The following is a 164,973-nucleotide window of genomic DNA, read 5'->3' as shown; positions in this document are numbered from 1 at the left end:
TGAGAAGGGTGTTGATGTCTGTCGTCACAAACGGATCATCAACACCCTTCGCTGCGTCCGCAGCCCCGCCCTGACTTAGGACTTACTCGTCTAGGGCTGTCCGCCTGCTCGCGCCAGGCTCGGGGTGAGCGCCGTCGGGACGCGGTGGCACCCCCGCCGGTGGCGGCTGCGCGGCACCGCCGAGCTGGGCGTGCCCGCGCAGGCCAGGAAGGCGTACGCCTTCGCGCGTGGGCCGGAGCGACCGGGCCCTGACCAGGCGCTCAGGGGGCGGCCGCGGATGCGCAGGGCTCGGGCCGGGCTGCGGAGTACGACAGGGCCGATAGACTCTCCGGTCATGAGTGTTGAAGAGGACACGGCCAACCACGGCCGGTTGCTGGGGACGGTCCGCGGTCCGCAGGACGTCAAGCGGATGTCCGGTGAGGAACTGGACGTCCTCGCCGCCGAGATCCGGGACTTCCTGATCACCAAGGTCTCCCGCACCGGCGGGCACGTCGGGCCCAACCTCGGTGTGGTCGAGCTGACGCTGGCCATGCATCGCGTCTTCGACTCCCCGCGCGACCGGCTCCTGTTCGACACCGGTCACCAGGCGTACGTACACAAGATCATCACCGGGCGTCAGGCCGGCTTCGACAAGCTCCGCCAGCGCGGTGGCCTCTCCGGCTACCCCAGCCAGGCGGAGAGCGAGCACGACCTCATCGAGAACTCGCACGCCTCCACCGCGCTCTCCTACGCCGATGGCCTCGCCAAGGCGTACGCCCTGCGGGGCGAGGCGCGCAGCGTCGTGGCAGTTGTCGGCGACGGCGCGCTGACCGGCGGCATGTGCTGGGAGGCGCTCAACAACATCGCCACCGCCGGCAACTCCCTGGTCATCGTGGTCAACGACAACGGCCGCTCCTACTCGCCCACCATCGGCGGGCTGGCCGACCACCTCTCCTCGCTGCGGCTCAACCCGGGCTACGAGAAGGTCCTGGACACGGTCAAGGACGCCCTCGGCTCCACCCCGCTGGTCGGCAAGCCGATGTACGAGGTGCTGCACGCGGTCAAGAAGGGCATCAAGGACGCCGTCGCCCCGCAGGCCATGTTCGAGGACCTCGGCATCAAGTACGTCGGCCCGGTGGACGGGCACGACGTGGCGGCGGTCGAGTCGGCGCTGCGCGCGGCGAAGAACTTCGGCGGCCCGGTGATCGTGCACGCGGTCACCCGCAAGGGCTACGGCTACCGCCCCGCCGAGGAGGACGAGGCCGACTGCCTGCACGGCCCCGGCGGCGCCTTCGACGTGGAGACCGGCGCACTGCTGGCCGCCCCGGCGGTGAAGTGGACGCACGTCTTCTCCGACGAACTGCTGGCCATCGCCGACGAGCGGCCGGACGTGGTGGGCATCACCGCCGCCATGGCCGAGCCGACCGGCATCGCCAAGCTGGCCCGCAAGTACCCCGAGCGGGTGTACGACGTGGGCATCGCCGAGCAGCACGCGGCCACCTCGGCGGCCGGGTTGGCCCTCGGCGGCCTGCACCCGGTGGTAGCGGTCTACGCCACCTTCCTCAACCGCGCCTTCGACCAGGTCCTGCTGGACGTGGCGATGCACAAGCTGCCGGTGACCTTCGTGCTGGACCGGGCGGGCATCACCGGCCCGGACGGCCCCAGCCACTACGGCATCTGGGACATGTCGGTCTTCGGCGTGGTGCCCGGCCTGCGGATCGCCGCGCCCCGCGACGCCGCCACGCTGCGCGAGGAGCTGCGCGAGGCGCTGGCCGTCGACGATGGCCCGACGGTGGTGCGCTTCCCCACCGGCACGGTCGCCGCGGACCTGCCGGCGCTGCGCCGGGTCGGGCCGGTCGACGTGCTGGCCGAGTCGGCGCGTACCGACGTGCTGCTGGTCGCCGTTGGCTCCTTCGGTCAGCTGGGCATGGAGGTCGCCGCCCGGGTCGCCGAGCAGGGCTACGGGGTCACAGTGGTCGACCCCCGTTGGGTGCGCCCGGTTCCGGCGGAGCTTGTCGACCTGGCCGCCCGCCACCGCCTGGTGGTCAGCGTCGAGGACGGCGTCCGGGTCGGCGGGGTGGGCGACGCGCTCGCCCAGGCGATGCGCGACGCCGACGTCCGGGTGCCGCTCAAGGACCTCGGCGTACCGGCCGACTGGCACCCGCACGGCACCCGCGCGCAGATCCTCGCCGACCTGCGCCTGACCGCCCAGGACGTGGCCCGCGACGTCACCGGCTGGATCTCCGGCCTGGATGCCACCCCGGACCGCCTGACCCCCAGCGACGCGGCTGCGCAAAACTGACGAGAACGAAAAGACGGCGGGCGCCCCCTCCCGGGGACGCCCGCCGTCGCCGTTCCCGTGGGCGGCGGAGCGTGCCGAGCCCGTCGATCATGGACTTGTGGTGGTTGATTTTTACTGAATAGCCCCTTTCGTGGGGCACCACAACTCCATGATCGACTCGTTTGGGTGGGGTGGGGTGGGGTGGGGTGGGGTGCGGTGCGGTGCGGTGGGTTAGTGGGGTTTTACTGAGCGGTAGTGGGTTTTGTCGGAGTTTGCGAGGCTGTAGGTCTGGGAGCGCGACGGGCTGGGGACGACCGCCAGGCCGGGGCGCTCGACAAGCAGCGGAGTGCCGGGTGGCACAGACAGGGAACTGTCCCGGGTGGCCCGCCAACTGAGCACCACGAGCGGCTGGCCGGGCACGGGAAGTTGGTACGCCTGCAACGGGGTGGCCCGGTCCGCGGGCGAGACGACGGGTGCGCCACCGTCGGCCGGCCGGTAGACCACAGCGGTCATCGCGCCGGCGTCGGTATCCCAGCTGAGCTGCTGCAACTCCGCCGCCGCACCACCGCCGAGGGCGACCTCGCCGAGCGAGCGGACGGTGAGTTTCGCCATCGGCCAGGACGTCGGCACCGAGCGCGGCGCGTCCCGGTCACCGATCCGGCGTGGAATGCTGCCGAACGGACCCCGGTCGCCGGCCAGCACACAGGTGTCCAGGCCGGCAAGCGCCCGCCGTCCCGTGCCGGACTCGTCGCGGACCAGCGGGTACCGCGGATCCACGGTGCCGGTGCCCAGGTCGAGCAGCCGGTCGGCGGCCCGCCCGCGGGGCAACGACTCGGTGGTACGCAGGGTCGCGGTCACCGCCACGGCCGTGCAGGCCGGCACGTCGACCGGGGCGCTGAGGCCGTCCGCGACGGTGAGCGTCCGATCCTGTGGCCCGACCAGGGTCTGCACCCGGGCGGAGATCAGGTAACGCCGGCCGCCAGCGGTCTGCACCGGCAGCACGTCGGAGTAGACCAGGTAGCCCGGGTCGGTGTACTCGCTGGCGCGGGTCACCGCGTACCGATCGCCGTCGCGGGTGAGTTGCAGCAGCCAGGAGGCGCTCTCGCCGGGTACGTCGACGGCCACGATCGCCGTCGCGGCGCCGTCGACCCGACCGGAGAAGAGGATGCCGGACGTGGGCAGGTGTGCGCGGTCGTCGTCCGGTGACCGCCAGTCACGAACCGTGTCGGTGATCGCCGCCGTCGCCGTGGCGTCCGCCGCCAGATCGCCACGCGGCGGCCACACCGCCAGCGTGCCGTCCAGGCTGTCGTACCCGACCCGCAGGTCCTGCGGCTGTCGCTCGGCGACCGGACCACACGCCGTGGTGACCAGCAGCGCACTCAGCACGACGGCGAGCGCCCTGCCGTACCGACGGCCTGCAGTCACCTGGCCCGCCCCCGATCTGCTCACCGTCGCTGCCGGAAAGCGCCATAGTATCGAGATGTCCGATGCCAGACCTCGGGTGGTGGTCGTCCGACCGACCACAGTGGACGTCACCGGGGCTTTAGTGCGTTTTGGTTGCTCCGGTAGACTCCGCCGACTGTGACGCCTGCCGAGTCCCGCGCCCTGCCCGCGCCGCACCCGGAGTCGGCAGCCGGCTCCGACGAGATGGTGAGCTATCGCACTCCGGTCGGCCTCTTCGCCGGCCCCGTCGCGCTGACCAGCACCCGCACCGCGTCGGCCGAGGCCCCGCATCCGACCGCCCCCACCCTCACCGCCCCCGCCGCGCTGGCCGAGACGATCGCGCCGGTCCCCACCGAGACAGCCGCGTCGGCTCCGGCTGAGACGGTCGCGCCGGCTCCGGCTGAGACCGCCGCGCCGGCTCCGGCTGAGACCGCCGCGCCGGCTCCTGCCGAGACCGTCGCGCCGGCTCCGGCCGAGATCGTGGAGAGCGCGGCGGCCGTACCGGCGCGGGCTTGGTGGCGTGGGTGGACGCGGCGACGGCAGCACCTGGCGGTGGGCGGGCTTTTCCTGCTCGCCGCGCTCTGGGTGACAAGCCGGATCTGGCTCGACCCGTCCGGCCGGGTGGCGTCGCTCTACACCGGTGACCCGGCGCAGGTGCAGTTCTTCCTCGCCCACTCGGTACGCGTGGTGCTGCACGGTGAGTACCCGTTCTACACCGAGCAGTTCAACTACCCCGACGGCGTCAACCTGATGGCCAACACTGCCGTGTTGGCGCTGGGTATCCCGATGGTCCCGGTGACGCTGCTGTTCGGGCCGGCGGTCTCCTTCGTGGTGCTTGTCACGCTCGGTCTCGCCGGCACCGCCATGGCGTGGTACCTCATGCTCTCCCGCCACCTGGTACGCACCCCGCTCGCGGCGGCGGCCGGTGGCTGGTTCTGCGGCTTCTCACCAGCGATGCTCTCGCACGCCAGTTGGCACCCGAACATCATCAGCCAGTTCCTGCTGCCGTTCATCGTCTGGCGGGTGCTGGTGCTGACCCGCTCGACCCGGCCGGTCCGCGACGGCGCGCTGCTCGCCCTGCTGGTCGCCGTCCAGGCGTTCATAAACGAGGAGATCCTGCTCTTCACGGCGTTGGCGTGCGGCGTCTTCCTGCTGGCGGTGCTGGTACAGGAGCCGGCCCGCTGGCGGGCCGCGTGGCGGCCCCTGGGCGCCGGTGTGGCGACCTGCGCGCTGCTGGCCGGGGCGCTGCTGGCGTACCCGCTGTATGTGCAGTTCGCCGGGCCGATGGCCTACCACGGGCTCAGCGACGCGGTGAAGGACTATGGCAACGACATCGCCGCCTTCTTCGCCCCGGGCTCACCCACCCTCGGCGGCAACCAGCGAGCCAACATCAATCTCGCGCCGAACTACTCCGAGGAGAACGCCTTCTTCGGCTGGAGCCTGTCGCTGATCGCCATCGGCATCGTGGTCTGGCTGCGCCGGGAGCTGATCGTCCGGGCGCTCGCGGCGACCGGCCTGCTCTTCGCCGTGCTCTCGCTCGGCGAGCGGGTCTCCTGGTGGGACCGGGAGTTGGTCACCGGGCCATGGCAGGTGCTTGTCCACCTGCCGCTGCTGGACGCGGTGGTGCCGACCCGGTTCGGTCTGATCACCAGCGTGGTGGTCGGTCTGCTGCTCGCGCTCGCCGTCGAACGGGCCTGGGGGCTGCGGCCGGCCGACCGGCGTACCGTGCGGACGCTCACCGCGGCGGGCCTGGCGTTCGCCCTGCTGCCGATCGCCCCGATGCCGCTGCGGATGGTCTCCCGGCCGCCGGTGCCGGACTTCATCACCGCCGACCGCTGGCGGGCCTACGTCGGTCCCGACCAGACGCTGGTGCCGATCCCGGTGCCCAGCATGGGCAACACGCACGGCATGCGCTGGGCGGCGGCCACCAACCTCGACTTCAAGATTCCCGGCGGTTACTTTCTCGCCCCCCGCAACGGCAACACCGGTGACGCCGGCCGGTTCGGCGGCCGACCCAGCGGGGTGGGTCAGATGCTTGAGGAGGTGGCGACGACCGGCCGTACGCCGAAGCTCGACGACCGGCAGCGTCGCCGCTTCACCGACGAGCTGCGGCACTGGCGGGCGGCGATCCTGGTGCTGCCGTTGCGACAGCACAACGCCGAGCCGCTGCGCCGGACGGTCGAGGAGCTTGTCGGTCCGGGGCGTCAGGAACTGGACGTCTGGGTCTGGGACGTGCGGGCGCTCACCGGCCGTTCGGTCTGATGTCCACCGGGACGACGTCGGAGACCACGTCGCCCCGGGCGACGGCAGGCACGCCCCGGCCGGCCCGGCTCCGTGGCCTGGAGTGTCCGGGACCAGGTCGACTGATCAACCTACCAGCGCGCGGACGTCCCAGACCCAGACGTCGTCGACCCGCTGCGGCGGCCCGATCAGACCGGTGACCAGCTCGCGCAGCACCGCCTCGCGCGGATGCGCACCGAGCACCACCACCGACGCGCGCCAGAACCGCAGGTCCTCGACGGCCTGGCGGCGGTTCTCGTCGGTGAGCGCCGGGACCTCGTCCTTGTCCATGGTGGCGTAGATGAGGGTGCTGGTGGGCCGGTTCGGGGCCCCGAAGACCCCCTCGCCCAGCTCGTTCGGGCCGATGAAGTAACCGCCGGGCACCGGGAACTCCTGCCCGGTCATCGCACTCCAGCGCAGCGTCGGCAGGCCGTGCACGTTGCTCGGGATCGGCACCGGCACCAGGGTCCGGCCCGCCGGCACGTACGGTCGCCAGCCGCCAGCGGTGATGAAGTGCGGCGGCGGGTCGATCTGCTGGGCCGGCAGCGGCCGGGGCAGCAGCGGCAGCACGGCGAGGGTGACCGCCGCGTACCCCACCGGGCGCAGCCACCGACGGCGCACCGGGACCGGCGCGGCCACGCCCGGGTCGTCGGACGTCGCCGGGGTCGGCTCGCCGACGCGCTGGGCCGGCACCCGCACCGGGTCGGTCACCGCGCGCCCCTGGCGGTGCGCGGCGTCCCAGGTCAACGCCAGCAGTACGCCCACCGCGGCGGCGACCACAAGGGTCAGCCGGGTCGGCATCATCATCTCGACAAGCGGCAGGTCGTCAGGCACGTACGACCACGGGCCGCGCACGTCGGTCTCGACGCCGTTGAAGCGCACCATCGGCCCGATCGCGGCCACGGTGAACACCACGATCAGCACCGCGACGATCCGGGTGGCCAGCGACCGGCGCACGAGCAGCACCAGAGACACCAGCGAGAGCAACACCAGCGGCCAACCGAACCAGGTGTTCTGCTCGGTCAGCCCGATGGTCTTCTCCACCGCCGGGTCACCGGCCCAGGTGTCCCGGGCGAAGGTGACGAAGGCCATCAGGTCCTCGCCCCAGTTGTGGAAGACGCCACCCTGCAGGCCCCGGTAGGACTGCGGGCCGTTGAACTGGAACCAGATCGGGTACGCGGCCAGCACCAGGGTCAGCCCGCCGGCGACACCGAGCCCGGCCGCGAACGTGCCGGCGGCGGCCCAGGCGGCCCGCGGTCGCTGCACGGCGTACGCCAGCACCACGACCAGGCAGGCCAACGCGGTGAGCAGCAGCATCTCCTCGTTTATGAAGATCTGGTACGTCACCAGCGCACCGAGCACCAGCCCGTTGCGCCGCCACCGGCCCGGCTCGCCGAGGCGCAGCACCCGTACCACGATCAGTGGCAGCAGGAAGTTGGACACGAAGTTGGGCTGGCCGTTGGCGTGGTGGATGATCCCCGGCGCGAAGCCGAGGAACGCGCCGCCGACGAAGGCCGCCGCGCGCGAGCGCACCAGATGGCGGGAGAGCATCCAGTAGCCGGTGCCGGCGGTGGCCGCCAGTGCCGCACCCAGGTAGAGCGCGTACATCACCTGGGGGCCGAGCAGCATGGTCAGCGGGGCCAGCGGCAGGGTCACCCCGAGCAGCGAGGTGTTGGCGATCATGTTCACCCCGTCCGGGGCGTTCTGCCGGGCCGTGAAGAGCGGGTTCTCCAGGTGCCGCACCGAGTACGCGCCGTGCGCGAACAACCACTCGAACCAGCTGTGGTCGGTGGGCAGGTGCGAGGAGACCCGGCCGGTGACGTCACCCCAGTAGTTGAGGCAGACGAAGACGCCCAGTAGCACATAGGCTCCGAGGGCCAGCAGGTCGGCTCGGGCCGGGCGGCGTCGAGGCCGCCGGGTCGGCTCGGCCTCGGCCGGGTCGGCGTCGGTAACGGGATTCAGCGAAGGGTCTACCACCGGCACAGCCACGACGCGCCATCGTACAGGCGGGGGTCCGTCGCTTTTGCCGGGCCGGGGCGCTCACGGTCGGTTTGCCGGACATCACCTCGCCGGCCAGCCTGACGCGGTAACGGAAGGACGGTAGTTGTCGATCATCGACCTCGGTGAGCTGCGGCGCGGACCGGCCCTGGCGCCGCTGCCCCGCCCACCCCGCGCGCACTGTCGACCGGTGCGCTGCGCGCTGGTTCTGCTGCTCGTGCTGGCCACCCTCGGCTCCGCCGCCGTGCCGCCGTCTCGGCCGGCCGCGCTGACGTTGCCCGCGCAGCTCGCCGCCGAGACGCTGCTCACCGCCGACCTGTTCGTGGTCCTCGACCCGGACCCGGGGCAGCCGACGCGGCGGCGGATCAGCGCCTACCGGCTGCCCGACGGTCTGTTGCTCTGGCAGACCGAGGTGCCGGTGCAGGGCCGCAACTGGACGATCACGTCGGTGGGCGACACGCTGCTGGTCACTGTCTACGAGGTGCTGTCGCCCGAGCGGGGCGTCCTGTCCGTGGCGTTCGACGGGGAAACCGGGGCGTACCGCTGGCAGGGACCGGGGCACCCCGAGACGCTTGCCGACGGCAACGTGTTGCTGCAGTCCGGCGCGGACGACGAGCCGGTCACCCTGCGCGCTGTCGATCCGTGCTGCGGCACCGTGCGCTGGCAGCTGACCGACACCGCCGAGTACGTGAGCCTGCGGCACCGCGCCCACGGCGTGGACCGGGTGGTGCTGCACCGCAGTACCGGTTTCACCGAGGTGCATGATGCGATCACCGGCACGGAGTTGGCCCGCGCCGACCTGCCCCCACCCCGGGGCGAGTCGTTCCTGTCCGTCGAGGTGGTGAAGGATCTGCTGCTGACCAGCAACGGCGCACCGGCCACCATCACCGCCTATGGGCTGGACCGGCTGGACCGGCGCTGGAGCACCCCCACCGATCGGATCGACTTCATCAATGACTGCGGTCCCGTCCTGTGTCCACAGCGACATGGCGCCGGGCTGTGGGGGATCGACACCGCGACCGGCCAGGTGCGGTGGCGTAGTGACCGCTGGGCGGGCCTCTTCCCGTACGACGGGCGGGTGGTGGCCACCGAGGCGGGCACCGTCAGCGTCCCTCCGCAGCGGCTCTTCGTCGTCGATCCGCTGACCGGGCGGGAACTGGCCGACCTGGGCCGGTGGGAACTGGCCCAGGTCGGCCACGACGGACCGCTCGTCGGCCTGCGTCCGCTGCCGGACGGCGGGATGATGGTCGCGGAGTTGGACGTACGTGCCGGCAGGACGCGCGTGCTTGACGTGTTTCCGGGCGTCACCGGGAACTGCCAGGCGGTCACCGGCCTCCTGCTCTGCCAGGTGGTGGACGGGTCGTACCGGCTGATCCGGCTGCCCCGGTGACCGGCTCGGTGATCGACCTCGGCGAGCTGCGGCACGGACCGGCGCTGGAGCCGCCGCGGGCGCCTCGCCCACCCCGCGCCAACGGTCGGCCGTTGCGCTGCGCGCTGGTCCTGCTGCTGGTGCTGGCCACGCTCGTCTCCGCCGCGCCGCCGCCGGCCGGGCGGGCCGTGGTGACGGTGCCCGCCCAGGAGGGCGCCGACGTGCTCATCGACGACGACCTGGCCCTGGTGATCAATCCGGTCACCGTCCAGACGCCGCAGTGGCGGCTGGCCGCCTTCCGGGTGTCCGACGGCGATCCGCTCTGGGACGCACCGCTGCCCGGACAGCCCCGCTACTGGGGGCTCCGGCCACGGTCCGGGATGCTGCTGGCCACCGGTTACGAGATCGGCGCGGACGGGCGGGACACCATCACCGTGGCGCTGGACCGCGCGACCGGGGCGTACCGCTGGCAGCAGCCGGGCAGCTCCGTCGAGCTGGCCGACGGCAACCTGCTGCTCCAGTCCGGCGGCGAGGACCAGCCACTCAGCCTGCGCGCGGTGGACCCCTGCTGCGGCACGGTGCGGTGGCAGCTGACCACCCCCACCGCCGGTGTCACCGCGCAGTCCGCCGCCGAGCGGGTGGACCGGGTGGTGCTCAGCGACGTGAAGGGGCCGGTCGAGGTACGTGACGCGCGCACCGGCGCGGTGCTGGTCCGCGCCGACCTGCGCCCACCCGACGGGGCGCCTCTGGGGTACGTGCAGGTGGCGGGTGACCTGCTGCTGACCGTCGGTGGGCAACCGAACGCGATCACCGCGTACGGGCTGGACCGGCTGGACCGGCGCTGGAGCACCCCGGTCGACGAGATCGATCTGGTGCAGGACTGCGGACCCGTCGTGTGTCTGCGGACCCGCTCCGCCGGCTTGTGGGCTGTCGACACCGCGACCGGCGAGGTGCGCTGGCGCAGCGACCGGTGGACCTGGGCCTGGCTGTACGACGGCCAGTTGCTGGCCATCCCGGCCAGCAGCGAAGGGCTGGGGAGGTACTTCGTCGTCGACGTGCGGACCGGCCGGGAACGTGTCGACCTGGGCCGGTGGGAGTTGTTCCAGATCGACACGAACGGCCGGCTGCTCGGGGTACGCCCGCGTCCGGGCGGCGGGATGCTCGTCGGGGAGCTGGACGTCCGCGCCGGCAGGACGCGCATCGTCGACGTGCTGCCCGAGGCCACCGGCCACTGCCAGCCGATCTCCGACCACCTGGTGTGCGGGCAGCCTGACGGCTCGTACCGGAGCTGGCAGTTACACGACTGATCACCGGGCGAGAGACGATGGTTGCCAACCGGCACTAGGTTGGCGGTGGTCAGCAGCGAGGAGGCCGGGATGCGGGTACTGGTGGTGGAGGACGAGCGCAACCTCGCCGACGCGATCGCGCGCGGGTTGCGCAAGCGGGGGATGGCGGTCGACGTGGCGTACGACGGCGACGCCGGCCACGAGGCGGCGTTCGTCACCAGGTACGACGTGGTGGTGCTGGACCGTGACCTGCCCGGCGTGCACGGTGACCAGATCTGCGCGGACCTGGCCGCCTCCGGCGCGCTGACCCGGGTGCTGATGCTCACCGCGAGCGGCACGGTGGCCGACCGGGTGGAGGGGTTGCAGCTCGGCGCGGACGACTATCTGCCCAAACCGTTCGCCTTCGACGAGTTGGTCGCCCGGGTGCAGGCGCTGGGCCGCCGGGCCACCCCGGCCGCGCCGCCGGTGCTCGAACTGGCCGACCTGGTGCTCGACCCGGCCCGCCGGGTGGCCACCCGCGCCGGGTTGCCCGTCGACCTGACGAACAAGGAGTTCGGGGTGCTCAGCGAGCTGCTCAAGGCGCGCGGCGCGGTGGTCTCCAGTGAGGAGCTGCTGGAACGGGTCTGGGACGCGAACACCGACCCGTTCACCACGATCGTCCGCGTCACCGTGATGACGCTGCGCAAGAAGCTCGGTGACCCACCGCTGATCGAGACAGTGGTGGGCGCGGGCTACCGCACGGCCGAGGTGGGGCTGTGAGCGCGAGGAGTGAGCCGGGTTTGCGAACCCCGCAGTCGCGAACCGGGGGTGCGCTGTGAGCGCGAGGAGTGAGCCGGGTTTGCGAGCCCCGCAGTCGCGAACCGGGGGTGCGCTGTGAGCGCGAGGAGCGAGCCGGGTTTGCGAGCCCCGCGGTCGCGAACGGAGGGAGCACTGTGAGCCGCCGGGTACGGCCCACCCTGCGGTTGCGGTTGACCCTGCTCAACGGGGTGCTCCTTGTCGGCGCGGGGGCGATCCTGGTGGTGCTCGCCTGGCTGCTGGTCCGTGACGCGCTGCGCCCCACCGACGAGTTGCTGCCCGGCACGACTGTGCTGCTCTCCGACGGCGGGCGGATGGACGCCGCCGAGTGGCAGCAGCGACTTGTTGACTCCGCCTCGGGGGAGCTGCTGGCCAAGGGCCTGGTCGCGCTGTTGGCGATAAGCGTGGTCGGGGTGGCCGGCGCGTACGCGGTGGCGGGCCGGGCGCTGCGCCCACTGCACCAGGTCACGGCGACCGCGCAGCGCCTCGGCGAGGCCACCCTGGACCAGCGCATCGGCTACTCGGGCGCCGACGACGAGGTGGCCGAGCTGGCGAAGACGTTCGACGCCATGCTCGACCGGATCGCGTCCGCGTTCGAGGCGCAGAAGCGTTTCGTGGCGAACGCCTCGCACGAGCTGCGTACCCCACTTGCCGTGATGCGGACCGAAATCGACGTGACGCTCAGCGACGACGACGCGGACGCGGCCGAGTACCGCCGGATGGCGACAGTGGTCCGCGACGCGTCCGAGCGGGCCAACGGCCTGGTAGACGCGCTGCTGGTGTTGGCGCGCAGCGAGGCGCAGGCCGGGCGACAACTGGGCCGGCGTACCGAGTGTGACCTCTCGGCGGGCACCGCCAACGCGTTGTCGGCGATGCGCCGCGAGGTGGAACGGATCGGCCTGCGGGTGCAGACGTCGTTGGAGTCCGCGCCTGTCGTCGGTGACCCGGGGCTGCTGGACCGGTTGGCCGGAAACCTCATCGAGAACGCGGTTCGCTACAACCACCTGCACGGCCGGCTCTGGGTGCGTACCGGTACCGACGGTGAGCGGTCCTGGCTGGTCGTGGGCAACACCGGGTTCGAGGTGGACCAGGCCGACGTGCCGGGGCTGTTCGAGCCGTTCCGACGCGGTGGCCGGGAACGCACCGGGGCCCGTGGTTCCGGTCTGGGGTTGTCCATCGTCCGGGCGGTCTGCCAGGCGCACGGCGGCACCGTCCGGGTGGTGGCCCAGCCCGGCGGCGGCCTGGAGGTGACCGTCACCCTGCCGACGGCGGACGCGCCCGCGCTGACCGGTTCCGCGTCCGCCGGCGGCTGAAACGGGGTTGCGCGCAGCGCTCGGCCGCTGGAAAGATCACCCGGGTCAGCTCGAGAGCGAGAGGGGGTGCGTCGATGTCCACCAACCACGACTCCGCGCCCCGGGTCTGCGCCGGCTGACTCCCCGAGGCGGGGGCGTCCCATCCCATTCGGAGGGGAACACCCGTGTATCCACGGATCCGCAGCATCAGCTTCGATTGTCACGACACGTACGCCCTGGCCGGCTTCTGGTCGGCAGTGCTCGGGTACGCCCGGCACGGCGAGGATGCCCCCGGTGATCCGGAGGCGGCCCTGCTGCCGCCGGACGAGGCCACGCCCAACCTGTTCTTCCAGGCGGTGCCGGAGGACAAGGTGACAAAGAACCGGCTGCACATCTGCCTGGAACCCGTCGACCGGACCCGGGACGAGGAGATCGAGCGGGTGCTCGGCCTCGGTGCCACCATGGTCGCCGACCGACGCCGCGCCGACGGCACAGGTTGGGCGGTGCTCGCCGACCCGGAGGGCAACGAGTTCTGCGTCGTACGCGGCGCCGGGGAGCGTGTCGTCACCACCACTGTGGAGGACCAACTGTGAGTTCGACGATCCACAACATCAGCTTCGACTGTCACGACACGTACGCCCTCGCCGGTTTCTGGTCCCAGGTTTTCGACTGCCCGCGGCAGCCGGACGACTTTCCCGGCGACCCGGAGGCGATGCTGCTGCCTCCGGGCGGGCCGGAGGTGCTGTTCCTCGCCGTGCCCGAGGGCAAGGCGGTGAAGAACCGGCTGCACCTGGACCTGCAACCGGCCGACCGGTCCCGGGCCGAGGAGGTCGAGCGGCTGCTCGGCATCGGCGCGACGCTCGTGTCCGACCAGACCCGGCCGGACGGCAGCGGCTGGGTGGTGCTCGCCGACCCGGAGGGCAACGAGTTCTGCGTGTTGCGCAGCGCTGCCGAGCGGGCCGCGGCACCGGCGGGCGTCCCGGCGGCGGATGCGGCCGAGCCGGTCTAGGGGCTGCTGCGCTGTCCGCCGCCACTGATGATCAACAGGGGCGGCGCGACCGGCTGCCGTGGTGTTAGATGAGCGGCCACGGCAGCCAGACGAAGGATGTGTGGGCAGATGGACACGACGGGGACCGAGCCGGTACGGGCGTACCTCACCGCGACCGGCGAGCGGCTTCGCGCCGACGGTTGTGAGGTGCGGACCGAGGACTGGGGCGGCGTACCGGTGCTGATCGGCCACCGGGGCGATTTCCGGATGCGGTGGATGGCGACCAAGCTGCACCTGTTCACGGTGGCCGCGCCGGCGACGCTTGTCACGGCGGACGCCCTGCAGCGGTTCACCGCCACGGCGATGGACTACGTCCTGGCCCGCAAGGGGCAGCTGCGTGGCTTCCAGAACGGCGTGGCGGTGTTTCCCGCCCTGGTCGGCACCCAGGTCGAGCCGGCGGCCGCGGCGTGGGCACAGGGGGGTCAGCAGGTGAAGTTTGCAGCGGTGGCCCGACCGGTGGCGGTGGAGGTCGGCAGCGGCACGGCCAGCGCCTACCGCGGCAACCCGGTGCTCGGCTTCATCTACGCGGCCCACCTGCGCAGCAAGCTGAACGCGTACTTCCCGGTCGCCTGAGCGGTCCGGGTCGGACGGCGTGGGGCCCCGGCCACCCTGGGGTGGCCGGGGCCCCGGCCGTCCGACGGCTCGTCAGCGCTGCTCGACCTGGCCCCGGATGGTGACGAACTCGGCCTCCACCTGCTTGGCGGTCTTGAAGTAGACCACCACCATGCCCACGCTGCCGCGGTCGGCCCAGACGCACACGCCCAGCTGGATGTTCCCGGCGGCCTTGCCGTCGCCGCACTTCGCGTCGCCGCCGAGCGGGCCGGCCTCGACCACCGCCATGTTCGTCACGTTCAGCTCGGTGGAGAGCCCGGCGACAGCGGTGTCCAACTCCTTCTTGGGGTCCGTCATCAGACCGGACGCGGCGGCGATCATGACGAGGTCCTGCTTGATCGGGTCGCCGTAGAAGGCGCCGACAGTGCTCGTCTCGCCCTGCACCTCCGCCTTCATGTTGTTGACCAGATCATCGGCGGCCGCCTGCAACTGCGGGTCGGTGACCTTCGGCCGACCGGCCAGGGTCGCCGGCGCGACAACCCGGGTCTTGGTGGCGTCCACGGCCTCGCTCACCGGCCCCTTGAGAGCGAACCAGGCGACCGCCGCGCCGCCGAGGCAGAGCACCAGCACCACTGCCAACACGATCAGCACGATCTTGCCGACGTTCGACTTCTTCGCCGGAGGCGGACCGGCGGGCAGGTACGGCTGACCCGGCTGCGCGGGCGGGAACCCCTGCTGCTGCGGCGGCGGCCACCCACCGGGCTGCTGCGGCTGCCCCGGGTACTGCGGCTGCGGCTGGCCCGGATACTGCGACTGGCCCGGGTACTGCGGCTGGCCCGGGTACTGCGGCTGGCCTGGCTGCTGCGGCGGGTTGGGGGAGTCGTGCGGCGGGCCGTACGGGGTGGCCGGCGGCTGTGACATCAGTTAGCTCCAAGTCAGGGGTGCAAAGCGCGTGATCCTAACCCGGTGCGGCGACCGGTGATGTCCCTCGCGGGGAACGCCCCGGACGGCCGAGTGATCACAAACGGTCGCGGTGGTCGGCCATCCACGCGGGACGGTCCGACCACCGCGACGGTGGGCTGCGTGCTTCTCAGGCCGGCAGGCTCGCCACCCCGGTCGGCAGGAACCGCTTACCGGTGACCCGCTCGGAGGTGCCGGTGCGGTCCAGGTAGGGCGTCACACCACCCAGGTGGAACGGCCAGCCGGCACCCAGGATCATGCACAGGTCGATGTCCTGCGCCTCGGCGACCACGCCCTCGTCCAGCATCAGCCGGATCTCCTGCGCGAGCGCGTCGAGCGCGTTCTGGCGTACCTGCTCGGCGGTCAACGGCTGGTCACCGACGACGAGCAGCTTGGCCACCTCGTCGTTCACCTGGTCGTCGACCACGATCGGCTGCCCGGAGTCGGCGATCCGCTTGAGGTTCTCGCTGACACCGAACCGGTCCGGGTACGCCGCGTGCAGGGTCCCACCCACGTGGTACGCCACGGCCGGCCCGACCAGCTGCAGCAGTGCCAGCGGGCGCATCGGCAGGCCCAGCGGGTCCAGTGCGCTGTTCGCCACGTCCAGCGGGGTGCCGGCGTCGACGGCCGCGAAGACGGTGCCCAGGAAGCGGGTGAGCAGCCGGTTCACCACGAACGCCGGGGCGTCCTTGACCAGCACGCTCGACTTCTTGAGCTGCTTGCCGACAGCGAACGCGGTGGCCAGCGTGGCGTCGTCGGTGCGCTCACCGCGGACGATCTCCAACAGCGGCAGCACGGCGACCGGGTTGAAGAAGTGGAAGCCGACAACCCGCTCCGGGTGCTCCAGCTCGGCGGCCATCTCGGTGATCGACAGCGAGCTGGTGTTGGTGGCGAGCACCGCCTCCGGGGAGACGATCTTCTCCAACTCGGCCCAGACCTGCTTCTTGACGCCCAGGTCCTCGAAGACCGCCTCGATGACGAAGTCGGCGTCGGCGAAGGCGCTCTTGTCGACGGTGCCGCTGACCAGGCCGTACAGCTTGGCGGCGGTGCCCTTGTCCATCCGGCCCTTGGTGACGGCCTTCTCGATCTGGGTGTGCACGTAGCCGATGCCCTTGTCCACCCGGGACTGGTCCAGGTCGCTCATCACGACCGGCACCTGCAGGCGGCGGGCGAACAGCAGCGCCAACTGACTGGCCATCAGGCCCGCGCCGACGATGCCGACCTTGGTGATCGGTCGGGCCAGCCCCTTGTCCGGTGCGCCGGCCGGCCGCTTGGCCCGCCGCTGCACCAGGTCGAAGGCGTACAGGCCGCTACGCAGCTCCGCGGAGAAGATCAGGTCCGCGAGGGCCTCGTCCTCGGCGGCGGTGCCGGCGGCGAAGTCGCCGTCCTTCGCCATCTCCAGCAGGTCGAGGGCCTTGTTCGCGGCCGGGACCGCACCGTGCAGGCGCTGGTTCAGCGTCTCCCGGGCGAAGTAGAGCACGCCCGCCCACATGTCCTTGTCGACCTCGGGACGGGTCACCGTCACCCGACCGCGCACCACGTCGGCTGCCCACTCCAGGGACCGTTCCAGGAAGTCGGCCGGCTCCAGCAGTACGTCCGCGATGCCCAGCTCAGCGGCCTGCTTCGGCTTGAGCATCTTGTTCTGCATCAGCGGGTTCTGGATGATCACCTGGGTCGCGGCAGGGATGCCGATCAGGTTCGGCAGCAGTTGGGTGCCACCCCAGCCGGGCACCAGACCGAGGGAGACCTCGGGCAGCGCGAGGGCGCTCGCCCCACCGGAGAGCGTCCGGTAGTGGCAGTGCAGCGCCAACTCCAGGCCACCGCCCATCGCCGCGCCGTTGACGAACGCGAAGGTGGGGACCGTGCTGTCCTTGAGCCGGGCGAAGACCCGGTGACCGAGCCGGCCGATCTCCAGCGCCTGCGCGCGGTCGGCGAGCTGCGGCAGGCCCAGGATGTCCGCGCCCACCGAGAAGATGTACGGCTTGCCGGTGACCGCGACGAACGCCGGGTCGGCGGCGAGCGCGGCGGTGATCGCCTCGTCCAGGCTGACCAACCCACCCGGGCCGAAGGTGTTGGGCTTGGTGTGGTCGAAGCCGTTGTCGAGCGTGATCAGGGCGGCCGGGCGGTCCAGCCCCGGTACGTTCACCTGACGCAGCAGCGCCCTGGTGACGACCTCGTTCGGTGCCTTCACTTGTCGCCCTCCCAGTGCGGGTTCTCCCAGATCACGGTGCCGCCCATGCCGATGCCGATGCACATCGCGGTCACGCCGTAGCGGACCTCGGGGTGCTCGGCGAACTGGCGGGCGAGCTGCGTCATCAGCCGTACACCCGACGACGCGAGGGGATGGCCGATGGCGATCGCACCGCCCCACGGGTTGACCCGGGGGTCGTCGTCGGCGATGCCGAAGTGGTCGAGGAAGGCGAGCACCTGCACGGCGAACGCCTCGTTCAGCTCGAACAGGCCGATGTCGTCGATGGTCAGGCCGGCGAGACGCAGTGCCTTCTCCGTGGACGGGATCGGGCCGACGCCCATCACCTCCGGCTCCACCCCGACGAAACCGAACGACACCAGCCGCATGGCTACCGGCAGGCCCAGCTCGCGGGCGGTGGCCTCGTCGGCGAGCAGGCTCGCTGTGGCACCGTCGTTCAGGCCCGCCGCGTTACCCGCGGTGACCTTGCCGTGCGGGCGGAACGGGGTCTTCAGGGTGGCGAGCTTCTCCAGCGAGGTGTCCCGCGGGGCCTCGTCCACGGTGGCCAGGCCCCAGCCACCCTCCTCGTCGCGGATCGACATCGGCACCAGGTCGTCCTGGAGTTTGCCGTTGGCGTACGCCTTGGCGGTCTTCTGCTGCGAGGCGAGCGCGAACGCGTCGGTGCGCGCCTTGGTGATGTGCGGGACCAGGTCGTGCAGGTTCTCCGCGGTGGCGCCCATCACCAGCGCGGACGGGTCGACGAGCTTCTCCGCGATGATGCGCGGGTTGGGGTCGACGCCCTCGCCCATCGGGTGGTGTCCCATGTGCTCGACGCCGCCGGCGATGGCGACGTCGTACGCGCCCATGGCGATGCCGCTGGCCACGGTGGTCACGGCGGTCATCGCACCGGCACACATCCGGTCGATGGCGAAGCCCGGGACGGTCTTGGGCAGGCCGGCCAACAGGGCGGCGGTGCGGCCGATGGTGAGGCCCTGGTCGCCGATCTGGGTGGTGGCCGCGATGGCGACCTCCTCGACCCGCTCCGGGGGCAGCTGCGGGTTGCGCCGCAGCAGCTCACGGATACAGCGGATCACCAGGTCGTCGGCGCGGGTGTTGGCGTACATGCCACCCGCCTTGCCGAACGGGGTACGGACGCCGTCGACGAAGACGACATCCCGAACTTCACGGGGCACTTGGGCCTCCTTCTCGACCATCATTCGGCTTCCGCGCCGCCGGGCGGCGCTCCGGGCCGAACAGCTGTCGGCCGGCACGGGCACGTTCCATCGAATGCTACTCGCCAGTAACCAAGCCCGTCCCAACCCCCCGCTGTGGCCCACCCCACACCCCATCCCACCCGCGCCCTCCCACCGCGCGCTCCCACCCCGCCCCCGCGTGCGTCGCGCGCCCGCCCTCGCCCTCCGTTGATCATGAAGTTGTTGTCGCGACACGCCGATGCGGGTGGCAACAACTTCATGATCAACCGGCGGGGGCGGGTCGGTGGGGGGTGGGTCGGTGGTGGGGTTAGGGGAGGGTGGGGGGTGGAGGGGTCAGGGCTTCGGTGAGGTCGGGGGTTAGGAGGCCGATCTGCCATTCGCGGGCGTTGAGGCCACGCAGGGTTTCCGCGACCGTCTCCTCGGTGAGCACCTCCGGCGGGGTCCAGGCCAGCCGACGGATCGAATCCGGGGTGATCAGGTTTTCCGGCGGGAGGTTGTGCGCACCGGCGATGCGGATCACCACCTCCCGGCAGCGGGCCAGTCGACCGGCCGCCACCGGGTCGCGTTCGGCCCAACGGTGCGGCGGGGGCGGGCCCTCCACCGCCGGGGCGACCGGGAGCGAGTCGTCCGGCAGTTGCCGGGCGTCGTCGAGGGCGGCGAGCCAGGTGCGGGCCAACCGACGAACCGACCGACCACCGAAACCGGGCAGGGTCAGCAGGGTCTTCTCGTCCTTCGGGTCCAACTCGGCAGCCGCGATGATCGCCGAGTCGGGCAACACCCGGCCGGGCGCGGCGTCCCGCCGGGAAGCGATCTGGTCCCGGGCGTACCACATCGAGCGGACCCGGGCCTGGGCCCGCGCTCCGCGCAGCCGGTGGATGCCGGAGGTACGCCGCCAGGGCTCCGCCCGGACCCGCGGCGGGCGCGCCCCGGTGCGAACCAGCGCGGCGAACTCCTCCGCGGCCCAGGCCGACTTGCCCTGTCGGGTCAGCTCGGCGTCGAGCGCGTCGCGCAGGTCGGTGAGCAGCTCCACGTCGAGGGCCGCGTACGTCAGCCACGACTCGGGCAGCGGTCGGCTCGACCAGTCGGCGGCCGAGTGGTGCTTCTCCAGGGTGAACCCCAGCAACTGCTCGGTGAGCGCGGCCAGCCCGACCCGCTCGAAGCCCGCCAGCCGGGCCGCCAGCTCCGTGTCGAACAGCCGGCGCGGGCGCAGCCCCACCTCGGCCAGGCAGGGCAGATCCTGGCTGGCCGCATGGAGCACCCACTCGGCGTCCCCGATCGCCGCGTCAAGCGCGCTGAGGTCCGGCAGTGGCAGCGGGTCGATGAGCGCCGTACCCGCGCCGGCCCGGCGTAGCTGCACCAGATAGGCGCGCTGGCTGTAGCGGTAGCCGGAGGCGCGCTCGGCGTCCAGGGCGACGGGGCCGCTGCCCGCCGCGAAGCGGGCCACGACCTCGGCAAGCTCGGCCGGGGCGGCCACCGGATCGGGGGTGCCGTCACGCGGGGCGGTAAGCGGAACGGGCCCACCGTCGGTCGGGTCGACCCCGTCGTCCGCCGGCTGCGGCTGGGCCGACGGCGGTTGCTGGGGTGCGGTTCCCGGGAGTGCTTCGGCGGGCCGACGGCGCTGGGGTGGTTCGTCGGTCACCTGCCAACCCTAGTGCGCGCGGTGAACCGGCGGGTGCAGCCGGTCCGGCGTGTGACGGTCAGGTGTCCACGAGGTGTCCCCGTGGATACCGGACGTTCCAGCGGACAAAGCCCGTTCGTGCTGCTAGGTGCCATCGAACCGCGTCCTCCCGTGACCGCCCGCCCCTGACCGGTGCGATCAGGCTGCGCCGGCCGCCCGGCGGTCGGACAGGGCGGTGACCCCCGGTGGGGGCAGGCCAGCCGTGGAGGCGAGCAGCGTGCACCAGCCGAGCAGGTGCGGGGTCAGCTCGTCGTCGACGGGCGTCCACGAGGCGCGGATCTCGATGTCGCCGACGGTCGGTGGGCCGGCGAGGTCACCGAACCGGGTCGACATGGTCTGTGTCACAGTGCCGCCGATCGCCCGGTGGCCGGCACCCTGGGCGTCCAACGCGTCGGTAAGCCACGTCCAGCCGACACCGGGCAGCAGCGGGTCGGCGGCCAGGTCGACCTCCAACTCGGCGGTCACGTAGGTGACCAACCGCAGGGTGCCCTGCCACGCCTCGTGGCCGACGGGGTTGTGCAGCAGGATCAACCGGCCGGTCGCCACCTCGTCGCCGTCGCGCAGCACTGTCGCGGAGAGCGCGAACGCGTACGGGGCCAGCCGCTGGGGGGCACCGACCTCCTCCAGCGTGATCTCCGGCCGGGGGGTCGCCGATCGCAACCCGGCGACCGCGCGGGCGAACGTCTCCGGGAGCGCGATCGGGGGGGCCATGTCCGCAGCCTATGCCGCAGTCGGCCGCCGGCTTCGACGGCGCGCCGACACCCGTGCGCCGCCGGAGGCCCTCAGCTGTCGCTCTTCCCTTCACCCCAGGTGGGGTGGGGGTGGTGGGCGTGGCACGATTGCGGCGATGACCACGGACACCACGGGCACTGTCGCCCGAGACGGAGAACCCCGCCCCGGCGGACCGGCCGACTCGCCCTTCGTCAGGGCCTGCCAGCGCCGGCCCGGCCCGCACACCCCGGTCTGGTTCATGCGCCAGGCGGGTCGCTCGCTGCCGGAATACCGGGAGATCCGGGCGTCCGTGCCGATGCTCGAGTCCTGCCGCCGCCCGGAGTTGGTCACCGAGATCACGCTCCAGCCGGTGCGCCGGCACGGCGTGGACGCCGCGATCCTGTTCAGCGACATCGTGGTGCCGGTCGCGGCGGCCGGTGTCGACCTGGACATCGTGCCGGGCACCGGCCCGGTGGTCGCCGAGCCGGTCCGCACCGTCGCCGACGTCGAGCGGATCCGCCCCATCACCCGCGACGACGTCCCGTACGTGGACGAGGCCGTCCGGCAACTGGTGTCCGAGCTGGGCGACACCCCGCTCATCGGTTTCGCCGGTGCGCCGTTCACCCTGGCCAGCTACCTGGTCGAGGGTGGGCCGTCGCGGACCCACGCGAAGACCAAGGCCCTGATGTACGGCAACCCGGAGCTGTGGCACACGCTCTGCGGCCGGCTGGCCGAGATGACGCTCGCCTTCCTGCGGGTGCAGATCGAGGCCGGCGTGTCGGCCGTGCAGCTGTTCGACTCGTGGGCGGGCGCGTTGTCCGAGGCCGACTACCGCCGTTACGTGCTGCCGCACTCCAGCGCCGTGCTGAGCGGGCTGGCTGACGCCGGGGTGCCGCGGATCCACTTCGGGGTGGGCACCGCCGAACTGCTCGGCGCGATGGGCGAGGCCGGCGCGGACGTGGTCGGCGTCGACTGGCGTACCCCGCTGGACGTGGCCACCCACCGGATCGGCCCGGACAAGGCGGTGCAGGGCAACCTGGACCCGGCCGTGCTGTTCGCGCCGTGGCCGGTGGTCGAGGCCGAGGTGCGCCGCATCCTGGAGCAGGGCAGGGCGGCCCCCGGGCACGTGTTCAACCTCGGCCACGGGGTGCTGCCGGAGACCGACCCGGAGGTGTTGACCCGGGTGGTCGCGCTGGTGCACGAGCTTTCCAGCCGCCGGGCCGACCAGGGCTGACACGGTGACGCGGCAGCCCTGGCGGGTGGCGGTGGTCGGCGGCGGGATCGCCGGGTTGGCCGCCGCGGTCCGCCTGCGCGACCGCGCACCGGCCGGCACCGAGATCACCGTGTACGAGCAGTCCGGCGCGCTGGGCGGCAAGCTCCGTACCGGGGAGCTGGCCGGCCAGCCTGTGGAGTTCGGAGCCGAGTCGTTCCTGATGCGGGACCCGGCCGGGGCGGAGTCCGCAGCGGTGGCCCTGATCCGGCGGCTCGGGTTGGCCGACCGGATCGTGCACCCGACGGTGGGCCAGGCCGCGCTCGTCATCGACGGTGGGCTGCGCCCCATCCCGGGCGGCACCCTGGTGGGCGTACCCGGGGATCTGGATCGGGTGACAGCGGTCGCCCGCCCGGCCGCGGATGCCGACACCGACGACGGGCGGCCACTCGTCGGACCGGACGCGGACGTCGCGGTGGGCGCGCTGGTCCGGTCCCGGTTCGGCGACGAGGTGGTCGAGCGGCTTGTCGACCCGATGCTGGGCGGCGTGTACGCGGGCCGCGCCGACGATCTCTCCCTGGTCACGACGATGCCGGCGCTGGCCCGTGCGGCCCGGGTGGAGCACACCCTGACCGGCGCGGTCCGGGCCGCGCAGGCCGCCGCGCCGCGCGCTCCCGGCGCTCCGGTCTTCGGCACCCTGGTCGGTGGGCTGGGCACCCTGGTCGAGGCCGCCGTGGCAGCCAGCGGCGCGACGGTACGGCGGGACGCCGCCGTCCGCGAGGTGACCCGGACCGAGACAGGTTGGCGGCTCACCGTCGGCCCGACCCGTGACCCGGAATTCGTGGACGTGGACGCCGTGGTGCTGGCGGTGCCGGCGCGACCGGCGGCCCGGCTGCTCGCGGGCCCGGCCCCGGCGGCCGCGGCGGTTGTCGGGGAGTTGGACTACGCGAGCGTCGCGCTTGTCACGCTGGCGCTACCCGAACCGCGACTGCCCGAGTTGTCCGGCTTTCTGGTGCCCAGCACCGAGGGCCTGCTGACCAAGGCGGCGACCTTCTTCACCACCAAGTGGGGGCACCTGCGCCGGCCGGACGGGGTGGCGTTGGTGCGCGCCTCGGTGGGCCGCTATGGCGAGGAGGCACATCTGCAACGCCCCGACGCGGACCTGGCGGCCACCGTGCACCGGGAGCTGTCGGCGGTGCTCGGCACCCCGTTGCCCGCCCCGGTCGACGGTCACGTGCAGCGGTGGGGCGGGGCGCTGCCGCAGTACACCCCGGGGCACGCCGACCGGGTCGCCACCGCCCGGGCGGCGCTACGGGCCGCGTGCCCCACAGTGGTCCTGGCCGGCGCCGGTTACGACGGCGTCGGCATTCCGATCTGCGTCCGCTCCGGCGAGACGGCGGCCGACGAGATCATCACAGCACTTGGAGGATCGGCGAGATGACCGAGCAGACAAACGCGGCCCGGCTGCGGGAGCTGAACGACAGCATCCGCTACACCATGTGGTCGGTGTTCCGGGCCAGCGCCCCGCTGCCGTCGCTGCGCGACAACGTCACGGGTGAGGTCGAGTCCCTCTTCGAGGAGCTGGCCGGCAAGGACGTGGTGGTCCGCGGCGTGTACGACGTCGCCGGCCTGCGCGCCGACGCCGACGTGATGATCTGGTGGCACTCCGCGTCGAGCGACGCGCTGCAGGACGCGTACCTGCGGTTCCGCCGCACCACGCTGGGGCGGGCGCTGACCCCGGTCTGGTCGCAGATGGCGCTGCACCGGCCGGCGGAGTTCAACAAGAGCCACATCCCGGCGTTCCTGGCCGGCGAGGAGGCCCGCCCCTACATCTGCGTGTACCCGTTCATCCGCTCCTACGAGTGGTACCTGCTGCCCGACGCCGAGCGGCGCGAGATGCTGGCCGAGCACGGCAAGATGGCCCGCGGCTACCCGGACGTACGCGCCAACACGGTGGCCTCGTTCGCGCTTGGCGACTACGAGTGGATGCTCGCCTTCGAGGCGGACGAGCTGCACCGGATCGTCGACCTGATGCGGGACCTGCGCGCCTCCGGCGCCCGCCGGCACGTCCGTGAGGAGGTCCCGTTCTACACGGGCCGCCGCCGCTCGGTCGCCGAGATCGTCAACTGCCTGGTCTGACGCCCGCCGGCCGGCGCCGCACCCCCGCCCGGGTGCGGCACCGGCCGGGGATCAACTGGTCGTCGTGCAGGAGACCAGCGGAACCGGGTTGCTGCCGTTCCACGAGCCGAGGAATCCGAACGTGGTGCTCGCGCCGGCGGCGAGGGTGCCGTTGTGGTTGGCGTTGCGGGCGGTGACCAGCGTGCCGTTGGTGCTGACCGTCGCGTTCCACGACGAGGTGACCTGCTGGCCGTTGTTGTAGTTCCAGCTCACCGACCAGCCTCGGGTGGGCGAGCCGCCCGCTGTCACCTTCACCTCGGCCTGGAAGCCGCCGGACCACTGGCCGGTGACCTGGTACGTCGCCGAGCAGGCCCCAGCCGGCGGCGGGGTGGTCGGCGGCGGGGTGGTGGGCGGCGGGGTGGTCGGCGGAGGAGTGGTGGGCGGGGGCGTGGTGGGCGGCGGGGTCGTCGGCGGCGGCGTCGTCGGGTTGCTCGTGCCCCCGAAGGTGACGTCGCTGCACAGGTAGTACGACTGGTCCAGGTGGCTGGCCTGCCAGACGGTGTAGACGATGTGCCGTCCGGTGCGCCCGGACGCGTTCACCGGGATCTGGATGGAGACGCCACCGGTGTCCGGGTTCCACTGGGAGGCCGGAGTGTTACCGATCTGACCGGCCAACTCCAGGTCGTCCCAGCCGAGCGGCTCGGTGAGCGCGTCGAAGCCCTGCTTGGTCACGTACACCCGGATGTAGTCGGCGCCGTGACTGGCCTGGTCGAAGAAGCGCAGCCGGAAGTTGTTCGACACCGATGTGGTCTTCCACGCGCCGATGGTGTCCAACGAGTTGTAGCGCGGGCTCTGGGTGCGCCCGCCGCTGCACAGTTGGCCGTTCGGCACGGCGGCCTGGTGGTTACCGCCCACGCCCTCGCGGAACAGGCCGTTCCAGTTCCACATGGCGGCCGGGTCGGCCTGCCAGGCCTGCCAGCACATCGGGTCTTCAGTGGCCATCCGAGGGTTCTGGAAGTCGCCACCCCAACGTTGCCAACAGCTGTAGTTGCGCGAGGGCGGGTCGACGACCGACCCGTGCGCCGAGGCAGGCTTGGCCTGCATGGTGTTCAGTGCGGTCGTCAACAGGAGCGTGCTGGTCGCCGCGATGGCGAGCAACCAGAGCACGCGTCGTGATCGGGTGAGAGTGGACATGGAGCCCCCGGGGGGATGAGGTCGGACGACGACACCCGGATCGACGGGAGTTGCCCACTCCCGCGCCTAGTCGCTGGCTCCTGCGACGTTTCTACCCGGAACCATGCCAGTTAGATCGTCACCCGTCAATGACGTCGCGGCGCATCGGGGTGTGCGGAATGCCGTCCTCGACGTACTCCGGGCCGCTCACCGCGAAGCCGTGCCGGGTGTAGAAGGCGACCAGGTGCGACTGGGCCTCCAGCACGCAGGACCGGTTGCCCACCACCTCCAGCGCCGCGCTCATCAGCCGGCCGGCGTGCCCGCCGCCGCGCGCCTGCGGGGCGACCACCACCCGACCGATCCGGGCGGTGCCGTCCGGGTCGACCAGGATCCGCAGGTACGCCAGCGGCGGGCCGCCGTCGGTCAGCCAGAGATGCCGGGTGCCCGGCTCCACGTCGCGTCCGTCGAGTTCCGGGTAGGGGCAGTGCTGTTCGACAACGAACACGTCGATGCGCAGTTTGAGCAGGTCGTGGAAGGTGCGGGCGTTGAGGTCGGCGAAGGACGCCGTCCGGAGTTCGGTGGTCTGCTGGGGCACCCACCGATGGTAGGCCCGTCAGGGATTGTCCGGCCGTGGTGCCAGGTAGGTGGCGGCCACGGCGGTGAGCAACAGCACGCCGCCGACGATGACCGGCAGCGGGAGTGGCTCGTGCAGCAGCGCCACCGCCAGCGCCGCGGCGGTGAGCGGTTCGAGCAGGGTCAGCACGGCGGCGACGCTGCCCGGGGTGGTACGCAGCCCGGCGTAGAACAACGCGTACGCCAGTGCGGTGGTGACCACGCCGAGGTGCAGCAGCAGGGTCACGGTGTCCAGGCGTACCGGCACGCCGACCCCGGCGACAACTGCGAACGGCGCGAGGGTCAGCGCACCGACCACTGTGGATATGGTGGTGAGCGTCATCGGTGCGGTGTGCTGCGAGACGTTCCGGCTGATCAGGGTGGTCACCGCGTACCCGAGGCCGGAGCCGGCCGCGGCGAGCAGGCCGAACAGTGGTGCGGGCGCCGCAGCGCTCGGGTCGGCGGTGGCGCCGGTGATCAGGGCGAGACCGACCACGGCCGCGACAAGGGTGCCCAGTCGCAGCGGGCCGGGCAGGCGTCGGGCGCGCACCGACTCCCAGGCCGCGGCGAGCACCGGGGCCAGGCCCAGGCTGACGACGGTGGCGACGCTGACCCCGGACCACGCCACCGCGGCGAAGTAGAGCGCCTGGTAGAGGCCGAGACCGAGGCCGGTGAGCAGCAGCGGTACGGGTGCCGCGCGCAGGGCGGACCGGAGTGTGCCGAGCCGGCCGACGGTGCACAGCAGGAGCACCAGCGCGGCGATCGCGAGACGATGGAACCCGATGCTCACCGGGCTGAGCCCGGTGCTGTCGCGCAGGAGTTGCACCGCCACGCCGGTGGTGCCCCACAGCACGCCGGTGACGGTGATCTGGATCAGGCCGGTGCGGGCCGGACTGGCGGCAGTGGCCGAGGCGGCCGACGGCACGGTACGGGTAAGGGACACGGAGCGCTCCGATGGGTGAGCCGTTGACGGGGACGACGTCGACGGAGCGCGTACGGAAAGGGGCCGAGCCGGGTCGGTCACCCGGTCGGCGAGGGCACGGCGCTCCGGTCAGGAGCGCGGTGGGGGAAGAACACCCAGCGGTGGCCGCATGGCGACGACCGTACCGCAGGACGGTGGGACCGGGCGCGGCCTTTCTGGCCCGCGCGGCCAGGCCGGCGGTCGAGCCGGGCGGTCAGGTCGGGCCGGCGGTCAGGCCGGGCGGCCGGGCCGGGCCGGATGGACGGTCAGGCCGGGCGGGCGCCGACGGCGTCGCGGATCTCGGCGCCCTCGGCGCCCTCGACCGCGCGGGCGCAGTGTCCGCAACAGAAGAAGCGGCCGTTGACCTCCACGCCGTGCCCGACGATCTTCACCTGGCAGTGCTCGCAGATCGGTGCCATCCGGTGGATCGCGCACTCGAACGAGTCGAAGGTGTGCACGTCGCCGCTGACCGTGTGCACCTCGAACGCCATCCAGTAGTCGTTGCCGCAGACCTCGCACGTGGCCATGGTCAACCTCCCTATTACGACATCCGACTCAGAATGCCCGCAATGCGGACGCACCTGCACCGAAATGCCGTTCTTCGGCGGTCGGGGCGGCGTGTCGGCTCCGGCGTGTTGTGCGTTGTGCCAGGTGAACCGCCGCAACCCCCGGGAGGGCCACAGTGATCAAGCGCAACAAGCTCTTCGGCAACCAGACCCGGGTGACCTTCTGTCTTCCCCGGGATTCCCCGCCCGGTCCGGTGAGCGTCGTCGGCTCCTTCAACGACTGGGAGCCGGGTCGACACGAGTTGGTGGTCCGCCGCGACGGCATGCGGACGGTCACCGTGAAGCTGCCGCCGGGGGAGTACGTGTTTCGATACCTCGCCGCCGGCGGCGTCTGGTTGGACGACGAGTCGGCCGACCGGGTCGACGACCGGGGCAGCCTGCTCCGCCTCTGACGGCAGAGTCGTCGCCATCGATTGATTTATTGATGGGAGTCTTTACTGTTAACAATGTTTAAATTATGTTGGGGGGCACCCACCGGACCCTGGAGAAGGAGCCGCCCCGATGCGTCGAAGAATCACCATCCCGCTGGTGGCGGCCGGTGCTGTCGCCGCCACCCTCACCGTCGCCGCCCCCGCGCAGGCGCACGGCTACGTCTCCGCACCGCCCAGCCGGCAGGCGCTCTGCGCTCAGGGCCGGGTGCCCGACTGCGGGCAGATCAGGTACGAGCCGCAGAGCGTCGAGGGGCCCAAGGGTCTGCGCAGCTGCAACGCCGGCATCGCCCAGTTCGCCGTCCTCAACGACGACAGCCGGGGCTGGCCGGCCACCTCGGTCGGCACTTCGCTGACCTTCACCTGGGTGAACACCGCCCGCCACGCCACAAGCAACTGGGAATACTGGATCGGCAACACCCGGGTCGGTGTGGTCAACGGCAACGGCCAGCAGCCGGGCGCGACCGTCTCGCACACCGTCAACCTGGGCGGCTTCTCCGGACGGCAGAAGATCCTCGCGGTGTGGAACATCTCCGACACCGCCAACGCCTTCTACTCCTGCATCGATGTGCAGATCGGCGGCGGAGGCGGGCCGGCCCCCACCCCCACGCCGAGCGCCTCACCCACCCCACGGCCCACCCCGACCGTCAGCCCGAGCACGACGCCCGCCCCGGGCGGCAGCTGGACGCCCGGCCGCGCGTACCAGGTCGGTGACCAGGTCACCTTCGACGGACGGACGTACCGCTGCCGGCAGGCCCACACGGCGATCCTCGGCTGGGAGCCGCCGAACGTACCGGCGCTCTGGTTGCAGGTCTGACCGCCCGGGTGTGGCCACCTGTCGCACCCGTGTCGCCGTCCCCACGTGAACGGAGCACCAGGCATGCCCGGTCGTACCCGTCTGGTGTCGCTTGTCGCGGCGTTGCTGCTCACCGGCGCCTGCGGCGGCTCACCCACGTCGAGCCCGCCGCTCGTGCCGCAACCGGGCCCCACGTCCCCGGCCGGAACGGCGTCGCCCGGATCCGGGTCCGGGGGCGCCGGGTCCGCGCCGGAGGCGATGAGCGGGATCGACGTGGTCTTCCTGACCACGATGGTCGGGCACAGCGAACGCACCCTGCAGATCGTCGCGCTGGCTCGGGGTCGGGTGCGCGACGATGCGCTGCGCACCCTGGCCGCCGCCATCGAGGCGACCGAGGCCGACGAGTTGGCAGTGATGCGCGGCTGGTTGTCCACTGCCGGGCCGGGTGCCGGCGCGGGCGCGCACCAGCACGAAGGGCACGGCGACGACGCCGCGCTCGACCGGCTGCGGACCGCGCCGGACGCGGACGTCGACCGGGCACTGCGCGAGGTGCTCGCCGATCACCAGCGGGCCGCCGCCGACCTGGCCCGGTCCCAGGTCGGCGTCGGCCGCGACGCGCAGGTCCGCGACCTGGCCCGACGGATCGAGCAGTCCCGGACCGCCGAGGTCGAGCTGCTTCGGGGTACGCCGTGAGCGCGCGTCACCGCACCCAAGCCGCTCAGGTCAGCGGGGTTCCAGCCGGACCGAGATCGAGTTGACGCAGTGTCGGGTGTCCTTCGGGGTGAAACCCTCGCCGTGGAAGACGTGCCCGAGATGGCTGTCGCAGCGGGCGCAGCGGATCTCGGTGCGGGCCATACCGAGGCTGCGGTCCTCGATCTCCTTCACCCGGCCCGGGATGGCGTCGTCGAAGCTCGGCCACCCACAGTGCGAATCGAACTTGGTGTCGCTGGAAAAGAGCTCAAGCCCGCAGGCGCGGCAGTGGTAGACCCCCTGGGTCTTGGTGTCCACGTACTCGCCCACCCAGGGGCGTTCGGTGCCGGCCTCCCGCAGGACGTGAAATTCCTCGGGGGTCAACCGGACCCGCCACTCGTCTTCGGTGCGGGGCAACTCGTTGTCGTCAAGACTCACCCGTCAACGGTACGTCGAACGTCGGAGGCGTGGCATAAGGTCGCGAGATGGCGGGCACCAAGGCAGCGGTCACCGAGGTCGAGGTGGCCGGGCACACCGTACGGCTGAGCAGCCCGGACCGGGTGATCTTCCCCCAGCGGGGCTTCACCAAGGCGGACGTCTTCCACTACTACCTCGCGGTGGGCGACGGGATCATGCGCGCCCTGCGGGAGCGGCCCACCACCCTGCAACGCTTCCCCGAGGGCGTCGAGGGCGAGGCGTTCTTCCAGAAGCGGGTGCCCACCCGAGGCGTGCCGCCCTGGGTGACGACCGCGCAGATCACCTTTCCCAGCGGTCGCAGCGCCGCGGAGCTGTGCCCGGCCGATCTGGCGCACGTGGCCTGGGCGGCGCAGATGGGCACCATCGTCTTCCACCCGTGGCCGGTGCGCGCCGCCGACGCCGACCGACCCGACGAGCTGCGCATCGACCTGGATCCGCAGCCCGGCACCGACTTCGCCGACGCGGCGCGGGCCGCCGCGGAGGTCCGCGCGCTCCTCGACGAGCTGGGCGTGACCGGTTGGCCGAAGACCTCCGGTGGCCGGGGTGTGCACGTCTACCTGCGCATCCAGCCCCGGTGGACGTTCACCGAGGTGCGCCGGGCCACCATCGCGCTGGCCCGCGAGGTGGAGCGTCGCCAGCCCGACCTGGTCACCACCGCCTGGTGGAAGGAGGAGCGCGGCAGCCGGGTCTTCGTCGACTTCAACCAGATGGCCCGGGACCGGACGATCGCCTGCGCGTACTCGCTGCGGGCCAACGCCCGGGCCACCGTCTCGACCCCGGTCAGCTGGGACGAGCTGCCCGACGTCGACCCGGACGACTTCGACCTGCGTACCGTGCCGGCCCGGCTCGCCGAGCGCGGCGACCCGCACGCCGGCATCGACGACGCCCCGTGGGACATCACCCCACTGTTGGAGTGGGCCGACCGGGACGCCGCCGCCGGCCTGGGCGACCTGCCGTACCCGCCGGACCACCCGAAGATGCCCGGCGAGCCCAAACGGGTGCAGCCGAGCCGCGCCAAGCGCGCCCCGGAGGGCGAGAGCGCCTGAGCGCGCTGGGTGCCGGCTGCCCGGGGCCGGCTCCTGAGGTTCACCGTCCGCGCCACCTGGCTGGCCGGCCGTTCAGCTCTTCTTGAGATTCAGGACGAGGGTGCGTAGCCAGGCCTGTTCGAGCGCCGGATCGCGTCCCACGGCAGCGGCGACGGCGTGGCGGCCGGCCCGGCTGCGGCCGTAGGCCACCAGTGCGGCGGCCTCGGCGAGGGCCTGCCGGGTTTTGTCGTCACGGCCGGGTCCTTCGGCTTCGGCCAGCCACCGGTCGGGGGACAACGAGCGGGTCAACTTCACCTGATGGTCCCCGAAGTGCGACCAGACCCACTCACGCAGCGACACGTTGACCACGGCGGCGGCTGGCAGCGTCCGGGTCCAGTCGGCGTGCTGGTGCCACCGGTACGTGTTCGGGCTGGTCTTGGTCCGGCTGGTGACACCGATGAAGCGCAGCTTGCGGCGGATGACCGACCATGGCTCGCGTTCCTGGTCGACCCAGTCACGCACGAGGGTGAACAGTTCGGTGAACGTCCCACCACGATGGACCACGTCGATCAGGACCGCCGGCCGGTCCCGCCGAGCCAACTCATGTGGCGTCAATCCGACGGCGGCCAGGAAGCGGCGTCCCTGGGCCACCTCGGCGTAGGTCAACGGCCGCCGCGGGCCGCCGAACTCGACAGGCGGACGCCGGAACGACAGCGGCAGCCGATGCAGTCGCTGCACGCCGATGGGCCCGGAGAGGATCCCACCGAGCAGGTCGAACATCGAGTCCAACGATCTGCCGACAAAGTACAGATCGCCGTTCCCGCTGCGGGCCAGCACCTTCCCTGTGCACGCGACCAGATCATCGAGGAACCACAGGTCCGGGGGTGCGGCACCATCGAGTAACGCTCCCAGCTGGTCCGGCGTGACCAGGTCCCATCGAAACGGCAAACTCTCCTCGACCGGCACCACACAGCCATAGTGACAGCCGGCTCGCCGGCGCGATGCCCCCGGGCGCCCCACCGGCGGCACGAGCGGATGCCTGGTTCACCACGTAACGAGCTCGGCCAGTGCGGCGCTTGTGGTCTCGTCGGCCGGGAGGAATGCTTCCAGTCGCACCTCGGCGATGGTGACGTCGGTGGCGGTGCCGAAGTGGGTGAGTGTGGTGATGAGCCGCAGGCCAGGGACGTGCCCGAGGGTCCGTCAGGGTGACGGCGCCGGCCGGCGTGGCAGCACCACGGAAGTTGTCGTACACCTGTTCTAATGTCGGCATGTGATCGACGAGTTGGCGTGGGCGGAGAGCGCGGTGGCGACCTGCACCGACGCGCCCACCTGGGCGCTCTCCGCGCACGATCTGATCGCGGCGCTCGACGCTGCGCACCGGGTTCAGCAGCGGCTGGCGGCGGTGCGGTTGGCCCTGGTGCGGGAGTTGGATGGTCGGGGCACCGCGGTCGCGCAGGGTGCGTCCTCGACGGCCGTGTGGTTGCGGCACCGGCTGCGGCTCGACGTCGCCGCCGCCCGTCGGCTGGTCGACCTGGCCGCCTCGGTCGACGCCGCCCCGGCCGGGGTGCGCGATGCGCTGGCCACTGGCGCGGTCAGCCTGGAGCAGGCCCGGGTCATCGTCGAGGCCGTCAGCGCCGTGCGGACGGCCGCCGGGTCGGAGGTCGCCGACAAGGCCGTCGGGGTGCTTGTCGAATGGGCCGAGCAGTTCGATCCCACCCTGCTCGCAAGCTCAGCACCCGCATCCTCGACCACGTCGCCCCCGAGATCGCCGACGCCGCTCACGCGGCGCTGGACGCCGAGGCCGCCCGGGCAACCCGCGACCGGCATGTCACAGTCTCCGAGCAGACCGGTGGTCGGCTACGGCTCAGCGGCACCCTCGACGCGGAGACCGCAGCGCTCGTGCGCGCCGCCATCGACCCGCTCAGCGCACCCAGCGGGCCCGACGACACGCGCACCCCCGGCCAGCGTCGCCACGACGCCCTCGCCGACGTGTGCCGGCTTGCCCTGAGCACCGGTGAGCTGCCGGAGCATGGCGGCGAACCGGCCCAGCTCGTCGTCACCACCGGCTTCGACGAGCTGACCCGGCAGTTGCACGCCGGCACGCTCGACGTCGGTCTGCGCCTCGCTCCCGACACGGTGCGCCGGCTCGCCTGCGACGCCGCCATCCACATCCGGCACTGGGCCGACGGCGGCCCGACCAGCCTCGACAACGCGGTGCTGCTCTGCGGCCACCATCACCGGCACCTGCACCAGACCGACTGGGTCGTCCGGCTCGGCGACGACAGCCATCCGGAGTTCCTGCCGCCGGCCTGGCTCGACCCCGATCAGATCCCGCGTCGCAACCACTACCACCGCCGGACGTAGCCGACCCCGCCCGCTCGGACCGGGCGGGGGTGCACGGGACTCCCGGAACCCCCGCCGCCGGGTGCGTCGCAGCGTACGGGCGGTCCGGTGGCCACGCTGCGCGAATGGTGGGGTGCGGGATCAGCTGGGGCTGAGCAGGCAGAACTCGTTGCCTTCCGGGTCGGCGAGGACCTGCCACGGGACCTCGTTCGGGCCCAGGTCGACGTCGGTGGCGCCGAGCGTCCGCAGTCTGGCCGCCTCGGCCGCCAGGTCGTCGCCCGGGTACGGGCGAACGTCGAGATGGACGCGGTTCCATCCGGTCTTCGTCTCGGGGGTGCGGACGAACCGCAGATACGGGCCGACTCCCTTGGCGGAGCGCAGCACCGCGCTGTGCTCGGTCACCTCGTGCAGGGTCCAGTCCATGGCGCTGTCCCAGAAGCTGGCCATGGCTCGCGGATCGGCGCAGTCGACAACCACCGCGGCGATCGGGCCGGTGTCCCGGTAGCGCGGCTGAGGGTCCAGCACGCAGAATTCGTTGCCCTCCGGGTCGGCCATCACCGTCCACGGGGCGTCGCCCTGGCCGACGTCGGCAAGCGTCGCACCGAGATCCCGCAGGCGCGTGACCACCTGCGCCTGGTGCGCCGCCGAGGTGGTGGCGAGGTCGATGTGTACGCGGTTCTTCACCGTCTTGGGCTCCGTGGAGACGACGAGGTCGACGCACACGGCGACGGGATCGGGGTAGGTGAAGCCCTCGGGTTCGAGGTTCGTCACGCCGGGTTCCTCGCTGGCGATTCCCCAGCCGAGCGCCGCCGCCCAGAAACCGCCGAGTGCGGAATCGTCCCGGGCCTTCATGTTGATCTGCACGAGCCGCGTTGCCATGGCGACGATGCTAGGTCCTGAGCGGCCGACGGCGTCGACCCCCCGGTGGCTGTGGCGGTGTCGGTGTCGGCCGTGGCGGTTAGCCTGCCGGCATGGCGAGCCCGGAGCTGGATGAGTTGATCGTCGCGAATGCCGACGCCCTGCGCGCGTGGTTGTCGGCCCACCACGCCACGTCGCCGGGTGTCTGGCTCGCCCTTACCAAGAAGGGCGGCGCGGCCACGACGCTCACCTGGCAGCAGGCGGTCGACGAGGGGCTGTGCTTCGGCTGGATCGACGGGCAGGCCCGCAAACGGGATCAGGAGAGCTCGTGGATCCGGTTCACCCCGCGCCGGTCGCGCAGCTCCTGGTCGCAGCGCAACGTCGCCAACGTGGCGCGGTTGGAGGCGGAGGGGCGCATGCTGCCCCCGGGTCGCGCCGCCGTGGAGGCCGCGAAGGCGGACGGGCGGTGGTCGGCGGCCTACGCGCCGTCGTCGGAGGCCGAGGTGCCGGCCGACCTGCTCGCCGCCATCGCCGCCGAACCCGCCGCGCAGGCCATGTTCGACGTGCTCACCAAGGCCAACCGGTTTGCTCTCATCTACCGCCTCAACGCCGTCAAGCGGGTGCAGACCCGCGAGCGGAAGATCGCCGAGTTCGTCGCCATGCTGGCCCGCCACGAGGCGCTCTACCCGCAGAAGGCGCGGCCGGTCGCTGGGCCGACGCCTCCGCAGCCGGGCGGCGAACCTCGGCAGACCGATTGACTTTCGATAGGTAGCGAGCGAAACTCGATGCATGGTTGTAGAGCATCGAGCGGTAGCCGCTCTCAGAGTTTTCCTCGGGGTGCTGTTCGTGGTCCTGATCGGGTTCCAGACGTTCTCGCTGCCCGGGCAGTTCGCGCACATGGCCCAGGAGTCGCCGGAGCACGCCTACCTCCGGTGGCCGCTGACCGCCGTGACGGTCTTCTGGGTGCTGTGCGTCCAGGTGGTCATCGTGTCGACGTGGAAGTTGCTCAGCCTGGTCAAGAACGACCGCATCTTCACCGAAGCGTCCCTGAAGTGGGTCGACCTGATCGTGTGGGCCGTGGGCGCCGCGTGGGTGGTGCTCGTGGGGGTCTTCCTCTACGTCGGCTTCAACGCGGACGACCCGGGCGGACCGATCCTGCTGTTCCTGCTGACGATGGGCGTCACGGTGCTCGGCCTCCTCATGGTGGTGATGCGTGCGCTGCTGCGGCAGGCAACCACCCTGCGGACCGACATGGAGGCGGTGATCTGATGCCCATCGTCGTCCGCATCGACGTCGAGTTGGCCAAACGCAAGATGAGTGTCGGCGAGTTCGCCGAGCGGGTCGGGCTCACGCCGGCCAACGTGGCGGTGCTCAAGAACGGCCGGGCCAAGGCCGTCCGCTTCAGCACGCTTGAAGCGATGTGCCGGGTGCTCGGCTGCCAGCCCGGAGATCTGCTCGAGTGGGTAGAGGAGGAAACCCCATGAGGTACGCGCTGACCGTCGCCGCCGTTCTCGCGGTCGCCATCGGCGTCGCCGGCATCGTGCTCGGCGAGGCCGACGACTCGCCCGGCCTCCAGCTCCTGGGCGTCGTGCTCGTCATCGGAGCTGTGGCATTCGGCGTCCGCAACGTCCGGGGCGGCGGCTAACCGTCCGAGTCGCGCCGTCCGGCGGCCGGCGGTGCGAGGCGCGCGCCGGCGGCCGGCCGTGCGAGGCGCGCCGGCCGGCCTGAACCGACCCCTTCCCTAATAACGATCAAGTAACGGGCGCGAACCTTTCCCGGTGGGTGGCCTGTCTTGATGGTCGTCGGCCCGTCAGGGCCAGGGGAGGCGTCGGATGAAGCTGGTGTGGAGGCGGGCCCGAGAGGCGCGCGGGTTGCTGGTCGCCGCGGTGATCGCGGCCCTGGTAGCCGTCGCGTTGGTCACCGGGCTGTCCGACTACAACCGACGGGCGGTGGACGCCGGGCAGCGGTCACTGGTGGCCGCCTCGCCGGCCGAGGAACGTGGCCTGCTGGTCAGTGGGTCGGGCGGCCGCGACGCGGCCGAGTTCACCACCCGGGACGCGGCGGTCCGCGCGGAGTTCACCGACGGTCTGGCCGGCGTCCCGGTAAGCGTCTCCGTCGCCCGGTACGGCACCGGGCGGGAGCTGACCGGCTCGCTCGGATCCGTGCCGCGTACCGGCGACGAGCCTGTCTTCGCCAACCTGGCCACCCTTGACGACCTCGCCAAGCACGCGGAGCTGACAAGTGGGGCCTGGCCCAGCCCGGGGGCGAACCCGACCCAGGTGAGCCTCCCCGAACGGGCCGCGGGCGCGCTGGGCCTCAGCGTCGGCCAACGCATCCCGGTCCGTGACCGGGCCACCGAGCGGCGCAGCGAACTGGTGCTCGCCGGCACCTGGCGGCCGCGCGACCCGGCGGACGCGTACTGGCTGCTGGCCCCCGAGGTGGGGACCGGAAGTGCCGGTTCGGGCACGTCGTACGGGCCGTTCGCACTCGACCCGGCCGACTTCGCGGCCATCTCCCCCGGCTCGGTGTCGGCGTCCTGGCTCGTCGAACCGGACCTCGGCGGCGTCGACGCGGGCGATCTTCCCACGGTGCGCAAGGCCCTCACCGAGGCTTCCTCAGCGGTGCTCGAGGCCGCCCAGCTGGGCAGTTCCGGGCAGGCGGTGACCAAGATGCCGCAGCTGCTGGACCGGATCGGCCGCGCCGACATGGTCGGCCGATCCGCGCTGGCCACCCCACTGCTGCTCATCCTGGTGCTCGGCGGGTACGCGCTGGTGCTGGTCGCCGCGCTGCTGCACGAGGACCGTCGCGCCCAGACCGCGCTGCTGCGTGCCCGCGGGGCCGCCCGCCGACAGTTGGCCGGCCTGGCCGCCCGCGAGGCGACCCTGGTGGTCGCCCCCGCGGTTCTGCTCGCCCCGGTGATCGCCACAGTGGTGCTGCGATTCGTCCGGCCCGGCGGCGCCGAGCAACTTTCCAGTTCCGGCGGCAACACCACACTGGTCTGGGCCGCCGCCGCGGCCACGGCCGCCGGTTGTCTGGTGGCAATGGTCGCCCCGACGCTGCGCGGTGCCGGCACGTACGTGGCCGACATGGCCGCCCGGTCCCGCCCGAACCGGGCGGCGAGCGTCCAGCGGGCCAGCGTCGACCTGGTGCTCGTGGCGCTCGCCGTACTCGCCTGGGTGCAGCTTCGCCGGTACGCCTCACCGCTGGCCGGCTCGGGCGGCCGGCTCGGGCTCGATCCACTGCTGATCGCGGCCCCGACACTCGGGGTGCTGGCGGGAGCCGTGCTGGCGCTGCGGGTGCTGCCACCTGTCACCCGGTTCGCCGAGCGGTTCGTCGACCGGCGGCCCTGGACGGCCACCATGTTCGGCATGTGGCAGGCCGGTCGGCGTCCGCACGCCGGACCGGTGCTGCTGCTCGCCCTCGCCGTCGGCGGCAGCACCCTGGCCTGGTCCCTGATCAGCACGGGTGAGCGGTCCCAGGTCGAGCAGGCCGGGCACACTGTCGGCGCCGACCTGCGGGTCACCGAGCGGACCGGGGCCGCCCCGCTCACCCGGACCGCGGAACTCGCCGCGCTGCCGGGCGTGCGCCGGGTGCTGCCGGCCTGGCGGGACAACATCCGGGTCGGCCGGGAGGACCTGCCGGTGACCGTGATCGCCGTCGACCCGGCCAGCGCCCCCGGGGTGGTCCAACTCGCCGACCGGCTCAGCGACGACCCGGTGTCGGCGCAGTACCAGCGGATGATCCAGGCGCGCGGCGCCACCGGGGGAGTCGAGCTGCCAGCGGGCACCCGAGCGGTCACCGGCACCGTCCGTACGCCCGTCGTGCTGCCCGCCGAGCCGCACCCGGTCGCGGTCTCGCTGTTGTTGACCACCCCCGACGGGCTCGCCTTCAAGCTGCCGGCGGCCACCGCTCCGAGCACCGGGCGGGCCACCCGGTTCACCGTCAAGCTTCCGGATCTGGGCGGAGGACCCATGCGGCTGGCCGGCTTCGAGGCCGACACCGCTTTCGCGGGCGGCACCTCGTACGGTTTCGCGGTGCAGGGGCTGGCGCTTGTCGATGCCGGAGGCACGGCCCGACCGGCCGAGCTGCCCGGTGACTGGACGGCGACCTGGACCGGTGGGCCGCGGACGCCGGTGGTGTCGAGCGGCGCCGGGCTGGTCGCCGACCGCCCCATCACGCTGCTCGACGAGGGGGGTCGGCTGGATCGACCCGCGAGCCGGTTCGTCGTCGTACCGGGCGCGGCGCCTGTCGCCGCCCCGGTCCTGATGACCCCCCGGGTACGCGACGCGCTGAGCCTGCACCTCGGCGACACCGTCGAGCTGTCACTCGCCGGGGTGACGCTGCCGGTCCGCCTGGTCGGTGAACTGGACTCCGTGCCGACCACCACCGGTGAGGGCGTACTGCTCGACCTGCCGGCCGGGGTCGACGCGCTCATCGGTGCCGGCGGGACGATCCGCCCGGTACCGGAGTGGTGGATCGGCGCCACCGACGCGACGGCCGCCGCCGCAGCGGCCGGCGAGCTGCCGGGAGTCACGGTCCTCAACCGACAGGCGGTGATCACCTCCGCCGCGGAAGACCCCTACTGGCAGGGTTCGCGTACCGGAATGCTCGCCGCGGCGCTCGGCGCGGTGCTGCTCGCCGTCGTCGGCCTGATGGTGGACGTGTGGGCAACCGCCCGACGCCGGCTCAGCGAGTTCGCGGTCCTGAACACCCTCGGCGCCACGCCCCGGCTGTTGGCGCGGGCACTGCTCGCCGAACAGGCCTTCCTCGCCGGCATCGGTGTGGGAGTCGGCCTGCTGCTCGGTGCCGCGGTCGGAGCCACCATGGCCCCACTTGTCATCCTCACCCCGGCCGCTGGTCGGCCGATCCCCCCGGCGACGTTCGCGCTGCCCTGGGTGCCGATCGGTCTGACCGCAGTCGGTCTGCTGATGGCGGCGCTCGCCTTCAGCGCGTTCATCGCCGCCGGCATCCGCCAGCGGGTGGCGGCGGTGCAGCTGCGAATCGGGGGAGAACGATGAGCGTCGGAGCGTTGGTCCGGCGGGTCCGGGTGTACGGCGGGCAGTTCCTGCTGCTGGCGGTGCTGACCGTGGTGGTCACGCTGCTGATCAGTGGGGTGCCCCGGCTGGTCAACCAGCTCGCCGAACAAGGGCTCCGGGCGCAGCTGAACAGTGAGCTGCCGGCCCGCCGGGACCTCTCGTACACAAGCGGGGTGGTGACCGCCCCGCCCCTGAAGCCGGCGATGGCCTACGCCCGTGAGCGGTTCGACGCCCTGGCCGCGGACCTGCCACCGCAGGTGCGGTCGGCGGTGAACGAGCGGTGGTACAACGTGGACATGGAACCGGCCCGCGTGGTCGGGCCGGACCTCGCCGCCCGTAACCTGCTTGTCGACCTGGGTCTGCGGGGCATGCCCGGCATCCAGGACGCCAGCACCCTCGTCGAGGGGGCGTGGCCCAGCGAGACGTACCTGCCCGACCGGCCGATCGAGGTCGCGCTCGACGCCGACGTGGCCGGCAAACTCAACCTGCGCACCGGCAGCCAACTGCGGATCGGCAAGGTCGACAACGAAAAGCGGCTCTACGACGCTGTCCCGCTGACGGTGGTGGGGCTGTTCCGCCCCGTCGACCGTACCGGCGGCAGCTGGGACGGGCTGCCGTCGATGCTGCAGGTGATCGAACCGCAGGGCGACGGTCAGCCGCTTGTCGCCTCCGGGATCGTCGCCCAGTCGGCCCTCGACAATCGGGCCGCGGCGGGTTGGCCGATCCGGGTCAACTGGCGGTACCGGCTGGGCGCCGACAACATCGACGCGCGCCGGCTGGACCGGCTGATCGACGGTCTCCAGGAATCGCAGCGGCGCCGGCCGGCCGACCTCTCACTGGCCCAGGGCATCGACATCCCGTTGCGTGCGTTCGCCGCCCAGGTGAACGCCGCCCGGACCCTGCTGGCGGTGATCGCGGCCGGGGTACTTGCCACGCTGGCCGGGTTGATCGTCCTCGCCGCCACCCTCGCCACCCGGCGGCGTCGGGCGGAGTTCGTCCTGATCCGGGCCCGCGGCGGCGGGACCACCGCCGGTGCCCGACGAAGCCTCGCCGAGTCGCTGCTCGTGGTGCCGGTCGCCGCCGCGCTCGGCTGGTGGCTGGGCACCCTGTTCCCGGGCGCCGCGGACGCGAGCATGCCGTACGTGATCGCCGCGGCGGTCCTGGTCACGGTGGCCCTCCCACTGGCCACGCTCGCCGTGTCGACCGGTGGGGCGGCCCGCCGCGACCTGGTCCGGATGCGCCCGTCGACCCGCCGACTCACCGCCGAGGTCTCCGTGCTGCTGCTCGCCGTGCTCGCCGCGGTGCTGCTGCGTCGACGCGGCCTCACCCTTGGTGAGGTGGACCCGCTGCTGGTGTCGGTACCGGTGCTGCTCGCGATCGCTGCGGCGGTGCTCGCGCTGCGGGCGTACCCCTGGCCGTTGTTGCTTGTCAGCCGGCTTGCCGCGCGGACCCGGGGCAGCGTCGCCTTCATCGGCACCGCGCGGGCCGGCCGGTCGGCTGTCGCCGCGCCGCTCGTCGTCGTGGTGCTCGCGATCGGTACCGCGGCGTTCTGCGCGGTGGTCGCCGCCGGCGTCGACGCGAGCCGGGACCGGGCCGCCGAGCGGATCGTGCCCGCCGACGCGGTGATCCGAGGTGAACGGTTCGCTCCCGACACGATCGACGAGGTGGGTCGCCTGCCGGGGGTCCGGGCCGCGACCCGGGTGCTGTTCGCCTCCGACGAGCGGCTGGCAACCGACGAACTCGGCACCGACGCCCGGCTCGGCGAGACGGCCGTGCTGCTTGTCGACGGTTCGGAGCTGGCCACTGTGGCCCGGGAAGCGGAGGTGGGTCTGCCGCTTCCGGCCGCGCTGCGCACCGCCCGGCCCGAATCGGGCCCGGTGCCGGCGATCGTCTCGCCAGCTGTCGCCGCTGATCTCGCCAAGGCCGGACTGGACCGCTCCGCCTACATCTCGGTGCAGGGCCAGCGGTACGAGTTCCGGGTGGCCGGCAGCGAGGACAGCTTCCCCCTGCTGTCGGCGGACAACGACCGGTTCGTCGTCCTGCCCTGGCAGGCGCTGCCGGAGCGCACCACCGCGCCCGTGGCCACCAGCCTGCTTGTCGCCGGTGACCGGCTGGACGCCGAGGCGCTGCGCCGCGCCGGCGACCAGGGGCAGTCGCGGTACCAGCGGGACGGGACGGTGACCGGAGGGGAACGCCCGCTCGGAGTCGTCGTCGACACCCGGGCCGATGTCCGCCGGGACCTCGGTGCGGGCGGTGCGAACGGCGTACTGGCCTTCGGGTTCGTCGCCGGTGCCGTCGGTGGCTCGGTGCTCGGGCTGCTGGCCATCGCGTTCACCGTGCTGGCCGGCGCGCGGGCCCGCGGCCAGGTGCTGTCCCGGCTGCGTACCCTCGGCCTGTCCCGCCGGCAGTGGCGCGGGCTGCTGCTTGTCGAGCTGGCCCCGCTGGTCGGGGTGTCGGTGCTCACCGGCGGGCTCGTCGGTGCGGCGCTGCCCCTGCTGCTCAACCCGGTGCTCGGCCTGTCCGCGTTCACAAGTGGCATGCCGGTCCGGGTGGCCTTCGAGCCCGGTCTGGTGGCGGCGGTGTTCGCGCTCGGGGTGGTCGCCCTCGGCTTCGCGGTCGCCGTCGAGGCCCTGAACAACCGCCGGTTGCGCCTCGGTGAGGTGCTTCGGCTCGGAGAGGAGAGCTGAGATGACCGCTACCGCCCAGACTTCACTGGTGCCCGACCTGGCCGCCCTGCAGCAGCGGGCCGCGCAACGTGCCGCCGAGCGGGCCGGCGGGCAGGACCGACTGCGCGGACACATCGTCTGCGACGGTCTGGTGCGCATCTTCAAGACCGAGGGGGTGGAGGTGGTCGCCCTGCAGGGGCTCGACCTGGTCATCGACCGGGGGGAGCTGGTGGCGATCGTCGGTGCGTCCGGCTCGGGCAAGTCGACACTGCTCAACATCCTCTCCGGCCTGGACACGCCCACCGCCGGCATCGCCCGGGTGGCCGACTACGACCTGCTCACCCTGTCCACCAAGCGGCGGCTCAGCTACCGGCGGGAACTTGTCGGCTTCGTCTGGCAGCAGACCGGCCGCAACCTGCTGCCGTACCTCACCGCCCTGGAGAACGTCGAGCTTCCGATGCAGTTGGCCGGCAAACGCGGCGGCAAGGCCCGCCGGGAGCGGGCCCGGGAACTGCTCGACATGGTCGGTGTGGGGTACTGCGCGGACCGCCGGCCCGGGCAGCTCAGCGGCGGCGAGCAGCAGCGGGTCGCGGTGGCGGTGGCGGTGGCCAACGACCCGGAGGTGCTCTTCGCCGACGAGCCGACAGGTGAGCTGGACGAGGCGACCGGCGCCGACGTGTTCGCGGCGCTGCGCACCATCAACGCCGAGTTGGGCGTCACCATCGTGGTGGTCACCCACGACCACGCCGTGGCCACCCAGGTCCGCCGGACCGTCGCGATCCGCGACGGCCGGACCGCCTCCGAGGTACGCCGGACCGCCCGGCTCGACGCGGACGGCAACACCGAGCTGGTCAGCGAGGAGTACGCGGTGCTGGACCGCAACGGTCGGATGCAGCTACCTGCCGCATTCGTCGACGCGCTCGCGCTGAAGGAGCGGGTCCGGCTCGACCTGGAGCCGGATCACGTGCAGGTACGGCCCGGCGACCGGGCCACGGACGAGCGGGGGGCACGGGCATGAGTCGTCGGGACATGGTGGTGACCGGTGCGGCCGGGTTCGGTGGCGCGGCCGGGTTCGATGGCACGGCCGCCACCCAGCCGGCCGAAGTGGTCCGGGTCAGCGGTGTGAGCCGTACCTTCGGCCGGGGTGAGCACGCCGTGCACGCGGTACGGGACGTCTCGTTCAGCGCCAACCGGGGCGAGTTGGTCGCCATCCGGGGCCGGTCCGGGGCCGGCAAGACCACGTTGCTGAACCTGATCGGCGGTCTCGACCGCCCGGACAGCGGTCAGGTGGTGGTGGCCGGGCACGAGGTGACAGCAGCCGGCGAGGCGGAACTGCTGCAACTGCGCCGGGGCACCGTCGGGTTCGTGTTCCAGACGTTCGGGCTGGTGCCGATCCTCTCCGCCGCCGAGAACGTGGGTGTGCCGCTGCGGCTGGCACAGGTGCCGGCCGCCGAGCGGGAGCAGCGGGTCGCGGTGCTGCTGGAACTGGTCGGCCTGGGCGGGCACGCGGCCCAACGCCCGTACGAGCTCTCCGGCGGCCAGCAGCAGCGGGTCGCTGTCGCCCGGGCCCTGGCCAACGAGCCGGACCTGCTCATCGCCGACGAGCCCACCGGTCAGCTGGACTCGGAGACCGGCCGGTCCATCATGGACCTGCTGCGCGCGGTGGTGCACGCGCGTGGCATGACGGCGCTGGTGGCCACGCACGACGCGGCCCTGATCGACCTCGCCGACCGGGTACTCACGCTACGCGACGGTCGCCTGGTCGACGGCTGAGCGACACCGGACGGCGGCCGTTCCCTGCGGCGGCGGTCGTTGCGACGGGAGCGGCGTGCCTGGCGGGGCGTAGCTCGGGGGTGTGTCTGTGGGCGTGCCCAGCCGGGGGGAGATGGTGGTTCGCGCTCGCTTTGGAGCTGATGCCATTAACGAATCGGCTGCGGTGATTCATCCACGACATCAGCTCCAAAGCATCGGCGAAGCGGTGCGCGGGGCTGTGGGTTGTGTCGTGCGCGGGGCCGACCGGTCAGGGGGGTCCGGGTTGGTGGGTGCGGTTCGCGGCGTCAGCGTGTCTCCGGCCCTCGGGGAGGGTGCCGGCGAGCGGGATCAGCAGGTAGCCCAGCAGGGCCAGGACCAGACCTCCACCCGGCCCGGTCGACAGCAGTTCCTGCTCGACGTAGGGGTCGTTGGCCTCGAAGTACCAGAACACTCCGGTGAGGCTGCCGCAGGCGAGCACATTGGAGACGAGCATCCCCAGGCTGGCCTGCCGCCACAGTCGGCGGGCCGGGCCGATGGTGGCGAGCGACAGCGCCGCGAACACGGTGGCGATGACCGCGAACGGCAGCGCCCAGCCGAGCACCCTGGTGCCCGGGGTGACATCGGTCCGCCCGGGGTAGACGCTGCGCCAGGCGGGCAACCAGAACGCGACGACGACAAGCAGGACGCCGACCGCCAGCAGCGCTGAGCCAGTCAGTCGCCATGGCGGGCGCGACGGCGCGGCGCCGGGCGTCGTCGGCCTGCTCATGGCGACGAACGTAACCCGGCCGGGGCGCGCCCGCTGCCCCCGCCGGGTGGGCCTGACGGCGGGTCAGAGCGCCAGCTTCATGCCCTCGTGGCTGGCCACGAAGCCGAGGCCCAGATAGAAGCGGTGCGCGTCCGCGCGGGTCTTGTCGGTGGTCAGCTGCACCAGGGCACAGCCACGCTCGCGAGCCTGGTCGACGGCCCAGATCATCAACTGCCGCCCCAGCCCCTGGCCGCGCCGGTCGGAGCGGACCCGGACCGACTCGATGAGCGACCGCTCCGCGCCGTGCCGACCCAGGCCCGGAATGTAGGTGATCTGTAGGCAGCCGACGAGGTCACCGTTCTGCTCGGCCACGATCAGCTGGTTGCGCGGGTCGGCGGTGATGTCCGCGAACGCCCTCTCGTAGGCCTCGTCGACCTCGGTGAAGTCGCGGGCCTTGCCCAGGACGTCGTCGGCGAGCAGGGCGATGACGGCGGGCAGGTCGGCCCGGACCGCCTCCCGGAAGGTCACGTCGGTCATGCTGGTGAGCCTGGCACAACGACGGGGATCGAACTGGTGCCGGTGAGCCTGTTCCGCGAGACTCGTCGGTGCAGCGTGTCTTCGCGGTCGTCCGCGGATAGGGGGAATCTGAACGTGCACGGCGAGGATGACTGGCTTCGAGACGCTCCAGCCGACGTTCTGGCGGAATTCGGACGAGGCGGGTGGTATCCCGGTCGAGCGGTCGATGTGACCGCCTGGACCGAGGAGATCGTTTCGGACGGCTTTCTCGTCACCGAGACTGCTGCTGGGATCTGGCGGTCCCTCGGCGGCCTGGAGTTTCGTAGGCCAGGTCATCAATCCAGCCTGCTCATCGACCCGACCGTTGTGCAGGGTTACCTGAAGGCACCCTTCGCCGAGTGGCCGCTGCGTTTCGGGCAGCAATTTTGCCCCATCGGTGAATGGGACGTCTCATCCAATGTCTTCCTTGGTAGCGAGGGCGGAGTGCTGGTGTCGGTGGACGCGTCTTGGTGTCGGTGGCTCGCCGGACCCCCGGCGGTAGCGCTGCATCAGCTGCTCACCGATTGAAGCTGGAAGGGGGCCCGCCAGCCATGCCGTTGCGCGGGCTCCGCAGGATCGCGACGAACCCGGCGAGGTGCGCAGCGTGCCGCCCCGGGTGCTGGAGATGACAATGCATGACATAGACGGCTTTTTCGTCGGCCCATCGGGCGACAACGTGGGCCTGGACGAGACGGTGCGCTCGCACGACGATCTGATTGAGTTCTTGATGGCGTTGCGGAGCGACCTGATGGAACGGCGGGAGAGGTGGGAGAACCGGAATGTAGGCGACTACCTCGGATCGATCGCCAGAGCTTTCCAAGACATGGTCGGAGATGAGTACCAAGATCCCGATCGTTGGGCCGACACGGCTGGCTGGCTGTGGGTCGGACGGAACTACGAGTAGAACGCACGGAGGTGATCAGGGCCTTGAGCGCTGATTCGCACAAGTTGTCTATCGGCCACTTCCTCGGGTCGACCGGTCAGGTCGCTGACGAGTTCGACCGGCTCAACGAGACGGTGACAACCGAAGCTGATCTCCTCGCATTTCTGGAGGCGATCCTGCGAGATGACCACTTTACGGACTGGGAGGGGTCGATCGAGGGGTACCTGGACGCGCTCATCTCCTGGTTGCGGTCGACCGAGGGTCGACGACGTATGCCGGCGTATTCGACCGAATTTGCGGCAATGGCGGCGGCGTTCTACGTGGGCATCGCCAGAAGTGGCTGATCCCGAGGTGTCTCCGCCGCCGCCAAACCGACCCGTCACCGGGCGGGGCAGCGCTTTCCTTCCTGCGGCACCGTCAGGTCGAGCAGGTACGCGTCGACGGCGTTGGTGATGCACGACGTCTGCGGATAGGCGGTGTGCCCCTCGCCCTCCCAGGTCAGCACCCGACCGACGCCCAGCATGGAGGCGAGCCGTGGGGTCTGCTCGTAGGGCGTCGCCGGATCGCCGGTGGTGCCGACCACCAGGATCGGCGGTGCGCCGTTCGCCTTCCCGGTCGGGTACGGGTCACGCCCGCCCGGCCACTCGACGCAGCTCAGCATGCCGACCGCCAGCGCCGGCCCGAACAGCGGGTATTTTCCGCGCCACTCGGACTGCAACTGCCGGATCTGCTCCCGGCTCGGCTTCTCCGTCTCGTCCGCGCAGTTGATGGCCAGGTTGGCGTCGAACAGGTTCGAGTAGTGCCCGTCGGACTCCCGGCCGGCGTACGAGTCGGCGAGCCGGAACACATCCTTTGGATCCCCCTCGGCCAGCTTGTCGATCGCCCCGGCCAACTCCTGCCAGCCGGACTCGGTGTAGAGCGACGAGATGACCGCGTAGAACACCCAACCGGCGGTGGCCTCCCGCCCGTTGGCGCCGCGGACCGGAGAGACCTTGGCCTTGTCGATGGCCGAGGTGACAGCGGCCCGCGCGTCCGGGGCGATCGGGCAGCGGCCGGCGTTCGCCGCGCACCAGCGGGTGAAGTTGGTGAAGGCCCGTTCGAAACCGCGGGCCTGGCTCTCCGAACCCTCCACCAGCCGCTGCTGCGGGTCGACGGCGCCGTCGAGCACCAGTGCCCGCACCCGCTGCGGGTAGAGCTGCGCGTAGGTGGCGCCGAGCAGGGTGCCGTAGGAGTAGCCCAGGTAGGTCAGCTTGTCGTCACCCACCGCGGCGCGTACCGCGTCCATGTCGCGGGCGGCCTGCTCGGTGCCGTACAACGGCAGCTGGTCACCGTAGCGGTCGCCGCAGCCGCGCCCGATCCGTTGGCTCAGGCCGACGAATCCGTCGAACTCCGACTGGCTCGCCGGGTCCGGGTCGAAGCCGAAGCTGGCGTCCAGGTCGGCGTCGGAGATGCACTTCACCGGGCTGGACCGGGAAACTCCGCGTGGGTCGAAACCGACGATGTCGAAACGTTCGGTGATCGAGGCGGGCAGCCCGCCGAACTGCGGACCGAACGACAGGTAGACGGCGGTGTCCACGCCGGAGCCGCCCGGGCCGCCCGGGTTGATGACAAGTGAGCCGACCCGGTCGCGCTGCTTGCTGGAACGGGCCCGCAGCAGGGCGATCTCGAAGGTCTCCCCGGCGCCCGGACCGGCGGTCGCTCCGGTGCCAGTGCCCCAGTCGCGGGGCACCGCGATCCGGGCACACTCGTAGCGCATGTTGGGTGCGCCGCGCCCGACCAGCTCGTCGGGCACCTCCGGGCAGGGGCGCCAGGTGGGCGCGCTGCCGGTCGGTGCGGCCGAGCTCTCCACCTCGGTGCGCGGCGCGAACGCCGGCAGCGTGCAGCCGGCGGTGAGCAGTGCCGCGACGGTGAAGGCGGCAAGGGTGCGACGAACCCGGCGACTGGTCGCCAGCCGCAGCTGATGGGCGGTGCGGATCACGTGCTCCTCCGGGGTCGAGTCGACGGCCAGGCTACGCAGGGCCATCAGCGGCCCGGTCCACGGTGGTCGCTGGATCGCCGCGCAGCACCTGATCCACATCAAAGCGGATCGGCCGGTCGAGCTGGTCGTAACGGCACGACCGGGGATCGCGGTCCGGACGCCAGCGCAGGAACCGGGCGGTGTGCCGGAACCGTTCGCCCTCCATCGCGTCGTAGCCCACCTCGACCACCAGCTCCGGGCGGACCGGCTCCCACTCCAGGTTCTTCGTGCCGGTCCACCGGCTCACCCCACCCGGGATGCGTTGGCCGCGCTCGTGGTCGCCGTGCACCCACGGGTGCTCGCCGCCGGTGTCCCGGTAGGGGGCCAGCTCGTCGAGCAGCTCGGCACGACGGGCCATGGTGAACGACGCGCTCACCCCCACGTGGTGCAGGACCCCGGCGTCGTCGTACAGGCCGAGTAGCAGGGAGCCCACCACCGGGCCGGACTTGTGCCAGCGGAAGCCGGCCACCACCGCGTCCGCGGTGCGGGTGTGCTTGACCTTGAACATCAGCCGCTTGCCCGGCTCGTACGGCAGGTCGGCCGGCTTGACGATCAACCCGTCCAACCCGGCGCCCTCGAACACGTCGAACCATTGGCGGGCGGTGTCCGGATCGGTGGTGACCTGGGTGACGTGCACCGGCGGGCGCACCCCGGCCAACGCCTCTACCAACCGTTCGCGGCGAAGCGGGTAGGGCTTGTCGAGCAGCACCTCGTCGCCGACGGCCAGCAGGTCGAACGCGACGAAATCGGCGGGTGTGGTCTCGGCCAGCAGCTGCACCCGGGACGCGGCCGGGTGGATGCGCTGGGCCAGCAACTCGAAATCCAACCGGGGCTGGCCACTCGGCCCGTCGCGCCGGATGACGATCAACTCACCGTCGACGGCGCACCGCTCGGGCAACTGCTGACGGGCCTGATCGACCACCTCGGGGAAGTAGCGGGTCATCGACTTGCCGCCCCGGCTGGCCAACTCGACCTCGTCGCCGTCGCGGAACACGATGCACCGGAACCCGTCCCACTTGGGCTCATAGGTCATCCCGGCCCCGGTGGGAAGCTTGGCGACGCTCTTGGCCAGCATCGGCTCGACCGGGGGATTGATCGGCAGGTCCACGGCGACAAGTCAATCAGACGGCACCGACAGCCGTGAGGCAGATCACCGTGGGCGCCGGGGCGGCGTGTCCGCCCACGCGCCGCTCGTCCCCACCGGGCGAATCGGACAACCGCAGGTCAGAGCTACTTTCGCCAGGTGTCCGAGTGGGTTTGTGACTGCTGCGGGCGGTGGCGGGTGAGCGTCGAGCTGATCCGGGGCCGCTACCGCTACCGGCTGACCCGCCGTTACCCGCAGCGGTTCGGCGGCGGCCGGAACGTGCTCGGCGAGGTCGGTTCGGTGCCGGAGCTGGAGGAGTTGCTGCGTCGGCGTACCCCGTTGAGTCTTGCCGACCTGCGCGAAGCCGCCTGATCCCCGCCACCGGTAGACCCCGCGGCCCGGCAGAAGGACCGACCACCCGGCGGATTCCGGCGGCACGATCCACCCGGCAGCCTCGTCCACAGGCGTGGCGGGCGCCGGACGGCGCCGCCCGGGGAGGGGACGCGATGCGGTTCGAGGCCGACACGGACATCGCCGCCGAGGCCGAGCAGGTCTGGGCGGTACTTGTCGACGTTCAGCGCTGGCCGGAGTGGACGGCCTCGGTGTCGCGGGCCGAGCGTGGCGAGCCGGGACCGCTCGCCGTCGGTGCCACCGCACGACTGACCCAGCCGAAGCTGCGGCCAGCGGTGTGGCGGGTCACCGAGCTGACCGAACGGCAGGGGTTCGTCTGGGTCTCCGCCACCCCGGGCGTGCGGACCACGGCTGAGCACCGGCTGCTGCCGCTGCCCGACGGGCGCACCCGCGTCGAGCTGGCCCTGCACCAGTCCGGTCCGCTGGCCGGCCTGATCGGCTGGCTGTACGGCGGGATGCTCCGCCGCTACCTGCGGCTGGAGGCCGACGGGCTCCGGCGTCGGAGCGAGCGGGGCTGACCGCCCTCGGTGCCGACGGGCGGCCCGCCGCCGGAGCTCAGTAGCGGGCGAACGAGCGGATCGGCGCGCGCGGACCGTACTGCGGCGCCCGGATGCCGGCTGCCTCCAGCAGCAGACACACCCGGCCCCGGTGACCTCGGAACGGCTCCAGCAGGGCCACCATCCGGGCGTCGTCGCCCCTCGGTTCGCCGGCGAGCGCCCAGGCGACAGTGTTCGGGATGTGGAAGTCGCCGACGCTCACCGCGTCCGGGTCCCCGTAGGCGATCCGGACCACCTCGGCTGCCGTCCACGGACCGATGCCGGGAATCGTGGTCAGTCGCCGGGTGGCGTCGGCGGCGTCGGCGCTGCGCTCCAACCGGTCGGCGAGCGCGGCGGCCCGACGCAGGGTGTCGGCCCGACGCTGTTCCACGCCGAACGGGTGGAACACCCAGTACGGGGTGGCGGCCACCGCGGCGGCCTCGGGCGACAGCAGCAGCGACGGCAACGGGCCGGGCGCCGGCTCCCGGAAGTGCCGCACTGTCGCCGAGTACGCCCGGTACGCCTCCTTGCCGGTGACCTTCTGCTCGAAGATCGCGCGCAGCAGCCGGGGGAAGACCTGTCCGGTCGTCGGCATCCGCAGCCCACTGTGCTCCCGGGCCAGGCGGGCGACAAGTGGATGTGCCGCGGCCAGCTCGGTGAAACCGGTCAGATCGTCGCGAAGCCCGGCGATCGCGTCGGCGCGGTCCACTACGTGCTCGGCACCCGGCCCGTAGCCCTCCGCGAGCAACTCGCCGCCGACCTGTCGCAGGGCGAGGGTGGCCGGGCCGTCCGGGGTGCGGGTGGCCCACCAGAAGGTGCCGGCGGCGACGCGGGCGCACGGGTCGTACGGACTGAACGTGAGCGCACGCACCGAGGCCGCCAGCCGGTAGCCGACCGGGGGGCGAAACACCCTGGTCGCTGCGGGTCTGGTGGCGGTCACCCACCCACTCTGCCACGCGCCGGGCGGGACGCCGGCACCACCGGTATGCCGACGTCCCGGGTACGGCGGTGGTCGGTCGCGCCCTCCCCGGCGACGACCGACCACCGTGACCTCGTGGTGGAACTCAGTAGGAGTAGCCCGCGCCGCCGGCGTCGTTGGCGCCGCTGTCCGCCGGCGGGGCGACCGCCTTCGGCGTGGAGGTGGGCAGGCAGCTGAGGTTCTTCTTGCCGTCCGGCTGGACCACGAACCAGGTGCCACCAACAGCCTGGCCCTTCCACTGGCCGGGCTTCTTGTCACCGATGTAGCGGTAGACCGGCCAGCCGCCGACGGTGAGCTGACGGGTGCCGTCCTGCCGGGTCACGCTGCTGACCTTGTCGTCGGAGATGCCGCTGAGCTGCGGGTTGCCGTCGGTGAGCGCCGGGGGCCACACCTCGGCGCACTTGTCGACACAGTTCGACGACGGCGGGTCGGCGGTGTCCTTGTCGAAGCGGTACAGGATCCAGCCGTCCTGGTCGGTGACCACCTTGCCCATCCGGGCGACGCTCTTGCCGACAAGCTTCTCGGTCAGGTCGACGTTGGCGGGCGGCGCGTCGGCAGGGGGTGCCTCCGCGGACGCCGACGCCTCGGCTTCAACCGACGCGCTGGGCTCGGCCGCGGCGACGGCGACCGGCTCGGCCGCGCTCGAGTTCGCCCCGTCGTAACCTGCGGGAGCGCAGGCCGTTAGTGCGACCATCGCGCTCGCGACGATGACGGTCCGCTTCATCTGTGCCACGTGCCCTCCTCATTCTTGGCAGTTCACCCATAGGTACGGAACGCGGGCTGTCAAGGTTGAAGTAACAACAGTGGTCAATTTCACTGGAATTGGTTGAACCGATTCCCGTCGGAATGCGTACGCCCTCGATGCGAGACTTCTCCGGCAACGACAGATCGGCGCCGGCCATTGTCACAAGGGCCGGCGCCGATCGGTACGCGCGCTTACAAAGGTAGGGTGACCAGAGGACTCGCCACACCATTGGCGTCCACCGACTGCACCTGAAGCTGCTTGATGTCCTCCACCGGGGCCGACGTCGACGCACTCAGCTCCAGACCCTGCGGGCGGGTGTTGGTGCCGTAACCGCCATCCGGAACCGACCAGCTGGAAATGACCTCGGTGCTGGCGTTCTTCCGCACCACCACCAGCCGACAGACGCGCGGACCGGGCAGCTTCCGCAGGCTGAAATTGATCCGCGTCCCGTACTCCCGCTTCACCAGGAACATGGTGGTCTGCACGCCGGTCGTCGGGTCGGTGGCCTCGACCTGGTCGCCCTCCTCCTCGGTGCCGCCGACACCCGGGCCGCTCGGCGGAGCCGTCGGCCCGCTCGTCTCCGGGTCGACAGGTGCGTTCTGCGTCGGACCGGCGATCGGCGGTGCCGGGTCGCTGTCGGTCACGCTGACGAAGCCGTACCCGCTCAGCCCGCCGAAGACCACCACCGCGGCGGCCGTCGCGAGCAGCTGACGAAACCGGGTACGCCGCCGGTCGGCCCGAACCGCGCCAAGCGTCCGGTTCAGCAACCCCGGGTCGGTCGCCGTCTGCTCGAGCGCCATCATCGTCTCGCCGTCGATGTCGGACAGCAGCCCGACAACCGGCACCATCGTCTCCAACTCGGCCGCGCACGCCCAGCAGGTGGCGAGATGCTCCTCGAACCGCTCAGTGTCCTGCTCGTCGAGCACACCGAGCGCGTACGCCGCGACGTCCATGTGGTCCGGCCGGCTCATTCTGTCACCCCCCGCTCCTGCAGAGCCGTGCGCAACGCGCGCAACGCGTAGTAGACCCTCGACTTGGCAGTGCCCAGTGGCAGCCCCAACTCCTCGGCGGCCTCCGGCACCGTCCGCCCCCGGAAGTACGTCGAGATCAGGATCTCCCGGTGCGACTGACTGAGCGTACGCAGGGCGTCCGCCACCGTCATGGTCCGCAGCACCCGGTCGGTGCTGTCCGCCTCGGCGAACGCGGTGAGATCCCGGTCGTACGTCTCCGGCGGCCGGGCCTCCTGGCTGCGGTGCTCGTCGATGGCGATCCGCCGGGCCACCGTCACCAGCCACGGCCGCAGCGACCCCTGCCCCTGCGTGCCCAGGCGGTGCGCGTTACGCCAGGCCCGCAGCAGCGTCTCCTGGACGATGTCCTCCGCGCGCTGCCGGTCCCCCCCGGTGAGGCGCATGACGAACATCAGCAACGGGCCGGCGTGCTCGGCGTAGAGCTGACGGATCAACTGGTCGGAGTGGCTGGCCTCGGTTGTCGTCGCCTGATGGCGTCCGGGCGCCGGTCGCGGCGTCACCGGACCATTCTGGCGAGACGTCGCGTGCGCGTCGACCCCCCGGGCAGACGACGTCGGCCGAGACGAGGAGCGCGCCGACATCCAGTCCGCGCCGACCACGTCGCCATGCCAACCGGCCGCCACCGCATGCATGCAGACCTCCGGGGTGTCCGTAACCATCGCCGACCCACGAAGCGGGCCGCCCGGTGGTACGCAGCAGCGCCCCAAGCGGATCAACAGACGGCGAAAAAGTTCTCCGAAGCTGCCAGGTGGACGGTCAGCGGCGGACGGAGAACAGGCCCGGCGGGGGCGGATCGGAGCCCGTGGCGTCGGCGTCGCGGACCACCTGCGCGCCGCCGGCGAAGCGGTCCAACTCGTCGCCGGCCACCACCCGCCCGGGGAACCAGTCGCCGGCAGCCCGTCGGGTCAGCTCCGGCACCGGCGGGGTGGACCGCCCGGCCACCAGCACCAGGTTTCCGTACCGGCGGCCCCGCAACACCGCGGCGTCGCCGACCAGACAGGCCTGCGGCAGCACCGAGCGGACCGTGGCGACCTGCCCCCGCGCGTGCCGCAGCGGCGGCCCGTCGGCCAGGTTGGCCAGATACCAGCCCGCGGGGCGGAGCACCCGGGCCACCTCCGCCGCGTACTCCACCGAGGTCAGATGAGCCGGGGTACGGGCACCGGCGAACACGTCGGCGACCACCACGTCGTAACTCGCGTCCCGGCTGGCGGACAACACGGCCCGCGCATCCTCCACGCGGACCCGCAGCCGGGCGTCGGACGGCCACGGAAGCGCCCGCCGGACCAGCTCCACAAGCGCACCGTCCACCTCGGCCACCCGCTGGGTGGAACCGGGCCGGGTGCTCGACACGTAGCGGGGCAGGGTCAGGGCCCCGCCGCCCAGATGCAGCACCCGCAACGGCGCACCGGCCGGTGCGATCAGATCCACAGCGGCGGCCAGCCGCCGCACGTACTCGAATTCCAGGTGGGTCGGGTCGGTCAGGTCGACGTGCGACTGCGGCGCGCCGTCCAGCAGTAGCGTCCACGAGCCGGCCCGGTCCGGGTCCGGCACCAGCTCGGCCCGCCCGGTGTCGACCTGCTCGACCACCCGGTCAGCCGCCCGTTTGCGTCCCATCGCGACCAGCGCCCGTTCTACCGGGCCGCACGGGCCGCGGCGGTCAACGCGCGGTGCAGCAGCCGGGAATCGCCGAGCAGGGCCCGCAGCCGACGCTCCAGGCCGGCGATCGGGATCAGATTCTGCGGCGCCCGCGGGTCCTTGTACGGGGTGGACGCGAAGCGGGGCAGGGTGACAAGCGACAGGTCGGCCAGCTCGATCGCCGCCTCGACGGGCAGATCGGCCGAACACTCCACCCGGACGATGCCCGCCCACGGGGCGCCGACCGCCACCGGCAACCGCAAATACCACGACCAACCACCCCAGGCGGTGCCCAGCCGGAACACCGGCGACCGCTCACCCGACTTCATACCGGTCACCACAGCGGTAAGCCGGGCATCCAGATATTGGCTGTGCTGGGTCTTGATGTAGCCGAGGGTGCGCGGCAACTGCCGGCGACTGCGCAACGGGCCGTCCACCACAAGCAGGTCGCCGTCGACCCGGGCGGCGTCGGACACCGCCACCTCGAGCGCGGTCAGCGGGCCCTGCACGGCGGCCGGCAGCTTCGCCAGCTCACCGGTGCCACCCACCCGGTGCACCGGGTAACGGATCGCGCCGGCCACCACGTCCTGCGCCGACGGGCTCGCCGTGAACAGACCCCGACCGACCCGGGTGCCGGCCAACTGCGCGGCACCCCGACCCAGGTCGCACCGGACCACACCGGCCGCGTACGAGGCGGCCAGCCCGGGAAACGACAGACCGTCGGTCTCCGCAGTCCAGATGCTCGCGTCGATCCGGCGAACCCCGTCCACGAGCAGCACCACGTCGGGCGCCCGCACCTGGGGGCGTACCCCGATCGCCCGCCAGTCCACCGCGGGCAACTCCACATCCGCGTCGACCTGCGCGCTACTCGGTGCGGCCGGCCCGGCCGCCGACGCCTCGAACGACGCCCCGTACGCGGGATCCCACGAGTCGACGAAGAACGCCGCGTCGCTCACCGGCCCGTCCGCTCCACCCGCGCCGAGCGGGCGTCCTTGCGCACCTCGAAGCGGACCGGGATCCGTTCGGCGAGCGCCGGCACGTGGGTGACCACACCGACCATCCGGTCGCCCCGGGCGGCCAGGTTTTCCAAGGTCGCGGCGACCGTGTCCAGGGTCGCCGCGTCCAGCGTGCCGAACCCCTCGTCCAGGACGATCGACTCCAGGCTCGCCGCCGTTGTCGACATCCCGGCCAACTGCTCGGAGAGCGCCAGCGCCAACGCCAGCGACGCCTGGAACGTCTCACCACCGGAGAGGGTGCGCACGCCCCGGCGCAGACCCGCGTCGTGGTGGTCGACAACGGCGAACTCGCCCTTGTCGTGTACCAGCTCGTACTGGCCGGAGGAGAGCTCCCGCAGGATCCCCGACGCGCCGTCGACGAGCAGGTCCAACGCCTCGGCCAGCAACCACCGTTCGAAGTTGTTGGCCCGCAGGTGCCCGGCGAGCGCGCGGGCCACCTGCGCCTCCCGCTCGTGCCCGGCCCGCTGCTCGCGCAACGTGCCGGCCTGCTCCCGGCGCTCCCGCAGCCGGCGGCGCTCGGCGTCGGCCCGCTCCACCGCCACCGTCGCCGCGTGCACCGGATCGTCGCCGACCGGTACGTCGGCGTCGGCGAAGATGCCGGCGATGCGCCGCTGCACCGCGTCGGCCACCGACTCGGCCTCGGCGACAGCGACCGCCCGGCTCGCCCGATCGGCGCGGCGACGATCCGCCTCGGTGGTCACCCAACCGGTCAACGCCGCCCACGCGGCGGCCACGTCGTCCCGGTCTGTGCCCGGTGGGCCGAACCGGGCCAACCCGTCCCGGGCCGTGTCGAAGGCCCGCCACGCCGCCCGCAGCCGCTCCTCGGCGGCATCCACCCCGGAGCGGGCCTGGCGCGCGGCCTCCCGGCCGGCCCGCACCGCGGTCGCCGCCTCCTCCAGAGCCCGCCGCAACCGGGCGTGCTCGGCCAACTCCCGACGCAACACGGCCGGCTCCGCCGCGCCGGCGAGCTGGCCGTCCAACTCGGCCAGTCGGGCCTCCACCTGCTCCTGGCGGGCCCGCGCCTGCACCAGCAGCCGTTCCAGCTCACGCGCCGCCGTGTCCCGCTGCTGCACCGTCGCCTGCGCGGCCTTTGTCGCGGCCCGCGCCGCCTTACCCGCCGCCGTCGCCGCTGCCACCGCCGAATCGGCAGGCACCGCCGGGACCCGCTGCACCGGCTGCTCACACACCGGGCAGGCCGCGCCGGCGTGCAGGTGCACCCGCAGACCGACCGCCAGGTCGGTGGCCTTCGCCTCCTCGTGCGCCCGGAAGGCCGCCTCCAGCTCGGCCTCGGCCCGCTCGGCCGCCGCGCGGGCCGTGACCAGCGCGGCCACCGCCGTGGCGTGCTCGTCGTCCGCCGCGCGCACCGCGGCGCGGACCGTCTCGGCCTCGCCGGACAACCGATCCCGATCGTCGTACGCCCGCAACAGCAGCCGCACCGCGCTCTCGTCGCCAGCACCGGCCAGCTCGCCGCGAAGCTTCTCCTCCCGCTCCTCGGCCAACGACACAGCGGCCGCCGCCGCCTCGGCGTCGGCCCGTGCCGCGGTGACCGCGCGGGCCACCTCGGCCACCCCGGCGGGAGCGCGCACCCCGGCCAGGACCGCCAACTCGTCGTCGAGCGCGGTGAGCGCCGCCGCCGCCTCCCGGGCCGCGGCGCGGGCCGCCGCCAGCTCCGGCACCGCGACGGCCACAGTGCCGGCCAGCTCGGCCATCCGGTCGACCCGCGCGTCGGCCTCGGCCAACGCCTCGTCGTCCACCCCGGTCAGCCCGGCGAGCACCTGGTCGACCGCCTCCAACCGGGCCTCCGCCTGCGCGGCGCGCGCCGTCGCCTTCTTCTGCACATCCTCGTAGACCCCGAGGCCGAGCAGGTTGACCAGGATCTGCTGCCGGGTCGCCGGCTTGGCGTGCAGGAAATCGGCGAACTGCCCCTGCGGCAGCACCACGCAGCTGGTGAACTGCTCGTACGGCAGGCCCACCGCCTCCAGCACCGCCTGCTCCATCTCGGCGGGGGTGCCGGCGACCACCTCGCCGAGGTCGTCCGGGCTCAACCCGGTGTCCAGCTTGGTCACGTCGAAGCCGGCCGGCATCAGCTGCAACCCGGCGTTGGCGGTCTTGACGTTGCCCCGGCCGTCCCGGCGGACCACCCGGGTGGCGACATAGCGGGCCCCACCGGACTCGAAGACCAACCGCACCCGGGCCTCGGTCGCCGACGGCGCGAGCGCGTTCGCCAACCCTCGCGGGCCACCCCAGCGGGGCACCATGCCGTAGAGGGCGAAGCAGATGGCGTCGAGCACAGTGGACTTGCCCGAGCCGGTCGGGCCGATCAGGGCGAAGAAGTCGGCGTCGGTGAAGTCGACAGTGGTGTCGTCCCGGAAGACAGTGAACCCGGCCATGTCCAACCGCATCGGACGCATCAGTGCTCGACCTCCTCGAAGAGCTCGTCGAAGAGCTCCCGGACGCCCTCGTCGGCGTGCCCCCGGCTGTCCAGGTAGTCGGCGAACAACTCCCGGGGCGAACGCCCCGAGCGCTGCGCGATGCGGGCACCGCTGCCCGGTGCCGCCAACAGCTCCGGGTCGATCCGGATCTCCAGGGCCCGGGGCAGCAGCTCCTGGACCTCCTCGCGTAGACCGGCGCGGGGTTGCTCCCGCACGTACACCCGCAGCCACGCGTCCGGTGCCTCGATCTCGGCGAGCTGGGCCAGAGTGCCCCGCACCGTGCGCAACGCGCTCGCCGCCGTCACCGGCACCTCCCGCACCCGCGCGGCGGTGCTCGCCGTCACCTCGACGATCGTCACCGAGGGGACGTTCTCCTGCTCACCGAAGTCGACAGCGAGCGGACTGCCGCTGTAGCGCACCGGGCAGGGACCGATGACCCGCTGCGCCCGGTGCAGGTGACCCAGCGCCACGTAGTGCGCGGTGGCCGGGAAGACGGTGGCCGGAACCGCGTAGCCCAAGACGGTGTGCGCGTCCCGCTCACCGCCACCGGTGGTCGCGCCGGTCACCGTCAGGTGCGCGGTGACCAGGTGCACCCGGTCCGGCTCGGTGAAACCCTCGGTGAGTCGCCCCAGCACCCGGCCCAGGTGGTCGGCGTACGTCTGGTTGGTCTCCGCGGCGGTCAGGTCGTACATCTCCACGGCGCGCACCGCGTACCGCTGGGACAGGAACGGCAACGCGGCCAGCTGCCACCGCTCACCGCCGGCGGTGGTGCCGTCGATCACGTGTTCGTCCGGATCGTCCCGCACCCCACCGCGCAGCGTGATGCCGGCGGCATCGGCCCACGGACGCAGCGCGTCAAGCGCGGGGCCGTTGTCGTGGTTGCCGCCGATGGCCACCACGTCCGCGCCGATGCGGCGCAGCGCGGTCAACGCCCGGGTGACCAGGCGGGTCGCCTCCGAGCTGGGCGCGGCGGTGTCGTAGAGGTCACCGGCGACGATCACCAGATCCGGCTGCTCGGCACGGGCGATGTCGATCACCCCGGCCAGCACGGCCTTGTGCTCGTCGGCCCGCGACTGCCCCTTGAGCACCTTTCCCACATGCCAGTCGGAGGTGTGCAGAATCTTCATGGCTGTGCCGGCCCCTACCTAGAACGGGATGTCGTCGTCGGTGCTGCCGCCGCCGGAGCCCACCACGGCGAACGGATCGGCGGACTGGGTGATCGAACGCAGCGTCTCCGATGGTGCCCGGCCCGCCTCGGAGACCCGGGTGGCCCAGGCCGGGAACGGGAACTCCAGGCACAGCGGCACCGGAATGTCCGGCTGGTTGACGAACATCGTGCCCGGTTTGGCGAGCAGCGCCCGCTGCCGCTGGGCGGGTGGGAGGAAGCCGTACTCCGGGCGGGACGCCTCGGCCGGGTCGAGCCGGCCCACCACCCGGATCGCCGAGTTGGTGACGATCCGCCGCTCCACCTCGCTCGCCGTCTGCTGCGCGCCGATCAGGATCACCCCGAGCGAGCGGCCCCGCTCGGCGATGTCGAGCAGCACCTCCTTGATCGGCGAGGAGCCCTCCCGGGGGGCGTACTTGTTGAGCTCGTCGAGGACGACGAAGAGCAGCGGCTTGGCGGTGCCGGACTTCTCCTTGCGCTCGAACTCGCTCTTCAGCGTCACACCGACCACGAACCGCTGCGCGCGATCGGGAAGGTTGTGCAGGTCGACCACCGTCACCTGCGCCGACTCGCTGGTGTTGATCGAGTGTGGGCGGCGGGTGGCCAGGTCGCCACGGATCAGCCGGGCCAGGTCCTTCTTGCTGCCGATCAACCGTCGGGCGAACGCGTTGACGGTGCCCAGACCCACCGCGCTGCCCGCCCAGTCGGAGCGGGTCTCGTCGTCGTTGAGCTGGTCGACGATGTGGTCGACCAGGTCGCCGTAGGAGCCGAGCCGCACGCCGTCGATGCTCACCCCACCGTCGGCCGGCTGGGCGTAGCGGGCCAGGTGCGCGGCCACCGAGTGGACCACCATCGTGTACTGCTGACGCTCGTCGTCGGCGTCGGCGAAGACGTACGGCAGCAGACGGTCGGCGCAGAACTCGTCGAGCGTCCAGTAGAACGAGTCCACCCCGGTGAGCCGGCTGCTCACGTCCGGCGTGCCGGCCGCGTCACCGACCCGGGGCGGGGCGTACACCCGCACGTCGGGGAACGCGCCGGCACTCAACCCGAGCTTCGCGTACGCCGCGCGGGTGGGCTCGTCCAGGCGGGTGTTCGGGTGGTCGAGGAAGAGCAGGTCCTCGCCCTTGACGTTGAAGATCAGCGCCTTGGCGTTCACCGCGTCGCCGCCGAGCACTCCGGAGCGGAAGACCGAGTAGAGCAGGAACGTCGCGAAGCTGGTCTTGGTGGCCACCCCCGAGATGCCGGAGATGGAGACGTGCGCGCCCCGGCTGCCGTCGAGGAAGTCGGCGTTGAGATAGACCGGGACGCCGTCGCGACCCATCCCCATCGGGATGCGCCGCTCCATCCGGTCGAAGTGCAGCGCCCGCGCCCGGGCGTCGCCCTCGGCCCGGTGCACCACCGCGCCCGGGGTCGGCGGCACGTACAACTCCGGATCGACCCGGGTGGTGGTGACCTCGGCCGCCTCCTGCACCATCGCGGGCAGTGTGCCGTCGGCGATGGCGAACACGTCGGAGTCGAACTGGGCGCCCTCGTGCCGGGCGCGGACCTGGGTGACCACGCCGGCGATCGTCACCGGCTCCCGGTCGGGCAGCTCGCGCCGGGTGACCACCACGTCGTCGAGCTGGAGATAACTGCCGGGCGCCACTGCCGTCCAGAACTGCAACGGTGTGGCGTCGGCGGTGCCCAGCACCCGCCCGACCGCCTCGCCAGGGCTGTCGAGGTCGGCGTCGGTCATCGGGCGACTCGGGTCGCTCGGGCAGCGTGGTCGGGAAGCATGACGTGCATCCTGCCCGAGGAGTACGACAGGTCGCCACGCGACGCGGCGGACGACACCCTGCGTCGGCGCACTCGGGACGCTCGGTGTGCGACCGAGCGCACGCGGTAGCCGGTCGGGTTGCGGGGATCCGCCGCCCGCCGGGACTCAACCTCCCGGTCGGCGGGCGCGTTATTCAGGTATGGAGCACCAATGAATGACGACTTCGGCACCTTCGTCGCGACGAGCGGCCCTCGCCTGCTCCGCTTCGCTGTGCTGATCACCGGTCAGCGGGCCGATGCCGAGGATCTGTTGCAGGAGGTGTTGGAGCAGGCGTACCCCCGCTGGCACGCGGTCCGACAACGGCAGCCGGAAGCCTATCTGCGCCGGGCCATGACCAACCGGCTGGTCAGCCGGTGGCGTTCACCGTGGAGCCGACGCCGGGTCGCGCACCTGCCGGACGCGGCGGCCCGGCGGGACGAGATGGCCCGGGTCGACGACCGGGAGGTGCTCCTGGCGGCGTTGCGGGAGCTTCCGCCACGGATGCGGGCGGTGGTGGTGTTGCGGTACTGGCTCGGCCTGTCCGAGGCGGAGGCGGCCGCCGAGTTGGACTGCTCCGCGGGCTCGGTGAAGAGCCAGGCCTCCCGTGGTCTGCACCGCCTGCGGGTCCGACTGGAAGCTGCCGGTGTCACCCCACTCGACCTCGACCTCCCGGAGCACAACCATGCGTGATCACGACCTGGCTCAGCTGCTCGACCGGGCTGTCGCGTCCGTCGAACTGCCCTCGGGTCTCGCCCGCCGTGTCGTCGCCGGCAGCCGGGCGCGTCGACGCCGGCACCTGCTGTTGTCCGGTGCTGCCGCGGCCACGGTGCTCGCTGCCGGGGCACTGCTGCTCCCGCAACTGGACCCGCTCGGTCGCGATGGCGGCAGCGCCGTCGGGGGCAACGAGCCCAGCGCGGCTGCCGACGTCCCGGCCGGGATCACCGGACCCGACGGTCGAGCGGTGACACCGGCGCAGGTGGTCGCCGTCGGCCGGGCCGGGACGGAGACGCTCGTCCTTGTCGAACGAGATCCGCGCGCCGAGGAGCGGGCGATCGGGGGACAGGCGGTCGAGGTGTGGATCGCCCCGGACGAGGGCCGTCCACGCCGGGCGGCCGACTACCTCTCGTACGACCTGGCGTGCATCGACGGCGACGCGGTCTGCGCTGCCGTCCGAGCCACCGGCAGCGGGCTGGGCGTGGCAGTGGCCCGGCGCTCCGGCGGCCGGCTCTACGTGCTGGTCCAGGCGCCGCCGGGGCGTACCGTCGAGGTCGTGGCCGACGGCGTGCCGCACCCGCTCGGCCCGGCCCCGCGCGGCGCGGTGGTGGAGGTGGTCGCCGCCGATCCGTACGACGGGGTGCAGGTCTGGGTGGGCACCGCGGACGGCGGGCGCTACCGGATACCGTGGGCGCCCGGCGCGGTGCTCAGCGACTGAGCCCCGACCCGCGCGCCACAGCCGGACGCTCGGCGGATAGCTCTCAGCGGCGGGCGTGGCGGAGCAGGAGGACACCGTCCTCGGCGGCCAGCACGTGCCGCAGCGGCAACTGGCGGGGCGGGGCGGCGTCGCCGGCGGTGATCCGGCCGGGGCCGGGGCCGGCGAGCAGTGGCGCGATGGTCAGGCAGAGCTCGTCGACCAGGTCGGCGGCGGTGAGCGCGCCGAACAGGTGCGGGCCGCCCTCGCAGAGCAGTTGGGTGAGCCCGCGTCGGTGCAGTTCGGCGAGGCCGGCGGCCAGGTCGACCCGGTCGGTGCCGCAGCGCAGCAGGTCGGCCACGTCGGTCAGGCCGGGTGGTGGCTCGGCGTCGGCGTGGGTGAGCACGATCGGCCGGGTCGGTGCGTCGGCGAAGGCGGCCTGCGCCGGATCCAGGTCGAGCGAGCCGGAGACGACCACGAGCGTGGGGTATTCGACCAGGCCGCAGTCGCGACGCCAGGCGCGGCGGCGTTCGTTCAGGCGGACCGCCCGGTAGTCCTCGTGGCGAAGTGTGCCGGCGGCCACCACAAGCGCGTCACAGACCATCCGGAGTACGCCGAACACCCGCTTGTCCGGCTCGCCGGAGAGCCCGGCCGAGTAGCCGTCCACGGTGACCGCGCCGTCCAGGCTGCTGACGAAGTTGACACGCAGTCGGGGTTCGTCCGCGCGGCCGTAGAGGGCGGTGAGCGCGGTGTCGTCGAGCGGCTGGGTCGACGGCTCGGGCCAGAGCCGCCGGATCGGAATTCCGACGGTCATTCGCCGGCCGGACCGGTGACGGGCGGGGTCGGTTCGGCGGTACGGTGCTGGCAGTCGCACCAGTTCCGGCCCGGGCAGTCGTCGTGTCGCCGGGCCCGGCACGCTCGGCAGATCATGCTCGCAGCCTAAGCCGCGGGAGGACAGGACAGCATGCCGCGTCAGATCTTCCAGCTGAAGATGTCCCTCGCCGGCGTCCGTCCGGCGGTGTGGCGGCAGGTGCTCGTGCCGGCCGGCTACACGCTCGACCGGCTGCACCGGGTGGTGCAGCACGCCATGGGTTGGCGGGACTGTCGCCTGCACTCGTTCGAGATCGACGCCGTGCAGTACGGCGAGCCCGACCCGGACGGAGAGTTGGCGGTGCACGACGAGCTGGACGTGCGGCTGGACGCGGTCCTCGGCAAGGGCAGCCGGTTCTCCTACACCTACGACTTCGGCGACTGGTGGGAGCACGACCTGGTAGTGGAGGACGCGTTGACCGCGGATCCCGACGAGCGGTATCCGGTCTGCCTGGACGGCGAACGGGCCTGCCCACCGGAGGGTGTCGGCGGGCCGTCGGGCTACCAGGCACTCCTTGTCGCGTTGGCGGACGAGGGCGGCCCGGCCGGCCCGGTAGATTCCCGGCAGGCGGCGCTGCGCGACTGGGTGGGCGACACCTTCGACCCGTCCCGCTTCGACCCCGACCGCGCCACCACCCTGTTGCGCCGCTTTTCCTAGCCCCACCATTCGGGGTTGTTATCGCAGAATTGCGGCGGCAGCGCGATTCCGGACCGGAACCTCTTGATCACCCATGGTGTGCGGGTGGGGAGGGACAGCGGGGGTGCCCATTTGTGGTAGAGAATCCGGGCTAGCTGGGCGGTAACGATCTGGGAACGCTCCCAACGTCCTATTGACACCCCCGTTACCTGTCGGCAATCTCATGGGAGCGCTCCCGGAGGTGGCATCGATCACTCACTCACCCTGGCGTGGCGCGATGAGCACACCCCCCACCACACACATCAGCCTCACCACCGAAAAGAGGGGTCAGCGAATGAGTGTCACCACGCGGCGTACCCGCCTGGCGGCCGCTGCCCTGGCCGCGATCACCGCGGTCAGCGGTCTCGCAGCCTGTGGCAACGACGACGACAAGCCGGCGGCCGGCGAGAAGCCGGCCAAGCTGGTCGTCGACACGTTCGGCGAGTTCGGTTACGAAGAGCTCGTCAAGCAGTACGAGAAGGACACCGGCATCAAGGTCGAGCTGCGCAAGACCGCGCAGCTCGCCGAGTACCGGCCGAAGCTGGTCCGCTACCTGGCCACCGGCAAGGGTGCGGCGGACGTCACCGCCCTGGAAGAGGGCATCCTCAACGAGTTCAAGACCAACCCGCGCAACTGGACCGACCTCAACCCGCTCATCGCGGACCACTCCAAGGAGTACCTGCCCTGGAAGTGGGAGTTGGGCAAGTCGCAGGACGGCCGGCTGGTCGGCCTGCCGACCGACGTCGGCAGCCTCGCCGTCTGCTACCGCAAGGACCTGTTCCAGGCGGCCGGCCTGCCGTCCGAGCGCGACCAGGTGTCGGCGCTCTGGCCGGACTGGAAGGGCTTCCACGACGCCGGTCTGAAGTACAAGCAGGCCACCGGCAAGGCGTTCGTCGACTCGATCACCGCCGTCAACAACGGCGTGATGTTCCAGGGCAACGGTGATCTGTTCTACGACAAGGAGAACAACATCATCGCGGACACCAGCCCCGCGGTGAAGAACGCCTGGGAGACCGCCACCTCGATGGCCGACATCTCCGCCAAGGCGCAGACCTGGTCGCCGGAGTGGTCGGGCGGCTTCAAGCAGGGCACCTTCGCGGCGACCTTCTGCCCGTCCTGGATGCTCGGCATCGTCTCGGAGAACTCTGGCCCGGCCAACAAGGGCAAGTGGGATGTCGCGGCCGTGCCCGGTGGCGGCGGTAACTGGGGTGGCTCGTGGCTCGCGGTTCCGGAGCAGAGCAAGTACCCGAAGGAGGCGGCGAAGCTCGCCGAGTACCTGACCAACGCGAAGAGCCAGGTGGAGGCCTTCAAGGCCAAGGGCCCGCTGCCCACCAACCTGGAGGCGCTGAAGAACGATGCGTTCACCAGCTACACCAACGAGTACTTCAGCGGCGCGCCGACCGGCAAGATCTTCGGTGAGAGCGTTGCCAAGATCCAGCCGATCCACCTGGGCCCGAAGCACCAGGCGATCAAGGAGAACGCGCTCGAGCCGGCCCTGCGGGCGTTCGAGAACGGGCGGGCCGACAAGGCGAAGGCCTGGGAGCAGTTCACGAAGGACGCAAAGACTCAGGGTGCCTTCTGAGTGATTCCCTGCCGGTGGCGTTCGGGGGTTCCCGGACGCCACCGGCCGGTCCCCTCCGCGTAGCGCCCTGCGCGAGGGCCCCCGGGCCTCGCCGGAAAAGGAAATTCGCATGAGCCTGTCGGCCACGACGGCACCGCCGTCGCCAGCAGCACCGCCTTCGCCCGACGTCTCTTCCCGACGTAGCCGGGCAAGGCTATTCAACCGCCTCGATGTCAAGTACTCGCCGTACCTCTACATCGCCCCGTTCTTCGTGATCTTCGGCGTGTTCGGGCTGTACCCGATGGCGCGTACCGCCTGGATGTCACTGCACGACTGGGACTTGATCGGCGACCACACGTTCATCGGCTTCGACAACTACACCCGGCTGTTCTCCGACGAGTACTTCTGGAACGCGCTGGTCAACACGTTCGGCATCTTCGCCCTGTCGACCATCCCGCAGTTGTTGCTCGCCCTGTTCCTGGCGAACCTGCTCAACCGGACCCTCCTGCGCGGTAAGACCTTCTTCCGGATGGCCATCTTCATGCCGAACGTGGTGTCGGTGGCCGCGGTCGCGATCGTCTTCGGAATGCTGTTCCAGCGGGAGTTCGGTCTGTTCAACTGGCTGCTCAGCCTCGTCGGTGTCGACCCGGTCGACTGGGACGGGCAGCGGTGGAGTTCCTGGTTCGCCATCTCCACGATGGTCAACTGGCGGTGGACGGGGTACAACACCCTGATCCTGCTCGCCGGCATGCAGGCCATTCCGAAGGACCTCTACGAGGCCGCGGCGATCGACGGCGCCAGCCAGTGGCGGCAGTTCTGGCAGATCACCCTGCCGATGCTCAAGCCCACCTTCGTCTTCGTGGTCATCCTGTCCACGATCGGCGGGATGCAGCTCTTCACCGAGCCCCTGCTCTTCGGCAACGGCAGCATCATCGGCGGCAACCAGCGGGAGTTCCAGACGCTTGCCATGTACATGTACGAGATGGGCATCTCGAACCTCAGCACCGCTGGCTACGGAGCCGCGGTCGCCTGGGCGATCTTCATGATCATCATCGTGGTGTCGCTGTTCAACTTCCTACTCGTCCGCCGCTCGGCGAAGTGAGGAGAGATCGATGATCTCGGCTTCCCAGCGCCTGTGGCGCACCAGCCCGCTGACCTACATGGCGCTCGTCCTCGCGGCACTGCTCTCGATCTACCCGTTCTATTACATGATCGTGATCGGCACCCGCAGCCTGGACAACATCAACGACGTGCCGCCGCCGCTGACGCCCGGCGGGGCGTTCGGTGACAACTTCGGGCGGGTGCTCGACAACGACGCCGCGAACTTCCTCACCGGCATGATGAACTCGATCATCGTCTCCTCGGTGGTCACCCTGTCGGTGGTGCTCACCGGCTCGCTGGCCGGGTTCGCCTTCGCCAAACTGCGGTTCCGGGGCAGCAACGTCCTGCTGCTGGCGATCATCGTCACCATGATGATCCCGACCCAGCTGGGGCTCATCCCGCTCTGGGGCATGATGCAGAATCTGGGGTGGTACGACACCCTCTACGCGGTCACCGTGCCGTTCCTGGTCACCGCCTTCGGCGTGTTCATGATGCGGCAGTACGCCAGCCAGGCGATCTCCGACGAGCTGATCGAGGCCGGTCGGGTCGACGGGGCCAGCACGTTCCGGATCTACTGGAACATCGTGCTGCCCGCGCTGCGCCCCGCCGCCGGCGTTCTCGGTCTGCTGACCTTCATGGAGACCTGGAACTCGTTCCTCTGGCCGTACGCCATCCTCACCCCGGAGAACCCGACCCTGCAGGTCTCGCTCTCCTTCCTCTCGTACGCCTACTACACCGACTATTCCCAGGTGTTCGCCGCCACGGCGATCGGGACCATCCCCCTGGTGATCGTTTTCCTCGTGTTCGGCCGCCAGATCATCGGCGGGATCATGGAAGGTGCCGTCAAGTCGTGAGCAACCCCGCCAGCCCACCCGCCGTCGACGTCCTCGACGAGCGCCCCGGGCTGACCTTCCCACCCGGATTCCTGTGGGGGGCCGCGACCGCGGCGTACCAGATCGAGGGGGCAGCGGCCGAAGACGGCCGGACCCCGTCGATCTGGGACACCTTCAGCCACACCGACGGTCGGGTCGTCGCCGGGCACACCGGCGACGTCGCCTGCGACCACTACCACCGGCTCGGTGGCGACGTCGCGCTGATGGCCGAGCTGGGCCTGAAGTCGTACCGTTTCTCGGTCTCCTGGTCCCGGGTGCAGCCCGGCGGCACCGGCGCGGCCAACCCGCAGGGGTTGGACTTCTACCGGCGCCTGGTCGACGAGCTGCTGGCCAACGGCATCGAGCCGTGGCTGACCCTCTACCACTGGGACCTGCCGCAGCCGCTCGAGGACGCCGGCGGTTGGCCGGCCCGGGACACCGCTGCCCGCTTCGCCGACTACACCACCCTGGTGGCCGACGCGCTCGGTGACCGGGTGCGCTACTGGACCACGCTGAACGAGCCGTGGTGCTCGGCGTTCCTCGGCTACGGCGCCGGTGTGCACGCCCCCGGCCGCACCGACGGTGCGGACGCGGTTCGTGCCGGGCACCACCTGATGCTCGGTCACGGCCTGGCCGTGCAGGCGTTGCGGGCCTCCCGGCCGACCGCCGAGGTGGGCGTGACGGTCAACCTCTACCCGGTCGACCCGGCCAGCGACGCCCCGGCTGACGTGGACGCCGCCCGGCGGATCGACGGGTTGGCCAACCGGTTCTTCCTCGACCCGCTGCTGCGCGGGTCGTACCCGGAGGATCTGGTGGCCGACCTCGCTACGGTGACCGATTTCAGCCACGTGCAGGACGGCGACCTGGCTACCATCGCCACGCCGCTGGACCTGGTCGGGGTCAACTACTACAGCCGGCACGTGGTCGCCGCGGCGACCGAGGACGCGCCGGCCGACCCGGCTCCCTCGTGCTGGCCGGGCAGCGAGGACGTCCGGTTCGTCACCCGTGGCGTCCCGGTGACCGACATGGGCTGGGAGATCGACGCCCCGGGCCTGACCGAGACGCTGCGTCGGGTGCACGAGTACACCGACCTGCCGTTGTACGTCACCGAGAACGGGTCCGCGTTCGTCGACTCGGTGGTCGACGGGCAGGTCGACGACGTCGACCGGCTGGCCTTCTTCGACGCCCACCTGCGCGCCGCGCACGACGCGATCAACGCCGGAGTGCCCCTACGGGGATACTTTGCCTGGTCGTTGATGGATAATTTCGAATGGGCCTGGGGTTACACCAAGCGGTTCGGCATGATCCACGTCGACTACGACAGCCAGATCCGCATCCCCAAGTCCAGCGCCAAGTGGTACGCCTCGGTGATCCGGCGCAACGGTCTGGCCGCACAATAGGCTCGGGCCAGCCACCAGGACGGTCCCGGCGTCCACCTCTCGCAGGTGGCGCCGGGTCCGCCCGCCGTCGGAGGAGCAGACGATGACAACGCAGCGCACCCGATCGCTCGGGCGCCCGACCCTCGATGCGGTCGCGGCGCGCGCCGGCGTCGGTCGGGGCACGGTCTCCCGGGTGGTCAACGGCTCGCCGCAGGTCAGCCCGGAGGCCCGGGCCGCGGTCCAACAGGCCATCGCCGAGCTGGGGTACGTGCCGAACCGGGCGGCCCGGGCACTCGTCACCCAGCGGACCGACTCCGTCGCGCTCGTGGTGTCCGAGTCCGGTGAGCGGGTCTTCACCGAGCCGTTCTTCGCCGCGATCGTCCGGGGGATCAGCTCCGGTCTGCTGGAGACGCCGATGCAGCTCTGGCTGGCCATGGCGCAGTCGCCGGTGGAGCGGGAACGGGTCGAGCACCACCTGACCAACCAACACGTCGACGGCGTGCTGCTGCTGTCGCTGCACGACTCCGACCCGCTGCCGACGCTGCTGGAAGAGCGCGGCCTGCCCGCGGTGCTCGGTGGTCGGCCCGCCCGGATGCTGCAACCGGGCGCCCAGCCAGCCTGGTTCGTCGACGTGGACAACGTTGGCGGGGCCCGGCAGGCGGTCGAGTACCTGGCCGGGCTGGGACGTCGGCGCATCGCCACCATCGCCGGCACCCAGGACATGGGCGTGGGCCTGGCCCGCCTGGCCGGCTACACCGAGGCGGTGAAGGCCACCGGGGCCGGCGTCAACCCCGACCTGATCGCGTACGGGGATTTCAGCGAGGGCAGCGGTGCGAGCGCCATGCGGCGACTGTTGGACGTCTGCCCGGACCTGGACGCGGTCTTCGTCGCGTCCGACCTGATGGCGTTCGGTGCGCTGCGGACGCTGCGGGAGGCCGGCCGGCGGGTGCCGCAGGACGTCGCGGTGATCGGCTTCGACGACGCGACGATCGCCCTGCGGGCGGACCCGCCGCTGACCACCGTCTTCCAACCGGTGGAGGAGATGGGCCGACAAATGGCCCGCCTGCTTGTCGCCCGGATCCGCGGCGAGGACCTCCCGGCCACCCACATCCTCCTGGACACCCAACTGGTCCACCGCGCCTCCGCCTGACCCACTCCCCACCCCGGCTGCCTCAAGCGCCTGGCACCCCACCCGCCTCAAGCACGCCGTGCCTGGGCACGCGCCGTGCCTCTCCCGCAGCGTTCATGATCGCGCTCGATCCTGGATGAAGTGGTCATCCGTGCGGAAGGAGGCCACTACATTCAGGAAGTTGCGCGATCTTGCGTGGTCCGCGGCGCACGGCGCCGGCTGCGGAGTCGCACGACGGAGCCCGCGGGGGCAGTGCGCGGCCTACGACGCACAGCGCGGGGCGGGGCGGGGTGGTTGGGCGTGCGCAGCGCGGGGTGGGGGTGGTCAGGCGGGGGGCGGAGCCCAGCGGCGGAGTTCGCGTTTGGCCAGGGAGTTGCGGTGGACCTCGTCGGGGCCGTCGGCCAGCCGTAGGGTGCGGGTCTGCGCCCAGAGGGCGGCAAGTGGGGTGTCCTGGCTGACGCCGGCGCCGCCGTACCCCTGGATGGCCTTGTCGATCACCCACTCCGCCATCGCCGGGGTGCCGATCTTGATGGCCTGGATCTCGGTGTGGGCGCCCTTGTTGCCGACGGTGTCCATCAGCCAGGCCGTCTTGAGCACCAGCAGTCGGGCCTGCTCGATACGCACCCGCGACTCGGCGATCCACTCCCGGACCACGCCCTGCTCGGCGAGGGGCCTACCGAACGCGATCCGGTCGAGCGCCCGCTTGCAGAGCAGTTCCAATGCCCGCTCGGCCATCCCGATCAACCGCATGCAGTGGTGGATCCGGCCGGGACCGAGCCGGGCCTGGGCGATGGCGAAGCCGGTGCCCTCGGCCCCGATCAGGTTCTCCGCGGGCACCCGGACGTCGGTGAAGTCGATCTCGGCGTGCCCGCCGTGCGAGCCGTCGGTGTAGCCGAAGACGGTCATGCCACGGCGGACGTGCACCCCGGGGGTGTCCCGGGGGACCAACACCATGCTCTGCTGGCGGTGCCGGTCGGCCGACGGGTCGGTCTTGCCCATCACGATGAAGATCTCGCAGCGCGGGTCCATCGCACCCGACGACCACCACTTGCGGCCGTTGATCACGTACTCGTCGCCGTCACGGGTGATCCGGGTGGCGATGTTCGTGGCGTCGGAGGAGGCGACGTCCGGCTCGGTCATGCAGAACGCGGAGCGGATCTCACCCTCCAGCAGGGGCATCAGCCAGCGTTGCTGCTGCGCTTCCGAGCCGAACTCGGCAAGCAGCTCCATGTTGCCGGTGTCCGGTGCCGCGCAGTTGACCGCCTCCGGGGCCAGGTGCGGGCTGCGTCCGGTCAGCTCGGCCAGCGGGGCGTACTGCAGGTTGGTCAGGCCGGCACCGTAGCGCGGGTCGGGGAGGAACAGGTTCCACAGGCCGCGCTTGCGGGCCTCCGCCTTCAGCTCGGCCAGCACCGGGGTACGCGACCACGGGTCACCGGCGGCCACCTGCTCGGCGTGCACCGCCTCGGCCGGGTAGACGTGCTCGGTCAGGAACCGGGTCAGCTCGTCGCGCAGCTCCTCGGTCCGGGCGTCGTATGAAAAGTCCATCACCGCTCCCTGGCGGCGGTCAGCCCGTGCGCGACCAGCGGTGCCACCATCTCGCCGATCCGGTCGAAGCCCTCGCCGAGCGTCTGCCCGAGCGTGTGCCGGTAGTGGATGCCCTCGCAGATGACAGCCAGCTTGAAACAGCCCAGCGCCACGTGCCAGTGCAGCGGCCCGACGTCCACGTCGCTGCGCCCGGCGTACCGCTCGATCAGCTCGGCGCCGGTGGGGAAGCCGGCGCGCGGCCCGAGCCCGTCGGCGACCGGGTTGCCCTCGGCGGTCTCGTTGCCGCCCAGCACGTCCCAGTACGTCAGCAGCAGCCCCAGGTCGGCGAGGGGGTCGCCGAGGGTCGCCATCTCCCAGTCGAGCACCGCGTGCACTGTCGCCGGGTCGGCCGAGGCGAGGAGATTGTCCAGTCGGTAGTCGCCGTGCACGATCCGGCCGGTGTTCGCGCCCTCCGGGGCGGTCGCCGCGAGCAGGTCCCGCAGCTCGTCGATGCCGGGCAGCTCCCGGCTGCGCGAGCGGTCGAGCTGCCCGGCCCAGCGGCGGACCTGCCGGGCCAGGTAGCCCTCCGGGCGGCCGAAGTCGCTCAGCCCGACGGCGGCGGGCTCGACGGTGTGCAGCGCGGCGAGGGTGTCCATCATCGCCAGGGCGAGGGCCCTGCGGCTCTCGTCGCCCAGCGGGTCGGTCTGCGCGCGGGTGCGGAACACCTCGCCGGGCATCCGCTCCATCAGGTAGAACGGTGCGCCGATCACGTCCGGGTCGGTGCAGAGCAGCAGCGCGCCCGGGACCGGCACCGCGGTCGGCGCGAGCGCCGAGATGACCCGGAACTCGCGGGCCATGTCGTGCGCGGTCGCCAGCACGTGTCCGAGCGGGGGACGGCGCAGTACGACCTCGCGGTCGCCGAGGTGCAGCAGGTAGGTGAGGTTGGACTTGCCGCCCGCGATCAGGTGGGCCCGCAGCGGTCCGGCGGCCAGCTCGGGGCGGTGCTCCGCCAGATGGTCGTGGAGTCGGTCCAGGGCCAACCCGGCGGGGGAGGTGGGATCGGCCTCCGGCCGGGACGCATCGACGGCCGGATCGCTCATCCGACTAGTTGATGGCAGCCCGTTCATGTTGTCAAGGTCAGATTTTCCGCTCGGGACATGGCCCTGCAACAGGGACGAAATGGTCAACGACCAGGCTGGGTCCAGCCTGCCGGCCGTCCTTCGGCCGGCCCGCCGAGCGGAGGGACAGACATGTTGCTGCGAGTTCGGGTCACCCTGCCGGATCGTCCGGGCACGCTCGGCCAGGTCGCCCGCACCCTGGGCGTCTCCGGCGCGGACATCGTCCAGGTGGTGGTCCTCGAACGACTCGGCGGGCGCGCGGTGGACGACTTCACAGTGGTCTGGCCGGGCGCGGCCCGGGTGGAACGGCTGCTGGCTGGCCTCGCGGCGATTCCGGGCGTGCGGGTGGACGGCGTGTGGCGGGCGATCGGCGCGCCCACCACCACCGGCCAGGACGCGGAGCTGCTGGCCCAGGTCGCGGCCAACCCCGCCGACGGGCTGGCCACCCTTGTCGACGCCGTGCCCGGGCTGCTGGCGGCCGACTGGGCCGTCGCCGCCGTGGTGCCTGTCGACTGGGCCTCGCGGACCGGAGGCGGCGGGGCGACGGTGGGGCACGCGAGCTGGCGTACCCCTGCGCCCCTGCGGTTGCCGGAGGTGACCCCGTTGCGCGGCCGGTCGATGACCACGCCCGACGGCACCCACCACGCGATAGCGCCGTTCGGCCGGGCCGGCCTGGTGCTGGTGGTGGCCCGGGAGTACAGCGACACCCTCTGCGCCGCCAACTTCCACAGCACCGAGGTCGACCGGCTCACCCAGCTGGTGCGGGCCAGTGCGGTGATCCTCGGCGATCGGCTGGACCTGGTGGGCGCGCCGCCGGTCAGCGCCAATCCCTGAGGCGCCACCCGGCGACCGGCGGGCCGCGGGGGCCGGACTTGTTGATCTAGTCTCCTCGGATGGACATCTCCACTGGTGGATATCGCGCGGAGACCGCCGGCAGCGGCGGCCGCGTCCCGTCCGGTGCGTCGTGGGGCGACCAGGCGGACGCCAAGCTGCCGAAGCCGGTGCCCCGGCGGCGGCCGGGGAACCAGATGGCACCCACCTACGCGGACTTCGGCACCGAGCCGCCCCGCCTCGGCAACGTCGAGATCACCGGCGTGCACCGGTCCTCGGCGGCGGACGACCATCTGGCGATCAACGCCGGCGGGTCTGTCGAGTTCGAGTTCGACGTGCCCGACCCGGCAGTGGTCCGGGAGGCCTGCGTCACCCTTGTGGCGCTCGTGTCGATGCTGGCCGGAGGCCCCGGGTACGCCCCGCTCACCGTCACCCTCAACGGCCGGCCGCTGGCCGACGAGCTCCGCGTCCCGAACGGCGGTGGGCTTCCGCAACGGCTGGTCTTCGCGGTCCCGGCCGAGGAGTTGGTGCCCGGCTGGAACACGATGCGGATCGCGAGCGGTGTCGACGCCCGCAGCATGCTGTGGCTCTACCGGGTCACTGTCGACCCGATGTACGCGCACGACCAGGCGGGCCTGGCCCTCGTCCGGCAGGCGGTCGCCGAGCCGGTGCTGCGGTACGCGAGCGACGCCGGCGAGATCGTCATCTTCGTCGGTCGGGGCGAGCAGTCCGTCCTCGACCAGGTGGCGTGGGCCGACACGTCCGGCGCCGAGTACGCGATCACGTTCGAGAAGCAACAGCGGGCCTTCTACGGCTGGCGGCGGCAGCCGGGTGGAGAGCCGATGGAGTTCCGCGGCCGGCTGACCGGGCGCGGCACCGTCGCCGAGGAGACGTGGCACTTCGAGACCGAGGAGGGCTGGGCCGGTGGCTGGCACCGCTCGGGTGACCTGCTCATCGCGGTGGAGGTGCGCGGCTGCCCGATCACCCGGTTGGCCTGGCGGGACCTGCGCGGCAACAACGGCACTGTCGCCTTCGGCGGCGGCGGGTTCCTGGGCACCTACCAGCGGGTCGGGGAGGGCCCCATCGGCTACCGCGGCCGTTTCGCGTAGCGGCGGAACCGGTGACCCGCCGCGCGGGGTCGGCCTCCTGAGCGCAACCCGTCACCGCCGGGCAATCGGGCGGCAACAGCGGGGGACGACTGTGGTACGCGGGGAAGGAGCCAACCATGACGTTGTGGCGGATCCGAGCGACGGTGGACGACCGGCCGGGTTACCTGTCGGTGCTCACGGCCAGCCTCGCCCTGCGTGGGGTCAACATCCTCACCGTGCAGGTGCAGCCCACCGAGCAGGGTGCGGTGGACGACTTCCTGGTCGACGCGCCGGACGCGCTCGACGAGGCGGGCCTGATCGCCGCCGTCGAGCGAGGGCGGGGCCGGGACTGCTGGGTGGCGCGCAGCGAGGCGCGCGGCCTGGCCGACCAGCCCACCCGGGTGCTCGGACTGGCCAACCGGCTGGTGCGGGACCCGGACGCGACGGGTGAGGCGCTGCGGACCCTGTTGGCCGCCGACGACGTCAGCTGGCGGCCGGCGTCGGTCGGCGTCGACCGGGGGATCATCGGCACGAGCATGTCGCTGGCGGACCCGGCGGGCGGCTCGTTCGCGCTGCGCCGGGCCGCGCCCGCGTTCACCCCTGCGGAGTACGCCCGGGCGCAGGCCCTGGTCGAGCTGGCCGCCACAGTGGTCCGTCGGGCCGCTGAGCAGATCACCCTGGTGTTGTCCGACGGTGCCGAGGTTGCCGTGCGGCCCGCCTGCGCGGACGATCTGTCCGGCGTCGTGGAGCTGCACGAGGCGTGCTCGCCGCGCAGCCGGCACCGGCGTTACCTGGGCGGGGCGGCGTTGCCGCAGCCGGACCGGCTGCGTCGGCTGCTGGAGCCGAGTCGAGGGCTGACCCTGGTGGCCACGGCCACGGGCGCCGACGGTGAGGCGGAGTCGGTGGTCGCCCTGGCGAACCTGCTCGGCGAGGGCGACGAGGCCGAGGTGGCGCTGCTGGTGCGCGACGACTGGCAGCGGCGGGGGCTCGGCTCATCGCTGCTGCGCCGGTTGGCCCAGCATGCCGACCGCGCCGGGTACGCGGCGCTGGTGCTGCACGTCCAAGCCGACAACGACCCGATGTTGCGGACGCTGCGGCGGCTGGACCGGCCCAGTTCGGTGGAGCGCGACGGCGGGCGGTGCACCGTCACGGTCCCGCTCGGCCACCGGCGTCAGCGCGAAGGCGGTTCGCGGCGGCCCGAGACGCAGAACCGGTTGCCCTCCGGGTCGGCGAGCACCACGTACGGCGGTTCGGTGGGCAGCGGGTCGGTGGGGTAGTGCGCCCAGTCCACCGGTTGGGCACCGAGTGCGAGCAGCCGGTCGACCTCCTCGTCGAGGGTGCGCTCGCCGGCGTCCAGGTCGAGGTGGACCCGGGGGAACTCCTCGACCGGGCTCGCGCTGAGGTCCATCGCGATGGGCGCGCCCGGCGCCCCGGGCGGCGGTTCCAGCACGATCCATTCGTCGCCGGGATGCCGGGGCGGGCGGCGGCGGTAGCCGAGGGCACCGGCCCAGAACGCCGCGGCCCGTTCCGGCTCGGACACTCCCAGCGAGAGCTGCGCGATCATCGCCATCGCTCGACGGTACGTCACGACCCGGTCAGTTTGCCCGGCGCGGTGGCACCGCGCCCCACCGACCGCTCGTTCGTCCGTGCGGTGGTCTGACCGGATCGAGCGGATGAGTAGGCGGGTCGGAAAAGCCGACGACCGGCCCTCGGAGCGGTGTCCGGGGCCGGTCGTCGGCGTCGTCGGTCAGCTGGTGAAGGTGATCCGGTCGCGACGGCGACGCATCATCAGCAGGGCGCCGCCGCCGATGAGGGCGACACCGCCGAGTGCGTAGGTGGTGACTGCCACGCCGGTGAGCGGGAGATCGCCGCCGTTGTCACCACCGCCGCCCGCGCCTGCGGAGGCCGACGCCGACGCTGACGCTGACGCCGACGCCGAGGCTGAGTCGCCGGGGGTCGCCGACTCCGACGGCGCGGCCGAGCCCGTCGGCGTCGCCGTCGGCGTGGTGGTGGCCGGTGTGGTCGGCGTCGGCGTCGGCGACTGCGTGGTCGGTGTGGTCGGGGTCGGCGACTCGGTGGCCGCGGTGCCAGCGCACGTGTGGCTGAGGTTGAACCGCTCGCCCACGCCGCTGACCAGGGCGCTGCCGCCGGTCAACGTCCATCCGGCCGGGGTGAGGAGATAGGCGTGCTTCACCTGCTTGTCGCCTCCGCCGTTGGCGGACAGGAAGTCGGTGTAGGGGTCGGCGGGGTTCGGCACGGTCACCGTCACGGAGACGCCCGCGGTGTCCTTGAAGGTCAGCGACAGGCTCTGGAAGTCGCCGGCCTGCTTGGTGGGCAGCACGAAGTGCCAGCCGTCCTGGTCGGTGGGTCGGGCACCGAACTTCGGGTCCTGGCACTCCTGCTGGAACGCTCCCGCCGTCGCGCCGACATGGGCGCGGTTGAGGGGGACGATGCTCGATGCCCAGGCCGGTGCGGCGATGGCGAAAACGGCCGTGGCGGCGGCCGTGCAGACGGCCGAGTGCATCAGGCGCCGACGCAGTGGCATGAGGGTTCCTCCGGGGATTGGGTCGAGGGGCCGCCCATGATCCACTGACGGGACGCCCCGACGGCATCGGTCAACCGGGCTGAGCTGGGGCAACGTCTCGGTTGGAGTGACTGCCGGACCGGCTTCTCGCGCTGGCGTACGCGTGTCGCCGTAACGCGCACGGGTGCGGTGGCGCTGGCGGCGGGACACGGGCTTCCCAATCGGCGGCGACCACATTACATTGTCGCTTATCCATGGGAGCGCTTCCACCAGCTGCCATGGTCATACCGCCACCCCCGATGTCGCCGGTGGCCGTGCCGCCCGAACGCCGTCCCGCGTCGGTGCGACCATCGGCGGCGCCTCCGACAGGAGCCCGCCATGCGCCATGCCACCCGGTCGGTTCCCGGCCGCTCACCGGTCGTCGACCAACCCTGGCCCCGCCGGCTGCTGAGCGCCGGCATCGCAGTGCTCACCGGCCTGTCCATGGTGGCCGCCGGGCCGGCTTCGGCACCCGCGTCCGCGGCCCCGGCGACCTTCAACTACGCCGAGGCGTTGCAGAAGTCACTGCTCTTCTATGAGGCGCAGCAGTCCGGCGAGCTGCCCGACTGGAACCGGGTCTCCTGGCGCGGGGACAGCGCGCTCACCGACGGTGCCAGCGCCGGGCTCGACCTCACCGGCGGCTGGTACGACGCCGGTGACCACGTGAAGTTCGGCTTCCCGATGGCGTTCAGCGCCACAATGCTCGCCTGGGGGGCTGTCGAGTACCGCAGCGGCTACACGGCCTCCGGGCAGCTGCCGCACCTGCTCAACAACCTGCGCTTCGTCAACGACTACTTCATCAAGGCGCACCCGTCGGCCAACGTCCTCTACGGGCAGGTCGGCAAGGGCGACGACGACCACAAGTGGTGGGGTCCGGCCGAGGTGCTGCCGATGGCGCGGCCCGCGTACAAGATCGATGCGAGCTGTGGCGGCGCGGACCTCGCCGGCGAGACGGCGGCGGCGATGGCCGCCTCCTCGATGGTGTTCCGGCCCACCGACGCGACCTACGCGGACAAGCTGCTCAGCCACGCGAAGCAGCTCTACACCTTCGCCGACACGGTCCGGAAGTCCTACAGCGAGTGCATCACCGACGCGGCGTCGTTCTACAAGTCGTGGAGCGGCTACCAGGACGAGCTGGTGTGGGGTGCCATCTGGCTCTACCGGGCCACCGGCGACGCCAGCTACCTGGCCAAGGCCGAGAGTGAGTACGACAAGCTCGGCACCGAGCCGCAGTCCACCACCCGCTCCTACAAGTGGACCATCGCCTGGGACAACAAGCAGTTCGGCGCGTACGTGCTGCTGGCCAACCTGACCGGTAAGCAGAAGTACGTCGACGACGCCAACCGCTGGCTGGACTACTGGACCGTCGGGGTGAACGGGCAGCGGGTGCCGTACTCGCCGGGCGGGATGGCGGTGCTCGACTCCTGGGGTGCGCTTCGCTACGCCGCCAACACCTCCTTCGCCGCGCTGGTCTACAGCGACAAGACCACCGACACCACGCGCAAGGCGCGCTACCACGACTTCGCCGTCCGGCAGATCAACTACGCGCTCGGCGACAACCCGCGCAACTCCAGCTACGTCATCGGGTTCGGGGCCAACGCACCGAAGAACCCGCACCACCGCACCGCGCACGGGTCCTGGTGGGACAGCCAGACCGTGCCCGTCGAGACCCGGCACACCCTCTACGGGGCGCTTGTCGGCGGCCCGTCCTCGGCCAACGACGCGTACACCGACAGCCGGTCCGACTACGTGATGAACGAGGTCGCCACCGACTACAACGCCGGTTTCACCTCGTCGCTGGTCCGGCTGACCTCCGAGTACGGCGGCAGCCCGTTGGCGAACTTCCCGGTCGCCGAGACGCCCGACATGGACGAGATGACAGTGGAGACCACTGTGATGCAGGCCGAACCCCGGGCCACCGGGCTCAAGGCGATCGTCTACAACAAGTCGGCGTTCCCGGCCCGGGCACTGACCAACGGTAAGTTCCGGTACTACTTCCGGCCCGACGGCACCGGCCCCGTGCAGGTCACCTCCGGCTACACCCAGGGCTGCCCGTCGCCGACCACTGCCAAACAGTTCAGCGGCGACATCTGGTACGTCGAGGTGGACTGCACCGGCTACACCATCGCCCCGGCCGGGCAGTCGCAGCACCGGATGGAGGTCCAGTTCAAGATCGGCGTGCCGGAGGGCGGCACCTGGGACCCGACAAACGACCCGTCGTACCAGGCGACCGCCGGCCCGAACCGCAAGGTTCCGCTCTACGCCGGTAGCACCCGCGTCTGGGGTGTGGAGCCCGGACCGGCCACCCCGGACACCACCGCCCCGACCGCGCCGGGCAAGCCCGCCGCGTCTGGTCTCGCGTCCCGCTCGGTCACCCTGACCTGGGCGGCGTCCACCGACAGCGGCGGCAGTGGCCTGGCCGGTTACGAGGTCCGCGAGGTGCAGGTCGGCAGCGACACGGTGGTGGTCCGGCCGGTCACCGGCACGACGCTTACCATCTCCACGCTGCTGCCGGCGACGTCGTACGAGTTCACCGTCGTGGCCCTCGACGGCGCGGGCAACAGGTCGACCGCCTCACCGGTGCTCACCGTGACCACACCGCCGACCGGCTCCACCGACACGACGGCGCCGAGCACCCCCGGCACCCCGGTCGCCTCGGCGGTCACCGCCACCGGGCTCACCCTGGCCTGGACCCCGTCGACCGACAACGTCGGGGTCACCGGGTACCGGGTCTACCGCGAGGCCGGCACGACAGACGTGCTGGTCGGCTCACCCACCGGTTCCACCGTGGCGGTGTCCGGGCTGACCGCGTCGACGTCGTACCAGTTCTACGTGGTGGCCGTGGACGCGGCCGGAAACGTCTCCGCCGCGTCGCCCGGCGTCACTGTCACCACCACGGCCCCGCCTGCCGGCGGCGGCTGCGCGCTGACCTGGACGGCGAACAACTGGGACACCGGGTTCACCGCGAACATCACGATCACCAACACCGGCACCACGGCGATCAACGGCTGGACGCTCGCGTTCACGTTCGGAAGCAGCGGGCAGAAGATCGGGCAGGCCTGGTCGGCGAACGTGACCCAGATCGGCACCGCGGTGACCGCGTCGAACCTGTCCTACAACGGGACACTGGCGCCGGGTGCGTCGACGAGCTTCGGCTTCAACGGCACCCACACCGGCAGCACCACCAGGCCGGCCACCTTCACCCTGAACGGTGCCGCCTGCACCGTCTCCTGACTCGTCGACGCGGCGTGGCGTGGCCGGTACCGCGCCCGGGCGACCGGCCACGCCGCGCAAGACGAAAACATTTCCGAAACTTTTCCGTAAAACCATTGCCCGGACCGGCGCGTCGTTAGCATCGACTGAGTTGGATATCCCACCCCAGACGTCCGGTCGTTCCGCCTCGGCGGCCCGGGTGTAGGCCAGTAAGGAGGCCGAGATGGAAATGAGCCCATCTGTTCATCGCGGCGGCACTCGGCGACGGCGCTCAACCGCCGTCCGAGCGCTGCTCGCCGGCGCGTTCAGCGTCGTGACTGTGGCCGCCGTCGCGGTGATGATGCCCTCGGCGAACGCCGCCGCGAGCACGCTCGGCGCGGCCGCCGCGCAGTCGGGCCGGTACTTCGGCACCGCCATCGCGGCAAGCCGGCTGAGCAATTCCACGTACAGCACGATCGCGGCGCGTGAGTTCAACATGATCACCGCCGAGAACGAGATGAAGCCGGAAGCGACGCAGCCCCAGCGGGGCCAGTTCAACTTCAACTCCGGTGACCAGATCTACAACTGGGCGACCCAGCGCGGCCTGCAGGTCCGTGGGCACACCCTGGCCTGGCACGCGCAGCAGCCGGGCTGGATGCAGAGCCTGAACGGCAGCAGCCTGCGGCAGGCGATGATCGACCACATCAACGGCGTGATGGGCCACTACCGGGGCAAGCTCGCCGCGTGGGACGTGGTCAACGAGGCGTTCAACGAGGACGGCAGCCGCCGCTCGTCCAACCTCCAGGGCACCGGCAACGACTGGATCGAGGTGGCGTTCCGCACCGCGCGGGCGGCCGACCCGTCGGTCAAGCTCTGCTACAACGACTACAACATCGAGAACTGGTCGTACGGCAAGACGCAGGGCGTCTACCGCATGATCCAGGACTTCAAGTCCCGTGGCGTGCCGATCGACTGCGTCGGGTTGCAGACCCACTTCACCGGCGGCAGCTCGCTGCCGAGCAACTTCCAGACCACGCTGTCCAGCTTCGCCGCGCTCGGCGTGGACGTGGCGCTGACCGAGGTCGACGTCACCAACTCCTCCACCACCCAGTACGCCGGGCTGACCCAGGCGTGCCTGAACGTGCCGCGCTGCATCGGCATCACCGTCTGGGGCGTACGCGACAGCGACTCCTGGCGCTCGAACGAGAGCCCGCTGCTCTTCGACGGCAACGGCAACAAGAAGGCCGCCTACACCTCCGTCCTCAACGCGCTGAACGCGGCCTCCCCGACGTCGAGCCCGACCGCGACCCCGACGGTGACCCCGACGGTGAGTCCGACCACCAGCCCGCCGCCGAGTGGCGGCGCCGGTCGGATCGTCGGCGTGCAGTCGGGCCGGTGCATCGACGTGCCCAACGCCACGCAGACCAACGGCACCCGCGTCCAGCTCTACGACTGCCACACCCAGTCGAACCAGCAGTGGACGTACACCGCGAGCAAGCAGTTGATGGTCTACGGCAGCAAGTGCCTCGACGCCAACGGCGGAGCCTCGGCGAACGGCACCGGAGTCATCATCTGGGACTGCAACGGCCAGTCGAACCAGCAGTGGAACATCAACTCCAACGGCACCATCAGCGGCGTGCAGTCCGGCCGCTGCCTGGACGTCTGGGGCACCGGCAACGGCCAGCAGGTCCAGCTGTACGACTGCCACGGGCAGACCAACCAGCAGTGGCGGACCGACTTCGGTGGCACCACCCCGACGACGGCGCCTCCGACGACCGCGCCGCCGACGTCCGCGCCGCCGACCACGCCCCCGGCGGGCGGCTGCGCGCTCCCGTCGACCTACCGGTGGTCGTCGACCGGCGCACTCACCAACCCGAAGAACGGCTGGGTCTCGCTCAAGGACTTCACCAACGTCGTCTACAACGGCCAGCACCTGGTCTACGGGTCGTACGTGAACAGCAGCGGCCAGTACAGCTCGATGAACTTCGGCACGTTCACCAACTGGTCCGACATGGCCTCGGCCAGCCAGAACGGAATGAGCCAGGGCACCGTGGCACCCACGCTGCTGTACTTCGCCCCGAAGAACATCTGGGTGCTGGCGTACCAGTGGGGGCCGACCTCGTTCAGCTACAAGACGTCGAGCGACCCGACGAACGCCAACGGCTGGTCCTCGGCGCAGACGCTGTCCACCGCCACCCTCAGCGACGCCCCGTACGGGGTTATCGACCAGACCCTCATCGGCGACGACCAGAACATGTACCTGTTCTTCGCCGGGGACAACGGCAAGATCTACCGGTCGAGCATGCCGCTGGGGAACTTCCCGGGCAGCTTCGGCTCGACCTACACGACGATCATGACGGACTCGACGAACAACCTGTTCGAGGGTGTCGAGGTCTACAAGGTGGCGGGCCAGAACCAGTACCTGATGATCGTCGAGGCGATCGGGAGCCAGGGACGCTACTTCCGGTCGTTCACGTCCAGCAGCCTGAACGGCTCGTGGACCCCGCAGGCCGCCAGCGAGAGCAACCCCTTCGCCGGCAAGGCCAACAGCGGCGCGACGTGGACCAACGACATCAGCCACGGTGACCTGGTCCGCACCAACCCCGACCAGACCAAGACCATCGACGCCTGCAACCTGCAGTTCCTGTACCAGGGCAAGAACCCCAGTGCGGGAGGCGACTACAACCTGCTGCCGTGGCGGCCGGGTGTCCTGACCCTCCAGCGCTAGGCGCAGATCCGTTCGCGCAGGACCGGGGCGTGTCCGGCACCGTGGGTGCCGGGCACGCCCCGCCTGAGTTGAGGTCCTGGAGAGTCTCCGGTCCTCGGGTGGAGCGGTGACTGTCCAAGATCTCGCCCGGGACCGGGGATAACCGTCCGGGATTTCGGGCAAGTCATCTGCGTGGGGGAGTTGCTGACCGTCGGGCATGGCACAGCCGACCGGGTGCGGCTGGGAGAGTTGCTGACCGGTGCCGGGGTGACAGTGCTCGTGGACGTGCGACGGTACCCGGCCAGCCGCACCAACCCGGACGTCAACCGCGCGGAACTTGAGCGGTGGTTACCCGAGTGCGGGATCGACTACCGCTGGGAGCCGGACCTGGGCGGACGCCGGCACGTCCGGGCCGGCGACCCCGAGCCGGACACCTGGTGGAAGGTCGCCGCGTTCCGGGCGTACGCCGCGTACACCCGCAGCCCGGAGTTCGACGTGGCGCTGACCAAGGTGCTTACCGACGCGGCCCAGCGGACCACTGCCGTGATGTGCAGCGAGAGCCTCTGGTGGCGCTGCCACCGCCGGGTGATCGCCGACGTCGTGACCCTCGGTCGGGGAACGCCGGTGGCGCACCTCATGCCGGAGGGGCGGCTCAGCCCCCACCAACCCGCCGAGGGCGCCCGCCGGCTCCCCGACGGGAACCTGTGCTGGGACGGCTGAGTCACTCCACCAGGTCGTCGGCGAGCAGATCCATCAGAAGGCCGTCGTGCCAGCGCCCGTCCTCGCCGCGCTCGTAACGGCGCAGCACACCCACCGGGCGGAAACCGACCTTCGCGTACGCGCGGATCGCGGCGCTGTTCGCCGCGGCCGGGTCGATGGTGAAGCGGTGGTGACCGTACTCGTCGATCAGGTGCCGGGTGAGGGTGCGGATCGCGTCCACGCCGAGCCCCGCGCCGCGCACCGCCGGGTCGAGGAAGACGTCCAGGCTGGCGTGCCGGTAGTCCGGGTCCGGTTCGGCATGCCACTGGATCGCGCCGACCACCCGGCCGTCGTGCTCGACGGCGTAGACGTGCAGGTCGTCGTCGCCGAGGTCGGCGCGGACGGAGTCGGCGAGGTCGTCGCCGCCACGCCACCACCGGCGTACCTCCGGGGCGGCCCGGATCGCCGCGAGGGTCGGCACGTCCGCGACCGTCGCCGGTCGCAGGGTCACCGCCCGCCCGCGCAGCACCGGCTCAGCCTCGGTTCTCGCCGTGCTCGACGCAGACTGCCGACCAGCCGACCGGCAGCACCTGCACCTTCATCCGGCGTCGGCACTGCGGGCAGTAGCGCGGCGGCTCCAGCGCGCGGGCCGCCGCGCACGACTCGTGCCCGGCGGCCGACGCGTCCTCGCCGCAGCGGTCACACCAGCGCTGCGCTGCCACAAGCTCGGTCACGTCGTCCTCACCGATCAGCTCAGAGGGTCGCGGACAGGGCCTTGACCGGCATCTTCAGTTCGTCGAGCAGGTCGAGGTCTGCGGTCGCCGGCCGGCCCAGCGTGGTCAGGTAGTTGCCGACGATCACCGCGTTGATGCCGCCGAGCAGGCCGTCGCGGGTGCCCAGGTCACCGAGGGTGATCTCGCGACCACCGGCGTACCGGAGGATGGTACGTGGCATGGCCAGCCGGAACGCGGCGATGGCCCGCAGCGCGTCCTTGCCCTCCACCACCGGGCGGTCGCCGAGCGGCGTACCGGGCCGGGGATTGAGGAAGTTGAGCGGCACCTCGTGCGGGTTCAGCTCGGCGAGCTGCGCGGCGAACTCGGCCCGCTGCTCGACGGTCTCGCCGAGGCCGAGGATGCCACCGCAGCACACCTCCATGCCGGAGTCGCGCACCATCCGCAGCGTCTCCCAGCGCTCCTCCCAGGTGTGTGTGGTGACCACGTTGGGGAAGTACGACCGGCAGGTCTCCAGGTTGTGGTTGTAGCGGTGCACACCCATGTCGACCAGGTCGTCGACCTGCTCCTGGGAGAGCATCCCCAGCGACGCGGCGACCTGGATGTCGACCTCGGCCCTGATGGCGGCGACACCCTCGCGCATCTGCTTCATCAGCCGGTCGTCCGGGCCGCGCACGGCCGCCACGATGCAGAACTCGGTAGCTCCGGTCTTGGCGGTCTGCCTCGCCGCCTCGACGAGCGACGGGATGTCCAGCCAGACCGAGCGCACCGGGGAGGTGAACAGGCCGGACTGGGAGCAGAAGTGGCAGTCCTCCGGGCAGCCGCCGGTCTTCAGCGAGACGATGCCCTCCACCTCGACCTCGGGACCGCACCAGCGCATCCGCACGTCGTGGGCGAGTTGCAGCGCGGCGGGCAGGTGCTCGTCGGGCAGGTTGAGCACCGCGAGGATGCCGGCCTGGTCGAGGCCGACACCGTCACCCAGCACCTGGGTCCGGGCCTGGTCGAGGATCTCTGGCATGGCTCGTACCCTACAAGGCCCCCGGATCAGCCGGAATGGCCTGGCAGCCCGCCGGCCGCCCGCACCGAGTGGATCCGTCGGGCCGACGGTGGCGGGTGGTAATTTCGCCCGGCGGGTGTCGGGCTGACCGGCCCGGACGGCGGCGAAGGGGTGACGGTGGCGGACTGGCTGGCGGCGCTCGACCGCCGCGCGCAGTTGCGGGCGAAGGCCGGGCTGACCCGGCGACTGCACCCGCGACCCGCTGGCGACGGGGTGATCGATCTGGCCGGCAACGACTACCTCGGCCTGGCCACCCACCCGGAGGTCACCGCCGCGGCCACGGCGGCGCTGTCGGCGTACGGGTTGGGAGCCACCGGGTCGCGCCTGGTGCGCGGCTCCACCGACGCCCACCAGGCGCTGGAGGACGAGCTGGCGCGGTGGTTGGGCACCGAACGCGCCCTCGTCTTCTCCTCCGGCTACCTGGCCAACCTCGGTGCGCTGCGGGCGCTCGTGCAGCCTCGGACGCTGCTCGTGTCCGACGCCCACAACCACGCCTCCCTGATCGACGGCTGCCGGATCTCCGGGGCGGAGACAGTGGTCACCCCGCACGCCGACGTGGACGCCGTGACCGCCGCGCTCGCTGCCGCTCCGGGCCGCCCGGCGGTGGTGGTGACCGAGTCGGTCTTCTCGGTCGACGGTGACCTCGCGCCGCTGACCCGGCTGCACGCTGTCGCCCGCCGCCACGGTGCGCTGCTGCTTATCGACGACGCGCACGCGCTCGGCGTGACCGGTCCGGCCGGCGCCGGCGCGGTGGCCGCCGCCGGGCTGGCCGGCGAACCGGACGTGCTGGTGACCGCCACCCTGTCCAAGGCGCTCGGTGGTGCCGGTGGTGTGGTCGCCGGCCCGGCCGAGTTCGTCAGGCATCTGGTCGAGACCGGGCGTACCTTCATCTTCGACACGGCCCTGCCCCCGGCGGTCGCCGCCGGGGTGCATGCCGCGCTGCGGCTGGCCCGCGGCGGCGACGACCTGCGCGCGGAGCTCTCCGACCGGGTGCGGCTGGCGGTCGGTCGACTGCGGGCAGCCGGCCTGACCGTCTCCGCGCCGGACGCGGCGGTGATCTCGGTGACCGCCCCCGGGCCGGAGGCGGCGACCGCCTGGGCGGCCGACTGCCGGGAGTTGGGTGTCGCGGTGGGCTGTTTCCGACCGCCGTCCACCCCGGACAGCCGGTCCCGCCTGCGCCTCACGGTCAGTGCCGGGGTGCCCCGGGCGGATTTCGAGCAGGCAGTGGAGGTCATCGTGGAGTGTGCCCCGTGAGCGCGAGGGGTGTGCCGGGTGTGCCAGCCCCGCGGGCGGAGGTTCTCCCATGACCGGGTGGGCCGGGCCGGTCCTGGTTACCGGGACCGACACCGAGGTCGGCAAGACGGTGACGACCGCGGCCATCGCGGCCGCGGCGCAGGCCGCCGGGCTGCGGGTCGCGGTGGTCAAACCGGCTCAGACGGGTACGGCCGGCGGTGAACCGGGCGACGTGGACGCGGTGAACCGGCTGGCTGCCCCCCTTACCGGCCGCACCCTGGCCAGTTATCCCGACCCGCTCGCCCCGCTGGCCGCCGCCCGGGTGGCGGACCTGCCGCCGCTGGAGTTGTACGAGGCGGTGGACGCGGTCCGCGCGGAGGCGGACAAACACGACCTGGTGCTGATCGAGGGCGCGGGTGGGTTGCTGGTGCCGATGGGGCTGCGTCCGTCGGGGGAGCCGTGGACGATGGCCGACCTGGCGGTGTCGCTCGGCGCGCCCGCCGTTGTGGTCGCCCGCGCCGGCTTGGGCACGCTCAACCACACGGCGCTGACCCTGGAGGCGCTCGACCGGCGGGCGGTGCCGGCCGGGGTGGTGATCGGCGCCTGGCCGGGCCGGCCGGAGTTGGTGCACTGGACCAACCTCACCGATCTGGTGCCGAATCTGCTCGGCGCGCTGCCGGACGGGGCCGGCGCGATGGACCCGGGGGTGTTCCGGCGCTCCGCGCCGGGCTGGCTCACGCCGGCCCTGCACGGGGTGCTCGACGACTGGCGGGTGTGGGCCGAAGAGAGCGGCTGACACCTGACTTTCGTCGGTGTCCGCGCAGGTCGGACGTCGGTAGCCTGGCCGCCGTGCGGATCCTCGACTGCTCGCCGCCCGACCCGCTGGATCGGCGGCGTCGCCTGCTGCTGGACGCGCTGCTCTGGGTGGTGGTCGCGGCCCCGGTCGGCTACGCCGGGATCAGCCCGCCCCACCAGCGGTACGCCGTGCCGATGCTCGTCGGCAAGCTGCTGCTGCTCGGCGTTGCCGTGCTGGTCAGTCGGCGCAGACCGCTCGTCGCCCTCGTGCTGGCGGTGTCCGGGTCGGTGGTCGACGGCAACTTCGTCTTCGCCATCCCCGTGCTCAGCTACCTCGCGGGGCGGCGCACCGCTTCCGCCGCTCCCGCCGTCGGGGTCTTCGTGTTGATCGCGGCCGGCGGTACGGCGCTCAACCTGGGCCTGTTCGGCACCGGCGCGGCCACCTGGTTCCTGCTGGCCTCGGTGCTGCTGTTCGCCGCGGTGTTCCCCTGGTTGGTGGGCCGGTACCGGCGTCAGCAGCAGGAGTTGGCAGACGCCGGTCGGCGCCACGTCGAGGCGCTGACCCGCGAGGAGCGCGGCGCCGCCGAGCGGATCCGGTTGCGGGAACGGGCCCGGATCGCCGGTGAGATGCACGACTCCCTCGGTCACGACCTCAGCCTGATCGCGTTGCGCGCCGCCGCCCTGGAGGTGGCCGCCGACCTCGACGACCGGCACCGGGCCGCGGCGGGGGAGTTGCGGGCCAGTGTCTCCGCCGCCACCGAGCGGCTGCACGAGATCATCGGGGTGCTCCGGGAGGACGGTGACGCGTCGCCGCGTCCGCGTGGGGAGACGGTCGCCGACCTGGTCGACAATGCCCGGGAGGCCGGACTCGCGGTACGGATGGACGCCGCCTCGGCGGTCGCGGACCTGCCGGCGATGACCGGCCACGCGGCGCACCGGGTGGTGCGTGAGGCGCTTACCAACGCCGCCCGGTACGCGCCGGGCGCCCCGGTCGAGGTGCGGGTCACCCGCGACGGTGAGCGGGTCGAGGTGAGCGTGGTCAACGGTGCTCCGCCGGCCGAACCGCTGCCGGCCCCGCCGTCGCAGGGCAGCGGGTTGCTCGCCCTCGCCGAGCGGGTCCGCCTCGCCGGTGGCACGCTCGACGCCGGTCCCCGCGCGGGCGGCGGGTTCGCCGTGGTGGCGGCGTTGCCGGCAGGCGCGCCGCCGGTGGAGGCGATCGGGCCCATCGGTCGGGCCGCCCCAACCGGTGCCGGTGCGCCCGTGGAGCGACCGGTGGACGCGGAACGGCGGCTGCGCGACGCCCGCCGGCGGGTCCGGCGCAGCCTGGTGGTGGCGCTGCTGGCACCGGCCGGCTTCGCCCTGGTGCTCTCGTTCGTCTACTACCCGGTGGCGACCGCCGGGACGGTGCTGGACCGGGCCACCTTCGACCGGATGCGCGTCGGCACGGCCCGCTCGGAGTTGGCCGGCCTGCCCCGGCGGCAGTTGGAACGGCCCGCGGGATCCGACCGGGCCGGCTGTGAGTACTACACCGACGGCAACTTCCCCCTGGCCGAGCCGACCTGGCGGCTCTGCTTCACCGACGGCCGGTTGGCCAGCAAGGAGTCGATCGCGTAGTGGACGCCGACAGCGCAGGGCCGGTACGGGTGGTGCTCGCCGACGACGAGGCGATGATCCGGGCCGGCGTCCGGGCCATCCTCGCCACCGACCCCGGTATCGAGGTGGTCGCCGAGGCCGGTGACGGACACGCCGCTGTGGAGTTGGTCCGTGCGCACCGACCTCGGATCGCGCTGCTGGACATCCGGATGCCGCGCCTGGACGGGTTGGCCGCCGCCGCCGAGATCCGCCGGGCCGTGCCGGAGACCGCGACGATCATGCTGACCACGTTCGGTGAGGACGACCAGGTGGCCCGCGCGCTCGGGCACGGTGCCAGCGGGTTCCTGCTCAAGGCCGGTGACCCGCGGGAGTTGCTCGCCGGTGTGCACGCCGTCGCCGAGGGCGGCGCGTACCTGTCGCCGAGGGTGGCCCGTCGGGTGATCGAGCTGGGTGCCGGGCGGTTGGCCCGCCGGCCCGCCGCGCGGGACCGTACGGCCGGGCTGACCGAGCGGGAACGGGAGGTGCTGGCCCTGGTCGGGGCGGGGCTGTCGAACGCCGAGATCGCCCGCCGGCTGCACCTGGTGGAGGGCACCGTGAAGAGTTACCTGACGAGCATCTTCACTCGTCTGGACGTGCGTAACCGGGTGCAGGCGGCGATCCTCGCGTACGAGGCGGGGCTCGTCGACGGCTGAGCGGGGGCCAGCGCGGCCCCCGCCCAGCCGGTGCGCGCTACGCGTCGCGGCGGCGCAGCACGGCCCGGCCCAGCAGCAGCGCGGCAGCGGCCCACCCGGCGAGCAGGAGCAGCCCGACCAGGCTCGGGTACGGCTCGGTGTCGCCGACCATGAAGTGCCCGCCGGCCACGCCGGGAAACCCGTCGGCGATCCGGTTCAGCAGGTCGATGTCCGGCTCCTGAAGGGACAGCGGCACGATCGTCAGGGTGGCGAACAGCACGACGATGGTGAGCACCGCGCTGCGCAGCGCGGCACCGAGGCCCAGCGCGAACACACTCACCAACGCCAGGTACGCGGCCACCGCCACGATGTCGGCGATGGTGCCGCCGACCGGTGCGTTGCCCCACTCGCCGAGCACCGGCCGGGCGACCACTGTGCCGACGCCGCCGAGCAGCAGCCCGAGGGCGAAGGTGACAGCACCGGTGACCACGGCCTTGGCCAGCAGCACCCGACCCCGCGACGGGGTGCACTGCAAGGTGGTCCGGATGGTGCCGCTTGTGAACTCGGCGGTGATCGCGAGCAGGCCCAACGCCAGCACCGCGTACTGGGTCAACTCGACCGCGTCGATGAGCACGCTGCCGACGGTGACGATCCCCGGGTCGTCGGCCGGGTCGTCGTTGGTGTTGGCGTTGGCGGCGTAGATGGCGAGCTGCCCGGCGCTCGCGGCCATCACCAGCAGCCCGGCCAGCACCGTCCACCAGGTGCTGCGCACCGAGAGCAGTTTGGTCCACTCGGCGGCCACCGCACCCCGGAAGGCGGCCGGCTTTCCGGCGGTCGGCGCGCTGGCGGGGCGGGTTCCCGCGTCGGTCTGCGTGCTCATCGGTGCCCACCTTCGGTCGGACCGCCGGCGTACTCGACGCTGTCGGCGGTCAGCTCCATGAACGCCTGCTCCAGCGACGCGCCGTGCGGGCTCAGCTCGTGCAGTCGCACCCCCAGCTCGTGCGCCAGGTCACCGACCCGGTCGGCGGTGGTGCCGGTGACGGTCAGTTCGTTGCGGTCGGCGGCCAGCACGCTCGCGCCGGTGGCGGTGAGGCGCTCGGCAAGCGCGGCCAGCCCGTCCGGGTGCGGGCTGCGCACCCGGACGGCTACCGCACTGTTGGCGATCACCTCGTCGATCGGTGCGTCGACGATCAGCCGGCCCCGCCCGATCACCACGAGTTGGTCGGCGGTGAGCTGCATCTCGCTCATCAGGTGGCTGGAGACGAAGACGGTCCGTCCCTGGTCGGCGAGCGAGCGCATGAGCTGCCGCACCCAGCGCACCCCGTCCGGGTCGAGGCCGTTCACCGGTTCGTCGAACATCAGCACCGGCGGGTCGCCGAGCAGCGCGCCGGCGATGCCGAGCCGCTGGCCCATGCCGAGGGAGAGGGTCCGACCCGGTTTGCCGGCGGCCCGCCCGTCCAACCCGACGGTGTCCAGCACCTCGTCGACCCGACGGGCGGGGATGCCGTTGCTGCGGGCCATGGCCAGCAGGTGCGCCCGGCCGGAGCGGGTCGGGTGGATGGCTCGGGCGTCGAGCAGCGCCCCCACCTCGTGCAGCGGTCGGCGCAGTTCCCGGTACCCGCGTCCGCCGATGAGGGCCTGCCCGACGGTGGGTCGGTCCAGCCCGAGGATCATCCGCATGGTGGTGGACTTGCCGGCGCCGTTGGGGCCGAGGAAGCCGGTGACCCGGCCGGGCGCGACGTCGACTGTCAACGCGTCGACAGCGACTGTCGCCCCGAACCGTTTCGTCAACCCACGTAATGTGATCATGCGCTGACGCTAGGCGCGCGGCAGGTGGCCGCACCGCGCCCGAACGGCACCACCCGACCCTTACTTTCGTCAGGTCGCCGTGCGCGGTCAGCGCACGTAGTCCTCAAGCAGCGCCGGGGTGAGCCCGGCGCGGTGGATCGCCTTGAGCGCCGCGAGCAGGTCGTCCATCAGCGCCGGCCGGAAGTGCATGAGCAGCACGTCGCCGGGGTGCACCACCTTCTCCGGGGTCTGGTAGCGCACCTTCCCCTCGTGCACGGTCTCGGTCCAGTGGAAGACCGCCTTCGCGCCGCAGTCGTGCGCCGCCGTCAACGTGGTGCTGTCGTACTCGCCGAACGGTGGCCGGAACACTGTCGGTCGCGCGCCGAACAACGCCTCCAGCTTGTCCGCCGCCCCGCAGATCTCGTGTTTCTGGCGGTCGTACGACCGGCCGGCCAGCGAGGTGTGCGTGATTGTGTGGTTCTCGACGACCCCGCCCGCCACCACGATCTGCCGGAAGTAGTCGGGGTGCTCCGTCGCCGCGGGTGAGTTGAGGAACATGGTGACCGGGATGTGCGCCCGCCGGATGAAGTCGGGCACCTGGGGCGGCCGGGCCAGCCCGCCGTCGTCGATGGTGATGAAGGCGACCTTCTGGTCGGTCGGCAGGCGGTGCCAGAACGGGGCCGCGCCGGTCGCCGGCAGCGGCACCGGTTGCGGTGGCGCTGCCTCGGGGAAGGTCGGCACCTGCGACACGTACCAGTCCAGGCTGCCGGGAGCGGGCTTCGTCGTCGGGGACGGCGAGGCCGACGGCGTGGCGGACGGGGTCGGCTGGGCCAGGGTGATCTGCCGGACGTGCACCGTACGGTCGGCTGTGCAGGCGCTCAGCAGCAGCAGGGCCAGAACTGTTACGGCGGCGAGGATCCGACGTGCGGGGGTCGCTGACACGCCCGGAAACCTACCGAAGCGAGATCAGGATCTGGTTAGGCCGGTGTCCGGACCGGACGGCGGACGACGAAGGCGTCCGGCATCCGGAAGGTGAGATTGTCCGGGCACCAGGGCGGGCGGACCACTGTCACGCCGTCAAGCAGCGGCGCTGCCTCGGCAACCACCACTGCCGCCTCCATCCGGGCCAGCACGTCACCGACGCAGCGGTGGGCGCCCGCACCGAAAGCCAGGTGACGGCGGGATCCACGCTGGCCCGGTCGGAACTCGTCGGGCGCCTCGACCACCGCCGGGTCGCGGCCGGCACGACCCAGCCAGAGCACCAGGCTGCTGCCCGCCGGCACCGCCGTCGGACCCAACGTGCGGTCCGTCGTCGCCACCCGCCGCCAGGTGACGATCGGCGGCTCCAGTCGTAGCCCCTCCTCCACCACGTCGGCCACCGCTACCTCGCCGGTGCGCAGGCCGGCCCGCACCGTGGGCTCGCCGGCCAGCCGGTGCAGCAGCAGGGTGAGGAACTGCGAGGTGGTCTCCTGCCCGGCGACCAGCAGGAAGAAGAGCGCGCCGACCACCACGTCCGGCGAGTGCCCGGCCGCGCGCAGCTGACCGGCCAGCCCGCCGCCGGTGGCCGCGAAGTCCCGCAGTACGCGGTGGAACCGGCCCACCTCGGCGGCGAGGGCCAGCTGCCGGTCGGCGTCCAGCGGCGCCCAGAACAACTCCAGCGCGGCGCGGGCGAACTCCTTGACCGCGCCGACGGGGGCGTCCGGCAGCTCGACCAGCCGGGCCAGCACCAGCAGCGGCAGGTCGGCGGCGAGGTCCGCGTACAGGTCGACAGGTGTGCCGCTGTCGAGTCGGGCGCCGAGCCGGGCGACCCGGTCCCGGACCAGCGCGGTGAGCCAGGGCCGCTGCGCGGCGACCCGCTCGGGGTGCAACGCCGCCGCGACGGTCGCCCGGATCTCGGGGTGGCTGGCACCCGAGTTGTTGGCAAGGGTCGGCGGCAACCGGAACCGGTGCCCGGCGAGCACCCGCAGCGCGGCCACCGGCATCGGGGTCACCGCGTCCAACGCGTTGTCCGGCCGGTAGCTGACCGGGTCGGCCAGGACCTGACGGACCAACGCGTGCCGGGTGACGACCAGGTGGCGTCCGCCGACGTGGTCGCTCACCTCGGCGACGTCCGGCCAGGGTGCCTGGACCACCGACCCCCAGCTGGAGAAGAGCACGTCGACACGCTAGCGGGCGGCTCCCGGCAGGCCGGCGCGCAACTGCCAGACGGTGGTGCGCTTCACCCGGACGCTCTCCAGCGCCTCCGGCACCGGCACGTCGTACGCGGCCAACTCGTCGAAGCGGTCGCGGGGCAGGAACGCCCGGCCGGGGTCACCGACCAGGGCCGGTGCGCCGGCCCGGGCGGCGCGCAGCAGGAAGCGCAGCACCCGACGGGCCATCGCGTCGCTGTAGAAGACGTCCCCGGCGAGCACCACCTCGGCGTCCCCGGCGTCGGTGTCGAGGATGTCGCCGAACTCGGCGTCGACGCGTACCCCGTTGGCCTCGGCGTTGAGCGCGACCGCCGCCACCGCCAGCTCGTCCACCTCGACCGCTCGCACCGCTGCCGCCCCGGCGCGGGCGGCGGCGATGGCCACCAGACCGGAGCCGGAGGCGAGGTCGAGCACCCGGCGGCCGGCGACCAGCTCCGGGTGGTCTGTCACGTAGCGGGCGAGGGCCTGGCCGCCGGCCCAGGCGAACGCCCAGAACGGTGGCGGCCGGTCGGTGGAGAACTCGCCCTCGGTCAGCTCCCACAGCCCGATCGGCTCGTCGGCCTGGTGCAGGCGCACCTCGGGGACGAAAGGAACCGGGGCCAGCCGGGCGTGCAGCCGGACGAACGTGCTGGAGAGCTCGGACACCTGGCGATTCTCGCGCACCGGCAACCCGGGTGCCGGGAGGAGGGGGAGACACCCGTCCGGGTCAGCGGTTCACCACTCTCGGTGAAATCACCAACCGTCCTTGGCGTCGGTTGCGAAGACACCCGTCTGTCCGGCCCGCCCGTTTCCTCCTAGCGTTTCCCGGGAGCGACGAGAAGAGGCGAGGTGGTGGTGATCGTGTGGCGGTACGCGCTGCGGGTCGGGGCGTTGGTTGCCGGCGTGACCGGGGCGGTACTCACCCTGGCCGCGCCGGCGCAGGCGGCCTTCACCACCGAGTTGAGCGGCCTGCCGGCCCGGTTCACCGCCGGGGATCAGGTGCGGACGATCTCCGCGGTGGTGTCCCGGACGGATCGGCGCGGCGGCTGCGTGAAGGTGCGCTGGTCGATGGTGCTCAGCGTGCAGGGCATCCGACTCGACCAGGTGAAGATGGACCGGGTGGAGGAGACCGGGGACTTTCCCCTGGAGATCCGGACCGAGGGTGACGTGGCCCGGCTGACCGACCGGCAGCTCGACCCGGGCACGCTCTGCCCGGGCCGCACTGTCACCGCACGCTACCGGGTGGCCTTCGCCGAGGACGTCGCCCAGGGGCGGGTCACCCTCGCCGCCGAGGCGTACGACGCCAACGCGCGCCTGCTGGCCCGGCAGACGGCCACCCGCTCGGTGCGGGGTGCGGGCGTCACCCCGACCGGTACGCCGAAGCCGAGCGCCACCCCGGCGCGGCCCAGCGACCCGGCGAGCGCGCCGGCCGAGGAGGCTGACACGTCCGAGGCGGAGCCGGTGGGGGGCTACCCGGCCGACGCGGCGCCACCGGCCGGTCGCCAGGTCTCGCAGTCCGGTGGGTTCGGCGTGGTGCAGGCCGCGTTCCTGCTCGGCGGGCTGCTGCTCTTCCTCGGGATGGGCCTGCTGCTGCGGCTGCGACACCTGACCCGGGCCACTACCGACGAGGCCGAGGACCCGCCGGTGGATCGGCGCTGGGAGCGGCCGATGTCGGCCGACAGTTGGCAACCGGCCCGCCGCTGATCGGGGGACGTGGGGGTTGGCCGGCGCACTGCCCGCCGGCTCCCACGGGGTCACCACCCTGGCCACCACGACGGCGACCCGGCGCGCGTCGACGTGCACCGCCGACGGTGCCGCCGCCTGCTGCCGGTCGCCGGGCCCGGGCGCATGGGGTCAGTCGTCAGGTGTCCAGTCGGGGTCGCGGCCGAAGGCGGCAAGCAGGTGGTCCTGCTCGTCGGCGGCGTCGGACACCCGCACTCCGGTCTGGACCAGGTTGTTGCGGCGGTAGTTGTCGAGCTGGCTGGCGAACCACTGGGCGGCCACGTGCACCGCGTCCGGGTCGAACCGAGGCTGCGCGCCGATCGCCACCGCCACGTCCCAGCCGTGGATGAGGTGCTCGGCGAGGAGTTGCTTGAGGTATTCGGTGGCCGGGGTCGGGCCGCTGGAGAGGTGCACGGTGCGGTCGAGCGTGCCCGGATGGGTGGCGGCGATCTCGGCCTGCGCGGCCGCCTCCCGCGCCGCCGTGATCGGGTCGTCGCCGAGCTGGTCGCCGTCGAGTCGGTCGCCGACCTCGTCGATGGTCCGGCCGGCGAGCAGCGGGACGCTCCACCGGTCCTCGCTCACCACGTGGTTGACGAGCGTGCGTACGTCCAGTCGGAGCAGGGGGTCGGGTCGGACCACTGGCCGGGTCCGACCTGGTCCACCCGGTCGACGAATTCGGCCAGGCTTCGGCGGTACGCCTCCAGCAGATCCATGCTGCCGATTGTTCCGGTCGGCGGGGCACCCCCGAGCCGTTTTGCCGGGCCTGGTGGGGGCGATTGCGCCGCTGCCCGGCTCAGTCCAGGTCGGCCGGGTCCAGGCCGAGCTCCCGGGCGGTGACCAGCCGGACCCACTCGCCGAACTGCCGACGGGAGATCACCCGGTCGTGCACGGCGAGTTGGACGGCGAGGCCGTCCATCACCGCGCTGATCCGCCAGGCGGCCCCGTCCGGGTCGGCGCACTGGAACGTGCCGTCGGCCACCCCGGCGGAGATCACCGCGGCCAGGTCCTGCCGCCAACGCAGGTCGAGGCGGCGGGACACCTTCTCCAACTCCGGCGTACGCAGCGACTCGGACCAGCCGTCGATCCACATCGACCAGGAGGTCGCCCTCCCGGCCGGGGTGTAGAGCTTGAGGATCCGGCGGAGCTTGGTCAGCGGGGGAGCCGAGGAGCGGGTCACCGCGTCCAGTCGGGCCAGATCCTGCTCGACCGCGTACGCGAAGGCCTGCGCGAGCAGCCGGTCCTTCGTGGCGAAGTGGTAGAAGACCAGAGCCTGACTGACGCCGGCGGCCTGTGCCACGTCGGCCGTCCGGGTGTTGGCCAGACCGCGCTCCACGATCACGTCACAGGCGGTGCGCAGCAGGGCATCCAGGCGGATCTCGGCCGCACGTCTCGTCACGACCGTTACCGTAGCCCATCCGACTGAACACGAACAGTTACCACCGCAGCCGGATTCACGCTGTGACAGTCGGAAGCCGGACAATTCCTTGGGGTCCCGTCGGTCGTTTCTCAGAAGGTGTTCACCGAGGTTCCGCTGGCGTGGATGATGCACGAAGCGCCTGGTGGCCGGGGTTCGGCGCATCGACGGCAGGCAATCGTTCGGCGGTGTCCGAGGGTGACCGTCGGTGGCGGCCGACGGCACCAGGTCAGCCCCCTAGGAAGCCCTGTCGGCGGTGATACCGATCCCGCTGGGGCGGAAATGGGACGCGCCGAGGCGACCCCGAGTTGGCAGTCTTTCACCGGCTCGGCTAAAGTTCTCATCCGTCACCCGGGAACGTCCGGGGGCGTGCGGACGTAGCGCAGCTGGTAGCGCATCACCTTGCCAAGGTGAGGGTCGCGGGTTCGAATCCCGTCGTCCGCTCGGAGCTGCCGCCACGCATGACGGGGGCAACCTCGGTGGGGTGGCCGAGAGGCGAGGCAACGGCCTGCAAAGCCGTGTACGCGGGTTCAAATCCCGTCCCCACCTCGGCAATAGGCACGGGCGATTGGCGCAGTGGGAGCGCGCTTCCTTGACACGGAAGAGGTCACTGGTTCAAACCCAGTATCGCCCACCAGTAAACCAGCGGCTCGTCACCGGATTCCGGTGACGAGCCGCTGGTTTTGTTCCGGGCGGTCGGCCCCGGTGGGTTCACGTCAGGCTGAGCCGATAGCCGATCCCACGGACGGTGTGTACGCGTACCGTCGCGCCAGCCGCGCGCAGCTTGTGGCGTAACCGTTTCACCGCCGAGTGCAGGATCGACGTGTCGCCGAGGTAGGCGGCGCCCCAGACCGACTCGAAGAGCCGCTGGTAGGTCCAGACTCCGGTCGGTGCGGTGGCGAGGTGCGTGAGCAGGTTCCGTTCGAGGCGGGTGAGGGTGAGCGGTTGTCCGCGCCAGGTCACCAGGTGGTCGCGCGGATCGATCACGAGGTCGCCGAGGCTGATCCGGTCGTCCGCGTCGGCGCTGGCGTGGGCCGGGCCTCCGGCTGCTGGATCCGCATCTGGTTCGGCGGTGGCTCCGACGCTGAGACTGAGCAGTGGGCCCGGTGCGCCGATCGCGGGCGGACCGATCATCGCCTGCAACTCGGCCAGGTCGGCGCAGATCACCAGGGTGCCGAGGCCGTCCAGGCGCCGGACCATCCGCTCGCGCACCGACACGTCGGCGGTTACGCAGAACACGAGGGACACGTCGTCCGTCACCGTTCCCCCTCCCCAGGCGCCACAGGAAAGACAACGCTGTCCGACCCCCGTAGTCAATGGTTTCAGCGGATGACAGTGGCCACGGGCGTCGATTTCAGAGTGTGGCAGGGGAAACTTTGTCGATCGTTCCAGATTGCGGGTAGCGTTCGGCGCATGGCCCGTACCCGCGAGTTCGACTTCGACGCCGCAGTCGCCGCCGCCATGGACGTGTTCCGCAGAAAGGGCTACGAGGGCGCCTCCATGCGCGACCTCTCCGATGCGACCGGCCTGGGCAGCGGCTCGATCTACGCCGCCTTCGGCAGCAAGGACGGCCTCTACCTGGCGGTGCTCGACCTCTACCGGCAGCGCTACGCCACCCCGATGGTCGACCTGCTGCGCTCCGGCAACGACGCGCGGGCGGTCATCCGGGAGATCTTCATCGGTGCGGTGGACGACATCACCGGCGACGGCCGGCACCTCTCCTGCCTCATCGTCGGCGCCTCGATGGAGCGCGCGCACCAGGACGTGCGGGTCGCCGAGCGGCTCCGCTCGACCACCCAGTCCCTGGAGTTGGCCCTCTACGACCTGCTCGCCGAGGCCCAGTTGCGGGGTCAGATCACCACCGACCGCAGCGCCACCGACCTGGCCGGCTTCCTTGTGACAAGCCTTCAGGGGCTGCGGGTGATGGGCGCCATCAGCCCGGACCGGGCGGCACTGACGCGGTATGCCGAGGTCGCGCTCACCTGCCTGGACTGACCGCCGGCCGAGGTGGGCGGTACCCGCGCCGCTGAACGTGCTCGCCGGGCCGGGCCGGGCCGCGGGCGGGGGTCAGCGGCGCGCCGGGCCGACTGCCCGCCTCGCGGTGGCCGGCCCGGCGTCGCACGATCCGCCGACTTTGCCGGCGGTGCCCAACTGTCGGGTCACAGCGGCGGGGCGATGTCCCGCCGCTCCTCGACCCGCTGGTATTCCACCGGCTGCTCGGTGGTGGTGACCACCTGGCGACGCCGGCCCCAGATCATCGTGGTCATGATCAGGCCGAGCACGCCGGCTCCCATCAGGATCCAGCCGACCACGTCGAGGTTGATGCCGCCGACGCTCGCGTCCAGGGCGAAAGTGAGGATCGCGCCGAGCGCGATCAGGAAGATGCTGGTGCCGATACCCACGACAGCCTCCTTAAGGGGGTGTGGTGCGCTGTCGAGCGATTCAGTACCCCGGTGGCCACCAGCGCAATCGCCACCGCCGAGGGTGCCGCGTCAAGCGATCTTGGCATCGGGTAGAGTTCACCTGTCGCCGGCGCAAGTCGGGGACGTGCGGACGTAGCGCAGCTGGTAGCGCATCACCTTGCCAAGGTGAGGGTCGCGGGTTCGAATCCCGTCGTCCGCTCGCGATCTGCCCCATCGGGGCCTGGCCGCCGGGTTCGGCGGTCGCCACGGGCGATTGGCGCAGTGGGAGCGCGCTTCCTTGACACGGAAGAGGTCACTGGTTCAAACCCAGTATCGCCCACCACCTATGTGAGCTGTTCAGCCTGGCCCGTTACCGGATATCCGGTGACGGGCCTCGGCCGTTCTGCTCCCACTGCCACCAGCCGGTCACTCGCCGGCGCGCAGTACCTCACTCAACCTGTCGCGTCGCCGCAGCGCCGCCTCGACGGGTACGACCGCGGCGGCCGCGGCCAGCAACGCCACGCTCACCAGGCCGAGCAGCCACCACGGCAGGACCGGCACCGGGTCGGCGGCCTGGCCGGTGAGCAACCGCAGCTCGAGCGGGCCGAGCGTCAGGTGCGCGAGCAGGGCCCCGAGGAGCGGGCCGCACACCGCGGTGACCACGACCGGCGGCAGCAGCTCTCCGGCGGCGACCCAGCGCACGTCGCGGGGCCGCAGGCCCAGGGTCCGCAGCCGGGTCAGGGTCTGCCACCGTTGCGACGCACCGGCGGCGGCGGCGAGCGTGAGGCCGAGCAGCCCCAGCGCCAGCAGCACCGCGGCGGCCGTCCACGCCAGCCGGAGCAGCCCCGCGGTCAGCGGCGCCACCCGCTGTGCCCGCAGGACGTCCGCGCGCACCACGACCTCGGCGGTGACGCCGGTGTCCGACACGGCCCGCGCCGCGCCGGGACCGGTCACCCAGACGGTATTCGGAACGGCCGGCAGCCCGGCGTCGGCGAGGGCCGCGGCGTCCACGATGACGACGTCGTTGGCGCCGCCGACGGAGGGAGCGGTACCGACCGCGGCGAGCTGGACCGCCGGGGCGTCGTCCCGGCGCAGCTTCAGCCGCATGCCGGTCCGCAGCTCGCCGCTGCTCGATCGGACCAGCGCCGGGACGCCCTCGGGACGAGGACCGGGCGCCGTGAGCCGGTCCAGCGCCGGTGCGTCGGGCAGCGGGGTGGTGGCCAGCAGGCGTTGGAACGCGGCGGTGTCCACGATGACCAGGCGTGGGGTGAGCAGCGTCGATTCGGTGAAGACGGGTGCCGAGTCGGTCACCTGCGCGACAACTACCTGCCGGACGCCGGGTGCGGCGGCGATGCGCTCGGCGAGTGCCGGCGTGGTTTCGGCGGCGTCGGAGTCGACGTCGAGGCGGGCATCCGCGCCGACGGTGCTCCACGCGCCGTCGGTCAGACCCCGGCTGACGGTGGGGCCGAGGATGAGCGCGAACGACGCGAGCGCCGTGGCGCTGACCAGCACCAGCAGCGGCAGTGCGCGCCCGGCCGTGGTGGCCGCCTGGGCGGCACCGAACACGGCCAGCGGGCGGCGTGAGCGCATTGCCTGTCGGAGTGCGAACCGCGCCCCGAGGGGCAGCAGCCGGAGCAGGACCAGCGCGCCGACGAGCGCGCCAAGCGTGAGGGCGCTGATCGGCAGGATCAGGTCTCCGGCCAGCTCACCCGTGTCGCCGTCGGAGCCGACGGGCAGGAGCCCGCGCTGGTGCAGGGTGACGAAGGCTCCGGTCGCCGCGATCAGGACAGCGGCCTCCACGGCGGCGCGGCGCAGCTGGCCGGTGGCCCGGATCCAGCGCCGAGCGGCCGGGTTCGCGGGTTGGCGCCGGTCGCGGCTGGCGCGGGCGGCGGCGCGGATGCCGAACGCCGGCCCGGCGACGGCGCCGGCCAGGACCACCGGGACGGCCCAGGTCCAGGAGACGCCGGGAGTGGCCACCCGGGCGAGCGCGAGCCCGACGGCGCCGGCCGACAGGGACACCACAGTGGACTCGAGGACGAGTTCCGCGCCGAGGTCGGGTAGGGCCACCCCCCGCTGCCGGGCGGCGCCCAGCGCCGGGGTGCGGCGGCGGACCAGCAGGTCGGCGGCGAGCAGCAGCACCAGCACCGTGGCGGTCAGCACCCCGGTGAGCAGGACGGCGGCCTGTGCGGAGGCGGCGCTGATCTGCCTGCGGGCGTCGCGCAGGGCGGTGTCGAGCTGCGACTCCCACTTCAGGGACTGGTCGCGGTCGTTCGATGCGCCGGAGTTTGCCTTGAGCTTGACCACCTGGCGGGCGAGCGCCGCGCTGGTCTCCCAGGTGAGCGCGTCGGGTTCGGGGGCGAAGTGGACGGTGCGCCGCAGTTGGTCCTCACTTACGGCGAGCCGGGCGTCCGGTAACGAGTCGCGCGACAGCAGGCCGCCGAACCGGGTGGTCCCCACACCGTCGGCCCCGGGCACCGGGCGCAGCAGCGCCGGGGCGAGTTGCCAGGCGGGATCGGCGCTGTCCGCGGGTCGGTAGATTCCGCTGATCCGGACGTCTCTCTCGCGACCCTTGCCGTCCTTGACCGGGATTCGATCGCCGGGGCCGAGGTGGAGCGCTGCGGCGTCCGCCTCGGAGAGGCCGATCTGCACCGGCCAGGGCGGTCCGTCGTAGGGGATCTCGACGAATTCGTCGCCGACCGCGGCACCGGGGGCGCTGCCGGCGACCCAGGTCACGTCCGGGCCGCCGAGGTCACCGGCCAGGTAGCTGAACTGGAAGGTGCGCGGCGTGCTGCCCTCGGTGATGCTGAGGATCGGACCGTTGACGACGGCGACGGGCGGACGCAGCGCGGCGTCCAGGTCGGGCCCGAGCGCGTATGCGGCCCGGGCGCGAAAGTCGTCGACGTCCTTGGCGAGCTGGGCCATCCGGACCCGGCCGGTCATCCCGTCGTCGCCTTCCCAGTGGGCGTTGACGAGAACATCAGCGGTCTGACCGACGCGGCGGACGGTGTCCTGGACGGCGCTGTCGGCGGCGGCGCGGAGCAGCGCCGGCGCGGCCCCGACGAGCATCGTGACGGCTGCGATGACGGCGGCGGTGAGCAGCAGCGCTCCGGCGTCGGTGCGGCCCCGGCCCCGGACACTAGGCCAGTGCGGCGCCGGCCAGCGGCGGGTCAGCCACCGCTTCACGGCGCCACCCGCAGGTGCGCGGCGTCGGCCCGGCGGACCTGGACGGTGACCACGACGGCGACCGCCAGCAGGCATCCGGCCAGCAGTACGACGAGAAGTGCGGCCTCGGCCGGCCACGGCCAGTGCGGTTGGGCGGTCGGCACGGGCGCGGCGCCGGTGTCCGAGCGCACGAGCAGGGGAGCGACGACGCGGGTGGCGAGCGCGCCGACGACCGCGCCCGCCGCGAGCAGGGGCAGCAGCACACCAGCGTGCTGGCCGAGCAGGACGGCCCGGATGCCGCGCCGGGACATCCCCAGGCCGCGCAACCGTGCCACCTCGACGGCGCGGAGCTGCAGATCGCAGGTGACGTGCAGTACGACGCCGGCGAGCAGCAGCAGGGCCGCGGCCGGAACGATCAGCCGAAGCGCGGCCGGCAGCCCGGCGCGGAGCGGACCGCTGGTGCGGCGGGCGGTCTCCGCCTCGCGGGTCGCGACGGTGCCCAGGTGCAGGGCGTCGGCCCGTTCGGCGGCGCCGGGACCGGCTGGGTGGCCGACCCACCAGGCGTCGACCGGGAACGCCAGGTCGCCTTGAACGGCGCGGGCGCGGGACAGCATGTCCAGATCGGCCAGGACGGCGGCGGCGCCGGGGGCGGACGGAACGGTCGGCACGACCTCGGCGACGACGATCGGGACGGGCGTGATGCCGACCGTGACACTGAGCCGGCTGCCGCGGTCGGCGCCGACCGCGCTGGCAAAGTCGGCGGAGACGGCGACGGGCACCGGGCCGGGGTCCGGGAAGGCGGTGGCGACGAGAGTCCGGGCGGCCTCCTCGGCGCCGCCGAACTCGACTGTCGCGGCCATCCGCAGCGCGGTTCCGGTCGGCGTGGCGGACACCGTGACGGTCGGGCTGTCCACCTTGCTCGGGATCGGCGGCGCGGACGTGGCGGTCCAATCCGATCCGTCAGTGGAGCGCTCCGCCGGCCCGGCGGGCGGCATGGTGAGGGTGACGGCTACGTCGACGGCTCCGCCGGCCGCGTCGGCGCTGACCGGCAGGGCGACCGCCACGAGGCGCAACCCGTCAGCCGGCGCGCAGTCGGGCAGCCGGACCTCCCGGCCGTCGAGCGGTACGGCGGGACCCGTGCAGGAGGTGCGCAGGCCGATGGCGTCCTGGAGGAGCAGCCGGGGTGTCACGCTGAGCGGGGCACCGCTGGCGGCGGTCCCGCTCAGGACCAGCGGTGCGCCAGCCGGAATGGCGAGGCCGACGGCCCGGGTGCGTGGTGCCAGCGTGGCGCCCACGTCCGCCCAGCCGCGGTCGTTGTCCAGCCGCCCGCGCAGCAGCGCGTCGGCGCGGGCGGTGTCGACGGCGACCAGGCGCGGCGGACTGCCGGCGCTGCCGAGCCACTGACCGACCGTGGTGCCACGGTTGAGGGCCGGACTCACCGCCCCCGCGGTGGCCGCGTCGACGAGCGCGCCGTCGCCGGCCACCGGCGTCGTGCCGAGGGTGACTGCCAGATCGGTGCCGACGGAGAGCGCGGCCTGGTCGCGCTGCGACTGGTGCCACGTGCTGTCGAAGGCGAGGCCGAAGGTGCCGGCCGCGCAGGCCAGCCCGACGAGCAGCCCGGCGGCGACCGCCTGGGGCCGGCGGGCGGCCTCGGCGAGCGCCAACGGAAGCGCCAGCCCACGGGCGCGGTACGCCAGCCGGTCGACGCCGCGCAGGGCGGGTAGTACCACTCGCAGCGCCAGGGCGGCACCGGCGGTGAGCAGCAGCGCCGGCGCGAGCACCCGGACCAGGTCGGCGCGTGGGGTGGCGGCGGTGGGCTGCGCGTACAGCTGCCACCAGCCGGCGGCGGCGAACGCCGCGAGCAACAGGTCGGCGCCGGACCGGGCCAGCAGTTCCCGGCGGGTGCGCCGGTCGCCGGCGGCCGGGACGGCCCGGATCGCCAGGACGGTGAGTACCGCGGCGAGCACCAGCGCGCCGCTGGCGACCGCGAGGACCTGGACACCGGAGGTGGCTGGCGCAACGGTCAGGCCGGCGCTGTCCAGTGGCGGTAGGTGGGTCAGGCCGGCGTGCAGGGCCGACGAGGCCGGTATGGCGAGCGCGGCGGCCACGGCGGCGACCAGCCCGGCCTCGACTGTCGCGGTGGCGGCGAGTTGACGACGGCTGGTGCCCAGGGCGGAGCGCAGGGCGGTCTCGTCGGCGCGGATGCCCGCGGTCAGCCGGCCGGCGAGGACGAGTGCCGTCGCGGCCAGGACACCGCCGAGGACGGCGATGGCGAGTACGACGGCAGCGGTGACCTGCCGTTGGTCGTCGGCGCTCCGCAGGGTCAGCGGCAGTTTCGAGGCGACCCGGGCGAGGTCGGCGCGGTCGCCGAGGGTACTGGCCAGCGGGCCGTCGGCGCTGCCCACGGCCTCGGCCACGGTCTCCAGGTCGCGGCGGCTGGAGTGGGTGAGGTCCGGATGGGCGGTGATCTCCATCCGGTCGACCGTGGCACCGGTGCCGAGCAGGTCGGCGAGGTCGACGAGGAACGGGCCGTAGGCGTTTACCGGCTGCATGAAGCGGCCGTCCCGGTAGTCGATGGCGAGGCCGGCCCCGGCCAGCGGGTCGCGGTCCCAGCCGCGCCCCGGCAGCGGGCGTACCACGCCGACGACTGTCACGTCGATGGCCGGGACCGGCGGGTGGGCCAGTTCGGCGCCGAGGCGTACCCGGCGACCGGGGGTGAGGCCGAGCTCTTGTGCGGTGGACTCCAGCAGCACCGCGTCGCCAGGGTGCTGTGGCCAACGCCCGGTGACGAGCTCGGCCCGGGCCGGCAGATCGTCCAAACCCGACAGGTACGCCTGGGGCGCGACGGTGGTGCCCGGCGCGAGCGTGGGCGGCAGCGCCCGCAGCACCGTCGACGCCCGCGCGGTTGTCGTCACCGAAAACGGTGCGAGCGTGGCGGTCATCACGGTGCGGGTGTCCGCGGCGACGGACGGTGCGTCCGGGCCCTCGACGCTGCCGGTGTAGACGGTCACGTCGACGTCGGCGGGGGCGGCGCGGGCCATCGCGACCTCCAGGGCCCGCTCGGCGGTGCGGGTGACAAGCAGGGTGCAGGTGCCCAGCAGTGTCGCGCCGATCGTGACGATCCCGAGGAGGGCTGCCAGCAACGGCCACTGCGCGCGGGCGCGCCGGCTGACCAGCCTCAGCATCGTCGCGTCACCTGGCGTCCGGCACGGGCTCGTTCGGCCGCCCGGCCGCCTGGTCGTCGAGGTGCCCGTCGTTGATGCGGATCACCCGGTCGGCCAGGGCCATCATCACCGCGTCGTGCGTCGACACCAGGACTGTGACGTTTTCGGATTCCACTATGCCGCGCAGCAGGGCCATCACCGACAGGCCTGTCTCGGCGTCCAGTTGCCCGGTGGGCTCGTCGGCGAGCAGCAGCCGGGGCGAGGCGGCCAGCGCGCGGGCGATCGCCACCCGCTGCTGCTGGCCGCCGGACAGCTCGGCCGGTCGCTGCTGGGCGTGGTCGGCCAGCCCGACGAGTTCCAGCAGCAACTCGACCCGCCGCTCGCGCTCGGCCGGGGCGGCGCGGGCCAGCCGCAGCGGGGCGGCGACGTTCTCCGCGGCCGACAGCACCGGGATCAACCCGAAGCTCTGGAAGATGTACGACACCTGCTCGCGCCGCAGCCGGGACAGCCCATCCTCGTCGAGTGCTGTGACGTCGGTGCCGTTGACGTGCACGGTGCCGGCGTCCGGGCGGTCCAGGCCGCCGATGACGTTGAGCAGGGTGGTCTTGCCCGACCCGGACCGGCCGACGAGCGCCACCATGGCACCGGCGGCCACGTCGAACGACACGCCGCGCAGGGCGTGTACGACGGTCGGCCCGGTGTGGAAGCGCCGGTGTACGCCGCGCACGCGCAGCAGCGGTTCGCTACTCATTCGCCGCTTTCCGAGTCGGGGCGGATCGTGATGTGGTCGGGTTCCAGGGCCAGCCGGACCCGTCGGGTGAGTGCCAGCGCCTGGCGGAACTCGCGGGGCACCTGGACCCGCCCGGCCCGGTCCATCACGGCGTACTCCTCGGCGATCAGGTGGGTGTCGCCGGCCGCGTCGGTGGTGGTGCGGCGCAGCACCTCGCTGCTGGTGCGCCCGTCCCGGATCGCGACTGTCCGTTCGACCTGACCGCTGACCTCCGGGTCGTGGGTCACCACGACAACTGTGACGCCGTAGCGCCGGTTGACGTCCCGCAGCACGCCGAAGACCTCCGCGGACGTGGCGGCGTCCAGCTCGCCGGTCGGCTCGTCGGCGAGCAGCACGCGCGGCTGGTTGGCAAGCGCCACCGCGATCGCGACCCGCATCTGCTGCCCGCCGGAGAGCTGCCCGGGCCGTCGATCGGCGCAGTCGGCGACGCCGAGGCTGTCCAGCAGTTCGGCCGCGCGTTCCCGGCGCTCCGCCTTGGCGGTGCGGGCCGCGGTCATCGGCAGGTCCACCATCTCCCGCGCGGTCAGGTAGGGGATCAGGTTGCTCGCGGTCTGCTGCCGGACGAACCCGACGGTGCGCCGCCGGTAGTCCACCCGGTCGGCGCGGGACATCGTCAGCAGATTCCACCTGTCCACCCGGACCCGCCCGGCGGTGGGGGCGTCGATGCCGGCCAGGATGGACAGCAGCGTCGACTTGCCCGACCCGGAGGCACCGACGACGGCGACCAGTTCACCGCTCTCCACTGCCAGGTCGAGCCCCTGGAGGGCCTGCACCTCGATGGAGCCGGTCTGGTAGATCCGCACCAGGTTCTCGCAGACGATGAGCGCGTCCCGGCCGAACTCGGGCGCCCGCGCGGACGGCTGCGGCAGGGACAGCGGGGTGCTGGACATTGTCAGCAGTTTCGCAATTGGCGGCTCTGTTGACCATGCTCCGAAGCGGCTTTTTTTGGGTATCCCGGGCGCGGTCCGCTACCGCGCGTCACGCTCGTCGCGGTTCTGCCTCTGGCAGATCTGCCAACGGTGAAACGGGGTGCCGTCCGCCGGCCCGCGACGGCAGGGTGGCGGGCATGAGACTGCTGGTGCTGGGCGGCACGGGATTCGTGGGCGGCGCGACTGTCGCCGAGGGCGTACGCCGTGGTTGGTCGGTGACGGTGTTCAACCGAGGGCTGCACGGCGTGGTGCCTCCCGGCGTACACCGGTTGCGGGGTGACCGCACCGCCCCGGACGGCCTGGCGGCGCTGGCGGGCGGCGAGTGGGACCTGGTGGTGGACACCTGGGACGGTGCGCCCCGCATCGCGGGCGACGCCGCCCGCGCCCTCGCCGCATCGGTGGACAGGTACGTGTACGTGTCCAGCGGTTCGGTCTACCGCGACCCGTCGGCGCACGGGCTGGACGAGGAGTCCCCGGTGGTGGACGCCGAGCCGGATGCCGTCGACGGCGACTACCCGCAGCTCAAGGCGGGTGCCGAACGTGCCGTACGGCAGGTGTTCGACGACCGGGCGCTTGTCGTCCGCGCCGGTCTGATCCTGGGCCCGGGGGAGGACATCGGCCGGTTGCCCTGGTGGCTGCGGCGCGTCGAGCGCGGCGGTGACGTGCTCGCGCCCGGCCCGGCGGACCTGCCGGTGCAGTACGTCGACGTCCGCGACCTGGCGGCGTGGATGCTGGACGCGGGCGCCGGACGGTTGGGCGGGACGTTCAACGCGGTCGGCCCCCGGGCGCAGACCACGATGGGTGAGCTTCTCGACGCGTGCGTGGCGGCCACCGGAGCAGCCGCCCGGCTGCGCTGGACCGACCCGGACCGGATCGTCGCCGCCGGGGTGCAGCCGTGGAGCGACCTGCCGATCTGGTTGCCGATCGGCCACCCGTACCGCGGGTTGCTGGAGCGGAACGTGACCCGCGCCCTCGCCGCCGGGTTGACCTGCCGGCCGGTGGCCGAGACCGTCGCCGACACCTGGCGGTGGCTGCGCGAGGTCGGCGTGGTGCCGCCGCGCGCCGGGCGACCCCAGCGCAGCGCTATCGGCCTGGACCCGGCCCGGGAGGCGGCGCTGCTCGCCGGCTGACCGGTCGGTCGCCGTTCAGGTCGACACCGCCGGCAGGTCGAGCACCTCGTCGACATCCCGGCGGGGGGTCGGTCGGCCCGGCTGGCCGTAGCCGATCCGCAGCACCATCTGCGGCGTGCCGAACCGCCCCAGCGACAGCCGCAGTTGCTCCCGGGCCGTTGACACCTCGATCGGTTGGGAGAGCATCGACACACCCAGCCCGGCGTCGGTGGCGACGAGCAGCAACCGTTGCAGGGCCTGGCCGGCGATCACCTGGTCCACTGCCGTGTTGCCGGCCGATCCGAGCACTCCGACGAGGGGTTCCGGCTCGAAGTCGCGCCCCGGGGCGCGGTCCCGCCCACCGAAGCCGCGCGCCGGCAGGACGTCCTGCGGCTCGCGTTGCGGACCGGCGGCCCAGGCGGGTACGCCGTCCGGTGCCGGCTCCCGGCGCAACCACCGTTCGGTTTCCGCCCGGTACGCGGGGTCGCGCTCCAGCACCCGGTGTGCGCTGCGGGCGATCTCGCCGAACGCGGAGACCGCGCTCACCCCGATCAGCAACTCCAACCAGCACTGCTCGGCTTGGGCTGCCTCACCGAGGCGCCACCGGACGTCGGCCGGCACCGGGTCCGGCCAGAACGGCAGGCGGTTGCTGAACCGGCGGGGGATGGCCGCGCACAGGCTCTGCTCGGCGGGGGTGGGTCGGCGCGGAAGGTCCGGCACCAGCCGGGCCAGCAGGTCCGGCTCGGCCGGGTCGGGGCGTAGCCGTACCCGGGCCGGGGTCCCGGCCACGGCCAGCGCGATCCGCAGGTTGAACAGCGCCGCGCCGCAGGCGACCCGGACACCCCAGCCGCTGGGGTCGGTCGCCGGCAGCCGGCGGGACCGGTCGGCCAGCACCTCGATGCCGCCGTCGCGCAGCCGCAGCCGCCACGGCTGGGTGTTGTGCAGCGACGGTGCCCGGACCGCGGCCACGGCGGCGACCCTCAGCTGGGCTTCGGTGTAGCCGATGTCCATGGCGGTGCTCCTGTCCCGGCGGGCCGACGGCTGACGGTGCCGCTGTTGGCGTACCCCCACGTTGCCTGGTCGGGGCGGCTGTGGAGCAGGGCCGGACGTCCCGACCGGCCGGGCCCGACCGCCCTCGACCGACGGCCCGAGCGGGTCGGGACTTTCGGCCCGTGCGCTGGGCCGAGGTGCGGCTGTAGAAACGACTGATGATCCGTGTCTTCCTCCTCGACGACCACGAGGTCGTCCGCCGTGGCCTGGCCGACCTGCTGCAGAGCAGCGGTGACATCGAGGTGGTCGGCGAGTCCGGCTCCGCGCAGGAGGCCGCACGCCGGATCCCGGCGTTGCGGCCCGACGTGGCGATCCTGGACGCGCGGCTGCCCGACGGCAACGGCATCGACGTGTGCCGTGACGTCCGGGCCGTCGACTCGTCCATCAAGGGTCTGATCCTCACCTCGTACGAGGACGACGAGGCGCTGTTCGCGGCGATCATGGCGGGGGCCGCCGGGTACGTGCTCAAGCAGATCCGGGGCACCGACCTGGTCGACGCGGTGCGGCGGGTGGCGGCCGGGCAGTCGCTGCTGGACCCGGCGATCACCGCCCGGGTGCTGGAGCGCATCCGGACCGGGGTCGAGCAGCCGCGCGAGCTGAAGTCACTCACCGAGCAGGAGCGGCGGATCCTGGAGTACGTGGCGGAAGGGCTCACCAACCGGGAGATCGCGGCCAAGATGTTCCTGGCGGAAAAGACTGTGAAGAACTACGTGTCGAGCGTGCTTGCCAAACTGGGCCTGGAGCGTCGCACCCAGGCCGCCGTCCTGGCCACCCGGCTGCTCGGCAAGACCCCCTGACCCGAGCCGCGCCGGTCAGTCGCGTAGCGGCACGGACCAGCTCACCTCGGTGCCGTGCGGCTCGACCGGGCGGATGGTGAAGGTGCCGGCGTGACCCTCGGCGCGCTCGCGCAGGTTGACCAGCCCGCCACGGGCGGCGGCCGGGTCGCAGCCCACCCCGTCGTCGGTGACCGTCACGCTCACCCACCCGGCGTCGACGCGTACGGCGACGGCGACCCGGGTGGCCTGGGCGTGGCGGACCGTGTTGGACAGCGCCTCGCGCAGCACCGCTGTGAGATCCGGGCGGATGGCGTCGGGGACGGCGCTGTCCACCGGGCCGGCCACCTCCAGGTGCGGTTTGAAGCCCAACGACTCGGCGGCCAGCTCGACCGCCTCGCGGATCTCGGTGCGCAGCGCGGCGGTCATCGGCGTCCGCAGCTCGAAGATGGTCCGGCGGATGTCGCGGATCGTGGCGTCCAGGTCGTCGACGGCTGCGTTGATCCGCTTGGCGACCTCCGGGCGGCCCATCATCGGCGCGGTGCTCTGGAGTTGCAGGCCGGTGGCGAAGAGCCGCTGGATCACCACGTCGTGCAGGTCGCGGGCGATCCGTTCGCGGTCCTCCAGGACCACCAGCAGCTCCCGTTCCTCCTGACCGCGGGCCCGTTCCATGGCCAGCGCCGCCTGACCGGCGAAACTGCCCAGCATCGCCACGTCGTCCTCGCTGCTGGCGCCGCCGCGATCCGCGCGGTGCGCCACCACCAGCACGCCGTGCAGCGTGTCGGCGGTGGCCAGGGGTGAGATCACCGTGGGCCCGGTGCGCAGCAGCGCCGGCCACGGGGCGGCGTGCGCGAGGTCGTCCACCCGGTCGTGTCGGCCCTCCGCGACCGCCGGGCCGAAACTGGTGTCGGCCGCCGGCAGGACCGTGCCGACCAGCGCGTGGGCCTGCTCGTCGGCACCGTCGACCACCTCGACGGTGAACTGCGCGGCGTCGGCGTCGTAGAGCAGCACCAGCGCCAGTTCGGCCTCGGCGACCTCCCGGGCCCGCCGGGCGACCAGGGCCAACGCGTCGGTACGGCGTACCTCGCCGAGCAGCACCGAGGTGATCTCGGCGGTGGCGGCGAGCCACCGTTCCCGCCGGTGTGCAAGCGCGTAGAGGCGGGCGTTCTCGATGGCCACGCCGGCGGCGGCGGCGAGTGCGACGACGATCTCCTCGTCGTCGTCGGTGAACTGGGCGCCGCCCTGCTTCTCGGCCAGGTAGAGGTTGCCGAACACCTGGTCGCGGATGCGCACCGGCACGCCCAGGAAGCTGTGCATCGGCGGGTGGTTGGCCGGGAAGCCGTAGGAGCGGGGGTGCCGGGTGATGTCCGGCATCCGTAGTGGTCGGGGCTCGTCGATGAGCAGGCCGAGCACGCCCCGCCCGTGGGGCAGGTCGCCGATCTTCGCGTGCTGCTCGGCGGTGATGCCGTGCACGATGAAGTCGTGCAGCAGCCGGTCCGGGCCGAGGATGCCCAGCGCGCCGTAGCGGGCCCCGGCCAGTTCGCAGGCGTGCCCGACGATGCGTTGCAGGGTGCTACGCAGATCGAGGTTGCTGCCGATGCCGACCACCGCGTCGAGCAGGGCCCGCAGCCGCTCCCGGCTGGTGACGACCTCGCCGACCCGGTCCAGCATCTCCTGGAGCAGTTCGTCGAGATGGACCCGGGACAGTGGGCTCAAGCCGAGCGAAGGGGTGCCCGAGAGGTCCTGACGAGGCGGCGGCACGCTGCTGGTCATCGGGGGATGGTAGCCCCGGTGACCTTGTCGGCAGAACCCGTCAGCGCACGGCGGAGGTGTCGACCACCTGCGCGGTGGTCAGCCGCGGCGTGTGCGGGGGCCCCGCCTGCGCCGGGTCCGCGATGCCCAACCGGAGCACCAGGTACGGGAAGCCGATCCCGGCGAGCAGCTGACGCAGGGTCTGCCGGGTGCCCGGCACCTCCACCGCCGCGCTGAGCGGCACCACCGACACGCCGAGCCGGGTGGCGGTGAGCCAGCCGGCGGAGAGCGCCTCGCCCGCGCGCAGCCAACTGTCCGTTTCGTCCTCGTCGCCGTGCAGCATCGCGTACACCGCCGCCTGGTCGTGGCCGGGACCGATGGGCAGGCTGCCGGGGCGGCCGAAGTCGCGGCCCGGCACTGTGGTCTGCGCGGGCTGCCCCGGCAGCACCTCCGCCGGCAGTCCGGTGCCGCCGGAGGCCCGGCCCGTCCAGTACGCCAGTTCGGCGCGCATCTCCGGATCTTCCGCCTCGACGGTGTCGGCCCGCCCGGCCGTGGCGGCCAGCTCCAGCACCTGATCGCGGTCGAGGACCTGTATCCGGCAGCCCTCCGCGGTCACCGCATGGGTGATCTGCTCGATCGCGTCGGTCGGGACCGGCTCGTCGCTGACCGGCCGCCGGTCGGTGTGCCGGACCTGCATGCACTGCACCAGGCGCATGGCGTCCGGGTCGGCCGTGCCGTGGCTGAGGTCGGTCAACCGGGCCAGCAGCTCGCTGTCGCCCGGGTCGGGCAGCCGTTCCACAACGGCACGCCAACCCTGCGCGGCCAGGGCCACCCGGGCGTGGTGCAGGGCGGTGCCACAGCTGATCGCGAGCAGCCGGCCCTCCGGGTCGGAGGCGGCGAGCTGCCGGTCGGCGACCGAGCGCAGTTCCAGCGCATCGGGGAGCACCCGCCAGCGCCACGGCTGGGTGTTGTGCACCGAGGGGGCGTGGCCAGCGGTGGCGGCGGCCTCCGCCAGCGCGGTGGTCAGTTGGCTCTCCTGACTCATGGTCACGACCTTTCCGTCTCTGCCCATCGTGCCGCACGACGCGGTGCCACGCGGGGGGTTGCCGATCCATCCTGTGGCATTCCCGCGCCGCCCGCAGGGGCCGAAGGTCCCGCCCGCACCGGGCTGTTCCGCCCGCACCAGGCTGTGCCATGGCCGCGACGGCCCGCCCTCACCCCCGCCCGGACCGGCCGCCGGGCCACCTGCGTACCGCCCGGCAGGCGGCACAACCCGTCCGCCGGACGAATCGGGCGGTGTGGCGTCGTCACGCGGCTGCGGGCTGCGACGATGCGCAGATGGCAGCGGAGTCGACCGAGTGCGTCGACAAGCAGCCGGCGCGCAGCCGCGTCCGGCGGTGGTGGGCGTGGACGCCCCTGGTCGGGCTCGGTGTCGCGGTACTCGCCGGTGCGGCGCTGCGGGTCGGCGGGCAGCGGGCCGCGGCCGAGGTGATCTGGGCGGCCGTCACGGTGGTCGCGTTGCTGCCCGCCGCGTGGTCGATGCTGCGTTCGTTGTGGCGCCGGCAGTTCGGCGTCGACGTGATCGCCGTGCTGGCGCTGGCCGGCGCGCTCGCGGTCGGGGAGTACCTGGCCGGTGCGGTGATCGCGGTGATGCTGGCGACCGGACGTTCACTGGAGGAGTACGCGCAGCGTCGCGCCACCCGGGACCTGCGGGCTCTGCTGGCCCGGGCCCCGCGTACCGCCCGTCGACGTGGGGCGGACGGCGCGATCGAGGTGGTGCCGTTGGATCGGGTGGAGGCGGCCGACCAACTGCTCGTGGGGCCCGGCGACGTGGTGCCGGTGGACGGGACCGTCGACGAGGCGGCCACGCTGGACGAGTCGGTGGTGACCGGGGAGTCGCAGCTGGTCCAGCGGGCGGCCGGGGAGACGGTGGCCAGCGGCGTGGTGAACGCCGGGGCCGCGTTCGGGATGCGGGCGACGAGGAACGCGGCGCAGAGCACGTACGCGGGCATCGTACGGTTGGCCGAGGAGGCGACAGCGCACAAGGCCCCGATGGTCCGGCTGGCCGACAGGTACGCTGCCGCGTTCGTACCGTTCACGCTGGTCCTGGCCGGGCTGGCGTGGCTGCTCTCCGGTGACGTGGTCCGGGCCGTCGCGGTGCTGGTGGTGGCCACCCCCTGCCCACTGCTGCTGGCCACCCCGATCGCCATCGTCTCCGGGCTGTCCCGGGTGGCCCGGCGTGGTGTGCTGGTCCGCGACGGCGGCTCGCTGGAACTGCTCGGCCGGGCCCGTACCCTGCTGGTGGACAAGACCGGCACGCTCACCGCCGGGCGCCCGCGTGCCGCCGAGACGGTCGTCGCCCCCGGCGGCGACCGCAACGAGGTGCTGCGGCTGGCCGCCTCGGTCGAACAGCTCTCCCCGCACGTGCTGGCCGCCGCGCTGGTCGCGCAGGCCCGGGAACGCGGGCTGGCGCTGGCCGAGCCGACCGACGTGACCGAGGAACCGGGCCGAGGGGTCAGCGGCCGGGTCGACGGCCGGTTGGTCAACGTCGGTCAGTTCACGGGTGAGCTGCCGGAGTGGGCGAACCGGGCGCGGGCCCGCACCGAGCTGGCCGGCTGGTCGGCGGTGTGGGTAAGCGCCGAGGACGAGGTGTTCGGCGCGATCCTGCTGGAGGACCCGGTACGCCCCGACGCCCGCCGGACCGTGCGCCGGCTGCGCGCGGCGGGGCTGCGGCGGATCGTGCTGGTCACCGGTGACCGTCCGGCCACCGCCGCGCAGGTCGCCGCGACCGTCGGCGTGGACGACACGCTCGCCCGCTGCACGCCGCAGGAGAAGGTGGACCGGGTCCGGGCGGAGGCCGACCGGGCGGTGACCGTGATGGTCGGCGACGGGGTCAACGACGCACCGGCGCTGGCCCAGGCCCATGTGGGCGTGGCGATGGGCGCGACCGGGGCGAGCGCCTCGGCGGACATGGCGGACGCGGTGCTCACCGTGGACCGGCTGGACCGGCTCGCGGACGCTGTGGAGATCGCCCGGTACGCCCGCCGGATCGCCGTGCAGAGCGCCGCCGTCGGGATGGGACTGGCCGTGCTGGCGATGCTCGCGGCGGCGGCCGGCCGGCTCCCCCCGGTGGTCGGCGCGTTCCTGCAGGAGGGCATCGACGTGCTTGTCATCCTCAACGCGTTGCGGGCCCTGCGGGGTGGACTACGCCGCCGCGACGTCGCACCGCGTACCCGGGAACTGCTCGCCCGCGCCGCGGCGGAGCACCAGGCGGTACGCGGTGTGCTGGCCGGGCTGCGCGACACCGCCGACCTGGTCGCCACCGACCCGGCCTCGCCGAGGTGCCTACCGGCGGTACGCGAGACGCATCGTCGCCTGACCGAGCAGGTGCTGCCGCACGAGGCGGCCGAGGATCGGCAGCTCTACCCCGCGCTGGCCGAGCCGCTGGGCAGTGGCGAGGCGACCTCCACGATGAGCCGCGCACACGTGGAGATCCGTCGTCAGGTCGACCTGCTCGGCGTCCAACTGGGGCAGACCGACGATGGTCGGCTCCGCCCGGACCAGGTCCCCGACCTGCTGGCGACCCTGTACGGGCTGGACGCCGTGCTCCGCCTGCACCTGGCGCAGGAAGAGGAGGAGTTCTTCACCCTCGACCCGGCCGATCCGGTGCCGGAGCGGCGCTGACGCCGACGGCGCTGACGCCGGGGCGGCGCTCGACGTGGGCGGCGCCCCGGTGCTCCTCAGCGTTCCCGGACGACCGCGACCGGGCAGTTGGCGTGCTGGATCAGTTGCTGGCTGACCGAGCCGAGCAGCATGCCGGTCAGCCCGCCCCGGCCCCGGCTGCCGACCACCACCAGCCGCGCGTCGCGGCTCGCCTCGATCAGCATCGCCGCCGGGCTGCCCGCGACGAGGTCGACGGTGATGTCCAGCTCGGGAAACGTCCGCCGCCATGGTTGCAGCGCCGCCTCGACGGACGCCCGCTCGTCGGGGACCCCGGCCGCCCCGCCGGGACCCGGTGTCCAGGCGTGCAGGACGCGCAACCGTGCCCGCCGTTGCGCGGCCCGTTCGGCAGCGAAACCGAGGGCCACCAGCGCCGCGTCCGAGCCGTCCACGCCGACCGCCACCGGCCCGTCCGGCCCGCCGGTCGTCCCGTCGCGGACCACCACGACCGGGCAGTGTGCGTGCGCCGTCACCGACACCGCCGTCGACCCGGCCAGCAGCCCACCGAAGCCACCGTGGCCCCGGCTGCCGAGCACCAGCAGGCCCGCCTCGGCCGAGCGTTCCTGCAACACCAGGGCCGGCGGCCCGTCGTACACCTGGCCGGTGACTGTCAGCCCGGGGTGGGTGGCGGCGGCGTCCGCCGCGGCCTTGCCGACCAGGTCCTCGACCTGCCGGCGGGCGGTCTCGTCCGGCCAGACCCCGGGCGCCACACCCGGGCCGACCCAGCCGGCCACTGTCAGCCACTCGAAGACGTACGCCAGCCGCACCGGCTGGCCGCTGCGCCGGGCCTCCTCCAGCGCCCAGTCCACCGCCATTGACGCATCGGTGGAACCGTCGTAGCCGACCAGGATCTCCGCGTCGCGCACGTCGTCCTCCTCAGGGGTTCGTCGGGTCGGTCTCGCGGACCCAGCGCCACTCGGCGACCTCGGGGTCGTCCTCGCCGTACCGGCGGGTGTAGTCGCGGGCGGCCTGCCGGGCGTCGACCATCCGCTGCCGCAGGTGCGCGGCGCGGGCGGCCAACCCGGGCACCCGGTCGATGACGTCGATGACCAGGTGGAAGCGGTCCAGGTCGTTGAGCATCACCATGTCGAACGGGGTGGTGGTGGTGCCCTCCTCCTTGTAGCCGCGCACGTGCAGGTTCTCGTGGTTCGTGCGGCGGTAGGTGAGGCGGTGGATCAGCCACGGATAGCCGTGGTACGCGAAGATGATCGGCCGGTCCTCGGTGAAGATGGTGTCGAACTCGTTGTCGGTAAGGCCGTGCGGGTGCTCGGTGTCCGGCTGGAGTCGCATCAGGTCGACCACGTTGACAAGTCGCACCCGCAGGTCCGGGAGGTGCTGGCGGAGCAGCTCGACGGCGGCCAACGTCTCCAGGGTGGGCACGTCCCCGCAGCAGGCGAGCACCACGTCCGGTTCGATGCCGCCGTCGTTGCTGGCCCACTCCCAGATGCCCAGGCCGCGTCGGGTGTGCTGGATGGCCTCGGTCATCGTCAGCCAGTTCGGTGCCGGCTGCTTACCGGCCACCACCACGTTTATGTAGTGCCGGCTGCGCAGGCAGTGGTCCATCGTGGCGAGCAGGGTGTTGGCGTCCGGCGGCAGGTAGACCCGCACCACCTCGGCCTTCTTGTTGACCACGTGGTCGATGAAGCCGGGGTCCTGGTGGGAGAAGCCGTTGTGGTCCTGCCGCCAGACGTGACTGGACAGCAGGTAGTTCAGCGAGGCGAGCGGCTGCCGCCAGGGGATGGCCCGGGTCACCTTCAGCCACTTGGCGTGCTGGTTGAGCATCGAGTCGACGATGTGGATGAACGCCTCGTAGCTGGTGAAGACCCCGTGCCGGCCGGTCAGCAGGTAGCCCTCCAGCCAGCCCTGGCACAGGTGCTCGGAGAGCACCTCCATGACCCGGCCGTCGGGGGAGAGGTGGTCGTCGCCGGCAACGGTGGCGGCGACCCACGCCCGGTCGGTCACCTCGAACGCCGCGCCCAGCCGGTTGGAGGCGACCTCGTCCGGGCCGAACAGCCGGAAGGTCTCCGGGTTGGCGCTTATGACGTCGCGGATCCACGGGCCGAGCACCCCTGTCGCGCCGGCCATCAGCTGGCCCGGTTCGGGGACGTCCACGCCGTAGTCGCGGAAGTCGGGCAGGGTCAGGTCGCGCAGCACCACACCACCGTTGGTGACCGGGTTGGCGCTCATCCGCCGATCTCCGTGCGGCGGCAGCGTGCGCAGCTCGTCCACCGGCGCGCCGGTGGCGTCGAACAGCTCCTCGGGCCGGTAGCTGCGCAGCCACCGCTCCAACTCGGCAAGGTGGGCCGGGTTGTCGCGGACCCCGGACAGCGGCACCTGGTGGGCGCGGTAGGTGCCCTCCACCTGGACGCCGTCCACCTCGTCCGGGCCGGTCCACCCCTTCGGCGTACGCAGGATGATCATCGGCCAGCGCGGACGGTCGACGACGCCACCGGAGCGGGCCCGCCGCTGGATCTCGGCGATCTCGTCCAGCGCCCGGTCCATCGTCGCGGCGAGCGTGCGGTGCACCACGGCCGGGTCGTCACCGGCCACCACGTACGGCTGGTAGCCCGACCCGCGCATCAGTTCGAGCAGGTCGGCCTCGGGGATCCGGGACAGCACTGTCGGGTTGGCGATCTTGTAGCCGTTGAGGTGCAGGATGGGCAGCACCGCGCCGTCCCGCGCCGGGTTGAGGAACACGTTGGAGAGCCAGCTGCCGGCCAGCGGGCCGGTCTCCGCCTCGCCGTCACCGATCACGCAGGCCACCACCAGGTCCGGGTGGTCGAACGCCGCGCCGTAGGCGTGGCTCAACGCGTACCCCAGCTCACCGCCCTCGTGGATCGAACCCGGCACGTCCGCCGCCACATGGCTGGGGATGCCGCCGGGGAAGGAGAACTGGCGGAACAGCCTGGCCATCCCCGCCTCGTCGCGCGCCACGTCGTGGTAGCGCTCCGACCAGGTGCCCTCCAACCAGGTGTTGGCCACGATGGCCGGGCCGCCGTGCCCGGGGCCGGTGACCAGCATGGCGTTGAGGTCCCGCGTCACGATCACCCGGTTGAGGTGGGCGTAGATCAGGTTGAGCCCGGGGCTGGTGCCCCAGTGCCCGAGCAGCCGGGGCTTGATGTCGTCGACCGTCAACGGCTCCCGTAGCAGCGGGTTGCCCAGCAGGTAGATCTGCCCGACGGTGAGATAGTTCGCGGCGCGCCAGTAGGCGTCCAGCCGACGCAGTTCGTCTTCGGTCAGAGGGCTGTGCAGGTCAACAGCGGAATCCATGCTGCGTAAGCCTCTCGCGAAATCGGGGACGTCGCATCCGGTGTCCCGGGTTTTCCCGGCCACGTCCAGCTTCGTCGCCGTCGAGAGGATGGGGCAGGGCCGTTGGTCCCCACTGGCGCGGATGCATGCCGCCACCTCTTCCCTGACCGAGGGTAGTCGCGTCGGTCTGTCGACGGGGTCGGATCGGCGGTGCGTGAAGGTCGCCGGGCAACGTGTTCCGCTCCGGGCGTACCCGTCGGTGGGCCCCCGGCTAGCACTGGGCGGCGTGGCTGGGCTGGGGGGACCGACGGCTGTAATCGATTCGAGACTTGTAGATCTATGAGTTTCGCACGAAGATCATAGACCTGAAGAACCGACGACAGACAACTGACGACAGACCACCGACGGTGTACGTCGAGGCGAGCGTCGGATCCCCTACTCGTCCCAGGTCAGGCAGCGGGTGGGCATGAAGGTCCGGCGCGATGCTTTGTCGGAGCTGACTTCCTGATTCCACCCTCCGCGCCGTGATCGGACAGAGAGAAGTCTTCCATGTCTCACTCCCATAGTCGATCATGGGTGCACAGAAGTAGGCGGCATGGCATCCGTCTCACGGCGTTCGTCCTTGCGTTGGTGCTGGTTGTGGCCGGCTCCACCAATATTGGCGTGACCCAAGCGGCCGCCGCCCCGGCGGATGCCGCGTGCTCCGTGCACGGCTCATCCTTCGACGTCAGGCCGGTCGAGGCGGAGAGCGTGGGGCTGCGCGTGGGCTGCGCGCGCGACTCCGGGCAATTCCGGCAGTTGGCGAACGATGACGAAGATGTCGTGGCGATCCTGGACTTCAATCCCGTGCAGCGCCCTGAGCAATTTCAGGAGCTACTGCTGCAAAGGGTCGCGATCTTTCATCGCGACCAGACCGAAGCAAGGCTTCTCCTCAGCGAGTCTTTCGCGCGCCAAGCCCAAGAAAATGCTGCAGGCTATTACCCACCGCGGATCGACATCAAGTTCGGCGGAAGCATCCAGGCTCTCGGCAACAGCCTGGTGATCGTGGTGCCCAAGGTGGACATCGGCGCTGCGGGCTTCTGGGACGGCTTCTGGAAGGGGCTGGTGGTCGGTCTCGCCAGTGTGGGGTCATCGCTCCTGGTCGGTGCCATTTGCATGGCCGTCTTCAGCCCCGGGGCTGTCGCCGCTGCACCGGTCTGCGGTGCTATCTCTGGAGCCCTGGGCTCAGCCGTGGGCGAGTTGACGAGCGCCCGGTTGGACGGGAATCCGATTGACGCCGACGTCTGGGGCAAAGCGGCGGGCAACGCGGTGTGGGGCGCTCTCGGTGGCGCTGTCGGCGGGGCGGCCTTGCAAGTCCTCTCCTCGAGCACGCGACCTTTCATAGCGGAGGGTCAGAAGCTGTTGCGCAATTTCGCGACTAAATTCCGTTTCTGGGAGACTCCTCTTAATTACGTAGCCAGCCTGCTCACCGGGGATACTGCCGACATCATTTACAACACGATCCTGCGCTTGAAGCGGGGCGTCGGGTCAACGATAGAAGGACCGGTCGGGGCGCTCAGGGTCATGGTTGTGGGCGATTCGATGTCCCAGGGTGCCGAGGGTGACTGGACTTGGCGCTACCGGCTGTGGGAGTGGTTCAAAGGTCAGAATGTCGCTGTCGACTTCGTCGGTCCCTACTTCGGCACCAACCCCCCTGGAGAAGCAACCGGCCCGGTCCCGCCGCGTTTGCAAGGGGCTCCTGCCCCCTGGGAGGGAATGCCCCGCACCTGGGGTGCGTACGCCGCGGGTGCGTCGGCCTTCGACCCTGACCACTTCGCGGTCTGGGGCCGTCAGGCGGCCCAGGTCAAGAATGAAATCTATGCGCAGGTAGCGGAGCACAAGCCCGACCTGCTCCTGGTGGGGCTTGGGTTCAACGACCTGGGCTGGTTCGTCGACGGCCCCGACGGGACCATCGCCAGCATGAGGACGCTGGTGAGCGAGGCCCGTGCCGCCAACCCCAACATCAAGTTGGCCCTGGCCAACATCCCTCAGCGCACCCGGCTCGGTGTCAACCCGAACCTGCCAGCCAACACCGATCGCTACAACACGCTGCTGGCCACCTCGATCCCGTCGTGGAGCACCAGCCAGTCCCCTGTGGCGTTGGTCGACTGGCGCGCGAACTACGCCTGCGGGCCCGACAGCTGTCCGGACGGCTACGACGGGCTGCACCCCAACGCCCGTGGCGAGTACAAGATCGCCCAGGCGTTCGAACGCACGCTCGTCAACAACTTCCGCATCGGGACCAGCGTGCCAGCCATCCCCAACACCATTGCAGCGCGGCCCACTCCCGTGCCGAGAAACGTCGTCGTCGAGCCCGGCCCCCAGGGCCTCAAGGTGACGTGGGATGCGGTCTTCGGTGCCCACGGATACACCGTCCGGTCCCGTCTTGTCGGCTCCGCGAACTGGAGCGAGTCCAGGGCGGCGGCCAACCGCCACGACACGCTCTCTGTCGATGGCCTGAAGTGGGAATACCAGGTCCGCACCGACAACGGCGACACCGATGACCAGAAATCCGCTTGGACGTCCCCGACGGCGCCCATGGTGGCGAACTCGACGGCTCCTCCGGGCCCGTACCCGATCGTCACCCGGGCCACCAGCACCGGCTTCGACATCACCTGGGGTGAAACCGTCGGGACGGTCGAACGTTACGGGGTCATCTACTGGGACCAGGACGAACCGGGCGCATTCCTCAGCTCCGTCGGAATCAGGGGTCACGCAGCCCATATCGACGGTCTGAAAGTCGGCCACCGTTATCTCGTCTGGGTATCGAGTTGGGACACCAGCGGCGGTGGAGGGGTGCCGAATCCCGGCCGCCCCGTCCTGGTCGGCGGCGGAACCCCCGCAGCGCCGAGCGGCCTGAAGGCCAATGCCCTCGACGCCTCAAGCGTCTACCTCAGCTGGAACAAATCCGCCGGCGCGGCCGGCTATCGCGTCTGGGTTCGCAACCTCATCGATGGCAGCGAGATGACAGCCAGTGATCAAACCATCATGGAAACGACCTGGGGTGTCGGGTTCCTGGTCTACGGTGCCTTGAACTACGAATTCTGCGTCACCGCCGTCAACGGTGCGTTGGAAAGCGGGATGTCCAACTGCGTGAAGCCCGTGGGATCGTCCTGACCGTCGTGCTGTGGCGCGGTCTTGTGACCGCGCCACGGCCACGCGGCTACGGAATCGTTCACCCCCGGTCAGCTCTAGCGCCGTCGTGGCCGGCGGCGCCCCGGGTCACGGCCGTTGGTTCGGTGCCGGGCGCGCGTCGGTCCCGGTCAGCGGCTTCCCGGCCAGGCCGCGGACGACGACCACCGGGGCGGGGGAGTGGTAGAGCAGGGACTGGGCGACCGCGCCCAGCATCGCGCGGCCCGGTTCGTCGCCACGGGCGGCGACCAGCGCCACCTGTGCCGAGCGGGACATGTCGATCAGCACATCGGCCGGATCGCCCCGGACGACGCGGCACTCGGTGGGCACCGAGCCGTGGAGATCGGTGTGCCGGGCCAGCGCCTCGCTGAGCTGCTCGGCGACCGCGTCGGTGTCCTCGTCGTACTCCACCACGCGCAGGGCCAGTAGTCGGGCGTCCCTGCGGGCCGCGCACGCCAGAGCCCATTGCAGCGCGAGGTGCGAGCTGGGCGAGCCGTCCACCCCGACCAGTACCGGGCCCTGCGGGGGCGGCTCGCGGCGGACCACCAGCAGCGGGCAACCGGCCCGTGCGGCCAACTGCACGGCGGGTGTCTCGGCGGGGACGCACTGACCGCTGCCGGCCATCCCGCTGTCGCCGACGGCCAGCAGGAACGCCGTCTCCGACCGGCGGATGAGGGTGGCCAGCATGGCGCTTTCGACGATCTCGCCGCCCACTGTCAGTCCGGGTTCGGTCTGGTGGGCGAGTTGGGCGGCCCGGCTGAGCAGCTGTTCGGCCCGGTCACGGGGGGCAGCGACGGTGTCGGCGGTGAACGCCGCGTGCCAGTCGAAGGTGTGCAGCAGGTGCAGGGCACGGCCGTGCCCGGCGGCTTCCTGCGCGGCCTGTGCGACCACCGGGAGGTCGAGATCCGAGCCGAGGCCGACAAGCACCGCTGCGTCGGCGGGTGCGGCCATCGATATCACCTCCCGGGCGTCGCGCCCGGCACGACCACGCTGTCTCTGACCGAGGGTAGTCGGATGGTCACGGCCGTGGGCCGATTGTGGGTTTGTGGACTCTCGGCGACATGGCCGCCGGGGTCGCCTTCCGCTCGATCGTGGTCGCCGGCCGCGACGACCCGATCACCCGGTTGTTCTACGGGATCAACTCGGCCATGGCGAGCGCCTCGTCCAGCCGGCCTGCGGCCAGGTCGTCGAGACGGATCACGAAACGCCCGTCACTCCGGTAGTAGCGCTCGTTGTCCACGGGAAAGTGGGCGAGCGACACCCACTCGGTAGTCAGTCGGTGCGTCTCCCGCTCCACCTCGGAATACCATTTCGCGACCGGAACGACGATCTCGCCGAGCTTCTCGCGCCAGGCGAGGGTCTGCTCCGCGAAACTCCTGATCACCTCTTGGTCGGCGTACCCGCCGAGGTAGGCGCTGGCGTACCCGTCGTCGGACGGCCAGAGATCGTTGGCCAGGGCGCAGAGCTCGTCGAGGTGCGGCAGGTCACGCTCGAGGTCACGGGCCAACTGCTGCTGGAAGGGCGACAGGTCGTCCTCGTCCTCGTCTTCGTCCTCGTTGTCTTCGTCCATCCCGAACCACGTGGGGACCTCCGCGCGTAGCGTGGCGCTGACGTCGTACTGCTCGTCGACGAACGGGTGGTCGGTGGATCCTGCCGCCACCTCGGTGTCGGTGCCGGCCGGCACATGCACGACTCGCCCATACCTGCGGTCCCCGGTGGCGGCGGCCTGCTCCTGGTTCAGGAAGAACAACAGCGAGCCGTCTGCCGGCAGGCCGAAGCCGTCGACTCTGGGCAGCGCCGCACAGTCGACCGAGAAGATGAACGGCAACGGGCTCTCCCCGTCGGTCGGCCAGTCCATGCCCACCGGCAGTCGGGGCGCCCCACCGAACCGCCCGACCGGAACACCGCTGGATCCTCCGCTCAGCCGGATCGGCAGGCGGAGGTGCTTGATGAACCGGCTGACCTCGTCGTCCGGGATGCCCAACGCGAGCGCTGCGTGGCGAAACTGCCCCTCATGATCCATAACGCGACATGGTGCCACGTGGGCGAGCCCGGCGACCGGAGGCCGGTGGCCCGCACGCGCTGTCGTCGGCACCGCTGTCGCCGTGACCGGGGTCGCGGGAACGACCCCAGGCCGGATAGGACAGGGCGCGTCAACCGGGGTTGACACGGTGGCGTTGTCAACGTATGTTGACGGCATGAGTCAGGCGACAGAACTCGCGGCGGCAGCCGGCAGCACCGACCCCCGGGTCGGGCTGCGCGCCGTCCGCGCGCTGCGCCGGCTGCTTGAGCGGCTTGAGGTGGTCCAGGTGGACAACGCCCGTCGACAGGGCTGGTCCTGGCAGGAGATCGCCGACGCGCTCGAGGTCAGCCGGCAGGCGGTGCACAAGAAGCACGCCGGGCGACCGGCGATCAACTCATCCTGGGAGGCGTGATGTTCGAACGGTTCACCGACCGGGCGCGCGGCGTGGTGCGCCGGGCGCTGGAGGAGGCGCGCACCGAGGGGCAACGGCCGGTCGGCACCGAGCACCTGCTGCTCGCCCTGCTCGACGACGACGCCGGCCTGGCCAGCCGGGTGCTCGCCGACGCCGGCGTGCGCGCCGACGACCTGCGCGAGCGCGTCCGCCGGCACACCGGCAGCGGCGGCGCCGGCCTCGGCGACGCGGACGCGGCGGCCCTGCGGGAGATCGGCATCGACCTGGCCGCGATCGTGGCCCGCATCGAGCAGTCCTTCGGCCCGGACGCGCTGCGCGAGGCCGTACCGGCGCCGCGCAGCCGCTGGGGTCGGCGCCGGCGGTACCTCGGCGGACCCTTCTCGCCCCGGTCGAAGAAGGCGCTGGAGCTGTCCCTGCGCGAGGCGCTGCGCCTGCGCCACAAGCACATCGGCACCGAGCACATCCTGCTCGGAGTGCTCCGGGAGGGCCACGGGCTGGGCGCGCTGGTGCTCACCGAGTCCGGCGTCGACCTCGAGGACCTGCGCCGACGGGTGGAGACCGCGCTCCGAGCGGCGGCCTGACGGGTGCGCTCGCGTTGAAACCTGTCTGTGGCACTTTCGACGCGAGCCCCCCGCTGGGTCGCTGAAGCCGCCCTGGTGTTGCACACTGGCGCCCGTGGATGCTGGACAGGACAGACGGCCCTCCGGGGGCGACGGCGGGCTGCGCTCCGCCGTGGTGGTCAACCCGGCGAAGGTCGATGATCTCGACGAGTTGCGCCGCACCGTCAACGACGCCCTCGCCGCGGCCGGTTGGCCCGAGCCGGAGTGGCACGAGACCACCGTCGAGGACCCGGGCCGGGGCCAGACCGAGCAGGCCGTGAAGGCCGGTGTCGACCTGGTCTTCGCCTGCGGTGGGGACGGCACCGTGATGTCCTGCGTGAGCGCGCTTGTCGGCACCGACGTGGCCCTCGCCGTGCTGCCGCAGGGCACCGGCAACCTGCTCGCCGCCAACCTCGGTCTCAGCACCGACCTGGCCGCCGGGTTGCAGGTCGCTGTCGAGCGGGGCCGACGGCTGCTCGACGTCGGCGCCGTCGAGCAGCAGTACTTCACAGTGATGGCCGGCATGGGCTTCGACGCCCAGATGCTCGAGGCCACGAACGAGACCACAAAGGCCCGCATCGGCTGGCCGGCGTACGTCATGGGCGCCGCCCGCCACCTGCGGGACCGGCCGATGCGGGTGAAGATCCGCATTGACGACCGCCCACCGGTACGCCGTCGGGCCCGGTCGGTCCTGATCGCCAACGTCGGCCGGCTCCAGGGTGGTGTGCACCTGCTCACCGAGGCCGAACCGGACGACGGGTGGCTCGACGTCGCAGTGCTCACCCCGAACAACCTGCGGCACTGGCTGGCGCTCGGGTGGGCGGTGGTCCGCCGCCGTGGCCAGGTGCCGCGGATGGAGGTGTTCCGCGGCCGACGCGTGATGATCACCAGCAACCGGGCGCAGCCGCGGGAGCTGGACGGCGACCTGATCGCCCCGGGCCGACAGCTGGCTGCGGAAATCCGGCCGCAGGCGCTCTGGCTCTGCGTCCCGCAGCCCCAGGACGCGCCCGATCTGGCAGTGGATGCTGAAGGCGCCGGGGAGCGGGGCGAGCAGCTGATCAAGGAGGCGCGCCGTGAGTAGCACACGGATCGTGCCGGAAACCCGGCTGATGGCAGACGAGGAGCTGTCCGCCGACGACGCCTGGCACACCCTGCGCCGCCACGGCGGCTGGGGCCTGCTGCGGGACGCCTTCATCAGGTTCCGCTACGGCGACGGGTTCAGCCACTCCCGGGCCTTCGCCCTGCAGCTCTGCCTCGCCGTGGTGCCGTTCCTGATCGCCCTCACCGGCCTGATCAGCGAACTGGGCGTCGAGGAGGGCGGTCAGGTGGTGGCCGACACCGTCCTGGCGCTCACCCCGGGCCAGAGCGCGCAGATGGTCGCCGAGCTGCTGGGCGAGGGCGAACGCGTCGAGGACGCGGGAGAGCTGGCACTCACCCTCGGTCTGCTCACCGGGCTGTTCGCGCTGACCACCACGATGGCCCAGATCGAACGGGGCGCCAACCGGATCTACGGCGTCGAACGGGACCGCCCGGCGCTGCGGAAATACCTCCGCGCCGCGGTGCTGGCCGTCGCCGCGGGCCTGCCCGCGCTCGCCGGTTTCCTGATCCTGGTCGGTGGCGGCGCGATGGGCGACTCGGTACGCACGCACTACGAGTGGGGTGCGGTCGCCAACGGCATCTGGGACGTCATCCGTTTCCCCCTGAGCCTCGGCCTGACCGTCCTCGCCGTCGCCGTGCTGTTCCGGCACGCCCCGCGTCGCAACCAGCCCGGCCTGTCCTGGTTGTTCTTCGGCGCCGGCATCGCCACCGTGCTGTGGTGGTTGGCCAGCCTGCTACTCGCCGCGTACGTGCGGTTCAGCGACGGCTTCGGCCAGACCTACGGCGCGTTGACCGGGATGATGGCGCTGCTGCTCTGGGCCAACCTGACCGGGATGGCGCTCTTCGGCGGGCTGGCCTTCGCCGCCCAGCTGGAGGCGCTGCGCATCGGTGCACGGGAGCCGGCTCAACCGGACCTCTGGGAACCCGACCCCGACCGTGCCGAGCTGCTCGACACCGGAGACATGACGGCGCTGTAGGGACAATGCGTGTACGCGCGGCACGGATCGGGTAAAGCGCCTCGCCAGACAGACAAGGGAGGTGCGGAGTGACCGCGGTCAAGGAGATGGCGCGACGTCCGATCGGTCACTTCGCCGAGCGGAGCATCGCCGGTCTGGTGGCCGTCACCGGCGCCGGGGTGGCCTTCGGGCTGCTGTTGCTGCTCGTCCGGGTGCGGTGGAGCCCGTTGCAGGACGCCGACCACGCCGCCGCCGAGTGGTTCAACGGGCTCGTCGCCCCGCACCACGCGCTTGTCACAGTCCTCCAGGCGGTGACCGACCTGGGTGGCCGGCCGATCCTCATCTGGTTGATCAGCGTCGCCGTGGTCGGGCTGCTGATTCGCAAACAGCCACGGCTGGCGGTCTACCTGATCATCACCGGGGTCGGTGGCCTGATCCTCGACCCGTCGCTGAAGACGCTTGTCGGTCGGCTCCGCCCGGTCGTGGACGTGCCGGTCGCCAGCGCACCCGGCAACAGCTTCCCGAGCGGGCACGCGCTGGGCTCGTTCGTCGCGTACGGGGCGCTGCTGCTGGTGTTCCTGCCAGCCATGGCACCCCGCTGGCGCAAGGCGGCGATCGTCGGGGTCAGCGTGCTGGTGGCGCTTGTCGGCCTGACCCGGATCGCGCTGGGCGTGCACTTCATCTCCGACGTGCTGGCCGGCTGGCTGCTCGGCGCGGCCTGGTTGGGCGTCACCGCGTACGCCTTCCGGTTGTGGCGACGCGAGCGCGGCCGTCCGGTGCCGCCGCTCAGCGAGGGCCTGGAGCCGGAGGCGGGGCACGACATCGCCGCCGCCCCCGCCGAGGAACACGTGCTGGCCCACCCCCGCTCGGCGGTGGCCGAGCTGCTGGTGGGCTGGGTGCTCGTGTTCGGTGCGCTGTACGGCTTCGGCACGTACGTCAGCTACTACGCCAAGGGCACCTTCTTCGACACCCTGGACACCGAGGTGCCGCGTTGGTTCGCCGAGCGGCACACCGACGTGTTGACGGACGTGAGCTGGTGGTGGAGCAAGTTCGGTGACACCCACGCCATCCTGATCATTTCGCTGGTGTTCTGCCCGCTGGTGCTGGCGGTGTGGCGACGCTGGCGTCCGGTGCTGTTCGTGGCGCTGGCGATGGTGGGGGAGCTGACCCTGTTCCTCGCCTCGGCCCGCGCCGTCGACCGGCCGCGTCCGCCGGTGGAGAACCTCGACGGGCAGATGCCCACCTCGTCGTTCCCGTCCGGGCACATCGCGGCCACCATCTGCGTCTGGCTGGCCATCACGCTCATCGTGTTCCCGCGTACCGACAGGTGGTGGCGGTGGATCTTCGTGGCGCTGGCCGTCATCATGCCGGTCGGGGTCGCCACCTCGCGGATGTACCGGGGCATGCACCACCCGACCGACTTCATGGGCGCGATAGTGCTCTCCGCGCTCTGGATCGGCCTGCTCTACCTGGTCATCCGCCCGAACGCCGACCTGAAGGAAGGCAACCAACCGGCAATCGAGTCGGAGGACGTGGACACCCTCGACGACGAGCTGGCGCGCGCCGGCCGAGCCGACTGAGCGCCGCCGTGCTGCGGTTGATGACCTGGAACATCCGTACCGGCGGTCGGGATCGCGGCGGTTCCGACCGGCTGGATCAGGTGGTCCGGGTCATCGACGAGCAGGCGCCCGACGTGCTGGCCCTCCAGGAGTTGCGCGGCTTCGACCGCGACGGGCTGATGGACAACGTCGCCGCTCGGGTGGGGATGACGCAGCACCTGGCCCGGTCCTGCGTCGGGCAGCCGGTCGCGGTACTGGTCCGGCCGCCGTACCGGGTCCTCGACGCGGGGGCGCTGCGCCGGCCGTTCCACCACGCCGCCGCCCGGGTCGTGGTGGCGACCGCCGCCGGCCCGCTCACAGTGCTCGGTGCCCACCTCTACCCGTACTCCGGTGGGCGGCGGCGGATGGAGGCCGACTGGCTGGTCCGGGCGGTGCGACGGGCCCGCGGCCCGCTGACACTCGTCACCGGTGACCTCAACTCGCTCGACCCGGGCGTCGACCACACCGAGCGGCTGGCCGGGATGCCGACCCTCTACCGGCGGCGACACCTGCGCCGCTTCGGTGGGGCGGTGGACACCCGGGCGATCGCCCGGTTGCTCGCCGCCAACCTGGTCGACCTCTGGCCGTCGGTAAACGCCGGCGCGGCCGAGGCCGAGGGCCTGACCGTGCCCACCCGCCTGGGCGGGGCCGAGTTCGCCGGGATGCGACTGGACTACCTGCTCGGCACGCGCGACGTGGCGGAGCGGACGCGGGAGTGCCGGGTGGTCCGGGGCGCAACCGCGGACACCGCCTCGGACCACTATCCGCTACTCACCACACTCGACCTCGATCCGGCCGCAACCGGCGTCTGAGCCCTGGCGTGGGCCGGTTACCGTGCCCACCGTGACCGACCCCCGGCCCGCCCGCCCGCCGCTGCCCGACCCACCGAGCGGGCACCCCGCCACACCACCGACGGCGGTTCCGGCACCGCTGGCCGCGGACCCGGCCGCCGTCGCGCTCCCGCTCGTCGCGGCCGTCGCGCGAGGTCTGGCGCTGGTCGTGGTGCTGCCGGTACGCCTGCTCTGGGAGCTGATCGCGGCTGCCGGCGGGCTGGTGTACCGAAGCCTGCTCAGCCCCGCCGGCCGCTTCCTGCGTCGTTGGCTGCTGTCCCCGCTGTCCTGGGCGCTGCACCGACTCCTCTGGCTCCCGCTGGTCTGGCTCGGGCGGGGTCTCGCCTGGGCGGCCCGTACCCTCGTCTGGCTCCCGCTGGTCTGGCTCGGGCGAGGCATCGCCTGGCTGGCGCGCACGCTGCTCTGGGCGCCGCTGGTGTGGCTGGCGTACGGCATCGCCTGGCTGGTCCGCACGCTGCTCTGGACGCCGCTGGTCTGGTTGGCCCGCCACGGGCTGCGTCCGGCTCTCGTCGCTCTGGGGCGGGTGCTGGCCTGGCTCGCCGTACATCTGCTCCTGCGGCCGCTGCGCTGGCTGGGCGCGGTGCTCACCCCCGCCGGACGGCTGCTGTGCCGTGGCGTCCGCGCGCTCGCCGGGATGGTGAGCGCCGCGTTCGTCGGATTGGCCCGGGGGATCTGGTGGGTGGTCGTCCGGGTCGGCCGGCTGCTCGTCGCCGTGGTGGTCGGTGCGTGGCAGGCAGCCGGTCAGCTGGTGCGGCTGTTCTACCGCCTGCTGCTGCGCCCGCTCGGCCATGGGCTGCGCTGGGTGTGGCGGCACACCGTGCGCCCGCTGGTGCGGGGAGTCCGGTGGGTCTGGTCGGCGACGGTTGTGCCGGTGGCGCACGGTCTCAGGGCGGCCTGGCGGGCCACCGTCGCGCCCGCGGCCCGGTGGGTCCGCCGGTCGGTGCTCGACCCGGCCCGGTTGGCCTCCCGTGAGGTGCTCAGCGTGTTGGGCCTGCGCCGCTCACCGTGACGGGTGTCCTCACAGCACCAGGTTGACCAGGACGGTGAGCACCACCGAGGCGAGGATCGAGAAGAGGATCATCAGGAGGCAGCCGAGGCCGCCGCCGAGCGGGCGGATCTCCGTGTTACCGAAGCGCATGAGAGTCACCTGTCCGAGAGTGCGGGGCGAGGGGCGAGCAGGCGGCGGCAAGCGTCCGCGACCTGCGTCGGGGCGGTCGTGACGACGTTGTGCGCGGCACCGGGCACGACAACCAGGCGCGCGTCCGGCACGAGCCGGGTCGCCTCGTCGCGCCACTGTGCCGGTACGACCGGGTCGCGAGCCCCGGTCACGACGAGGGTTGGCGCGGTGACGCGAACGAGGTCCCCCTCGATCGGGTTGTGCACCGAGTGCGACAGCGTCGCGAGGACCCGCCAGGGCCGGGCGTTCCAGACGTCGCGGACCAGGATCGGCGCCTGCCACGGCGCTTCGCGCAGGCAGTCCACCAGCCACCTGCCGAACAGGCTCCTGCGGGACCGGGCCGACGGGTCACTTGTCGGCCCCGCCAGCACCAGGGCGCGTACCGCGTCCGGGTGGTTCGCCGCGAGCGCGGCGGCCACCTCGGCGCCGAACGAGTGCCCGAGCAGGCAGACCGGCGGCAGCCGGTACTCGGCCAGCCAGGCGGCCAGGTGCGCGGCGTGCCGGTGGACGTCGTACGCGCCGTCGGGGTGTTCGCTCAGCCCGAAGCCGGGCAGGTCCGGCACGTACACCTGGTGGGTGGTGGCGAGCGCGACGGCCAGCGGGGTGAGGTAACGGTGCGAGACGGCCAGTCCGTGCACGAGCACCACGGGCGGGGCCCCGGTCTTCGGGTCCGTGCCGCGCCGGGTGTGGGTGCGCAGACCGTCGACGAGCCGCCACTCGCTCGTCAACCCGGCTGCCGGTCGCGGCGCGGCCAGGGCGAGCCGTAGCTGCGCCGGACCGGACCGACCACCGGGCGTGGGCTTCACAACGCCCGCAGCCGGGGCAGGAGCTGCTCCTGCGCCCAGTCCAGGAACATCGGCTGGGTCTCCCCGCCGACCTGGATGATCGCCACGTGGGTGAAGCCGGCGTCGACGAACTTGCGGAACGCCTCGACGTGCGCGTCGACGTCCGGGCCGCAGGGGACGCCCTCGGCGACATCCTCCTCCCTGACGAACTGGGTGGCGGCGGCGAAGGACTCCGGGCCGGGCAGGTCGGCGTTGACCTTCCAACCCATTCCGAACCAGCGGAACTGGTCGTGCACGATCTTGCGGCACTCAGCCTCGTCGGGGCCGTAGCAGATGGCCACCTGGCCGTACCGGGGCTGGCCGGCACCGCCGGCGTCGTCGTACATCTCGATGATGTGCCGGTCGGGTTCGGTGGAGATGATGCCGTTGCCGTACTCGGCGGCCAACGTCGCGGACTGCCGACCGGACGCGGCGACGGCCATCGGTACCGGCCGTTCGGGGCGGTCCCAGACGTAGGCGTCGGGCACGTCGAAGTGGTTGCCGGAGAAGGTGAGCGTCTCCCCGTTGAGCAGCGGCCGGATGATCTGCAACGCCTCCTCGAACATCTCGTGCCGCTGCTGCACGTGCGGCCAGCCACCGACCACGTGCTCGTTGAGGTTCTCCCCGGCCCCCAGCCCGAGGGTGAACCGGCCGTCCGAGAGCGCCCCGATGGTGCTGGCCTTCTGGGCGACCACGGCCGGGTGGTAGCGGCGGATCGGGCAGGTCACGAACGACATGAGTTGGGCGCGGGAGGTGGCGTGGGCGACCGCGCCGAGCACCGACCAGGCGTACGGGGAGTGGCCCTGGGAGTCCAGCCAGGGGTAGTAGTGGTCGGACATCACCAGTTGGTCGAAGCCGGCCGCCTCGGCCCGGATCGCGTGGTCGACCAACTGCTTGGGACCGGCCTGTTCGCCCATCAGGGTGTAACCGACGCTGACCATCCTGGTCTCCCCTCTCACTGTCTGATCGTTCCCCGGATACCCCGGTCGGCAGTGGTCAACCCTCCCGTCCGGTTCTGGAATGACAGTGCTTGACGGATGACGGTGGCCTGCCTACCGTCGGTCTTAACCGGTTAAGAGCCGGAGGTGGCGCACATCCTGTGGTGGGGATGATCGCCCCGTGACGGCCCGCGTTCGCGCGGGCCGTTGCGGCTGTCCGGAGTTCGGGCCCGCCAACTGAACCGGTTGCGAGGGCCAATCCATCGCCCTACGCTGATGCGTGCGCGCCGGGAGTCGGGCGCGGCTGCCGGGCTGCAGCCGCCTTCCCCTGTCACGTCCCCACCCCTGTCGGGCACCGGGGGTCCTCCCTGAGGAAGGCCATGAAGACTCGACTCACCGCCGCGGGCGCGGCCCTGCTCGCGTTGCTCGTCGCCGTGCTGGCGTTCGGCCAGCCGGCACGCGCAGCGGCTGGTTTCTCCGTCGCGGGCGGCAAGTTGTACGACGCCAACGGCACCGAATTCATCATGCGGGGCGTCAACCACGCGCACACCTGGTATCCGCAGCAGACCAGATCCTTCGCCGACGTCAAGGCGCTCGGCGCGAACACCGTGCGGGTGGTGCTCTCCAACGGAGACCGCTGGACCCGCAACACAAACGCCGACGTCGCGAACGTCATCGCGACCTGCAAGGCCAACCGGCTGATCTGTGTGCTCGAGGTGCACGACACCACCGGGTACGGCGAGCAGAGTGGGGCGATCACCCTCGACCGGGCCGTCGACTACTGGCTCAGCCTCGCCGACGTCCTCGTCGGGCAGGAAAAATACGTCCTCGTCAACATCGGCAACGAGCCGTACGGCAACCAGAACTACGGTTCCTGGGCCACCGACAACGCCAACGCGATCAAACGACTCCGCGCCGGCGGGCTGACCCACACGATCATGGTGGACGCGCCGAACTGGGGTCAGGACTGGTCCTTCACCATGCGGGACAACGCGGCGTCGGTCTTCGCCGCCGACCCGGCCCGCAACACGGTCTTCTCCATCCACATGTACGGGGTCTTCGACACCGCGGCGGAGATCAGCGACTATCTGGGTCGGTTCCGTGCCGCCGGGTTGCCGATCGTGGTCGGTGAGTTCGGTTTCAACCACTCCGACGGGGACCCGGACGAGGACACCATTCTCGCGTACAGCCAGGCCAACGGGATCGGCTGGCTTGGTTGGTCGTGGAGCGGCAACGGCGGTGGGGTGGAATACCTGGACCTCGCCACCAACTTCAACCCGGCCAGCCTGACCACCTGGGGCCAACGGCTCTTCAACGGCGCGAACGGCATCCGGCTGACCGCCCGGGAGGCAAGCGTCTTCGCCCTCCCGCCGCCGCCCACCACCGCGCCGCCCACCACGCCCCCACCGACCACGGCCCCACCGACCACGCCGCCGCCTGCGGGCGGCTGCACGGCGACGTACACGGTGACGAACCAGTGGCAGGGTGGCTTCCAGGGTGAGGTACGGGTGAGCGCGGGTGCGACGGCGATCACCGGATGGACCACCCGCTGGACCCTCGCCAACGGTCAGAGCGTCACCCAGTCCTGGAATGCCGCCCTGACCAGCAGCGGATCGGCGGTGACCGCGCGCAACCTGGAGTACAACGGACGGTTGGCCGCCGGCGCCAGCATCAGCTTCGGGTTCCTCGGCGGCTGGACCGGCAGCAACCCGGCACCTCAGGTGAGTTGCACGGCGAGCTGATCAACGAAGCTGACCACGGTGGCCGGGTCCGCGCGGGCCCAGCCACCGTGGCCGGCTACGGCGACCGCCGCGGGGCGCCGAACTGTGCGACGTCGCACATCCATCAGGGACAGTCGGTAACGCTCAGCTCATTAGGATGATCCTATGAAGCGGCGAACTGCCTGGATCCTGGCGCTTGCGACGGCGTCGGTCCTGCTCATGGGGTTCGGCGTCTACGTCACGACGAAGGTGTTGTTGCGGCCACCACCGACGGCGGTAGCGGCCGACGTGATGGGCGACTGGAGTGGACGCGATGACGTCGTGCTGACCCTCAACCCCGATCACACCTTCACTGCACGGAACCTGCCCCTCAACATCCAGTCGGATCGTTTCTCCGGGCCCTTCAGCGGCTCGGGGAAATGGCGACTGTCGGCCCCGGACCGCTACCACAGCCAAGACGTGGTCGTGGAGATAGACGGGTACGGAATGCCGCTGACCCTGGCGGGGCGGGGAAGTCGGATCCGGCTCTACATGACGTACGACATCGTGGGCGACGGCGATCGGTTCTGGTTGGACAAGAACTGAGGCTCACCGCCCCTGGCCGGCCCTGACCACCGATGCGGGTGCGGTCAGTGTTCCCCGGCCAGGTTCACGATGACCACCCCGGCGATGATCAGCGCGATTCCGGCAAGCTTGGCCAGCCCGACCGGCTCATCCAGGAACACAGCCCCGATCGCCACGATGGTGGCGGTGCCCAGGCCGGACCAGAGTGCGTACGCGACCCCCACCGGGATCTCCTTGACCGCCTGGGCAAGCAGCAGAAAAGCCAGCACGTAGCCGGTCAGGCAGCCCACTGTCGGCCAGAGCCGGCTGAACCCCGCGGTGCTCTTGAGCAGGCTGGTCGCCAGCACCTCGGCGAGGATGGCGATCCCCAGCAACACGTACGCCATGCGGTCCCCGGTCCTGATTGCTCGACGGTAAAGGTCGGTGGCCAGGCTATCGTCGGTGCCCGGCACCGCTCGACATTCGACAGGCGTCATCGCCCGGTGGCCGATCGCTGCCGGGTTGCCGATGACCCCGCATACATCTCACTCGGCCCCTTTGGAGCTGATGTCGCAAACGATTCTGCCGCGCATACTCTCGCGGCATGCCCCGCTGCCCTGTTCGCCTGCCTGCCTGCCTGCCTGCCCTGCCCGCCCCGGTTGCCCTGCCCGCCCCGGTTGCCCTGCCCGCCCCGGTTGCCCTGCCCGCCCCGGTTGCCCTGCCCGCCCCGGTTGCCCTGCCTGCCCGGTTGCCCGGCCTGCCTGGGCGGTCGGCCGCTTGCCCCGTTCGTCAGCGCTGACCTCCCGACTGGCCGGGCTGACGGGCTGTCGGCCTGAATGCCAAGGCCCGCAGAGTGACGCTGCTGGGTGCCAGTGCGCTGCCCGGGCTGGACAGCGTCGTGGGTCCGGATACCGGTCCTGCTGGCCAAGCGTCGATACTCGTTCGGCGGGTGATTCGTTTACGACATCAGCTCCATAGGTAACCCGGGGCACCATTGGTCGCGCCCCCGCGCCCCCGCGCCCCCGCGCCCCCGCGCCCCCGCGCCCCCGCGCCCCCGCGCCCCCGCGCCCCCGCGCCCCCGCGTTCGGCGCCCCGCCCTCGCGCCCCGGCACGGACCCGCCCTCGCGCCCCGGCACGGACCCGGCCGACCGCCCCAGCGCCGACCGCGCCCACCACGTGGGTGAAGTCGGGGAGCTCGGTCAGTCGGCTTTGGCTGGCGCGGGTTCGGCGGCGAGTCGCGCGGCCCGCATGATCAGATAGCGCTGTTCGGGCAGGCTGCTCGTGCGGGCGGCGGCGGTCCGGTAGTCGATGATCGCCTGCTCCCGGTCGCCGGCCATCTCGTGCAGGTGGGCCCGGGCGGCGGGCAGCCGGTGGTGCCCGGCCAGTCGGGGGTCGTCGGCCAGCGCGTCGAGGGCGGCGAGGCCGGCCGAGGGTCCGTGCACCATGGCGGTCGCCACGGCCCGGTTGAGCGCCACCACCGGGCTGCCGACGAGCCGTTCGAGCACCTCGTAGAGCGCGAGGATCTGCGGCCAGTCGGTCTGCGTCGTGCTCGGCGCCTCGTCGTGCAGGGCGGCGATGGCGGCCTGCACCTGGTACGGACCGACGGGTCCACGCGGCAGCGCACGGGTGACAAGCGCGACGCCCTTGGCGATCGCCGCCGCGTCCCAGCGGCTGCGGTCCTGGTCGGCCAGCGAGATCAGCTCGCCGGACGGCCCGGTCCGCGCCGGGCCACGCGCCTCGGTGAGCAGCATCAACGCCAGCAGCCCTGTCGATTCGCTGTCGTCGGGCAGCAGCGTGTGCAATGCGCGGGTCAGCCGGATCGCCTCCGCCGCGAGGTCGATCCGGCGCAGGGCCGGGCCGGTGGTGCTGGTGTGTCCCTCGGTGAAGACCAGGTAGAGCACCTGCCGCACGCTGGCGAGCCGATCGGCCCGCTCCGCCGGGTCGGGCATCCGGAACGGCAGCCCTGATGCGCGGATGCGCTGCTTGGCCCGGCTGATCCGCTGCGCCATTGTCGACTCGGGCACCAGGAAGGCGCGGGCGATCTCGGCGGTGCTCAGCCCGCCGACGGCGCGCAGGGTCAGGGCCACGGCCGCCGTGGGGGCCAGCGCCGGATGGCAGCAGAGCATCAGCAGGACGAGGGTGTCGTCCCGCTCGGCGGTCAGCTCCTCGTCCGCGGCCGGTGCGTACCGCCGGTCGTCCGGGTCGTGGCGGGCGACCAGGTCCTCCCGGCGGCGCCGGGCCTGCTCACCGCGGACCAGCTCGATCATCCTGCGGTAACCGACCTGGATCAGCCAGCCGCGCGGGTTCGCCGGCAACCCCTCGGCCGGCCACTGGGCGACGGCGGCCAGCAGCGCCTCCTGCACCGCGTCCTCGGCGGTGGCGAAGTCACCGAACCGGCGGGCGAGCACGCCGAGGACCTGCGGCGCCAACTCGCGCAGCAGGTCCTCGACGTGGTGGTCGGTGATCAGTCGTCACAGCTCCGGGGATGGGGCGGACATCAACGGGTGCACCTCGATCGGCATGTTCAGCGGCCGGCCGCCGGGGCCGGGTGCGGTGGAGATGTACCCGGCCAACTCCACCGCCCGCTCCGGGCTGTCGCAGTCGACGATCCAGAAGCCGGCGAGAAATTCCTTCGTCTCGGCGAACGGCCCCTCGGTGACCATCGGCGCTCCGCCCTCACCGGCGCGGACGATCCGGGCCTGCTGCGGGCCGCCAAGGCCCTGCGCGTCGACCCACTCCCCGGCGGCGGTGAGCTTCTCGTTGACCTCGCCCATGAACGCGATGTGCGCCTGGACCTCCGCCGGGGTCCAGGTGTCGATGCTCGGGAAGTCGGCCCCGGCGGCGCTGAACTGCATCAGCAGCATGTACTTCATGGTCGGCTCCTCACGCCTGCGCACCGTCCTCGGTGCTCTCACCCTGAGGTAGAAGCAGCCGGCACCGTTCTCGACACCCCGACCAAAGAATTTTCTAACCGGCCTCGGCGACCTCCAACACCAGGCTCTGTTCCGGGTGCAGTGCGGGCATCTGCAATCCCACCCGGGCCAACGCCGCCCCGGTGAGGACGACGACCCCGGTGGCCAACCAGGCCGGTGGGGACCGGTCGATGGTCGCGGGCATCGGTACCTCCGGGACCGGCCGAACCCGGTAACGGCGTTCCGGGTCCAGGCCCGGTAGCCGGACCGCGCCGGGGGACTGCGTGGCGGAGGTGCTCAGTCGCGCCACCGCGTACACCGCTCGGGTTTTGTCGTGGTCGACCACGCCGTGTGCCCAGACGGCCGGGTCCGGGTGGTCGACCCGGACCACGCGACCGGAGTGCAGCAGTGGGCGCAGCCGCTTGTGCAGCGCCACCCAGGCGGCCAGTTCGGTCTGCTCCGCGGTGCTGATCGAGGCGACGTCCCACTCGATGCCGTGGTGGCCGAAGAGCGCGGTAGCGGCCCGGAAGCTCAGGTCGTGTACGCGGTTGGTGGTGTGCGAGCGCTGCGGGCCGATGTGCGTGCCGGTCAGCTCCGGTGGCAGCAGCAGACTGGTCCAGCGTTGGATGCTGAGACGTTCCAGGGCGTCGTTGCAGTCGCTGGTCCAGACCCGGTCGGTGCGGGCCAGGATGGCCAGGTCCACCCGGGCGCCGCCGGACGAGCAGCTCTCGATCTCCACGCGGGGATGCCGGTGGCGCAACTCGTCGAGCAGCCGGTAGACCGCCAGGGTCTGGCCGTGCACGCCGGGGCGGCCGTGGTGCCCGGCCTCCGTGAGGTCCCGGTTCTGGTCCCACTTGAGGTAGCTGATGCCGGGATGGTCGATGAGCAGCGCGTCGAGGCGGGTCAGCAGGTAGTCGTAGGTTTCCGGGCGGCCCAGGTCGAGCACCTGCTGGTTGCGCCAGGCCGGCGGCAGCCGGCCCGGCACGGCGAGCAGCCAGTCCGGGTGCGCGCGGAACAGGTCGGAGTCGGGGTTGACCATCTCCGGCTCGACCCACAGACCGAACTCCAGGCCCCGTCCGGTCACGTGGTCGATGAGCGGTTGCAGGCCGTCAGGCCAGACGCCCTCGTCGACGTACCAGTCACCGAGGCCGGCGGTGTCGTCACGCCGGCCGCGGAACCACCCGTCGTCGAGGACGAAGCGTTCCACGCCGAGCTGCGCGGCCCGGTCGGCGAGGGCCCGCAGCCGGTCCAGGTCGTGGTCGAAGTAGACCGCCTCCCACACGTTGAGGGTCACCGGGCGGGGGGAGCGCGGGTGCCCGGGTCGAGCCCGCAGGTGGGTGTGCAGCACGTCGCTGAGCCCGTCCAGCCCGGTGTCGGACCAGACCGCGTAGAGCAGGGGAGTGTCGTACGACTCGCCGGGGGCGAGCCGGATCTCGCCGGGGGCCAGCAGTTCGCCGCCGCCGAGCGTCGACTCGCCGGTGGGCCGGCGCTCGGCGAATGTGACGTGGTCGCCGCTCCACGCGGTGTGCACCGCCCACACCTCGCCGTGGCCGAAGCCGAACCCTGCGGTGCCCGCCACCAGCAGCAGCGTGGCGTCGTGCCCGGTCCGGCCGTGCCGACCCTCGCGGACCCAGGCGCCGTGCGGGAACGGGTGCCGCTGCGGGGACCGCTCCCGGCACCACCGACCGGTCAGGTCGAGCAACTCGGTGGCGACCGCCGGCACCGGCACCACCGGGGTCAGCTCCCGCAGCTCGTACGCCGTCTCGCCGTCGTTGCGCAGCCGGTGCCGGACGGTCAGCAGGCCGTGCGGGTCGAGGGTGATCTCACTGGTCAGCGACAGACCGGCGGCCGGGTCCGACGCCAGCACCGTCACCCGCGCGGCGTCCGGGCCGCCGTGCGCACTGTCGGCCGGGAGTACGCCCACCCCCTCCCCGCCCGCGCCCACGCGGCCCGGGTCGGGGCTGCCGTCGCGCACGTCCAACCCGTCGAGGCGGAACGAGGTGGACCAGTCCCGGCCGTCGCGGTGCCCGGCCAGCCCTGGGCGGCCGCTCCAGCCGGCGCTCGCCTCCGGCACCAGGGACAGCACGGGCGGCTCGTCGAAGCTGCTCGGCACCACCGGCGGCACCGTCGCCTCGGTGAGCTGGCGCAGGCCGTCGTCGTCGAGGTCGCCGACGTCGCCGCCCCAGTGCACGATCCGGGGCAACCCCGGGCCCCGCGCGTCGAGCACCAGGCTGGTCCGCGCGCGGCGCAGGTGCAGGATGGTCATCCTTTGGAGGCTCCCAAGGTCAGGCCCCGAACGAAGTGCCGCTGGAGCATAAAGAAGATCACCAGAGTGGGGATCGCGACGAGCACGCTGCCCGCCGAGACCAGGTTGTTGTCGGTGAAGAACTCACCGCGCAGGTTGTTGAGCGAGCTGGTGACGGGAAACTTGTCACCGGTGCGCATCAGCACTGTGGCCCAGAAGAACTCGTTGTAGATCCAGGTCACCTCCAGGGTGGCCAGCGCCGCCAGGGCCGGTCGGCACAGCGGCATGGTGACCTGCCAGTACTGCCGCCAGATGCTGGCTCCGTCGACCATCGCCGCCTCGTACAGGTCGCGGGGCAGCGCCTTCATGTAGTTGCTGAGCACGAAGACGCAGAAGCCACACTGGAAGGCCACGTTGATCAGGATCAGCCCCCAGTAGCTGTCGTAGAGCAGCTCGGAGTCGCTCATGAACTCCGGCAGCGGCACCTCGGTGAACAGCCGGAACAGCGGGATGAGCAGCGCCTGCTGGGGCAGCAGGTTGGCGGCGGTGAACACCCCGAGCAGGACGATGTTGAGCTTCCAGCTGAACCGGGCGATGACGAACGCCACGCAAGAGGCGAGAAGGAGGGTGAGCAGCACCGCCGGCACGGTGATGTACACCGAGTTCAGGAAGTGCTTGCCGAACTCCGCCGTCCGCCAGGCGGTGACGTAGTTGTCGAGGGTCCAGCCGCCGAACGACACGTAACCGTTGGCGGCGGTGTAGTCGTACGAGCGCAGTGAGGTCAGCACCGCCCAGGCGATCGGGAAGAGCCAGGCCAGCGCGACGGCGATGAGGAAGCCGTGCAACAGCAGCCGCGCCGGCGTGAGCTTGCGGCGGCGGTGCGGCCGGTCGGTCTCGTCCGCGCCGCGCCGGGTGGCGGTCGTGGTGCTCATTCCCGGTTCTCCCTCATCACGGTCGCCAGGTAGATGGTGATGAAGACGAGCGAGACGACCAGCATGATCGTCGCCAGCGCCGAGCCGAAGCCGATCCGGCTCGCCTCACCCACCACGTTCTGGGTGACCAGCGCGGAGATCAGCTCCAACCCGTTGCGGCCCTTGTTGACCACCCAGACCAGGTCGAACGCCCGCAGCGACTCGATCACCGTCACCACCAGCACGATGATGTTGATGGGCCGCATGACCGGGAACACCACCCGGAAGAACGTCCGGCGCTCCGAGGCTCCGTCGACCGCCGCGGCCTCCCGCAGGGACGGGTCGACGCCCTTCAGCCCGGCCAGGTAGAGCAGCATGATGTAGCCGACGTGCCGCCAGCCGGAGGCGATCAGGACCGCCCAGATGTTGACGTTCGAGTCGCCGTACCAGTCGACGTTGCTGTTGAACACCGCGTTGATCAGGCCCTGGTCGCGGGAGTAGAGCAGCTGCCAGACGAAGCCGATCAACGCGAGTGAGAGCACCACCGGCAGGTAGAGCGCGGTCTGGTAGAAGCGGCCGCCGCGCAGCTCCTTGTCCAGCAGGACGGCCAGGAACATGCCGAACGGGGTGGCGACCACGAACAGGGCGGCCAGCCAGAGCAGGTTGTGCTGGATCGCCGGCACGAACGGCGGGTAGATGTTCACCACGTCGCTGTAGTTGCGTGCGCCGACGAACTCGATCTCGTTCAACGGGCCGATGCCGTCCCAGTTGGTGCCGGACAGCAGGACGGTCGCGGCGGCCGGCAGCCAGACGAGTCCGGTGACGAGCAGCAGCGGGACGAGCACCATGAGCGTGATGACCACGCGGTCGGTGCGGGACAGGAGCCGTAGCCGCCGGCGACGACCACCCGTGGAGGTGGTCGGGGCCGGCGGCGGCACGGCGCGATCCGATTGGATCAGGGGCAGGTCGGACACGATGTCCTTCCCCTTCCGCCGTCAGTCAGTGAAGATCGACTTCTTCTGGTTCTCGATGGACGCGGTGAGCCCGTCAATGTCCTTGGGGTTCTTGATGAACTGCTGGATCGCCGGGATCATCACTGTGGAGGCGAAGTCCGGTCGGGTGTCCCGGTCGAGGAACTGCGCGATCTCGGTGGCCGAGCCGACCAGTTCGGCGGCCTTCTTCTGCAACGCGGTGTAGCCGGCGACGTCCGCGCCACTGTTGGCGACCAGGACGGCCGGGTCGTTCTTGAGGTTGATGTCCGCGGCGGCCTTGCCACCGAAGTACTCGAGCAGCTTGCGCGCGTTGTCCTCGTTCTTGGGCTTGCGCGCCATCATGTAGCCGTCGATCGGGGCGTCCAGCGCCTTGGCGCCGATGGACGGGTCGATCTCGGGGAAGGTGAAGAAGTCGAGGTCGTCCTGCTCGTCGTTGCTGAACTGCTGACCGACGAAGAGGCCGAGCAGGTACATGCCGCTCTTCTTCTGCTGCAACGACTGCGCGGCCTCCTGCCAGGTGCGGCCGAGGCTGTCCGGCTGGTGCAGGGGGAGCAGGCCGGCCCAGGTGTCGAAGACCTTCTTGACCTTGTCGGAGGTCCAGGCCTCCTTGCCGGCCATCAGGTCGATGTGGAACTGGTAACCGTTGATCCGCAGGTTGAGGATGTCGAAGGTGCCCATCGCCGGCCAGCCGTCCTTGTCGGCGAAGGCGATCGGGGTGAGCCCGTCCTTCTTCATCTGCTCACCGAGCGCGGTGAACTGGTCCAGGGTGGTGGGCACCTGGTAGCCGTGCTGCTGCCAGACCGACTTGCGGTAGAACACCGCCCACGGGTAGTACGTCCCGGGCACGAAGTACTGCTTGCCGTCGTCGCCGGTGGACGCCTTCTTGAAGGCGTCGGAGTAGCCGGAGAGCTTGCTCCACACGTCGCTGACGTCGCCGGCCAGGCCCTTCTGGGCGAAGAAGCGCATCCGGTAGCCGGCGAACCAGGTGAACACGTCGTCCGGCTTGCCCTGCAGGTAGTTGTTGATGTTCTCCTGGAACGTGTTGTGGTCGACAGTGTTGATGGCGACCTGGACCCCGGACGCGGTCTTGAACCCGTCGGTGACCTTGACCATCACGTCCTTGGGCTTGGGGTCGGACTGGTTCGAGCCGAGCGACACGTCCTTGCTGGACCCGCCGGAGCCGGAGTCGTCGCCGCAGCCGGCGAGCAGACCGGTGCCGAGCAGCGCGCCCGTGCCGGCCGCACCAGCCAACAGCGAGCGTCGGTTGATGCCGGCGACGGAGGGCGGTACGAGTCGAGCCAGGTACTCGGCTTGGGATCGGGGACGGGACATCTGTGCCTCCTGCGGATGAAGAGGTGCTGCGCGAAGGGCCGTCAGAGGTGGTCGAAGAGGTCCGGCAACGTGATCACCCATCGGGATCCACCGAGAATCCACATTGGTGAACACGAACGGCCATTGGGGCCTCAAGCTACCCGTCCGTCGACCGCTGTCAAGAGGGCAGTTCACCTTCGATAACCCAGTTGTGATACGGCCGTTACGCGGTAAACGTTGGAAAGTGAATCGATGTTGGAACTTGTTGACTTCAATGCCGTACCGGGTGCACCCTCAGCTCTCATGCGGCAGTGGCACGGGAACGGCATCTATTTCGGCGGCGACTACAACCCCGAGCAGTGGCCCGAGCAGGTCTGGTCCGAGGACGTCGAGCTGATGCGCCGGGCCGGGGTCAACCTGGTCTCGCTCGGCATCTTCTCCTGGGCCCGGCTGGAGCCAACCCCGGGCCGGTTCGAGTTCGACTGGCTGGACCGGGTGCTGGACCTCCTGCACGGCGGAGGAATCCAGGTCGACCTGGCCACCGCCACCGCCAGCCCGCCGCCCTGGCTGGCCCGGGCGTACCCGCAGACGTTGCCCCGCCGCGCCGACGGAGCGATCCTCTGGCCCGGCGGACGACAGGCGTACTGCCCCAGCTCGCCGATCTTCCGTGAGCGGTCACTGGCGTTGGTGCGGGCGGTCGCCGAGCGGTACGCCGAGCACCCCGCCGTGGTGATGTGGCACGTCTCCAACGAGCTGGGCTGCCACAACGTGCACTGCTACTGCGACGTCAGCGCCGAGGCATTCCGGGGCTGGCTGCGGGAGCGCTACGGCGACCTGGACCGGCTCAACGACGCCTGGGGCACCGCGTTCTGGAGCCAGCGCTACGGCGACTGGGCCGAGATCAACCCGCCGCGGACCGCTCCGACCTTCGCCAACCCCACCCAGCAGCTCGACTTCCTGCGCTTCTCCTCCGACGAGCAGCGCGCCCAGCTGCGCGCCGAACGCGAGGTGTTGACGGAGCTGGTCCGCCAGCCGATCACCACCAACTTCATGATCGGCCTGGCCAAGCACATGGACTACCACTCCTGGGCCGACGACGTGGACCTGGTCTCCAACGACCACTACCTCAACGCGGCCGACCCGCGGGCGCACCTCGGGTTGTCGCTCGCCGCGGACCACACCCGGGGCGTCGCCGGCGGTGCTCCGTGGCTGCTGATGGAGCACTCCACGAGCGCTGTCAACTGGCAGCCGCGCAACGTGGCCAAGCTGCCCGGACAACTACGCCGCAACAGTCTGGCGCACGTCGCCCGGGGAGCCGACGGGGTGCTGTTCTTCCAGTGGCGCGCGTCCCGGGCCGGCGCCGAGAAGTTCCACTCCGCGCTGGTGCCGCACGCCGGGCCGGACACCAAGGTGTTCCGCGAGGTCTGCCAACTCGGCGCCGACCTCAAGGCGCTCGCCGAGGTACGCGGCAGCCGAGTCGACGCCGACGTGGCAGTCCTGTTCGACTGGGAGGCGTGGTGGGGAGTCGAGTTGGATTCGCACCCCAGCGCCGACGTGACGTACGCCGACCGGCTGAACGCCCTGTACGGCGCACTGTGGCGGACCGGCGTGACCGCCGACATCGTGCACCCGTCGGCGGACCTCAGCGGCTACCGGCTGGTCCTGGTGCCGACCCTCTACCTGGTCCGGGACGCCGACGCCGAGGCCCTGCACCGGTACGTCGAGGGCGGCGGCACCGTGGCGGTCACCTACTTCAGCGGAGTCGTCGACGAGAACGACCACATCCGCCTCGGCGGCTACCCCGGCGCGTTCCGGGACCTGCTCGGCGTACGCACCGAGGAGTTCTTCCCACTACGCGAGGGCGAGCAGGTCCGCCTCGACGACGGCAGCACCGCCGACGTGTGGACCGAGTGGCTGCACGCCGAGGGCGCGGAGGTGCTCGCGTCGTACACCGATGGGCCCCTGCCGGGCGTGCCGGCGGTGACCCGGCACCGCCTCGGCGACGGCGCCGCCTGGTATGTCGGCACCCGGTTGGACGAGACGGCCACCGACCGGCTGGTGGCCCGGCTCGTCGACGAGGCCGGCGTCCGGCCGGCCGCGCCGGCACCGACCGGCGTGGAGGTGGTACGCCGACGCGACGGCGACCGGAGCTGGCTGTTCGTGCTCAACCACACCGACACCGGGGTACGGCTACCGGCGCACGGCGTCGAGTTGTTGACCGGCGCACCGTGTACCGGTGAGCTGACGGTGCCCGCCGGTGAGGTGGCCGTCGTCCGGGAGGACAGGGTTGATGTCTCCGGTGTGAAGGAGGTTCCCTGAGTTGCTCGCCCAACAACGGCAGACCGCCATCCTCGATCTGATCCGCCAACGTGGCGGCGTGCGGGTGAGTCAGCTCGTCAGCCGGTTCGGCGTGTCCGACATGACGATCCGCCGCGACCTGGAGGTGCTTGCCGAGCGCGGCCTGGTGGACAAGGTGCACGGCGGCGCGACGCTCGCCGGGCCGGGTTCGGCAGAGGAGCCCGGCTTCGCCGCCAAGTCGATCCGGCAGCAGGCGGAGAAACGGGCCATCGCCGAGCGGGCGGCCAGCATGGTGGAGCCGGGGATGGCCATCGCCCTCTCCGCCGGCACCACCACCGCCGGGCTTGCCACCCTGCTCTCCGACGTACGCGGGCTGACAGTGGTCACCAACTCGATCCCGGTGGCCGACGCGCTCTACCAGAACCCGCGCGCCGACCAGACTGTCGTGTTGACCGGCGGCATCCGTACCCCGTCGGACGCCCTGACCGGGCCGGTGGCCGAGGCGGCGATCAGCGCCCTCAACGTCGACCTGCTCTTCCTCGGCGTGCACGGGCTCAGCCCGCGTACCGGTTTCACCACGCCCAACCTGTTGGAGGCCGGAGTCAACAGGTGTCTGATCGGTGCCGCCCGCCGGCTCGTGGTGCTCGCCGACCACACCAAGTGGGAGACCATCGGCATCGCCACCATCGCCCCGTTGGAGGCCGCCGACGTCCTGATCACCGACGCCGGTCTGCCCACCGAGGCCCGCACCACGATCGGCGAACAGGTCGGCGAGCTGGTCGTCGTGGAGGTCGGCTAGGGGCGGGTGCTGCCGGGTGTGTCGTCAAAGGATCCTGATGTCGGATGAAGGAGCGCTGGGGTCCTCTCTACTGCAATCGTGGTGATTCTTTGAGGACACCACTTACGGTGTCCGGTTGGGTGACGGGGACGAGTGTGAGCAGGGCGGCACGGCGAACGGTCACGACGGTGAGGCCGATGGTGGCGCTGACGGCAGCAACGGCGAGTGCCCAGTGAATACCGGCGTGCTGCATGGCCAGACCGGCGAGTGCCGAGCCCAGTGCGACGCCGCCGGCGTTGGCGCTGACCAGCCAGGTGTATGCCTCGGTGAGGGTGCCGGCTGGAGCGAGGTCATCGAGCAGGAGATAGGCCGTGATCATGGTGGGTGCGTAGGCAAGTCCGACGAGCACGAGTAACCCGCCGAGTTGTTCGACCGATCCTGCTGCCGGCAGGGGAGCGACCATAGCCGCGAAAATGCCGGTCAGCCACAGGTAACGGCGGCCAGGGCTGGTCTTCCATCTCGGGGCGCCATAGCACAGTCCGCTCAACATGCTGCCGGCCGACATGATCGCGAGCAGCACGCCGCCAGCCGAGGGCGTGCCCTGGTTCTGGGCGAGAGCGGGTACGGCGACGTTGAGGACCCCGATCACGGCTCCCGTGGAGGCGAGCGTGCATATCAGCAGCCGCATCCCCGGCGCGCTCAAACTTCCCAGCACGCTCGTGCGCTGGCCCGTCCGCCCGCCGGTGGAGCGGGAAGCGGGAGCGGTGACAAAGGCAGCGGTCCCGGCCACAGCCGCGACTCCGGACAGGCCGAGCACCGCAGCGGGTGACGTGACCAATAGCAACAGCGAAGCGGCCAGCGGGCCAGCCACGGAAATCAGGTCCTCAAGAAGTGCCTGCAGTGCGTAGGCAACCGGCAGGTCGTCGTCCGCATCGACGACCACGGGCCACAGCGCCCGCATGGATCCGCCGAGCGTGGAATTCGTCGCACCCATCAGGGCGGCGAGCAGAAACAATACCGGCGCGCCCTGTCGGGTCAGCGCGGCGGAGACAAACCCTGCAAGCGCGCCGGTCTGCAACACGGCGAGGCCGACCAGAACGCGTGACTGTCCCCATCGATCGACGGCCCGCCCGCGAAACGGTGCGCTTGCGGTGGTTCCGATCATCAGCGCTGCCAGAGCCGTCCCGGCTATCGCGTAGGAACCCTGCTGCTGATGAACGAGGAGCACGATGGCTAAAGGACGCATGCCGTTCGGCAGCCGACCGACAACCATGGCTGACACCAAGCGCGGCACTTGACGAGCCTGCAAAACCCGGCGGTAGCGCCCCAAGGCCTTCACGCGGCACCAACTGACGTCATCACGAACCTCCCTGAAGGCACTCAAAAGTGACCTCAGGGCTTTTATCCCGTCAGTTGCGACGCCGGAGTATCCGACGCTGGCACCGCTCGGTCACTGACCTCCCACGCGCCAGCACGGGTGAGAGCGGAACCCTAGGTGCAACATCAACACGCTATCAGGAGCCCAGCCTAGGGATCATCGCCGGGCAGGCAGGCTCCGGCGTGGTCGGCCTGGCGTACGCAACGGCCATGAGGCGGTCGCAGAACACCCAATGCCGTACGTCCTGCGTATCCTCGGCCGAGACGGTGGTGCCGCCGACGTCGACCTGCGGCATCGAGGCCAGCACGCGAGCAAGCGTCCGGGCCAGGTCCAGGGCCCCAGCCAGGTCGTCGACCACCACCGGCAGATGAATGCCAGCTCCGTATCCCGACGTGGCCCACGCCGAAACCCTCGGCGGTCGCCTGTTACTCGAGTCGGGCAGAGCTCTTCGGTACGTCCGCGCGTACGATCGCCTGAGGGAGGCCGCACTCAGCGTGAGCGAGTCGGCGAAGCTGATAACAGCACTCGCGGAGGAGCTGTCATGAGCGAGTCCATGCCTAACGTGGCCTGGCACGTCAGCACCAGAAGCCCGGACAATGGCGGCAATTGCGTCGAGGCGGGGCCGGTGCTGGATGGGTCTGGTCGGGTGGCGGTACGCGACAGCAAGGACCGCGCGGCGGCCACACTCGTCTACGGCGCCGCCGGGTGGACCGCGTTCGTCGCCGGGGTGAAGGACGGCGCCTTCGCCCGCACCCAACCCTGATCGACTCGGCTTTCTGGAAACCGGGGTGTCCCGGTCAACCGGGACACCGCGGTTTCCAGGAACCCGAGGTGATCACGGCTAAAACGGCTCAGCCGTCGACCATCTGGTGTGGCACCATCCGGCGGTGGAGTCCCACGAGGTGGCGGAGTTGTTCGACCGGGCGGTGCAGCAGCTGCGTGGCGTCGTCGAGTCGGGCGACTCCGACGACGGCTCCGACCTGCTTCGCCGCGCCGCCGACTCGGGTGCAGAGGCCGTCGGGCTGGCTGTCGGCAGACTCTCGGATCCCGACCGTGTGGTTCGCGCGGCGGCCTGCGACCTGCTCGGCGCGGCGAGCAGTCTGAACATGGAGGTGCGCGAAGAGGTCGCTACCGCTCTGATCCGGTTGGCGGCGCACGAGTCCGACCCCGAGGTGCACTGGTCGATCGCACGCGCCCTCGGCGACACCTTCGACGCCCGAGCCCTGCCGACCCTGGTGGCCCTCGCGGCGAGCCCGGACTCTGACGTGCGTTTTCAGGTCGCGGTGGCGGTGCCGGCGGTGCTCGACGACCCACCGGAGGCGGCCGGCGAGGCGGTGTTGATCGACCTGTGCACCGATGTCGAACCCGAGGTTCGGGAGTGGGCCACCTTCGGCCTGGGCTGGGTGAGCACCGCGGACGGGAACGCCGTCCGACAGGCGCTGTGGGACCGTACCCAGGACACCCACCCGGCGGTACGCGAGGAAGGCGTGCGGGGATTGGCACGACGGCGGGATCCCCGGGCCCTTCCCCTGGTACGCGACTTGCTCGCTCAGGACGGGGTCCACCCGTTCACCCTCAAGGCCGCCGCGTACCTTGCCGACCCGACGCTGTCGGCACTGCTGGAGGGCTTCGATCCGAGCGTGGAAGCGGTCGCCGAGGCGGTGCGCGAGTGTGACAGGGCGTGGCGTTCCCAGCGCGACGAGTCGGCGTGGCAGCTCCTGAACACCGTGCACAAGCTCCGCCCCGACTTGCGGATCGCGATTTTCGGGGAGCGGTGCGACCTGGGCCTGTACCTCGACATCACCGACGGCGCCGACATCTCCGGCCACTGGTTCCTGGACGGACTACTCAACCGGGGCGGCAACGATCCCGTCCGGGCGGCCGAGCTGGCGATCGAGGATCTGACCCGCTGATCGACTCGGATTCAGCGAAGTCGCGGTGTCCTGGCGAACGGGACACCGCGACTTTCAGGAGCCCGAGTTGATCAAAAGGTGCTGCCGGACTCCTGGCGCTTCACAGCCATCTCACAGGGGTGCTCGATAGGGTGCCGGTCGAGTCAACGTCCGACTCCAGCCTGGAGCGGTCGGCGTCGCACAGGAGTTCCGATGGTCTTCAAGAAGATGTTGAGCGCGTTCGGTGTGGGCGGTCCCAGTGTGGACACTGTGCTGACCAACCCCAACACCCGGCCCGGCCTGACCCTCGACGGGCAGGTCAACCTCGTCGGTGGCGACGCTGAGGCAGCCATCGAGCAGGTGGTGATCGGTCTGGTGACCCGGGTGGAGGTCGAGGGGCACGACGCCGAATACTCGGGCACCCTCGAGTTTCACCGGATGGCGGTCAGCGGCGCGTTGCAGCTCGCCCCGAAGCAGCAGCTCTCGATCCCGTTCCAGCTGCCGATCCCGTGGGAGACCCCGATCACCGACGTGTACGGGCAGCGCCTGCACGGCATGACGATGGGCCTGCGCACCGAGCTCGCGGTCGCCCGCGCGGTCGACAAGAGCGACCTGGACCAGGTGGCGGTGCACCCGTTGCCGGTGCACGAGCGGATCCTGGAGGCGTTCCAGCGGCTCGGTTTCCGGTTCAAGCACGCCGACCTGGAGCGCGGTCACATCCGGGGCGTGCAGCAGACGCTGCCGTTCTACCAGGAGATCGAGTTCTTCGCCGCTCCGCAGTACGCGAGCACGATCAACGAGGTCGAGCTGACCTTCGTGACCAGCCAGCGCGGCGTCGAGGTGGTCCTGGAGTGCGACAAGCGCGGCGGCTTCCTCAGCGCAGGGCACGACGCGTTCGGCCGCTTCCAGGTGGCGCACACCGACGTCGACCGCGTCGACTGGGCGCAGGTCGTCGACGGTTGGCTGCGCGAGACGACGTCCCGCTACGGCAGCCTCCGCTCCCAGTACGGCCACGGTTACGGCCCGGGCCACGGGCACGGCCACGGCCGGGGCGGCATGGGTGTCGGCGGCATGGTGGCCGGCGCGGCGCTCGGTGTCGCCGGCGGCATGATCGCCGGCGAGATGATCGAGGACGCCTTCGAGGGCGACTTCGGCGACTTCGGCGGCGACGAGTAGCTCACCGTCCACAAACGACCACAGTGGCCTCCGGGAGAGTCTCCCGGAGGCCACTGTGAGCTGCTGGCCGGTCAGTGCCGGGCCTTGCGCTCGTCGCCGCTGCGCCAGGCGCTGCCGGCCTTGGCCAGGCCCCGGCTACCGAGGTAGCCAAGCGTCAGCAGGGTGATCAGGAACCAGGCGTTGTCGGCCCGGAAGATGTCCACCCCAGCCGAGTTCTGCCCGACGACCTGCGACGCGCCCAGTACGGCAGCCACCGCGATCAGGTAGATCCAAAACTCGGTGGTCTTGAACGCCTGCTTGGTTTCCGTACCAGGTGCCTGCATGTCGTTGCGACGCCCGTCGTGCATAACCGGCATCTGCTGCGTCGACGTGTTCTGCATCGACGCCGGATTCTGCGGGTCGTTCATGGGCCGGTTCATCGGCCGGGTGGAAGCAGCCTGCGTGCTCATCTGGTCCTCCTCAGGATGCGATGAGTCGTACCTGCATTCCCTCGCCCCGCTACCGCGTTTCGGCCACGGCACGGTTCGCTTTCGTGGCGGGGACAACCCCCGACTACCCGAGGGCCGGGAGCAGGTAACACCGATCGCCGGCCGGAAAAATCCGGCCGGCGACCAGCGTGTCAGCAGGTCAGCGCAGGCCGTTGCGGATGGCCACGCGCACCAACAACTCCGGGTCGTCGGTGATGAGGCCGTCGACACCGAGGTCGATGACCCGCTGCATCACCGTGGCGTCGTCGACGGTGTACGGGATCACCTTCAGGCCGTCCCGGGTCTGCAGGGTGCGCACGTCCGGTCCGTGGAAGTATGCCGGGTTCTCCCGCAGGTACCAGTCGGCCGAGGCGACGGTGCCCTGCTTCGGGTCGTGCACCTGCCAGTTGGCCGACACAGTGCCGGCACCGGCGGCCCGGGTCAGCTTGCCCAGGTCCTGGTACTTCCACCAGTCCAGCCCACCGGTCCACGGGCTCTGCACCGACGGGTTGCCGTACGCCGCCTGCAACGAGCACTCGTCGGCGAGGGTGACGCACTCGGCGGGGCCGTACTGCCAGACCAGCGCGACGGTGCCGATGCGCTTGTCGAGTTGGCGGGCGTAGGTGATGGTGCGCCAGTCGAACGACTGGATGGTGGCCCGGTTGGTGAAGCCGGCGCGCTGGATGGCGTCGACAAGCTTGCGGGTGAAGCTGCGGTACGGCTCGGTGTCGTCCACCACCGGGCTGATCTTCGTCTCGATGTTCATCCCGATGTCACTGCGACCGCTCGCCTTCACCAGGGCGAAGACCTCGTCCAGGGTCGGGATCCGGGCACCCGGCGCGGGCACCTGCGCGGGCAGTTCGGGAAGCGTCTTCGTGCCGCAGTCGACGGTCTTGAGCTGCGCCAGGGTCAACTGGTGCACCTGCTTGCCCACGTACGGGAACATCCGGTCGCCGGGGCGTACCGGCTTGGTGTCGACGCAGTGCGACCCGTTGACGGTGCGGTCGTGCAGCACCACGAGCCTGCCGTCGGCGGTCACCCCGGTGTCCAGCTCAAGCGTGGAGATGGCCCGGTTGGACAACGCGTTCGCGAACGCCGGCAGGGTGTTCTCCGGCCGGGTGGCCCGACCACCCCGGTGTGCCTGGATGTCGAACGGCGAGGCGTAGGCCTTGGGCAGCCGGTAGCCGCGCTGCGCCAGGAGACCGCGCAACCGGTCCGGGTAGTCGGTGATCATGCCGTCCACGCCGTCGTCGATGAGCTTGGCCATTGTCGGCAGGTCGTCGACGGTCCACGGGATCACCTTGATCCCGTAACGGTGCGCCTCGGCGACCATCTCCCTGGTGACGTACGGCTGGTAGCCGGGGTCGGTGACGGTGCCGTTCTGCGGCATGCCGTGCACGGGGGAGAAGGCGCTGGCGCCGAAGCTGCGGATCGCCCTGATCGGGTCGCCGCCGAAGTCGTCGATGTCCAGCCCGCCCAGCCACGGCGAGGCGCCCGGCTGCCCGGTCTGCAGGAAGTCGTAGTTGGTCAGGGCGACAAGCGGCAGCTTCGGCTCGACCTGGCGCATGCGCATCAGCGCGCCCCAGTCGAAACTCTGGATGGTGACCTGCCTGAGCAGCCCGGCGGCGCGGATCTCGGCCGCGGTGACCCGGACGAACTGCTCACGGGGTGCGGTCTCGGTCGGCGCGCCGGCCTCCACCTTGGTCTCGACGTTGAGCGTCACGTCCTTCGCCCGGTAGCGGTTCACCAGCGCGAAGACCTCACGTAGCAGCGGCATCCGGGCGCCCGGCGCGGCGACCTGTCCCGGCTTGTCGGCGAGCGTCTTCGAGCCGCAGTCCAGTGTGCGCACCTGGGCCACGGTGAGCGTGTTGAGGTACTTCCCGACGTACGGGAACTCCGGGTCGCCGGCAGTCACCGGCGCGGTGTCGGTGCACTTGGCGCCACTGATCTTCCGGTCGTGGGTGACGACGGCCTGACCGTCCTCGGTGATCTGCACGTCCAGTTCGAGGGTGGTCACCCCGAGTTGGAGGGCGTTGCCGAAGGACGCGAGGGTGTTCTCCACCCGCAACCCGAGGCCGCCGCGGTGGGCCTGCACGTCGAATGTCCGGTCCGGTCGCGGCTTCGCCTGGGCGGGCACCGCGAGCCCGGTCGTCACCGTCGCGGCCACCAGGGCCGCGACGGCGGTACGGCGTACTGTGCGCACGCTGTCATCCCCTCTGCCGGTGGGCATCTCCCACCGGTCGCCGGACAGCATGGACACCTCGGGCGGCGGGCAGGCGGCCAGTGGGCGGCGCGACGGTGAACCGCCGTGGACGACCTCCCGGGTTTGGTCGGCCGGTGGTCGGGCACGCAGTCAGTTCCACAGCTTCTGCGAGGTGATGATCGTGCGTGAGGACGACATGCGGCAGGATGCCGCCCGCCAGGCCGAGGAGCGGATCGCCGGAGGCGTGTACGGCAAGGGTGCCGTCGAAGAGGTGACGCTGCCCCGCACCGACGTGGAGAGCCAGATCCAGCGCGACGATCCACTCGACCCAGCGAACGAGCCGATCGATCCGCAGGTGTTGCGCGACGGTGGCCCCGTCGGTGGGCAGGGTGCGGTGACCACCACCGGCGGCACCGCCGGACCGGCGAGCGTGCGCCGGGTGGCCCGCCAGCCCGAGCGACACCCGGGCAAGGTGGCCCCGACGACGACCGGGGACGCCACCACCGGCGGCCTGAGCACCCCGATGGGCGGCGGCACCAGCGACCAGTCCACGTCCGCGACCGCCCCGGCTAAGTCCATCAAGGACAGATCCACCGACTGACCCCACCCACGTTTGACGGCGTGGTCATGAGGTTGACGTGGCTGTGGGAAGAGCACAGTCCACGTCAACCTCATGATCGACCGGTGGGTCAGCGTGCGGGGCGGAGGATGCCCAGGCGTTGGGTGGCGCGGGTCAGGGCGACGTACAGGTCGCTGCGGCCGCGCGGCGACTCGGCGACCATCCGGTCCGGGTCGACGACAAGCACCGAGTCGAACTCCAACCCCTTGGCCTGGGCGACGGTCAGCACCACCACCCGGCTCTCCAGCTCCGGGTGCTCGCCCACGGCTGCCTCCGGCAGGGCGGCGGTGAGCGCCGCGCCCAACTCGCCGACCCGTCCGGTCGGCACGAGCACGCCGAGTCGGCCCTCGGCCATCCGGGCCACCTCGCGGGTGGCCGCCGCGACGAGTTCCGGCGCCAACCGCTCGTCCGGCACCGTCCGATCCCACGGGGGTACGCCGCTCTCCCGCACCGAGCGCGGTGGCCGCAGCGCCGGGTCGATCTCCGCGAGGACGTCGGCGGCGACCGCCATGATCTCGGCCGGGGTGCGGTAGCTGACAGTCAACTCGGTAAGCCGCCACCGCTGCGCCACGTACGGGGCGAGGGCGTCCGCCCACGAGGCCGTGCCGCTGAGCGCGCCGGTCTGCGCGACGTCGCCGACGATCGTCATCGACCGGCTCGGGCAGCGGCGCATCAGCAGCCGCCACGCCATCGGCGACAGCTCCTGCGCCTCGTCCACGATGACGTGACCGAACGCCCAGGTCCGGTCGGCGGCGGCCCGCTGCGCGGTGGTCAACCGGTCGGCCTCCTCCTGCCGTTCCAGCAGCCGATCCGCGTCGATCAGGTCGGTCACGCCGAGGATCTCGCCGCCCTCGGCCTCGTCCTCGACGTCGATCGAGCGGGATCCCCGGGCGATCTCCAGCACACCCTCGGCGTACTCCCGTTCCATCATCCGGATGCGGTCCCGGCGGGCGGCAGCGGCCCGCTCGTCCTCGCCGAGCAGCTCGGCGGCCTCGTCGAGCAGCGGCACGTCGGCCGGCGTCCAGCCACCGGGCTCGCGGCGCAGCAGCGCCCGCTCGTCGTCGGTGAGCATCGGCGCGGCGGCGGCGATCCGGTCCGGGTCGGCATACAGGTCGGCGAGCAGGCGTTGCGGGGTGAGCACCGGCCACAGCCGGTCGAGGGCGGCCTGAACCTCCGACTCCTCGCGCAACTCACGGCGGATCTCGGCCCGGTCGGCCTCGTCGAGCAGGTTGTCCCCGCCCAGCGGGTCGGCGCCGATCCGCTCGGCCACCTGCTCGGCGAGCGCGTGCACGATCTCCATCTCGAACAGCCCGCGGGCCAGGTTGTGCGGCCGGTCGACCCGGCGCACCCGGTCCCGGGCGGTGCGCACGATCTCCGGGTCGAGGCTCAGCGCCTCCCGCTCGACCTCGATCTCCAGCGGTTCGTCCGGCACCCACTGCCGGTCCCGGACGGCAAGCGCCAGTACCTCCGCCAACACCGCCCGGCCCTTGAGCGCCGCGGTCTCGGCCGGTTCGGTCCGTTGGGCGCTCACCCCGGGAAAAAGATCACCCTGGGTACGCAGCAGCACGCCGGTCTCGGCAAGCGTCGGCAGCACCTGGGAGATGTAGCGCAGGAACGTCGCGTTCGGGCCAACCAGCAGCACGCCCCGGCTGGAGAGTTCGCGGCGGTGCGTGTAGAGCAGGTACGCCGCCCGGTGCAGCGCGACGGCGGTCTTGCCGGTGCCGGGGCCGCCCTGGACCACCATGACGCCCGGCAGTTCGGCGCGGATGACCTCGTCCTGTTCGGCCTGGATGGTCTCGACGATGTCGCGCATCCGGCCGGTCCGGCCCGCGTTGAGCGCCGCGAGCAGCGACGCCTCACCGGTCAGCTCCTCGTGGCCACCGGGGGCGGCGGCATCGATGTCAAGAACCTCGTCGTTGAGCCCGGTCACCTTGCGCTGGCGGGTACGCAGGTGCCGGCGGCGGCGTACGCCCTGCGGGTTGGCGGCGGTGGCGAGATAGAAGGCGCGGGCGGCGGGGGCCCGCCAGTCCATCAGCAGCGGGTCGTAGTCGCCGGAGGTGTCGAAAATGCCGATCCTGCCGATGTAGTGGCGGGAGTCGTCGTCACCGTCGAGCCGGCCGAAGCAGAGTCCGTTCTCCACCGCGGAGAACTGCTCGACCTGATCGGCGTACATCGCCACGGAGCTGTCGCGCTGCGAGCGGTCCTGGAGGGTGCCACCGGTGTTGCGCAGCTCGGCGGTGAGCCGGTGGGCGGCCTGCTCACGCAGCCCGTCCAGGCGGTCGTAGAGCATCGAGACGTACTCCTGCTCGCGACCGATCTCGTCGTCGAGCGGCAATTCGCCGGAACCGCCGGAGTGCCTTGACAAGCCATCTCCCTAAAGATTAGAATCCTTTGCAGGAACGGCTTTTAGCCGTTCTTTTTTGTGTCCTCGAACTGTTGAAGATAGCGGGTTCCGCCGGTTCTCACCAAGCCCGGCGGGTCGGCGCCGGTGATCGCGAGGTGGCTTCTGATGATCCTGCGCCCAGGGCAACGCGTGGTGTTCATCGGCGACAGCATCACCGATTGTGGTCGGCGCGACATCGCCGCGCCCTACGGCTCCGGTTACGTGAGCCTGGTGCGTGCGTTTGTCGAGGCCCGGCACCCCGAGCTGGAGCTGACCTGGGTCAACCGGGGTGTGGGCGGCGACACGGTACGGGACCTGGCCGCCCGCTGGGACGACGACGCCATCGCCGAGCGGCCCGACTGGCTCGCGGTGCTGATCGGCATCAACGACATCTGGCGGCGCTACGGCGATCGGCCGGCGGAGGCCGTCGGCATCGAGGAGTACGAGCGCACCCTGCGCGACCTGCTGCGTCGGGCGGTCGACGCCACCGGCTGCCGGCTGATCCTCGGTGACCCGTTTCTCATCGAGGCGGACCGTGGCGTCCCGCAACGCGCCGACACCGACCGGTACGCGGCGGTGGTGGCGGGGTTGGCCGCCGAGTTCGACGCGGTGCACGTGCCCAACCAGGCGGCGTTCGACAGGGTGCTCACGGTCAGCCCGTCGAGCCGCTGGGCCGATGACCGCGTGCACCCGCACCTGCCCGGCCACGCGGTGCTCGCCGACGCCTACCTCAGCGCCCTCGGTGCGCAGTGAGCAGGGCTTAGGTCGCGCAGTGAGCCAGGCCTCGGTCGGGCACTGATCGGCTCGATCGGGCGGTGAGCCGGGCCTCGGTCGGGTACGACGACGCGCCGGGGCGACCGGTGGGTCGACCCGGCGCGAGGTGGGTGGATCAGCCGCGCGCGGCCTGGTAGAGCCGCTCGGGGGTGACCGCCCCGGCGAGGACCCGTCCGTCGTCGGTGAGCAGGACACTGAACAGCTTGCTGGTGAGCAACCGGCCGCTGCCCCAGTCGCCACTGACCGCCGTCAGCCCGCCGAGCAGCTTGGACACGTCTGCGTCCGGCACGCCGGCCCCCGGGGCGCCCGACCTGCCACCGACCGCCCCGTCGAGGCGGGCGACAAGCACTGTCGTCCAGCCGGTGCCCACCGCGCGTACCTGCGGATCGCCGGCCGCCTCGACGTGGCCGGGCCGACCCGCGGCCGGCCGGTCAGCCTTCTCCTCGGTGACGGTCACGCCGGGCGGCGGGTTGAAGGCGAACTGGTCGGCTTCGGGCCGGCGGTAGTCGATCTGGGTGAAGGCCATCTCGAACGCCGGCTGGTCACTGCCCTTCGCGAGCACCTCGAAGCGCAGCGGCACGTGCTGCTTGGCGTCGATGGCGATCCGCAGCTGGTGCACCAGGGAACCCGTGTCGCGCGGCTGGAGCACCAGCTCGTACGCGTCCTGACCGGCGACTGTCGCCGAGCGGCCGACGCTCACCTCGGTGCTCGGGTCGATCGCGGCCAACGCCAGGTCGGCGGCCTGCTGCGGAGTGGCCGGCAGACTCGGCCGCGCGTCGGGCGCGGCACCTGCCGAGTCGGTGTCGCCGAGGGTGCGGTGGCGGGCGGTGTTGGTCCGGCTCTCCCAGGTCCACACGTCCCGGCCGTTGCGGATCACGTCCTGCTCGCCGAGGGTGTCCAGCAGCGCGACCCGCTGCCGCTCCGGTCCGGAGTACCAGACCCGCAGGGTGTGCGTGCCGGTCACCATGCTGGTCAGCTCATTGCCGGGGAGCAGCCCGGCCAGCGGCGGCAGGCCGAGGTCGGCGCGCTGCACGACGGTCCCGGAGACCCCCTCCAGCCGGGAGGTCTGCAGGTCGACAAGGAGCTGGGCGGCGGTACGCGGCGGCAGGCTGGGCTCGGCCTCGGCGGCGAACGTGCCGACCGCCGCTCCACCGCCGATGACGGCGACGGCAGCGGTGGCCGGGACCAGCCAACGAAGGACGGGACGGCTTCTCAGGACGGACATGGTGGCACCTCCTACCACCATCCTCCTCCCTCGGCGCTGAGAACGTGCTGAGGACGCCGGGCGCCGATTGTTGAATCCGGGTGGCACCCTTGAGCGGTGCGGTTGCTGGTGGTGGAGGACGAGGCCCGGTTGGCGGCTGCGTTGCAACGCGGCCTGCGGGCGGAGGGGTTCGCGGTGGACGTGGCGCGGACCGGGCCGGCCGGCCTGGACGCGGCCCGGCACGGCGGGTACGACGCGATGATCCTCGACGTGATGCTGCCCGGCCTCTCCGGCTACGAGTTGGTCCGCACGCTGCGGGCGGAGCAGCACTGGTTGCCGGTGCTGATGCTCTCCGCCAAGGACGGCGAGTACGACCAGGCCGACGGCCTCGACTGCGGCGCGGACGACTATCTGACCAAACCCTTCTCGTACGTGGTGTTGCTGGCCCGGCTGCGGGCGCTGCTGCGCCGCGGGGCACCGGAACGCCCGGCGGTGCTCGCGGTCGGTGACCTGCGACTGGACCCGGCCCGCCGGCGGGTGACCCGGGCGGACACCGAGGTGACGCTCACCGCCCGGGAGTTCGCGCTGTTGAACTATCTGATGCGTCGGCCCGGCCAGGTGATCTCCAAGATCGAGCTGTTGGACCACGTCTGGAACGCGAGCCTGGAAACCGCCCCGAACATCGTCGAGGTGTACGTCGGCTACCTGCGCCGCAAGCTCGGCCGGGACCGGCTGGAGACGGTCCGGGGCGCCGGTTACCGGCTCGCGACGTGAGCACTGACGGGCCGGTGTGGGCCCGTCGCGGGTGGCAGGGCCGGCTGCCGGTGCTGGGGCTGCGCGGGCGGCTGATGGCGATCGGAGTGTTCGGCCTCACCATCGGGCTGGCCCTGGGCGGGGTGGTGCTGCTCGGCGCGCTCCGCTTCGTACTCCAGCGAAACGTCGACACCGAGGCCTTCCGGACCGCCGACGCGGTCGCCCTGCTCGCCGCCGAGGACGTGCTGCCCGACCCGTTGCCGGTGGCCGGCGGGCAGGTCCGCGTCCAGGTCGTCGACGGGCAGGGGCGGATCAGGGCCGCCTCGATCGACGCCGACCGGCTCGTCCCGATGGTCCGCCCGGAGCGGCTGCGCCAGGACCAGCGGCAACGGCTTGACGTGCCGGCGGAGCGGGTCGGGCTCACCGGCCCGGTCCAGGTGGTGACGGTGCCCGCCGGCACGGCGACCGACCCGCTCACAGTGCTTGTCGCCCGGTCGATGGCCGACGTGCGGCAGAGCACCCACGTGGTCCGGGTCATCCTGCTGGTGGCCTTCCCACTGCTGGTGGCCGTGTTGGCCGGCGTGGCGTGGCGGGTGGTGGGCGCGACGTTGCGGCCCGTCGAGGCGTTACGTCGGGGCGCCGAGGAGATCACCGGACGGGCCGGTACCGGCCGGCTGCCGGTGCCCGCGTCGGCCGACGAGATCCACCGGTTGGCGGTCACCCTCAACGGCATGCTGGACCGGCTGGAGTCCGGCCGGGTGCGCCAACGGGCGTTCGTCTCCGACGCCGCGCACGAGCTGCGCAGCCCGTTGACGAACATCCGGACCGAGCTGGAGGTGGCGCAGCGCCTCGCGGACCGGACGGACTGGACGGCGGTGACCGCCAACCTGCTTGCCGACACCGACCGGCTGAGCCGCCTGGTCGATGATCTCCTGCTGCTGGCCCGCCTGGACGAGGCCGCACCGGCCCGGGGGACCGGCCCGGTGGAGCTGGGCGCGCTGCTGACCGACGTCGCCGCCCGCTACCCGGCGTCGCCGGTGCGGGTGGCCCTGCCGCCGGGACCGCTGTGGACGAGCGGCACTGCCGACGAACTGCGACGGGTGCTCACCAACCTGGTCGACAACGCGGTCCGGCACGCACGCGCCGATGTGCTCCTCGCCGCCGAGGCGACCTCGACGGCGCGGCGCACGGCCGGGTCTGCCGTCGGGGCGTACCACCTGGTGACGGTGACCGACGACGGCCCGGGGATTCCGGCGGCGGACCGGGAGCGGGTGTTCGACAGGTTCACCCGGCTGGACGACGGCCGGGCCCGCGACGAGGGCGGCGCCGGCCTGGGGCTGGCCATCGTTCGGGAGTTGGTGCGACGCGCCGGTGGCAGCATCACCCTCAGCGACGCGCCGCACGAGCCCGGGTTGCGGGTGTGCCTGCTGCTGCCGGCGGTGCCGGCCCCGACTGTTGACGCGCGGTGATGGTGGCGGCACCCGCCCACCGACCGCGGAGCCTCCGCTTTGCGTCAGCAGACGGCACAGTCACGCGGCCTGATCCACGCGGGCTTCCGCGGGCCGACCGACGCGGCGGGCCGGTCAGCGGCGGCGGGTGCAGACCTGCTCGGAGTTGGCGACGGTGTCGGTCGACCAGACCACGGCGACGGTGAAGCAGTAGTCGTTCGTGCGGTTGAGCGCGTAGATGACGTAGCTGGTGGTGCCGGCGGGCAGGGTCGCGAAGACGTTGCGATCCTGCCCGCTACGGCCGCCCGCGATGACCACCGGACCCTCGCTGCCGGCCGGGTAGGTCCAGTTGAGCGAGATGCTGTCCCGGGTGTCGCGTAGGGTCACCGCGCCGGGCGGACTCCCGGGCGGGACCCCGGTGTCGGCCGGTGTGGGCGCGGCACCGCCCGAGCTTGGCGCGGTGGCGACCGGCGGGCTGGGGGTGGGGGAGCCGCTCGCCGGCGGCGGGGTCGGTTTGTCGTCGCCGTCGACCCGGGCCACCCCGGCGATCACCGCCGCCGCGCCGAGCAGCACCACGACCACGCCGGCCACCAGCACCGGCACCAGCCGGTTGCGCTGGGCCGCCGGTGCCCGGTGCACGGGGACCGGCAGCAGACGCGACGGCGTGTACGGCTCAACCGGCGGATATGCGTCGGACGGCGGGTATGCGTCGGACGGCGGGTATGCGTCGGACGGCGGGTATGCGTCGGACGGCGGGTATGCCTCGGACGGCTGGTACGGGTCGGCCGGCGTGGCGGGGCGGTGCAGCCGGTACACCCCGGGCTGCTCCTCGGTGCCGCCGGCCAGCCCGATCACCGATGGGGGCACCGGTGTGTCGGTGCCGGGGGACGGCGGCTCCTGCGCCGACTCGGGCGGCCACCTGGTGCCCGTCGACCCGACCGGTTCGTCGGCCGGCGTGCGCGGATTCGGCACCGTGCCGCCGGCCGTCGATCCGGCCGGATGGGCAGCCGGGGCCGGCGGCTGGTGGTCGTCCTCGGTCGGGTGGTCGTCGTGCGGTGGGACGCGGGCGGCCGGCACCACAGGTGTGTCCTGTGCGGTGGGCGGGTTGTCGGCGCAGGCGTGGCCGGGATTGGCCGCCGCCCGGGCCAGGGCCGCCACCTGCGCGGCAAGCGGATCCCCGGCGGGAAGGTGCTGTCGGCACAGCTCACGGGCCAGCGCCAGGTTGTCGTGCGCCTCGGTGAACTGCCCGCAGTCGCGCTGCATCGACCCGAGCCGCGCCAGCATCTTGATGCCGCTGGGATGCCCGTCGCCGTAGACCTCCCTGTGCAACTCCCAGGCGTCCTGGAGTCGGTCCCGGGCGACAGTGCACTGGCCCCGGGCGTACTCGACGGTGGCCAGGTCGGCGTGCGCGGCGAGCACCCGCAGCGACTCGGGGCCGTCCTGTGCGGTCAGCTCGATGATGACTTCCTGGTAGAGCCGAGCGGCCCGGGAGTGGCTGCCGACCCGGTGCAGCACCGCGGCCAGGGTCGCCGCGGCGGCCACCGTGCGCGGGTCGGACCGGCCGTGCAGTCGGGTGGTGGCCGCGTACGCGTAGGCGGCCCAGCCACGGGCGGAGTGCGGTTCACCGAGGGCGACCAACACCCGCGCCTGGAGGCTGGCCGCGTCGGCCAACTCCGCTGTGGCGTTTGCCGGTCGGGGGTCGGCGTCGGTGAGCGCGTCGGCGAGCAGTTGCTGCGCACCGGCCAGATCGCCGGCCGACACGAGGTGGTGCGCCTGGTCAGTCAGTTCACCGAAGCCGGAAGACACGCCCCATCGTGCTCATTCGGCGACGGTAAGTACAAGACCCGCGCCGGTGTCGATTGGTCAGGATCTCCTCAGGTGGTCGGCCAGGGTTTCGCTGATTCGGCGCAACTGGTCGACCTGAGCGGGGCTCAACGCGTCGAACAGATGCCGGCGTACCCCCTCGACATGGCCGGGCGCGGCGGCCGCGAGGGTGGCGAAACCCTCGTCGGTGAGCAGCGCGATCTGCCCACGCCGGTCGGTGGGGCAGTCCTCGCGACGCACCCATCCGGCCGCCTCCAGCCGGGCCACCGCGTGGGAGAGTCGGCTGCGTGACGACCCCGCGGCCTCGGCCAGGTCGCTCATCCGCAGGCGGCGCCCGGGGGCCTCGGAGAGCCGGACCAGGATCTCGTAGTACGCGTGTGGCATGCCCGCGTCGCGTTGCAGCTCGCGGTCGAGCGTGTCCATCAACGCTCGGGAGGCGGTGAGGTACGCGCGCCACGTGCGTTGTTCGTCGGAGTCCAGCCAGCGGGTCATGACCCCCATCATAGCCCAAATAGTTGAACGTTCAACAAAAACGCGCTAACCTCGGGTCATGGGTATCCATCGGCTCAACCACGCGGTCCTCTACGTCAGTGACCTCGCCCGCAGCGTCGCGTTCTACCGGGACGTGCTCGGCTTCCGGGCGGTGGCGATGACCCCGGACGGCTTCCGGGGCGCCACCTTCCTCCAGGCTCCCGACTCCACTAACGACCACGACCTCGGCCTGTTCGAGATCGGTGCCGGTGCCGGGCGCTCGACCGCCGGCCGGACCACCGTCGGCCTCTACCACCTCGCCTGGGAGGTGGACACCCTCGACGAGTTGGCCGTCACCGCCGAGCGGCTCGCCGCCGCCGGGGCTCTGGGCGGCACCTCCGACCACGGCACCACCAAGAGCCTCTACGGGCGGGACCCCGACGGTCTGGAGTTCGAGATCGTCTGGCTGGTCCCCGCCGACCTGCTCGACGACGCCGCGCTGACCGCCCGCAAGCAGATCGGTCGGCTCGACCTGGACGCCGAGCGGCGGCGCTACGGCGGTCAGACCCGGGGCGGGGTGGGGATCTCGGTGCCGGTCTGAGCAGGTCGTACGGTACAACGGACCGATGCCGACCGACCGGACGAACGATTTTCTCCGCGCCCTGCTGGTCCGCCAGCTGACCACCTGGTTGCCCACCGCCCTGCACCGCTCCCGGCGGGCGACAGTGGCGCTCGCCGGCACCGACGCGGGCACCGCGGTGGCCGCGCTGCAGTTGGTCGCCGCGCACGCCGACCAGCTGCGCGGCCGGCAGGTGACGGTGCTGGTGCTGGCCGACGACGCGCCCGACCTGCCGGTCCGCCTCGGCCCGGTCGAGGCGGAGCTGCCCGCCGAGGTCACCGTGCACCTGTTGCCCGGCACCCCGGACCGGCTGCCGGTCGCCGCGAAGGCGGCCGGCGCGGCCGGCTCACCGCTGTTCTCCTTCGTGGCCCTGCCCGGTGCGGCGAGCCGGGAGTTGCTGAGCGCCGCCGCCAACGGACGCACCGGGGAGGTGCTGCTGCATGCCGGCGCCAGCACCCGTGACGCGCTCGTCGCGGTCGGCTTTCCCCTGGTGGCCGAGCTGACACCGGTGCTGCCCGACGACGAGGCAATCGGCGTGATCGCGTTCGGCAGTCGCTCGGACCGGAGTCTGGAGGCGGTCCGCGACGCGCTCTGGGCGGTCGGGGCGGACCTCGGCGTACGCTACCGCGACGCGAGCGGCGCGACAGTCGAGGTGACAGGCGATCCCGACCTCGAACCGCTGGCAGGCGAGCTGTTGGCGGAGCTGCGCCGGGTTGGGCCCCGACCGGTCACCGAGCTGCGTCGGCACACCCTCACCACGACCGTCTACCGGGCCGCCGACGCCAATCGCGCGCTTGCCGACCTGCTCGACGCGGGCGAGGTGCGACGTGACCGCGAGGCCGGCAGGCTCGCCGGCGACGAGGTCATCACGCCGACCCGCTGAGCACGCCAAACGTCGCGCTGCGGACCCGCAGACGCCGAGCGGGGTGCCGGTGAATCACCGGCACCCCGCTCGACTCCCGGGAGGCTACGACCGGGACTTGTCCTGCTTCCAGGACAGCGGACCCGGCAGGTCGACCCGGTGCGCCCGAGCCCTGGAGTTCCAGGACCAGCGCCCGATCTTGATGCTCCACGAGGAGAATCCGTTCTCGGTGAAGTTCAGGATGATCGGACCGTACTTCTTGCGCTTGCGAAACATGAGGCCCATCGGAGGACTCCCCTCGTCACCGTTTCCCTGCCGTGTCGAGATCGAACATGCCCGGACCGGCAACTTTTGAAACCATCTCGGTGTCCGTCCTGGACAGTGCCGGCCGCGCGCCCCAATCTCTACTCAGCAGATAGGTGTTGCCGCGCGGTATACGCTGCTGAAGATGCTTCGTAACATCGGCGGCGATGCAAGTCTCATCTTCTGGAAGGCCATTGACCACCTGATCCCGGTCCCGGCAACATGAGGTCATGTCGCAGCGCGATGAGCTTCACCTCACCGCTCGTGTGCACATCGACCTGGTCCGGCACGCGAGCGCGCTCTGTTGAGCTGACCGGTCCATCCGGCTCGACTCCAACACCGCACCCCCACCGCCCGCCCGCTCAACGCGGAGCAGCGTGCCTTCGCGCCCTCACCCGGGCGTCCCCGTTCCCGTCGTGGACAGATCAGGAGACTCCG

At 71.9% G+C, this 164,973-nt stretch carries 149 protein-coding genes, 5 tRNA genes and 2 pseudogenes; 81 read left to right on the top strand and 75 right to left on the bottom strand.

The window, feature by feature from the left end:
* Positions 1-334 precede the first annotated feature (334 nt).
* Positions 335-2,281: a 1-deoxy-D-xylulose-5-phosphate synthase gene (dxs, locus tag AB0B86_RS09925; RefSeq protein ID WP_357408132.1), complete on the top strand. Its 1,947-nt coding sequence runs from the start codon at positions 335-337 to the stop codon at positions 2,279-2,281.
* A gap of 210 nt (positions 2,282-2,491) precedes the next feature.
* On the opposite strand, the gene AB0B86_RS09920 is transcribed toward dxs, so the two are convergent.
* A complete protein-coding gene (locus AB0B86_RS09920; RefSeq protein WP_357417243.1) occupies positions 2,492-3,646 on the bottom strand; it encodes a hypothetical protein in 1,155 nt (384 codons plus the stop codon).
* A gap of 195 nt (positions 3,647-3,841) precedes the next feature.
* Between AB0B86_RS09920 and AB0B86_RS09915 the strand changes: the two genes are divergently transcribed.
* On the top strand, positions 3,842-5,965 hold the full coding sequence (locus tag AB0B86_RS09915) for a hypothetical protein (protein ID WP_357408130.1): 2,124 nt from the start codon (positions 3,842-3,844) through the stop codon (positions 5,963-5,965).
* A 105-nt stretch (positions 5,966-6,070) separates the two neighbouring features.
* Here the strand turns inward: AB0B86_RS09915 and AB0B86_RS09910 are convergent, their stop codons facing one another.
* Positions 6,071-7,966 (bottom strand): hypothetical protein, encoded by a 1,896-nt coding sequence (locus AB0B86_RS09910; RefSeq protein WP_357417241.1) that lies wholly within the window; start codon positions 7,964-7,966, stop codon positions 6,071-6,073.
* A 121-nt stretch (positions 7,967-8,087) separates the two neighbouring features.
* Here AB0B86_RS09910 and AB0B86_RS09905 point away from each other — a divergent pair, with 121 nt between their 5' ends.
* The 7 genes from AB0B86_RS09905 (at position 8,088) to AB0B86_RS09875 (ending at position 14,344) form a co-directional block, all read left to right on the top strand.
* A complete protein-coding gene (locus AB0B86_RS09905) occupies positions 8,088-9,371 on the top strand; it encodes a PQQ-binding-like beta-propeller repeat protein (RefSeq protein WP_357408128.1) in 1,284 nt (427 codons plus the stop codon).
* Entirely contained in the window at positions 9,368-10,657 is a 1,290-nt protein-coding gene (locus AB0B86_RS09900; protein WP_357408126.1) for a PQQ-binding-like beta-propeller repeat protein, read from the top strand. The genes AB0B86_RS09905 and AB0B86_RS09900 overlap by 4 nt, the downstream gene beginning before the upstream one ends.
* A 69-nt stretch (positions 10,658-10,726) precedes the next feature.
* Positions 10,727-11,395, top strand: coding sequence for a response regulator transcription factor (locus tag AB0B86_RS09895; RefSeq protein WP_282306997.1), 669 nt, complete (start codon positions 10,727-10,729; stop codon positions 11,393-11,395).
* Positions 11,396-11,568: 173 nt separating this feature from the next.
* Entirely contained in the window at positions 11,569-12,744 is a 1,176-nt protein-coding gene (locus AB0B86_RS09890) for a HAMP domain-containing sensor histidine kinase (RefSeq protein WP_357408123.1), read from the top strand.
* Between the two features lie 164 nt (positions 12,745-12,908).
* Positions 12,909-13,316, top strand: coding sequence for a VOC family protein (locus tag AB0B86_RS09885; protein ID WP_357408121.1), 408 nt, complete (start codon positions 12,909-12,911; stop codon positions 13,314-13,316).
* A complete protein-coding gene (locus AB0B86_RS09880; RefSeq protein WP_357408119.1) occupies positions 13,313-13,732 on the top strand; it encodes a VOC family protein in 420 nt (139 codons plus the stop codon). Before AB0B86_RS09885 ends, AB0B86_RS09880 begins: the two co-directional genes overlap by 4 nt.
* Before the next feature lie 108 nt (positions 13,733-13,840).
* On the top strand, positions 13,841-14,344 hold the full coding sequence (locus AB0B86_RS09875; RefSeq protein WP_357408117.1) for a levansucrase: 504 nt from the start codon (positions 13,841-13,843) through the stop codon (positions 14,342-14,344).
* Between the two features lie 72 nt (positions 14,345-14,416).
* Here the strand turns inward: AB0B86_RS09875 and AB0B86_RS09870 are convergent, their stop codons facing one another.
* The 5 genes from AB0B86_RS09870 to AB0B86_RS09850 form a co-directional block, all read right to left on the bottom strand.
* Entirely contained in the window at positions 14,417-15,244 is an 828-nt protein-coding gene (locus tag AB0B86_RS09870) for a hypothetical protein (protein WP_357408115.1), read from the bottom strand.
* 169 nt (positions 15,245-15,413) lie between these two features.
* A complete protein-coding gene (locus AB0B86_RS09865; RefSeq protein ID WP_357408113.1) occupies positions 15,414-17,474 on the bottom strand; it encodes a 3-hydroxyacyl-CoA dehydrogenase NAD-binding domain-containing protein in 2,061 nt (686 codons plus the stop codon).
* Positions 17,471-18,664: a thiolase family protein gene (locus AB0B86_RS09860; RefSeq protein WP_357408111.1), complete on the bottom strand. Its 1,194-nt coding sequence runs from the start codon at positions 18,662-18,664 to the stop codon at positions 17,471-17,473. Before AB0B86_RS09860 ends, AB0B86_RS09865 begins: the two co-directional genes overlap by 4 nt.
* A 328-nt stretch (positions 18,665-18,992) precedes the next feature.
* Complete coding sequence (locus AB0B86_RS09855; RefSeq protein WP_357408109.1) at positions 18,993-20,324, bottom strand: ribonuclease D; 1,332 nt, start codon at positions 20,322-20,324, stop codon at positions 18,993-18,995.
* 177 nt (positions 20,325-20,501) lie between these two features.
* Entirely contained in the window at positions 20,502-21,074 is a 573-nt protein-coding gene (locus tag AB0B86_RS09850) for a DUF3000 domain-containing protein (protein ID WP_357408107.1), read from the bottom strand.
* Between the two features lie 136 nt (positions 21,075-21,210).
* Here AB0B86_RS09850 and hemE point away from each other — a divergent pair, with 136 nt between their 5' ends.
* Genes hemE through hemQ form a run of 3 tightly spaced genes read left to right on the top strand, consistent with a single transcriptional unit; the run spans position 21,211 to position 24,423 of the window.
* Entirely contained in the window at positions 21,211-22,308 is a 1,098-nt protein-coding gene (gene hemE, locus AB0B86_RS09845; RefSeq protein ID WP_357408104.1) for a uroporphyrinogen decarboxylase, read from the top strand.
* A 4-nt stretch (positions 22,309-22,312) separates the two neighbouring features.
* Positions 22,313-23,725, top strand: coding sequence for a protoporphyrinogen oxidase (gene hemG / locus AB0B86_RS09840; RefSeq protein ID WP_357417218.1), 1,413 nt, complete (start codon positions 22,313-22,315; stop codon positions 23,723-23,725).
* A complete protein-coding gene (hemQ, locus tag AB0B86_RS09835) occupies positions 23,722-24,423 on the top strand; it encodes a hydrogen peroxide-dependent heme synthase (RefSeq protein WP_357408100.1) in 702 nt (233 codons plus the stop codon). Before hemG ends, hemQ begins: the two co-directional genes overlap by 4 nt.
* Positions 24,424-24,474: 51 nt before the next feature.
* Here hemQ and AB0B86_RS09830 read toward each other — a convergent pair whose 3' ends face one another.
* The 4 genes from AB0B86_RS09830 to AB0B86_RS09815 all read right to left on the bottom strand — a co-directional run bounded on the left by AB0B86_RS09830 (position 24,475) and on the right by AB0B86_RS09815 (position 27,675).
* Positions 24,475-25,596 (bottom strand): lytic polysaccharide monooxygenase, encoded by a 1,122-nt coding sequence (locus AB0B86_RS09830; RefSeq protein ID WP_357417215.1) that lies wholly within the window; start codon positions 25,594-25,596, stop codon positions 24,475-24,477.
* Between the two features lie 118 nt (positions 25,597-25,714).
* On the bottom strand, positions 25,715-26,170 hold the full coding sequence (locus tag AB0B86_RS09825) for a GNAT family N-acetyltransferase (RefSeq protein ID WP_357417213.1): 456 nt from the start codon (positions 26,168-26,170) through the stop codon (positions 25,715-25,717).
* Positions 26,171-26,188: 18 nt separating this feature from the next.
* Positions 26,189-27,130, bottom strand: coding sequence for an EamA family transporter (locus tag AB0B86_RS09820; RefSeq protein WP_357417209.1), 942 nt, complete (start codon positions 27,128-27,130; stop codon positions 26,189-26,191).
* Between the two features lie 284 nt (positions 27,131-27,414).
* Positions 27,415-27,675, bottom strand: coding sequence for a Prokaryotic metallothionein (locus AB0B86_RS09815; protein WP_355051720.1), 261 nt, complete (start codon positions 27,673-27,675; stop codon positions 27,415-27,417).
* Between the two features lie 155 nt (positions 27,676-27,830).
* On the opposite strand from AB0B86_RS09815, the gene AB0B86_RS09810 reads away from it, so the two are divergent.
* The 3 genes from AB0B86_RS09810 to AB0B86_RS09800 all read left to right on the top strand — a co-directional run bounded on the left by AB0B86_RS09810 (position 27,831) and on the right by AB0B86_RS09800 (position 29,631).
* A complete protein-coding gene (locus AB0B86_RS09810) occupies positions 27,831-28,106 on the top strand; it encodes a glycoside hydrolase (RefSeq protein ID WP_357408092.1) in 276 nt (91 codons plus the stop codon).
* Between the two features lie 109 nt (positions 28,107-28,215).
* The gene (locus tag AB0B86_RS09805) at positions 28,216-28,959 is read left to right on the top strand and encodes a lytic polysaccharide monooxygenase (RefSeq protein WP_357408090.1); all 744 of its coding nucleotides are present in this window, start codon (positions 28,216-28,218) and stop codon (positions 28,957-28,959) included.
* Between the two features lie 63 nt (positions 28,960-29,022).
* Positions 29,023-29,631, top strand: a complete 609-nt coding sequence (locus AB0B86_RS09800; protein ID WP_357417206.1) for a DUF305 domain-containing protein — start codon at positions 29,023-29,025, stop codon at positions 29,629-29,631.
* Between the two features lie 30 nt (positions 29,632-29,661).
* Here AB0B86_RS09800 and msrB read toward each other — a convergent pair whose 3' ends face one another.
* Positions 29,662-30,066, bottom strand: a complete 405-nt coding sequence (msrB, locus tag AB0B86_RS09795; RefSeq protein WP_357408085.1) for a peptide-methionine (R)-S-oxide reductase MsrB — start codon at positions 30,064-30,066, stop codon at positions 29,662-29,664.
* A gap of 47 nt (positions 30,067-30,113) precedes the next feature.
* Between msrB and ligD the strand changes: the two genes are divergently transcribed.
* Positions 30,114-31,151 carry a non-homologous end-joining DNA ligase gene (gene ligD / locus AB0B86_RS09790; RefSeq protein WP_357408083.1) on the top strand — a complete coding sequence of 346 codons (1,038 nt, stop codon included), beginning with the start codon at positions 30,114-30,116 and terminating at the stop codon, positions 31,149-31,151.
* A gap of 72 nt (positions 31,152-31,223) precedes the next feature.
* On the opposite strand, the gene AB0B86_RS09785 is transcribed toward ligD, so the two are convergent.
* Positions 31,224-32,099, bottom strand: a complete 876-nt coding sequence (locus tag AB0B86_RS09785) for a hypothetical protein (protein WP_357408081.1) — start codon at positions 32,097-32,099, stop codon at positions 31,224-31,226.
* A 301-nt stretch (positions 32,100-32,400) separates the two neighbouring features.
* Between AB0B86_RS09785 and AB0B86_RS09780 the strand changes: the two are divergent.
* Positions 32,401-33,494 (top strand): annotated as a pseudogene (locus AB0B86_RS09780) (DUF222 domain-containing protein).
* Between the two features lie 120 nt (positions 33,495-33,614).
* On the opposite strand, the gene AB0B86_RS09775 reads toward AB0B86_RS09780, so the two are convergent.
* Positions 33,615-34,352, bottom strand: coding sequence for a VOC family protein (locus AB0B86_RS09775; protein WP_357408079.1), 738 nt, complete (start codon positions 34,350-34,352; stop codon positions 33,615-33,617).
* 92 nt (positions 34,353-34,444) lie between these two features.
* Between AB0B86_RS09775 and AB0B86_RS09770 the strand changes: the two genes are divergently transcribed.
* The 8 genes from AB0B86_RS09770 (at position 34,445) to AB0B86_RS09735 (ending at position 43,806) form a co-directional block, all read left to right on the top strand.
* Positions 34,445-35,089 carry a YdeI/OmpD-associated family protein gene (locus AB0B86_RS09770; protein ID WP_357417202.1) on the top strand — a complete coding sequence of 215 codons (645 nt, stop codon included), beginning with the start codon at positions 34,445-34,447 and terminating at the stop codon, positions 35,087-35,089.
* A gap of 31 nt (positions 35,090-35,120) precedes the next feature.
* On the top strand, positions 35,121-35,600 hold the full coding sequence (locus tag AB0B86_RS09765) for a DUF2975 domain-containing protein (RefSeq protein ID WP_357408075.1): 480 nt from the start codon (positions 35,121-35,123) through the stop codon (positions 35,598-35,600).
* A complete protein-coding gene (locus tag AB0B86_RS09760; protein ID WP_278138146.1) occupies positions 35,600-35,815 on the top strand; it encodes a helix-turn-helix transcriptional regulator in 216 nt (71 codons plus the stop codon). The genes AB0B86_RS09765 and AB0B86_RS09760 overlap by 1 nt, the downstream gene beginning before the upstream one ends.
* Entirely contained in the window at positions 35,812-35,976 is a 165-nt protein-coding gene (locus tag AB0B86_RS09755) for a hypothetical protein (RefSeq protein WP_357408072.1), read from the top strand. Before AB0B86_RS09760 ends, AB0B86_RS09755 begins: the two co-directional genes overlap by 4 nt.
* A gap of 187 nt (positions 35,977-36,163) precedes the next feature.
* A complete protein-coding gene (locus AB0B86_RS09750; protein WP_357417200.1) occupies positions 36,164-39,349 on the top strand; it encodes an ABC transporter permease in 3,186 nt (1,061 codons plus the stop codon).
* A complete protein-coding gene (locus AB0B86_RS09745) occupies positions 39,346-42,054 on the top strand; it encodes an ABC transporter permease (protein WP_357417197.1) in 2,709 nt (902 codons plus the stop codon). Before AB0B86_RS09750 ends, AB0B86_RS09745 begins: the two co-directional genes overlap by 4 nt.
* 1 nt (position 42,055) lies before the next feature.
* A complete protein-coding gene (locus tag AB0B86_RS09740; RefSeq protein WP_357408066.1) occupies positions 42,056-43,051 on the top strand; it encodes an ABC transporter ATP-binding protein in 996 nt (331 codons plus the stop codon).
* The gene (locus AB0B86_RS09735) at positions 43,048-43,806 is read left to right on the top strand and encodes an ABC transporter ATP-binding protein (protein WP_357408064.1); all 759 of its coding nucleotides are present in this window, start codon (positions 43,048-43,050) and stop codon (positions 43,804-43,806) included. The genes AB0B86_RS09740 and AB0B86_RS09735 overlap by 4 nt, the downstream gene beginning before the upstream one ends.
* Before the next feature lie 247 nt (positions 43,807-44,053).
* On the opposite strand, the gene AB0B86_RS09730 is transcribed toward AB0B86_RS09735, so the two are convergent.
* Both AB0B86_RS09730 and AB0B86_RS09725 read right to left on the bottom strand, forming a co-directional pair.
* On the bottom strand, positions 44,054-44,551 hold the full coding sequence (locus AB0B86_RS09730; RefSeq protein ID WP_357408063.1) for a hypothetical protein: 498 nt from the start codon (positions 44,549-44,551) through the stop codon (positions 44,054-44,056).
* A 63-nt stretch (positions 44,552-44,614) separates the two neighbouring features.
* A complete protein-coding gene (locus tag AB0B86_RS09725) occupies positions 44,615-45,067 on the bottom strand; it encodes a GNAT family N-acetyltransferase (protein WP_357408061.1) in 453 nt (150 codons plus the stop codon).
* A gap of 114 nt (positions 45,068-45,181) precedes the next feature.
* On the opposite strand from AB0B86_RS09725, the gene AB0B86_RS09720 reads away from it, so the two are divergent.
* From AB0B86_RS09720 to AB0B86_RS09710, 3 genes are all read left to right on the top strand, one after another.
* Complete coding sequence (locus tag AB0B86_RS09720) at positions 45,182-45,613, top strand: SUKH-3 domain-containing protein (protein ID WP_357417191.1); 432 nt, start codon at positions 45,182-45,184, stop codon at positions 45,611-45,613.
* A gap of 76 nt (positions 45,614-45,689) precedes the next feature.
* Positions 45,690-45,989, top strand: a complete 300-nt coding sequence (locus tag AB0B86_RS09715; RefSeq protein ID WP_357417188.1) for a hypothetical protein — start codon at positions 45,690-45,692, stop codon at positions 45,987-45,989.
* Positions 45,990-46,012: 23 nt separating this feature from the next.
* Entirely contained in the window at positions 46,013-46,312 is a 300-nt protein-coding gene (locus AB0B86_RS09710) for a hypothetical protein (RefSeq protein WP_357417186.1), read from the top strand.
* 35 nt (positions 46,313-46,347) lie between these two features.
* On the opposite strand, the gene AB0B86_RS09705 is transcribed toward AB0B86_RS09710, so the two are convergent.
* Both AB0B86_RS09705 and AB0B86_RS09700 read right to left on the bottom strand, forming a co-directional pair.
* On the bottom strand, positions 46,348-47,991 hold the full coding sequence (locus AB0B86_RS09705) for an alpha/beta hydrolase (RefSeq protein WP_357417183.1): 1,644 nt from the start codon (positions 47,989-47,991) through the stop codon (positions 46,348-46,350).
* Positions 47,978-49,093: an ATP-dependent DNA ligase gene (locus tag AB0B86_RS09700; RefSeq protein ID WP_357408051.1), complete on the bottom strand. Its 1,116-nt coding sequence runs from the start codon at positions 49,091-49,093 to the stop codon at positions 47,978-47,980. The genes AB0B86_RS09705 and AB0B86_RS09700 overlap by 14 nt, the downstream gene beginning before the upstream one ends.
* A 135-nt stretch (positions 49,094-49,228) precedes the next feature.
* On the opposite strand from AB0B86_RS09700, the gene AB0B86_RS09695 reads away from it, so the two are divergent.
* Positions 49,229-49,441, top strand: a complete 213-nt coding sequence (locus AB0B86_RS09695; protein WP_110563419.1) for a hypothetical protein — start codon at positions 49,229-49,231, stop codon at positions 49,439-49,441.
* A gap of 134 nt (positions 49,442-49,575) precedes the next feature.
* Positions 49,576-49,998: an SRPBCC family protein gene (locus AB0B86_RS09690; RefSeq protein WP_357408049.1), complete on the top strand. Its 423-nt coding sequence runs from the start codon at positions 49,576-49,578 to the stop codon at positions 49,996-49,998.
* 37 nt (positions 49,999-50,035) lie between these two features.
* Here AB0B86_RS09690 and AB0B86_RS09685 read toward each other — a convergent pair whose 3' ends face one another.
* The 9 genes from AB0B86_RS09685 to AB0B86_RS09645 form a co-directional block, all read right to left on the bottom strand.
* Positions 50,036-50,956: a DNA-3-methyladenine glycosylase 2 family protein gene (locus AB0B86_RS09685; RefSeq protein WP_357408047.1), complete on the bottom strand. Its 921-nt coding sequence runs from the start codon at positions 50,954-50,956 to the stop codon at positions 50,036-50,038.
* A 124-nt stretch (positions 50,957-51,080) separates the two neighbouring features.
* Positions 51,081-51,728, bottom strand: coding sequence for a hypothetical protein (locus AB0B86_RS09680; protein WP_357408045.1), 648 nt, complete (start codon positions 51,726-51,728; stop codon positions 51,081-51,083).
* Positions 51,729-51,931: 203 nt separating this feature from the next.
* Complete coding sequence (locus AB0B86_RS09675; RefSeq protein WP_357417179.1) at positions 51,932-52,711, bottom strand: zf-HC2 domain-containing protein; 780 nt, start codon at positions 52,709-52,711, stop codon at positions 51,932-51,934.
* Complete coding sequence (locus tag AB0B86_RS09670) at positions 52,708-53,400, bottom strand: sigma-70 family RNA polymerase sigma factor (protein WP_355029379.1); 693 nt, start codon at positions 53,398-53,400, stop codon at positions 52,708-52,710. The genes AB0B86_RS09675 and AB0B86_RS09670 overlap by 4 nt, the downstream gene beginning before the upstream one ends.
* Before the next feature lie 124 nt (positions 53,401-53,524).
* The gene (locus AB0B86_RS09665) at positions 53,525-54,382 is read right to left on the bottom strand and encodes a fused MFS/spermidine synthase (RefSeq protein WP_357408041.1); all 858 of its coding nucleotides are present in this window, start codon (positions 54,380-54,382) and stop codon (positions 53,525-53,527) included.
* A gap of 17 nt (positions 54,383-54,399) precedes the next feature.
* Complete coding sequence (locus tag AB0B86_RS09660) at positions 54,400-55,359, bottom strand: hypothetical protein (RefSeq protein ID WP_357408039.1); 960 nt, start codon at positions 55,357-55,359, stop codon at positions 54,400-54,402.
* The gene (locus AB0B86_RS09655) at positions 55,356-57,830 is read right to left on the bottom strand and encodes an SMC family ATPase (RefSeq protein ID WP_357408037.1); all 2,475 of its coding nucleotides are present in this window, start codon (positions 57,828-57,830) and stop codon (positions 55,356-55,358) included. The genes AB0B86_RS09660 and AB0B86_RS09655 overlap by 4 nt, the downstream gene beginning before the upstream one ends.
* Complete coding sequence (locus AB0B86_RS09650; protein ID WP_357408035.1) at positions 57,830-58,978, bottom strand: exonuclease SbcCD subunit D; 1,149 nt, start codon at positions 58,976-58,978, stop codon at positions 57,830-57,832. The genes AB0B86_RS09655 and AB0B86_RS09650 overlap by 1 nt, the downstream gene beginning before the upstream one ends.
* Before the next feature lie 18 nt (positions 58,979-58,996).
* A complete protein-coding gene (locus AB0B86_RS09645; protein ID WP_357408033.1) occupies positions 58,997-60,751 on the bottom strand; it encodes an ATP-binding protein in 1,755 nt (584 codons plus the stop codon).
* Between the two features lie 231 nt (positions 60,752-60,982).
* On the opposite strand from AB0B86_RS09645, the gene AB0B86_RS09640 reads away from it, so the two are divergent.
* Both AB0B86_RS09640 and AB0B86_RS09635 read left to right on the top strand, forming a co-directional pair.
* Entirely contained in the window at positions 60,983-61,501 is a 519-nt protein-coding gene (locus AB0B86_RS09640) for a SigE family RNA polymerase sigma factor (RefSeq protein WP_357408031.1), read from the top strand.
* Entirely contained in the window at positions 61,494-62,243 is a 750-nt protein-coding gene (locus AB0B86_RS09635; protein ID WP_357408030.1) for a hypothetical protein, read from the top strand. Before AB0B86_RS09640 ends, AB0B86_RS09635 begins: the two co-directional genes overlap by 8 nt.
* Before the next feature lie 43 nt (positions 62,244-62,286).
* Here the strand turns inward: AB0B86_RS09635 and AB0B86_RS09630 are convergent, their stop codons facing one another.
* The gene (locus tag AB0B86_RS09630) at positions 62,287-63,033 is read right to left on the bottom strand and encodes a pyrimidine reductase family protein (RefSeq protein WP_357408028.1); all 747 of its coding nucleotides are present in this window, start codon (positions 63,031-63,033) and stop codon (positions 62,287-62,289) included.
* 150 nt (positions 63,034-63,183) lie between these two features.
* Here AB0B86_RS09630 and AB0B86_RS09625 point away from each other — a divergent pair, with 150 nt between their 5' ends.
* The 6 genes from AB0B86_RS09625 (at position 63,184) to AB0B86_RS09600 (ending at position 69,828) form a co-directional block, all read left to right on the top strand.
* Entirely contained in the window at positions 63,184-63,747 is a 564-nt protein-coding gene (locus tag AB0B86_RS09625; protein ID WP_357417175.1) for a plasmid pRiA4b ORF-3 family protein, read from the top strand.
* A 313-nt stretch (positions 63,748-64,060) separates the two neighbouring features.
* Positions 64,061-65,347: an extracellular solute-binding protein gene (locus AB0B86_RS09620; RefSeq protein ID WP_357417173.1), complete on the top strand. Its 1,287-nt coding sequence runs from the start codon at positions 64,061-64,063 to the stop codon at positions 65,345-65,347.
* Positions 65,348-65,456: 109 nt separating this feature from the next.
* The gene (locus tag AB0B86_RS09615; RefSeq protein WP_357417171.1) at positions 65,457-66,428 is read left to right on the top strand and encodes a sugar ABC transporter permease; all 972 of its coding nucleotides are present in this window, start codon (positions 65,457-65,459) and stop codon (positions 66,426-66,428) included.
* Positions 66,429-66,438: 10 nt separating this feature from the next.
* Entirely contained in the window at positions 66,439-67,281 is an 843-nt protein-coding gene (locus tag AB0B86_RS09610; protein WP_357417169.1) for a carbohydrate ABC transporter permease, read from the top strand.
* Positions 67,278-68,699: a GH1 family beta-glucosidase gene (locus AB0B86_RS09605; RefSeq protein ID WP_357408017.1), complete on the top strand. Its 1,422-nt coding sequence runs from the start codon at positions 67,278-67,280 to the stop codon at positions 68,697-68,699. The genes AB0B86_RS09610 and AB0B86_RS09605 overlap by 4 nt, the downstream gene beginning before the upstream one ends.
* 82 nt (positions 68,700-68,781) lie before the next feature.
* The gene (locus AB0B86_RS09600; RefSeq protein WP_357408015.1) at positions 68,782-69,828 is read left to right on the top strand and encodes a LacI family DNA-binding transcriptional regulator; all 1,047 of its coding nucleotides are present in this window, start codon (positions 68,782-68,784) and stop codon (positions 69,826-69,828) included.
* 303 nt (positions 69,829-70,131) lie between these two features.
* Here AB0B86_RS09600 and AB0B86_RS09595 read toward each other — a convergent pair whose 3' ends face one another.
* Complete coding sequence (locus AB0B86_RS09595; protein ID WP_357408013.1) at positions 70,132-71,352, bottom strand: acyl-CoA dehydrogenase family protein; 1,221 nt, start codon at positions 71,350-71,352, stop codon at positions 70,132-70,134.
* Positions 71,352-72,431: a phosphotransferase family protein gene (locus AB0B86_RS09590; RefSeq protein ID WP_357408011.1), complete on the bottom strand. Its 1,080-nt coding sequence runs from the start codon at positions 72,429-72,431 to the stop codon at positions 71,352-71,354. The genes AB0B86_RS09595 and AB0B86_RS09590 overlap by 1 nt, the downstream gene beginning before the upstream one ends.
* A gap of 150 nt (positions 72,432-72,581) precedes the next feature.
* Between AB0B86_RS09590 and AB0B86_RS09585 the strand changes: the two genes are divergently transcribed.
* From AB0B86_RS09585 to AB0B86_RS09575, 3 genes are all read left to right on the top strand, one after another.
* Positions 72,582-73,283 (top strand): amino acid-binding protein, encoded by a 702-nt coding sequence (locus tag AB0B86_RS09585; RefSeq protein WP_357408009.1) that lies wholly within the window; start codon positions 72,582-72,584, stop codon positions 73,281-73,283.
* A 59-nt stretch (positions 73,284-73,342) separates the two neighbouring features.
* A complete protein-coding gene (locus AB0B86_RS09580) occupies positions 73,343-74,389 on the top strand; it encodes a hypothetical protein (RefSeq protein WP_357408007.1) in 1,047 nt (348 codons plus the stop codon).
* A 116-nt stretch (positions 74,390-74,505) separates the two neighbouring features.
* Complete coding sequence (locus tag AB0B86_RS09575; protein ID WP_357408005.1) at positions 74,506-75,645, top strand: GNAT family N-acetyltransferase; 1,140 nt, start codon at positions 74,506-74,508, stop codon at positions 75,643-75,645.
* Here the strand turns inward: AB0B86_RS09575 and AB0B86_RS09570 are convergent.
* Both AB0B86_RS09570 and AB0B86_RS09565 read right to left on the bottom strand, forming a co-directional pair.
* The gene (locus tag AB0B86_RS09570) at positions 75,540-75,938 is read right to left on the bottom strand and encodes a VOC family protein (protein WP_357408003.1); all 399 of its coding nucleotides are present in this window, start codon (positions 75,936-75,938) and stop codon (positions 75,540-75,542) included. The genes AB0B86_RS09575 and AB0B86_RS09570 overlap by 106 nt on opposite strands.
* A 177-nt stretch (positions 75,939-76,115) precedes the next feature.
* On the bottom strand, positions 76,116-76,913 hold the full coding sequence (locus AB0B86_RS09565; RefSeq protein ID WP_357408001.1) for an LPXTG cell wall anchor domain-containing protein: 798 nt from the start codon (positions 76,911-76,913) through the stop codon (positions 76,116-76,118).
* Positions 76,914-77,270: 357 nt separating this feature from the next.
* Between AB0B86_RS09565 and AB0B86_RS09560 the strand changes: the two genes are divergently transcribed.
* The 3 genes from AB0B86_RS09560 to AB0B86_RS09550 all read left to right on the top strand — a co-directional run bounded on the left by AB0B86_RS09560 (position 77,271) and on the right by AB0B86_RS09550 (position 83,550).
* The gene (locus AB0B86_RS09560; protein ID WP_357417163.1) at positions 77,271-80,165 is read left to right on the top strand and encodes a glycoside hydrolase family 9 protein; all 2,895 of its coding nucleotides are present in this window, start codon (positions 77,271-77,273) and stop codon (positions 80,163-80,165) included.
* Between the two features lie 202 nt (positions 80,166-80,367).
* A complete protein-coding gene (locus AB0B86_RS09555; protein WP_357417161.1) occupies positions 80,368-82,851 on the top strand; it encodes a non-reducing end alpha-L-arabinofuranosidase family hydrolase in 2,484 nt (827 codons plus the stop codon).
* A 171-nt stretch (positions 82,852-83,022) separates the two neighbouring features.
* Positions 83,023-83,550: a DUF488 domain-containing protein gene (locus AB0B86_RS09550; protein ID WP_357407995.1), complete on the top strand. Its 528-nt coding sequence runs from the start codon at positions 83,023-83,025 to the stop codon at positions 83,548-83,550.
* 1 nt (position 83,551) lies between these two features.
* Here the strand turns inward: AB0B86_RS09550 and AB0B86_RS09545 are convergent, their stop codons facing one another.
* The 3 genes from AB0B86_RS09545 to bioB are packed head-to-tail and all read right to left on the bottom strand — an operon-like array spanning position 83,552 to position 85,278.
* On the bottom strand, positions 83,552-84,058 hold the full coding sequence (locus tag AB0B86_RS09545; protein ID WP_357417158.1) for a GNAT family protein: 507 nt from the start codon (positions 84,056-84,058) through the stop codon (positions 83,552-83,554).
* A 4-nt stretch (positions 84,059-84,062) separates the two neighbouring features.
* Positions 84,063-84,278: a hypothetical protein gene (locus AB0B86_RS09540; RefSeq protein ID WP_357408141.1), complete on the bottom strand. Its 216-nt coding sequence runs from the start codon at positions 84,276-84,278 to the stop codon at positions 84,063-84,065.
* A gap of 4 nt (positions 84,279-84,282) precedes the next feature.
* Positions 84,283-85,278, bottom strand: coding sequence for a biotin synthase BioB (bioB, locus tag AB0B86_RS09535; RefSeq protein ID WP_357407991.1), 996 nt, complete (start codon positions 85,276-85,278; stop codon positions 84,283-84,285).
* A gap of 156 nt (positions 85,279-85,434) precedes the next feature.
* On the opposite strand from bioB, the gene AB0B86_RS09530 reads away from it, so the two are divergent.
* Genes AB0B86_RS09530 through AB0B86_RS09515 form a run of 4 tightly spaced genes read left to right on the top strand, consistent with a single transcriptional unit; the run spans position 85,435 to position 89,630 of the window.
* Positions 85,435-86,571 (top strand): 8-amino-7-oxononanoate synthase, encoded by a 1,137-nt coding sequence (locus AB0B86_RS09530; RefSeq protein ID WP_357417155.1) that lies wholly within the window; start codon positions 85,435-85,437, stop codon positions 86,569-86,571.
* A 49-nt stretch (positions 86,572-86,620) separates the two neighbouring features.
* The gene (gene bioD, locus AB0B86_RS09525; RefSeq protein ID WP_357407987.1) at positions 86,621-87,346 is read left to right on the top strand and encodes a dethiobiotin synthase; all 726 of its coding nucleotides are present in this window, start codon (positions 86,621-86,623) and stop codon (positions 87,344-87,346) included.
* 53 nt (positions 87,347-87,399) lie between these two features.
* Complete coding sequence (locus AB0B86_RS09520; protein ID WP_357407985.1) at positions 87,400-88,959, top strand: histidine kinase; 1,560 nt, start codon at positions 87,400-87,402, stop codon at positions 88,957-88,959.
* Positions 88,959-89,630 (top strand): response regulator transcription factor, encoded by a 672-nt coding sequence (locus AB0B86_RS09515; protein WP_357407983.1) that lies wholly within the window; start codon positions 88,959-88,961, stop codon positions 89,628-89,630. The genes AB0B86_RS09520 and AB0B86_RS09515 overlap by 1 nt, the downstream gene beginning before the upstream one ends.
* Positions 89,631-89,667: 37 nt before the next feature.
* Here the strand turns inward: AB0B86_RS09515 and AB0B86_RS09510 are convergent, their stop codons facing one another.
* The 5 genes from AB0B86_RS09510 to AB0B86_RS09490 form a co-directional block, all read right to left on the bottom strand.
* The gene (locus AB0B86_RS09510; RefSeq protein WP_357407981.1) at positions 89,668-90,489 is read right to left on the bottom strand and encodes an ABC transporter permease; all 822 of its coding nucleotides are present in this window, start codon (positions 90,487-90,489) and stop codon (positions 89,668-89,670) included.
* Positions 90,486-91,418, bottom strand: coding sequence for an ATP-binding cassette domain-containing protein (locus tag AB0B86_RS09505; RefSeq protein WP_357407979.1), 933 nt, complete (start codon positions 91,416-91,418; stop codon positions 90,486-90,488). Before AB0B86_RS09505 ends, AB0B86_RS09510 begins: the two co-directional genes overlap by 4 nt.
* A gap of 87 nt (positions 91,419-91,505) precedes the next feature.
* A complete protein-coding gene (locus tag AB0B86_RS09500) occupies positions 91,506-92,339 on the bottom strand; it encodes a polysaccharide deacetylase family protein (RefSeq protein ID WP_357407977.1) in 834 nt (277 codons plus the stop codon).
* A gap of 35 nt (positions 92,340-92,374) precedes the next feature.
* Entirely contained in the window at positions 92,375-93,529 is a 1,155-nt protein-coding gene (locus tag AB0B86_RS09495; protein WP_357408139.1) for a cytochrome P450, read from the bottom strand.
* A 33-nt stretch (positions 93,530-93,562) separates the two neighbouring features.
* A complete protein-coding gene (locus tag AB0B86_RS09490; RefSeq protein WP_357407975.1) occupies positions 93,563-94,231 on the bottom strand; it encodes a 50S ribosomal protein L11 methyltransferase in 669 nt (222 codons plus the stop codon).
* Positions 94,232-94,414: 183 nt separating this feature from the next.
* Here AB0B86_RS09490 and AB0B86_RS09485 point away from each other — a divergent pair, with 183 nt between their 5' ends.
* Complete coding sequence (locus AB0B86_RS09485; RefSeq protein ID WP_357407973.1) at positions 94,415-95,269, top strand: hypothetical protein; 855 nt, start codon at positions 94,415-94,417, stop codon at positions 95,267-95,269.
* 150 nt (positions 95,270-95,419) lie between these two features.
* Here the strand turns inward: AB0B86_RS09485 and AB0B86_RS09480 are convergent, their stop codons facing one another.
* The 3 genes from AB0B86_RS09480 to AB0B86_RS09470 form a co-directional block, all read right to left on the bottom strand.
* Entirely contained in the window at positions 95,420-95,869 is a 450-nt protein-coding gene (locus AB0B86_RS09480; protein ID WP_357417150.1) for a TIGR03086 family protein, read from the bottom strand.
* On the bottom strand, positions 95,866-96,000 hold the full coding sequence (locus AB0B86_RS09475) for a hypothetical protein (RefSeq protein ID WP_357417148.1): 135 nt from the start codon (positions 95,998-96,000) through the stop codon (positions 95,866-95,868). Before AB0B86_RS09475 ends, AB0B86_RS09480 begins: the two co-directional genes overlap by 4 nt.
* Positions 96,001-96,080: 80 nt before the next feature.
* Complete coding sequence (locus tag AB0B86_RS09470) at positions 96,081-96,683, bottom strand: TetR/AcrR family transcriptional regulator (protein WP_357407969.1); 603 nt, start codon at positions 96,681-96,683, stop codon at positions 96,081-96,083.
* Positions 96,684-97,072: 389 nt separating this feature from the next.
* Here AB0B86_RS09470 and AB0B86_RS09465 point away from each other — a divergent pair.
* From AB0B86_RS09465 to AB0B86_RS09455, 3 genes are all read left to right on the top strand, one after another.
* Positions 97,073-97,145 (top strand) — tRNA-Gly (locus tag AB0B86_RS09465).
* Positions 97,146-97,179: 34 nt separating this feature from the next.
* Positions 97,180-97,250: transfer RNA gene (locus AB0B86_RS09460), tRNA-Cys, on the top strand.
* A 13-nt stretch (positions 97,251-97,263) separates the two neighbouring features.
* Positions 97,264-97,338: transfer RNA gene (locus tag AB0B86_RS09455), tRNA-Val, on the top strand.
* 74 nt (positions 97,339-97,412) lie between these two features.
* On the opposite strand, the gene AB0B86_RS09450 is transcribed toward AB0B86_RS09455, so the two are convergent.
* A complete protein-coding gene (locus tag AB0B86_RS09450) occupies positions 97,413-97,919 on the bottom strand; it encodes a winged helix-turn-helix domain-containing protein (protein WP_357417238.1) in 507 nt (168 codons plus the stop codon).
* A gap of 195 nt (positions 97,920-98,114) precedes the next feature.
* Here AB0B86_RS09450 and AB0B86_RS09445 point away from each other — a divergent pair, with 195 nt between their 5' ends.
* On the top strand, positions 98,115-98,696 hold the full coding sequence (locus AB0B86_RS09445) for a TetR/AcrR family transcriptional regulator (RefSeq protein ID WP_357417146.1): 582 nt from the start codon (positions 98,115-98,117) through the stop codon (positions 98,694-98,696).
* Positions 98,697-98,860: 164 nt separating this feature from the next.
* Here the strand turns inward: AB0B86_RS09445 and AB0B86_RS09440 are convergent, their stop codons facing one another.
* Positions 98,861-99,103: a DUF6458 family protein gene (locus AB0B86_RS09440; RefSeq protein WP_357407965.1), complete on the bottom strand. Its 243-nt coding sequence runs from the start codon at positions 99,101-99,103 to the stop codon at positions 98,861-98,863.
* Between the two features lie 147 nt (positions 99,104-99,250).
* On the opposite strand from AB0B86_RS09440, the gene AB0B86_RS09435 reads away from it, so the two are divergent.
* Together AB0B86_RS09435 and AB0B86_RS09430 are read left to right on the top strand one after the other, a co-directional pair.
* Positions 99,251-99,323, top strand: a tRNA-Gly gene (locus AB0B86_RS09435).
* A gap of 48 nt (positions 99,324-99,371) precedes the next feature.
* Positions 99,372-99,446: transfer RNA gene (locus AB0B86_RS09430), tRNA-Val, on the top strand.
* Between the two features lie 83 nt (positions 99,447-99,529).
* Here AB0B86_RS09430 and AB0B86_RS09425 read toward each other — a convergent pair.
* From AB0B86_RS09425 to AB0B86_RS09410, 4 genes are read right to left on the bottom strand one after another with little or no spacing between them, the layout of a single operon-like run.
* Positions 99,530-102,286: an ABC transporter permease gene (locus tag AB0B86_RS09425; RefSeq protein ID WP_357417141.1), complete on the bottom strand. Its 2,757-nt coding sequence runs from the start codon at positions 102,284-102,286 to the stop codon at positions 99,530-99,532.
* A complete protein-coding gene (locus tag AB0B86_RS09420; RefSeq protein ID WP_357417137.1) occupies positions 102,283-105,450 on the bottom strand; it encodes an FtsX-like permease family protein in 3,168 nt (1,055 codons plus the stop codon). Before AB0B86_RS09420 ends, AB0B86_RS09425 begins: the two co-directional genes overlap by 4 nt.
* 7 nt (positions 105,451-105,457) lie before the next feature.
* A complete protein-coding gene (locus AB0B86_RS09415) occupies positions 105,458-106,180 on the bottom strand; it encodes an ABC transporter ATP-binding protein (RefSeq protein WP_357407958.1) in 723 nt (240 codons plus the stop codon).
* A complete protein-coding gene (locus AB0B86_RS09410) occupies positions 106,177-107,109 on the bottom strand; it encodes an ABC transporter ATP-binding protein (protein WP_357407956.1) in 933 nt (310 codons plus the stop codon). The genes AB0B86_RS09415 and AB0B86_RS09410 overlap by 4 nt, the downstream gene beginning before the upstream one ends.
* 176 nt (positions 107,110-107,285) lie before the next feature.
* On the opposite strand from AB0B86_RS09410, the gene AB0B86_RS09405 reads away from it, so the two are divergent.
* Positions 107,286-108,278: an NAD-dependent epimerase/dehydratase family protein gene (locus AB0B86_RS09405; RefSeq protein ID WP_357417133.1), complete on the top strand. Its 993-nt coding sequence runs from the start codon at positions 107,286-107,288 to the stop codon at positions 108,276-108,278.
* Between the two features lie 15 nt (positions 108,279-108,293).
* On the opposite strand, the gene AB0B86_RS09400 is transcribed toward AB0B86_RS09405, so the two are convergent.
* Entirely contained in the window at positions 108,294-109,268 is a 975-nt protein-coding gene (locus tag AB0B86_RS09400) for a nitroreductase (RefSeq protein WP_357417129.1), read from the bottom strand.
* Between the two features lie 197 nt (positions 109,269-109,465).
* Between AB0B86_RS09400 and AB0B86_RS09395 the strand changes: the two genes are divergently transcribed.
* Positions 109,466-110,104, top strand: a complete 639-nt coding sequence (locus AB0B86_RS09395) for a response regulator transcription factor (RefSeq protein WP_357407950.1) — start codon at positions 109,466-109,468, stop codon at positions 110,102-110,104.
* Between the two features lie 15 nt (positions 110,105-110,119).
* Here AB0B86_RS09395 and AB0B86_RS09390 read toward each other — a convergent pair whose 3' ends face one another.
* On the bottom strand, positions 110,120-111,853 hold the full coding sequence (locus tag AB0B86_RS09390; protein ID WP_357417126.1) for a GAF domain-containing sensor histidine kinase: 1,734 nt from the start codon (positions 111,851-111,853) through the stop codon (positions 110,120-110,122).
* Between the two features lie 40 nt (positions 111,854-111,893).
* Positions 111,894-112,904: a nitroreductase gene (locus AB0B86_RS09385; protein WP_357417124.1), complete on the bottom strand. Its 1,011-nt coding sequence runs from the start codon at positions 112,902-112,904 to the stop codon at positions 111,894-111,896.
* Positions 112,905-113,170: 266 nt separating this feature from the next.
* Between AB0B86_RS09385 and AB0B86_RS09380 the strand changes: the two genes are divergently transcribed.
* A complete protein-coding gene (locus tag AB0B86_RS09380) occupies positions 113,171-115,516 on the top strand; it encodes a heavy metal translocating P-type ATPase (protein ID WP_357417122.1) in 2,346 nt (781 codons plus the stop codon).
* 56 nt (positions 115,517-115,572) lie between these two features.
* Here the strand turns inward: AB0B86_RS09380 and AB0B86_RS09375 are convergent, their stop codons facing one another.
* Positions 115,573-116,418, bottom strand: coding sequence for a universal stress protein (locus AB0B86_RS09375; RefSeq protein ID WP_357407942.1), 846 nt, complete (start codon positions 116,416-116,418; stop codon positions 115,573-115,575).
* Positions 116,419-116,428: 10 nt separating this feature from the next.
* On the bottom strand, positions 116,429-118,822 hold the full coding sequence (locus AB0B86_RS09370; RefSeq protein WP_357417119.1) for a phosphoketolase family protein: 2,394 nt from the start codon (positions 118,820-118,822) through the stop codon (positions 116,429-116,431).
* 618 nt (positions 118,823-119,440) lie between these two features.
* Here AB0B86_RS09370 and AB0B86_RS09365 point away from each other — a divergent pair.
* Entirely contained in the window at positions 119,441-121,957 is a 2,517-nt protein-coding gene (locus AB0B86_RS09365) for a GDSL-type esterase/lipase family protein (RefSeq protein ID WP_357417117.1), read from the top strand.
* A 105-nt stretch (positions 121,958-122,062) separates the two neighbouring features.
* Here AB0B86_RS09365 and AB0B86_RS09360 read toward each other — a convergent pair whose 3' ends face one another.
* Entirely contained in the window at positions 122,063-122,923 is an 861-nt protein-coding gene (locus tag AB0B86_RS09360) for a universal stress protein (RefSeq protein ID WP_357407936.1), read from the bottom strand.
* 178 nt (positions 122,924-123,101) lie between these two features.
* On the bottom strand, positions 123,102-123,995 hold the full coding sequence (locus tag AB0B86_RS09355; protein ID WP_357407934.1) for a DUF1963 domain-containing protein: 894 nt from the start codon (positions 123,993-123,995) through the stop codon (positions 123,102-123,104).
* Between the two features lie 175 nt (positions 123,996-124,170).
* On the opposite strand from AB0B86_RS09355, the gene AB0B86_RS09350 reads away from it, so the two are divergent.
* The 7 genes from AB0B86_RS09350 (at position 124,171) to AB0B86_RS09320 (ending at position 130,518) form a co-directional block, all read left to right on the top strand.
* Positions 124,171-124,407, top strand: a complete 237-nt coding sequence (locus AB0B86_RS09350; protein WP_357407932.1) for an HTH domain-containing protein — start codon at positions 124,171-124,173, stop codon at positions 124,405-124,407.
* Entirely contained in the window at positions 124,407-124,988 is a 582-nt protein-coding gene (locus AB0B86_RS09345; protein WP_357408135.1) for a Clp protease N-terminal domain-containing protein, read from the top strand. The genes AB0B86_RS09350 and AB0B86_RS09345 overlap by 1 nt, the downstream gene beginning before the upstream one ends.
* A 94-nt stretch (positions 124,989-125,082) precedes the next feature.
* Positions 125,083-126,087, top strand: coding sequence for a diacylglycerol kinase family protein (locus AB0B86_RS09340; RefSeq protein WP_357417113.1), 1,005 nt, complete (start codon positions 125,083-125,085; stop codon positions 126,085-126,087).
* Positions 126,080-127,081, top strand: a complete 1,002-nt coding sequence (locus AB0B86_RS09335) for a YihY/virulence factor BrkB family protein (protein WP_357407928.1) — start codon at positions 126,080-126,082, stop codon at positions 127,079-127,081. Before AB0B86_RS09340 ends, AB0B86_RS09335 begins: the two co-directional genes overlap by 8 nt.
* 68 nt (positions 127,082-127,149) lie before the next feature.
* A complete protein-coding gene (locus AB0B86_RS09330) occupies positions 127,150-128,640 on the top strand; it encodes a phosphatase PAP2 family protein (RefSeq protein WP_357417108.1) in 1,491 nt (496 codons plus the stop codon).
* Positions 128,641-128,648: 8 nt separating this feature from the next.
* Positions 128,649-129,470: an endonuclease/exonuclease/phosphatase family protein gene (locus AB0B86_RS09325; protein WP_357417105.1), complete on the top strand. Its 822-nt coding sequence runs from the start codon at positions 128,649-128,651 to the stop codon at positions 129,468-129,470.
* A gap of 31 nt (positions 129,471-129,501) precedes the next feature.
* On the top strand, positions 129,502-130,518 hold the full coding sequence (locus AB0B86_RS09320; protein WP_357417103.1) for a hypothetical protein: 1,017 nt from the start codon (positions 129,502-129,504) through the stop codon (positions 130,516-130,518).
* Positions 130,519-130,527: 9 nt separating this feature from the next.
* Here the strand turns inward: AB0B86_RS09320 and AB0B86_RS09315 are convergent, their stop codons facing one another.
* Genes AB0B86_RS09315 through AB0B86_RS09305 form a run of 3 tightly spaced genes read right to left on the bottom strand, consistent with a single transcriptional unit; the run spans position 130,528 to position 132,451 of the window.
* On the bottom strand, positions 130,528-130,656 hold the full coding sequence (locus AB0B86_RS09315; RefSeq protein ID WP_357408147.1) for a hypothetical protein: 129 nt from the start codon (positions 130,654-130,656) through the stop codon (positions 130,528-130,530).
* Positions 130,653-131,492, bottom strand: a complete 840-nt coding sequence (locus tag AB0B86_RS09310; RefSeq protein WP_357417101.1) for an alpha/beta hydrolase — start codon at positions 131,490-131,492, stop codon at positions 130,653-130,655. The genes AB0B86_RS09315 and AB0B86_RS09310 overlap by 4 nt, the downstream gene beginning before the upstream one ends.
* Positions 131,489-132,451 (bottom strand): TIGR03557 family F420-dependent LLM class oxidoreductase, encoded by a 963-nt coding sequence (locus AB0B86_RS09305; protein ID WP_357408133.1) that lies wholly within the window; start codon positions 132,449-132,451, stop codon positions 131,489-131,491. The genes AB0B86_RS09310 and AB0B86_RS09305 overlap by 4 nt, the downstream gene beginning before the upstream one ends.
* Positions 132,452-132,828: 377 nt before the next feature.
* On the opposite strand from AB0B86_RS09305, the gene AB0B86_RS09300 reads away from it, so the two are divergent.
* Positions 132,829-134,190 carry a cellulase family glycosylhydrolase gene (locus AB0B86_RS09300; RefSeq protein WP_357417098.1) on the top strand — a complete coding sequence of 454 codons (1,362 nt, stop codon included), beginning with the start codon at positions 132,829-132,831 and terminating at the stop codon, positions 134,188-134,190.
* Between the two features lie 144 nt (positions 134,191-134,334).
* Positions 134,335-134,754, top strand: coding sequence for a hypothetical protein (locus tag AB0B86_RS09295; protein WP_357407917.1), 420 nt, complete (start codon positions 134,335-134,337; stop codon positions 134,752-134,754).
* Between the two features lie 44 nt (positions 134,755-134,798).
* Here the strand turns inward: AB0B86_RS09295 and AB0B86_RS09290 are convergent, their stop codons facing one another.
* From AB0B86_RS09290 to AB0B86_RS09260, 7 genes are all read right to left on the bottom strand, one after another.
* A complete protein-coding gene (locus tag AB0B86_RS09290) occupies positions 134,799-135,119 on the bottom strand; it encodes a multidrug efflux SMR transporter (RefSeq protein ID WP_357407916.1) in 321 nt (106 codons plus the stop codon).
* Between the two features lie 792 nt (positions 135,120-135,911).
* Positions 135,912-137,177, bottom strand: coding sequence for a sigma-70 family RNA polymerase sigma factor (locus AB0B86_RS09285; RefSeq protein WP_357417236.1), 1,266 nt, complete (start codon positions 137,175-137,177; stop codon positions 135,912-135,914).
* Positions 137,178-137,183: 6 nt separating this feature from the next.
* Positions 137,184-137,585 (bottom strand): YciI family protein, encoded by a 402-nt coding sequence (locus AB0B86_RS09280; RefSeq protein ID WP_357413678.1) that lies wholly within the window; start codon positions 137,583-137,585, stop codon positions 137,184-137,186.
* Between the two features lie 94 nt (positions 137,586-137,679).
* Positions 137,680-139,890 carry an alpha-galactosidase gene (locus AB0B86_RS09275; protein WP_357413680.1) on the bottom strand — a complete coding sequence of 737 codons (2,211 nt, stop codon included), beginning with the start codon at positions 139,888-139,890 and terminating at the stop codon, positions 137,680-137,682.
* Positions 139,887-140,801 (bottom strand): carbohydrate ABC transporter permease, encoded by a 915-nt coding sequence (locus AB0B86_RS09270; protein ID WP_357413682.1) that lies wholly within the window; start codon positions 140,799-140,801, stop codon positions 139,887-139,889. Before AB0B86_RS09270 ends, AB0B86_RS09275 begins: the two co-directional genes overlap by 4 nt.
* Complete coding sequence (locus tag AB0B86_RS09265; protein ID WP_357413684.1) at positions 140,798-141,754, bottom strand: sugar ABC transporter permease; 957 nt, start codon at positions 141,752-141,754, stop codon at positions 140,798-140,800. The genes AB0B86_RS09270 and AB0B86_RS09265 overlap by 4 nt, the downstream gene beginning before the upstream one ends.
* Positions 141,755-141,775: 21 nt before the next feature.
* Entirely contained in the window at positions 141,776-143,104 is a 1,329-nt protein-coding gene (locus AB0B86_RS09260) for an ABC transporter substrate-binding protein (protein ID WP_357413686.1), read from the bottom strand.
* Positions 143,105-143,386: 282 nt separating this feature from the next.
* Here AB0B86_RS09260 and AB0B86_RS09255 point away from each other — a divergent pair, with 282 nt between their 5' ends.
* Both AB0B86_RS09255 and AB0B86_RS09250 read left to right on the top strand, forming a co-directional pair.
* A complete protein-coding gene (locus AB0B86_RS09255; RefSeq protein WP_357413688.1) occupies positions 143,387-145,402 on the top strand; it encodes a beta-galactosidase in 2,016 nt (671 codons plus the stop codon).
* Position 145,403: 1 nt separating this feature from the next.
* Positions 145,404-146,180, top strand: coding sequence for a DeoR/GlpR family DNA-binding transcription regulator (locus tag AB0B86_RS09250; protein ID WP_357413690.1), 777 nt, complete (start codon positions 145,404-145,406; stop codon positions 146,178-146,180).
* Positions 146,181-146,247: 67 nt separating this feature from the next.
* Here the strand turns inward: AB0B86_RS09250 and AB0B86_RS09245 are convergent, their stop codons facing one another.
* A complete protein-coding gene (locus AB0B86_RS09245; protein WP_357413692.1) occupies positions 146,248-147,453 on the bottom strand; it encodes an MFS transporter in 1,206 nt (401 codons plus the stop codon).
* Positions 147,454-147,673: 220 nt separating this feature from the next.
* A complete protein-coding gene (locus AB0B86_RS09240; protein WP_357413698.1) occupies positions 147,674-147,910 on the bottom strand; it encodes a hypothetical protein in 237 nt (78 codons plus the stop codon).
* On the opposite strand from AB0B86_RS09240, the pseudogene AB0B86_RS09235 reads away from it, so the two are divergent.
* The 4 genes and pseudogenes from AB0B86_RS09235 to AB0B86_RS09220 form a co-directional block, all read left to right on the top strand.
* Positions 147,909-148,082, top strand: a pseudogene (locus AB0B86_RS09235) (Scr1 family TA system antitoxin-like transcriptional regulator); the annotation flags it as partial. The gene AB0B86_RS09240 and the pseudogene AB0B86_RS09235 overlap by 2 nt on opposite strands.
* Positions 148,079-148,300 (top strand): DUF397 domain-containing protein, encoded by a 222-nt coding sequence (locus AB0B86_RS09230; RefSeq protein ID WP_357413694.1) that lies wholly within the window; start codon positions 148,079-148,081, stop codon positions 148,298-148,300. The pseudogene AB0B86_RS09235 and the gene AB0B86_RS09230, both read left to right, overlap by 4 nt.
* Positions 148,301-148,424: 124 nt before the next feature.
* Positions 148,425-149,450 (top strand): HEAT repeat domain-containing protein, encoded by a 1,026-nt coding sequence (locus tag AB0B86_RS09225; protein ID WP_357413016.1) that lies wholly within the window; start codon positions 148,425-148,427, stop codon positions 149,448-149,450.
* Between the two features lie 192 nt (positions 149,451-149,642).
* Complete coding sequence (locus AB0B86_RS09220; RefSeq protein WP_357413019.1) at positions 149,643-150,605, top strand: sporulation protein; 963 nt, start codon at positions 149,643-149,645, stop codon at positions 150,603-150,605.
* Positions 150,606-150,676: 71 nt separating this feature from the next.
* On the opposite strand, the gene AB0B86_RS09215 is transcribed toward AB0B86_RS09220, so the two are convergent.
* Complete coding sequence (locus AB0B86_RS09215; RefSeq protein ID WP_357413021.1) at positions 150,677-151,054, bottom strand: hypothetical protein; 378 nt, start codon at positions 151,052-151,054, stop codon at positions 150,677-150,679.
* Positions 151,055-151,232: 178 nt separating this feature from the next.
* A complete protein-coding gene (locus AB0B86_RS09210) occupies positions 151,233-153,275 on the bottom strand; it encodes a glycerophosphodiester phosphodiesterase family protein (protein WP_357413023.1) in 2,043 nt (680 codons plus the stop codon).
* Between the two features lie 181 nt (positions 153,276-153,456).
* Here AB0B86_RS09210 and AB0B86_RS09205 point away from each other — a divergent pair, with 181 nt between their 5' ends.
* Positions 153,457-153,876, top strand: a complete 420-nt coding sequence (locus AB0B86_RS09205) for a hypothetical protein (protein ID WP_357413068.1) — start codon at positions 153,457-153,459, stop codon at positions 153,874-153,876.
* Positions 153,877-153,964: 88 nt separating this feature from the next.
* On the opposite strand, the gene AB0B86_RS09200 is transcribed toward AB0B86_RS09205, so the two are convergent.
* Positions 153,965-156,259, bottom strand: coding sequence for an ATP-binding domain-containing protein (locus AB0B86_RS09200; protein ID WP_357417089.1), 2,295 nt, complete (start codon positions 156,257-156,259; stop codon positions 153,965-153,967).
* Positions 156,260-156,403: 144 nt separating this feature from the next.
* On the opposite strand from AB0B86_RS09200, the gene AB0B86_RS09195 reads away from it, so the two are divergent.
* Positions 156,404-157,030 (top strand): SGNH/GDSL hydrolase family protein, encoded by a 627-nt coding sequence (locus AB0B86_RS09195; protein ID WP_357413027.1) that lies wholly within the window; start codon positions 156,404-156,406, stop codon positions 157,028-157,030.
* A 136-nt stretch (positions 157,031-157,166) separates the two neighbouring features.
* Here the strand turns inward: AB0B86_RS09195 and AB0B86_RS09190 are convergent, their stop codons facing one another.
* Entirely contained in the window at positions 157,167-158,276 is a 1,110-nt protein-coding gene (locus AB0B86_RS09190) for a sigma-E factor regulatory protein RseB domain-containing protein (protein ID WP_357413029.1), read from the bottom strand.
* A 96-nt stretch (positions 158,277-158,372) separates the two neighbouring features.
* Between AB0B86_RS09190 and AB0B86_RS09185 the strand changes: the two genes are divergently transcribed.
* Both AB0B86_RS09185 and AB0B86_RS09180 read left to right on the top strand, forming a co-directional pair.
* Complete coding sequence (locus AB0B86_RS09185; RefSeq protein WP_357413031.1) at positions 158,373-159,029, top strand: response regulator transcription factor; 657 nt, start codon at positions 158,373-158,375, stop codon at positions 159,027-159,029.
* Positions 159,030-159,103: 74 nt separating this feature from the next.
* Positions 159,104-160,477: an ATP-binding protein gene (locus AB0B86_RS09180; RefSeq protein ID WP_357413070.1), complete on the top strand. Its 1,374-nt coding sequence runs from the start codon at positions 159,104-159,106 to the stop codon at positions 160,475-160,477.
* A gap of 114 nt (positions 160,478-160,591) precedes the next feature.
* On the opposite strand, the gene AB0B86_RS09175 is transcribed toward AB0B86_RS09180, so the two are convergent.
* Together AB0B86_RS09175 and AB0B86_RS09170 are read right to left on the bottom strand one after the other, a co-directional pair.
* A complete protein-coding gene (locus tag AB0B86_RS09175; protein WP_357413033.1) occupies positions 160,592-162,262 on the bottom strand; it encodes a tetratricopeptide repeat protein in 1,671 nt (556 codons plus the stop codon).
* 57 nt (positions 162,263-162,319) lie between these two features.
* Positions 162,320-162,781 (bottom strand): MarR family transcriptional regulator, encoded by a 462-nt coding sequence (locus AB0B86_RS09170; protein ID WP_357413072.1) that lies wholly within the window; start codon positions 162,779-162,781, stop codon positions 162,320-162,322.
* A 49-nt stretch (positions 162,782-162,830) separates the two neighbouring features.
* On the opposite strand from AB0B86_RS09170, the gene AB0B86_RS09165 reads away from it, so the two are divergent.
* Positions 162,831-163,352 (top strand): VOC family protein, encoded by a 522-nt coding sequence (locus AB0B86_RS09165; protein ID WP_357413035.1) that lies wholly within the window; start codon positions 162,831-162,833, stop codon positions 163,350-163,352.
* Between the two features lie 25 nt (positions 163,353-163,377).
* Positions 163,378-164,253 carry a hypothetical protein gene (locus AB0B86_RS09160; protein WP_357413037.1) on the top strand — a complete coding sequence of 292 codons (876 nt, stop codon included), beginning with the start codon at positions 163,378-163,380 and terminating at the stop codon, positions 164,251-164,253.
* Positions 164,254-164,337: 84 nt separating this feature from the next.
* Here the strand turns inward: AB0B86_RS09160 and AB0B86_RS09155 are convergent, their stop codons facing one another.
* Positions 164,338-164,517, bottom strand: coding sequence for a DUF4236 domain-containing protein (locus tag AB0B86_RS09155; RefSeq protein WP_124770697.1), 180 nt, complete (start codon positions 164,515-164,517; stop codon positions 164,338-164,340).
* A 248-nt stretch (positions 164,518-164,765) separates the two neighbouring features.
* Between AB0B86_RS09155 and AB0B86_RS09150 the strand changes: the two genes are divergently transcribed.
* Positions 164,766-164,843 carry a putative leader peptide gene (locus tag AB0B86_RS09150; RefSeq protein WP_357413074.1) on the top strand — a complete coding sequence of 26 codons (78 nt, stop codon included), beginning with the start codon at positions 164,766-164,768 and terminating at the stop codon, positions 164,841-164,843.
* Positions 164,844-164,973: the final 130 nt, after the last annotated feature.

This window comes from Micromonospora sp. NPDC049047, from assembly GCF_040649135.1.
GTDB lineage: Bacteria > Actinomycetota > Actinomycetes > Mycobacteriales > Micromonosporaceae > Micromonospora.
The sequence above is the reverse complement of the archived record's forward strand: the minus strand, read 5'-3'. Positions and strand labels throughout refer to the sequence as shown.

Excerpts from the sequence above, each read along its gene's own strand:
- dxs (WP_357408132.1), top strand. The coding sequence starts at position 335 with ATGAGTGTTGAAGAGGACACGGCCAACCACGGCCGGTTGCTGGGGACG.
- AB0B86_RS09895 (WP_282306997.1), top strand. The coding sequence starts at position 10,727 with ATGCGGGTACTGGTGGTGGAGGACGAGCGCAACCTCGCCGACGCGATC.
- AB0B86_RS09875 (WP_357408117.1), top strand. The coding sequence starts at position 13,841 with ATGGACACGACGGGGACCGAGCCGGTACGGGCGTACCTCACCGCGACC.
- AB0B86_RS09870 (WP_357408115.1), bottom strand. The coding sequence starts at position 15,244 with ATGTCACAGCCGCCGGCCACCCCGTACGGCCCGCCGCACGACTCCCCC.
- AB0B86_RS09850 (WP_357408107.1), bottom strand. The coding sequence starts at position 21,074 with ATGGCCCCCCCGATCGCGCTCCCGGAGACGTTCGCCCGCGCGGTCGCC.
- hemE (WP_357408104.1), top strand. The coding sequence starts at position 21,211 with ATGACCACGGACACCACGGGCACTGTCGCCCGAGACGGAGAACCCCGC.
- hemQ (WP_357408100.1), top strand. The coding sequence starts at position 23,722 with ATGACCGAGCAGACAAACGCGGCCCGGCTGCGGGAGCTGAACGACAGC.
- AB0B86_RS09830 (WP_357417215.1), bottom strand. The coding sequence starts at position 25,596 with ATGTCCACTCTCACCCGATCACGACGCGTGCTCTGGTTGCTCGCCATC.
- AB0B86_RS09815 (WP_355051720.1), bottom strand. The coding sequence starts at position 27,675 with ATGGCCACGTGCGAGGTCTGCGGCAACGACTACTGGATGGCGTTCGAG.
- AB0B86_RS09805 (WP_357408090.1), top strand. The coding sequence starts at position 28,216 with ATGCGTCGAAGAATCACCATCCCGCTGGTGGCGGCCGGTGCTGTCGCC.
- AB0B86_RS09800 (WP_357417206.1), top strand. The coding sequence starts at position 29,023 with ATGCCCGGTCGTACCCGTCTGGTGTCGCTTGTCGCGGCGTTGCTGCTC.
- ligD (WP_357408083.1), top strand. The coding sequence starts at position 30,114 with ATGGCGGGCACCAAGGCAGCGGTCACCGAGGTCGAGGTGGCCGGGCAC.
- AB0B86_RS09775 (WP_357408079.1), bottom strand. The coding sequence starts at position 34,352 with ATGGCAACGCGGCTCGTGCAGATCAACATGAAGGCCCGGGACGATTCC.
- AB0B86_RS09770 (WP_357417202.1), top strand. The coding sequence starts at position 34,445 with ATGGCGAGCCCGGAGCTGGATGAGTTGATCGTCGCGAATGCCGACGCC.
- AB0B86_RS09765 (WP_357408075.1), top strand. The coding sequence starts at position 35,121 with ATGGTTGTAGAGCATCGAGCGGTAGCCGCTCTCAGAGTTTTCCTCGGG.
- AB0B86_RS09760 (WP_278138146.1), top strand. The coding sequence starts at position 35,600 with ATGCCCATCGTCGTCCGCATCGACGTCGAGTTGGCCAAACGCAAGATG.
- AB0B86_RS09755 (WP_357408072.1), top strand. The coding sequence starts at position 35,812 with ATGAGGTACGCGCTGACCGTCGCCGCCGTTCTCGCGGTCGCCATCGGC.
- AB0B86_RS09750 (WP_357417200.1), top strand. The coding sequence starts at position 36,164 with ATGAAGCTGGTGTGGAGGCGGGCCCGAGAGGCGCGCGGGTTGCTGGTC.
- AB0B86_RS09745 (WP_357417197.1), top strand. The coding sequence starts at position 39,346 with ATGAGCGTCGGAGCGTTGGTCCGGCGGGTCCGGGTGTACGGCGGGCAG.
- AB0B86_RS09740 (WP_357408066.1), top strand. The coding sequence starts at position 42,056 with ATGACCGCTACCGCCCAGACTTCACTGGTGCCCGACCTGGCCGCCCTG.
- AB0B86_RS09735 (WP_357408064.1), top strand. The coding sequence starts at position 43,048 with ATGAGTCGTCGGGACATGGTGGTGACCGGTGCGGCCGGGTTCGGTGGC.
- AB0B86_RS09730 (WP_357408063.1), bottom strand. The coding sequence starts at position 44,551 with ATGAGCAGGCCGACGACGCCCGGCGCCGCGCCGTCGCGCCCGCCATGG.
- AB0B86_RS09725 (WP_357408061.1), bottom strand. The coding sequence starts at position 45,067 with ATGACCGACGTGACCTTCCGGGAGGCGGTCCGGGCCGACCTGCCCGCC.
- AB0B86_RS09705 (WP_357417183.1), bottom strand. The coding sequence starts at position 47,991 with ATGGCCCTGCGTAGCCTGGCCGTCGACTCGACCCCGGAGGAGCACGTG.
- AB0B86_RS09690 (WP_357408049.1), top strand. The coding sequence starts at position 49,576 with ATGCGGTTCGAGGCCGACACGGACATCGCCGCCGAGGCCGAGCAGGTC.
- AB0B86_RS09675 (WP_357417179.1), bottom strand. The coding sequence starts at position 52,711 with ATGAGCCGGCCGGACCACATGGACGTCGCGGCGTACGCGCTCGGTGTG.
- AB0B86_RS09670 (WP_355029379.1), bottom strand. The coding sequence starts at position 53,400 with ATGCATGCGGTGGCGGCCGGTTGGCATGGCGACGTGGTCGGCGCGGAC.
- AB0B86_RS09665 (WP_357408041.1), bottom strand. The coding sequence starts at position 54,382 with ATGGGACGCAAACGGGCGGCTGACCGGGTGGTCGAGCAGGTCGACACC.
- AB0B86_RS09655 (WP_357408037.1), bottom strand. The coding sequence starts at position 57,830 with ATGCGTCCGATGCGGTTGGACATGGCCGGGTTCACTGTCTTCCGGGAC.
- AB0B86_RS09650 (WP_357408035.1), bottom strand. The coding sequence starts at position 58,978 with ATGAAGATTCTGCACACCTCCGACTGGCATGTGGGAAAGGTGCTCAAG.
- AB0B86_RS09645 (WP_357408033.1), bottom strand. The coding sequence starts at position 60,751 with ATGACCGACGCCGACCTCGACAGCCCTGGCGAGGCGGTCGGGCGGGTG.
- AB0B86_RS09640 (WP_357408031.1), top strand. The coding sequence starts at position 60,983 with ATGAATGACGACTTCGGCACCTTCGTCGCGACGAGCGGCCCTCGCCTG.
- AB0B86_RS09635 (WP_357408030.1), top strand. The coding sequence starts at position 61,494 with ATGCGTGATCACGACCTGGCTCAGCTGCTCGACCGGGCTGTCGCGTCC.
- AB0B86_RS09630 (WP_357408028.1), bottom strand. The coding sequence starts at position 63,033 with ATGACCGTCGGAATTCCGATCCGGCGGCTCTGGCCCGAGCCGTCGACC.
- AB0B86_RS09625 (WP_357417175.1), top strand. The coding sequence starts at position 63,184 with ATGCCGCGTCAGATCTTCCAGCTGAAGATGTCCCTCGCCGGCGTCCGT.
- AB0B86_RS09620 (WP_357417173.1), top strand. The coding sequence starts at position 64,061 with ATGAGTGTCACCACGCGGCGTACCCGCCTGGCGGCCGCTGCCCTGGCC.
- AB0B86_RS09615 (WP_357417171.1), top strand. The coding sequence starts at position 65,457 with ATGAGCCTGTCGGCCACGACGGCACCGCCGTCGCCAGCAGCACCGCCT.
- AB0B86_RS09610 (WP_357417169.1), top strand. The coding sequence starts at position 66,439 with ATGATCTCGGCTTCCCAGCGCCTGTGGCGCACCAGCCCGCTGACCTAC.
- AB0B86_RS09600 (WP_357408015.1), top strand. The coding sequence starts at position 68,782 with ATGACAACGCAGCGCACCCGATCGCTCGGGCGCCCGACCCTCGATGCG.
- AB0B86_RS09595 (WP_357408013.1), bottom strand. The coding sequence starts at position 71,352 with ATGGACTTTTCATACGACGCCCGGACCGAGGAGCTGCGCGACGAGCTG.
- AB0B86_RS09590 (WP_357408011.1), bottom strand. The coding sequence starts at position 72,431 with ATGAGCGATCCGGCCGTCGATGCGTCCCGGCCGGAGGCCGATCCCACC.
- AB0B86_RS09585 (WP_357408009.1), top strand. The coding sequence starts at position 72,582 with ATGTTGCTGCGAGTTCGGGTCACCCTGCCGGATCGTCCGGGCACGCTC.
- AB0B86_RS09580 (WP_357408007.1), top strand. The coding sequence starts at position 73,343 with ATGGACATCTCCACTGGTGGATATCGCGCGGAGACCGCCGGCAGCGGC.
- AB0B86_RS09575 (WP_357408005.1), top strand. The coding sequence starts at position 74,506 with ATGACGTTGTGGCGGATCCGAGCGACGGTGGACGACCGGCCGGGTTAC.
- AB0B86_RS09570 (WP_357408003.1), bottom strand. The coding sequence starts at position 75,938 with ATGGCGATGATCGCGCAGCTCTCGCTGGGAGTGTCCGAGCCGGAACGG.
- AB0B86_RS09565 (WP_357408001.1), bottom strand. The coding sequence starts at position 76,913 with ATGCCACTGCGTCGGCGCCTGATGCACTCGGCCGTCTGCACGGCCGCC.
- AB0B86_RS09560 (WP_357417163.1), top strand. The coding sequence starts at position 77,271 with ATGCGCCATGCCACCCGGTCGGTTCCCGGCCGCTCACCGGTCGTCGAC.
- AB0B86_RS09555 (WP_357417161.1), top strand. The coding sequence starts at position 80,368 with ATGGAAATGAGCCCATCTGTTCATCGCGGCGGCACTCGGCGACGGCGC.
- bioB (WP_357407991.1), bottom strand. The coding sequence starts at position 85,278 with ATGCCAGAGATCCTCGACCAGGCCCGGACCCAGGTGCTGGGTGACGGT.
- bioD (WP_357407987.1), top strand. The coding sequence starts at position 86,621 with ATGACCGGGTGGGCCGGGCCGGTCCTGGTTACCGGGACCGACACCGAG.
- AB0B86_RS09510 (WP_357407981.1), bottom strand. The coding sequence starts at position 90,489 with ATGAGCACGCAGACCGACGCGGGAACCCGCCCCGCCAGCGCGCCGACC.
- AB0B86_RS09505 (WP_357407979.1), bottom strand. The coding sequence starts at position 91,418 with ATGATCACATTACGTGGGTTGACGAAACGGTTCGGGGCGACAGTCGCT.
- AB0B86_RS09475 (WP_357417148.1), bottom strand. The coding sequence starts at position 96,000 with ATGGATCTGCTGGAGGCGTACCGCCGAAGCCTGGCCGAATTCGTCGAC.
- AB0B86_RS09445 (WP_357417146.1), top strand. The coding sequence starts at position 98,115 with ATGGCCCGTACCCGCGAGTTCGACTTCGACGCCGCAGTCGCCGCCGCC.
- AB0B86_RS09420 (WP_357417137.1), bottom strand. The coding sequence starts at position 105,450 with ATGCTGAGGCTGGTCAGCCGGCGCGCCCGCGCGCAGTGGCCGTTGCTG.
- AB0B86_RS09415 (WP_357407958.1), bottom strand. The coding sequence starts at position 106,180 with ATGAGTAGCGAACCGCTGCTGCGCGTGCGCGGCGTACACCGGCGCTTC.
- AB0B86_RS09410 (WP_357407956.1), bottom strand. The coding sequence starts at position 107,109 with ATGTCCAGCACCCCGCTGTCCCTGCCGCAGCCGTCCGCGCGGGCGCCC.
- AB0B86_RS09405 (WP_357417133.1), top strand. The coding sequence starts at position 107,286 with ATGAGACTGCTGGTGCTGGGCGGCACGGGATTCGTGGGCGGCGCGACT.
- AB0B86_RS09400 (WP_357417129.1), bottom strand. The coding sequence starts at position 109,268 with ATGGACATCGGCTACACCGAAGCCCAGCTGAGGGTCGCCGCCGTGGCC.
- AB0B86_RS09395 (WP_357407950.1), top strand. The coding sequence starts at position 109,466 with ATGATCCGTGTCTTCCTCCTCGACGACCACGAGGTCGTCCGCCGTGGC.
- AB0B86_RS09390 (WP_357417126.1), bottom strand. The coding sequence starts at position 111,853 with ATGACCAGCAGCGTGCCGCCGCCTCGTCAGGACCTCTCGGGCACCCCT.
- AB0B86_RS09385 (WP_357417124.1), bottom strand. The coding sequence starts at position 112,904 with ATGGGCAGAGACGGAAAGGTCGTGACCATGAGTCAGGAGAGCCAACTG.
- AB0B86_RS09380 (WP_357417122.1), top strand. The coding sequence starts at position 113,171 with ATGGCAGCGGAGTCGACCGAGTGCGTCGACAAGCAGCCGGCGCGCAGC.
- AB0B86_RS09370 (WP_357417119.1), bottom strand. The coding sequence starts at position 118,822 with ATGGATTCCGCTGTTGACCTGCACAGCCCTCTGACCGAAGACGAACTG.
- AB0B86_RS09360 (WP_357407936.1), bottom strand. The coding sequence starts at position 122,923 with ATGGCCGCACCCGCCGACGCAGCGGTGCTTGTCGGCCTCGGCTCGGAT.
- AB0B86_RS09355 (WP_357407934.1), bottom strand. The coding sequence starts at position 123,995 with ATGGATCATGAGGGGCAGTTTCGCCACGCAGCGCTCGCGTTGGGCATC.
- AB0B86_RS09350 (WP_357407932.1), top strand. The coding sequence starts at position 124,171 with ATGAGTCAGGCGACAGAACTCGCGGCGGCAGCCGGCAGCACCGACCCC.
- AB0B86_RS09345 (WP_357408135.1), top strand. The coding sequence starts at position 124,407 with ATGTTCGAACGGTTCACCGACCGGGCGCGCGGCGTGGTGCGCCGGGCG.
- AB0B86_RS09305 (WP_357408133.1), bottom strand. The coding sequence starts at position 132,451 with ATGGTCAGCGTCGGTTACACCCTGATGGGCGAACAGGCCGGTCCCAAG.
- AB0B86_RS09300 (WP_357417098.1), top strand. The coding sequence starts at position 132,829 with ATGAAGACTCGACTCACCGCCGCGGGCGCGGCCCTGCTCGCGTTGCTC.
- AB0B86_RS09295 (WP_357407917.1), top strand. The coding sequence starts at position 134,335 with ATGAAGCGGCGAACTGCCTGGATCCTGGCGCTTGCGACGGCGTCGGTC.
- AB0B86_RS09290 (WP_357407916.1), bottom strand. The coding sequence starts at position 135,119 with ATGGCGTACGTGTTGCTGGGGATCGCCATCCTCGCCGAGGTGCTGGCG.
- AB0B86_RS09280 (WP_357413678.1), bottom strand. The coding sequence starts at position 137,585 with ATGAAGTACATGCTGCTGATGCAGTTCAGCGCCGCCGGGGCCGACTTC.
- AB0B86_RS09275 (WP_357413680.1), bottom strand. The coding sequence starts at position 139,890 with ATGACCATCCTGCACCTGCGCCGCGCGCGGACCAGCCTGGTGCTCGAC.
- AB0B86_RS09270 (WP_357413682.1), bottom strand. The coding sequence starts at position 140,801 with ATGAGCACCACGACCGCCACCCGGCGCGGCGCGGACGAGACCGACCGG.
- AB0B86_RS09260 (WP_357413686.1), bottom strand. The coding sequence starts at position 143,104 with ATGTCCCGTCCCCGATCCCAAGCCGAGTACCTGGCTCGACTCGTACCG.
- AB0B86_RS09255 (WP_357413688.1), top strand. The coding sequence starts at position 143,387 with ATGCGGCAGTGGCACGGGAACGGCATCTATTTCGGCGGCGACTACAAC.
- AB0B86_RS09230 (WP_357413694.1), top strand. The coding sequence starts at position 148,079 with ATGAGCGAGTCCATGCCTAACGTGGCCTGGCACGTCAGCACCAGAAGC.
- AB0B86_RS09220 (WP_357413019.1), top strand. The coding sequence starts at position 149,643 with ATGGTCTTCAAGAAGATGTTGAGCGCGTTCGGTGTGGGCGGTCCCAGT.
- AB0B86_RS09215 (WP_357413021.1), bottom strand. The coding sequence starts at position 151,054 with ATGAGCACGCAGGCTGCTTCCACCCGGCCGATGAACCGGCCCATGAAC.
- AB0B86_RS09195 (WP_357413027.1), top strand. The coding sequence starts at position 156,404 with ATGATCCTGCGCCCAGGGCAACGCGTGGTGTTCATCGGCGACAGCATC.
- AB0B86_RS09190 (WP_357413029.1), bottom strand. The coding sequence starts at position 158,276 with ATGTCCGTCCTGAGAAGCCGTCCCGTCCTTCGTTGGCTGGTCCCGGCC.
- AB0B86_RS09180 (WP_357413070.1), top strand. The coding sequence starts at position 159,104 with ATGGCGATCGGAGTGTTCGGCCTCACCATCGGGCTGGCCCTGGGCGGG.
- AB0B86_RS09170 (WP_357413072.1), bottom strand. The coding sequence starts at position 162,781 with ATGGGGGTCATGACCCGCTGGCTGGACTCCGACGAACAACGCACGTGG.
- AB0B86_RS09165 (WP_357413035.1), top strand. The coding sequence starts at position 162,831 with ATGGGTATCCATCGGCTCAACCACGCGGTCCTCTACGTCAGTGACCTC.
- AB0B86_RS09160 (WP_357413037.1), top strand. The coding sequence starts at position 163,378 with ATGCCGACCGACCGGACGAACGATTTTCTCCGCGCCCTGCTGGTCCGC.
- AB0B86_RS09155 (WP_124770697.1), bottom strand. The coding sequence starts at position 164,517 with ATGGGCCTCATGTTTCGCAAGCGCAAGAAGTACGGTCCGATCATCCTG.
- AB0B86_RS09150 (WP_357413074.1), top strand. The coding sequence starts at position 164,766 with ATGTCGCAGCGCGATGAGCTTCACCTCACCGCTCGTGTGCACATCGAC.